This is a genomic window from Hanamia caeni (assembly GCF_003721595.1).
GTDB classification, from domain to species: domain Bacteria; phylum Bacteroidota; class Bacteroidia; order Chitinophagales; family Chitinophagaceae; genus Ginsengibacter; species Ginsengibacter caeni.
In genome coordinates this window covers 1-230,686 of record NZ_RJJR01000012.1, presented here as the reverse complement: position 1 = coordinate 230,686, position 230,686 = coordinate 1, and the positions used below count along the sequence as shown (strand labels likewise).

Annotated in this window: 188 protein-coding genes and 2 tRNA genes (1 of these 190 cut by a window edge); 83 read left to right on the top strand and 107 right to left on the bottom strand. The window is 39.4% G+C overall.

Going from position 1 to position 230,686, the window contains the following annotated elements:
• The 4 genes from EFY79_RS14830 to EFY79_RS14815 form a co-directional block, all read left to right on the top strand.
• Window positions 1–2,359, top strand: the 3' portion of a protein-coding gene (locus tag EFY79_RS14830; protein ID WP_233578020.1) for a glycosyl hydrolase. Its footprint begins 800 nt before the window's first position; only the last 2,359 of its 3,159 coding nucleotides appear in the window; its start codon lies off the left edge, out of view; the stop codon is at window positions 2,357–2,359.
• Between the two features lie 75 nt (window positions 2,360–2,434).
• Window positions 2,435–3,256: a phytanoyl-CoA dioxygenase family protein gene (locus EFY79_RS14825; RefSeq protein ID WP_123121492.1), complete on the top strand. Its 822-nt coding sequence runs from the start codon at window positions 2,435–2,437 to the stop codon at window positions 3,254–3,256.
• 76 nt (window positions 3,257–3,332) lie between these two features.
• A complete protein-coding gene (locus tag EFY79_RS14820) occupies window positions 3,333–3,551 on the top strand; it encodes a hypothetical protein (protein ID WP_148041933.1) in 219 nt (72 codons plus the stop codon).
• Between the two features lie 2 nt (window positions 3,552–3,553).
• A complete protein-coding gene (locus EFY79_RS14815; protein ID WP_123121490.1) occupies window positions 3,554–3,859 on the top strand; it encodes a hypothetical protein in 306 nt (101 codons plus the stop codon).
• Window positions 3,860–3,866: 7 nt separating this feature from the next.
• Here the strand turns inward: EFY79_RS14815 and EFY79_RS14810 are convergent, their stop codons facing one another.
• The gene (locus EFY79_RS14810; RefSeq protein WP_123121489.1) at window positions 3,867–5,231 is read right to left on the bottom strand and encodes a TrpB-like pyridoxal phosphate-dependent enzyme; all 1,365 of its coding nucleotides are present in this window, start codon (window positions 5,229–5,231) and stop codon (window positions 3,867–3,869) included.
• 162 nt (window positions 5,232–5,393) lie between these two features.
• On the opposite strand from EFY79_RS14810, the gene EFY79_RS14805 reads away from it, so the two are divergent.
• The 7 genes from EFY79_RS14805 to EFY79_RS14775 all read left to right on the top strand — a co-directional run bounded on the left by EFY79_RS14805 (window position 5,394) and on the right by EFY79_RS14775 (window position 10,704).
• On the top strand, window positions 5,394–7,694 hold the full coding sequence (locus EFY79_RS14805; RefSeq protein WP_123121488.1) for a cation:proton antiporter: 2,301 nt from the start codon (window positions 5,394–5,396) through the stop codon (window positions 7,692–7,694).
• A gap of 129 nt (window positions 7,695–7,823) precedes the next feature.
• A complete protein-coding gene (locus EFY79_RS14800; protein ID WP_123121487.1) occupies window positions 7,824–8,147 on the top strand; it encodes an ArsR/SmtB family transcription factor in 324 nt (107 codons plus the stop codon).
• A gap of 77 nt (window positions 8,148–8,224) precedes the next feature.
• A complete protein-coding gene (locus EFY79_RS14795; RefSeq protein ID WP_123121486.1) occupies window positions 8,225–8,557 on the top strand; it encodes a VOC family protein in 333 nt (110 codons plus the stop codon).
• 8 nt (window positions 8,558–8,565) lie between these two features.
• Entirely contained in the window at window positions 8,566–9,039 is a 474-nt protein-coding gene (locus EFY79_RS14790) for an SRPBCC family protein (RefSeq protein ID WP_123121485.1), read from the top strand.
• Window positions 9,040–9,044: 5 nt separating this feature from the next.
• Window positions 9,045–9,452 (top strand): DoxX family protein, encoded by a 408-nt coding sequence (locus tag EFY79_RS14785; protein ID WP_123121484.1) that lies wholly within the window; start codon window positions 9,045–9,047, stop codon window positions 9,450–9,452.
• 36 nt (window positions 9,453–9,488) lie between these two features.
• Window positions 9,489–10,055 carry a DUF4256 domain-containing protein gene (locus tag EFY79_RS14780; RefSeq protein WP_123121483.1) on the top strand — a complete coding sequence of 189 codons (567 nt, stop codon included), beginning with the start codon at window positions 9,489–9,491 and terminating at the stop codon, window positions 10,053–10,055.
• 61 nt (window positions 10,056–10,116) lie between these two features.
• On the top strand, window positions 10,117–10,704 hold the full coding sequence (locus tag EFY79_RS14775; RefSeq protein WP_123121524.1) for a YdeI/OmpD-associated family protein: 588 nt from the start codon (window positions 10,117–10,119) through the stop codon (window positions 10,702–10,704).
• A gap of 92 nt (window positions 10,705–10,796) precedes the next feature.
• Here the strand turns inward: EFY79_RS14775 and EFY79_RS14770 are convergent, their stop codons facing one another.
• Together EFY79_RS14770 and EFY79_RS14765 are read right to left on the bottom strand one after the other, a co-directional pair.
• Window positions 10,797–11,564: a GLPGLI family protein gene (locus EFY79_RS14770; RefSeq protein ID WP_123121482.1), complete on the bottom strand. Its 768-nt coding sequence runs from the start codon at window positions 11,562–11,564 to the stop codon at window positions 10,797–10,799.
• 17 nt (window positions 11,565–11,581) lie between these two features.
• Window positions 11,582–14,347 carry a TonB dependent receptor gene (locus EFY79_RS14765; protein WP_123121481.1) on the bottom strand — a complete coding sequence of 922 codons (2,766 nt, stop codon included), beginning with the start codon at window positions 14,345–14,347 and terminating at the stop codon, window positions 11,582–11,584.
• A gap of 155 nt (window positions 14,348–14,502) precedes the next feature.
• Here EFY79_RS14765 and EFY79_RS14760 point away from each other — a divergent pair, with 155 nt between their 5' ends.
• The 3 genes from EFY79_RS14760 to EFY79_RS14750 all read left to right on the top strand — a co-directional run bounded on the left by EFY79_RS14760 (window position 14,503) and on the right by EFY79_RS14750 (window position 18,734).
• Window positions 14,503–14,703, top strand: coding sequence for a hypothetical protein (locus EFY79_RS14760; protein ID WP_148041932.1), 201 nt, complete (start codon window positions 14,503–14,505; stop codon window positions 14,701–14,703).
• 191 nt (window positions 14,704–14,894) lie between these two features.
• The gene (locus tag EFY79_RS14755) at window positions 14,895–16,874 is read left to right on the top strand and encodes an alpha-L-arabinofuranosidase C-terminal domain-containing protein (protein WP_233578019.1); all 1,980 of its coding nucleotides are present in this window, start codon (window positions 14,895–14,897) and stop codon (window positions 16,872–16,874) included.
• A gap of 114 nt (window positions 16,875–16,988) precedes the next feature.
• Window positions 16,989–18,734, top strand: coding sequence for an alpha-L-arabinofuranosidase (locus EFY79_RS14750; RefSeq protein ID WP_123121479.1), 1,746 nt, complete (start codon window positions 16,989–16,991; stop codon window positions 18,732–18,734).
• A 69-nt stretch (window positions 18,735–18,803) separates the two neighbouring features.
• Here EFY79_RS14750 and EFY79_RS14745 read toward each other — a convergent pair whose 3' ends face one another.
• From EFY79_RS14745 to EFY79_RS14720, 6 genes are all read right to left on the bottom strand, one after another.
• Window positions 18,804–19,631, bottom strand: coding sequence for a helix-turn-helix domain-containing protein (locus EFY79_RS14745; RefSeq protein WP_123121478.1), 828 nt, complete (start codon window positions 19,629–19,631; stop codon window positions 18,804–18,806).
• Window positions 19,632–19,658: 27 nt separating this feature from the next.
• Window positions 19,659–20,132, bottom strand: coding sequence for a VOC family protein (locus tag EFY79_RS21785; RefSeq protein WP_233578018.1), 474 nt, complete (start codon window positions 20,130–20,132; stop codon window positions 19,659–19,661).
• Window positions 20,133–20,247: 115 nt separating this feature from the next.
• Entirely contained in the window at window positions 20,248–20,601 is a 354-nt protein-coding gene (locus tag EFY79_RS14735; protein ID WP_123121521.1) for a DUF2200 domain-containing protein, read from the bottom strand.
• 274 nt (window positions 20,602–20,875) lie between these two features.
• On the bottom strand, window positions 20,876–21,460 hold the full coding sequence (locus EFY79_RS14730) for a DinB family protein (RefSeq protein ID WP_123121520.1): 585 nt from the start codon (window positions 21,458–21,460) through the stop codon (window positions 20,876–20,878).
• 57 nt (window positions 21,461–21,517) lie between these two features.
• Window positions 21,518–22,024: a Crp/Fnr family transcriptional regulator gene (locus EFY79_RS14725; RefSeq protein ID WP_123121477.1), complete on the bottom strand. Its 507-nt coding sequence runs from the start codon at window positions 22,022–22,024 to the stop codon at window positions 21,518–21,520.
• A 52-nt stretch (window positions 22,025–22,076) separates the two neighbouring features.
• Window positions 22,077–22,625 (bottom strand): dihydrofolate reductase family protein, encoded by a 549-nt coding sequence (locus EFY79_RS14720; RefSeq protein WP_123121476.1) that lies wholly within the window; start codon window positions 22,623–22,625, stop codon window positions 22,077–22,079.
• Window positions 22,626–23,045: 420 nt separating this feature from the next.
• Between EFY79_RS14720 and EFY79_RS14715 the strand changes: the two genes are divergently transcribed.
• From EFY79_RS14715 to EFY79_RS14685, 7 genes are all read left to right on the top strand, one after another.
• Window positions 23,046–23,537 (top strand): transposase, encoded by a 492-nt coding sequence (locus EFY79_RS14715; RefSeq protein WP_199727546.1) that lies wholly within the window; start codon window positions 23,046–23,048, stop codon window positions 23,535–23,537.
• A gap of 157 nt (window positions 23,538–23,694) precedes the next feature.
• Window positions 23,695–26,310, top strand: a complete 2,616-nt coding sequence (locus EFY79_RS14710) for a glycoside hydrolase family 2 protein (RefSeq protein ID WP_123121475.1) — start codon at window positions 23,695–23,697, stop codon at window positions 26,308–26,310.
• An 89-nt stretch (window positions 26,311–26,399) separates the two neighbouring features.
• A complete protein-coding gene (locus EFY79_RS14705; protein ID WP_123121474.1) occupies window positions 26,400–27,353 on the top strand; it encodes a nitrilase family protein in 954 nt (317 codons plus the stop codon).
• 163 nt (window positions 27,354–27,516) lie between these two features.
• Window positions 27,517–28,791 (top strand): sugar MFS transporter, encoded by a 1,275-nt coding sequence (locus EFY79_RS14700; RefSeq protein ID WP_123121473.1) that lies wholly within the window; start codon window positions 27,517–27,519, stop codon window positions 28,789–28,791.
• A gap of 100 nt (window positions 28,792–28,891) precedes the next feature.
• On the top strand, window positions 28,892–29,743 hold the full coding sequence (locus tag EFY79_RS14695) for an ROK family protein (protein WP_123121472.1): 852 nt from the start codon (window positions 28,892–28,894) through the stop codon (window positions 29,741–29,743).
• A 34-nt stretch (window positions 29,744–29,777) separates the two neighbouring features.
• Complete coding sequence (locus EFY79_RS14690) at window positions 29,778–30,893, top strand: family 20 glycosylhydrolase (RefSeq protein WP_123121471.1); 1,116 nt, start codon at window positions 29,778–29,780, stop codon at window positions 30,891–30,893.
• 10 nt (window positions 30,894–30,903) lie between these two features.
• On the top strand, window positions 30,904–32,085 hold the full coding sequence (locus tag EFY79_RS14685) for a DUF5009 domain-containing protein (RefSeq protein WP_123121470.1): 1,182 nt from the start codon (window positions 30,904–30,906) through the stop codon (window positions 32,083–32,085).
• 168 nt (window positions 32,086–32,253) lie between these two features.
• On the opposite strand, the gene EFY79_RS14680 is transcribed toward EFY79_RS14685, so the two are convergent.
• The 3 genes from EFY79_RS14680 to EFY79_RS14670 are packed head-to-tail and all read right to left on the bottom strand — an operon-like array spanning window position 32,254 to window position 33,854.
• Window positions 32,254–32,547: a hypothetical protein gene (locus EFY79_RS14680; RefSeq protein ID WP_123121469.1), complete on the bottom strand. Its 294-nt coding sequence runs from the start codon at window positions 32,545–32,547 to the stop codon at window positions 32,254–32,256.
• Window positions 32,544–33,335, bottom strand: coding sequence for a 5'/3'-nucleotidase SurE (gene surE, locus EFY79_RS14675; protein ID WP_123121468.1), 792 nt, complete (start codon window positions 33,333–33,335; stop codon window positions 32,544–32,546). The genes EFY79_RS14680 and surE overlap by 4 nt, the downstream gene beginning before the upstream one ends.
• A 60-nt stretch (window positions 33,336–33,395) precedes the next feature.
• Complete coding sequence (locus tag EFY79_RS14670; protein WP_123121467.1) at window positions 33,396–33,854, bottom strand: hypothetical protein; 459 nt, start codon at window positions 33,852–33,854, stop codon at window positions 33,396–33,398.
• Between the two features lie 254 nt (window positions 33,855–34,108).
• Here EFY79_RS14670 and EFY79_RS14665 point away from each other — a divergent pair, with 254 nt between their 5' ends.
• Window positions 34,109–34,564: a protein-disulfide reductase DsbD domain-containing protein gene (locus EFY79_RS14665; protein WP_123121466.1), complete on the top strand. Its 456-nt coding sequence runs from the start codon at window positions 34,109–34,111 to the stop codon at window positions 34,562–34,564.
• A 24-nt stretch (window positions 34,565–34,588) separates the two neighbouring features.
• Window positions 34,589–36,628: a protein-disulfide reductase DsbD family protein gene (locus tag EFY79_RS14660; protein ID WP_123121465.1), complete on the top strand. Its 2,040-nt coding sequence runs from the start codon at window positions 34,589–34,591 to the stop codon at window positions 36,626–36,628.
• 62 nt (window positions 36,629–36,690) lie between these two features.
• Here the strand turns inward: EFY79_RS14660 and EFY79_RS14655 are convergent, their stop codons facing one another.
• From EFY79_RS14655 to nosZ, 8 genes are all read right to left on the bottom strand, one after another.
• Complete coding sequence (locus EFY79_RS14655) at window positions 36,691–36,972, bottom strand: hypothetical protein (RefSeq protein WP_123121464.1); 282 nt, start codon at window positions 36,970–36,972, stop codon at window positions 36,691–36,693.
• A 48-nt stretch (window positions 36,973–37,020) separates the two neighbouring features.
• Complete coding sequence (locus EFY79_RS14650) at window positions 37,021–38,202, bottom strand: Gfo/Idh/MocA family protein (protein ID WP_123121463.1); 1,182 nt, start codon at window positions 38,200–38,202, stop codon at window positions 37,021–37,023.
• A gap of 272 nt (window positions 38,203–38,474) precedes the next feature.
• The gene (locus EFY79_RS14645) at window positions 38,475–39,242 is read right to left on the bottom strand and encodes an ABC transporter permease subunit (protein WP_123121462.1); all 768 of its coding nucleotides are present in this window, start codon (window positions 39,240–39,242) and stop codon (window positions 38,475–38,477) included.
• Entirely contained in the window at window positions 39,239–39,958 is a 720-nt protein-coding gene (locus EFY79_RS14640) for an ABC transporter ATP-binding protein (protein WP_123121461.1), read from the bottom strand. Before EFY79_RS14640 ends, EFY79_RS14645 begins: the two co-directional genes overlap by 4 nt.
• Entirely contained in the window at window positions 39,955–41,199 is a 1,245-nt protein-coding gene (gene nosD, locus EFY79_RS14635) for a nitrous oxide reductase family maturation protein NosD (RefSeq protein WP_123121460.1), read from the bottom strand. Before nosD ends, EFY79_RS14640 begins: the two co-directional genes overlap by 4 nt.
• Window positions 41,199–41,642 (bottom strand): nitrous oxide reductase accessory protein NosL, encoded by a 444-nt coding sequence (locus EFY79_RS21610; protein WP_199727545.1) that lies wholly within the window; start codon window positions 41,640–41,642, stop codon window positions 41,199–41,201. The genes nosD and EFY79_RS21610 overlap by 1 nt, the downstream gene beginning before the upstream one ends.
• A 3-nt stretch (window positions 41,643–41,645) precedes the next feature.
• A complete protein-coding gene (locus EFY79_RS21605; protein WP_199727544.1) occupies window positions 41,646–42,248 on the bottom strand; it encodes a hypothetical protein in 603 nt (200 codons plus the stop codon).
• A gap of 124 nt (window positions 42,249–42,372) precedes the next feature.
• Window positions 42,373–44,376, bottom strand: a complete 2,004-nt coding sequence (gene nosZ, locus EFY79_RS14625; RefSeq protein WP_123121459.1) for a Sec-dependent nitrous-oxide reductase — start codon at window positions 44,374–44,376, stop codon at window positions 42,373–42,375.
• Window positions 44,377–44,980: 604 nt separating this feature from the next.
• Between nosZ and EFY79_RS14620 the strand changes: the two genes are divergently transcribed.
• On the top strand, window positions 44,981–45,604 hold the full coding sequence (locus EFY79_RS14620) for a hypothetical protein (RefSeq protein ID WP_123121458.1): 624 nt from the start codon (window positions 44,981–44,983) through the stop codon (window positions 45,602–45,604).
• Window positions 45,605–45,720: 116 nt separating this feature from the next.
• Here the strand turns inward: EFY79_RS14620 and EFY79_RS14615 are convergent.
• Window positions 45,721–45,804 (bottom strand) — tRNA-Leu (locus EFY79_RS14615).
• Between the two features lie 149 nt (window positions 45,805–45,953).
• Here EFY79_RS14615 and EFY79_RS14610 point away from each other — a divergent pair.
• Window positions 45,954–47,237 (top strand): DUF2851 family protein, encoded by a 1,284-nt coding sequence (locus EFY79_RS14610; RefSeq protein ID WP_123121457.1) that lies wholly within the window; start codon window positions 45,954–45,956, stop codon window positions 47,235–47,237.
• A gap of 40 nt (window positions 47,238–47,277) precedes the next feature.
• Here EFY79_RS14610 and EFY79_RS14605 read toward each other — a convergent pair whose 3' ends face one another.
• Window positions 47,278–47,682: an OsmC family protein gene (locus EFY79_RS14605; protein WP_123121456.1), complete on the bottom strand. Its 405-nt coding sequence runs from the start codon at window positions 47,680–47,682 to the stop codon at window positions 47,278–47,280.
• A gap of 47 nt (window positions 47,683–47,729) precedes the next feature.
• On the opposite strand from EFY79_RS14605, the gene EFY79_RS14600 reads away from it, so the two are divergent.
• The 9 genes from EFY79_RS14600 to leuB all read left to right on the top strand — a co-directional run bounded on the left by EFY79_RS14600 (window position 47,730) and on the right by leuB (window position 57,916).
• On the top strand, window positions 47,730–48,509 hold the full coding sequence (locus EFY79_RS14600) for a hypothetical protein (RefSeq protein ID WP_123121455.1): 780 nt from the start codon (window positions 47,730–47,732) through the stop codon (window positions 48,507–48,509).
• A 41-nt stretch (window positions 48,510–48,550) separates the two neighbouring features.
• Window positions 48,551–49,489, top strand: a complete 939-nt coding sequence (lipA, locus tag EFY79_RS14595) for a lipoyl synthase (protein ID WP_123121454.1) — start codon at window positions 48,551–48,553, stop codon at window positions 49,487–49,489.
• A gap of 146 nt (window positions 49,490–49,635) precedes the next feature.
• A complete protein-coding gene (locus EFY79_RS14590; RefSeq protein WP_123121453.1) occupies window positions 49,636–50,889 on the top strand; it encodes an MFS transporter in 1,254 nt (417 codons plus the stop codon).
• Between the two features lie 15 nt (window positions 50,890–50,904).
• Window positions 50,905–52,413 carry an alpha,alpha-trehalase TreA gene (gene treA, locus EFY79_RS14585; RefSeq protein WP_123121452.1) on the top strand — a complete coding sequence of 503 codons (1,509 nt, stop codon included), beginning with the start codon at window positions 50,905–50,907 and terminating at the stop codon, window positions 52,411–52,413.
• Window positions 52,414–52,587: 174 nt separating this feature from the next.
• Window positions 52,588–53,991: a 3-isopropylmalate dehydratase large subunit gene (gene leuC / locus EFY79_RS14580; RefSeq protein ID WP_123121451.1), complete on the top strand. Its 1,404-nt coding sequence runs from the start codon at window positions 52,588–52,590 to the stop codon at window positions 53,989–53,991.
• Window positions 53,992–54,099: 108 nt separating this feature from the next.
• On the top strand, window positions 54,100–54,696 hold the full coding sequence (gene leuD / locus EFY79_RS14575; RefSeq protein WP_123121450.1) for a 3-isopropylmalate dehydratase small subunit: 597 nt from the start codon (window positions 54,100–54,102) through the stop codon (window positions 54,694–54,696).
• Between the two features lie 21 nt (window positions 54,697–54,717).
• Window positions 54,718–56,241, top strand: coding sequence for an alpha-isopropylmalate synthase regulatory domain-containing protein (locus EFY79_RS14570; protein ID WP_123121449.1), 1,524 nt, complete (start codon window positions 54,718–54,720; stop codon window positions 56,239–56,241).
• A gap of 168 nt (window positions 56,242–56,409) precedes the next feature.
• Window positions 56,410–56,769 carry a four helix bundle protein gene (locus tag EFY79_RS14565; protein ID WP_123121448.1) on the top strand — a complete coding sequence of 120 codons (360 nt, stop codon included), beginning with the start codon at window positions 56,410–56,412 and terminating at the stop codon, window positions 56,767–56,769.
• Between the two features lie 73 nt (window positions 56,770–56,842).
• The gene (gene leuB / locus EFY79_RS14560) at window positions 56,843–57,916 is read left to right on the top strand and encodes a 3-isopropylmalate dehydrogenase (protein WP_123121447.1); all 1,074 of its coding nucleotides are present in this window, start codon (window positions 56,843–56,845) and stop codon (window positions 57,914–57,916) included.
• Between the two features lie 107 nt (window positions 57,917–58,023).
• Here the strand turns inward: leuB and pgm are convergent, their stop codons facing one another.
• The 5 genes from pgm to EFY79_RS14535 all read right to left on the bottom strand — a co-directional run bounded on the left by pgm (window position 58,024) and on the right by EFY79_RS14535 (window position 65,643).
• Window positions 58,024–59,667: a phosphoglucomutase (alpha-D-glucose-1,6-bisphosphate-dependent) gene (gene pgm / locus EFY79_RS14555; protein ID WP_123121446.1), complete on the bottom strand. Its 1,644-nt coding sequence runs from the start codon at window positions 59,665–59,667 to the stop codon at window positions 58,024–58,026.
• A gap of 19 nt (window positions 59,668–59,686) precedes the next feature.
• Window positions 59,687–60,706: a class I fructose-bisphosphate aldolase gene (locus EFY79_RS14550; RefSeq protein WP_123121445.1), complete on the bottom strand. Its 1,020-nt coding sequence runs from the start codon at window positions 60,704–60,706 to the stop codon at window positions 59,687–59,689.
• Between the two features lie 53 nt (window positions 60,707–60,759).
• Window positions 60,760–63,297 carry an alpha-glucan family phosphorylase gene (gene glgP, locus EFY79_RS14545; RefSeq protein ID WP_123121444.1) on the bottom strand — a complete coding sequence of 846 codons (2,538 nt, stop codon included), beginning with the start codon at window positions 63,295–63,297 and terminating at the stop codon, window positions 60,760–60,762.
• Window positions 63,298–63,673: 376 nt separating this feature from the next.
• The gene (locus EFY79_RS14540; protein WP_123121443.1) at window positions 63,674–64,666 is read right to left on the bottom strand and encodes a hypothetical protein; all 993 of its coding nucleotides are present in this window, start codon (window positions 64,664–64,666) and stop codon (window positions 63,674–63,676) included.
• A gap of 29 nt (window positions 64,667–64,695) precedes the next feature.
• A complete protein-coding gene (locus tag EFY79_RS14535; RefSeq protein WP_123121442.1) occupies window positions 64,696–65,643 on the bottom strand; it encodes an arginase in 948 nt (315 codons plus the stop codon).
• Window positions 65,644–65,829: 186 nt separating this feature from the next.
• On the opposite strand from EFY79_RS14535, the gene EFY79_RS14530 reads away from it, so the two are divergent.
• The 3 genes from EFY79_RS14530 to EFY79_RS14520 all read left to right on the top strand — a co-directional run bounded on the left by EFY79_RS14530 (window position 65,830) and on the right by EFY79_RS14520 (window position 68,434).
• Window positions 65,830–66,684, top strand: coding sequence for a beta/alpha barrel domain-containing protein (locus EFY79_RS14530; RefSeq protein ID WP_123121441.1), 855 nt, complete (start codon window positions 65,830–65,832; stop codon window positions 66,682–66,684).
• Window positions 66,685–67,668, top strand: a complete 984-nt coding sequence (locus EFY79_RS14525) for a GSCFA domain-containing protein (protein ID WP_123121440.1) — start codon at window positions 66,685–66,687, stop codon at window positions 67,666–67,668.
• A gap of 88 nt (window positions 67,669–67,756) precedes the next feature.
• Window positions 67,757–68,434, top strand: a complete 678-nt coding sequence (locus EFY79_RS14520; RefSeq protein WP_123121439.1) for an OmpA family protein — start codon at window positions 67,757–67,759, stop codon at window positions 68,432–68,434.
• A gap of 87 nt (window positions 68,435–68,521) precedes the next feature.
• Here the strand turns inward: EFY79_RS14520 and EFY79_RS14515 are convergent, their stop codons facing one another.
• Window positions 68,522–69,844, bottom strand: coding sequence for a saccharopine dehydrogenase C-terminal domain-containing protein (locus EFY79_RS14515; protein WP_123121438.1), 1,323 nt, complete (start codon window positions 69,842–69,844; stop codon window positions 68,522–68,524).
• 191 nt (window positions 69,845–70,035) lie between these two features.
• Between EFY79_RS14515 and gyrA the strand changes: the two genes are divergently transcribed.
• Both gyrA and EFY79_RS14505 read left to right on the top strand, forming a co-directional pair.
• Window positions 70,036–72,675 carry a DNA gyrase subunit A gene (gyrA, locus tag EFY79_RS14510; protein WP_123121437.1) on the top strand — a complete coding sequence of 880 codons (2,640 nt, stop codon included), beginning with the start codon at window positions 70,036–70,038 and terminating at the stop codon, window positions 72,673–72,675.
• Window positions 72,676–72,694: 19 nt separating this feature from the next.
• On the top strand, window positions 72,695–74,026 hold the full coding sequence (locus EFY79_RS14505) for a tetratricopeptide repeat protein (RefSeq protein WP_123121436.1): 1,332 nt from the start codon (window positions 72,695–72,697) through the stop codon (window positions 74,024–74,026).
• A 316-nt stretch (window positions 74,027–74,342) separates the two neighbouring features.
• Here the strand turns inward: EFY79_RS14505 and lpxK are convergent, their stop codons facing one another.
• Genes lpxK through EFY79_RS14480 form a run of 5 tightly spaced genes read right to left on the bottom strand, consistent with a single transcriptional unit; the run spans window position 74,343 to window position 77,978 of the window.
• Complete coding sequence (gene lpxK, locus EFY79_RS14500) at window positions 74,343–75,395, bottom strand: tetraacyldisaccharide 4'-kinase (protein WP_123121435.1); 1,053 nt, start codon at window positions 75,393–75,395, stop codon at window positions 74,343–74,345.
• A gap of 21 nt (window positions 75,396–75,416) precedes the next feature.
• Entirely contained in the window at window positions 75,417–75,986 is a 570-nt protein-coding gene (locus EFY79_RS14495; protein WP_123121434.1) for a 5-formyltetrahydrofolate cyclo-ligase, read from the bottom strand.
• Window positions 75,983–76,612 (bottom strand): dethiobiotin synthase, encoded by a 630-nt coding sequence (gene bioD, locus EFY79_RS14490; RefSeq protein ID WP_233578015.1) that lies wholly within the window; start codon window positions 76,610–76,612, stop codon window positions 75,983–75,985. The genes EFY79_RS14495 and bioD overlap by 4 nt, the downstream gene beginning before the upstream one ends.
• Before the next feature lie 8 nt (window positions 76,613–76,620).
• On the bottom strand, window positions 76,621–77,160 hold the full coding sequence (locus EFY79_RS14485; protein ID WP_123121432.1) for an RsmD family RNA methyltransferase: 540 nt from the start codon (window positions 77,158–77,160) through the stop codon (window positions 76,621–76,623).
• The gene (locus EFY79_RS14480) at window positions 77,151–77,978 is read right to left on the bottom strand and encodes a DUF3822 family protein (protein WP_123121431.1); all 828 of its coding nucleotides are present in this window, start codon (window positions 77,976–77,978) and stop codon (window positions 77,151–77,153) included. The genes EFY79_RS14485 and EFY79_RS14480 overlap by 10 nt, the downstream gene beginning before the upstream one ends.
• Window positions 77,979–78,158: 180 nt before the next feature.
• Between EFY79_RS14480 and EFY79_RS14475 the strand changes: the two genes are divergently transcribed.
• Complete coding sequence (locus tag EFY79_RS14475; RefSeq protein WP_123121519.1) at window positions 78,159–78,578, top strand: nucleoside-diphosphate kinase; 420 nt, start codon at window positions 78,159–78,161, stop codon at window positions 78,576–78,578.
• Window positions 78,579–78,625: 47 nt separating this feature from the next.
• Here EFY79_RS14475 and EFY79_RS14470 read toward each other — a convergent pair whose 3' ends face one another.
• Entirely contained in the window at window positions 78,626–79,081 is a 456-nt protein-coding gene (locus EFY79_RS14470) for a hypothetical protein (protein ID WP_123121430.1), read from the bottom strand.
• Window positions 79,082–79,122: 41 nt separating this feature from the next.
• Window positions 79,123–80,013 carry a TraB/GumN family protein gene (locus tag EFY79_RS14465; RefSeq protein ID WP_158605223.1) on the bottom strand — a complete coding sequence of 297 codons (891 nt, stop codon included), beginning with the start codon at window positions 80,011–80,013 and terminating at the stop codon, window positions 79,123–79,125.
• Between the two features lie 203 nt (window positions 80,014–80,216).
• Here EFY79_RS14465 and EFY79_RS14460 point away from each other — a divergent pair, with 203 nt between their 5' ends.
• Window positions 80,217–82,187 (top strand): DUF3857 domain-containing protein, encoded by a 1,971-nt coding sequence (locus EFY79_RS14460; protein ID WP_123121428.1) that lies wholly within the window; start codon window positions 80,217–80,219, stop codon window positions 82,185–82,187.
• Complete coding sequence (locus EFY79_RS14455) at window positions 82,187–84,082, top strand: transglutaminase-like domain-containing protein (protein WP_123121427.1); 1,896 nt, start codon at window positions 82,187–82,189, stop codon at window positions 84,080–84,082. The genes EFY79_RS14460 and EFY79_RS14455 overlap by 1 nt, the downstream gene beginning before the upstream one ends.
• A gap of 37 nt (window positions 84,083–84,119) precedes the next feature.
• Here the strand turns inward: EFY79_RS14455 and EFY79_RS14450 are convergent, their stop codons facing one another.
• The 3 genes from EFY79_RS14450 to EFY79_RS14440 are packed head-to-tail and all read right to left on the bottom strand — an operon-like array spanning window position 84,120 to window position 89,542.
• Window positions 84,120–86,669: a DUF5686 and carboxypeptidase regulatory-like domain-containing protein gene (locus tag EFY79_RS14450; RefSeq protein ID WP_123121426.1), complete on the bottom strand. Its 2,550-nt coding sequence runs from the start codon at window positions 86,667–86,669 to the stop codon at window positions 84,120–84,122.
• Window positions 86,670–86,712: 43 nt separating this feature from the next.
• Complete coding sequence (locus tag EFY79_RS14445; protein WP_123121425.1) at window positions 86,713–87,081, bottom strand: hypothetical protein; 369 nt, start codon at window positions 87,079–87,081, stop codon at window positions 86,713–86,715.
• A gap of 34 nt (window positions 87,082–87,115) precedes the next feature.
• On the bottom strand, window positions 87,116–89,542 hold the full coding sequence (locus EFY79_RS14440; RefSeq protein ID WP_123121518.1) for a penicillin acylase family protein: 2,427 nt from the start codon (window positions 89,540–89,542) through the stop codon (window positions 87,116–87,118).
• Window positions 89,543–89,760: 218 nt separating this feature from the next.
• On the opposite strand from EFY79_RS14440, the gene EFY79_RS14435 reads away from it, so the two are divergent.
• On the top strand, window positions 89,761–90,999 hold the full coding sequence (locus tag EFY79_RS14435; RefSeq protein WP_123121424.1) for a YaiO family outer membrane beta-barrel protein: 1,239 nt from the start codon (window positions 89,761–89,763) through the stop codon (window positions 90,997–90,999).
• A 118-nt stretch (window positions 91,000–91,117) separates the two neighbouring features.
• Window positions 91,118–91,534, top strand: a complete 417-nt coding sequence (locus EFY79_RS14430) for a hypothetical protein (RefSeq protein WP_123121423.1) — start codon at window positions 91,118–91,120, stop codon at window positions 91,532–91,534.
• Window positions 91,535–91,542: 8 nt separating this feature from the next.
• Here the strand turns inward: EFY79_RS14430 and EFY79_RS14425 are convergent, their stop codons facing one another.
• From EFY79_RS14425 to EFY79_RS14410, 4 genes are all read right to left on the bottom strand, one after another.
• Complete coding sequence (locus EFY79_RS14425) at window positions 91,543–94,311, bottom strand: glycoside hydrolase family 2 TIM barrel-domain containing protein (RefSeq protein WP_123121422.1); 2,769 nt, start codon at window positions 94,309–94,311, stop codon at window positions 91,543–91,545.
• A 107-nt stretch (window positions 94,312–94,418) separates the two neighbouring features.
• Complete coding sequence (locus EFY79_RS14420; RefSeq protein ID WP_123121421.1) at window positions 94,419–96,605, bottom strand: OstA-like protein; 2,187 nt, start codon at window positions 96,603–96,605, stop codon at window positions 94,419–94,421.
• 1 nt (window position 96,606) lies between these two features.
• The gene (locus EFY79_RS14415; protein ID WP_123121420.1) at window positions 96,607–97,617 is read right to left on the bottom strand and encodes an MlaD family protein; all 1,011 of its coding nucleotides are present in this window, start codon (window positions 97,615–97,617) and stop codon (window positions 96,607–96,609) included.
• A 158-nt stretch (window positions 97,618–97,775) separates the two neighbouring features.
• Entirely contained in the window at window positions 97,776–98,741 is a 966-nt protein-coding gene (locus EFY79_RS14410) for an N-acetylmuramoyl-L-alanine amidase family protein (protein ID WP_158605222.1), read from the bottom strand.
• 93 nt (window positions 98,742–98,834) lie between these two features.
• Between EFY79_RS14410 and EFY79_RS14405 the strand changes: the two genes are divergently transcribed.
• On the top strand, window positions 98,835–101,711 hold the full coding sequence (locus EFY79_RS14405; RefSeq protein WP_158605221.1) for a putative LPS assembly protein LptD: 2,877 nt from the start codon (window positions 98,835–98,837) through the stop codon (window positions 101,709–101,711).
• A 19-nt stretch (window positions 101,712–101,730) separates the two neighbouring features.
• Here EFY79_RS14405 and EFY79_RS14400 read toward each other — a convergent pair whose 3' ends face one another.
• Window positions 101,731–102,171: a hypothetical protein gene (locus EFY79_RS14400; RefSeq protein WP_123121417.1), complete on the bottom strand. Its 441-nt coding sequence runs from the start codon at window positions 102,169–102,171 to the stop codon at window positions 101,731–101,733.
• A gap of 372 nt (window positions 102,172–102,543) precedes the next feature.
• Window positions 102,544–103,053 carry a DUF7935 family protein gene (locus EFY79_RS14395; protein ID WP_123121416.1) on the bottom strand — a complete coding sequence of 170 codons (510 nt, stop codon included), beginning with the start codon at window positions 103,051–103,053 and terminating at the stop codon, window positions 102,544–102,546.
• Between the two features lie 113 nt (window positions 103,054–103,166).
• On the opposite strand from EFY79_RS14395, the gene EFY79_RS14390 reads away from it, so the two are divergent.
• Together EFY79_RS14390 and EFY79_RS14385 are read left to right on the top strand one after the other, a co-directional pair.
• Window positions 103,167–103,505: a HesB/IscA family protein gene (locus EFY79_RS14390; RefSeq protein WP_123121415.1), complete on the top strand. Its 339-nt coding sequence runs from the start codon at window positions 103,167–103,169 to the stop codon at window positions 103,503–103,505.
• Between the two features lie 115 nt (window positions 103,506–103,620).
• Window positions 103,621–103,694 (top strand) — tRNA-Pro (locus EFY79_RS14385).
• 564 nt (window positions 103,695–104,258) lie between these two features.
• Here the strand turns inward: EFY79_RS14385 and EFY79_RS14380 are convergent.
• The gene (locus EFY79_RS14380) at window positions 104,259–106,577 is read right to left on the bottom strand and encodes a DUF5703 domain-containing protein (protein ID WP_123121414.1); all 2,319 of its coding nucleotides are present in this window, start codon (window positions 106,575–106,577) and stop codon (window positions 104,259–104,261) included.
• Window positions 106,578–107,111: 534 nt separating this feature from the next.
• On the opposite strand from EFY79_RS14380, the gene EFY79_RS14375 reads away from it, so the two are divergent.
• The 8 genes from EFY79_RS14375 (at window position 107,112) to galB (ending at window position 122,859) form a co-directional block, all read left to right on the top strand.
• The gene (locus tag EFY79_RS14375; protein WP_123121413.1) at window positions 107,112–109,889 is read left to right on the top strand and encodes an alpha-d-galacturonidase; all 2,778 of its coding nucleotides are present in this window, start codon (window positions 107,112–107,114) and stop codon (window positions 109,887–109,889) included.
• 128 nt (window positions 109,890–110,017) lie between these two features.
• Complete coding sequence (locus EFY79_RS14370) at window positions 110,018–111,577, top strand: MGH1-like glycoside hydrolase domain-containing protein (RefSeq protein WP_123121412.1); 1,560 nt, start codon at window positions 110,018–110,020, stop codon at window positions 111,575–111,577.
• A 61-nt stretch (window positions 111,578–111,638) separates the two neighbouring features.
• The gene (locus EFY79_RS14365) at window positions 111,639–114,506 is read left to right on the top strand and encodes a glycoside hydrolase family 95 protein (protein WP_123121411.1); all 2,868 of its coding nucleotides are present in this window, start codon (window positions 111,639–111,641) and stop codon (window positions 114,504–114,506) included.
• A 140-nt stretch (window positions 114,507–114,646) separates the two neighbouring features.
• Entirely contained in the window at window positions 114,647–118,189 is a 3,543-nt protein-coding gene (locus tag EFY79_RS14360) for a malectin domain-containing carbohydrate-binding protein (RefSeq protein WP_123121517.1), read from the top strand.
• 9 nt (window positions 118,190–118,198) lie between these two features.
• A complete protein-coding gene (locus EFY79_RS21455; protein ID WP_123121410.1) occupies window positions 118,199–118,606 on the top strand; it encodes a glycoside hydrolase family 78 protein in 408 nt (135 codons plus the stop codon).
• Entirely contained in the window at window positions 118,593–119,237 is a 645-nt protein-coding gene (locus EFY79_RS14350) for an alpha-L-rhamnosidase-related protein (protein WP_233578014.1), read from the top strand. The genes EFY79_RS21455 and EFY79_RS14350 overlap by 14 nt, the downstream gene beginning before the upstream one ends.
• Before the next feature lie 63 nt (window positions 119,238–119,300).
• A complete protein-coding gene (locus tag EFY79_RS14345; RefSeq protein ID WP_123121408.1) occupies window positions 119,301–120,419 on the top strand; it encodes a glycoside hydrolase family protein in 1,119 nt (372 codons plus the stop codon).
• A gap of 31 nt (window positions 120,420–120,450) precedes the next feature.
• Window positions 120,451–122,859 (top strand): beta-galactosidase GalB, encoded by a 2,409-nt coding sequence (gene galB, locus EFY79_RS14340; RefSeq protein ID WP_123121516.1) that lies wholly within the window; start codon window positions 120,451–120,453, stop codon window positions 122,857–122,859.
• Window positions 122,860–123,024: 165 nt separating this feature from the next.
• Here galB and EFY79_RS14335 read toward each other — a convergent pair whose 3' ends face one another.
• The 29 genes from EFY79_RS14335 to EFY79_RS14195 all read right to left on the bottom strand — a co-directional run bounded on the left by EFY79_RS14335 (window position 123,025) and on the right by EFY79_RS14195 (window position 171,392).
• Entirely contained in the window at window positions 123,025–123,792 is a 768-nt protein-coding gene (locus EFY79_RS14335; RefSeq protein WP_123121407.1) for a glycosyl hydrolase, read from the bottom strand.
• A gap of 56 nt (window positions 123,793–123,848) precedes the next feature.
• Window positions 123,849–125,180 (bottom strand): L-fucose:H+ symporter permease, encoded by a 1,332-nt coding sequence (fucP, locus tag EFY79_RS14330; protein ID WP_123121406.1) that lies wholly within the window; start codon window positions 125,178–125,180, stop codon window positions 123,849–123,851.
• 96 nt (window positions 125,181–125,276) lie between these two features.
• Window positions 125,277–125,726, bottom strand: a complete 450-nt coding sequence (locus EFY79_RS14325; RefSeq protein ID WP_123121405.1) for a MaoC/PaaZ C-terminal domain-containing protein — start codon at window positions 125,724–125,726, stop codon at window positions 125,277–125,279.
• 59 nt (window positions 125,727–125,785) lie between these two features.
• Window positions 125,786–126,850 (bottom strand): Gfo/Idh/MocA family protein, encoded by a 1,065-nt coding sequence (locus EFY79_RS14320; RefSeq protein ID WP_123121404.1) that lies wholly within the window; start codon window positions 126,848–126,850, stop codon window positions 125,786–125,788.
• A 173-nt stretch (window positions 126,851–127,023) separates the two neighbouring features.
• Complete coding sequence (locus EFY79_RS14315; RefSeq protein WP_123121515.1) at window positions 127,024–127,872, bottom strand: amidohydrolase family protein; 849 nt, start codon at window positions 127,870–127,872, stop codon at window positions 127,024–127,026.
• 15 nt (window positions 127,873–127,887) lie between these two features.
• Window positions 127,888–129,060 (bottom strand): CaiB/BaiF CoA transferase family protein, encoded by a 1,173-nt coding sequence (locus tag EFY79_RS14310; RefSeq protein ID WP_123121403.1) that lies wholly within the window; start codon window positions 129,058–129,060, stop codon window positions 127,888–127,890.
• Complete coding sequence (locus tag EFY79_RS14305; RefSeq protein WP_123121402.1) at window positions 129,057–130,211, bottom strand: CaiB/BaiF CoA transferase family protein; 1,155 nt, start codon at window positions 130,209–130,211, stop codon at window positions 129,057–129,059. Before EFY79_RS14305 ends, EFY79_RS14310 begins: the two co-directional genes overlap by 4 nt.
• A 10-nt stretch (window positions 130,212–130,221) precedes the next feature.
• The gene (locus EFY79_RS14300; protein ID WP_123121401.1) at window positions 130,222–131,373 is read right to left on the bottom strand and encodes an extracellular solute-binding protein; all 1,152 of its coding nucleotides are present in this window, start codon (window positions 131,371–131,373) and stop codon (window positions 130,222–130,224) included.
• A 301-nt stretch (window positions 131,374–131,674) separates the two neighbouring features.
• Window positions 131,675–134,962: a glycoside hydrolase family 2 TIM barrel-domain containing protein gene (locus tag EFY79_RS14295; protein ID WP_123121400.1), complete on the bottom strand. Its 3,288-nt coding sequence runs from the start codon at window positions 134,960–134,962 to the stop codon at window positions 131,675–131,677.
• A 114-nt stretch (window positions 134,963–135,076) separates the two neighbouring features.
• A complete protein-coding gene (locus tag EFY79_RS14290; RefSeq protein ID WP_123121399.1) occupies window positions 135,077–137,095 on the bottom strand; it encodes an aceric acid hydrolase in 2,019 nt (672 codons plus the stop codon).
• Window position 137,096: 1 nt separating this feature from the next.
• On the bottom strand, window positions 137,097–139,310 hold the full coding sequence (locus EFY79_RS14285) for an alpha-L-rhamnosidase-related protein (RefSeq protein WP_123121514.1): 2,214 nt from the start codon (window positions 139,308–139,310) through the stop codon (window positions 137,097–137,099).
• Window positions 139,311–139,320: 10 nt separating this feature from the next.
• Complete coding sequence (locus EFY79_RS14280; protein WP_123121398.1) at window positions 139,321–140,919, bottom strand: sodium:solute symporter family transporter; 1,599 nt, start codon at window positions 140,917–140,919, stop codon at window positions 139,321–139,323.
• Between the two features lie 3 nt (window positions 140,920–140,922).
• A complete protein-coding gene (locus tag EFY79_RS14275) occupies window positions 140,923–142,008 on the bottom strand; it encodes a Gfo/Idh/MocA family protein (protein ID WP_123121513.1) in 1,086 nt (361 codons plus the stop codon).
• An 11-nt stretch (window positions 142,009–142,019) separates the two neighbouring features.
• Window positions 142,020–144,581 carry an L-rhamnose mutarotase gene (locus EFY79_RS14270; RefSeq protein ID WP_123121397.1) on the bottom strand — a complete coding sequence of 854 codons (2,562 nt, stop codon included), beginning with the start codon at window positions 144,579–144,581 and terminating at the stop codon, window positions 142,020–142,022.
• Between the two features lie 11 nt (window positions 144,582–144,592).
• Entirely contained in the window at window positions 144,593–146,797 is a 2,205-nt protein-coding gene (locus tag EFY79_RS21780) for a TIM barrel protein (protein ID WP_123121396.1), read from the bottom strand.
• A 308-nt stretch (window positions 146,798–147,105) separates the two neighbouring features.
• Window positions 147,106–148,257, bottom strand: coding sequence for a sialidase family protein (locus tag EFY79_RS14260; RefSeq protein ID WP_123121512.1), 1,152 nt, complete (start codon window positions 148,255–148,257; stop codon window positions 147,106–147,108).
• 104 nt (window positions 148,258–148,361) lie between these two features.
• The gene (locus EFY79_RS14255; RefSeq protein WP_123121395.1) at window positions 148,362–148,961 is read right to left on the bottom strand and encodes a DUF3826 domain-containing protein; all 600 of its coding nucleotides are present in this window, start codon (window positions 148,959–148,961) and stop codon (window positions 148,362–148,364) included.
• Between the two features lie 20 nt (window positions 148,962–148,981).
• A complete protein-coding gene (locus EFY79_RS14250; RefSeq protein ID WP_233578013.1) occupies window positions 148,982–151,765 on the bottom strand; it encodes a glycoside hydrolase family 2 protein in 2,784 nt (927 codons plus the stop codon).
• Window positions 151,766–152,113: 348 nt separating this feature from the next.
• Complete coding sequence (locus EFY79_RS14245) at window positions 152,114–153,559, bottom strand: sialate O-acetylesterase (RefSeq protein ID WP_199727543.1); 1,446 nt, start codon at window positions 153,557–153,559, stop codon at window positions 152,114–152,116.
• Window positions 153,556–155,409, bottom strand: coding sequence for an exo-alpha-sialidase (locus tag EFY79_RS14240; RefSeq protein ID WP_123121394.1), 1,854 nt, complete (start codon window positions 155,407–155,409; stop codon window positions 153,556–153,558). The genes EFY79_RS14245 and EFY79_RS14240 overlap by 4 nt, the downstream gene beginning before the upstream one ends.
• An 83-nt stretch (window positions 155,410–155,492) precedes the next feature.
• Window positions 155,493–156,263, bottom strand: coding sequence for a GDSL-type esterase/lipase family protein (locus EFY79_RS14235; protein WP_123121393.1), 771 nt, complete (start codon window positions 156,261–156,263; stop codon window positions 155,493–155,495).
• 124 nt (window positions 156,264–156,387) lie between these two features.
• Window positions 156,388–157,302 carry a glycoside hydrolase family 43 protein gene (locus EFY79_RS14230; RefSeq protein ID WP_123121392.1) on the bottom strand — a complete coding sequence of 305 codons (915 nt, stop codon included), beginning with the start codon at window positions 157,300–157,302 and terminating at the stop codon, window positions 156,388–156,390.
• Window positions 157,302–158,705 carry a glycoside hydrolase family 140 protein gene (locus EFY79_RS14225; RefSeq protein ID WP_123121391.1) on the bottom strand — a complete coding sequence of 468 codons (1,404 nt, stop codon included), beginning with the start codon at window positions 158,703–158,705 and terminating at the stop codon, window positions 157,302–157,304. The genes EFY79_RS14230 and EFY79_RS14225 overlap by 1 nt, the downstream gene beginning before the upstream one ends.
• 106 nt (window positions 158,706–158,811) lie before the next feature.
• Window positions 158,812–161,976 carry a DUF6298 domain-containing protein gene (locus EFY79_RS14220; protein WP_233578012.1) on the bottom strand — a complete coding sequence of 1,055 codons (3,165 nt, stop codon included), beginning with the start codon at window positions 161,974–161,976 and terminating at the stop codon, window positions 158,812–158,814.
• Window positions 161,977–162,014: 38 nt separating this feature from the next.
• Window positions 162,015–163,610 (bottom strand): pectate lyase family protein, encoded by a 1,596-nt coding sequence (locus EFY79_RS14215; RefSeq protein WP_123121508.1) that lies wholly within the window; start codon window positions 163,608–163,610, stop codon window positions 162,015–162,017.
• A gap of 134 nt (window positions 163,611–163,744) precedes the next feature.
• Window positions 163,745–165,421, bottom strand: a complete 1,677-nt coding sequence (locus EFY79_RS14210; RefSeq protein WP_123121390.1) for a pectate lyase family protein — start codon at window positions 165,419–165,421, stop codon at window positions 163,745–163,747.
• A 131-nt stretch (window positions 165,422–165,552) separates the two neighbouring features.
• On the bottom strand, window positions 165,553–167,415 hold the full coding sequence (locus EFY79_RS14205) for a RagB/SusD family nutrient uptake outer membrane protein (protein ID WP_123121389.1): 1,863 nt from the start codon (window positions 167,413–167,415) through the stop codon (window positions 165,553–165,555).
• A 19-nt stretch (window positions 167,416–167,434) separates the two neighbouring features.
• Complete coding sequence (locus tag EFY79_RS14200) at window positions 167,435–170,608, bottom strand: SusC/RagA family TonB-linked outer membrane protein (RefSeq protein WP_158605220.1); 3,174 nt, start codon at window positions 170,606–170,608, stop codon at window positions 167,435–167,437.
• Between the two features lie 103 nt (window positions 170,609–170,711).
• A complete protein-coding gene (locus EFY79_RS14195) occupies window positions 170,712–171,392 on the bottom strand; it encodes a DUF3826 domain-containing protein (protein ID WP_123121387.1) in 681 nt (226 codons plus the stop codon).
• 500 nt (window positions 171,393–171,892) lie between these two features.
• On the opposite strand from EFY79_RS14195, the gene EFY79_RS14190 reads away from it, so the two are divergent.
• Window positions 171,893–172,792: an AraC family transcriptional regulator gene (locus EFY79_RS14190; RefSeq protein WP_123121386.1), complete on the top strand. Its 900-nt coding sequence runs from the start codon at window positions 171,893–171,895 to the stop codon at window positions 172,790–172,792.
• A 451-nt stretch (window positions 172,793–173,243) separates the two neighbouring features.
• Here EFY79_RS14190 and EFY79_RS14180 read toward each other — a convergent pair whose 3' ends face one another.
• Window positions 173,244–173,561, bottom strand: a complete 318-nt coding sequence (locus EFY79_RS14180; protein ID WP_262684536.1) for a plasmid mobilization protein — start codon at window positions 173,559–173,561, stop codon at window positions 173,244–173,246.
• A 101-nt stretch (window positions 173,562–173,662) separates the two neighbouring features.
• Here EFY79_RS14180 and EFY79_RS14175 point away from each other — a divergent pair, with 101 nt between their 5' ends.
• The gene (locus tag EFY79_RS14175) at window positions 173,663–174,091 is read left to right on the top strand and encodes an SRPBCC family protein (RefSeq protein ID WP_123121383.1); all 429 of its coding nucleotides are present in this window, start codon (window positions 173,663–173,665) and stop codon (window positions 174,089–174,091) included.
• A 5-nt stretch (window positions 174,092–174,096) separates the two neighbouring features.
• Window positions 174,097–174,573 carry an SRPBCC family protein gene (locus EFY79_RS14170; protein WP_199727542.1) on the top strand — a complete coding sequence of 159 codons (477 nt, stop codon included), beginning with the start codon at window positions 174,097–174,099 and terminating at the stop codon, window positions 174,571–174,573.
• Window positions 174,574–174,602: 29 nt separating this feature from the next.
• Here the strand turns inward: EFY79_RS14170 and EFY79_RS14165 are convergent, their stop codons facing one another.
• Entirely contained in the window at window positions 174,603–175,076 is a 474-nt protein-coding gene (locus EFY79_RS14165; RefSeq protein WP_123121382.1) for a GAF domain-containing protein, read from the bottom strand.
• A 308-nt stretch (window positions 175,077–175,384) separates the two neighbouring features.
• On the opposite strand from EFY79_RS14165, the gene EFY79_RS21775 reads away from it, so the two are divergent.
• The 3 genes from EFY79_RS21775 to EFY79_RS14150 are packed head-to-tail and all read left to right on the top strand — an operon-like array spanning window position 175,385 to window position 176,608.
• On the top strand, window positions 175,385–175,672 hold the full coding sequence (locus EFY79_RS21775; RefSeq protein WP_233578011.1) for a hypothetical protein: 288 nt from the start codon (window positions 175,385–175,387) through the stop codon (window positions 175,670–175,672).
• Between the two features lie 8 nt (window positions 175,673–175,680).
• Window positions 175,681–175,908, top strand: a complete 228-nt coding sequence (locus EFY79_RS21770) for a dihydrofolate reductase family protein (RefSeq protein WP_233578010.1) — start codon at window positions 175,681–175,683, stop codon at window positions 175,906–175,908.
• 40 nt (window positions 175,909–175,948) lie between these two features.
• Window positions 175,949–176,608 carry a CPBP family intramembrane glutamic endopeptidase gene (locus EFY79_RS14150; protein ID WP_123121380.1) on the top strand — a complete coding sequence of 220 codons (660 nt, stop codon included), beginning with the start codon at window positions 175,949–175,951 and terminating at the stop codon, window positions 176,606–176,608.
• Between the two features lie 180 nt (window positions 176,609–176,788).
• Here the strand turns inward: EFY79_RS14150 and EFY79_RS14145 are convergent, their stop codons facing one another.
• From EFY79_RS14145 to EFY79_RS14135, 3 genes are all read right to left on the bottom strand, one after another.
• Window positions 176,789–177,643 carry a hypothetical protein gene (locus tag EFY79_RS14145; protein ID WP_123121379.1) on the bottom strand — a complete coding sequence of 285 codons (855 nt, stop codon included), beginning with the start codon at window positions 177,641–177,643 and terminating at the stop codon, window positions 176,789–176,791.
• Window positions 177,644–177,684: 41 nt separating this feature from the next.
• Window positions 177,685–178,239 (bottom strand): hypothetical protein, encoded by a 555-nt coding sequence (locus EFY79_RS14140; RefSeq protein ID WP_123121378.1) that lies wholly within the window; start codon window positions 178,237–178,239, stop codon window positions 177,685–177,687.
• A gap of 66 nt (window positions 178,240–178,305) precedes the next feature.
• Window positions 178,306–179,208, bottom strand: a complete 903-nt coding sequence (locus EFY79_RS14135; RefSeq protein WP_123121377.1) for an RNA polymerase sigma factor — start codon at window positions 179,206–179,208, stop codon at window positions 178,306–178,308.
• Window positions 179,209–179,694: 486 nt separating this feature from the next.
• Here EFY79_RS14135 and EFY79_RS14130 point away from each other — a divergent pair, with 486 nt between their 5' ends.
• Window positions 179,695–180,630: a cation diffusion facilitator family transporter gene (locus EFY79_RS14130; RefSeq protein WP_123121376.1), complete on the top strand. Its 936-nt coding sequence runs from the start codon at window positions 179,695–179,697 to the stop codon at window positions 180,628–180,630.
• A 56-nt stretch (window positions 180,631–180,686) separates the two neighbouring features.
• Window positions 180,687–182,429, top strand: a complete 1,743-nt coding sequence (locus EFY79_RS14125; RefSeq protein ID WP_233578009.1) for a GH39 family glycosyl hydrolase — start codon at window positions 180,687–180,689, stop codon at window positions 182,427–182,429.
• A gap of 57 nt (window positions 182,430–182,486) precedes the next feature.
• On the opposite strand, the gene EFY79_RS14120 is transcribed toward EFY79_RS14125, so the two are convergent.
• The 5 genes from EFY79_RS14120 to EFY79_RS14095 form a co-directional block, all read right to left on the bottom strand.
• Entirely contained in the window at window positions 182,487–183,050 is a 564-nt protein-coding gene (locus EFY79_RS14120; protein ID WP_123121374.1) for a hypothetical protein, read from the bottom strand.
• 765 nt (window positions 183,051–183,815) lie between these two features.
• Window positions 183,816–184,130, bottom strand: a complete 315-nt coding sequence (locus EFY79_RS14110) for a DUF6602 domain-containing protein (RefSeq protein WP_123121372.1) — start codon at window positions 184,128–184,130, stop codon at window positions 183,816–183,818.
• 419 nt (window positions 184,131–184,549) lie between these two features.
• Window positions 184,550–185,038: a GNAT family N-acetyltransferase gene (locus tag EFY79_RS14105; protein WP_233578008.1), complete on the bottom strand. Its 489-nt coding sequence runs from the start codon at window positions 185,036–185,038 to the stop codon at window positions 184,550–184,552.
• Window positions 185,039–185,071: 33 nt separating this feature from the next.
• Window positions 185,072–185,512, bottom strand: a complete 441-nt coding sequence (locus tag EFY79_RS14100; RefSeq protein WP_123121370.1) for an SRPBCC family protein — start codon at window positions 185,510–185,512, stop codon at window positions 185,072–185,074.
• Between the two features lie 408 nt (window positions 185,513–185,920).
• A complete protein-coding gene (locus tag EFY79_RS14095; RefSeq protein WP_123121369.1) occupies window positions 185,921–186,850 on the bottom strand; it encodes a hypothetical protein in 930 nt (309 codons plus the stop codon).
• A 441-nt stretch (window positions 186,851–187,291) separates the two neighbouring features.
• Between EFY79_RS14095 and EFY79_RS14090 the strand changes: the two genes are divergently transcribed.
• Window positions 187,292–187,906 carry a hypothetical protein gene (locus tag EFY79_RS14090; RefSeq protein WP_123121368.1) on the top strand — a complete coding sequence of 205 codons (615 nt, stop codon included), beginning with the start codon at window positions 187,292–187,294 and terminating at the stop codon, window positions 187,904–187,906.
• Between the two features lie 58 nt (window positions 187,907–187,964).
• Here the strand turns inward: EFY79_RS14090 and EFY79_RS14085 are convergent, their stop codons facing one another.
• From EFY79_RS14085 to EFY79_RS14050, 8 genes are all read right to left on the bottom strand, one after another.
• Complete coding sequence (locus EFY79_RS14085; protein WP_123121506.1) at window positions 187,965–189,485, bottom strand: GH3 family domain-containing protein; 1,521 nt, start codon at window positions 189,483–189,485, stop codon at window positions 187,965–187,967.
• Between the two features lie 739 nt (window positions 189,486–190,224).
• A complete protein-coding gene (locus tag EFY79_RS14080; RefSeq protein WP_123121367.1) occupies window positions 190,225–190,689 on the bottom strand; it encodes a WapI family immunity protein in 465 nt (154 codons plus the stop codon).
• Window positions 190,690–190,836: 147 nt separating this feature from the next.
• Window positions 190,837–191,538 (bottom strand): transposase, encoded by a 702-nt coding sequence (locus tag EFY79_RS14075; RefSeq protein ID WP_123121366.1) that lies wholly within the window; start codon window positions 191,536–191,538, stop codon window positions 190,837–190,839.
• A gap of 30 nt (window positions 191,539–191,568) precedes the next feature.
• Window positions 191,569–192,117, bottom strand: a complete 549-nt coding sequence (locus EFY79_RS14070; RefSeq protein ID WP_123121365.1) for a hypothetical protein — start codon at window positions 192,115–192,117, stop codon at window positions 191,569–191,571.
• 59 nt (window positions 192,118–192,176) lie between these two features.
• Window positions 192,177–192,671, bottom strand: a complete 495-nt coding sequence (locus EFY79_RS14065) for a hypothetical protein (protein ID WP_123121364.1) — start codon at window positions 192,669–192,671, stop codon at window positions 192,177–192,179.
• Window positions 192,672–192,862: 191 nt separating this feature from the next.
• Complete coding sequence (locus EFY79_RS14060) at window positions 192,863–193,126, bottom strand: hypothetical protein (protein ID WP_123121363.1); 264 nt, start codon at window positions 193,124–193,126, stop codon at window positions 192,863–192,865.
• A gap of 5 nt (window positions 193,127–193,131) precedes the next feature.
• A complete protein-coding gene (locus EFY79_RS14055; protein ID WP_123121362.1) occupies window positions 193,132–193,485 on the bottom strand; it encodes a DUF6804 family protein in 354 nt (117 codons plus the stop codon).
• A 6-nt stretch (window positions 193,486–193,491) separates the two neighbouring features.
• Complete coding sequence (locus EFY79_RS14050; RefSeq protein WP_123121361.1) at window positions 193,492–194,046, bottom strand: hypothetical protein; 555 nt, start codon at window positions 194,044–194,046, stop codon at window positions 193,492–193,494.
• Between the two features lie 1,053 nt (window positions 194,047–195,099).
• On the opposite strand from EFY79_RS14050, the gene EFY79_RS14040 reads away from it, so the two are divergent.
• The 4 genes from EFY79_RS14040 (at window position 195,100) to EFY79_RS14025 (ending at window position 199,982) form a co-directional block, all read left to right on the top strand.
• The gene (locus tag EFY79_RS14040; RefSeq protein ID WP_148041930.1) at window positions 195,100–195,558 is read left to right on the top strand and encodes a hypothetical protein; all 459 of its coding nucleotides are present in this window, start codon (window positions 195,100–195,102) and stop codon (window positions 195,556–195,558) included.
• Window positions 195,559–195,933: 375 nt separating this feature from the next.
• Window positions 195,934–196,464: a hypothetical protein gene (locus tag EFY79_RS14035; RefSeq protein WP_123121358.1), complete on the top strand. Its 531-nt coding sequence runs from the start codon at window positions 195,934–195,936 to the stop codon at window positions 196,462–196,464.
• Between the two features lie 332 nt (window positions 196,465–196,796).
• On the top strand, window positions 196,797–197,921 hold the full coding sequence (locus EFY79_RS14030; protein WP_233578007.1) for a Gfo/Idh/MocA family protein: 1,125 nt from the start codon (window positions 196,797–196,799) through the stop codon (window positions 197,919–197,921).
• Between the two features lie 321 nt (window positions 197,922–198,242).
• Entirely contained in the window at window positions 198,243–199,982 is a 1,740-nt protein-coding gene (locus tag EFY79_RS14025) for a toll/interleukin-1 receptor domain-containing protein (RefSeq protein WP_123121357.1), read from the top strand.
• A gap of 228 nt (window positions 199,983–200,210) precedes the next feature.
• Here the strand turns inward: EFY79_RS14025 and EFY79_RS14015 are convergent, their stop codons facing one another.
• The gene (locus tag EFY79_RS14015) at window positions 200,211–200,762 is read right to left on the bottom strand and encodes an SRPBCC domain-containing protein (protein WP_148041929.1); all 552 of its coding nucleotides are present in this window, start codon (window positions 200,760–200,762) and stop codon (window positions 200,211–200,213) included.
• 336 nt (window positions 200,763–201,098) lie between these two features.
• Between EFY79_RS14015 and EFY79_RS14010 the strand changes: the two genes are divergently transcribed.
• The 3 genes from EFY79_RS14010 to EFY79_RS14000 all read left to right on the top strand — a co-directional run bounded on the left by EFY79_RS14010 (window position 201,099) and on the right by EFY79_RS14000 (window position 204,093).
• Entirely contained in the window at window positions 201,099–202,457 is a 1,359-nt protein-coding gene (locus EFY79_RS14010; RefSeq protein WP_123121354.1) for a Gfo/Idh/MocA family protein, read from the top strand.
• A 465-nt stretch (window positions 202,458–202,922) separates the two neighbouring features.
• Window positions 202,923–203,855: a sugar phosphate isomerase/epimerase family protein gene (locus EFY79_RS14005; protein ID WP_123121504.1), complete on the top strand. Its 933-nt coding sequence runs from the start codon at window positions 202,923–202,925 to the stop codon at window positions 203,853–203,855.
• Entirely contained in the window at window positions 203,845–204,093 is a 249-nt protein-coding gene (locus tag EFY79_RS14000; protein ID WP_148041928.1) for a hypothetical protein, read from the top strand. Before EFY79_RS14005 ends, EFY79_RS14000 begins: the two co-directional genes overlap by 11 nt.
• Here the strand turns inward: EFY79_RS14000 and EFY79_RS13995 are convergent.
• A complete protein-coding gene (locus tag EFY79_RS13995; protein WP_123121352.1) occupies window positions 204,064–205,458 on the bottom strand; it encodes a hypothetical protein in 1,395 nt (464 codons plus the stop codon). The two genes, EFY79_RS14000 and EFY79_RS13995, sit on opposite strands and share 30 nt — an antisense overlap.
• A gap of 259 nt (window positions 205,459–205,717) precedes the next feature.
• Here EFY79_RS13995 and EFY79_RS13990 point away from each other — a divergent pair, with 259 nt between their 5' ends.
• From EFY79_RS13990 to EFY79_RS13975, 4 genes are all read left to right on the top strand, one after another.
• On the top strand, window positions 205,718–206,629 hold the full coding sequence (locus EFY79_RS13990; protein WP_123121503.1) for a metallophosphoesterase: 912 nt from the start codon (window positions 205,718–205,720) through the stop codon (window positions 206,627–206,629).
• A gap of 54 nt (window positions 206,630–206,683) precedes the next feature.
• On the top strand, window positions 206,684–207,091 hold the full coding sequence (locus EFY79_RS13985) for a VOC family protein (RefSeq protein WP_123121351.1): 408 nt from the start codon (window positions 206,684–206,686) through the stop codon (window positions 207,089–207,091).
• Window positions 207,092–207,531: 440 nt separating this feature from the next.
• Window positions 207,532–208,626 (top strand): fatty acid desaturase family protein, encoded by a 1,095-nt coding sequence (locus tag EFY79_RS13980; protein WP_123121350.1) that lies wholly within the window; start codon window positions 207,532–207,534, stop codon window positions 208,624–208,626.
• A gap of 237 nt (window positions 208,627–208,863) precedes the next feature.
• On the top strand, window positions 208,864–209,232 hold the full coding sequence (locus EFY79_RS13975) for a DoxX family protein (protein WP_123121349.1): 369 nt from the start codon (window positions 208,864–208,866) through the stop codon (window positions 209,230–209,232).
• A gap of 220 nt (window positions 209,233–209,452) precedes the next feature.
• On the opposite strand, the gene EFY79_RS13970 is transcribed toward EFY79_RS13975, so the two are convergent.
• The 8 genes from EFY79_RS13970 to EFY79_RS13940 form a co-directional block, all read right to left on the bottom strand.
• Window positions 209,453–209,896: a cupin domain-containing protein gene (locus EFY79_RS13970; protein WP_123121348.1), complete on the bottom strand. Its 444-nt coding sequence runs from the start codon at window positions 209,894–209,896 to the stop codon at window positions 209,453–209,455.
• Between the two features lie 68 nt (window positions 209,897–209,964).
• Entirely contained in the window at window positions 209,965–210,567 is a 603-nt protein-coding gene (locus EFY79_RS13965; protein WP_123121347.1) for a Crp/Fnr family transcriptional regulator, read from the bottom strand.
• Window positions 210,568–210,859: 292 nt separating this feature from the next.
• Entirely contained in the window at window positions 210,860–211,180 is a 321-nt protein-coding gene (locus EFY79_RS21765; RefSeq protein WP_233578021.1) for an alpha-ketoglutarate-dependent dioxygenase AlkB family protein, read from the bottom strand.
• On the bottom strand, window positions 211,078–211,488 hold the full coding sequence (locus tag EFY79_RS13960) for an alpha-ketoglutarate-dependent dioxygenase AlkB family protein (RefSeq protein WP_233578023.1): 411 nt from the start codon (window positions 211,486–211,488) through the stop codon (window positions 211,078–211,080). The genes EFY79_RS21765 and EFY79_RS13960 overlap by 103 nt, the downstream gene beginning before the upstream one ends.
• The gene (locus EFY79_RS13955; protein WP_123121346.1) at window positions 211,475–211,720 is read right to left on the bottom strand and encodes an Ada metal-binding domain-containing protein; all 246 of its coding nucleotides are present in this window, start codon (window positions 211,718–211,720) and stop codon (window positions 211,475–211,477) included. The genes EFY79_RS13960 and EFY79_RS13955 overlap by 14 nt, the downstream gene beginning before the upstream one ends.
• Before the next feature lie 265 nt (window positions 211,721–211,985).
• Entirely contained in the window at window positions 211,986–212,120 is a 135-nt protein-coding gene (locus EFY79_RS21905) for a hypothetical protein (protein ID WP_262684458.1), read from the bottom strand.
• A gap of 214 nt (window positions 212,121–212,334) precedes the next feature.
• Window positions 212,335–212,628, bottom strand: a complete 294-nt coding sequence (locus EFY79_RS13945) for an NIPSNAP family protein (RefSeq protein WP_123121344.1) — start codon at window positions 212,626–212,628, stop codon at window positions 212,335–212,337.
• A 53-nt stretch (window positions 212,629–212,681) separates the two neighbouring features.
• Entirely contained in the window at window positions 212,682–213,635 is a 954-nt protein-coding gene (locus EFY79_RS13940) for an NmrA/HSCARG family protein (RefSeq protein WP_123121343.1), read from the bottom strand.
• Window positions 213,636–213,881: 246 nt separating this feature from the next.
• On the opposite strand from EFY79_RS13940, the gene EFY79_RS13930 reads away from it, so the two are divergent.
• From EFY79_RS13930 to EFY79_RS21900, 3 genes are all read left to right on the top strand, one after another.
• Entirely contained in the window at window positions 213,882–216,056 is a 2,175-nt protein-coding gene (locus EFY79_RS13930; RefSeq protein WP_123121342.1) for an ATP-dependent helicase, read from the top strand.
• Between the two features lie 276 nt (window positions 216,057–216,332).
• On the top strand, window positions 216,333–216,899 hold the full coding sequence (locus EFY79_RS13925; protein WP_123121341.1) for a hypothetical protein: 567 nt from the start codon (window positions 216,333–216,335) through the stop codon (window positions 216,897–216,899).
• A gap of 80 nt (window positions 216,900–216,979) precedes the next feature.
• Window positions 216,980–217,111: a hypothetical protein gene (locus EFY79_RS21900; RefSeq protein WP_262684455.1), complete on the top strand. Its 132-nt coding sequence runs from the start codon at window positions 216,980–216,982 to the stop codon at window positions 217,109–217,111.
• A 61-nt stretch (window positions 217,112–217,172) separates the two neighbouring features.
• Here the strand turns inward: EFY79_RS21900 and EFY79_RS13920 are convergent, their stop codons facing one another.
• On the bottom strand, window positions 217,173–218,114 hold the full coding sequence (locus EFY79_RS13920; protein WP_123121340.1) for an energy transducer TonB: 942 nt from the start codon (window positions 218,112–218,114) through the stop codon (window positions 217,173–217,175).
• Between the two features lie 480 nt (window positions 218,115–218,594).
• Between EFY79_RS13920 and EFY79_RS13915 the strand changes: the two genes are divergently transcribed.
• Together EFY79_RS13915 and EFY79_RS13910 are read left to right on the top strand one after the other, a co-directional pair.
• Entirely contained in the window at window positions 218,595–219,092 is a 498-nt protein-coding gene (locus EFY79_RS13915; RefSeq protein ID WP_123121339.1) for an SRPBCC family protein, read from the top strand.
• 201 nt (window positions 219,093–219,293) lie between these two features.
• On the top strand, window positions 219,294–219,896 hold the full coding sequence (locus EFY79_RS13910) for a GNAT family N-acetyltransferase (protein ID WP_123121338.1): 603 nt from the start codon (window positions 219,294–219,296) through the stop codon (window positions 219,894–219,896).
• A gap of 71 nt (window positions 219,897–219,967) precedes the next feature.
• On the opposite strand, the gene EFY79_RS13905 is transcribed toward EFY79_RS13910, so the two are convergent.
• The 4 genes from EFY79_RS13905 to EFY79_RS13890 all read right to left on the bottom strand — a co-directional run bounded on the left by EFY79_RS13905 (window position 219,968) and on the right by EFY79_RS13890 (window position 223,976).
• Window positions 219,968–220,624, bottom strand: coding sequence for a glycosyltransferase family A protein (locus EFY79_RS13905; RefSeq protein ID WP_123121337.1), 657 nt, complete (start codon window positions 220,622–220,624; stop codon window positions 219,968–219,970).
• A gap of 162 nt (window positions 220,625–220,786) precedes the next feature.
• Complete coding sequence (locus tag EFY79_RS13900; protein WP_123121336.1) at window positions 220,787–221,518, bottom strand: MIP/aquaporin family protein; 732 nt, start codon at window positions 221,516–221,518, stop codon at window positions 220,787–220,789.
• Window positions 221,519–221,558: 40 nt separating this feature from the next.
• Entirely contained in the window at window positions 221,559–223,058 is a 1,500-nt protein-coding gene (glpK, locus tag EFY79_RS13895; RefSeq protein WP_123121335.1) for a glycerol kinase GlpK, read from the bottom strand.
• Window positions 223,059–223,214: 156 nt separating this feature from the next.
• A complete protein-coding gene (locus EFY79_RS13890) occupies window positions 223,215–223,976 on the bottom strand; it encodes a DeoR/GlpR family DNA-binding transcription regulator (RefSeq protein WP_123121334.1) in 762 nt (253 codons plus the stop codon).
• A gap of 237 nt (window positions 223,977–224,213) precedes the next feature.
• Between EFY79_RS13890 and EFY79_RS13885 the strand changes: the two genes are divergently transcribed.
• From EFY79_RS13885 to EFY79_RS13875, 3 genes are all read left to right on the top strand, one after another.
• A complete protein-coding gene (locus EFY79_RS13885) occupies window positions 224,214–225,827 on the top strand; it encodes a glycerol-3-phosphate dehydrogenase/oxidase (RefSeq protein ID WP_123121502.1) in 1,614 nt (537 codons plus the stop codon).
• Between the two features lie 98 nt (window positions 225,828–225,925).
• Window positions 225,926–228,988, top strand: coding sequence for a SusC/RagA family TonB-linked outer membrane protein (locus EFY79_RS13880; protein WP_199727540.1), 3,063 nt, complete (start codon window positions 225,926–225,928; stop codon window positions 228,986–228,988).
• 42 nt (window positions 228,989–229,030) lie between these two features.
• On the top strand, window positions 229,031–230,596 hold the full coding sequence (locus EFY79_RS13875; RefSeq protein WP_123121332.1) for a RagB/SusD family nutrient uptake outer membrane protein: 1,566 nt from the start codon (window positions 229,031–229,033) through the stop codon (window positions 230,594–230,596).
• The last annotated feature ends 90 nt before the right edge of the window (window positions 230,597–230,686 follow it).

Here is a 230,686-nt window from a genome sequence, read left to right as displayed (position 1 = left end):
GTGGACAATCATCAGGTATGGATGGACATGTACCGGTGCAATGACTTCCACTACGAGCGACGGATGGAGTGGTTTATCACTGGATCATTTGAATCCTGATGCTTTTAAAAAGTTTAGCCATGATGTAATAATTCCTCTAATCAAAGCCGCACAATCCGCGGGGAACAGTTTACATTTTTTACAAACGGATAGCTGGGAAATGGGCAATGTGGGCTGGACAAACAATTTTGCCAATGATTTTAAAAAGTTCAGAGGTTATGATCTTACACCGTGGCTTCCGGTTCTTGCCGGAAGAATTGTTGAAAGCGGAAATCAATCTGACAGATTTCTCCACGATTACCGTAAAACAATTGGAGATTGTGTTGCTGCCTATCATTACCAGTTATTCAGTGACCTGGCCCACAAATATGGTCTTGGTATTCATCCGGAGTCAGGTGGACCGCACTCTGCTCCTGTGGATGCTTTGAAGGTAATGGCCATCAGTGATTTTCCCCAGGGCGAGTTTTGGGCTACTGCCAATACGCATCGCGTGAAGGATGATGCAAGGCTTTATGTAAAGCAAAGTGCCTGTGTTGCACACACAAATGGCAAAAGATTTGTAGCTGCGGAAGGGCCTACTTCTATCGGGCCTCAATGGGAACGGGCTCCTAAAGATCTCAAAAGCAATATCGATCGGGTGTTTTGTTCCGGCGTGAACAGAATTGTGTGGCACACATTTACCTCCTCTCCAAAAGAATTTGGAGTTCCGGGAAATGAATACTTTGCGGGCACCCATTTAAATCCCAACGTCACCTGGTGGAAACAAGCGGGGGATTTTATTGGCTATCTCAACAGGTGTTCTTACCTGCTTTCAAAAGGATTGTTTGTAGCTGATGCACTTTATTATTATGGTGATGATGTTCCTAATTTCGTTTTTCTCAAAGAAGATGTGAAGGATCTCGGCTTTGGATATGATTGGGATAAATGTTCAAAAGATGTAATTATCAACAGGGTTTCAGTAAAAGATAACCAAATATTTCTTCCTGACGGAATGCGTTACAGAGTGTTAGTGCTTCCTTCAGAAAAAGCTATTGATCTTGCCGTGCTGCGCAGGGTTGAATTACTGGTGAAGCAAGGATTAACCGTTATTGGGCCCCGCCCTGAAAGAGCAACCGGACTTGCTGACTTCCCCCAAAGTGATAAAGAAGTAAAAGCTATTGCTTCGCGTATATGGGGGGCCATTGATGGCAAAGCAGTAACTCAAAATAATTATGGCAAAGGCAAAGTGATTTTTGGTAAAGATGTAAAGACTGTGTTAGAAGAAATGAAGATAAAGCCAGACCTTGAATTTACCAGTACACAGCCAAATACTGCACTGGACTATATACACCGTACCGGCGAGGGAATGGATATTTATTTTGTGGTGAACCGCTTTGGCAGAAAAGGAATAAACGACTTTGCGTTCCGCTATTTAACAACCCTGCCTGACCGGTATGAGCAGGTTGAGTGTAAATTCAGGGTTACAGGTATGGTACCCGAACTCTGGGATCCTATGACTGGTAAAACCAAACAAATAGTAACCTACAAAGAGGAGGATGGTCAAACTATTATCCCACTTAGCTTTGAACCGGAAGGGTCGCGATTTATAATTTTCAGAAAAGCAGTGGCATCACCTCACATTATTAAAATTGAAAAAGACGGAAAATCCTTTTTTCCCAACAACGACTTTGCTGGCACTGAAAAACCTTGTATTCAAATATTTGGAGAAGAAGGAAAAATGTCCACCACTATTTTTGAACCCGGAAATTATTCATTAACATGGAATGATGGCAGCATATCACAGGTTAATCTCACCACACCAAATGCCCGCTTACCACTTTCAGGTAAATGGAAAATTAATTTCGACACAAGTTGGGGCGGCCCCGCGCAAATAGAAGTGGATTCCCTTAAATCGTGGACAGAATTTGATGACGCGGGAATTAAATATTATTCAGGTAAGGCGACCTATAAGAAAACTTTTTCTATTCTGCCCGGTTATCTTACCGGAAAAAAAGCCATCCTTGATTTAGGAAATGTACTTGAAATGTCGTCCATAAAAATAAATGGAATTCAACTGCCGGTGAAATGGAGTGCGCCTTTCCAGTTTGATGTTACCAACTATATAAAACCGGGAAATAACGAGTTAGAAGTGCAGGTAGTTAACCTTTGGCCTAATCGCCTGACTGGAGATGGTAAACTACCTTTAAACAAAAGATTTACTAAAACCAATATTGTGAAATTTGACGACAATGATGCTGAAAAATTATTACGTAAATCCGGTTTGTTAGGCCCGGTAGAAATTACATTTATTCATAATGAAATAAATACAAATTTCAAATAACTAAAAGACTGTGAGGTTATTTAATAATTGTGCGAGGTATTATCAATTTTTTTAATTATTTAAGATACAAGGAAAATGAAAACAGAACTTACAAAACAACAAATACTTTTCTACCAGCAGAATGGGTTTTTGCTTGTGGAGGATTTTTTAACCAAAGATGAGTTGGAATTCTGGCGTGAAGCGGTTACAGAAGCCATTAAGGAAAGAAATGGCCAAAAAATGCCGGGTAGTAATACTAAAATGAATGAAGACGATGGAATCAATAAAGATGCTGATTACTACACTAAAGTATTTGACCAGATGCTGAACCTGTGGCAAACAAATGACAAGGTGAAACAGCTAATGTTAAATGAAAACCTCGGTAAAATTATCGCGGATTTGGCTGGATGGGAAGGCACAAGGATTTGGCACGACCAGGCTCTAATCAAACGCCCCTGGGCTAATCCTACCTCGTGGCATTTAGATACTCCCTTCTGGTCTTTTAGCGATAGGAGGGCCTTGTCCATCTGGGTTGCTTTAGATGATGCCACATTGGAAAACGGATGCCTGTATTTTATACCTGGTTCTTATCATACCACTACTTTTGATAACCCGGGTATTGGAAAGAACATGGATGCAATTTTTGATTTTTATCCCCAATTTATTCAAACAACATCTCAATCAGTGCCTATGAAAGCTGGAAGTTGCTCATTTCATAACGGGCTGACGATTCATGGTGCAGGAGCAAATATGACCAACGGTTTCCGTCGCGCAATGACATGTGCCTATATGCCTGATGGCGCTACTTTTAACGGGATTAAGAATATTTTGACCGATGAACAGGTAGCGAAATTGAAGATTGGCGATTTGCTGAATGATGATCATCAGAATCCTTTGATTTATAGTAAATCTAAATAGCATACTGATCAGCGGAACCAAAATACTTTGCCCGCAATGGGGATTGGAACATTTACCGGTAGACAATTTTTTTTCTATGGTTAAAAATGCCGGCTACGACGGAGTGGACACATGGCTGCCGGAACAAAAAGAAGAAAGGAGAGAATTTGTTTGTTTACCTGAAGAATATGACTTATCGATTGTAAGCCATCAGCACCAGGTACATGGTAGAACTATTGCCGGATTTTGCAAATCTTTTGAATATTATTTGGAACTTTCATTAGAGTGTAATCCGATATTACTGAAAGTTTTTTAGAAATGTTTGCTGAAGAACTTGACGAAGCAATTTGCAGAACTGAGCATATTCATGCACGGGTCGGATTTACCGAAGGTCCGCAAATCCCTGATCCAAGATTACCAAACTGGCAGCAACCAGTTCGATTTTTTATGGATATCTGGAAAAAAATCCTTGAATACCAGAGATCATTGGGAACAAATATTTTTACCGTTACCCCCGAGTTTGGCCCGCCACCTTACATGTGGACCAGTCTTGAAACTAATCAACCGATAACGGGCCAATGGGAAGTGAACAGGTATACGAAAGATCAGTTACAGAGTTTATAGGCATACTTTATATAACCGGCGTATTCAGCTCTGCCAGTGATTCATTAATTTCTTCCTGGGTCACTTCAAAATTCACCAGCTTGCCTTCGAGGTATTGTTCATAAGCGCTCAAATCAAAGTGCCCGTGGCCGCATAAATTGAACAAAATCGTTTTGGATACACCTTCTTCATCTGCCTGCCTGGCTTGCCTTACTGCTTCTGCAATGGCATGCGTGGCCTCCGGTGCAGCAATAATCCCTTCTGTTTGGGCAAATAATATTCCGGCATCAAAACACTCCGTCTGGTTGATGGCATCCGCCTCAATAATTTTGTCTTTCAATAGCTGGCTTACAATGGCACCTGCGCCATGATAGCGCAATCCGCCTGCATGGATGGGCGATGGAATAAAATTGTGGCCGAGCGTGTACATCGGGATTAAGGGCGTCATTCCTACGGTATCCCCAAAATCATATCTGAAAACTCCTCTTGTCAGTTTAGGGCAGGAGGTAGGCTCAACCGCTATAGCCCTGATGTTTTTGCCACCGGTTAATTTGTTTTCAAGAAAAGGAAATGCGATGCCGGCAAAGTTAGACCCGCCGCCAAAAGGAGCAATCACGATATCCGGATAATCACCGGCAATTTCCATTTGCTTCAGCGCTTCCTGGCCGATGATAGTTTGATGCATCAGCACATGATTCAATACGCTGCCTAAAGAATATTTGGTGTCGTCGTGAGTGGCGGCCACTTCTACGGCTTCTGAAATCGCTATTCCGAGGCTGCCCGGCGAATTAGGATCCTTCTCTAAAATAGTTCTTCCTGCATTGGTTAAATTACTTGGCGATGCGTGAACGGTGGCACCCCAGGTATTCATCATGATTTTGCGATAAGGCTTTCCTTCGTAGCTCACCTTCACCATAAAAACTTCACACTCTATATTGAACAATTTGCAGGCAAAGCTTAACGCGCTTCCCCATTGGCCTGCGCCCGTTTCGGTGGCGATTTTTTTAATGCCTTCCTTCATATTATAATACGCCTGCGGAACGGCTGTGTTGGGCTTGTGCGAACCGGCAGGACTAACGCCTTCATATTTATAATAAATTTTCGATTTTGTTCCCAATGCTTTTTCTAATTCCAGGGCCCTGTACAAAGGTGTTGGGCGCCAGATAGAATAAAGCCTTCTTACTTCTTCAGGTATCTCTACCCATTTTTCAGAAGTTACTTCCTGTTTAATCAATTCCATCGGAAAAAGCGGCGCTAAATCTTCAGGCCCCACGGGCTGTTTGGTGCCGGGGTGTAAGGGCGGCAAAGGTTTGTTGGGCATGTCTGCCATAATATTATACCAATGTGTTGGAATATCGGATTCCTTCAAAGTGAACTTGCGTTGTTGTGGCATCGTTTAAATTTTGGATAAAAAATAGAAGGGCAAAAGATACGCGATTCAGCCAAGTTTAAAAAAGAATAATTTTGGTAATGAAGTTCATTCCTTATAAATTTTTTTTGAAAATTTCGCTGTTAAATATTATCTTAAACACCATTCATTTTTCAAGAAAGTTATATGGGTCATTTACCTGGATTAATTGAAGATCTGGCATTGATACTTATTGCGGCAGCCATCACCACGCTTGTATTCCGCCGGTTAAAGCAACCGTTGGTTTTGGGTTATATTATTGCCGGATTTTTAATCAGCCCTTACCTGTCTCTGACGCCTACCGTTGCTGACACTGAAAATATTGAGACGCTTGCTGAGATGGGCGTAATTTTCCTTCTGTTTAGCCTTGGCCTTGAATTCAGCTTTAAAAAATTAATCCGTGTAGGGGGCTCGGCTTCCATCACCGCCTTTGTAGAAATTATCTTTATCATGATTGCGGGTTTCTACCTTGGCCGGTGGATGGGATGGGGCAGGATGGATAGTCTTTTTCTTGGTGGCATGCTGGCCAGCTCTTCCACGATGATCACCATCAAAGCGTTCGAAGAATTAAAAATAAAAACGCAACAATACGTACGGGTGGTGTTTGGTGTATTGGTGGTGCAGGATATTGTAGTGGTGTTGCTGATGGTATTGCTTTCTACATTGGCCGTGTCGCAGCAATTTCAGGGTTCGGAAATGTTTTTTACGCTTGCGAAGCTCATCTTTTTTTTAATTCTCTGGTTTATTACCGGTATTTTTTTAATCCCGAGCCTGTTGCGAAGAGCAAAGAAATTACTGGATGAAGAAACGTTGCTTATCCTGTCGCTGGGGCTGTGCCTTGGTATGGTTGTGGTAGCTACGCAGGCTGGCTTTTCCGCAGAATTAGGCGCATTTATTATGGGTTCTATTTTAGCCGAAACTACCAAAGCCGAAAAAATTGAACATATCTTAAAGCCGGTAAAAGACTTATTTGGCGCAATATTTTTTGTTTCTATCGGCATGCTGATAGACCCGCAGGGGATTGTAGCCTACCGGTGGCCTGTGCTGTGGGTTACGCTGCTCACTTTGTTTGGAAAGTTTTTTAGCACCTTATTAGGGGCACTTCTTTCGGGGCAGCCCCTGAAGCAATCCATACAAGTAAGTATGAGCATCTCGCAGGTCGGTGAATTTACTTTTATTGTTGCCACGCTTGGCCTCACACTCGGCGTTACCAGCAAATTTTTATTTCCGGTGGCTGTGGGGGCATCGGCCATTACTACTTTTACTACCCCTTACATGATTAAATTTTCTGAACCCCTGTATAATTATATCGAAAAAAAAATGCCTCCCCGGTGGCTGGACAGGCTCAACAGCTATTCATTCAGTACGCAAAATATACAGGCAGAAAGCCGTTGGAAAACCGTGATGATGTCTTACATGAATATTATTGTGACGAACAGTATTATTTTACTTGCCCTTATGTTGATATCGGTTAAATTCTTTATCCCGTTTCTTGACAGAAATATTGACAACAATCTTTTACGCAGCATAATCGCGCTGGTGGCTACCCTTGGCGTGGCAGCACCTTTTCTCTGGGCGTTGATGGCAAAGAAACCCGATAAAACGGCCTATAAAGAATTGTGGATACAAAAAAAGTATAGCCGCGGTCCATTGCTCATTCTTGAAATATCAAGGGTGATAGCGGGCATATTATTAATTGGTTTTTGGGTTGACAGGCTTTTCACCACCACCATCGCCATTCTGGTGGCAGTGCCCGTAATTGTTGTTGTCCTTATCCTTTTTTCTAACAAGATAAAATTCTTCTATCACCGCATTGAAGGCCGCTTTTTGAGCAACCTTAACGAAAGGCAATTGCTGGCGCAGCAAATAGCAGATGAAGACGAGCTGGCACAAAAAAAATTAAGGCCCCAATCCGATTTATCCCCTTGGGATGCCCACATGATTAGCCTTGAAGTAAATCCTCATGCAGAATATATTGGTAAAACTTTGGCAGAACTTGGCTGGCGCGAAAAATTCGGAATTAATATCGCGTACATAAAAAGAGGCGGTAACCTGATTTATGCGCCAAACCGGTTCAACCGCCTTCTGCCATTTGATGATGTAGGTGTGATTGCCACTGATGAACAGATGCAGACATTTAAGCCTGTTTTTGAAGAGGCTTCGAGCGTTGAGATAAATGACCGGCCCGCAGAAGACATTATTCTGCAAAAAATGGTGGTAGATGAAAATAACCGCCTGAAGGGCCTTACCATCCGCGGGTCAGGCATTCGCGAACGTACGAATGGCCTCGTAGTGGGTATAGAACGAAACAAGGAACGCATTTTAAATCCTGATTCAGATACCCAATTTGAATGGGGCGATATTATCTGGATAGTAGGGGAGCGGGAAAAAATAAGAAGGCTGAATGGCGCCGGTGCACAAAAACCATTAAAAGCAGCAGACCAATAAATATCGTGAATTTTTATTCTGCAAATAATTTTATTCCGATGATAAGGCGCTGACTTCTTCCAAAAAAAAATAAAAAATATTTGTGTAGCTAAATGACTTCATATATATTTGTAGTCAAATAGCTACGCAATGAATTTACGAAGAGATGTATTCCAGGCTATAGCCGATCCTACGCGCAGGGCCATACTTTTATTAGTGGCTTCGCAATCTATGACTGCCGGGGCCATAGCCGCCAACTTTGATACGGCAAGGCCCACGGTTTCAAAGCATCTTCAGATACTTACCGAATGCGAACTGCTGCAACAGGAACAAAAGGGCCGGGAAATTTCCTATCACATTAATGCAAAAAAAATGAAAGAGGTGGCAGACTTTATAGAACCCTTCCGCAAGATGTGGGACGACCGTTTTAATAAGCTGGAAAGCGTAATGAAAAAATACAAAACAAAAAAATAGTGGAGCAGCAACCACTCAAAAAACGGGAATAAGCCGAAAGCCAAAAAGAGTAGGCAACAAAAAATAAATAAAAATTTATGAACAAAGGTATTCAAACAATTCTTTATCCTGTTAAGGATATGACAGAAGCAAAAACCGCATTCACAAAATTCCTAGGTGTTGAACCGTATGCTGACAGTCCGTATTACATTGGTTTCAAGGTTGGAAACCAGGACATAGGTTTGGTTACAAGTAATCCTGAAGGAGGAGTAGTAGCCTTCTTCCATGTTGACGACATTAAAATGAGTTTGCAAATTCTTGTTGATTCGGGTGCTGAAATCATCCGCGATATAAATGATGTTGGCGGAGGAAGATTAGTAGCAAGTGCTAAAGACACTAACGGAAACATAATTGGACTTGTTCAAAATTAAAAACAGATATGGAACAAAAAACAAAAGTAAAAGCCGATGAAGGCAGACAAGATGTAACCATCACCCGCGAATTTGATTTGCCGCTGGAATTGCTTTTTAAAGCCTATGAAGACCCTGAAATTGTAGCGCAATGGATGGGAACCAAGGTGCTGAAGATGGAAAGCAGAAAGCATGGCAATTATCAATATGAAACAACAGACAAAAACGGGAATAAAGTTTTTGGCGCTTCCGGTGTGATACACGAATTTATTTCTAATCAAAAAATCACCCGCACTTTTGAGATGGACAATTCGCCGTTTGGCGTTCAGCTTGAAGTGTATGAATTTGAAAAAATTTCTGACGAGGTCAGCAAACTCAATATGCATGTGATTTATGAATCCGCTGCGCAAAGAGACCAGGTGCTGAAATTGCCTTTTACATTTGGAATTAATATGGCGCACAACCGCCTGCAGGAAGTAGTAAATAAATTAAAAAATAAATAAGTAGTATGAGTAACAAAAAATTTACAGGCACCAAAGCCGGTAAGATCATTTACTGGATCGCAACGATATGGCTTGCACTGGGCATGGTTTCCACTGGCTTAATGCAATTGATGAAGAAGAACGGGCAGGGCGGTATAGACATGCTCACTCATTTGGGTTACCCGGTTTATTTGCTGATGATGCTGGGAATCTGGAAAATTTTAGGTGCTGCTGCGGTGCTTGTTCCAGGCATTCCGATAGTGAAAGAATGGGCTTATGCAGGTTTCTTTTTTATAATGACGGGCGCTTTTTTTTCACATATCGCTATCGGCGATTCAGCAGTCGAACTATTTCCGTCTTTATTACTTTTGATACTCACAATACTATCGTGGTATTTCAGGCCGGCGGGCAGGAGATTGCTTTTGGCGAAGTAAATGAAACCGGGTTATAAAATTTAAAAATGGTCAACAATGAATAACGATAAGAAAAAATCATTGCCGGAAAAATATGCGGGTTTATTAAATATTTTAGAAACGCGTTTCCTTAAAAACAGCAACCGGCACAAAGGTTTGGAGTGGGACACAGTTTTGACAAAACTTCAAACTAATCCCGAAAAACTGACATCGCTTGACCGCATGGAAGAAACCGGCGGAGAACCTGATGTGATTGAATTTGACAAAAAAACCGGTGAATATATTTTTGTTGATTGTGCTGCCGAAAGCCCGAAAGGCCGCAGGAGCCTTTGCTACGATCATGAGGCGCTTGAAAAAAGAAAAGAGCATAAACCGGCGGATAGCGCAGTGAATATGGCTTTAGAAATGGGGATTGAAATTTTAGACGAAGAACAATACCGCCGTTTGCAGCAATTAGGCCAATTTGATTTAAAAACTTCAAGCTGGATAAAAACGCCTGGGGCGATCAGGAAGCATGGCGGCGCGATCTTTTGCGACCGCAGGTACGACCATATTTTTACCTATCACAATGGAGCAGACTCGTATTATGCTGCAAGGGGATTCCGCGGGTCGCTGCGGGTTTAGAGAGGTGGCATCTTTTCAAAAGGTGTTACCTCATGGCAATTTTTTAAACCAAAAAATTTTTATGAATAACACGAACCCAAAAGTTGATTTTTATTTTGAAAAAAATACAAAGTGGCAAAAAGAAATTAAGCAATTAAGAAAGCTCGTTCTTGATTGCGGATTAAATGAAGAATTGAAATGGGGCTGCCCTTGCTACACGTTTGAAAAAAAGAACATTGTTTTGATTCATATTTTCAAAGAATACTGCGCTCTCCTTTTTTTTAAAGGCTCATTACTTAAAGACCCGGAAAATATTTTAATTCAGCAAACGGAAAATGTACAGGCAGCAAGGCAGGCACGATTTACTTCAGCAAAGGGAATTACAAAAGCTGAAAAATCTCTGAAAGCCTGTATTTATGAAGCCATCGAAGTGGAAAAAGCCGGATTAAAAGTGCCTTTGAAGAAAACCCGGGAATTTGATATGCCCGAAGAATTTGAAAAAGAATTAAGAAAAAACCCTGAATTAAAAAGAGCCTTTAAAGCGCTCACGCCGGGCCGTCAACGGGGCTATCTTCTTTATTTTTCTTCTGCCAAACAATCTAAAACCCGCGTGGCAAGGATTGAAAAATATACCGGTCGTATAATGGATGGCAAAGGGCTTACTGATTAATCGTTATAAATTGTAATGACAGTGAAGCAGCAAATAAAAGATTTTTATTTTGCATTTTGACTAAGTGAAGCGAGCGTGTTAAATAACTGCCGCTACAATAAAGTCTGCCAGAGAAATATAGCTTTTCGTTGTTGTATTTCCTTATTTTCTTCCGGATCATCTGAACTATACCAATCTTTAAAGCGATCTTTAATTATAGTAGTAAGATCATTTAGTGAAATACTTTTCTTTGATTCGATGGGCTTGATTGAAGCTGCATCAACGCCATTCACCATCACTTTGGTTGCTATCCATGAAGTATACAATCTTGGAACCGTGATGCCCATTATGGTTCCGGGCAATCCATGAAATGTGGCAGGGCCGCCCGGCAAGGTAATTTCTTCAGTATAAAATGCAAACACGTAAACGCTATCAAGCATCACCGCATAAGCCTTGCGGCAGTTAAAACCCGCAATCTCCCTGTTTTCATTCACTAACTTCCATTTCAATTTTGGGATACTATCGGCTATTGTTAGAATGCTACCTTCCACATTTTTTTGCATTGAGTATTTGCCGGTAGCATAATTAAAAAAATACTTTTCCTCATCTTCTCCCTGCAACATGAAATCGGGTAATTTCGGCGCTCCCCAATGATCAAATTTATAAATGCTCTGGTCTTTGTCAAAGGTGAGCGTAAAATATCCTGTCTTAAATCTCGGCAATTTATCTTTCAACATTTCTTCCCAATTGTTGTTGCCCATTGTTTTTTTTATGTCGGCCTTCACTTCATATTCAATGCTGCCTTTGCCGATAAAAATCTGTGAATGCGCTGCGGCAAAAAAGAAAGAAAGCATCAGAGATAAAAATATTTTCATTTTCATAAAAGAGGTTATTAATATTATTTAGAACTTTTGTTTTTAAAATTCCATGTAAAGCCTATCATGAAATATCTTTTTAGCCTGTCGTTAATTTGTTGTGTATAGGTATTTCCATAAAAGTTGCGGTCGATGCCTACGTTTTGATTCAGGATATCTCTCACTAAAAAGTAAGCAGTGAATTCATCGTTTTTAAAAGTGCGCTGTAGCCGCGCATTCCAGATGTGGGTTTTTAAATCCTGGTCAGAAGCAATCGTTTTTTCCCTGTAGAAATAATTATAGTCCGTGTTAATGGACCAAACCTTTTTATAATAAACCGTTCCGTAAAATGACAATATGTTGGAATAGTATTGAATTTTTTTATCGTTTTGCGTGGTTACATTGCTGTTATAATTTATTTCATCACTTACTGACAGATCATATTTTTTCTCTTTAGATTTTGAAATGTAAGCATTCATGCCAGGGGCGACGGTTTTAGAAAAACTTTTCTCATTATTAATTACGCTCGCATATCTTCTAATATTAATCTCGGGCGAAAAATTAAAACGCGTATCAATTTTCTTCACTTTAAAACCAATGCCGCCATAAAAATTGATAGAATAATTTCCACTGACATTAATCGGTTGCGAGATGGTTTTTCCTGAATCAAGATTAATAATGCTGTTGGTGGTAATAGCATTCTGGGTAACATTTGCATACACTGATTGATACGTCCAGAAGTCTTTCAGAAAATTATAACTCTGGTGATAGGCTCTGAAATTATTTACAAACGAAGGCTTTAAATCAGGATTGCCAATTACCTGGTTAAAATAATCTGTATTATTTCTTAAGGGTTGCAACTGGTTAACTGTAGGCTGATTGCTGTAGCCGTTGTAAAAAAGCCTGATGCTGTGGTTTGGCTTATAAGTATACGTGGCATTGGCAGAAGGGTAGAAGTTAGTGTAATTCCTGAGATAATCTTTGTTGAAAGTAACGTCTTTTAAATCAAAATGAGTGAAACCAAAACCTGAACCAATATTGAGCTTTAATTTTTTATTGCCAAAATTGATTCTCGCCGAAGGAATATTTTGAATAATATTTTGTTTAAAATCATTTGATAAAGAATCCACCAGGTAATCATATTTGCCCGAAGCATCCTGGTAGCTGTAGGTAACCTGGTTGTTTTTCCCGGAATTATAAGTCACCTGGTATTTTAATTCCAGCGACAGTTCTTTGGTAAGCGGCTCTGTGTAAGTGATTCCGGCAGATAATGTTTGAGTAGCCTGTTCATAATTTTTCTGCTGGTTAAGGTCTTGCCTGCCGGATAGATTTCCATCCAGGTAAGCCTGGTTGGATGATTGCAACAATGTGTTTCCATTATTATCAAGTGAATACCAGTTGCCGGTAAAGGACAAGGTACGCCGCTCTTTTTTGAACTTATGTTTGAAAATAATATTGCCTGAAAGGCCCTGTTTATCGCTATTGGTGCCCAAATTACGATCGCTGGCATTTTTTAATGTACCATTATTTCCGGTTGTTTCAGAATGCAAAATATCATTGCCTTCAGTGTGATAAAAATTGGCGTTGGCAATTATTTTTATCGAATTAAACGAATCAAGTTTTGTATCTAATACGCCATGCGTTTTAAAGTTATAGCGGTTTACATTATTATTATCAGTTGAGTTCACATTTAAAACAGAATCGCCGATTTGCGTTTGCGTAAAAGTGATTTTATTATTCGTATACCGCTGACTGTTATACTTGGGTGAAAGGCTCAAATTGTATTCATCATTCCATTTGTTGCTGTATTGCGCGCCTGCATTTACGTTGGTCATATAGCCGTTTCTGGCATCCACGTAGGGCTCATCATCGTTTGAACCGGTGTAACTAAAACTTAGATCGCCGTTATCTGTGATGTCCAACGAGTAATTATCATTGCCGCCATATTTTTGCTCATCTTCCCAGCTAAGGCCATCCTGGCCCGTGTTGCCGTTTAAAAGAAATGCCGACAACTTTCTTTTTCCCTTAAACGAACCGAACATAAGATTGGCATTATACCGGTTGTCAATATGTTTTTCAGGCCCCGCCGCCACATCTGCCTTTCCAAAATAGCCCGTCTTTTTATTATCCTTCAGCTTCAGATTAATTGTTTTTTGCGTTTTGCCATCATCAATGCCCGTGAATTCCGATTCTTCGCTCTTTTTGTCAAATACCTGTACTTCCTTTACGGCATCTGCACGGATGTTTTTTACTGCCATGCCCGGATCATCTCCGAAAAATTCTTCTCCATCTACTAAAACCTTTTGTACGGTTTCGCCCATAGCTTTTATATTGCCGTCTTTATCCACCTGTATTCCCGGCAATTTCTTAAGCAGCTCTTCTACATTGGCATTGGCGCTTACTTTAAAGCTGTCTGCGGTATATACTGTTGTATCTCCCCGGATTTTTAAAGGCGAACCCGTCTTCACGATTACAGCCTGCAACAGCTCTGCCTTTGACATGAGCAAGGTGGCGGGGAGTGTGGTATTGGTTTCTGCATTTATATCAGAGAGCAGGTCAGCATATTTTGGCTGGGAAGTCATTAAAATATATTTCCCGGGTACTACATTTTTTATTTCATATTTCCCCTCAGCATCTGTTCGAGTGAAAGCATATAAAAAAGAATCTTTTGGTGTGAGTAAAGCCACTACGGCCTCGTTTACCGGCTTATCTTCATGCTCATCCCTTACCTGTCCTGAAATTGTGATTGTCTGGGCAAATGATACGTTACCTACAAAAGTAAAGAGGAGAGCGATGTATAATTTTTTCATGAAATCATTTGAAATGGTGGGGAATCAGATTATAAAAGTCATGTATTTGAATTTTGTATTTGTTATTTTATAACTTAAAATTTAGTTAAACCTGTTTATTTCTTTTGTAGATGCGCCAAATTACATTTTCCATAATCTTGCTTTATAAAATTTCAATGAGTGGTAATTATCCCGTGAAGAAAGGGGCGCCCGGAAGCAGTAAAGTGGCAAATAATGTTAATTTAGACATTGCAGATACGTCTATGTCTGGCGCTACAAATGTTGAATTTTTTCCAATTGCCAATGGCACTCATGCCACCAGCACTAAGCCCATGATGTTGAATGCCTTGCAATGGACTATTTCTTTGGATAAATAAGAAAGTGTAATCAAATAACATATTCATTTAGTTTAACAGGATCAGTAAACGGGCAAATGATCCTGTTTTTTATTTTGAGAATGTAGAGACAAGGCATACCTTGTCTCTACTATGTATTGAATACGTGTTTATATTTGTTAATAGCATATTCCAAATGTTTTCAAAAATGCTTTTAAAAAAATTCCGGAAAAATGAACCTCACAAAAAGTTTAATTGCGGTTTTAATGCTATTGGGATTTCAATGTTCCAATGCAGTGGCTCAATCCAAATCACCTGTTATTATTAATGCAGGCAAAACCATTGCAGAAGTGCATCCTGCGATGTGGGGCGTTTTTTTTGAAGACATCAACTTTGGCGCAGATGGAGGTATTTATGCAGAGATGATTAAGAACCGTTCATTTGAATTTTCGATGCCGCTTATGGGCTGGAAGGTTCAGCAGAATAAATTTATTGAAGGTACGGTGCTCATGCTCAACCGGCAGGATGGAAATAGCCGTAACCCGCGGTTTGCAAGAGTTTCGAAGGAAAATGCTGAAGATTCCCTGAGCCTTACCAACGAAGGCTTCCGGGGCATGGGTATCAAAAAAAATCTGCGTTATGATTTTTCTATTTTGTGCAGGATACAAACCCCCGGCTTAAAGCTTCATCTTCAGTTATTGGATTCCTCCGGAAGGGCGATTGGAGGCGCAGATTTACTCCCATCAGGCAAAGTGGGTGAATGGAAAAAAGAAACTGCCAGCATTAATGCAACCGAAACTGCATTGAAGGGAAAATTCAGAATTCTTTTTGAAGGCGCAGGTGTTGCTGATTTGGATATGATTTCATTGTTTCCTTCCGATACCTGGAAAAGCAGGCCCGGCGGCATGAGAGCGGATATGATTCAATTGCTGGCGGATATGAAACCGGGTTTTATCCGCTTCCCCGGAGGCTGCATTGTAGAAGGCCGCGACCTGGCAAACCGCTATCAATGGAAAAATACAATTGGCCCAATTGATGAAAGGCATTTAATTATCAACCGCTGGAACACTGAATTTCAGCACCGGCCAACACCGGATTACTTTCAAACATTTGGCCTTGGCTTTTATGAATATTTTCAACTGGCGGAAGACATAGGAGCGGAGCCATTACCGATTTTAAATTGTGGAATGGCGTGCCAGTTTAACACGGCTGAATCTGTAGCATTGAACGAGCTTGATCCGTATGTGCAGGATGCCCTGGACCTGATTGAATTTGCTAACGGCGATGCACACACGAAATGGGGAAGACTCCGCGCTTCATTAGGACACCCCGCTCCATTCAATTTAAAAATGATGGGCATCGGAAATGAAAACTGGGGCCCGCAATACATTGATCGTTTGAAAATATTTTTTAACGCCATCAAACTAAAATACCCTGATTTTAAGCTGGTGGTAAGCTCGGGCACAGACCCCGATGGAGAGCGTTTTGATTATCTGAATACTGAAGAAAGGAAAATGGGCGCTGATATTATTGATGAGCATTATTACCGCCGCCCTGAATGGTTCTTGCAAAACGCCTCCCGCTATGATGATTATCCGCGTACGGGCTCCAAAGTTTTTGCTGGGGAATATGCGGCTCAAAGTGATCGTACGGTAAGTGTGAATAATAAAAATAATATGGCCACCGCTATATCAGAAGCTGCTTTTATGACGGGCCTTGAAAGAAATGCTGCAGTAGTAAATATGGCTTCTTATGCACCTTTGTTTGCACATGAAGATGCCTGGCAATGGAAGCCCGATTTGATTTGGGTAAATAACCTTCAATCCTATGGCACCACTGATTATTATGTGCAGAAACTTTTTTCGACCAACAAGGGAACTCACGTGGTTAATGCCTCCCGCGATGGAAAAGCGCTAACGGGGCAGGACAGCTTGTATGTTTCTTCAGTGATTGATACAAATACCAATGAACTCATCATCAAGGTAGTAAACGCGTCGGGCAAAGCGCAAAGCAATTTGTTTAAATTAGAAGGGAAAAAATTTGCATCGAAAGCTACAGTTACAACGCTGCAAAGCGATAATCCGGAAGCTGAAAATTCATTTGAAAACCCTTTAAACGTTTCACCTAAGGAGGCGGAGGTTGTCATAAAAAAGAATAAAATACAATTTAATTCTGCGCCCTGGTCTTTGTCGGTTATCAAAGTAAAAATGTAAGCTGATTGAGCTTGAAGATCTCGTAGCAATTCTTATACTCTCTGCTGAAGGTCTATTAATCCCGTTGTTTCGCCTTGTGTGATTTCTATTATTTTTACTGTTATTTTTACGGCTATGAGAGATATTTTCTATACCACGCTGATTGCTTTTATTCCAATAATTTTTTCCTGTAAAAAGAATCCTGGAAATCCTGCGCCACCATCCACGCCTCCGGTTGATTCCTTACCGGTAACTCCACCGCCGGAACCTCAACCAACAGATCCGGCTGTGTCGCCCACTATTGGCTTTTTCCTGGATGATTGGCAACCTAAAAATTTTACGATTCCTTCATTCACTGATACTATGATGCCTTCGTCCGCGTCGGTAACGGTAAATATTGATGCAGGATCTATCATTACCAAAGTGCCTCCCTACATTGCGGGGCAGAATGCCAATATGTGGATGACGCAAATGGTAACGGAGCCTTTACTCATGAAGTATTTAACTGCATTGCGGCCATCGCTTATGCGTTTGCCGGGCGGCAGTCTTAGCGATATGTATTTCTGGAACGCGCCAAGCGGCGCTCCTCCGGCAGATGCACCTCCCACTTTACAAGATGCAGATGGAAAAGATATTGAGGCAAAATACTGGTATGGAAAAAATGAAGAAAGCTGGACAATTACGGTAGATAATTTTTACAACACAATGCAGCAAGCCGGCAGCCAGGGAATGATTACAGTTAATTACGGTTATGCAAGATATGGTACCAGCGCTGACCCTGTGGCTGCGGCAGCACATCTCGCGGCTGATTGGGTAAGATATGATAAAGGCCGCACCAAGTATTGGGAAGTGGGTAATGAAAGTAATGGCGTGTGGGAAGCGGGGTATAGAATCGATGTAAGTAAAAATAAAGATGGTCAGCCGGAAATAATCACCGGTGATTTGTACGGCAGGCATTTTAATGTGTTTGCGGATTCAATGCGCGCGGCGGCGGCCGAATTCGGGAAAACAATTTTTATTGGTGCACAACTGTTGGAAAAGGAACCCGAAGGCTGGCAAACCGCCACTGATAAATCGTGGAACGCCGGAGTGCTGGCGCAGGTAAATGCTTCTGCCGATTTTTATATTATCCATAGCTATTATACACCTTATCAAACCAATGTTTCTGCTGATGTAATTTTAAATACCGGCGTAGACAATACCCATGCTATGATGAGCTATCTGAATTCAGTTTTTGCAAAATATGGCGCTTCCCCCAAACCTATAACCTTAACAGAATACAACATTACCTCGCAGGGCTCAATGCAACAGGTATCGTTTGTAAATGGCATGCACGCTGCAATTGTGATGGGAGAGGCTTTGCAAAATAAATACGGAATGACCGCAAGATGGGATCTCGCTAATGGCTGGAGTGATGGAAACGATATGGGGCTTTTTAATATCGGTGATGAACCGAATGTAATCAAGTGGAATGCGCGCCCTGCATTTTATTATATGTATTATTTTCAGAAAATGATGGGCGACCGCTTACTCAAATCAACAGTTTCGGGCAGCAATGATCTTTTATCTTTTGCTTCTTCCTTTTCCTCGGGAGAAAAAAGCGTTATCCTAATCAACAAAGGCAGTTCTTCTGTTAACGTAAATGTGATTTCCAATGCCACAGCAGGCAAACGTTTCTATTACTACAGGCTTACGGGTGGTACAGATAACGGAGAATTTTCAAGGAAAGTGTTTGTAAACGGAAAAGGACCGGATATTATCTCCGGCGGCCCTTCAGATTATGCCACATTGAAGGCGTATTCTTCAGAAACAAAAAATGGGATAAAAGTTGCTTTACTGCCACGGTCTGTAATTTATCTCGTGATTGACAAGAAGGAATAAAATAATTCCTTCATTGTTCAAATAGGCAGGACGCGAAAGACAAGCGGCAAAGAGACAAAATTTTAATCCTCAGTTTCTGAAATATTTTTCTCCAAAATCATTTACCTGTTTTTCAAAACGGGTGGGAGGCAGGCCGGTAAAGCGTTTAAAGTCTTTTATAAAATGAGATTGGTCATAATACATGTCATAAAAATCGCGTTTTAAAAATGCCTTATTGGCGGCATTCATAAATGTTTTAAAACATTCTTTGAACCGGATAATCGAACACAGATTTTTGGCGCTTACGCCCAGGTTATTATTAAATTTTACGTTTAGCCACCGGCTGCTGTAACCTGTTTTCTTTTCTAACTCTTTGATGGATATTTTTCCTTTTGATGCAATAATATTTCTAATGCAAAAATCAAATATTAAATCTTCCTGCTTTAGTGAAAGCTCGCTTAACAAAAACTGTTGCAGCATCATAATCTTTTTTTCAGCAAAAGATGTTTCATGTATCTGCAAGAGCAGTCGTTTGCCTTTTGTTCCTAGCAAATCGCAAACAGAATAAATTTGATTTTGAATTTCATTCAGATTGAAATGGAAAAACCGGTAAGCTCCCTGCGGATTAAATTCGATTCCAATGGTTTCAGTTAGGGCATTGTCTTTTGCATCCAGGATAACGGGAACGTCTACAAGCCCTGTCAATGTGATATCATGCGGGTTTGAATAAAATGTTTTTCCGTTCAAATCAGCCACAATCCCGTTTTGATACGATAGCGTTAGTTTGAGATTCCCGTTCGGAATCACCAGCTTCATATCTTCTTCAGGCATCTTTCCACTGCTTTCAAAAATCCACATTTTATCAATGTATTTCTTCAGCAGAAAATGAGGTTCAATATGCGTGAATTGCAGGTGCATCTTTCATCATTAGAAAAATTTTTCTATTTATTCAGCTGGCTCCCATAATTCAATTTTGTTTCCTTCTATATCCATGATGTGTACAAATTTTCCGTAGTCATAAGTTTCAATTTTGTCAACAATGGTTACGCCTTCTTTTTTCAAATCTTCCAACAGCGATTCTAAATTGGCCACTCTGAAATTTATCATAAAATCTTTCTTTGACGGCTCAAAGTATTTGGTGGCCTGGGCGAACGGCGTCCATTGGGTGCTTCCCTTTTTGGTTGAATCAGATTCTTCCCTCCATTCAAATGAAGCGCCATATTCATTGGTGTTTAGCCCGAGATGCGTTTTATACCACTCATTCATTTTTTTAGGGTCATCACATTTAAAGAAGATTCCGCCAATTCCTGTTACCTTTTTCATATTTTGGTTGTCATTTTTTGTGGTGATTGTTTTGAACGAAAAGCCAAGACAAAAAGTTGCCGCGCATAAAAGTGTCAATGTAAATGGATGCTTCATGACGATCAATATTTGTAGATAAAATAAAAAAAGAAGCTATTCTTTGCTTTACTGCATTTATTTTAAAAAAACAATTGCTGCTGATAATTCATTTCGATTCATCCGGTAACTTTACTCAGCTTCTTAAGATTTTCTCCATCGGTTTTCCGTTTGCCAGTTCATCCACGAGCTTGTCTAAATAGCGAACTTGCTGCATTAGCTTATTTTCTATTTCTTCTACCCGGTATCCGCAGATAGCGCCCTTTATTTTTGAAGCGTTAGGATTTATTTGCGGCGCCTGGGAAAAGAAATCCTGGTAATTAGTTTTGTCGTCTAAAATTTTCTGCAAAGCGTCTTCATCGTACCCGGTAAGCCAAAAAATGATTTCATCAACTTCTTTTTGTGTACGCCCTTTTCTTTCTGCTTTTTTTACCAAAAGCGGATAGACTGTCGCGAAAGCCATTTTATAAACCCTTGTGTTATCTCTCATCTTTTTTTTTAAATTTATAGGATTATGCATATCAAGTGTAATTCAATCCAGGCTTACCTCACAAACCTTAACGCATTTAAATTTACTCTATTTGCTTTATTCTGAAATATTTAATAATATATCAAGAATTTCCCCACGTTATATCTAATTCTAAAAGATACTATATGCAATGAGCTAATTACTGTTCAAAAATAATTGAAATTCATTTTCAAATCCACAAACTGGTTGCTGATTTATTTTTTGCAATTACACAGAAGATTTACAGGATGTACTATCAAAGCGCATGTTGGAAATCAGCAACCGGCGTTCCTTCCTGCCTCATCGCAGCTTTTATTCGCTCTACCTGCTGCAGGTGCCTGATGATATGATTGATAAAAAATTGAAACGTATCTCCAAGTTTTAGCTTTATCAAATTCGAAATGGACGTAGGAATTTTCACTTTGCCCAGGCTTACATTCCGCGATTGGTTCAACAATTCTAACAATTTAATTTGCTGACTGATAAATCTGTCAATAACGGTTTTATCCAACTTTTCATTCAGCGGGTTTTTGTCTTTGAATGTTTTCATTTTATTGAGCTTTGCTTTAGGCAACATGCTTTTTGCAAAGTAATTTCCCAGGTAGCCGCTTTTAAATTCCGGCGTGGGCTTAAACGGCGAGCTTTTGATTTTGTTTTCAATTTGAGGTAAATAAAAATCACCGTATAGATTGAGGTGTTGCAGGCATTCCAGCATGTTCCACGATGTCTCGCTTTCTCTCCACGTTAATGTGCGCAGGTCATAATTTTTAATTGTTTCTGCCTGGTTTATGATTTGCCTTACCTGCTCTAAAAGCGATTGAATTAATTTTTCTGTTTGCATAATTTTTAATTTTAAAGCAAAGTTCACTAAACCGTTTTTCATAAATCTTGACTGAAGTCAACACTTTTTTAACCGCGAAAATGTTTCGGGACTCATTCTTAAATAATTTGCAATATGCCTGTTCGGAACTTCCTGGAAAAGTTGCGGGCTTCTTCGGAATACCCTTTCATATCTTTCCCGCGGAGAAATGGTTAGTATATCAATCTCCCTTTCCATTTGCTGCAATACTAAATCTTCTAATATTTTAATCCACAGATTGCGATTGGCCTCCACTTGTAAGAAGGCATCAATTTGTGGCTTGGTAATCACTTTTATTGTAGATTTTTTTATGGCCTGTATGTATAGTTCTGACGGTTTCCCGGTCAGAAAGGAGTCCAGCGAAGCGATTAAATTTTCTTTATACCCAAACCTGATAATTTGTTCTTCATAATCGTCTGAAATGAAGATTCTTAAAGTGCCACTTTCTATATAATACACATTGCGGTCAATGCTGCCTTTCACTTTCAGATATTCATTTCTTTCTAAAGTGATTATCCTGGTGGACAGGTCTATGATTTCTTTCATTGGCTAAATGGTCGTGATTTTCATTGTGTTTATCAAAATCCAATTTCCGTTCTCAAACCTCGCTGTTCTGTCTTCTTCGTTTGTAGTGTAGTTGTATTAATCCTGTATCAAATGATTTCGCGCTGACAAACTCCAGCTCTTGTTCAGGTCTATTGTCTTTGAATAATCTTATTCCATTCCCCACCAAAATTGGTATTACAGAAATGATAAATTCGTCTACCAGGTCGTGCTGTAGTAGTTCATTGATAATTTCTGCGCCTCCGTCACAATAAATATTTTTTCCGTTTTCAGATTTCAGTTTCTGCACTAAAGTTTCCAGGCTTCCTGTATAAAAAGTAGTTTTGCCTGCTGCGGGTTTTTCTGTTCTTGTTATTACATATACATCGCGGTGCCCGTCGTCGTAATGGGAAGAACCAATGTTCTTAAGCACATAATCATAGGTCTTTCTGCCGATGATGATTGTGTTGATGTTGGCCGTGAATGCCGCGTAGCCATAGTCTTCACCTTCTTTTTCAACTATGTTTAAAAAACTAAGATCGTCATTTGGCTTTGCAATGTAGCCATCCAAACTTGCCGCTATAAAAAGTGATAATTTTCGCATGGTTCAATATACGGTTGAAATTTTGAAAGAACGGATTCCGGTAATGATTTCAGGTCATTTCTTTCGGTTTATTTTAGCTCTACTGAAGCTTCCGGTATCAGTATCAAATTTACAGATGCCTGACGATAATTTGCAGATGTCTGACAGTATTCCATAAATATCTGGCGATAGCCACAAGGTATCCATACCGCAGGGTGGCGTGAGGAAGTAGAGACAAGGCATGCCTTGTCTCTACGTATTTTTCATTTACAAAAAAAACAATTTTTATTTCTATTTTTATAGAATCATTCACAGAACTGATAATCTGCTAAGGCCGGAAATACCAAATAAAATTGAAACATCTTCAAATTATGGAAGATAAATTCCAGAATAAATATCGTATTTCATCTGCGAGATTACCAGGGTGGGATTATGGATGGAATGCCGCCTATTTTTGTTACCATTTGTACAAAAGACAGGGAGAATTTTTTTGGAGAAATTATTAGTGATAATATGATTTTATCCAAAACGGGTGTGATTGCGGATCTTATGTGGTATGAAATAAAAAACCATTCGAAGAATATTGAGTTGGGCGATTTTATTGTAATGCCAAATCATATGCATGGGATTATTACCTTGAATGAGAATGATTCCCCTGTAGAGACAAGGCATGCCTTGTCTCTGCAAAAAACACCTAAAGATTTACCGGCACAACAACGTTTACGCAACCAGGGAAAAAATACCCTTTCCTCAATTATCGGCGGATATAAGGCAGCGGTTACCAAACACGCCAATCGTTTGAAATTCGATTTTGGCTGGCAGCCTCGTTTTCATGATCACATCATTCGCGATGAAAAATCATTACAGATGATTTCAAATTACATTATCAATAACCCGCGGAATTGGCAGCAGGATAAATTTTTCAGACAATAATTAATTGCCCCCTGTAGAGAAAAGGCATGCCTTGTCTCTGCGTATTTTTCATTTACAAAAAAAAACAATTTTTATTTCTACTTTTATAGGAAATTATGAATTGCTTAATAACCTGATTTTTGAAAGCCATCCTTTCTAAAACCACAATTTTTTTCTTATGCCAAAATGTATGGGAATTTTGATCTTTATTTCTTTGATGATGATGTCAAGTAGTTCTTTTTCTCAAAATACCTGGAGTGTCGCAAACAATGTGCTGGCCGATCATTGGCAAATCCAATCTTCAGATAACGTGAAAGCAGCTGATGAAGAAATTTCTACATTAAAGTTTCACCCAAAAAACTGGTATGCGGCAAAAGTTCCGAACAGTACGTTGGGGTCGTTGGTTGATGCCGGCGTTTTTAAAAATGTTTTTTATAACCGCAACCTGGAAAAAATTCCCGATAGCTTGTTCAAAGCACCGTGGTGGTATCGCCGCACTTTTACTATTGAAAAAATAAAGACAGGACAGGTGTATCGCCTGCGTTTTAATGGCATTAGTTATTACGCCGACATTTGGCTAAATGGGAAGAAAGTGGCTTCCGGCGACACAGTAAAAGGAAGTTTTCGCCAATTTGTTTTTGATGTGACACCCTTTATTAAAAAAGGCGAAAACGTGCTGGCAGTAAAGATTACACAAGGCCAGCCTGCAGATTTAAACATCGGTTTTGTTGATTGGAATCCGGAACCTGCGGACAATCACATGGGAATTTGGCGCGATGTACACTTCATCGAAAGTGGCCCTGTTGCGATTGAAAACCCTTTTGTGATTACCGATGTAGATACTGCCACGCTTGATCATGCAAATGTGACTTTGAGGATCACTTTACAGAATTTTTCGGATAAAAAAGTAAATGGTGTTTTAAAAACCAGCATCGAAAACAACATTCATCTTTCTAAAAATGTTTCTTTAGATCCGCATGAAACGAAAGAAGTTATTTTGACTCCGGAAGAGTTTCATCAGCTTTCTATGGATCATCCCAAATTGTGGTGGACACATGATTTGGGAAAGCCGAATTTGTATTCCTTACAAATCAATTTTGAAATCAGTAACCAGGTTTCTGACAGCAAAAAAATAAAGTTTGGCATTCGCTCGGTTTCAGGTTACATGACCGACAGAGGATTTCGTGCGTATCGTTTAAATGGGAAGAAAATATTGATAAAAGGTGGTGGCTGGACAGACCCAATGTTGCTGAATGCAACGCCTGAATATGAACGCGCAGGAATTGATTATGCCGTTCACATGAACCTGAACGCAATTCGGATGGAAGGCTTCTGGGGCGAAGACGAGCATTTATATAACCTGTGCGATGAAAAAGGAATTTTGATAATGGTTGGTTTTAGTTGTCAATGGGAGTGGAAAGGAATTTTTGGAGGAAACTATGAAGATAAATATGGTTGCATCGTTACGCCCGAACAGATTGATATTGCTGCCAAATCATGGAATGATCAGATCGTTTGGTTGAGAAACCATCCAAGCATTTTTCTCTGGCTTTACGGAAGCGATAAGTGGCCGCGCCCGGAATTGGAAACAAGATATTTAGCGGTTTTAAAAGATCAGGATCCAACACGTCCTTATGCGCAAAGTGCCAAAGAATGGAAAAGTGAAATCACCGGGCCCACAGGAATGAAAATGCGTGGGCCTTATGATTATGTTCCACCGGATTATTGGTACATTGATACTTCTTATGGCGGCGCCTTTGGTTTCAACACCGAAACCGGCCCTGGCCCACAGGTTCCTGTGTTGGAAAGTCTGCAGAAAATGATTCCAAAAGATTCTTTGTGGCCAATCGGAAGTTCATGGTTGTATCATGCAGCGAGGGGAAAATTTCATAACCTCGATGCCTACAATAATGCCATGAATGAAAGGCTTGGCCAGCCAAATGATTTAAAAGATTATTTGCGCAAAGCGCAATACATGAATTATGAAGGAATGCGTGCGATGTTTGAAGCTTTTGAAGCTAATCGCCCTGAAGCTACCGGCATTATTCAATGGATGTACAATGCTTCGTGGCCTAAACTTTGGTGGCAATTTTATGATTATTATTTAATGCCAACGGGCGCCTTGTATGGAGCAAGAATTGCGAATGAGCCATTGCATATTTTTTATGATTATGGTCAGCAGGTAGTAGATGTGATGAATAATACTGCGAAAAAATCCGGTGGCCTTAGAGCGGATATCAATGTGCTTGATGATTCTAAATCGGTTCTAAAAAAATCATTGCCGGTTTCCGATATCAGTTCTTTGGAGACAAAACAAATTTTTTCTCTTCCGGATAATTTGAATGTGAGCAAAACTTACTTTTTAGACCTGCGATTATTTGATAAACAACATCAATTGGTAAGCAATAATTTCTATGTTTTGTCAACACAAAAAGACAGTCTCGCGGAAAAGAAAAGTACCTGGTACATTACGCCACAATCACAGTATGCAGATCTGACTTTGTTGGAAAAATTGCCGAATGTAAAATTGCAAAAGAGTGAAACTGTTACGCAAAAAGGAGAGAACACGATCATCAACGTGAAACTAAAGAACTCATCACAGCATGTTGCATTCATGGTTTATATGGATTTGAAAAAAGGACAAACCAACGAATCAGTTGTTCCCGTTTTTTGGAAAGAAAATTATTTCACGCTTTTGCCGGGAGAAGAAAGAACGGTTTCTGTTTGGGTACATACAACTGATCTTGACGGAGAAAAAGGAAGAGTAGTTGTTGGGGGATGGAATGTGGAGTAGTTCAATGCTCATCAGACCTGTAAGGTTTTGAAAATCTTATAGGTGATAGTTCTTAAAGTGGTTCATAATTCATAAATTTTAATTGTAAAATGAAAACATTAAAAATTGCCGTAGCCCAATTTCAACCAAAAGATGGCGATAAGGATTACAATCTTTCAGTGATTGATAAACTAACGGCAAAAGCAAAAGAGGGTGGGGCAGAAGTGATCAGTTTTCATGAAATGTCTATAACCGCTTATACTTTCTTCAAAGATCTTACAAGAGATGAAGTAAAAAGCTATGCAGAAAAAGTTCCGGGAAAAAGTACGCAAAAATTAATTGAAATCGCTGCAAAGTACGACATCACTGTATTAGCCGGTTTGGTTGAAATTGATGAAGATAAGTTGTATAATACATACCTCTGTGTTGATAAGAAGGGCCTCAAAGCAAAATATAGAAAGATACATCCATTCATCAGCAAATATCTTTCTCCCGGAACTGAGTATGTTGTATTTGATATCAAAGATTGGAAATGCGGAATTTTAATTTGTTATGATAACAATGTGGTTGAAAATGTAAGGGCCACTTCTTTGCTCGGCGCTGAAATTATTTTTGCGCCACATGTAACGATGTGTACCCCTTCTTCTATGCCGGGAAGAGGTTTTGTAGATCATGCACTCTGGCAAAACAGGGAATTGGATCCGGTTCCGTTACGCATGGAATTTGACGGGCCAAAAGGAATGCAATGGCTGATGCGCTGGCTTCCGGCAAGAGCTTATGACAATGGCGTTTACTATGTTTTTACCAATCCAATCGGCTATGATGGTGATCAATTGAAAAACGGGAATTCATTGATCCTCGACCCTTACGGTGATGTGATGGTAGAAATCAAAAGCTTTAATGATGAAATTGCGATGGCAACTGTTACGGAAGATAAATTAAAACTTGCAGGCGGGTACCGCTATAAGAATGCGAGAAAACCTGAATTGTACAGAGATATATTAAGTGCCGATCATCAATCACAGACAAAGCCCGTTTGGATGGAAAAAGAAGAGGTTGTTTAAAAACCAAAACACTAACGATTATGAATACACTTTTTTAATTGAAAAGCTTTTTAGAAAAATAGAAAATTGAAATATTTGTTTATTTACTGTGATTTTCAAATCGTGCTTAAACATTCGTATTAAAATGAATTTCATTCCTCATTAAATCGTATAATTAAATTCAATGGCAACTACCGTCACTGCAAAGAGAAACTACTACATCGTTTTCCTGATCATGCTTACTTTTTTCGTGATCTCATTTCTTACAAACATCATCGGCGCTTTGATTCCTGATATAAAATCCGGCTTTCATCTCAGCCTTACGGAAGTCGCGATTTTACCATTTGCATTTTTTATTGCTTATGGTGTCATGTCCATTCCTTCCGGAATTATGAATGAAAAGTATAAAGAAAAAAAGATCATGGTGGCCGCTTTTGTGGTTTCCTTTGTGGGTTCGTTGCTGTTGGTTTTATTTCCTAATTATTCCAGTTATATTATCTCGTTATTTTTAATTGGTTGCGGCATGGCAATGCTGCAGGTGGTGATCAATCCTTTGCTGCGCACTTCCGGCGGTGAAGAGAATTATGCATTTAATTCTGTGTTGGCTCAATTGATTTTTGGAGCCGCTTCTTTTATTAGTCCACTTGTATATTCTTATTTAGTCGTGAACCTTGCCAATAAAGGCGAAATAGATCCGGTTCAACGGATCTTTACTTCTGTTGTTCCTCAAAGCCTTCCATGGATTTCATTGTATTGGGTATTCGCAGCGGTAAGTCTCATCATGTTCGTGGTTATTATGATATCGCGTTTTCCGAAAGTAATCCTGAGTAAAGACGAAAAAGCCGGCGCTTTAAAAGTGCATTTGGATCTTTTAAGAAATCCAACCGTTATTTTATTTTTTATCGCCATGTTTTGTTATGTAGGAACCGAACAAGGCACGGCCAACTGGATATCTCAATTCCTCTATGAATATCATCGTTATGATCCGCAAACCACAGGAGCGAGTGCTGTAGCGTATTTCTGGGGATTGATGACAGCAGGGGGCGTGCTTGGGTTATTTTTATTGAAGATCATGGACAGTGCGAAAGTGCTGATTGCCTTTACTATTTTAGCGATCATCACTTTGAGCATTGGACTGTTTACCGGCAACAATCGCGTTGCATTATATGCATTTCCAATCGTTGGTTTTTTTGCCTCAGTAATGTACCCGATTATTTTTTCACTCGCTTTAAATTCACTGGAAGAACATCACGGCGCCTTCTCAGGAATTTTGCTCACCGGTATTATTGGCGGCGCAGTAATCCCTTTGATCATCGGAGCAATTGGCGATCATTTTGGATTAAGAACTGGCATGTTCTTTTTGTATATTACGTTGGGTTACATATTAAGCGTTGGCTTTTGGGCAAAACCGATTATTAAAAATAAAACGATTCAGATGAAGAAGGCAGAAACAGTTTAGAAGGTTTAGTGGGTTTAGAAAGTTTAGTGACCAAAATGCTAAACTATCTAACAATCCCAAACCATCCATATCATTTTAAATCGTCAAACTTTATTGATAAATGAATGAAATAAAAATCATCGGTATCGATCTCGGCGGCACTCAACTTCGTGCAGGAGTTGTGTCAGAAGGCAGATTAGAAAATATTGTGTCTGTTCGCATTCCTTCAGAAGGTAGCGTAGATGAGGTTTTGCAGGTGATGTATGAATTGATTGATCCTTTGGTAGATGAAAATATTAAAGCGATTGGCATTGGCGTACCGAGCGTTGTTGATATTGAAAAAGGGATTGTTTATGATGTGCAAAATATTCCTTCCTGGAAAGAAGTTCATTTAAAAAAAATACTCGAAGATCGGTATCAGATTCCTGTTTTTATAAATAATGATTCAAATTGTTTTGCCCTGGGAGAAAAATATTTTGGCAAAGGGAAAAATTTTCATTCGATGATAGGGCTCACTATTGGTACGGGTTTGGGCGGAGGAATTATCATTAATGATAAATTATACGCCGGTGTAAATTGTGGCGCAGGTGAATTTGGTTGCGTGGAATACCTTGATCAATATGTCGAATATTACGCCAGCGGCCAGTTTTTTGAAAATTGTTATCAAACCAATGGAGAATTGGTGTATAAAAAAGCACTTGAAGGCGACCCGCTTTCTATAATGATCTTCGAAGAATTTGGAACCCATTTGGGCAATGCGATCCGAATGATTCTTTATACATATTGTCCCGAATTAATTGTGATTGGTGGTTCTATCAGCAAGGCCTATCCACTGTTCCAGGAAAATATGTGGAAGCGGATTCGTACTTATATTTATTCAAACACACTTGATAAATTTCATCTTGAAATTTCTGAATTGGAAAATCCCGGAATCCTTGGCGCCGCGTCACTTTATTATGATAGACGTTCTTAGAATATTATTGACAACTAAAACTAAAAATTTGATTATGAAAAAACTACTGCTTGTCTCTTTGTTTTTTGGATTGCAATTTTATACACAAGAGGCCAAAAGCTCACCGAATCAAAGCTTATTTGTTGTTGCCGATACCTTACCGGTTCGTGGGTTCGCTATTGCAGCGCCGCGCCCATCAGGCGTGGATTCATTTGTAACCTTTATTAAGAAAGAATTGATTCCACGACATGTAAATACGCTTGTCTTGCGTGTGGATTATGCATACCAATTTAAAAGCCATCCGGAATTGATTGACAGTTTTGCACTTTCGGAAAAAGAGGTAAAAAAAATTGTTCGTGCGTGTAAACAAGGAGATATAAAAATAGTTCCGCAAATTAATTTATTGGGGCACCAATCATGGGCCAATCGTACAGGAAAATTATTAGCCGTTTATCCGCAATTTGACGAAACACCCTGGGTACAGATGCCGGTGAAATATGAATGGCCCAATGCAGATAAATTGTATTGCAAAAGTTATTGCCCGCTTTATCCGGGATTGCATAAAATCCTGTTTGATTTGATTGACGAAATCTGTGATGCGTTTGAAACAGGTGCCTTTCATGCAGGAATGGACGAAGTGTTTTATATCGGGGAACAAAAATGTCCAAGGTGTGGTGGCCACGATCCGGCACAATTATTCGCAGATGAAGTACGAAGAATTAATGATCACCTTGCTGAAAATGGCAAAGAATTATGGATATGGGGCGATAGATTGCTGGATGGGAAAACTACCGGGATAGGAGAGTGGGAAGCGAGCATGAATAACACTTACAGGGCGATTGATATGATTCCAAAAGATGTAATCATCTGCGACTGGCATTATGAAAGGCCTGACCAGACTGCCGTTTATTTCGCTACAAAGGGATTTAAAGTGATAACCTGCCCATTTAGAAATGCGGAAGCCGGCGTAGCGCAGGTAGAAGACATGTACCGTTTCCGTAAAAGTTCCACTCCTGAAATGAAAGGACGCTTCAATGGAATTATGCAAACGATCTGGACACGTAATGATTTCTTTTTAAAAGAATATTATGGAACGGGTTCCGGTAGCACTGTTGATAAGAATACAACTACCAATTGTTTCATAAAAGTTTTTTCTGCCATAAATCAATAAGATTACAGTTATGCGTACACGAAGACTCGGATCCATTGATGCCATTCGCGCTATTACCATGTACCTAATGGTCTTTGTAAATGATCTGTGGACAGATAAAGCGATTCCGGAATGGCTGGAGCACGCACCGGCAAAAGCCGATGGGATGGGGTTTGCGGATATAATTTTTCCTGCATTTTTATTTATTGTTGGCTTATCAATCCCTTATAGCCAGCAAAGCAGGTTAGATCGGGGCCAATCGTCCGCACTTATTTTCCGGCATATCGTGATCCGCTCGCTGGCTTTGATCGTCATGGGTTTCTTTCAAATGAATATGGAAAATTACAGCGACCAATCTTTACTGCCCCGTCCTATATGGATCATATTGGTAACGGTTTCCTTTTTTCTGATCTGGTTGGATTATCCGAAAACAAAACGAAAGCTGATGGGTTGGATGCAGGCTTTAGGAATTTCCATTTTGATCGTGATGGCCGCTATTTACAAAGGCACGTCTCCGAATGGAATTATCTGGATGGCACCTCATTGGTGGGGGATTCTGGGATTGATAGGATGGGCCTATTTTGCATGCGCTACCGTTTCTTTGGTTGCAAAAGAAAAGCTGTGGATACTTATTTTGTTTTTTGTGTTCTTTGTGGCTTTTAATTCTTCTATAATGCTCGATGCTCCTGCATTTGCGTCTGGATTCAGACATTTAATTACGTCATTAGGTTTGGGAAATGCATCTAATTCATCTGTCACTATCCTCGGGGTGATCAGCGCCGTTTTTTACAGAAAATTTTCGCAAAAACCAGGCAAAATAGAAATGATTTTATTTCTTATGGCCATTCTTTTATTTGCTTTTGGGTTTGCAACGAGGCCATTGTGGGGTATTTCAAAAATAAGAGCCACACCTTCATGGACTACCATTTGTGCAGCCATTAGTATTCTTGCGTTTGCACTTTTAATATTTTTAGTCGATAGAAAAGGCAAAGAAAATTGGTTTAGGCTCATAAAGCCTGCCGGAACAAGCACGCTCACCTGTTATCTTCTTCCTTATTTTCATCTGGCTATCTTTATTTCCCTGATTGGGATTCATTTGCCGCTCGTGATGAGAACAGGAATTGTAGGTATTATTAAATCCCTTGTATTTGCGCTGGTAATTGTTATAATCACTGGTTGGCTGGAAAAGCGAAGGCTCAGATTAAAGATTTAAAGAGTCATAATTAAAAAATCGCAGGAAGATGGAATTGAAATTTGCGGTATTTATTTGTTTACTGCAAAGGGTCTGTTATTAAAAAGCACCCGTCTTGCAACATTAACCGGCAACAAATGAATAGTCAAATTCTTCTGTAGTTAAAGACAAAGGCCTCTCACGATACAATCACCAATATTTGAAAGCCAGAGCCAGCGCAGCATACACCATAGTTACAATAAATATACCTTTTGCCGTCTTATCGCGATACCCGTTGATATAGATGGTAAATAATATTGCATTCGCCATCAACGAAACGCTGATAGCTACAGTTATCAGGTTGGGATTCAGTTTCATCCATTGAAACATTTCCTGCAATGAAAGTGCTTTAAACTTTATCAACTTATAAATAAGGAACCCAATTAATGGTGCAACTATTCCAAGGGCTATACCGAAAACAAAATTGTCTTTTTTGAAAATCATAAAATTTCCCAGTTATTCTCAAGCTGTTCTTTAAGCTTATAATTCGTTAAATCGAAGTGAACAGGAACTACGCTTACATAATTATGTTCCAAAGCCCATACATCAGTGTCTTCTCCTTCATCAAAGTTTTTAAATTCACCTGTAAGCCAGAAATATTTTCTTCCATTCGGGTCTATTCTTTCATCAAAATCCTCGTCATATTTAGCATAGGCCTGCCTGCAAACCTTTATTCCCTTTAATACATCCAGCGGCCCCTGCGGTATGTTGACATTTAAAAGAAAATGACGCGTTAGCTTTTTCTTCATCACGCTTTCAACAATTTTATGCACATAAAATTTTGATGCAGAAAAATCTGCATCAATGCTATAATCCAACAGGGAAAACCCGATAGAAGGAATACTTTCAATGGAGGCTTCCATGGCCGCGCTCATCGTTCCTGAGTAAATTACATTAATAGAATGATTGGCGCCGTGGTTAATGCCGCTCAGGCAAATATCAGGCTTGCGATGCAAAATTTTATCTACCGCCAGCTTAACGCAATCCACAGGTGTACCATTGGTTTGCCAGGCCTGAACATCATCAAAAAAGCCAGTTACTTTATTCAACCGGAGGGGAACCCCAATAGTAATAGCATGTCCCATTCCGCTTTGTGGCTTATCGGGCGCTACCACCACTACATCGCCGAGATCCTTCACAGCATCTACCAAACTTTTGATTCCCGGTGCGGTTATTCCATCATCATTCGTTACCAAAATTATTGGCCTTTCAATTTCCTTTTTACTTTTCATTTCTTTCTAAAAAATTCTATGAATTCAATTCAAACCATTAACAGGCTTTCAAAGTAATTATTAAAATCCCCTGAACCAGGGCCTGCTAATTATTTCTCTAAACGGCCACGGGATAGCAATTAGTATTAATAGCAAAGCGATTCCAAAAAATATTAATGTTTTTTTAAACTTCCCGCTTGAATTAAAACTTTTTTTCACCGCAACTCTTCCTGCATGAACTAATATCCATGCAATGATCATCATTAAAGAATGCTCAATAGAAAAAAAGCGAACTCTTGTATCTTTCATCGCTTCGGCCATATTACTGAAGGCAGCATACCAATCGCCCATAAAATAAAGAGCCAGACCTAATAATAATTGTATGTCCATACAAATCATAAAAAACAAATTCGCTTTATCATCTGCAGGCGAATAAATTCTTCGGGCAGATAATCCGCTGATTGCGCTAATGATTGTCCAGAAGGCAAAAACTAAAATGAGCCAACGAAATACATTGTGTAAAACTAGCAGGATTTGCATAAAATTTTTTTGGCAAAAATAAGGGTAAAGAGGGAAATGCCCGCAGCGCCTTGCAGGCGGCAAAGTGCTTCAACTTTTAAAAATAAAAATGTGAAAAATTTTATAATACTTTAATTAAGTACTAACCAAAAGTTAAACCACAACGTTTTCCCTTTCGATTTCGCGCTTAGGACATTGGCGGTTTTTAATCCTGTCGGGTTTTGATTAATTTTGCAAATCATACACAGGAATAGCATTTCCTTTAATAAATCAATATGAAAAAATATATCATAACCGGAATTTTTCTTTTGGCAGCGAATTTTCTTTTCGCGCAAATTCAAAATCCAGTTTCATGGACTACCTCTTCTAAGAAGATCAATGATAAGACTTATGAAGTTCATCTGACTGCTAATCTCAATAGTGGATGGCATATTTATTCTCAACACACACCAGAGGGCGGGCCGGTTCCAACCAGCCTTACGTTTACAAAAAATCCACTGGTAACCGTAGAAGGCAAAGCAAAAGAAGTTGGCAAATTAGAGCAGCATGTGGAACCTTTATTTGGAAATATTGATGTAAAACAATTTTCTAATAAAGTTGACTTTGTTCAGTTGGTAAAACTGAAAGCGCCGGTAAAGACTTCCGTAAATGTAGCGGTTGAATTTATGGTATGTAACGACAAGCAATGCCTGCCACCCAAAACAGAAAAACTTTCTGTTGCGCTTAATTAATTTAATCCATCAATAATATTGTTAATGAAGAAATTTACCTGGCTTTTTGCTTTTCTGGGCCTGCTATTTATTTCTTCAAATGTCTTTTCGCAGGATACCACCGGAGTTAGTTTTTCATTTAGTGCACATCGTATCAGCGATAGTGAAGCTGTAATTTTAATCAAAGGAAAAATAAATCCTGACATAAAATTGTATGCTTTGCAGCAATCGCCTGACGATGCTTTATATTCTTCTATTCAGTTCGATTCATCAGTTCAACATCTTTTAAGAAATCCTTTGATTCAAAAAGGAAATGAGCAAAGAGGGATGGATACTGCATTGCAAAGTGAAGTTCATTTTTTTAAAGATTCAGTTGACTGGCAACAGAAAGTCGCGGCATCGCCAACAGACAGTTTCCTGGTGAAAGGTAAGGTGAGCTATATGACTCAGAAAGGTGAACAATATTTGCCTTTTGAAAAAGAATTCAAAATATTTGTTCTTCCGGAAAACAAAAATCCGGCAAGTGAAATAAAACAGGGGAACGACGGCGGAAGTGTTGCTAAAAAATCTTTGTGGTGGATATTTGTCGCTGGTTTTGCCGGTGGCCTTATTGCCTTAATAACCCCGTGTGTTTTTTCAATGATTCCGGTAACGGTCAGCTTCTTTATAAAACGCAGCAAAACCAAGGCGGAAGGCATTAAAAACGCCATTTCCTATTCTTTGTCTATCATGGTTATTTTCACGCTGCTGGGTTTTTTAATCACGGTAATTTTCGGGCCGACAGCGCTGAATAATCTGGCTACAAACTGGATTGCGAACCTGGTGTTTTTTCTTGTGTTCCTTATTTTTGGAATTTCCTTTTTAGGAGCTTTTAATATAGAACTACCCAGCTCGTGGGGCAATAAGGCTGACAGCAAAGCCGGTACGGGAAGCTTTATCGGGATATTTTTTATGGCACTTACCCTTGTGGTTATTTCATTTTCATGTACGGGGCCTATCATAGGAAATTTATTGGTGATTGCAGCACGGGGAAGTTATTGGGGCCCACTGATTGGAATGTTTGCTTTTTCTCTTGCTCTTGCGCTGCCGTTTGCCCTTTTTGCTTTTTTTCCTGGTAAGCTAAATATGATAGGAAAATCAGGCGGCTGGCTGAATGCGGTAAAAGTTACTCTTGGATTTTTGGAACTTGCATTAGCGCTCAAATTTTTGTCGAACGCGGATCTTTCAAGAAACTGGCGCATCCTGGATCGCGAGGTTTTCCTCAGCTTATGGATTGTAATTTTTATGCTTTTAGGAATTTATCTTTTGGGAAAAATAAAGTTTCATCACGATGATGAGCTGCCAAAAAATGATTTTGATATTCCTTATTTAAGTGTAACAAGATTATTCTTTGCCATTGCCTCTTTTTCCTTTGCAGTATATATGATTCCCGGAATGTGGGGCGCACCGCTCAGAGCCATTAGCGCATTTTTGCCACCGATGGGAACACAGGATTTTAACGCCTCTGCGGCTGCATCGCACAATACAGTTTCGTATTCATCTGCTGCGTCAGAATCTTCCAAAAATGTACTTCCCCAACCGGTTAAATATTATGATCGCATGAGATTGTATGAGCCGGAAGTGGTTACCAAATATGGAATGATCGTTTATTTTGATTATGATGAAGCGCTGGAAGTAGCCAGGAAAGTGCACAGGCCGCTGATGCTTGATTTTACAGGAATCAATTGTGTAAATTGCCGGAGAATGGAAGGTTCTGTTTGGAGCGATCCGGAGGTGATGAAGAGATTGAAAGAAAATTTTGTTATCGCTTCTTTATATGTAGACGTTTCCCTTGACTTGCAGCCGGGTGATCAATATTATTCAAAGACTTTGCAGAAGGACATTACGACGCTTGGTGATAAAAATGCCGATTTGCAAATAACTCAATACAATGCCAACACACAGCCTTATTATTTCTTTTTGGATGCTAACGAAAATCGCCTGGAACCTGAGGGTTACGGCTACGACTCGGATGTAGAGAAATTTAAAAACATGCTGGATGAAGTGGTAGCAAAATATAATGCCGAAAACAACGTTCCCCGGTAAACGAAGAAATAGTCAGAATTTTTATTCCATCAACAATACTTTTGCATGCAGGGTAACCTTATCTAAGATTCTCCGCCATTATTTGCAAAAGCTACAATATCCTCTTTGGTAAATTTTATCAGCTCAATAATATTCGCCTCATGTCGTAAGAAAGGAGGTATGATTTGTAAAGCCTGTTCTTTATTGTCAAACTCGCTGATGAACCAGCATTTGTGAACGCCTGATTTGCAGCCCCACTGCGCATTTGCAAGCAGATGAGACCCTGATTCAACGAATAATTTTATCACTTGCCTGCATTCAAAAGTATTTTCAGAATGAGGAATTTCAATTAAAAAAGTTGACATTTATTATTGTATTGTTAGTTTATTTTTGAAAAAGAACCGATGGTTTTTCTATCGCTTTTCAATAGAGCCGGTTTTTTTATTTTTTATAATGAATTTTTTTTCGCCATTGGGAAGCACTTCTTCTTTGATAAGATAATAATCATCATCATAGCTTGTCATTTGTTTTTCCTTTTTTACCTGAGCAACACCGCGCCAATCGTCAATTTGAACAGGTTCCCATTTTTTGCTTTTTGCTGAAGCAAACGCTGCATCTAAGATTGCGTTCACCACGTAACCGTCATAAAAATTTTCCATGGGTTGTTTGTTATTATCAATGGAATCAAACATATCAGTAAACATGTGATTATAGCCAAGGTCGTTTACTTCATCGCCAACAGGAAACAACCATCCTGAATTGCTCTCTGCCTTTTCAGCGATGTAATCGCCGCCTTTGCCCGAAGTAAACATTTCAAATCCTGTACGCAAAAAGTTATTCGTCCAGATGGTGCCTTCAGTTCCCATCACTTCTTCTCTTAAATCCATGCCTCCGCGAAACGACCAGCTAACTTCAAATTGGCCAATAGCGCCGTTTTCATATTTTACCCAACCAACGGCATTATCTTCAGCATCTATGGGGTGCACGCGGGTATCTGCCCAGCACATCACCTCAACAGGTTTAATATTTTTACCAATATAATTTCTGCAAATTTCCACACAGTGGCAGCCGAGGTCAATTATAGCGCCACCGCCGGATTTTTCTTTATCCCAAAACCAATCGCTGTGCGGCCCGGGATGAGTTTCCCTGCTCTTTGCCCAAACAATTTCTCCCACGGCGCCTTCCTGTATCATCTTCAGGGATTTTAATGCCTTGGGTGAATATACCAGGTCTTCAAGATATCCTCCGGTAACATTCGCTTTTTCAACTGCCTTCAACATTTCATAAGCTTCCTGCGCGTTTCGGCCCAGGGGTTTTGTGCACAGCACATGCTTGCCGGCGTTAGCGGAAGCTATCGTCGAAACCAGATGCATGTCATTCGACAAAGCAATGATGACAGCGTCCACATCCTTGTGTGAAACACATTCTTCAATACTGTCTGTATAATTTGGAACTTTATAATCGTCAGCAAATTTTTTTGCGTTTGCTAAGGTGCGGCTATACACGGTCACGATTTCATCTTTTCTGCGATGGCCCACTAATGCATCGGCGTAGAACCTGGCAATAAATCCGGAGCCCAAAATTGCTAATTTCATATTTGCTTTTTTTTTGGAAAAAATTTAAATACAATTACGTTGTTCATGTATCTTTTCAATATTCATAAAAAGATTGACAGCGGCAAATCTAAAGATTATTTTTTAGTGGCAAGCTTTTGAAAACACGCAACTAATCTTGATGAAATATTTAATGAGATTATCAGTAAACAAACAAAGAAGAAAGGCAGGCCGAAATAAGATAAGAATATAACGGTCACCAGTAAACGTACAAATTACCAGGATTTTTATTCTGCTGCTTTAACGAATCTCTTTTATAAATCTTTTCGTTTGAATTTTTTTACGGAAATCAAAATTGGAAAAATAATCCAAAGAATTAACCCCGAAAAGGAAAGCACAATACCGGTGGTGTTGCCAAAAAATTCGCGGAACACAGCGCCTGTGTAGCCCATTAGGGCGGATATATCTAATTGAAGAAGTATTTGTATTCTTCCTAAATCAATCGGATTTAAAAAGCTAAAAACTATCATTATTTTTTCCAAAGGATAATCCTGGAATTGAAATAGCAGGAACAAAACCAATGCATCAAAAAGTAAGGAAAAAAACAGCCACAACATGATTGCAAACCCGATGCCTTTAGCTTTATCGCGTGTGATGCCTGCCGCCAGCATTGCTATACTTACGAAGACTATCGTAAGGAAAAGTCCCATCGCAATCATCATCACACCGGTAGCATCTGCATGGTACAAAAGAATCGGAATGCCGGCGCCAATCAAAAAAGCAAGAGACAATGACGAAGCCAAACCTGCAAAAATGCTGAGCCAGATGGTTCTTCTCTTCAAGGGCTGGCTCACGAGCAGTTCAATAAATTCAGAGCTGTTGTAGATATATATGGTTGAAAAAATGATGCAGATTAAAGGCACAATTATTAAAATGACATTCAGTAAACTGAGCAAACCCTTGGCTGTATTGTCTTCCAGGTTAAATACGCTCAGGGATATAGCCAATAAAAGAATGGTGTAGATAATTACAATTTTATTCTGAATAATATCTACTACTACATATTTCAATAATTTTTTCATACAATTGCTTCTTGTGTGGTCATTATTTTTGCGATAGCTTTTGACAATTTGATCTCACCGGTTTCTTCTTTAAGCGCAGTTAATTTTTTATGAAATAATAATTTTCCTTCCTGCATATAAAAAACTTCGGTAATCAAGTCATCCAATTCGCTTAAAATATGGGAAGTGATAAGAACAAGCTTTCCTTTTTCTTTTTCCTTAATTATTTTTTGTTTCAGCTTTTCTGATGAAAGCGGGTCCAGGCCTGCTGTTGGCTCATCCAGTATTAATACGTCAGGATGAAACATAAATGCCAGCGCAGCACTTACCTTTTGCGTGGTGCCTCCGCTAAGTGTCCGCATTTTCTTTTTCATCATCAGGTTCAGGCCGAAATTTTTTACCAGTTCCTCATCGGGATGGCGGTCAATTCCCTTGCGGATGTCTTTCATCATTTCAATTACTTGTGCAATACTCATGTTTTCAGGATAGCGGCCTATTTGCGGCATATAGCCAACCTGGCTTCTGTATAACCAATTGTTACGAATGGGTTCATTATTGAAAAGAATAGAGCCGCTGTCGGGCACTACCATTCCTAATATTGATTTAATCAGGGTAGTTTTTCCGCATCCATTAGGACCAAGCAAAGCGATGCACTGGCCTTTTTCAAATGTAACCGATACATTGTCGAGGGCTTTTAATTTTCCGAAGGTCTTTGTGATATTTTTTACGCTGATCATAATTTTAAGGGCCGCATTAAGGGGGTTTCATCTTCAAGATTTTCCGGCGTAATGCCCGGTAATAATTTTTCGCTTTTATCTAATAATGATACAATCAGGCTTCTGAAAAGCATGAGTGAAGCGGGATTGCTGTCGATAATCATCGAATACATACTGACAGGATGGTAGGGCACATCCCCAATATTATCACGGTTCAAATCATAGCCTTCATATTTGTCCCAATAATTTCCGTTGAAATCATTTACTACCAGTGTGCCGTTCGTTCCAATATCAAAAGTGTTTCCGGCGAAATTATTTTGCGAAATGGTATTGTTGATGCTGCTCGCAGAAACTTTGATGGCCCATCCGTTGTTGGAAAAAGAATTTTTAAAAATATGATTGCGGTTACATCCTTCCATTTGGATGGCAATGGTATTGTGCGAAAAATAATTTCCCGAAATAATACCATCTGTGATTTCTTTGAGAAGAATGCCATACGCTGCGCCACCCCAGTTGTCCAGGAAAAAATTGTTATACATCTGGATGTGATGGGTAAACATCACTGCCACGCCTGAAGCATTGCCTTCAAAAATATTGCTGATGTAAGTGTCGTGGTGAGAAAACATAAAATGGATGCCATAACGGATGTTATTACGGCTCTGGTTTCGCCAGATAAGAGAATTGGTTACAAATTCAAAATACAAGCCGTCTCTGTGGCCTGCTATCTTATTGCCGATTATAAGTAAGCTGTCGGACCGCCAGCAATGAATGCCGTTTCCACTGGTTACTTCATTGTTGCCATACGCTTTGATTTCATTGTTTTGAATCGTACAACTCTTGCTATACTGGCTATAAATTCCAAAGTTGGTGTTGTCCAATTTATTATTAATCACTTTTACATTATAGCAATTTTCAATGAGAATCCCTGCGAGGTCCTCGGTTTCGGCTCTGCCGCCATTAATTATTTTAAAGCCATCTAAAACAGCTCCATTGGCTTGTATAATAAAGATGCCGCTTTTCTGTTCACCATCAATAACAGGATATTGATCACCTTTCAGGTAAATTCTTTTGTTAAGTTTAATATCGCGTTCTTTATACAAGCCCGGCCCTACAATAACTGTATCACCATTTTCTGCAGCATCAATTCCTGATTGCACAGTAGCAAAACTTTTGCCTTTGCCAACATAAATTGTTTTTGAAAACACAACCGTGGATGCAAAAGGAAGCAATAAGAATAAAAGCCATTTGAAAAGTAATTTCATTATTTATTACTATTGAATAACTGCTGAACGGTTATTTGTTCACCATTCACTTTTTGTTGAATCAAATTTAATTTTTCTTTACTCTCAAAAGCAGCAGTATTTCCCCCCATCGGCGAATGAAGGCCAGTGCTTTTTAAAAGAAAAGCATGGTCGGCATCTATCAGGTTATGGGGCTCATCAAAGTTTAAGAAATACACTGATTTTATCGTATTGCTGTCAATGCTTTCTTTTCTGAAAGCGGCAAGACAATGCGGATCATCGAACTTATATATCTTTCCTTTTTTGGTAATAATTTCGCCGCCAAAATTTAACTGCGAAATGGTCATTTTACAATAATCACACGCTTCTACACCGGGCTTGATAGGTTGTGGGCCTGAAGCGCATGAACTCATTACAAACAGTAAAGCAACAAATAAGGATATTTTAAAATTTTTAATTTTCATAGCTTATTGTTTTAAAGCGATTCCAGCTTTCCTTTTTTTGTACCAGGGTAATAATAATGCAATTAATAATAACAGCCCAACTAAGATAAAGAGAAAACCACCGATGTCGGGCATTGAGAAAGCTCCAAAATTTAATAATTGTTTATATCCCAAAAGCGGCGGCTGGTAAGCCATTCCCGGAACCTGTATTGGTGCGTCAGGATTAAGCTCATGGCCATAAGCATATTCCCATCTCCAGAAATCTACCATGGCAACGATGCCAAAAATTACAAAGAGCGTGAAAAGAACGGTAAGCCATTTTTGTTTTTTTAATGCGACAACGATGAAACACAGTAAAGCAAAAAATCCAACGATGTAGGGAAGCACAGTAAATTCAATAAAATCCTTTGTATGCAAGGTTCTCATTCCGATGTAGTGATTTAAACCGTTGATGATGTCAACATTGCCACCAATTTTATGAGGATACATTTTTAAAACAAGCCCTTCAGGATATTGCGGCGCTTCAAGTTCTATTTGCCACAAAGGCACAAATAAAACCAAAATCAATAGAATGCCGCTTATAAAGATTAAGATTTTTGAAAGCGCTGATAGATTGTCGTTGTTCATTTATATGGTTTGAAAAAGGACTGAGTTAAGCTTACTATTCTACTTTTAAAATATTTAATTTGATTTTCAGAAACTTAACAATCAACAGGCCAATCCAGGCCTGTTGATTATTTATTATATTATATTATTTGGATTTTGCCGAATCCATGGTTGTAGGGTCTACAGAATTTTTTCCCAGGCTAAATGAAATAGGAACATTGGATCCTTTAGCCGAGATACGTATATAACCCTGCATTTCCTGGTGTAAAGCGCTGCAGAAGTCAGTGCAATAAAAAGGATATACATTCACTTCTGTGGGTACCCATTTCAGTGTCTGGGTTTCACCTGGCATCACCAGCAACTCGGCGTTGTTTGCGCCTTTAATTGCGAAGCCATGTGGCACATCCCAATCCTGCTCAAGGTTAGTAAGGTGGAAATATACTTCGTCACCTACTTTCACACCCTCAATGTTATCCGGTGATAAATGCGACCGGATCATGGTCATATATACATCCACACGGTTGCCATTCCGCACTACCTTTGAATTCTTTTCACCCAGCGCTACAAAGGGATTTGCATTTTTAGTGATGTCGAATATTTTCACGGAATTTTTAGAAACAATGCTTGCAGGGATTGCCTGTGCATAGTGGGGTTCACCAATGCTTGGATAATCAGATAGCAACTTCATTTTGTCGCCGCTGATATCAAACAATTGAGCGCTTTGTGCTAACTCCGGCCCTGTTGGTAAATATCTGTCTTTGGTAATTTTGTTGTAAGCCACCAGGTACTTACCGTAAGGCTTTTTAGAATCGCCGCCAGGAATCATGAGGTGGCCGGGAGAATAATAAGTGGCATGCCTGTCAAGCACTTTTAAATCTTTAAGGCTCCATTTCACTATTTCAGAAGAAATAAACATGGTGGTATATCCATTGCCCTTGCCGTCAAATTCAGTATGTAACGGGCCTAAGCCGGGTTTCTTTACTTCTCCATGCAACGCTGCTTCATATTTAATTACAGGAAGGCCCTGGTAATCACCATCAAAGTTTTTATCTGCAATGGCTTTTTGTATTTTTTGAAAAGAAAATACCGGGATCAAAGCAGCCAGTTTTCCACTGCCCACTATATATTCGCCCGAAGGATCAACATCGCAACCGTGAGGAGATTTGGGGCATGGGATCATATAAACAATTCCCGGAAGATCTTTCGCATCCAATACCAGGGTTTCAGTTTCGATAGTTGAGGTGGCAGTGTGTGTGCTGTCGCTGTACACATTGTGCGCATATTTCACAGTTTGCTTTTTACCTTTTCCTTGTCTGATATATTCCTCTGCTTTTTTCCAGTTTACGGCCATGATAAAGTCCTTATCCCTTTGTGAAGCATTTACCTCAAGCAAAGTATGCGCCTGCTCCGAATTGTAGCAACTGAAGAAAAACCAACCGTGGCTGGGCCCTTTGCCGGCATGGCTTAAGTCAAAATCAATTCCCGGCAGCATAAGTTGAAAAGCAATTTTCATATTTCCGCTTTGCGGGTCAACACTTATAAAGCTTACAGTTCCTTTAAAATTTTTCTTGTAACTACTAATAGGCACATCCTTGTCTTCATTATCCATAGGAACACTGAACCTGGTTCCTGCCACCACATATTCTGTATTCTCTGTGATGAAAGGCGAGGAGTGGTTTCCGGCGCTGTTAGGTATTTCAAGAATTTCGGCAGTCCGGAAAGTTTTTAAATCAATACGGGCAATGCGCGGGGTATTGTTACCATTTGCAAATATCCAGCGTCCGTCTACTTCGCCATTGGTTTGGGAAAGATCCAGGTGGTGCTGGTCGTCCCATGGAATCATGCCATGAGAAGTATTAAGCATCGGCTTGGTGTTTTCGCTATAGCCATACCCACTTTCAGGGTCTGTTGAAAAAACGGGAATTACTCTGAGCAATCTGCCTGAGGGCAATCCGTAAACACTTACCTGTCCGCTAAATCCTCCGGAAACGAAATTATAAAGCTCATCGTATTTTCCCGGAGCTACATAAACTTTAGATGCGGCGTCGCCTTCTGCGGCGTTGCCCGCGTTTTTGGGTTTGCAACCGGTTATACCAAACAGCACTGCTGCTGTGAAAATGGAAAGTACCGGTAAGAGACTTTTTTTCATAAATTGATTTGAAGAGTGAATAAAATGGAATTTTTAATTTATCGGTTACCAACGGCCAAAAAAATTAAGGGAACTTTTAAATTCCGTTGCTTAAATTTTACTGTGCAATATTACAGACCGGCTGTACTTTATTTTATGAGCACAATCATAGCAAAGAAATTTAATCAATGATTTGTATCATATCCGTCGGAACGAAAACTGTTGGAGTGCAATACGTTTTTTTTGGGGGCAAATGCTTTATCATGCTTCAGGTTTAAAGTGGAATAAAGTATTACTGTATCAGGTTAAGGTTTAATATTAAACTCACGCACCTTAAGCGTGCAAAATAGTATATTTATATTTAGTTATTCTTAAATTGTTTCTTTTCAAAATATCTTTTTCCGCCATATCCGGTTTCTAAATTATTGGAAAAAATTTAAATCATTATTCCTATTTATATAAATATTTTTTCTTCTATATTTGCCTTGCATTTCTTTATTTCTTTTCCCCGCCCTTTCAACATTTAATAAAGAAATGAATATTAGCTTCCGAAAGTTGTGATTATACACCGTTGAAAATTTTCTTTTCGCATTCTTGAATTTATCATTTCAAAACTGTGATCGTTATGAGCAAAGTAAAATTTACGGGTTCCAACATTTCAGCAGCTATTTTAGTGCTGTGTTATTTCCTACCTTGGATTAGCCTGACTGTCATTTCAATGTCGGGATTATCAATTACCTCCGATGGAATTCCTTCCGCTTTGTTCGCTTATTTTATTCATGGTGTTTCGCGTCTGTTTATGGTATTGGCCATCGTAGTGCCTTTGAGTGGCGCTTTGATTTTGTATCAAAATGTTTCCGGTGTTCAGAAATTTTCAAAATATTTCAAATTGGCGCATATTCTTCCTGCTGTTTATTTGATAATTGGTATCATCGGGCTTTATTTCAAAATGAAACCTGAGATACCTGAAGAAATGGGGCATATGTACAATAATATGTCCAGCGACATAAATTATATGGCGCCCGGTGTTACAGATGTATTGACTTTTGGCTTTTATCTCAGCGTTATCGCAGCCATCTATCTGGCGCTCGTTAGTTTAGGTAGAATAAAAGATAAAGAGTATTGCAAATATGCACCAACAGTAGTCAAACCTGAAAGCCCGGCGACAGAAAATTTTGTAATAAAAGAAAGCATTCTGCCAAAAGAGGAAAATTTTATACCATCACTTTTTCATCGCGAATATTTATAGTAAAGCGATAAATAACTCAGGTTTTTATTTTGCTTACGTACGCATGCAAGCCGGAAAATCGTTATTTAAAATAGAAAAGTCCCCCGATTATTACTGTCGTAGGGACTTTTTGTTTGTGCCCGGGACTGGATTCGAACCAGCACATCCTCGCGAACGCTGCCACCTGAAGGCAGTGCGTCTACCAATTTCGCCACCCGGGCAATTGCTGTTTATTTAAAATAGGATGGCAAAAGTAAATCAAAAAGGAAATCATTTCTATTTTTTAAGGTGATTTTTTGTTCAATCAATTTCTATCTTTTTCATGGAAATTATTTTTTATTTTTAATGCTCCATCCAAAAAACTACTGCTATGCGTGAGGAGATTCTTCATTATATCTGGAAATTCCAAAATTACAATCACGGCCAACTGCAATGTGCCAAAGGCAATCAACTGTCTATTATTCATCCTGGCCTGCACAACCGAAACCAGGGGCCGGATTTTTCAGATGCTAAAATTAAAATCAACGATACTTTTTGGGCAGGGAATATAGAAATTCACATTAATTCGTCCGATTGGAAAAAGCATCATCACTCAAAAGATAATAATTACAATAATATTATTCTCCATGTTGTATGGAACCATGACGAAGAAATCATAGACAACCATGGCAATCATTTGCCCACACTTGAATTACAAAATCGTGTATCGAAATTGCTGCTTACAAAATGCCTTCAGATGATGGAGCCGCCTGCTTTTATTCCGTGCGAAAATTTGGGAAAAAACCTCAGCGAGATTAGTATGACAGCGTGGAAACACCGCCTTGTGGCCGAAAGATTATTATTGAAATCAGAAAGTATTTTTAAGATTCTTGAAGATACCAATTACCATTGGGAAGAAACATTCTGGTGGCTGATAGCTGCAAATTTTGGTTTAAAAATAAATACTGATCCCTTCAGAAAAATCGCACAATCTTTACCGTTATCGCTGCTTGCCCGGCACAAAAATAACATCATCCAGCTTGAGGCTTTTCTTTTTGGCCAGGCCGGCTTGCTTCAAAAAGAATTTGAAGAAGACTACCCATGCCTGCTTACAAAAGAATATGAATTTTTAAGAAAAAAATATGGCCTTCACCCGGTAGATGAAAGCTTGCATTTTTTAAGAATGAGGCCTGCTAATTTTCCCACACTCCGGCTTGCACAACTGGCGATGCTTCTTCACAACAGCGAACATTTGTTTTCAAAAATAAAAGAAACGAAATCTACGCATGAGTTGAAAAAAATGTTTGAAATACATGCGAATGATTATTGGCATTATCATTACATTTTTGATGAGAAAAGCGAATTTAAAATTAAGCGGCTCGGCGTTCAAATGATAAACAATATTTTGATTAATACAGTTGTGCCCATAGTTTTTTGTTACGGGCTCCATCACAATGATGAATTATATAAGGAAAAAGCCATTCAATGGCTTGAGGAAATTCCACCCGAAAAAAACAATATCACAAAGGGTTTTGAGCACCTCGGTTACTCCAATAAAAAAGCCTTCGATTCACAGGCTTTCATCCAACTGAAAAATCATTATTGTGAAAGAAAACAATGTCTTGAATGCGCAATTGGAGTTTCATTATTAAAAAAAACACAATTCTCTGATTAGCCAATTCGCTAATTAGCTAATCAGCATATTGGATAATTAATTATAGTTTCCAGTCATATTGCAAAATCAATTCAATATCAGGATGAACACTTTTTGCAACCGGGCAGTTGTTTCCGGTTTTTTCCAAAATTAACCTTTCCTTTTCATTTATATTTTGCGGCAAGGTGACATATACTTCAATCTTTGCCACCCTTCTTGGGTCGCTCGCCATGTGTTTTGTAACGTCGGCCCGTGAGCGGGAAATATCAACATTCATATCATTTGCTTTGATGCCCATTGTTGTAAGCATGCAGGTTGCAAGCGATACACATAATAAATCTGTTGGAGAAAAACGCTCCCCGTTTCCATGATTATCAGTCGGCGCATCGGTCTCAATTTTTGAAGAACTCTGCAGGTGAAATGCTTCACACCTTAAATTTCCTTTGTATGTTATTGATGCAGTCATTATATTATTTTTGCGATAAATTTACAGTACTAAGACATCAATAACAAATGCGAAAAATAGTCATCATTATCATAAGTGGATTTATCTCTTTCCATTCATTTGGCCAGGAAACAAAGAAGGAGCGTCAACAGAAAAAAAGAGCGAAAGTGAGCGAAATGATAAGGCAGGAAGAAGAAGGCGTGATTACCTATCGAAAAAGCTTTTCTTTTGGCGCCAAGCTCACTACCGACGGTTATGGCGTTTTCTTTGAACTGGGAAGAGCAAGCTCAGTAAAAAAAGCGTTGCTTTACCAGCTTGAAATCAGCGAGCGTAAACACATTAAAGAAGAAAAGCAAAGCGGATTTTATGCCAACACGGTGCCTTTTATTTATGGAAAAGAAAACTTTTTTTATCCTGTAAAACTCGGCGTTCAGCAACAGGTTTTGTTAGGCAATAAAGCCAATAAAAACGGCGTGGCCATTACGGCAAACTATGGAGGCGGTGTTACTGCTGCATTGCTGCGGCCTTATTATGTGCAGGTACAAAATGGCAATGGAGTAGATTATATCAAATACAACTCAGCCGATAGTGCACAATTTTTAGGTGGCAATGTTTTTGGCGGCCCCACATTGGGCAAAGGTTGGAACGAGCTTACCATCACTCCGGGCCTTTACGCCAAAACCGCTGTGCGCTTCGATTACGGCAGCTTCAACGAATTAGTGTCTGCGATTGAAGTGGGTTTGAATATTGATTTCTATGCAAAAAAAATCCCACAGATGGTTTACAATAAAGAGAAGCAATTATTTTTTGGCGGATATGTGGCCATCATCTTCGGGAAGAGAAAATAATTTCTCTTTAATTAATTTTGACCAAAATAAATTTTCGATAAATGAGTGAAGTAATGGACGTGCCTGTATTGGAAAAACCCCGCAAACCAAACTGGCTTCGGGTTAAATTACCAATAGGAGAAGAATACAAGCAGGTAAGAAAAATTGTAGATGAACATAAACTGCATACGATCTGCGAAAGCGGCAATTGTCCAAATATGGGAGAATGTTGGGGCGAAGGCACCGCCACTTTTATGATACTCGGAAATATCTGCACCCGCAGCTGTGGTTTTTGCGCGGTAGCTACAGGGCGGCCTCTGCCAGCGGACTTGCAGGAACCCAAAAGAGTAGCAGAAGCTATTTCCCTGATGAAAGTGAAGCATGCGGTAATAACTTCGGTGGATAGGGATGAATTAAAAGATGGCGGGTCAATTATCTGGCAACAAACCATTAATGCGGTGAGAAAAATTGCGCCGAATACAACGCTGGAAACGTTAATCCCTGACTTTAAAGCTGAGGCTGAAAATATACAACGTATTATTGACGCCGCTCCCGAGGTGGTAAGCCATAATATTGAAACTGTCGAACGCTTAACACGCAGTGTAAGAATCCAGGCAAAATATTGGCGAAGCATGGAAACTTTGCGCATTCTTAAAAGAGGTGGCATGCGTACCAAAAGTGGAATTATGCTTGGCCTCGGAGAAAAAAAGGAAGAAGTGGTTCAAACGATGCAGGATTTGAAAGACAGCGAAGTAGATGTAATTACTCTAGGCCAATATTTACAACCTACGCCTAAACATTTGCCCGTCGCACGTTTTGTGCATCCTTCAGAATTTGCAGAACTCAGAGAAATTGGCTACCAGATTGGTTTTGATTATGTGGAAAGCGGGCCATTAGTGCGTTCATCATACCACAGCGACAGGCATGTAGTACCCGGTCTTGGCCGCACAGCCTGGGAAAAAGCCAACGCTTTAAAAGCCGCCAGTCAAAAACATGAATAGAGCCTTTTTTCAATCCATTTGAGAGAAAATAAAAATTTGATTTTTTTATTGCTTCACTGCACGGCAACATCTGATTAAGCCTGTTTAAAAAAAAATTCCTGCATAAATAAAATAGTATATTCGAAGAATATACAAACGATATTGCAATGAACAACTGGCAGATAAAGCTTTCGCTATTTATCAATTATTTTGTTTTTGCCATTTTGCTCAACAGTGTTGGAACCGTCATTCTGCAGGTGCAGAATAATTATGGAATTACACAAGGCACCGCCAGTATTCTTGAGGCTTTCAAAGACCTTAGTATTGCAATTGCCTCATTTCTCGTTGCTTCTTATATTACCCGCATTGGTTATAAACGTTCTATGTTGCTGGCTTTAATTTTTGTAATCATTGCATGCCTCCTGATGCCCGCTATTGGCGGATTTGCAATGACCAAAATTTTATTTGCCGTTACAGGAGTAAGTTTTGCGCTGATAAAAGTTTCGGTTTATGCCACCATCGGCCTCGTAACTTCCAACAAAAAAGATCATGCAAGCTTCATGAACTTTATTGAATCTTTTTTTATGATAGGCATTCTTGCCGGTTATTTTATTTTCGGGGCTTTTGTTGACAACAATAATCCTTCTTCTACGTCATGGTTAAATGTTTATTATTTGCTTGCCGTACTTTCTGCATTCGCTTTTTTATTGTTGCTCACCGCGCGGCTTGATGAATCTTCCGTGAAAGAAGAAGAACCTAAATCCTTTATAAAAGAGTTTGCTGAAATGATGGCGCTCGCTATAAAACCGCTGGTTTTGATTTTTATCATCAGCGCATTTTTTTATGTATTGATTGAACAAAGCATAATGAGCTGGCTACCCACTTTTAACAAGCAGGTACTGCATCTTTCTACAAGCCTGGCCATACAGATGACAAGCATACTCGCTATATCAACTGCGGTTGGCAGGTTTATTGCTGGCTTTCTACTCAGAAAAATTCATTGGCTAAAGGTGATAATTACATGCCTTTTGCTTGCGGCAATATTGGTGGTATTGGTGATTCCTCTTGCGTCAAAGATTCATGTAAGTTTGATAGATAGCTGGCTAGAAGCGCCATTTGTAGCTTATGTGTTTCCTCTGATCGGCTTGCTAATCGCGCCTGTTTATCCAGCGATTAATTCAGTAATCCTAAGTTCTTTGCCATTAAAACAACAGGGCCCGATGAGTGGGCTCATCGTAATTTTTTCGGCATTGGGCGGCACTACCGGATCAATTATAACCGGCCACGTATTTGAAGCCTATGGCGGTCAAACCGCTTTTTATTTTTCACTGATACCTATCGCGATCCTTATCGTTTGCCTTGTTTTTTTCAACCGCCTGCAAAAGAAACCGCTTTTGGTGAATGAACAGGATTTTAATTGATGTAATAAGTTGTGTATGGAAATAAATTATATTTTTTCATTGGGCGAATTATTTGAAAGGGTGCAGACAGAAAAAGTTTTCCCGGATAATAAAACATTTGTGGATTGCACGCCCAAGTCGTCACTTTCGGATATCCATGACCGTTATGAAAGAGAAAAAAATGAACCAAATTTCGATTTATCCTCTTTTGTGCATACCCATTTCACAGAGCCGGTGAGTTTTAAAACCGACTTCGTAAGCGTGAAAGGAAGGCCTATTAAGGAACACATCGAAAAGCTCTGGGACTTTCTCACCCGCCAGCCCGAAGAATCTCATAATTCGCTGGTGCCTTTGCCCAATCCCTACATTGTGCCTGGGGGAAGATTCAGGGAAATATATTATTGGGATAGTTATTTTACCATGCTCGGCCTCCAGGTATCGCGAAGGATCGATTTGATTCAAAATATGATTGACAATTTTTGTTATCTCATTGATCGCTTTGGCTACATTCCAAACGGCAACCGCACCTATTTTTTGGGAAGATCACAACCTCCGTTTTTTGCCTGCATGATTCAGCTTTTAGCAGAGGAAAAAGGTGACGAAACTTTTGTGAAATACCTGCCTCAACTTGAAAAAGAATATAGCTTTTGGATGAAAGGTTCTGATCAAATTGACCTGAAAAGTTCCTCTGTCCATCATCTTGTAATGCTGCCCGATAAAGGCATTTTAAATCATTATTGGGATGAATCCGATGCTCCGCGGCCTGAGGCATATAAGCATGAGGTGGCACTGGCAGAAAATGCTGAAGATAAAAAAAGTGTGTATCGCAATCTGAGAGCCGCCGCTGAATCCGGCTGGGATTTTTCAGGACGATGGTTTAAAGTAAGAGGAGATTTTTCAAGTATTCATGCCACAGAAATTGTCCCGGTAGATTTAAATTGTCTCTTGTTAAATCTTGAACAAACGATTGCCAAAGCCTATGAAGTAGCAGGCGACAAAGCAAATTGTGAGAACTATACTAACCTGGCCGAAAGAAGGAAACAAACCCTTTTTAAATTTTGCTGGAATGGGGACGAAAAATTCTTTTTCGATTTTGACCATAAAGAAAATGCACTCAAAAAGGTGTATACATTAGCCGCTACTTTCCCATTATATTTCGGTATAGCTACCCCCGAACAGGCCGATGGAGTTGCAAAAATAATAAAGGATAAATTTCTTTGTGCCGGCGGGTTAATTTCTACACTTGAAACTACAAGCCAGCAGTGGGATGCACCAAATGGGTGGGCGCCGTTGCAGTGGATAGCCATCCACGGATTAGCAAAATATGGTTTTGTTGATTTGGCAAAAGACATCGCAAAAAGATGGATGGACATAAACCGCCGGGTGTATGACGCCACAGGGAAATTGATGGAAAAATACAATGTGGTCAGCACTGAAATTAAAGCGGGCGGGGGAGAATATCCTACCCAGGATGGTTTTGGCTGGACAAATGGAGTATACCTGGCACTTGATAAATGGCTGGATGGATTAAACAAAAATGAGTAAAAAACCCTTCTGCCACTTATTTAGCCTTCCCTGCAAAGTCCCGTGCTTTTGCTTTGAATACGCTTTTGATTTTTTCTCAAACGACAAAACGGATTTTAACGATTAGCTTTTAAATTAAATGCAAAATATTTAAAGGTTTTTTAGGAAATTTGCGCTTCTAATCAAAAATTTAAAATGAGCAATACTTCCAAAACGCTTTTCGATAAAGTTTGGGATTCTCACGTCGTCAGAAAAATCGAAGACGGCCCAGACGTTTTATTTATCGACAGGCACTTTATTCATGAAGTTACGAGTCCTGTTGCCTTCAGGGGGCTTGAAAGCAGGGGATTAAAAGTGATGTATGCTGAAAAAACTTTCGCTACAGCCGATCACAATACACCTACCATCAACCAGCATTTGCCCGTACAGGACCCGCTTTCCGCCAACCAGCTTAAAGCGCTGGAAATGAACTCTGCAAAATATGGAATTTCACACTGGGGTTTGAATAACCCGAAAAACGGAATTGTGCATGTAGTTGGCCCTGAAAACGGGATAACCTTGCCGGGCATTACAATCGTTTGCGGTGATTCTCATACTTCTACCCACGGCGCATTCGGCGCTATTGCGTTTGGCATCGGCACCTCTGAAGTGGAAATGGTTCTTGCTTCGCAATGCATCATGCAGCCAAAGCCAAAGAAGATGCGCATCAGTGTAAACGGAAAATTAGGAAAAGGAATCACGGCAAAAGATGTAGCGCTGTATATCATTTCAAAATTAACAGCCGCAGGCGCAACAGGATACTTTGTGGAATACGCCGGTGAAGTTTTTGAAAACCTCAGCATGGAAGGCAGGATGACCGTTTGTAATATGAGCATTGAAATGGGCGCACGCGGCGGCATGGTAGCCCCTGACGAAACAACGTTTGCCTATTTAAAAGGAAAAGACAAAGCGCCCAAAAATGAAAAATGGGATAATTTGTTGCTTTACTGGAAAACGCTGAAAACAGATGCTGATGCGATTTTCGATAAAGAATATCATTTTGATGCAGCCGACATTGAACCGATGATTACATTTGGCACCAATCCGGGAATGGGATTGGGTATCAGCAAACACATCCCCGTTTCAAATGACACGTTAAGTGGAAATGCCAGCTATGAAAAATCGCTGAATTATATGGGTTTTCATGAAAAAGATGCAATGCTCGGGAAAAAAGTAGATTACGTTTTTATTGGAAGTTGCACCAACGGAAGGATTGAGGATTTTCGTGCATTTGCATCCATCATAAAAGGAAGGAAAAAAGCAGACCACGTTACTGCATGGATAGTTCCGGGTTCCCACATAGTAGAGCAACAAATAAAGGAAGAAGGTATTTTGGATATTTTAACCGAAGCGGGATTCCAGTTGCGTCAGCCTGGATGCTCAGCATGCCTGGCCATGAATGATGATAAAATTCCGGCAGGCAAATACGCCGTTAGCACCAGCAACAGGAATTTTGAAGGAAGGCAGGGGCCAGGCGCACGAACCATGCTGGCAAGTCCGCTGGTAGCCGCAGCAGCGGCAGTTACAGGAGTAGTGACTGACCCAAGAGATTTGCTTTGAAAATGCATGACGCAGAAGGCAAGAGGCGTAAGGCATCCAGCTTTCAGCTTTGAGCATTCGGCTTACAACTTATAACCTCAACTTATAACTTACGACTTACAATTTAAAATGGCTTACGATAGATTTACAGTACTGACAAGTACAGCGGTTCCTATGCCGATTGAAAATGTAGACACAGACCAGATAATTCCTGCGCGATTTTTAAAAGCTACTGAGCGCAAAGGCTTCGGTGATAATCTTTTTCGCGACTGGAGATACAATTCAGATGATTCTCCTAAAAAAGATTTTGTTTTAAACAATCCCATCTATTCAGGAAAAATATTAGTAGGTGGTAAAAATTTCGGAAGTGGCAGCAGCCGCGAACATGCGGCCTGGGCAATTTACGATTATGGTTTTCGTGCCGTTGTCTCCAGTTTTTTCGCAGATATTTTTAAAAATAATTCAATAAATGTCGGCATACTTCCGGTGCAGGTAAGTGAAGAATTTTTGATAAGAATTTTTGAAGCAATTGAAAAAGATCCTAGAACCGAATTGAAAATTGACCTTCAGGAACAGGCTATCACCATCCTGGCTACGGGTGAAAAAGAATCATTTGAAATCAATGGCTACAAAAAACATAATTTGTTGAATGGCTTTGACGACATTGATTATTTGCAGGCCATGAAAAATGACATCCAAACATTTGCTGAAAAGAGCTTATACTAATCAGGCTCAAAAAAATTACAAATGCCAAAATCCCAGCGACATATAGAAATAATGGATACTACGCTCCGCGATGGTGAGCAAACCAGCGGCGTCTCCTTTTCTTCTGCAGAAAAATTAACTATTGCGAAGCTTCTCTTAACCGAATTAAAAGTTGACCGGATTGAAATCGCTTCTGCACGCGTGTCGGAAGGAGAGTTTGAGGCTGTAAAAAAAATAACAAAATGGGCTAAATCCAACAAACTGCTGGATAGGGTAGAAGTGCTGACTTTTGTGGATGGCGATGTTTCCGTAGAATGGATGATGAAGGCCGGAGCAAGGGTTATGAATCTTCTTACCAAAGGTTCATTAAATCATTTGACGCATCAGTTAAAAAAGAAGCCTGAGCAGCATTTTGCTGAAATAGCAGAAGTAATAAAATTGGCAAGAGCCAAAAGCATTGATTGCAATGTTTATCTTGAAGATTGGAGCAACGGAATGCGCCATTCTAAAGAATATGTTTTTCAATACCTTGATTTTTTAATTACCCAGCCTATAAAGCGAGTCATGCTTCCTGATACATTGGGGATATTAACGCCAAAAGAATCGTTCGACTTTATTTCTCAAACCATTCAACGCTATCCTAAAATTCATTTTGATTTTCACGCACATAACGATTATGATTTGGGTACGGCAAATGTGTTAGAGGCGCTAAAGGCGGGCGCACACGGCGTTCACCTCACAGTAAATGGAATGGGCGAAAGAGCGGGAAATGCTCCGTTGGCGAGCGCTATTGCTGTCATTAATGATTTTTTGCCTGAAATAAAAACTTCAGTGTCTGAAAAATCGTTGTATAGCGTAAGCAAATTGGTAGAAACTTTTTCCGGTTTCAGAATTGCTGCAAACAGGCCCGTTGTGGGAGAAAATGTTTTTACCCAAACCGCAGGCATTCATGCTGATGGCGACAAAAAAAATAAACTCTATTTCAGCAAGCTGATGCCTGAGCGTTTTGACCGCCAGCGGAGATATGCTTTAGGAAAAACAAGTGGAAAAGCAAATATTGAAAATAATCTTTTACAATTAGGTATTCATTTATCTGATCAGGATCTGAAAAAAGTAACACAACGAATTATCGAGCTGGGTGATCGCAAAGAGATTGTGAGTCCTGCCGATCTTCCTTACATTATTTCTGATGTTTTGGACAGCGTGGCAGTGCAGCAAAAAGTAAGGATTGAAGATTATGTACTTACCCACTCCAAAGATTTGAATCCTTCGGTCACTTTAAAAATTACGGTAGAAGGGCAATCTGTAGAAGAACATGCCCAGGGCGACGGCCAATATGATGCCTTTATGAATGCTTTGAAAAAAATCTACAAACAAAAGAAAATGGTTCTCCCGGAGCTAACAGATTATGCCGTGCGTATTCCGCCGGGTGGAAAAAGCGATGCATTATGTGAAACCATCATCACCTGGAGGCATAATGGGAGAGAATTTAAAACACGGGGGCTGGACAGTGATCAAACCGTTGCCGCGATTAAGTCTACTTTGAAGATGTTGAATAGTATTTAGAAGGCAAGAGGATAGAGGCAGCAAAAGGCAAGAGGTAAAGAGGCAAAAAGGCAGATCAATAAACAAAATCATATTCAATTCAATAAATAAAATAAGCAAGATTGATTAGGTAAATGGCATTTCTTTTTTACTCTTGCCTCTTTGCCTCACATTTCTTGCCTCACATTAATGAGCATTATTAAATCGTATAAGGATCTTTTTATTTGGCAAAAGTCTATGCTTTTAGTTATGAACATTTATGAAATCACCAAGGTTTTTCCAAATTCTGAAATATATGGTTTGACAAGCCAGTTGAGAAGAAGCGCGATATCTATCCCAAGCAATATCGCGGAAGGATATGGTAGAAAATCTACCAATGATTATAAAAGATTTTTGCAAATAGCCGTGGGTTCTTTGTATGAATTACAAACTCAAATTGAAATAGCTTTTAACCTAAAATATTTAGGTGAACAAAAGCATCAGGAAATTATAGACTTAAGTATAGAGATAGACAAAATGTTGTATTCAATCATTCAAAAAATAAAATAAGCAAGATTGATTAGGTAAATGGCATTTCTTTTTTACTCTTGCCTCTTTGCCTTACAACTCTTGCCTCACAATTATGGCAAACAAAAATATTTTAATTGTCCCGGGGGATGGAATAGGGCAGGAAGTAACCGCAGTTGGTAAAAAGGTGCTGGACAAAATTGCAGAAAAGTTTAATCATGAGTTTAGCTATGATGAAGCGCTGATAGGACATGTTGCTATTGAGGCCACAGGAAATCCTTTGCCTGATGAATCACTGGAAAAAATGCGTAAATCTGATGCTGTGCTTTTCGGTGCCGTGGGTCATCCTAAGTATGATAATGACCCATCGGCAAAAGTAAGGCCAGAGCAGGGTTTGCTAAAAATGAGGAAGGAGTTGGGATTATATGCAAACATCCGTCCTATTAAACTTTTTGATGAATTACTTGACGCTTCCAGCATAAAGCCCGAAATATTAAAAGGCGCGGATATTCTTTTTTTTCGCGAATTAACCGGGGATATTTATTTCGGGGAAAAAGGAAGAAAGAACAACGGCGATACTGCGTATGATGTAGCAGAATACAGCCGCTATGAAGTGGAGCGCATTGCACGGAAAGCGTTTGATGCAGCACGCACAAGAAGAAAAAAAGTATGCTCTGTTGATAAAGCCAATGTAATTGAAACCTCAAGATTGTGGCGCGAAGTAGTTCAGAAAGTTGCTACTGAATATCCTGATATCGAAGTGGAGCACCAGTTTGTGGATGCAACTGCTATGTTGCTTATTAAAGATCCGCGAAGGTTTGATGTGGTGGTTACGGCAAATCTATTTGGTGATATCCTTACCGATGAGGCATCGCAGATTGCAGGCTCGATGGGCATGTTGGCCAGTGCATCCGTTGGCGATGGAACGGGGGTATATGAGCCAATACATGGCTCGGCACACGATATCACCGGAAAGGGCCTTGCCAATCCATTGGCGTCCATTTTATCCGCAGCGTTATTATTAGACATTTCTTTTAAAATGAAAGAAGAATCAGAAGCAATAATTGCTGCAGTGGATAAGGTATTAAAAGCCGGCTGGCGCACAAGAGATATTGCCGATCCTCAAACGAAACCGGAAAAGATACTAGGTACCGAAGCCATGGGGAAGGAAGTTTTAAACCGATTATAAAATGTGATCTAGTTTGAGATACCATATAAATTGCTAAGAATTTTTTGCATAAAATAAAAAGCAGCCTATTTGTTTCTTTACTGGCTGCAGCAGTAAAAATCAGCAAATTATTTCTTTAAAGCATCGTCCACAATGGATTGCGCTTCTTCAATAATTTTTTCGAGATGATCTTTTCCTTTAAAGCTTTCCGCGTAGATCTTATAAATATCCTCAGTGCCTGACGGACGCGCGGCAAACCAGCCATTTTCAGAAGTAACTTTTAACCCGCCGATAGGTGCATTATTGCCCGGCGCATTGGTGAGAATATTTGTAATTTTTTCTCCTGCTAATTCCTTTTGCTGCACCATAGAAGGAGAAAGTTTGCCAAGTTTTTTCTTTTGTTCCGGTGTTGCTTTTGCTTCAATACGATCATACACAGGATCGCCCAGTTCTTCAGCCAGTTCTTTATAAATCTCTCCTGGATCTTTCCCGGTTGCAGAAGTGATTTCAGCAGATAACAGGGCTGCGATCATGCCATCCTTATCAGTCGTCCAGGTATTACCATTCATTTTAAGGAACGAAGCGCCGGCGCTTTCTTCACCCACAAAGCCGAGCGAGCCATCCAGCAGCCCATCCACAAACCACTTAAATCCGACCGGCACTTCCACCACTTTTCGTTTAAGCATAGCCGTTACACGGTCAATCATTCCGCTGCTCACCAGTGTTTTTCCTACGGATGTTTTTTCTCCCCATTCGGGCCGGTGATTGAACAGATAAAATATACAAACGGATAAATAATGATTGGGAGGCACTAAGCCAACAGACCTTGTTACAATTCCATGTCGGTCGTGATCTGTGTCGCAGGCAAAAGCAATATCAAATTTATCTTTTAATCCCACCAGGCTTTGCATCGCATATCCCGATGAGGGATCCATGCGGATTTTGCCATCCCAGTCTACGGTCATAAATCTGAATGTAGGATCTACTTGTTTTTGGGTAATAGTAAGATTAAGGTTATAACGGTCTGCTATAGGCTCCCAATAATGAACACCAGCCCCGCCCAGCGGATCCACTGCCATTTTTATTTTTGATTCACTGATTTTTTTTAAATCCAGCACCTGGGAAAGATCGTTGATGTAGGAAGTAAAGTAATTATGCTGATGCGTGGTTGAAACTTTTAGCGCCTGGCTATAAATCATACGCCTTACCTCTTTCAAATTATTTTCCAAAATTTCGTTGGCTCTTTTTTCAATCCAGCTTGTAACAGAAGATTCAGCAGGGCCTCCGTGAGGCGGATTGTATTTGAAACCTCCATCATCCGGCGGGTTGTGAGAAGGCGTGATAACAATTCCATCGGCTAACCCGGTTTTACGTGTACGGTTATACGTTAGTATTGCGTGTGAAATGACAGGTGTGGGCGTGTATTCATTATTTTCAGCAATCATCGTTTCAACATTGTTGGCGGCCAATACTTCAATTGCAGAAATATGTGCCGGCAAAGAAAGTGCATGCGTGTCCATCCCGATGAATAAAGGCCCATCGATATTTTGCTGCTTGCGGTAGAGGCAAATCGCCTGTGTAATGGCAAGTATATGGTTTTCATTAAATGAATTATTCAAGGAAGACCCTCTGTGACCGGATGTTCCAAAAGCCACACGTTGCTCCGGAACAGTCGGTTCAGGTTTGCCATAATAATAGGCGCTGATTAGATGGGGGATATTTACAAGAATCTCATCTGGAGCAGGCTTTCCTGCAAACTGGCTTATTTTCATAACAGTAAATTTATTGATTTTATTTCTCCATGCTCAAATTATATTGACCGCTCCTTGCTATGGCATTTAGTTTAGCCCGCATGTACAAAAGAGCTTGTGCTTTTTCTACGTTTTCATCCTTTCCGTTCCACGCTTCAAGTGCAGGTTGCTGAATGGCTCTTGCAAAAGAAAAACTAACAGTCCAGGGTAAACGTTTTTTATAATTTTTATTGATGGCATTCAAATGAGCCGTAGCCAGTTCGGGCGGCTGGCCACCGGATAAGAAAGCAACCGCCGGAACATTGGCAGGAACTGATGCAAGCAAACAGTTAACCGTATATTCAGCCACTTTATCTACGCTGTTTTTTTCATCACTTTCATCGCCCTGTATAATCATATTTGGTTTCAGAATCATTCCTTCTGTTTCAATCCGGTATTTATAAAGCTGATAAAAAAGTATTTTTTGTACCTGCTCTGTCACCTCGTAACATTTATCTATCGAATGATTTCCGTCCATCAATACTTCAGGTTCAACTATCGGCACGATGTCGGCTTCCTGGCATAAGGCTGCATATCTTGCGAGCGCAACGGCATTGGCTTCTATGCATTCAACGGATGGGATATTTTCACCTATCGAAATAACGGCGCGCCATTTTGCAAAACGCATTCCCAAAGTTTTATACTCCTCCAGCCTTTCACGTAGCCCATCCAGTCCTTCGGTGATTTTTTCACCACGGAAACCAGCCATTGGTTTTGCATGTTTATCTACTTTAATTCCTGGAATTATTCCGTTTCTTTTCAGCGCTTCTGCCATTTGAATACCGTCTTTGGTATTTTGCCTCACTGTTTCATCAAATAATATAGCACCACCAATTCCTTCGTTCAGGCCTTTGGTGGTAACGATCAACTCCCGGTATTTTCGTCTCATCTCAACAGTTTCCGGAATCCCTGCAGCAGCAAAACGTTTATTGCAGGTGCTTATACTTTCATCCATAGCAAGCAAGCCTTTATGGTCGGAAAAAAGCTCTGCTATTGTTTCTTTTAAAATATCCTTATTCATTAAAATTTATTTTTTGCGCCATCTATATTCAAAATTCACGCATTATTCATTAGCTAATGTTGCCATAGAATAAGATTATTTTCCAGCGGCACTTTGATGTTATCATAGCACGGAATTATCCTGACCGTATAATCTGAAAAATTTTGATCAGTTTTTATTTCTACACAATATTTGTGCTCCGTTTTGTCATCCGATATTGATTGAAAATGCATCTTTAAAATCTCCGGGCCATTTTCGTCATTTCCATTGGCGAAGAGTTGCACGCAAATCTTATCTCTTAGCTGGTCGTCAAAAAAAATACTGGCAGAAACTGCATAATCATTGTCTGATTTTTGAACATCGATTTTACCAAAATGGATATCTTTCCATTTTTGCTTTACAAGACTGGCAGTTTCAACAAGGTTTTTACCCATCAAACCATTGTTGCCAGCTCTCCTGAGGTACTCTTTGGCAGTGGGCAAATAAGATTCTTCTGTATATTCTCTAACCGTTCTGTTTGCAGAAAATTCAGGCGTCAGTGTGGCCATGCTATGTCTCATTTTTTCGATCCATTTGGCAGGAATTCCCTCTTCATTTCTTGAATAAAATTCAGGCACCACCTGTTGCTCTAATAAGTCGTAGAGATTATTTGCCTCGGCAGCATCCCACGCCGGATCTTCGCCATGTTCGCGCATGTCTCCCAGCGCCCAGCCAACCTCCGGCGTGTAAGCCTCAGCCCACCAGCCATCTAATTCAGATAAATTAATTCCGCCATTCACGAGCACTTTCATGCCGCTTGTGCCGCAGGCTTCCCATGGCCGGCGCGGCGTATTTATCCAAACATCAACTCCCGAAACCAGTTGTTCGGTTAACTGCATATCATAATCACTCAGAAAAATTACATGCTTGTATAAATTGTTCTGTTGAATAAATTGATTCCATTCATGAACCAAATCTTTACCACTTTTATCGGCTGGCGGCGCTTTGCCCGCTATAATTAGCTGAACCGGAAACTCTGGATTGGTGAGAATTCTAATAAACCTGTCACGATCATGCAAAAGAAGGTTTGGCCTTTTATAGGGAACAAATCTACGGGCAAAGCCAAGCGTTAAAGTATGCGCATCAAAAATATTTTTCGCGGCCTTGGTAACCTCTGATGGCAGGCCGGAAACCAAACTTTGTGTTTCAAACCTTTGCCGAACGTAGTTCACCAATTTATTACGTGAATCATTTCGCATTTCCCAAAGAGAATCGCCGGAGATTTTGTCAATATTTTTTTGTATGGTTTTTAAATTGCCTTTCCAGCGCTCTTTACCACAATTTTTTGTCCACAGCTCATCGGCAAATTCTGAATCCCAACTTGGTGTATGTACTCCATTTGTTATAGAATCAACAGGAATTTCGTCAACGGGCCAGCGGGGATAAAGATTAGAAAATAATTGCCGGCTAACCTTCCCATGCAATTTACTAACCGCGTTAACATTTCCGGAGCCTCTCATTGCAAGAAACGCCATATTAAAATACTCTTTATCATTGTTGGCATCCTCTCTTCCCAGAGCCATCAGGTTTTCAAAATCTACCTGGAGTTCATTGGCTGCATATCCCGAAAAATACTGCGTCATAAGCTCAGGACTGAAATGGTCAAAGCCGGCAGCGACCGCAGTATGGGTCGTAAAAACATTTCCGGCCCTGGTAACTGCAAGCGCTTCTTCAAAAGAAAGATGGTTCGCTTTCATAAACTGGTACGCACGTTCCAAAACCAGGAAAGCTGCGTGGCCTTCGTTCAGGTGGCAAACTTCAGGATGGATGTTAAGTGCTTCAAGCAGTTTAAGGCCACCAATCCCAAGAACAATTTCCTGTTGGATGCGAAGCTCAGAATCTCCACCATAAATCTGGCTGGTGATGCCTCTGTGCGCCGGCAAATTTGCGGGGTCGTTGCAATCCATCAGGTAAAGTTTGCACCTTCCCACATGCACCTGCCATGCCCGTATCCATAGCGGCCTTCCCGATAAGCTAATTTGAAACCGCAGCCATTTGCCATCAGGCAATCTAAGTGGCGTAACGGGCAGTTGACCGGGGTCATTATAAGGATACAATTCCTGCTGAAAACCGTTTTTATCAATCTGCTGATGGAAATATCCTTCCTGGTAAAGAAGTCCAACCGCTATGACCGGCACGCCTAAATCACTTGCAGACTTTAGTTGATCACCTGCAACATTTCCTAAACCTCCCACATAAATCGGAAGCGCTTCGCTGAGCATATATTCCATGCTGAAGTAAGCAATAGTCTTAAGAGGGCTATCATGAAAAGAGTCGGTGAACCACGTGCCGGAAGTAGCCATCTCCTCTTTGGCTATCATCAATGCTTTAATTTTTTCACGAAAACTGCTATCCTCCATTTGTTCTTTCAAACTTTCTCTTGATACAGATTGCAGCACCAGCCATGGATTGTGCGTGTGTTCCCACAATGAAGGGTAAAGTTGTTGCCATAATGAATCTGCTTCATGATTCCACGACCATCGGATATCAAGCGCCAGCTCAGCAAGAGCATCAATTCCTTCAATACCTTCAGGCAAAAGGCCATACACATCGCTGTTAAACCTTGTATTCATAGATTCTTATTTAGATAATCATTTTTTCAGGTAACGAATTTGTAATGGAACAATCGCTTTGGAGGAAGAATGAACGCTGGATGTTTTCAATTTCGTTACCCATTTTTTTGAGGAAATGCATTTGTTTCACCTGCCGGTAATTGGTATGTTTATAGAGCCGCAATTTTTTTGCCATCTTACAACGCCACCTCGCCGATGCTATTGATAAAAACTATAATTGGAAACGGTTAAGTGTGTTTTTTTGGCATCCCGGGAAAACAGTAAAGCAATAAATTTCGTTATTTTTATTTTGCCTGGAAACGCTTTATTACATTTTATTCAAATAAAAAAAGCATGGTAAAATCAAAAAACCCTTTATCAAATTGGGTAGCATTTTTTATTTTGTTGATTGTACCAAATGCGAAAGGATTTTTTCATGGAAAAATTGGTCAGCAATATTGTTAGATTTTTGAAGAACTTCAGCTATCGTCAACTGGCCATCATTACTAAATGAACCGGCCAACCGGCCAGAATGCGCAGATACCTTAAAAACTTTTTTGAGACCTTCCTTTAGTAATATCAACTCTAAACCACTGTCCTTTAATTTTCCCAATTCAGCAATCATCCAGCTTAGGGCGTAGAAATAATTCCTGTTGAGAAAGATTTGATGATTGAGTGCATCACCGGCAGGCATCACATTAAATTTTGAATGTACAATTTCGGGCGTCAGGTATTTTTTTAAATATTCAGGGCAATCATCTTCTGCAGTTAGCTGAACTAATCCGCATAACGCCTGGGGATAAATGCTCAACCATCTTAGCTGGCGCCGTAGCTCATGAACATCCTGCTCTATGTCTATAAATGGTTCTTCCCTTCTTTTAAATTTTTTAATCACCTTTCTTATTTCATTTTCATAAATAAATGCAACTGCCCTCGCATCGCCAGTTTCATCAAACCATTCCACTTTGTCGAGGATCTTATATATTTTTTTGAGTTGCTTTTTTTTCTCACCAATCCATTTCTTTTCTATTAAAAATTTATTAACCTCATTTAGTTTTTCCTCAGCTTTTTCTGCTGCATACGAAGTAACCAGGGCAGGTATTTTCTCATTATCCTGAAATAATTTATAAAATTCATCATAGAAATTTAAACCACCGAGCAAGTCTTCAAAGTGTTTAAACTTCTTTTCTAATTTTTTTATTTTCTGGTGCGGATACACTTTTTTATAAATCCGGCTCAGCCCCTCCAGCATAAAAAGCACGCTTCGTAAATCCTGCTCATACACAATCCTGGCAGGATTAGCAGAAGCCGTTGCCTCATCCAGAATCATTTCCATTTTTGAAAGAAAATGAAGAAACCGCGCCTGGCCAACGGGGATAAATTTTTCCATGAGTGAGCAGATTATTTTTTAGGTTTTTATTAATTCATCATTAAAACATTCACACTTCTTTGAAGTATATTAAATGCAATTTCGGCCATCAGGTTTTCTCTGTCAAGAGTCGGGTTTACTTCGGTGATTTCAAAGCAGCAAATTTTCCTGTTTTGCATAAACTTGCTTACCAAATCTTCGGCTTCTCTTTCGCGCAAACCGTTATGTACCGGCGTTCCTGTGCCTCTTGAAATAGAAGAGTCAAGGCAATCCACATCAAAGCTTACGTAAATGTCTGTGCATTCATTTAAAAAACGCAATGCCGAGCGCGATACACTTTCAGCGCCTTTTCTTCTAAGCTCGCTGGTTGTAATCACTTTCATGCCATATTTATCAATCAGGTATTTTTCCTCTTTTTCAAAATCTCTTATCGAAATAAAAACAATATCATCTGCTAAAATTTTAGGATTAATTTTTCCATAGTTTTTAATTTGTTCCCACTCTTTAATGGTCTTTGAATCAGGTTCGTGCATTTTATTTTCGTTATTGTCCTCGCCGATTGAAGCGGCCAGCGGCATGCCATGCATATTTCCGGAAGGAGTGGTATAGGGGGTATGAATATCTGCATGTGCATCTATCCAGATTACCCCCAGGCGGCTTTGGGGTTTTGCCAGTTTTATGCCGGCAATGGTGCCTGCTGAAGTGCTATGGTCTCCGCTAAGTACCACTGGGAAAAAATTGTTTTTTATGGTATCTTTTACGCTTTGCGCTACGCGGTCAATCATGGTGAGAACACCGCTGATTCTTTTTGCATAGGGCGATTGAATGGGCTCAAAAAGCAGGTGATTTTCTGTTTCAATTTTTTCTGAAGGAAAATGAACAAAGAAATTGCTCATAAAATCAAGGGCCGCTATTTTAATGGCTTCTACTCCAAGGCTGGCGCCACGCGTACCTGCACCAATTTCGCTGGGCACTTCAATGAGTTTGATATTTTTCATACATAGTTTTAAAAGGAACCTTCTTCACGATGCGAACATATCATTAGCAATTTAAAGCTTCTGGCGTTGATTTCAAATTTCCGAAATCAGATACATCTCACTTTAAACATTGCCCCAAAAAATAATTTTAATATTTAACTGTAATTTTATGAAAGATGTTTACAGGAATTTCATATAATTATCCGCATGAAAGTCATTAAATTAGTTGAGTGTCCGCGAGATGCAATGCAAGGCTGGAAAACCTTTATACCCACGATGGAAAAGGTAGCGTATATCAACCAGTTATTAAAAGTAGGCTTTGATACTTTGGATTTTGGAAGTTTTGTTTCCTCCAAAAATATTCCTCAAATGGCCGATACAAAAGAAGTGGTTCCTCATCTTGATTTACAAAATAGTGAAACAAAATTGCTGGCCATAATTGCCAATACGCGCGGAGCTGAAGAGGCAGCCGGTTTTGAAAAGATTCATTACCTGGGTTTTCCGTTTTCCATTTCGCCAACATTTCAAAAGCGGAATACCAACAGTTCCATTGAAGAATCTTTCCAAACGGTTATCGACATGAAAAATATTTGTGATAAAAATAAAAAAGAGGCGGTGGTTTATATTTCAATGGCTTTTGGAAATCCTTATCACGACGAATATAATGAAGATATTGTTTTGAACTGGATCACCAAACTGGCAGGAGAGGGGATTGCGATTATTTCTTTAGCAGACACCATTGGCGTGGCTAATCCTTCCCAAATCGCTTCGTTATCAAAAGAGGTAACATCATCTTTTCCTGCTATAGAAACCGGTGTTCATCTTCATTCCACTGGTGTGGATTGGAAAGAAAAAATTGACGCCGCCTTGTACAACGGCTGCACCCGTTTTGACGGAGCTTTAAAAGGAGTAGGGGGATGCCCCATGGCTGAGGATAAGTTAGTCGGAAATATGAATTCCGAATTAATAATTCCCTATTTTAAGGAATTAGGCCTCCTCAAAAATATTAATGAAGAAGAATTACGAAAAGCCGTAGTAATGGCTTCAAAAATTTTTTCATAAATGGAATTGATTCTACCCTTCCAATCACCCGCTTTTCCTTTCCACATTTCATTTAAGGACAAAATATTACTGATGGGGTCATGCTTTTCGGAAGAAATGGGTAATAAACTGCAGGCCTTGAAATTTGGTATAATTCAAAATCCGAATGGCATATTGTACGACCCGTTAAGCATAAGTGATGCTTTATTTTCTTACATCGAAAACAAACCTTTCGAAGAAAAAAATCTTTTTCAATTAAACGGGTTGTGGCATAGCTGGCAGCATCATTCCGTGTTTTCAGGAGTTAACAAAGAAAGTGTATTGCAGAAAATAACTGAGTCACAGTCATGCGCACACGTTTTTTTGAAAAACGCTACTTGCTTGTTTATCACTTTTGGAACCGCCTTCAATTATCTTTTAAAAAGTAATTCACAAAATGTAGCTAATTGCCACAAAGTTTCTGGCAACTCATTTATTAAAAACCTGCTGCCTGTGGAAGAAATCAGGGCGGATTTGCAAAGCGTAATCACTGCGCTTGAGAGATTCAATTCACAGCTTAAAATTATTTTTACGGTCAGCCCTGTAAAGCATATTAAAGACGGAATCATTGAAAATAGCCGAAGCAAAGCAAGGTTGATAGAAGCTGCCCATGTGATAGCCGAAGAGAAAAAAAATGCATTTTATTTCCCTTCGTATGAAATAGTAACTGACGTATTGCGCGATTATCGCTTTTTCAAAAAGGATTTGGTGCATCCAAATGAAATGGCAACTGATTTTGTTTTTGAAAAATTTTCTGAATCATTTTTTGACCACGAAACAAAAAGTATCATCAATGAAATTGAAAAAGTGACAGCGGCCGCTAACCATAAACCTTTCGAAAAAGAAAGCGAAAAACACCAACAATTCATCTTTGCGCAAATTGAAAATATCGACAGGCTGCAACAGAAATTTCCGTTTGTGAATCTTTCAAATGAGCGGCAATATTTTCAAAGCCAGCTAAAATAAGAAAAGCAGTTATTTGCCTGTTTACTGGTAAATGAGGATTTAGTTGGTACAATGTTTGAAAGTAGAGCTTGAATCAAAAATGTTACTAATGAAACTTTTCAAACCAATACTTTGTATACTCCCGGTGATTGCTTTATTAATGATGGGATGCAATGCCACCAGAACACAAAAAGGAGCTGTAATAGGAGGCACAGCTGGCGCAGTAGGAGGAACTATCATAGGCAAAGCGGCAGGCAATAAAACACTTGGAACCATTTTAGGGGCTGCCATTGGCGGTACGGCAGGTGCAATTATCGGGCACGATATGGATAAACAGGCAGAAGAAATTCAAGACCAGATTCCCGGTGCAAAAGTGGAAAGAATTGATGAAGGAATAAAGGTGGAGTTTAACGAAAAAATTCTCTTTGCCTTTTCCAAATCAGATTTGAGTGATTCTGCAAAAATGAATCTCGATAAACTGGCAACAGCACTTAAAAATTATCCGAATACCAACATTGAAATTCAGGGCCATACTGACAGCCGGGGCACTGAAGAGTATAATATGGGATTGTCTTTACGACGCGCCAATGCGGTACGTGATTATTTAGTATCGCAAGGCATTGATGGTTCCAGGATGACTGTAAAAGGTTATGGGGAATCTGCGCCGGCTTATTCAAATGATACACCTGAAGGCATGGCTCAAAACAGGAGGGTGGAATTCCTGATTACAGCCAATGATAAAATGAAAGCGGATGCCGAAAAAAAGGCGGATAATCAAAACCAGTAGAATCAAAAAACTTCCGGGCCCTCAAGACCCGGAAGTTTTGTAAATAAAGAAATGACTTATTTGTTCGTTTACTCGTAACCGTTATACTCATAAATCATACTCCTGCTCGTTGAAAGTAATGCCGTTATTTTCAAGTTCAAATAATACGGGTTCATAAATTTCAGAAATAACAGGAATATGCAGGCCTGTCAATTTGATTTTATTTTCCAATATTAGTTTGGCAGCTATGCCTAATGGCAATCCCACTGTTTTAGCCATCGCTGTGTGAATTTTGTCTTCACCTCTTACCATTAATGTGCTCTTAATTGCCTTCTTGTTATCATTCCCTGACGCGTATTCAATTTCATGCAACAGAACCACCATATCCTTATCTGTCGGTTTCATCGCTAAATTTTTTTCGAGCAGATATCGAAGCAAAGTAGCTGAATTGGTAATCGGCACCGGTAAATATTCATTACTTCGCAGGCCTATAAAATCAACCTGCGCATTGAATTCGGCATTCATAAAACCCTCTGATAGTTGTTTGTCATTTACTTGTTTATTCATTTTTAGAAAAAACCAATCAGAAAAAGTCTTGCAATTTCTAATCTCGTAGTGATCGTTTTCATTAGTAAAACCAAGATGAATCAATTTATTCCAGCCCCGGCAAAATGCAGGGTACCGGAGGGTAGTTCTGATAAAAGTATTTATTTTGTGCAACCCATAAGTTTCTATATACGAAAGTGAGTCTCTGTTGGCATACCACGCCAAAGTTCCCAAACCCGGCACATCCACTACCTGGCCAGGGTCAGCAAAAATTTGTGGATATAGTACTTCTTTAATTTTGCCTTCACTTTTATAATAAGCCCCTGAATTTCCCGCTGCCACTACATTGGCAGAATTCCAACTGATTTTATAATGCCAGGGATTGTCATCACTTTCCGGCGCCATTAAACCTCCGCAATGCGATTTAAAAGACGTTATTTGCCCGCCCTGTTTTTTTATCCGGTCAATCAATTTCATTGCACTCATGTGGTCGATGCCGGGGTCCAGTCCCATTTCTCCGATAAAAAGCAATTGCTTTGCAGCGATGTCGTCGGCAAATGCGCGCAGGTGCATATCAATATAAGAGGCTGTCAAAAAATGTTTTGAAAAATCGATGCAATCCCGGGCAACCAAAAGATGCAAAGCAGGAGGAAGCATTGAAATCACAATGTCTGCCTTCTGAATAAAAGAGTGCCTCTTTTCTTTATCTGACACATCAAAAGAAAAAGCCTCCGCATCGGGAAATTTTTCAGTTTTAGATTTAGATAGAGAAAAATCCGCATCGGCGACCAAAAGCTTCCATTGATTATTAGCACAAATTTTTCCCAGATAATTAATAAGGTGCGAAGCGGACTTTCCTGCTCCGAATATAGCTATGGTTTGCATACAACAAAACTATTAATTAAGAGCAAAGATGATCATCTTATTTTTTTTAAAGTTTAAAAAAATGCTGACAAAAAAAATTTTGAAAATATCCACATATCTCCTTCATAATTGGTGAAAAGTATATGGTAAAATATTGATTTTTTTAAGGAAAAGCACGCTTAAAAAAGTATATTTGCCGATAGTAAAAAATTATGGAAACAACAGATGAGGAATTGCCCGAAAGCGGCGCACCGAGAGGAAGGATTATCCCGGTAAACATTGAAGAACAAATGAAATCCGCTTATATCGATTATTCGATGAGCGTGATAGTAGGACGGGCGCTTCCCGATGCCCGTGATGGCCTGAAACCCGTTCACCGCCGCATTTTATACGGCATGTATGAAATGGGAAATACCTACAATAAGCCACATAAAAAGTCTGCGCGTATCGTCGGTGATGTGATGGGTAAATACCATCCCCATGGAGATTCGTCGATTTATGGTACGCTGGTAAGAATGGCACAAGACTGGAGCATGCGCTATGTGTTGGTAGACGGTCATGGAAATTTCGGAAGCCAGGATGGTGATATGCCGGCAGCAATGCGGTACACTGAAGTAAGACTGGAAAGGATAGCTGAAACGATGTTGCAGGATATTGAAAAAGACACCATCGACTGGCAATTAAATTATGACGATTCTGATAAAGAGCCTTCCGTACTTCCCACAAGGATTCCGCAATTATTGTTGAATGGCGCAAGTGGTATTGCAGTGGGGATGGCTACTAATATTCTACCTCACAACCTCACAGAAGTTGTCGATGCGTGCATTGCCTATGTCGATAACCACGAAATTACCATAGATGAATTAATCAAAATTGTGAAAGCTCCCGATTTTCCCACAGGTGGCATTATCTATGGCTACGAAGGAGTAAAGCAAGCCATGCACACGGGCCGTGGCCGCCTGGTACTGCGGGGAAAAGTAAATGTAGAGACCACTAATTCCGGGCGCGAAAAAATAATAATTACAGAAGTTCCTTACCAGGTTAACAGGGATGCGCTCACCGAGAAAATAGGGTATCTTATTAATGAAAAAGTGATAGATGGCGTCACAGATGTCAACAATGAAAGTAACAATAAAGAAGGCACCCGTATTGTGGTGGATCTAAAAAAGGATGCAATATCGCAGGTGGTGATTAATCATTTGTATAAGCATACGGAGTTGCAGACCTCTTTCGGGATCAATAATGTGGCGCTGGTAAAAGGGCGGCCGCATGTGTTGAATATTAAAGAACTTGTCAGCGAGTTTGTGAACTTCCGCCACGAGGTGGTAATCCGGAGAACAAAATTTGAATTAAAAAAGGCAGAGGAAAGAGCACATATTTTAGAAGGATTTTTAATCGCCCTGGATCACCTGGATGAAGTAATCCGACTCATCAGGGCTGCTGCCACTCCCGACACTGCTAAAGACGGACTGATGTCGGAGTTTAAGATGAGCGAAATCCAGGCAAAGGCTGTTTTAGAGCTGAGATTGCAAAGGCTTACCGGCATGGAAAGGGATAAAATTCGCGAAGAACATGCACAAGTGATGCAAACTATTGCTAACCTGAAAGAAATTTTAGGCGATGAGGGTAAAAGGTTTCAAATCATAAAAGAGGAACTGACTGAAATCAAAGAAAAATATGGTGATGAACGTAAAAGTGAAATTACCTATATGGCTGATGAAATGAGCATTGAAGATCTCATTGAAGAAGAAGATGTAGTGGTCACTATTTCACACCTTGGTTACATAAAAAGAACCTCAGCCACAGAATTCAGGCAACAAAGAAGAGGCGGAAGGGGCGCAAGAGGAAGCAAAACACGGGAAGAAGATTATATTGAGCAATTGTTTATTGCAAGCACTCATCATACTTTACTGTTTTTCACTGAAAAGGGAAGATGCTTCTGGCTGAAAGTGTATGAAATTACCGAGGGAGATAAACAAAGTAAAGGAAGGGCAATTCAAAATCTGATACAAATTCCTTCGGATGATACAGTGAGAACAATTATCACTATAAAAAATCTTCAGGATACAGAATATATAAATAATCATTATATCGTACTTTGTACCCGGAAAGGCATCATTAAAAAAACCAAGGTTACAGATTTTTCAAGGCCAAGGCAAAATGGTATTAACGCAATCACAATAAATGAAGGAGATCAGTTGTTGGATGCTTGTCTTACTGACGGAAACCAGCAGATTATGATGGCAGTAAAAAGCGGGCGTGCTATCCGTTTTCCGGAAGAAAAAGTGAGGCCAACAGGTAGGGGAGCTATTGGGGTATTTGGAATAAGTGTAGACCATGAAAACGATGAAGTAGTTGGTATGATTTGTGTAAATATTTCAGATCCGGAAAGTAGCGTGCTGGTAGTTAGCGCCAAAGGCTTCGGAAAAAGAACCGCCATTGAAGAATACCGCATCACAAACAGGGGAGGCAAAGGAGTAAAAACGATTAATGTAACAGAAAAAACGGGTGACCTGATTGGCTTATTAAATGTTAAGGAAACGCAAGATTTAATGATAACCTGCAAGTCAGGTGTAACTATTCGCACTTCGATTGCATCTATCAGGGAGGCTGGCCGCGCCACTCAGGGAGTAAAATTGATTAAGCTGGACGATGGGGATGAAATAGCAGCCATTACAAAAATTGACGATCACGAGTCAGAGGAGGAAATTGAGCCCGTAGAAAGTTTGGAAAATGAAAATATTTCTTCTGAAACGGATTCTTCAAAAGAGGATGCAGAGCCTGAAAATCAGATACAAAATGATGAGAGTGAAAATTCCGATAACGCAGATGATGTTTCTGATAATCAATAAGTAAAACAATAAAAAACATATGAAAAGAATAGTTTTACCGGTGTTGTTTACATTTCTTGTTACCCTAACATTTGGACAAGATGTAAAAAAAGCGACCAACTACCTGAATGACAAAAAGTATGACAAGGCGAAATCGGAAATTGAGGGAATCCTTGCCAAAGATCCCAACAATTTGCCGGGCCTTTACTTAAAAAGTAAGCTTATCACTTCAATGGCCGATAGCTCCGCATTTAAAGGACAATTGCCTCCAAACCCTTACGAGGAAGCATTCGACGCTTTCAAAAAGGCTTTGGCCGATTCTACTAATAGCGCGGTGACTCTCATGGTGATTAAAGACAATTATGCACCTATTTTTAAAGTGTACTCAGGAATATATGGAGAAGCTGCTGATGCATTCAACAATGCTGCAAATTCTGCCAACAAGCCAGATACTGCCGGTTTTGCCAAAGCTATGGAGCTCTTTATCAAAGCAAACCAGGTGGGCCAATATATCCGCGAAAACAAATGGGCCAACATAGGAAAAGTTGACACCACCCTGGTTCTCAATATCGCTAAGGCGGCGCTGAATGCAAAGAAAATTGATTCCGCGCGTAAATATTTCGCAGAAATAGCAGATGCAAAAATTGGCGGCCTTCACAACGATGAAAATAAACCCGATCCTTCTTTTGAATTGCCATATCAATGGCTGACATTGGATTACAAACAGGCCGGAGATTCTGCTAATATGGTGAAGTATGCAACACTCGGACAAGAGGTATTTCCTGGTGATGATTATTTTGATTTTGTTCAAATGGATTATTACAGGGAAAAAGATAATCACGATGCATTATTTAAAAAATATGACGATTTAACATCAAAACATCCCGATAGCTTAAGGTATCGTTTGAATTATGCTACGGAGATCTTCAGTTATGTTTTTGGAAGCGATCAGGGAGCAGTAATTCCTAACAAAGATCAATTACTAACTACATTAGCAGGCCAGCTAGATAAAGCACTCGCCCTGGAGCCTAACAACGGAAATGTAAATCTTTTATATGCTCAATATTATTACAATAAAGGAATTTACGCTTTGGATTCCGCCTCAAAAATAAAAGGAGCCACCTTAACGGCAGACCAAAAGAAAAGCAAAGCAGACCTGACAGAGCAGGGAAATGGTTTTCTTCAGAAAGCCATTCCTTATGCCGAAAAAGCATCAGCAACCTTTGAAGAAGGTATGAAAAAATCACAAAAATCAAGATACAAATCATCAGTTAACTTGTTGCAAAACATTTATCAAAGTCTTGGTAATAAAGACAAATTAAAAGAATACCAGGATAAATATGACGCCGCAGATGCAAAATTTGTGAATTAATATTTTATTCCTGTACTTGAAGTTTTAATAAGCCCCGAATCTTTCGGGGTTTATTATTTCTAATCAGAATAAATGAATAATGAATAAATGAATAATGCGACAATAGCCTTTTAGCTCAATACACCAGGGGCATAAAAAAACTTCACCTGCTCAAATCAAACGAATCTTACTAGGCGTTCATCAAATAGGCAAAGAATTAATTGGGATCAATTTTATATAAAATTTATTCCGTGTTGTTTAATAAGAGCGTAAATCAATCGGCAAATTCTACTTAACATAATATAAATTATAGGCAAATTGGTGCGAAAAAAACAGTTCAATTTTTAGCCTCCTCAACATATCTTGATACTTCACGTTGAAAAGACATTTCCTCGTCAAACAAGAATTGATGAGCCATGGGTAAAACAAATACCGGCAAATCTTTCAAGTGATTTTTAAAAGAAGATAACCGGGTAGCATCTTTTTCTGTAGTAAGAATTATTTTTCGTGAAGAATTCATTTTCGAAAATTCTTCTTTGATTTTTTTGATGTCACTTTCATTATATAAATGATGGTCTTTAAACCGCAGCGTTTTTTTTAAAAGAACTTTAGAATCAAGCAGCATCTCAATCAATTTTGGATCAGCGATTCCTGTTATCAGCAAAACTGAATCGTCAATATTTAAATCCCGGCTTTCATCCTGAAACAGTGAATATGGCGTTCCATATTTAACAGTAGTAAAAAAAACTTTCTGGGTATTACCTGGATTTAATTCTTCAATAATATTTTGCCTTTGCTGCTGCGATAAATTTTTGTTGCATTTTGTTACGATTATAATATCCGCACGGCGACTGCTTTTTTTTTCATCCCTGAGGCTGCCTGCGGGTAACAAAAAATCTTTGGTATATAAATTATTACACGCTGTAAGCAAAATATTTAAGCCCGCAGCCACCTGGCGGTGCTGAAAAGCATCATCTAAAATAATAATTTCCGTTTCGGGCCTGTCATTAAGAATTTTCGGAATTCCCATCACACGATCTTCATCTACTGCTACTGTAATGTCGCGGAATTTTCTATAAAATTGCATGGGCTCATCGCCAATGTCGGGCGTTGTAGTGTTTTCATCAGCAATATAAAATCCCTTAGTCTTTCTCTTGTATCCGCGACTTAATGTGGCTACTTTGTATCTTTCGTAAAGAATCTTTACAAGATATTCCACCATAGGCGATTTCCCCGTGCCGCCGACTGAAAGATTTCCGATGCAAATAACCGGCAGATCGAAGCTCGCTGATCGGAATATTTTTTTGTCAAAAGCCAAATTCCGCAAATGGATTATTCCATGATATAAAAAAGAAAAAGGCCAAAATATTTTTCTGTGTTTTTTGTCCATTTACTGCTCCAATGTCGGTAGTTAAAAAATAAAATTCTCTTTTGGCGTTATACAAAAATCCATGGGAATATCATATCCTGTTATGTCTTCAATTTTATCAACCGGTTCAAAAAAGCTTAATCCCACTTTTAGCACATCCTTCCTGCACCTGGAAAGGAATTTATCGTAATAGCCTTTTCCAAAACCAACCCGGTAACCTTTGCTATCAAAAGCCAGCAGTGGAATTAAAACCATATCAATTTCATCTTCTGTTACATTATTTCCGCCTTTTGGCTCATCAATGCCGTATTCGTTTTTAATCAATTCAATCTGCTCATCGTATTGATAATGCGCTAATCGCCCGCCATGAATATCCACCTTAGGAATTACCACTTTTATCAGTGGATTTTTGAATTGTAAATATTTGACAATCGTTGCGGTTTCAGGTTCGCCCAGTTTAAAAGAAGACAAATAAGTATGAACACATTTTATGTCAGGAATTGGTAATTTTTGAAAATTGATTAAAATAAGATCATTGAATTTTTCAATCGATTGAAGCGAAAGTTCTTTTCTTCTTTGTTTGAACAATATTCTTAAATCCTGTTTTTTCATAAAATAGATTTCAGCATAGGGTGCAATTTTAGTGCCTGCTCTTTAATAGTCTCTTTTGAAATAACGGATAAATGTTTTACCCTGCCGAGTAAACGGAATCCACTCCAATGCGCAATTTCATTTTCATAGTGCATATATTCGTCTGTGAAAATCCATCCTGCTACATCAATTTTTTCATGCGATAAAACAGCCGCCGTAAGCAGCGAATGGTTGATGCTCCCCAATTCATTCCTGCTTACAATAATCACTTTTGCATTTAATTTTTTTATAAGTGTCAGAATCGTTTCCTGTTGATTCAATGGAACCAACAATCCGCCGGCACCTTCAATTATCAACTGATTACTCGTTACAGGCAAGCGGGCTACGATTTCCCTGGCAGTGATTTCTTTTCCTTCTGCCGGAGCAGCCAGGTGCGGGGATGCAGGTAATTTTAACTTATATAGCTCAGGATGGATTTTTGTATATTGATTGGAAATCATTTTCTCCACAAATAGCGAATCAGTACCATCCGTATAACCCGCCTGCACAGGTTTCCAGTAATCCGCTTCAATAGATTCAGTAACGATGGCAGAGACCAGCGTTTTTCCTACGTCAGTTCCAGTGCCGGTGATAAATATCGGTTTCAAAATGCATATTATTTATTAATAAAAATGGAAAAAACAGTGGTGCCATAATTTCGCATTGCTTTAAATAATGGTTCATTTTCATAATTGTTTGCGGGAGTGTGTTCAAGTATAAACCATCCTCCTGGGTTCAACAATTCCTTTGAACCAACTAACCGGGGCAAATCATCAATGTTTGTAAGTGCATACGGCGGCCCCGCAAAAATCAAATCAAACTTTTGAGTGCAGTTTTCCAAAAAGCGAAATACATCCAACTTCTCTACCCGGCAATTTTCAATTCGTAATTCTTCAATTTTATTTTTAATAAATTGATACATTTTAGGATCTTTCTCAATGATGGTAAGGTCTGCAGCGCCTCTTGATGCCAGCTCATAGCTAATGCTGCCTGTGCCGCCGAAAAGATCGAGCGTTTTTATGCCTTCAATTGAAATATTGTTTTCCAAAATATTAAACAAACCTTCCTTGGCAACATCTGTTGTTGGCCGTGTATAGGGCATCTTGGCCGGAGGATTAATTTTTCTCCCCCCATATTTTCCGGTTATTATTCGCATGAATCAATGTCAAATATATGACTGAAATAATGGGAAGGGAATTTAGCAATTTCTTCCGAATAGCTATATTCTTTCCGGAAGGAAGCAAATTCTATATCGTCAAAATATTTATAAATTTCATTGTAAAGAGCAGAATTCTCTTCTACCAGTCCACGTAACACGAGATGAATTTTTTTGATCTTAAGTTGTTGGCAAATGTTTAATAGAATAAAAGAAATATCATTTGCGGTGGTGAAGTCAAAGGAATTCAGCAAGAAATGCTTACCCCCGCTGAAAACATGAACCACTACTTTTTGGGTGTAAAAAATAACAGAAATACTATCTGTATCACCTGAAAAGTTTTTAAGAAGTAGTGAATATTGGTGCGTCATGGTGGCATCAGGAAATTGATTTTTAATCATCTCCACCGTAGCAGCGGAAAGCCGGTAAGTATTATATAGTGATTGCTCTGAAATGATATCAGTTAATATCACATCATTAGTTTCAAGATCACCAAACATCAGGTTCATCAGCGTTTGATTTTTATCACGGTCATACATGGAAAAAGGAATCAATACGCTTTGCGGAAACGAGAATCCAACGCACACTTTCCTGAACTTTTTTGAAAAAATATCATGTTGATGAAAAAGCACCTGCAAGGCAATAGGAAAACCGATTGCAGGCTTTGTGGAATCAAAATGATAAATGGCAACGCCTACATAGGATTTTTCATCTTCATTTCTAATACAACAAGAAAACCCTTCATTGCTTACCTCGCAGATTAATACACATTTTTCCGGATCATAGGATGAAGGCATTATTTCAAATACAGTATTCATTTTTAGACGGTTGGGCTTCCATTTTGAAAGGATGTAAATATATAATTTATGAGCTTCTTTTCAATCAACAAACATCTGCGATACGCAATTTTTTTACATTGCTGGTTAAAAAATATTTTAACAACAAGGGTATATCTCAATTTCATAATTAAATTATTAGCTTCGCACCCAAAAAAACAAATGACCACAAACAGAACTTTTACAATGATCAAGCCTGACGCCACTTCCAAAGGCCACACAGGAGCGATTTTAAAAATGATAAATGAAGCGGGCTTTCGCATTGCTGCAATGAAAATGACCTATCTGTCAAAAGAAAAAGCAGGCGAATTTTATGCAGTACATAAGGAGCGGCCGTTTTATGGCGAATTGGTTGAGTTTATGAGCCGTGGCCCTATAACTGCCGCTATTATTGAAAAAGAAAATGCAGTAGAAGATTTTAGAAAATTAATTGGCGCTACTAATCCCGCGCAGGCCGAAGAGGGAACTATCAGGAAATTATATGCCGCCTCCATCGGTGAAAATGCAGTTCATGGTAGCGACAGCGATGAAAATGCACAAATTGAAGGAGACTTTTTCTTTAGCAAATTGGAGCAGTTCTAACTACTTTTTTGATAAATAGCAGCGCCCGTAATATTTTGCGGGCGCTGTTATTTTACCCAGGCTTTTAATTGAAAATCCCCGTCCCACCTGTCGCCGGCCATCATGTTTTCTCCAATAATAATTTTGTATTCGCCGGTATCTTTTATTTTGTAATTGATATTTCTTCCGAACGGCCCGTCAAATGTGCTATCCGGGAAACCAAGCTGGCTGATTCTAATGTTGGCCCTATTATCTTTTGAAGCCAGGTTTGCGTATAAAATGTCACCGGCCAATATGCGGACTGGAACTACAATATGTTGATTGGCGGTATCCATTTTCAGGTTAAAAACCAAAGTGTCTTTTCCGGGCGATAAAGAATTTTTAACTGAATCAACATCACTTTGTTTCGGCAGCGTATCTGAATTTATTGCAGGCAGCAACTGATCTCTATTATTCTGTTTTTCATTTTGATTGCAGCTAAAAAGGGCCAGCAGCATAAAGAAATAAATAAATTTATTTTTCATAGAATATATATGAGAATATAACCAATAGGCTGATCTGTTTATTATTTATTCGCCAGCGGCTCAACTGTATAGCCTTGTTTTTTGAAAAGGCTAATCAATCCTTGCTGCCCCACCAAATGGCCCGCTCCCACAGCTACAAAAACACTCTTGTCCTTCATCACAGTGTCCAGCTTTTGTACCCATCTTTTATTCCTGTTATTCAATAATAAATCATCATATTTTTCAGAACCGAATTCACTTTTGCCAAGCATTGTTTTTATCGAATCAAGATTTTGATTTTTATAAAAATCAAGCATCGTTTCAAACTCTTTTTTGTTTATTGAAAAACTGTCAATGTTTTTCAGCAATTCTTTGGCCTGCCATTTATAAGGTATGCTGTCAAAAACTGAGGCCTGGAATTGCATGGTTTCCAGTCCCTGCACTTCTTTTTTATCGGCTTTGGCCAGCTTTAGCAATTCTTCTTCAACGCCCGCCGGAGATGAACAATTCATCATTCTTGGATACAACAACGCCACCAAAAAATAAGGCTTTGTTTTTTGGAGCAACGCGAGCGGCAATTTCAGCGTATCAGAAAAATAATTTTTTAACCGATCGTATTCAGTTGAGGAATAAAGATCAGAAAGCGATGTGTCGCCACGCATATTCATATACATCATTGCACTGAGCATCGTAGACGGATCGTCCATGTCTAATTCCATATAAATTTCATCACAGTCGCTGATGGCATTTTTTAACTGATCGCTAAAGTGAATATCATCCTTGCACAACAGATGAAATGTTCCAAATAAAAAGCTTGGTTTACTGAGTCCATTGCCGCTTATTTTCCAAAGAAGAGAATTATCATCCTTCTGAATTTTATAGTGATTTTGGGATTGTGCTTTACAGCCCAAAAACAGCGTCATCAAAAAGATGTACGTAATCAATTGCTTCATATTCTTTCGTTTTTGTAAAAATAAGATAAAGGAATTTGGAGTGCATTGAAAATAAGAATTAAGCATATTTGTGCCTTTACTGTCGCATTAAAAAAATAATTATTTTTTATTCGATAAAATAGAAATCATAAAATTTCGTTAGGTTTTTTAACAAGATGATTTTAAATAATAATTGCTAAGTCCAATTTAAAACTAAACTGCCTATGAAAACGCTAGCCGCAATCCTGCTCCTGTCATTTTATTTTTCTCCGCTACTCGCCCAAAAGGGATTTCCAAAATTCGGGGATATTGACAAAGCAGACCTTGAAATGAAAGAGTGTGATTATGATAAGGATGCACGTGCATATAAATTACTCGATTATGGAAATGTAGAATTTAGGGTAGTGGGCGACGACATTAATATTTCAACAGAAAGACGAACCAGGATAAAAGTTTTAAAAGAAAAAGGGTTAGATGAAGCAAATATCAAAATCAACTTTTACAGCCTGAACAACTTCGAAAAAATAGATCAGGTTTCTGCGGTAACTTATAACCTGGATAATTCAGGAAATGTAATTAAAACCAAACTTGAAAAATCTTCGGTTTTTATTAAAAAATTAAACAACCGTTATTCACAGGTTTCGTTTTCAATGCCCGACGTTCAGGTGGGAAGTATAATAGAGTTTAAATATACAGACACCAAAAAATCGTTCTCTTATATTGAGGACTGGAAATTCCAGGATGATATTCCAACAAGGCAAAGCTTATATGAAATTGCTCTTCCCGGGATTTTCCGGTTTGCCACTCAAACACTTGCTTACCAGGATGTGGAACACAGTTCCCAATTAATTACAGACATTCTTAGCTATCATGGCAGTGTGATATCCGATCGTTCAGAAAGAAAAACATTTCTGCTTAAAAATGTGCCTGCACTCCAGGATGAGCCGTTCATGGGCGCTGAAAAAGATTATGTGCAGAGAATTGTTTTCCAGCTAAACAGCATTGTTTATGGAAACGGGCAGGTGGATGAGGTGATGTCTACCTGGCCAAAACTTGCCAAAAAATTATTAGATGATGAAGATTTTGGCTTGCAATTGAAAAAAAATCTTACTCACACTTCGGCATTGGATGATTCGTTAAAAAATGTAAATGATCCCTATAAAAGGATGGTGTTAATTCATGATTATGTGCGCCAGAATATGAACTGGAATGGCATAGAAAATATTTATTCAGACAATGGGATAAAATCAGCGTGGGATAAGAAATCAGGAAATAATTCTGAACTTAATTTTATTCTCATAAATCTCCTGCGCGATGCGGGTTTAAAGGCCTATCCTATTTTGGTAAGCACCAAAGATAATGGGATGGTTAATACTGTCTATCCTTTTTTAGAGCAGTTTAATAATACCATGACTTGCGTGATAGTAGGAAATGAAAGATATATTTTAAATGCCGCTGACAAATATAATCCCGCCAATCTGATTCCGTATGACGTGCTGGACAACCAGGCTTTCCTGGTGGACGAAGCTCTTGGCGGATGGATTACTTTGTCCAATAAAGACGATAAATGGAAAAATTTAGTCACCATTTTTGCAAAAGTTACACCTGAAGGTTTAATGGAAGGAAGCGCTACAGTTTACAGCTATGGCTATTCAAAAAATCCGCGCGTAAAAGAATGGAAAGAAAACAGAAGTTCCTTTAGTGATTATTTTCTCAAATCCTATACAGCTATGAAAGTCAAAAATCTGGATGTAAGCAATGCTGAAGACGATAACCAGCCACTGGAACAGAAGCTGGATTTCTCTTTGCCTCTAAGCTCCTCAGGCGAATACAGATATTTTACATTAAATCTTTTCCAGGGCCTCGAAAAAAATCCTTTCATTGCAGATAAAAGATCAACAGATATTGAATTCAATTATCCCAAATCCTATACCATCCTTGGTAAAATTTCCATTCCGGAGGGATATGAATTTGAAGAACTTCCTAAAAATGTAAAAATGATTATGCCAGATACCAGCATAGTTTTGCAGCGCTTAATTCAGCCTGGACAGGGAAGTATTGATTTTAAAATCACACTTGATTTTAAGAGTTCCTACTACTTAGCAAGCACCTACCCTATCTTCCATGAGTTTTATAAACAGCTCTTTAATAAATTGAATGAGCAAATTGTAATTAAAAAGAAATCAAACAGCTAATGCAAAAACTTTTAATACTGGCGTTGTTGCCTTTCATAAGTTCTGAAATGTTCAGCCAGGTAAATATTTATGATGCTTCTACTTTGCCAAAGGCGCTGGTAGAAAATGCTCACAGCGTGAAACGTGAAGAGATAATTAACTTTGAAGTGAAGGATATTGATTTGGCAACTCTTTCTGTACACCGCGTGTATACCGTTTTGGATGGCGAAGGCTCGGACGTTCTTTATTTTATTAAAAATTCAGATGGTTTCACCAAACTGGACGATGCAGAAATAAAAGTTTTTGATGCGTATGGCAAAGAAATGAACCGTTACAAAATGAAAGAGATGAAATCTATTGCAACCGGCGATGGGCTTGTAGTAGATGGAAAAGTTTATTACTTCCAGGTGGCGGCTCCCTCGTACCCGCTTACAGTTGAATACAATTATAAAGTAAAATTTAAGGGCACTTTAAATTATCCTGATTATCGTATCCAGGCCCCTGAACAGTCGATAGAGCATTCCAAGTATACGGTAACAATTCCTGCCAATTTAGATTTAAAATATAACGCACAACACATTTCTTTAAAACCTGAAGAAACTGCTTCGGGAAAATATAAAACCTATTTATGGGAAGTAAAAAACCTGCCTGCAATTCCCTATGAAGAAGGTTGCGCAAATTACGAAAGCTCCTATCCGGCCATACTTTTATCGCCTCAAAAATTTTCAATGGACGGATATGAAGGTGACCTTTCAAGCTGGGAAAAATTTGGCGAGTGGTATAATGTACTTTCAAAAGGTGCATCAAATCTGCCTGAAACCACAAAAAATTATTTAAAAGATTTAGTAAAAGATGCCAGAAACGATAAAGAAAAAATTACCATTCTTTATCATTACCTTCAAAATAACTGCAGGTATGTAAGTATTCAGTTGGGCATCGGAGGTTTTAAAACTTTTGATGCTGCCTTTGTAGATTCTAAAAAATATGGTGATTGTAAAGCGCTTACGACTTATATGCAGGCGATGCTGGAGGCGGTGGGGATCAGCAGCTATCCGGCTTTGGTAAATGCAGAATACAATCAAATGCCCGTGAATCCTGCATTTCCGCACAATTCATTTTCGCATGTTATACTTTGTGTTCCCCAGAACAAAGACACAACCTGGTTGGAATGCACCAGCAAAGCCACGCAGGCAGGCATCCTGGGAAGTTTTACCGAAAACAGGAATGCGCTGCTTATCACACCACAAGGCGGTAAATTAGTAGCAACGCCTAAGAGCAACGCTTCGGAAAACACTTTTCATCTTACTACCAAAGTAACTTTGAATGAGGATGCATCGGGCGAAACTGAAAGTATGCTTGAATCAAAGGGCGAGTATAAGGAAGAAATTATTGAATATGTTTTAAATGAAAAAAAAGATGATCAGAAAGAATACCTGGTGAAGAGATTGGGCTTTGCACAACCTGATCAATTTGATCTTACCACCGACAAAACGGATAATTGCGCCAAAACTTCATTTAAGCTTGCTATAGAAAAAGTGCCGGAATTTTCTGCAGGAAGCAAAATGTTTTTGAACCCCCGTATCTATAAGCTTTGGAGCGGCAAATTACCTGATGATGAAAAGCGCACACTTGCTTTTTATTTCCCATTTCCATTTGTAAAAACGGATACCACCATTTACCAGCTTCCGGAAAATTTTACGATAGAACATTTGCCCGTTTCTAAAGAGCAAAAATTCAAGTTCGGAACATTTTCAACAAAATACAATTATGATGAAAAGACAAATGCTATTACTTCAGTCGCATACCTGGAGCTGAAAGAAAACGTGATTCCGGCAGAAAATTTTGCAGAAGCGCGCAAATTCTTTAGCGATGTAATCAAAGAATTCACAGAAAAAATTGTGGTAAAAAGAAAATAAAAATTGCAGGTATTTGTTCATTTGCTGTTGGTTGGCGTTACCAGGTATTTATAATCTTCTCTGTTTTCTTAAACCTCTGGTAATTAAACGGCGCGGCTAACAAGCCACCAAAGCCAATCCTGTAGGTATATACCGGCCGATAGCCATTTTGAAAATCAACGACGAGGTCTACCCGCAATATTTTGAAAATATTTTCTAATCCGATAAAAACTTCGCCGTATTTGTTATCCGGATGAACATACAATGCATTAAATCCTTCCACGAAATTCCAGTTCCATCTTTTTAACAAAGGAATTTTATTTGATACCAATCCGTTTGCATGGTGCTCAAAATGAAACTCAGAATAAAATGGCGAATCATTACTGAACTGGTACGCAGAAGTATTTTGAAAGGACTTTACATATTGACTGGCGATGATGGAAAGATTTCCATAAAAATGCTTGTAATCCTGCACATATACGGAATGATTGTTCAAAAAGCCGCCCAATGTAACATTATAATTAATGGTTCCTGCTAACTTTAAGATATTTTCATCTGAAATATTAAAAGCCCACTTATCATAATCTACATCGCTGCCAAAAATGTTTTTCAATCCTTTGGTATAATTAAATGTAAAAACAGGGTACCTGGAACCAATGGAAACTTTCCTTTTCGGAAATTCAATGTATTGCTGCCCTGGCTGAAAGCTAACCATAGCATGCATCACAGTTGCCTGGTGCCGTTGAAACTGTGATGACAATAATTCGACAGGATAGTTTGGCGTGTAGCGGTGTTGCCACTTTTTATTCCAGATATAATCAGTGGTATTTTCAATCGGCAAACGATCTTCATATTCTCCTTCAATCAAAAATTTTACGCCACTCTCCCACTCTTTTGTAAATCCTGCTTTGCCAAAATAATTTTCATAAAGCTTCATGTAATTTCTCCCATAAAGCAAGCTGCCAATCGTATTTTGCAAACCATCAATACCACTTTCCTTAAAAAACTGGCTTACCCGTTTACCACCCGCCACAAAAAATGATTGCTTTTTAAATTCGGTATCAGGATCAAAATCATCTTTATTTTTAAATACAAAGCCAGCCCATGGGTTCAAATGATGATTATTGAAACCATACCGTGCATCAGCAATGAAACTAATGTTGGTGTTCAGGGCTTTTGAATATTTGGAAATCACTAACGAAGGATTAAAAGCAAGGCCTTCCACCGTATTAAACTGCAAAGTTTTCAATAAAGGATCGAAGGAAATCTCATATTGATTGGTGGCACTATAATGTATTCTGTTTACGCCTGACCAAAGCACCTGCATAATTTTTACCGGTCCTTGCCATTTCTTCAATGAATCGATATTAGCTGTGGTAGAATCATTACTTGCTTCAAAAGCGCTGTCTTTGGTTTTGTAATCCCTGATCTCCTCTGGCTCAAGCGGCACTGGCCTTATAGAATCCCAATATGAATGCGGCTTTTTATTGACAGCAGTATCATATTTAATTACAACCCGGTCAAAAAAACCTTTTGGAAAATCCGGTTCAAGATTATATTTTGAATAGACATTCACAAAATTACCTTCGGATCTTATGCCGAATTTGTTGAATGTAAAATGAATTACCTGGTTTTTTATCCTCCAGATATCTCTGGTTACGGGCTGATGCATCTGCGAAATTTCAAGCGAATCAAGGATTTCCAATGCAGATTTGTTAGTCAGTAAAAGATGGCAACTGAAAATGCGCCAATCATTTTCGGTAATGTTTATAACGCCTGAAAACAAGGGCTCATAATCCCGTTTAGGAATCACTTTTATAACGTTTACTTCTTCGCCATCTTCAAAAAAACTACCGAGAAATTTATAATTGTAATACTTTAAGGCATTATCGGCGATTGGCGACACAAAGCCACGCGCATTCACCTGCGGCGCTATATTCACATTATTTTTATAGAAACTGATGAAGGCGGGAAAGCTAAAGCCTAATCCATTATTTCCACTCACACGCGTTGATACTACTTCAAGCTTGAGTTTATCCGGTTGCTGTTCATACACTTTTGTTACGGATTCAGTAAGGTAAACAATTCCGCTGCCGGAAGAATCCAGGCCCATCAGGCGGCGGTCTTCTTCAGGAATTTTCTGCCCCATTACTGATTTCGGTAAATTCATCAATTCAATCAATCCTTTCACATAAACCTCCGCTTCAAAAGCTTTCACCTGCTCATCATAAAAAGAGCGTTTCTTAATCGCCTGCCTGATGATTTCATACGCCGGATCTTCACCCTTGCTTTTTATAATAACTTCTTTTAAAGTCAATCTTTGTATAGCCAATGTGAAATTGATTTTCTGATCTGAAGATGAGACAGTAATATTTTTTTCTGAAGAAGCGTAGCCTACGTAACGACAATCCAAAGTGTAATTTCCGGGCGATAGATGAAGGCTGTATTTCCCTTCATTGTTTGCGGTAACACCGATGGGTGTTCCTTTCACGAGGATCGTCGCAAAGGGAAGTGGATTGCCTTCTGTATCTTTTACCATCCCTTCAATGGTTTGTGAAGAGGCTAAGTAAGTTGAAAGAATAAAAAAAAGTAGGAAAAAATTACGCATGCTCTGTGAGATTCATAGGAAATCAAGGTACGGGAAATAAACATTAAACAGTGGGATGAGGCTCCACTGTTTTTTCTTTACGAAGATAACTACCCGTTAGGGCTGCAAAGCCGGCTACAATAGCGCCAATAAGTGCTGTCGCGAATATTAATAAACTGGGGCTATCCACCTTAAAAATCAACATAGAAACCCGGTGGGCTAAAATGTCGTCGTTTTTCATGCTTATCCAAAAACTCAAAAATCCCCATAAAAAAAACAACGAAACAAAACCACAAATAAATGAGATCAGATGCTTTTGCTGAATGATAACAGAGATAAAAAGAGCAACGACAGCCACAGACCACCAGGGAAAATACAAGCACGATAAAAAACTAAAAAGTATGATTAAAATTGCAGATACTATAAATTTCATATTAGTTATTTAAGACAATAAATTTTTTACAATTTTAATTAAAGCTCATCGTCCATTGTATCCGGCTATCACCCGTCTCATTGGGTTTCATTACCCACAATCGATAATATTTTCCTGCTGCCCAGGTATCAATAAAATTGTCATAAAACCTGCTGCCGGGATTACCACTTTCGCCACCGGGATACACACCATATGCTTCCGTTTCGGGAGTCAGGGAAACTATCATCCTCCAGCTTGGCCCATGCTGCTCTTTGGCCGCGTTTATGGTGTTGGTTCCTCCACCAATGGGCAAATGAAGACGGCTGAAAGCATCTAACCTGGCAAGGTGCTCCACATGAGTATCTTTATATTTTGCCCATTCAATCCTGCCTTCTTCATCAGCTTTTCTTATTACCGCTGCTGCCATTTTAAATGCGGCGGTCACATCATCAGATAAAGATTCTTTGTTGGCAGTATTGATGTTATCAAAAAATTTAAAATCCGGGTACTTGTTAATGATATCCAGCAAAGCGCTTTCTGTTGGCCACGGCAATTGCAGGCCGGAATGCACAAACTCATCATTCCAGATTACCGTTGCCAGGCTGTCCCACGTTACTACAAATAAAGTAGCGCCCTTTGAATCCGGATCATTATTACAATCCCAACTCTTTAAAATTGAAAAATATTTTTGTTCCTGCGGGCTTAGCTTGCTTACCTGCATGTTATTAATCAACACCGGAAGCGCCCATTTACCAAAAATATTATAATTATTGGTTTGCAATTTCATCATATCCTCTGGCGTAATATTATTCATTCCCTCCAGCCTTTTATTGATTTCTATTCCACGGTAAGGAGGATAATTACCGCCCAGGTAATAAGGATAGCTGGTGTCTGCCGGCAATTGATTGGCGCTGCTTACAAAATTTCTTTCCGGATTAAGAAGATGGGGATTTTCGTATTGTGGAATCATTGCCTGCCAGAAATAGCTGCTATCCATGCCGGGCATTACAAAATCGCCCTGCCTGTGCCATTTTGCAGGAAATTCACCCTCATCCCAAATAGCAATGTCGCCGTTTTTACAGGCAAAAATGCAGTTCTGGCCGGGCGTATGCAGATACTTTATAGCTTTCAAATAATCGTTATAATTTTTTGCTTTATCCAGAAGCGTAAACATTTTTAATTCATTGCTTGGGTCATGCGCCTTCCATCGAACGGCATAATTTTTCTCATTGGTATTTCTGCCTCCGTTAAAACTTTTATCGTACATCACCGGTCCGATATTGGTGTAAGCTACGGTATCAAGATAATCAGCCTCTCCTTTTATTTTGATGACCTCAATTCTGAACTCAGAAGGAACCCAGGCGCTGTCAAACCAGTATTCCTTGCGGCTGTTATCTTTAAATTTAATTTCATAATAATCTCTTACATCCCGCATGGCATTGGTGAAGCCAAAGGCGCAACTATCATTGAAGCCAATAATGACAGAAGGCGCTCCAGGAAAAGTGGCGCCATATACATTATAAGATGGCGTAGTGATTTGCATTTCATACCAGATGGATGGCAGATTTAGTCCCAAATGCGGATCGTTGCATAAAATAGGATAGCCGCTTTTGGTCTTTTGTCCACGCACAGCCCAATTGTTGCTGCCATTATCTTTATCAGGCTTTTGTTCAACAATGCCGTTGGAATCTTTATTGTTAAAATACAATGAATCAGCAGAGGCAGGGGGCGTAACCGCAACTGCAGGTGGCGAAAAGACGGTCCCTTTAGGAACAATCGGATCCAGGGAATCCATTACTACAGGATAGATTTTATTAAAATCCGCAGATGAAAAAACTGATTTCGCATTGGTTCTTTCAAAATCGCTTTCTTCGCCGGCGAGTTCCAACGCCATGTATTTTAGAAAAAGAGCAGATTTCAGGTTCGTCCACCTTTCAGGCTTGTAGCCTAACAATTTATATTCTATGGGCAGCGTGCTTTCGGTAAGGCTTTCTATATATGCATTTACGCCGGCAGTATAATTATCACATTCTGCTAAAGTTTCAGGATCTTTTTCGACCTCTTTCAAATTTCTTTCTGCGGCAAACACCATTCCGAGACGCCTTTTGTCCCGATCGTATTCCAATGCTTTGGGACCGATGATTTCGCTTAATCTTCCGGCAGCCGCTCGGGTTTGAAACTCCATTTGCCAGAGCCGGAACTTGGCATGCAAATAGCCCTGCACAAAATAGGCATCGTTTTCATTGTCGGCAAATACGTGTGGCACAAGCCTTTCATCAAAATAAACCTTCACCTTTCCCTGCAATTGCGGAAATGAAAGCTGGGCCGAATAATTTTCATCCACGGGTTCTGCATTCTGCCACAAGCCTTTCTGCGGACTTAATAATTGTCCTAAAGGAACCGGAAGCACCATTTGAGTATTAAACAACACTATTAATATTATCGTGATTAGTCCGTAAAGAATAATTGGAATAATTTTCATGCCGCCTGGAATATTAAGGATGTAAAATAAGGAAAATAGAAAGTAATAAGCAATTGAAATTTGAGAAAAACGCGTGCGCCTATCGGTTCCAATACAGTAAACCAGCAAATAAATGCAATCTTTATTCTGCGGCATTAACAACAGGTTAATTTTTTTTGTATTGCACCATCATCAAAATACTACGGCATTTTTAGCGTTATTGTTCTTTCACTTATGCTATGAATAAATTTAATGTTTCCCTGCTCATATTGTTGTCAGTTTCTTTTAAGATACAGGCACAGAATGCTCTTTCTTCAGATGAATTATTTGCTGACGCCAGGAAGTCGGCTTTTGAAAACAAAAATTATCAAAAAGCCAAGGAACTGGCATTTGAAGCGCTGGAAAAATCGCCCGGCTATGCGGATGTAGATATTTTTTTAGGAAGAATTTATTCATGGGATCATCAATACGATAGTGCGCGGATGCATTTTACAAAAGTGCTGAATGCAAATCCTAACGAAGATGCAAGCATTGCTTATGCCGACCTTGAATACTGGAATGATAATTACCAGAATGCCCTGGACATTTGCAACAATGCATTGATCAATTTTCCAAATTCAGAAGAGCTGTTATTGAGGAAAGCAAAGAATTTAAAAGCCTTGAAAAACTTTGATGAGGCCGCCGAAATAACAAGGCAGATTTTAAAGATAAATTCAAACAATCAGCAAGCCCGCGCGCTGGCGGTATCCATTAAAGAGCAACTATTGAAAAATAAAATAACCATCAGTTACGAAAATTCTTCTTTCGATAAACAATTTGATAAAGCCTGGAATCTCGCGAGCATAGCATACAGCAGGCAAACCAAATTGGGAAGTGTAATAGCACGAATCAATTATGTCAACCGCTTTTCATCAAACGGCCTCCAGGCAGAAATAGATGCCTATCCGCACATAAGCAAAACTTTTTATGGCTATCTAAATTTTGGTTATTCCGGCGATGTTGGTGTTTTCCCCGGATACCGGGCCGGTATGTCGTTATATGCCAACTTGCCGAAAAGCTTTGAGGGCGAATTAGGCATCCGGTATTTGTATTTCACCAGCGGCACAAAAATTTATACCGCTTCTTTGGGAAAGTACTGGAGTAATTTTTTATTTACCGCGCGCACTTATCTCACCCCATCTTCAACCGGTATTTCACAATCGTACAATTTTTCTGCGCGGTATTATTTGGAAGGCGCAGATGATTATATTGGGCTTTCAGTTGGCTCGGGTTTTTCGCCTGATGACAACTCTCAGAATATTCAATTCAGTAATAAAGAAAACAAGCTTTCCTCTAAAAAAATTTCAGCAGATTTTAATCATACCTTCTTAAAATGGACTATCATTTCCATAAGTGCGGGCATCATTAACCAGGAATATAAACCTTCCGAAAGGGGCAACCAGTTTAATATCTCAGCAGGGATAAGCCGCAGATTTTAAAAAAAACTTTGTTCTTTTCTTAAAGGCACCATTGGGTCATCCCGATGTGGTAAGCTGATTAGAAAAATTGGAGTAACATTGCACCCAAATAAAATCTCAATTTTTTCGAAGCTTCATCATGAAATATTATAAAATTATTGGAGTTACTGCGGCAATTATTCTTTTTGCAAGTTGCTTTATGCCCTGGGCCTATTACCCGGATTTGCAGAAATCATTTACCGGTTTTTTTTCGGAAAAAAATATTTATGGCCGCCCCGGAAAAGTGTTTACTTTTTTCGCGGCGCTCTCAATCATATTCATTCTTATAAACAGAATATGGGCAAAAAGAGCCGTGATTTTTTTACAGGCGCTCAACATTGGCTATCTATTAAAAACCTATGTAATATTCACGGCGTGTTATAAAGGATTTTGTCCCACAAAACAGTATGGTATTTATTTTCTCATTTTTAGTTGTGTACTCTTGTTATTGATAAGTTTTTTTCCTGACATCAAACTGAAGGAAGAAGAACTCAGTGACAATAACAATCAAACCTGACGGCTGTTTTAAAAATCAAACCAGATTACACCGTGATAAGGGGCGTTTAATTGTACATTTTTCTGGCTTTGCGGCCCCATGTCTTCGGCCTTATGAAATTTTGTTCCGATAGGTTGAATCGCATTCATAAAACCAATATTTCCCTCCGGATATTTCACTGTGGTATTTGTATTACCTGCTCCTTTCGGATCATTTGTTTTCAACATCTGTAAAAACACATTCTCATTTTCCATAAAAATTGTGACAGGAATTTGGCTGGTCTTAAGTTTTACCCAATATACGTTTTGATGATTGCCCTTAAACTCAGGATAGTTCCACGATTCGCCGGTGGTTGTGTTGTTATAATCCTTGTCCCAGACATTAAATTGCAAACCTTTTAAACGGTTTTTCCATACGTGATAAGGCCCGCGGCCAAGCCATTGCATGCCCTTCACTTTCTCTTCGGGATATTGAAACGTGATTCCCATAAAATCAGCAGCTTCCCTCTGGTTGAAAGTGTAAGATAATTTTGCAGGCTCGCCGCTACGAAAAGTCCATTCCGCCGTGAACCAGTTTCTTCCTTCTTTATAATGTGCATATACCGCCACGGCATTATTTTCTTTTTTATAATCAAACGAATCCAATTGCATCTGAAAACCAGCGAGAGAAGGCCCTTGATATAAAGAAAATACAGAATCGTTTTTCGTTACTTTTTGCAGGTAACCGGTTGTTTTGCTAAAATAAAATTTCACATTGCCATTGGTAACAATTAACGTGTGTGCATCACTGTTAGTTTCAATTTCAGAAACAAGTGAAGTGGTGCGCAACCACTTTTTTGCAATATTTGCAGGAGAATGCAGCGGCCAGCTCCATGTAAAAATTTCTTTCTGATGATTATCAATCGCAGTAAGATACAGTGCATCGTTTGATTGCCACGAGGAAGGCAGATGCAAATCAATAAATTTACTTTCGCCCGGTTCTATTGAAGTTGGTAAAACAGTTCCCTCATCTTTTATAGAAGACTTTACTATGGCGTCATCCGGATTTCCAAAATTTACCAGCTTCCATTTAAACGTGCATTGGTTCAGGTTGGTAAACATGTACCTGTTTTCGACCAATAATTTTCCATCAAAATTTTGTGGAATAAATTGTTGGTTAATGTATACCGGCGACCAAATTTCTTTGATGGTAAAAAAGCTTCCTTCCTTTTCGCGATGCGGGCCAACTATTCCGTCAGGCGCATTGTTGCCATGTGTATCAATGCTGTCGTTTAAGTCACGCCGTACAATTCCCTCATCGGCAAACACCCAAAGAAAACCTCCGGCACTCAGCGGCATTCGCATCATCAGATTCCAGTAGTCATCCAATCCGGCACCAAGGCCGCCATCATACAAGCCGTGAAGAAACTCTGTTGGAAAGTACACTTCTGTGCCATACAATGCCGTATTTTGCAGGTAGTTGAAATCAGGATAATGCTTGGTATTGGTGCCGTTAAATTTTTCCCACGGATGGATTACCAATCTTTTTTGAGGATCATACAAATCATAATCATTATCCAGGTTGCGATTAAAACCGCCTTCATTTCCATTGTCCCAAATCACCACGGAAGGATGATTTACATCGCGGATCACTAATTCCTTCACTAACCTGTGGCCCGTAGTGTCGTCGTAATAATTTTGCCAGCCCGTTAATTCATCCAACACCAAAAGCCCAATGGAATCGCATGCATCAAGGAAATCGATATCCGGTGGATAATGCGACATCCTTACTGCATTCATATTCATCTCTTTCATTAAATTAATATCTTCAATATTTATCGCTTTACTGGTAGTTCGCCCGCTTTCCGGCCAGAAGCTATGGTGATCCACGCCTTTAAACATTACCTTCTTTCCATTTAAATAAAAGCCAGCATGCGGCCGTAATTCAACCGTGCGAAATCCAAATTTTTGTTCGATGGTATGGACTATTTTTCCTTCGTGGTTTTTTAAAGAAACTTTCGCTGTGTAGAGATTCGGAAACTCAGGGCTCCATAATTTTACTCCATTGTATTGATGTTCGAGAATCGTGAGTGAATCAGTATTGTCCAATTTTTTAGACATTAAATCAAGCGCTTTGTCGCCATCTGTGCCTGAAATTTCAGCCTGCAAAGAGTAATCTTTTTCAATGTGAGAAGTGAAAACCTGCAAATTTAAATGCCCATCGGATTCAGCGTTTATCGCAATCCTTTCAATATGTTCTTTGGGCAATACTTCCAAATAAACAGGTCTGAAAATACCTCCGAAAATCCAAAAGTCGCCGTCGCGCTCGGCCCTGTTTATCGAAGCATTTGCAGATTGCTTGCTCACTTCCACTTCCAGTAAATTAGACTTTCCAAATTTGAGCAGAGATGTAATATCATATTTGAATTCATAAAAAGCACCCTGGTGTATTTTGCCGGTCAACTTTCCATTTATCTTCACTTTTGTATCCGTCATTGATCCCTCAAATACAATATTCACCTGTTTATTTTTCCAGTTTTTATCAGCATTAAATCTAAATTTATACAAGCCCTTTTCATCAGAATGATTTTTTTCTCTTCCATAATTATAGCTGCCAAATCCCTGCAACTCCCAGCACGAAGGCACAGGAATAGTAGTCCATTTACCGCTGTGGCTGCCGCCTGTGCAATAAAAATCCCATAATACTGTATGGTCTTTATCTGTGCCGGATAAATATTTAATGATGGTTTGCTGGCTGAACGAGGGGAACACGCAAATAAAATTCAGCGCAAATAAAAATCCAAAGATTTTCTTGCTCATATCAATTGGTTTAAATGCTGATGATAACAGCAATGCTTACACGTTTTTATCAAAAATAAAAAGCGATGTATTTATTGATTCACTATGCTTTTGCAATACAGAATAAATTACTCAAACAATTCAGCGCGGTTTTTAGGCCGTTCACTATCAAGCCATTTAAAATCTTTTAACTTTCGCTGATCCTCAGGGATCTGGCTCATAGGATACATTTTGCCTTCAACAGAATTGACAAAAAGCACCTTAATAATATCATCGTTTTTAAAATACAAATCAATCACATCGCCGATGGCCCTGTTCATACCGATGTAGGCGCTGTCTTCATCCTGGAGATAATAAATACTCTCAGCCTGGCTGCCTTTCACGCGCATATAATCTATTTTCCCATCGATAAAATATCCATTAATCGTTTTGCCTGCCATTTGGTTAAAAAATCCTTCTTTCGTCCGGTTCACTATCATTCCATTTTCAAAAACATACAACCTTTCAGGCTGTTTATTTTTGGTATAAAGAAAAATCGTATCACCGGCGATTTGCGTATTGCCGCTCCATACCACAGGGCTGTAATACAATCGGAATACAGAATCCTTGGAAGATATAAAAAGGCTGTCACACACACTTTGAAGCGAGTCATTAAAAATTTTCACATGATGAAAGGCGAGAAAATATCTTATAGAAGTATCCGCCTTATTCGATGAATCTGTAATTGATTTTTCTATAGTTTTTAAACTATCAGGAAGCTTTCCCCGTAATGCTTTTAATGAATCTGCCTGCAACGAGTCTGTAATTGCTGAATCAGCTTTCGTTTCGTGCATGGAAGAATCATTGGTTAGTTTTTGCAATATAATCCGTGCAGGATTATCAGCCGAAGATGAATCTTTAGGCAGCGTAGCGCTAACTATCGCAGAGTCTTTTGCCGGCGCAATGGTACGGTTCTTTTTGCGCCGTCTTTTCTTTTTTTCTGATAAAGATAATTCCTCTGGAATCAATTTATTTGTAGTGTCTGTTTTGTTGCTCAAAGAATCTTTCTGTGGAATCGGCTGCTTTGGAGGCTGTTCAGGAATAAAAAGAGTAGTATCGTTTCGTTTGCTTGCCTCGTTTAAACCAGGAAGATTTTTTATTTGAGTCAAAGAATCTCTGTGAATATTCAATGAATCACCAGGAAGGATTTTCTTTGCCGAGTCACTTTTATTTTGGCGCTGTTGAAGAAAAAATTCTGCCGTCGAATCGGTGGCCAGTGTTTCCTCTACTTTTTTATTTTCTGATACATTCACATTCACCATTGAATCTTTCTGCAAGACTTCATTTTTATTTTTTACAAAAGCCGTAAATCCGGAATAAATCGTATCGGCAGCTATATAGGTGCTGTCATTCTTTTGTTTGATAATCAGAACAGGCTTTCTTGTGGCAAGAAAAGAATTCTTATTCTTATTCATAAAAACCTGGTTGGCTATAATCGTGTAGCCGCCTGCAGAGTCAATAATTACCGCATTTCCTTCCAACTGGGCATTACCTGTTTTATTTTCCAGGGCCATGGTATTGGCCGAATACAATCTTCCGCTGCTGTCTTTTACGGTAGCACGGTTGGTGAAAAAGGCATTGCCGCTGTTCAAATCGTATGTTCCGCTGGAAGTATTCACTTCCACCTCCGGAGTTTTGATATGGGTGGGGCTTATAAATGTACCTTGCCTGGTTTGCATGTTATACAAAAGTGAATCGGCGCGAATATGCTTTTGAGGCTCGTCCAGCTTTACGTTTTTCTTAAAATAAATATCTTTCGTATCGTCATAATAGGTTCCTTCACGGCTGGTAATTACGCTTTTCCCTTCTATTATTTTTCCACCATTATGAAAATTTCCGATACCAGTCTGAAGATTGTAATCAAGATCATCTGTAAAAAGAGTACCACTTTTATTCGTGAGCTTTACTTTGTTTTTTAGATAGGCAATTTTTTCAACGCCAAGATATTTAAGGTACTGACTGTAAGTATGCACCGTATCGGCCTGGTTAATTTCAATATTTCCAAACGCTTCCATAATATGAGTGACGGGATTCACCACGGCGCTGTCGCTGTGAAAAATCGTAGAGCCTTGTTTGATTATGGCGCCTCCGGCGATGGTTTGTAAGGTAGTAACCGAATCGATTTTAATAGCCCGCATACTTGGCCCGCGGATAATCTCAAATTCTCTTACTGTGTCGGCCTCAGGCGGATTTTGAGCCGGGGTTACCTGGCCAAAGGAAATATTTGTAAATAATAAAAAAAAAATAAGTACGGAATATTTCAGCTTACAAAACATATTATTGTTTTACCGCTTTTATGCTATCATCTATCAAAGGGGCTGTGAGATAATTGCCTTTGTCTTTTTTTCCAAACACTGAAATGTTTAAATACCTGCGCGGATGCACTCTTATGTCATCCAGGAGGATATTTAATTTGTCAGAAGTGCTTTCAAGATTATGGTATAAAGTTTTGTCATTTAGTAAAAGGCCTAAGGAGCCATCCTTGCTGTTTATTTTTTCTGCACCGGTTTTAAAATTATTAATAGCAATTTGAAGGGAATCCATCGTTTGTTTTAAATTAATAGCCGAAAGATTGCGGGTTAACAACTGTGTGTTATTTATGATGCTATCGAGCTGTGCATTGTTGTCATTGAGATTTGAAGTGAATTTTTCCATGTTTTGCAGTGACCTGGCCAGCGAGCCATTCTGAACATCCACAATCTTTCGCAAAGATTCCGAAGTAAGAACAAAAGAGGCTGTGGCTGTATTCACATTCGCGAGGATGCTTTGGATATTATCTTTCGTCCTCACATCAAATACCGTAGTGACGGTAGTCAGAACCGAATCTAGAGACTTGACCGCATTTTTTACTTCATATAAAACGGGGTTAATAATCTTCATTGCTTCGTCAAAAGCGCCGGCGCTGAGCGTTGTCAGCAAGGTATCGCCATTTTTCAGATAAGTAGTAGCATCGCCAAGCTGGATTTCCATGGTGGGGCTGCCTAACAAGTTAGGATTAATTACCGCCAATGAATTTTTGGGGATGTTGACATCTTTGGTAAGAGAAACAGTAACCAGAATATGCTTCATATCTTTTCCGCCATCCAGGTTGGCAATCCGTCCGATCTGCATGCCGTTAATCACCACAGGATTTGATTGCTTTAATCCCTGCACATCTGAATAGACTGCATAGATGTGCGTTTCCTTTTTGAATATCCCCTTTCCTTTTAAAAATCTGAACCCTACAATCAACAACGCCACACAAACCACTGCAAGCACTCCTACCTTTGTTTCATTGCTTATTTTCATTTGGTATTTTTTCGTAATGAGTCTTTTAAAGAAATATTTTCTTTAAAAGTATTATGCGAAAATAGGAAATTCATTCTCAGTTGATAACAAAATGAATGTAATCATTACAGGAGTGTTCCATTTTGATATTCTTCAAAAAAGATAAAAAGTGGTAAGAGTTAATTTTCGGCGGCAGGAGTTGTAGTATTAGCAACCGATTTAGGATTTTCCATCATATTTCTATATTTAACCAGCGCATCCGCAATTGCCTGGGCAATTTCTTCCTGGCCTTTTTCACTGGTCAGATATCGTTCATCGTCATAGTTGGCCACAAACCCTGTTTCTATTAAGATAGCGGGCATTTGGGTGGCGTGCAAAACCCACAATCCTTTCTGGCGCTGCCACACACCCAGGTCGGGCCGGCCGGTTTCTTTAGCTACTGCTTCCTGCACAAGTGAAGCAAGCTGATAACTTTTCCTGAAATAATTCTGCGAATATAAAAGAGCGCTGGCCTTATATTCCGGGCTGTCGTAATTCACATTTGCAGTGCTGTCATCCTCATCGGTATTAAAACCCAGATCGCCTTCTTCCAACGCCTTGATTTTATCACTCGTTTGCCGAGCAGCTAAAATTAAAGTGCTTGTACCCTTGCGCGAAGTTGGAATTTTATAATAGTGCTTAATAGCAACCCGGCGTGTATGTTTGGTACTTACTTTTTTCCTTGACTTGCCCTTGCCTACATAACGATGCGTATAATAAGTTTCATTTTTATATCCTACAATCCGCGACCCTGTTTTTAAGTCTACAGCATCTGCGTGGATACATACAAATAAATCGCCGTGATGTTCATTGGCAAACTTTGCTTTTTCGTGAACAGACATGTACACATCTGTAGTTCTGGAAGGAATAATATTTACATCGGGCATCGCCTTTTTTAGGTACTCAACCAGCTTCATGGAAATGGCTAACGTGATGTCTTTTTCAAGTGAACCAAGGGTACCCTCATATTCTCCTTTGGCCCCGTGATCCTGCCCGCCGTGCCCCGGGTCGATAATTATTGTTTTGATTTTACGGGGGCTCTGGGAAAAAGCACTGTTGCTTAAAATCAGTATGGATGTCAATAAAAAAAACACCGTTCTAAACATAGTAAATAACCTGGATTTTTTTGATTCGAACATTACAAATGTTAGTTATAAAATTTTCAATACAATTCTTTTTCAATCTTCACATATCCTTAATTGGAATATCTCTATTTTTGTTGCCTTCCTGCTATGCTAAACAGAAACGAATTTAGGTCACAAAATATTTTACCGTTTGTTTTTACAGCGTTCTTACTTGTATGTTTATATTCCACGGTAAAAAGCAGCGATCTGAATTCCAAAAAAAAATACCCTGTTTCAGCCACAGGCAATTATAATGATTCAGAATTAATTACTTCAAAGAAAAACCATTTTTCTGTTGCAAAAAAGCAAAAGTTTCTATTGGATTCTGTTCCCTCCGCAGGCAACAACTTGATTGATTCTGTTCCTTCTAAAATAACAGATTCTACAGATTCAATTTTAGAAAAAAAAAACGTGGATTCATTACACACTCAAGTTCCCGACAGTCTTAAAAAAAAGGACACTATCCCTTACCATCTTGCAAAGAATGCGCTGGAATCGCCTCTTGATTATTCCGCGGAAGATTCAATGGTAATAGATGTAAAAAATAAAACCGTTACACTATATGGAAATAAGGTAACCACAAATTATAAAGAGAATAAACTTACAGGCCCCGTTATTGCCTTTGATGAAGCTTCGGGCGACATTATAGCCTCGAGTAAAAAAGACAGCACCGGAAAAACGGTGGCCTTTCCTACCTATAAATCTTCTGACTTTATTTCGCAAAGCGATTCGATTCGGTTTAATATGAAAACGGGCAAAGGTCTTACTAAGGGGACTTATACTCAGCAGGGCGAGATGTATGTTTATGGAAAGGTGATCAAAAAAGTAAGCCCTGATGTTTTTTATGCATTAAAAGGAAGGTTTACTACCTGCAACCTCGATACGCCTCATTTTGCCTTTATTGCAAATAAAATAAAATTTATAAACAATAAAGTGGCTATTTCGGGGCCGGTCCATCCAGAGTTTGAAGGCGTACCCATTCCAATTTATTTTCCTTTTGGCATTTACCCATTGAACCAGGGAAGGCATTCAGGATTTTTGGCGCCTAACTTTACCGTAAACGAACAAAAAGGCCTGGGGCTGGAAGGTATTGGGTATTATAAAGTGATTAGCGACAACTGGGATATTGTGGTTCGAACGGATATCTACTCCTACGGAGGATGGGCATTGCATTTTAATCCCCGCTATTCGAAACGGTACCATTATGGTGGCAACTTCTCGCTTGATATTCAAAATTTCAATTACAATTTTAAGGGCGATCCTGATTTCAGTAAAAACCGGTCATTTCATATTTCCTGGTCGCACAGTGCGGACACCAAGTCGCGGCCTGGCGTTACGTTTTCTGCAAACGTAAATGCAGGTACCAGCAGCTTTAACAGCCAGGTTCCAAATAATCCAACAGTGAATTATCAGAATCAGCTTTATTCGTCAATTGCCTTTTCAAAATCGTGGCAAGACCTGCCGTTTAATTTAACGCTGAGCGCCAATCATAATCAGAATACGCAGTTAAAGGAGTTTAATATCAACCTGCCCACTTTAGGATTTACGATGACTACCATTTATCCTTTTCGCCGGAAGGACGCGGTGGGCGAATTGAAATGGTATGAAAATCTGGGTATTGGTTACAACCTTGATGCAAAAAACCAGTTTTCATTTAGTGATTCTACCGGCCACCCCAGGCTGAGTGAACAAATAATGAATAATCTTCAATGGGGCGCTCACCACAGGGTGCCGATAAGCCTTTCGCTGCCGCAGATGGGCGTTTTCCAATTGTCGCCTTCAGTAAGTTATGATGAAACCTGGTACCAAAGCAAAGTAGCGCTGAGCTGGGACAGCACGTTTAGAAAGCTCGATACCTCTGTCGACAAGGGATTTTATACGGCGAGGCAGATGTCTTTTGGATTGAGCATCTCCACCCGCATCTTTGGGATGATAACCTCTAAAAGTAAAAATTCTTTTATCCAGGCTATCCGCCATGAAATCAGGCCTACGTTTGGCATAAGCTATCAGCCGGATTTTAACCGGAGAAATTATTACACCTCCATCATCGATACCACAGGAAGGAAGGAGATTCTCCCCTATTTCCCAACTACCTATAATTTGAACGGGCCCTATACTAATGGCCGCTTTGGAGGCTTTAATTTCGGGTTGGAAAATAATCTCTCCATGAAAGTGCGCGACAAAAAAGATACGGGAAATGCTTTGAAAAAAATATCCCTGATTGATGCGTTCAGCATTAACGGAAGCTATAACTTTTTCCCGGTTGACTTTCGCCATTTCTCCAATATATCGGCATCAGCCTCCACTAATCTTTTCAACAAAATAAACCTGACGACCAGCGCCAACTTTGACCCTTATGAAGTGGACAGCACCGGCCGCGACAAAGATCTTTTGGTTTGGAAAAGAAAGCCTATCTCATTAGGAAGATTAACAAACTGGAATCTATCGTTATCAAGTTCCTTCCAGGGAGGCAATAAGAAAACCGGCGAAAAAGCCGGCGTGAAGCCCGATGAAAATGCCGCAGACCAGGCCTTGTACGGGCAGGACCAATACAACAGCGATTTGGCTTACATCAGAAATAATCCCGGCGAATTTGCAGACTTTAATATACCGTGGTCTGTAAATCTTTCGTTTGCATTAAGCTATTTGAAATCTTTTGATGTAAAAAGCCAAAGCTTTATCGGCGCATTTACGCAAAACATGCAGTTTGGCGGCACGTTAAACATTACTCCAAAATGGCAAATGGGTATGCAGGGCTATTTGAATATTTCATCCGGAAAAATTGAACCGCTCAGCATGTCCATTTCCCGAGATTTGCATTGCTGGCAAATGTCTATCAGCATCACACCGCTTGGCCTTTACCGGTATTACAGCATCAACATCAGCCCCAAATCGCCCATCCTTCGCGACTTGAAAATCAACAGGACCCGCTCTTTCAATACAGGCCTTTAAGATTGAAGAAAACCTGAGCTTACTTGCGTTTGATATTGCTTTTAATATATTTTATCCAGGTGCGGATGAAATAAGAATTGTTAGTATTGGTCAATTTCGCATCACATAAATGCATCACTTCATTAATGCCTTCGCAATTAGCTGTCAGAATATAATCGAACCTTGGTCCGGAAGCCAGCTTAAAAGCGCGTCCTTTGAACTCTGCACAGCCTGCGTTAAAATCAATGGCGGCAGCATTATTATTTTTCCCGTTGAGAAGGTTATCAATTTTTTCTAAAACTTCCAGGAATTGCGGAAGGGCTTTCACTTCAACGGGAAAAAACTTTTTATATTTTTCCAAATCCGTTAAACGGTTGGTATAAACTGCAGGACGGGAAATGGCTTCATCAAGAAGGATATATTTTTGGGCGCGCGTAGCTAAAGAAGCGCATAAAATTGCTAATAAGAAAAAGTATTTCATAACACGGAAGAATAGTTTATACAAAACAGGCAGTGTTGGTTTTGGATTTGTTTCACAAAACATCCGCCTGCCAAAAGCAATATAACAGGCATCATATTTACATTTTTAGTTGCATCGGGTTGAAAATAATTTTGAAATTAGCTTGTTTTAATTTCGGTTTCATTCTTAATGATAATACTTAATGAGAATAATTGTAAGCTGATATTTTGAATAAACGATGATTTACTGGCTCTGTTTTTAATAAAACAATGGGAAAAAGCTCGCAGCTTGATGATCATTTTTTTAGCAAAATGAAAAAAAAGCGATGGAAAAATTAATTGCACGTTAATTGTTTGTTTACTGTTTTGGAAAGCTCGCTTCTGTGTAAAGTAGTTACATAATCTTTTTCGCTTCGTAATTAATCGCCTCAAGCACAATGTTATGCAGCGAAGCATTGGAATTATTAATCAGGTAATCAATGATGTGTTTATTTAAGTCCATACCGGATGCCTGTGGAGGAAGAGTAGCAGCCAATTGATTGATGATATAAATATTTTGTTCTTTTAAATTGTTAACCGCCCGCCACACTTCAGGTGAAACATAAATTTGCTGGCTCATATTGTAATCATATTCCTGCTTAATAGCGTCAATCAAAGACATTTGCATTTGCCTGCACGAAAGTCCGGGATTATTTTGCCTGGATAGAAGGTTTTGCAAAGCAATTCGCTCGGTCAGCAACGTGATTCTTTCATACGCCTGCAGCCTGAGCCGAAGAGTATCTGAATCGGCATTTTTGTGCTCGTCTATTTGTTTTTTCAAAGCGGAAAACTCCGTCAATATCCACACGAAAGCTAACAGCAGTACGAATAAAAAAAGGGTGATTACCGTTTCAAATGTTGACATATTGATAAATTAAAGACAAAAATAAACATTCCACTTTTAAGGTTGTATTTTTGAGAAGTTAATAAAAACAAGGTTTAGTCCTCCCTCTTAAACGCCCATTTTGTAAAATAATTATGGAAACAACACAATCACCCGTGCTCCTCACCCACTCTGCTGTAGCGGAAATTAAAAAGCTAATGGCATCACCGGAAAATGAGAATAAATACTTACGAATAGGTGTAAAAGGCGGCGGTTGTTCAGGAATGTCTTACCTGCTGGGATTTGAAGAAAAGACTGATAAAGATGAAATTTTTAACCTGAATGGAATTAATTGTATCATTAATCCCGCCCACCTGCTGTATTTAAATAATATGGAAATAAACTGGGAAGGTGGCTTAAATGCCCGTGGCTTTTCTTTTTCTAATCCGAACGCCAGCACCACCTGTGGCTGTGGTAGCTCTTTCGGCGTTTAATCTCAAAGCTTTCAGTAAAGCTATAAATATTTGTAATTTTTGTTCCACAGTTTTCAAATTATGTATGATTTTCTTGTTAAAGAATTATCATTTAGTAGATTTGCAGCCAAATTAGCGGGTAGTGGCGCAGCCCGGTAGCGCACACGTCTGGGGGGCGTGGGGTCGCAAGTTCGAATCTTGTCTACCCGACTTTTTATCTTTTTGTATTTTACTCATCTTTATCCAAGATTTACCTGAAACGCTTGACCGTAAAGCGTTTCGGGTGTAATCAAAAATTTACATGACTTGCAGGTGGACTGCAGGAACTGAAACTTCACCTACTGTGCGAATAAAAAACTAAATACACAACCAGCGCCAAGGTTTGTATATCCAAGTCATTTTTCTGTTCTTCCAAGGAACTGGGATAAAAGATGGGCAGAGTTACAAATACAGAACCGTTGAGAATGATTATAAATAACCATTTAGAATTTTTTCTATAAATACTTTTAAAGATTTTCGTGATTATGCAGTGCTATTAACAAGTAAACTTGTTTTACCCAACTCTAACATTAGAGTCAAAAGAATAAAGAACTTAAGCTGATAAAACACATGGCAACCTATTGCAAACCTTACGCAAGTCTATTGTTGTATTTAATTCAATATAGTCAGGCAATTTTTCGACCGTTGTCAAAAGAGTAAGTTTGATATATTCCAACAGCAGATGTATAAAAAGTATGCATTTATCTAAATCTTTCTAAGAAAATTAATGATTTCTTATCTTCCGAGCATAGTAACCACATCCTTCTTTCTTGATTCAGGAGTAACCTTTAATAATTCAACTTTGCCATTTTTCAAAATGCCTTCCACAATAGTTTCGTACGGCGCATGCAATTTGAAATGAACATTCCAATCTTTTGGCCATGCGGGAAATAAATAAATTTTTTGTCCATCCGTTTGCAATAGCATTTCCTGCAATGCTATCATGCCCGTTCCGCCCCAGTTATGATCTGGTGTCCAGTCGTAGCCTGGTCCCCAAAAAGCAGGAAAACGCTTTTCTGAATTCTTTAATTTAAGTACCGTCAACCGGGCTGCATCCTGTGTTAATCCCAGCCGGGCCGCAAAGATATTATCTTGCTTCCACCCTATATAACTTCTAAACTTAACCACATTCGAATCATATTTATAAGTGTTGATGGCGATAGAAAGATTTGGTTTTCCTATGCCATATATTCCCCACGGAAATACAGGATAAAGTTGTGGGCTTTCTGTATTATTGATGCGTTCCCAAAGCTGAGCGGGTGCAATAGTTGTATGCCCATCAAATTCCGCGAAGCTGATGGGTGGCAACCTGTGTAACATAGTGTCCCAATGTTTCCGGCGTGGTTCTGTGAGATACTTTTTGGGTAATGCCAGCAGCCTTGAAAGTATTGTTTGTAACCCGGCAATAGTAGAAGTGGAATTGTAAGCCATTTTATACGTTTCAGCCGCAGAGCCGGGATACAGCACAAGGTTGCCATTCCCATCGAATGCTTTACTTCCGCGCAATTTTGCAAGATATTGATAATGCTCATTAAAGAAGGTTAGGCAACTTTCTATAAACGGAATATACCCTGAAATATCAGCATTTACGTAATGCTCCTGTTCAAGCATCATAAGACAGAATTGCAAAACACTATCCCATTCATATTCCAGCCATGAATTGTACTGTAATCCTTTGTCGTACCACGATGGTCGTTTCAAACCATATTCAGCATAGTTCGGCAATCCGAAATTTTCAAGTTGTTCCGTAAAACATGCTCCGTCGTGGCCCCAATATACTTTCGTTCTTACTTCGGCATTTTTTAATGACCGCAGATAAAAATCAAACTGAGATTTCATCATATCAAAATCCCGACTTTTTATCATAGGAAAATAAACAAGACGCTGGTTTTGAGCTGTCATCAATCCTCCACCCCATTTTCTAAAATCAGGTGTAAATTTCGAATTGGAATCAACCAATGAGGGGTCATACGTAAATAAGCCTCCATTGAATTTAGTTGGATATTTCCCAAATGCATTACAGCCAAGCATGTAACGAAACAACTGGTAATTTCTGCCCGATTGCCAAACATCAGAATTTTCATCGGGAGTATCCGGGTTAATAAAAATGAAACTCCTGTTCCAGAATTCTTTCCACCATTTAGCAGTATTTCTCCAGTCATTTTTTTCTGTCGTTTTCGTTCTTGATTTTATCTTTTGTAAACTATCTTCCCATTCATTTTCTTCATCGGCCTTTTGTGTATGCAGGTAAATATTAATCTCCTGTGAACGCGATGCTTTTATGCTTTTTAATTTCCATCCTTCAAAATCAGTATCTATGTATTTTCCTTGCAAAGTGCCGGCTGGCCTCATTCCTGTTCCTTCCATTAGCCCGCCAAAAACCAGGTTTTTGAGCGGATTAAAAAGTTGGTTTTTTACTGAATCAAGCCCTTGCTCATGAACCGTTTTATCAAAGATGGAAGGGGATGATTTATTGGCATGATAAAACAGAATTCCATTTTTTTTAAACGCGATATGATCTTTAAATGTAATTACTTTTTCGTCTGCCCATTTGTATGAGTTGGCGTTGTTTTCGCCTTTGCGTGAAGGCCTGTCTTTATAGCGCCAGCTCTCATAAGTAGCTTCTGCAGTCACGGCCTTGTTGCTGCTAATTTCGACGTGCACCACGGGGTTAAAAACATCTACCCAGATTTTAATGGTCGTATTTAATTTTTTGTTTTTCCCTGAAATTTCGACAGAACCATTGTGAAGTATCAATTGTTGTTTGAAACTATTTCCCTCAAAAGGATTAGGAGTAAGTCGTATCCTTATTCGGCCCAATTTTAAAAAACCATTGTTTTCATCGAATGTGCCGCTTTTTGAGATATAAAATAAAACGTCTCCTTTTTCTGTCCACACATTCAATCCAATATCGCCCCCGCCGCACGGCATTGATCCGGAAGAATTTTTACTTTGGCTTGTCCATACAATGTTACAATTATCCAGTTCATTTTCCTGGGCAAAAATGTGAACCGGAAACAACAAAAAAATGAACAGTAATTTGATTGGATTCATGTGAGAAGTTATTATCCTAAAAATAAAAGTAGTTTAACCGGCGAGAATAAAAATCCGCTAAATATGTTTGTTTACTGGCAAATATAACAACCTCAATTTTGCACCATAAATAAAATAGCCATTCGATTCTATCATTTAATGAATGATTCCAAAATTAAAAATCTTCTGACGTGCAATTAGCAATTAAAAAAATAATCCATTAACATAGTCAGATAATACATTTTTTATAAATAGTGATGCGCTTAGCTTTACAGCGATTGATTTAAAAAGTATTTCGCGTAATTCCCGGATTATACATTAGTGAAATAGTTTAGAAATTTTTTTCTAATGATCAATTTACTTTAATAATTAAAAATCTTTTCATAATACAAGCAATACGGAGTTTGGTTTTTACCAGGCTCCCTTTTTTACCTTTTATTGAGAATTTTTTTTAAAAATTATTAAGTAAAAAAATTTAGGAAAAAATTGATTTGCAGAATTGGGCTTCATCCTGAAACTGCGATTGATTGTTAGTATTATTAGACTTGAAGAATTATGAACGTATCCCGCTTGCTTTTATCATTATTATTTATCATTTCATCTGCACAAAGTTCTCCTTTGTATGCACAAACGAAAATAACACCAGGAGCAAGAAACATTTCTATTGCGATAGCATCTGCAAGTAATAATCGAATCAATTTTGGGGTCAAAAAATTATCAGATGCATTGACAGATGCAGGTTATACAGTACATAAAATTTCTGCGAACAAAATTAATTCATCCATAAAGGATTTAATAGTTGTTGGAAAAGAAAACGATGCTTTATTAAATAAGGCTGCCGGCTTATTGAATATAAGTTTCACCATGAAAACCGGCAAGGAAGGATTTTCTATCGCATCCGGCGAAAATAATAATATCGTCATCACAGGTACAGACAATTCCGGCGCTTTGTACGGTTGCATGGAATTAGCGGATCGCATACGCGAAAAAGGAATGTTGCCCGAACATATTTCGTTTACAGACCAGCCGGAAATGGTTCTTCGCGGCACTTGCATTGGTGTTCAAAAATCTACCTTATTGCCGGGAAGAGGCGTATATGAATACCCTTATACGCCTAAAAATTTTCCCTGGTTTTATAACAAAACACTTTGGATAAAATATTTGGATTCAATGGTTGAGAACCGGTTAAACTCTTTGTATCTCTGGAACGGTCATCCTTTTGCATCGCTCGTTAAATTAAAAGATTATCCTTACGCCGTTGAAGTGGATGATACCACTTTTAAGAAGAATGAAGAGATGTATCAATTTCTTACCACCGAAGCAGATAAGCGGGGTATCTGGGTGATTCAAATGTTCTATAACATTATTGTATCAAAACCTTTTGCTGAAAAAAATCATATAAAAACACAGGATCGGAACAGGCACATTACTCCCTTAATTGCTGACTATACAAGAAAATCTATTGCAGCTTTCGTAGAGAAATATCCGAATGTTGGATTATTGGTTACATTAGGTGAAGCAATGGAAGGAGTTGGCCAGGATGATATAGATTGGTTCACCAAAACAATTATTCCGGGCGTGAAAGATGGCCTGAAAGCGTTGGGTAAAAAAGAAGAACCACCAATAGTTTTACGAGCCCATGATACAGATGCACCATCTGTAATGAAAGAGGCGCTTCCGCTTTATAAAAATTTATATACCATGGCAAAATACAATGGTGAAGCGCTTACAACGTATAAGCCGCGTGGTACCTGGGCGGAGCTTCATCGTAAATTAAGCAGTATAGGAACGGTGCAAATTGAAAACGTTCATATACTGGCAAACCTTGAACCGTTTCGTTATGCGGCTGATGATTTTATACAAAAATGCGTCCTCGCTATGCATGATATTTATCACGCAAATGGGTTGCATTTGTATCCCCAGGCGTCTTATTGGGATTGGCCTTATACCGCTGACAAAACAAACCCGCGCCTGCTGCAGATGGATCGCGACTGGATGTGGTATAAAGCGTGGGCACGCTATGCATGGAATTGCCATCGCGACCGGAATGAAGAAGTGAATCATTGGGCCGGTCTGCTCGCCAACAAATATGGAAGCAATCTTTCCGGAGGAAAAAATATTCTGGAAGCCTTTGAACAGTCCGGAGAAATTGCGCCGAAATTGTTGAGAAGATTTGGTATCACTGATGGCAACCGGCAGACATTATCTTTGGGAATGCTGATGACAGAACTGATCAATCCTTATCGTTATGGTTTATTTACTTTATTGTATAATTCTGAATCACCCGAAGGAGAAATGCTGACTGAATATGCAGAAAAAGAATGGAAGTACGAAAAGCATACAGGAGAAACGCCTGTTCAAATAATTAAAGAAGTAAAAGCTCATGGGCAAAAGGCTGTAGAAGCGATAGAACATGCTTCGCCTTTGATTACAAAAGATAAAAAACAATTTGAAAGGATTAAAAACGATATGCACATTTACGATGCGCTTGCCAATTCTTATGCTGAAAAAGCGGAAGCGGCTTTATCGGTTTTGAGATATAAATATTCCAATGATATTACTGATCTTGAGAAAGCACTTCCTCACTTAGAGAAAAGTTTAGACTGGTATAAAAAATTAGCTGCGTTAACAAAAGATACCTACCTGTATGCGAATAGCATGCAAACGAAACAAAGAAAGATTCCTGTTAGCGGCGCGGATGGAAATTTTAAAACCTGGACAGAAATGTTGCCGGTGTATGAGAAGGAACTTACTTCTTTCAAAAAAAATATTGATTCTTTAAAGGCGCCAAAATCAAAAACAGCAGTAAAAAAGACAGAGCTGCTACAGAATGCCGCAGTAACTTTAATTACCAGGCCGGACGGATATTATTCAATAAATACTGGCAAGGAATTATTTAGCGATACCAGCACTTATATCAAGAATTTTGCTGAAGAATTAAAGCAATTGCAGGGCTTAAAATTTTCAAGAGTTAAACAATTGAAAGAGGGCACGCACCTTGAATTTTCGAATGCTAAACCGGTAAAGGTTTTGGTTGGTTATTTCAATACTCAAAATCCTGAATATCTTCAGCCACCTACTTTGGAAAATGATGCAAGCGCAAATGATTACGGCCAGGCACAAACGAAAATTGCCAATGCGCTGATCATATCCGGAATGCCGTCAGTGAACATTCACACGTTTTCTTTTAAAGCAGGCACCAATTCACTTGATTTGCCAAAAGGAGCAGTACTAATTTTAGGTTTCGTTGATGAGAATAAGTTAACGCGGTCTTACGATGCCGGGCTTTCGCAGTCAGAAGTAAAGGAAGAATTGGATTGGTTATTTGAATAAGAATAAGTGTGTCGATAGGTTGTTGCAGTAAACGAACAAATAAGCACTTTTTTTATTTTAAACAAAAGTGCCTGTTATGATACATTGCTTTTGTAGATTTTGTATTCAAAAAAAATGAATTTAAAAGAATGAAAAAAATTTTCAGTTTTATAATCACCAATATAAGTATCCTGTTTTTTTTAGGAAATACATGTCTTGCACAATCGTCTCAGCAATTTATATTGAACACAGATAAGTTGAAATCTTATGTCACTTATTTTAATTCAATAGATACTGAAGCGGTAAAAAATTATGTGCCTAATAAAGATGCGTTTGTCTGGCTGGCTAAAAATATTCCGCTTTTTGATTCCCCTGACACGACGTTGGAGAGGATGTATTATTACCGCTGGTGGTCATTCAGAAAACATCTCGTAAAAACACCGGATGGGTATGTTTTTACAGAATTCATCACACCAATGAAACATGCGGGAAAATATAACACGATCAGCAGTGCGCTGGGCCATCATATTTATGAAGGAAGATGGCTACATAATCCGGAATATATCAATGACTACATCAATTTTTGGTTGCATGTCGATAAGAAAACGAAGAGCCCTCACCTTCACAATTTTAGCAGTTGGTTGCAAAATGCGGTGTACAATCGTTACCTCGTTACTCTCGATAAAAGTTTTATACAAAATAATCTACCGGCATTGGATTCAGATTATCATCAGTGGGAAAAAGAGAGACAATTGCTTGATGGAAAATTCTGGCAATATGATGTTAGGGACGCGATGGAAGAATCGATCAGTGGCGGACGACATGTAAAAAATGTAAGGCCAACGATCAACAGTTATATGTATGGGAACGCAGTGGCAATGAACAACATGGCGAAACTTTTTGGAAACACTTCCCTTGAGAAAAAATATAAAGACAAAGCCGCGTCATTAAAATCAATCGTACAAAATTATTTGTGGAACGATAGCGCTTCTTTCTTTGAGGTTCGCCTGCAAAATGGAAAATTTTCTGATGCGCGCGAAGAGATCGGTTTCATTCCCTGGTATTTTAATTTGCCGGATGATAAAGTAAAATATGCAAAAGCCTGGAATCAACTTACCGATACAACAGGCTTTTGCGCTCCCTGGGGAATTACTACAGCCGAAAGAAGAAACCCTGGATTCAGAACGCATGGCTCAGGGCATGGATGTGAGTGGGACGGCGCTGTCTGGCCATTTGCAACCACACAAACTTTAAAAGGACTGGCAAACCTGCTCACTGATTATAAAAATAAGGGTAGCATGAGCAAGCAGGTGTTTTATAAAGAGCTTGACAAATATGCCAGGTCGCAACAAAAAAGAAGACTGCCTTACATCGGTGAATACCAGGATGAAAAAACCGGCGAATGGCTGAAAGAGGATAACCCGCGAAGTGAGTTTTACAATCATTCCGGTTTTGCAGATCTAATCATCAACAACCTTATCGGTTTGAAACCACGGCTTGATAATGTAATTGAAATCTTTCCATTAATACCAAAAGGACAATGGGATTGGTTTTGTTTAGACCAGGTTTTATATCATGGTAAAATGCTTACAATTCTGTGGGATAAAACCGGCAAAAAATATGGTAGAGGAAAAGGCTTTATAATTTTTGCCAATGGCAAAGAAATTTATAAAGGAAAAAATGTAAAACACGTGATGGCCAAAATGTAAAAAGACCGTTTTTGTTGGTTTACTATAAAAATCATAACTGCCGGATAAAAATTATCATTTGATGAAAGCACCTACAGTAAAAGGTTTCAAGTCCACACACCCGAAAGAGATAAGGCAAATCAGATGCCTTTTTATTCTTGCTTTTCTTTTCATATTTGTTACAACAGAGGCGCAGGAAAAAAACAATCTTACATTGTGGTACAATCAACCGGCTGAAAAATGGACGGAAGCATTGCCTATCGGAAACGGCAGGTTAGGCGCGATGATCTTTGGTGGCGTTGACCAGGACAGGATTCAATTTAACGAAGAAACACTGTGGACGGGTAAACCGAGAGATTATAACCGGCCCGATGCCTTTCAATATTTGCCACAAATCCGCAAACTTCTTTTTGAAGGAAAACAGAAGGAAGCAGAAAGATTAGCAGGAGAGCATTTTATGGGCCTGAAAAGCAAAGGCGGTGACAAAGCGGAATGGATAAAGGAAATGCGCGCTCTTAAAGGAATGAAAGGCAACCCGGCGCTTCCCGGATACGACGACAGCAAGTGGAAAACCATAACAGTTCCCACTTATGAAGGCTGGGAAACTGCAGGGTTGCAAGGACTTGATGGAGCGGTTTGGTTTAGAACAACGTTTACGCTTCCGAAAGAATGGAAAGGTAAGAACCTGGTGTTGGATTTAAATAAAGTCCGCGACCAGGATTTCACTTATGTAAATGGAAAATTGATTGGAACAACTGAAGGCGCGAATAATCACCGGAAATACATTATTCCAAAAGAGGCTTTGGTAAATGGAAAAAATACGATCGCCATACAGGTATTGAATTATTTTGATAAAGGTGGTATTGCAGGTTATAAAGATACATCAAGACATATGGTGATCTACCCGCAAAGCTCTGCAAACACAACGATTTCGCTCAACAAAAAATGGAAGTATTTTATTCAGAATGACGAGCCACCCGCTATTCCGCATTATCAGGCGGCGTACCAGCCATTCGGTTACTTGTGGCTCAATTTCAAAAAAATAAATAAAATTTCAGATTATAAAAGAGCACTAAATCTTACCGATGCCATTTCGCAGACGACTTATTCCTCCAACGGTGTGGAATACAAACGTGAATATTTTGCGAGTCAACCCAACCAGGTTATTGTTATTCATCTTACTGCGAGCAAACCTGGCAACGTTAGTCTGGAGGCGATGCTAAATAGTCCTCACAAATATTCTTCTGTAAAAAAAACTGCTGATAATACCATTGACCTTTCAGTAAAAGTGAGAAACGGCGCATTGCGTGGCGAAAGCTTTCTGCGTGTGGTTGCTGCAAAAGGAAAGGTGACTATTCAAAATAATAAAATAGAAATAGATAACGCAGACGAAGTAACATTATACCTGACCGCCGCCACTAATTACAAAAATTATAAAGACGTTTCAGGAGATCCTGTAGCTATTTGCAATAAGGCTTTACAAAGCATAAACGGCAAAACTTATCATGAAATAAAGGCAGCGCATATAAAAGAATATCAAAAGTATTTTAATACCCTTTCCATTAATCTTGGTAATAGCGAAAATGAAAAGTTGCCGACGAATGAACGTATTGAAAAGTTTGCTTCATCAAACGATCCGGCGCTTGTTGCGCTTTATCTGCAATATGGAAGATACTTATTGATTTCAAGTTCGCGGCCGGGAACTTATCCGGCAAATCTGCAAGGAATCTGGAACGACAAACTTGCGCCCCCATGGGGCAGTAAGTACACGACCAATATTAATGCAGAAATGAACTATTGGCCGGCTGAACTGCTCAATCTTTCGCCCATGCATCAGCCGATGTTTAAGATGATTAAAGAACTTGCTCAAACAGGAAAAGAAACCGCAAAAGATTATTACAATGCGCCCGGTTGGGTACTTCATCACAATACGGATATCTGGCGTAGTACGGCGCCAATCGATGCTCCTGATCATGGAATATGGGTTTCAGGAGGTGCCTGGTTATGTCATCAATTGTGGGAACATTATTTATTTACACAGGATAAAATGTTTTTAAAAGACACTGCTTATCCTATAATGAAACAAGCTGCCTTGTTTTTTAATTCATTTCTTATTAAAGATCCCAAAACGGGCTGGTTGATAAGCACTCCTTCCAATTCTCCTGAGCATGGCGGATTAGTTGCAGGCCCGACTATGGATCATGAAATTATAAGGGATTTATTTAGCAATGTGATTCAGGGAAGTGAGCTATTAAATACGGATAAAATTTTAAGAGATACACTCCAGGAAAAATTGGCAAGAATTGCTCCTTTTCAAATTGGAAAGTATGGACAATTGCAGGAATGGCTTGAAGACAAAGATGATACCAGCGACCATCATCGGCATGTATCTCATTTATGGGCTGTCTATCCAGGGAGCGAAATCAACTGGGAACAAACGCCACAGTTGATGAAAGCGGCACGCCAATCTTTGTTATACCGGGGTGATGCAGCCACAGGCTGGAGCCTTGCATGGAAGATCAATTTGTGGGACAGGTTTGAAGATGGTAATCATGCCTTTAAATTAATTCGAATGCTACTTAGTCCCGCATCAATCCATGGTGAAGGCTCTTATCCTAATTTATTTGATGCGCATCCGCCATTTCAGATAGATGGCAATTTTGGTGGCGCTGCCGGCATAGGAGAAATGCTTTTGCAAAGTGATACAAAATACATTGATCTGCTGCCTGCATTGCCTTCTGCCTTACCGGATGGAGAAGTAAAAGGCCTTTGTGCAAGAGGAGGATTTGTGATTAATTTAAAGTGGGAAAATGGAAAATTGCAACAGGTTGAATTATTCTCAAAAGCAGGCCAGCCTTGTCTTTTGCGCTATCATGATAAAGTGGTGGAGTTAAAAACAGAAAAAGGAAAAACTTATAAGTTCGACGGACAATTGAATGGAATTTCATAATGGCATTTGCAAAACGACATATCATTTTAGAAATTGGTGAAACTGCACAAAAGGTTTTACGCTATGCAAATTCTCATTTCCAAAAGAAAATAAAAAAACGAAGTATTTGTTGCTTTACTGTTGTTTTTTATTTGTTCCTCATGTCTTGCAGCCTTGGAAATTTATATGCTCAAAATGCTATTCGGCAAGAAATTTCTCTTGATCAAAATTGGCGCAGCATTGAAGATGATCACAACAAAAATGCTTTGGATGGTTTTGAAAATCCGTCTTTTAACGACAAAACCTGGTCGCGCGTAGAAGTGCCTAATAACTGGGATGCCTATGCCGGTTACCGGCGATTGTTACATGGCAACCGGCATGGTTATGCGTGGTATCGAAAAAAATTTTCGATAAAATCACCAAAGAAAGGCAAGCATTTTTTTCTCTATTTTGAAGGAGTTGGTTCTTATGCAACCGTTTGGCTGAATGGCAAAAAAGTTGGTTATCATGCAGGTGGAAGAACAACTTTTACAATAGATGTAACTAATTCAATTTACCTCAACAATCAACCGAATTTGTTGGCAGTTCGTGCTGATCATCCTGCTTACATTCGTGATCTGCCGTGGGTTTGCGGAGGTTGCTCTGATGAAAGAGGATTTTCAGAAGGCTCGCAACCTATGGGAATTTTCAGGCCGGTTCATTTGATTATTACAAACGATATTCGGGTTCAACCGTTTGGCGTTCATATCTGGAATGACACAACTGTTTCAGAAAAATACGCCCGCTTGTATATTGATGCAGAGGTTAAAAATTATGGTAGCACTGCAAGAAACATAACACTGGTAAATAAGTTGCTTAATGACAAAGGCACCACTGTTGTTGAAACGAAATCAAGCGCTGAAATTCTCCCTGGAACAAGCAAAACAATTCACGAAGAACCTTCCATCAACAATGTTCATTTGTGGAATTTTGATGATCCTTATTTATACACACTTCTCACAGAAGTGGTAGAAAATGGGAAAGTCATTGATCGCGTTACCACACCTTACGGAATCCGCTGGATTAGTTGGCCCATTAATAAAACTGCATCATCCAACCAATTTTTATTAAACGGCAAACCGGTTTTTATAAACGGCGTTGCAGGATATGAGCACCTGATTGGAAAGAGCCACGCCTTTAGTGCTGAGCAGGTGAGAACAAGAGTGATGGAGTTAAGAGCAGCAGGCTTTAATGCTTTCAGGGATGCACATCAACCGCATAACTTGCGATATCAAAAGTATTGGGATAGCCTGGGCGTTTTGTGGTGGCCGCAAATGAGTGCGCATATTTGGTTTGACACGCCGGCGTTTAGAAAAAACTTCAAAACACTTTTAGCAGATTGGGTCAAAGAACGGCGCAATAGTCCTTCGTTAATCTTATGGGGCTTGCAAAATGAAAGCAAACTACCTGCGGATTTTGCAAAGGAATGCACTGATTTAATTCGAAAGTTAGATCCCACCGCTTCATCGCAGCGGCTGGTAGTAACATGCAATGGTGGCACCGGAACCGATTGGGATGTTCCTCAAAACTGGACAGGCACTTACGGTGGTGATCCTGCCACTTATGCAAATGATTTAAAGAAACAAATTTTGGTAGGTGAATACGGCGCATGGCGTACATTGGATTTACATACCGAAGGACCGTTTAATCAAAAAGGAATTAACAGCGAAGACAAGATGACGCAATTGCTGGAAATGAAAGTAAGACTTGGCGAGTCGGTAAAAGATAGTGTGGCCGGGCATTTTATGTGGCTCCTCACCTCTCATGATAATCCTGGCAGAGTGCAGGGAGGAGAAGGGTCTCGCGAACTGGACAGAGTTGGCCCTGTAAATTACAAAGGCTTATTTACGCCATGGGAAGAACCGGTGGATGCTTTTTATATGTACCGGTCAAACTATGCACCAAAAGACAAAGAACCAATGGTGTATATTGTTTCACATACATGGCCAGATAGATGGCTGACACCTGGCATTAAGAATAATATCGTCGTTTATTCGAATTGTGATGAAGTCGAATTGTTCAATGATGTCCGCTCGCAATCGTTGGGAAGGAGAAAAAGAAATGGGATTGGAACGCATTTTCAATGGGACAGCGTAAACATCAGGTACAATGTATTATACGCAGTAGGTTATGTAAATGGAAAAGAAGTTTCGAGAGATTATATTGTTTTAAATCATCTTCCGCGTGCGCCACATTTCAATGATTTTTTCAAAAACGCAAAACCAATCACTTCGCCTCAACCAAAATACAATTATTTATACCGTGTAAATTGTGGTGGGCCGGATTATGTTGATGAAAATGGCAATACGTGGACGGCAGATCGCGAACGAACGAATGATAAATTTTGGGGTTCAACATCATGGACAAAAGATTTCGCGGGAATGCCTGCTTACTTTGCAAGCCAGCGCAGAACTTCAGACCCAATACATGGTACAAAAGACTGGAAGCTTTTTCAAACCTTTCGATATGGAAGAGAAAAACTACATTATGATTTTCCGGTACCCGATGGCGATTATTTGGTAGAACTTTATTTTACAGAACCGTGGCTGGGCCGGGGAGGTGGAATTAATTGTAGAGGCTGGCGTTTGTTTGATGTAGCTGTTAATGATAAAGTTGTTCTGAAGGATGAAGATATTTGGAAAGAAGCAGGATACAATACCGCTTTAAAAAAGACCGTGAAAGTAACAGTAAAAGGAGGATTACTTACTATTTCCTTTCCACATGTCGCATCAGGACAAGCAGTTATTTCCGCAATTGCAATTGCCTCTTTGGATAAAAATAGTAAGCCTGCAAAATCGGCTCCCTCTTTAATACAAAACCTGGAAGTGAATAATAAAAATGCTTCGAAAAATTGGGTATTACTATCCTGGCTTGATACGGGTGATAAGCAATATGCAGATGATAACGTTGCTTTCAGCGCTTTATCCCCGGAACTTTATGGAGCCGAATGGATTCAAACACCAAACGTTTTACATAATGCGAAAGATTCTACGATCGCTACATTTACTGTTGGCAACGATGCTGATATTTTTATAGGAGTGAATACAAAAATTATTACTATTCCGGGTTGGCTAAAAGATTATGAAAACACGAATACTTTTATTGAAAATGATTTTGATGGAGGACAACGTTTCACTATTTATCGTAAAAGATTTAAAAAAGGGGCAACCGTGTCTTTGGGCTACAATGGAGGCTTGAATAATAAGACTTCAATAATGTATCCAATTGTTGTTTTACCTGTCTCTAATATGCAACCCGCTTATGATCTGAAGCCTGTTACCAGTTACAAAGCCGTAGATGGGAAGTTGTATGGCCACGGCTTAGTCAAAGGAATTATCAATGGGAAAGGCCGGGTGATTTTTAATAAACCATCCGCAGATAATTTATTAGAATGGAAATTTGATGTGGGCGTTGCGGATATGTATTCACTGACCATTTCTTACAATAATCCAAATGAAAAAACAATAAACGGCACTCTCGAAATTCTATCTGCCGATGGGGCTTTGCTGAAAAAAGAAGATGTTGAATTTAAAGCAACACGTCCGGGAAAATCAAATTACATTAGCACTACTACCGGTACTATGATCAATGCCGGAAACTATACTGTGCAATTAAGAGCCAAGGATGCAAAAGCCTTAAGCATAAATTCGCTTGATGTGCAATAAATAATAATTATGAATGAAAAAAGAAAAAGTATTGTTCTGTTTCCTCTCCTTCGCCCGATTTTCGGAGAAGTTAACATGAAGTTTTTTTCTTTAATAATTCTTTGCTTTGCATCGTCCGTCCTAACCGCACAATCGCTTGCTGTACTAAATCTCACCTGTGAAAACCAGGAGGATCCATCCGGAATAGATAATTCTTTTCCCGGATTAAGCTGGCAAATAATTTCAAACCGGCGAAACGTTTTACAAACGGCTTACCGCATTTTAGTTTCAGATAATATTGAAAACATTAATAAAAATAAGGGGGATGTCTGGGATTCAAAAAAAGTAAATGAAAGTTCGTGTATTCATATCCGTTATGCAGGAAAAATCCTGGATCCGGATAAAACTTACTATTGCTGTTTATATGAAACTTGTTGAACCAAAATATAAAGAAGCTGTGGTGCAAAATATTGTGAACGATATACGCAAGCATCATAACAGTCTTACTTCCGGAGACATTGGCTACCGCTATTTATTAAAGGTTTTGGATGATGAAGACCGTTCCGATGTGATATATGAAATGAACAACAGAACTGATGTTCCGGGTTATGGTTACCAGTTGGAAAAAGGCGCCACTTCTTTGACTGAATCGTGGCAGGCACTTTCTTCAGTTTCCAATAATCATTTGATGCTCGGACATTTGATGGAATGGCTCTATGCAGGGCTGGCGGGCATCAGGCAAAGCGAAAATTCTGTGGCTTTTAAAAATATAATTATTCTCCCTGACCTTGTCGGTAATATTACTTCAGCGAAAGCTACTTATCAATCTGTTTATGGATTAATTATTAGCGATTGGAAAAAAGAAAATCATGAATTCAAATTGAAAGTAACGATACCGGCAAATACCTCTGCAACAATTTATCTTCCTGCCGATTCTTCATCAGTTATTGAAGAAGGAAATTCGTCTATGCATGACCGTGAGGATGTGAAACTGGCAGTATATGAAAAAGGAAAAGCATTGATTAAAGTGGGTTCCGGAACTTATACCTTTATTGTGAAAAAGCAGTAACCAAATAAATACGATCATTTTTTATTTTGGCTTTTCATCTGCATTAAAACAAAATGATTATCAATGAAAATAAAAAAACCTTTTCTGTGCCTGGCGTTTTTGATTGTTTCACTTTCTTCGTTTTCGCAGGATAAAAAGAAAGAAGTACCTGCTGATAAGATGCAGGAAATTTATACAGAAGTAAAAACGTCTTTTAAATACGGATTGGTGTTGGTACCAGAAAATAATTCACAAAAATTAGATTGTCCTACCATTTTTAGAAATGGAGAAATGTGGTACATGTCCTTTATTATTTTCGATGGTAGGGGATACGAAACCTGGCTGGCTGAAAGTAAAGATCTATTGCACTGGGAAAAGATCGGCCGGATGCTGTCTTTTTCAAAAGATACTACAGTTTGGGATGCGAATCAAAAAGCAGGCTATGTGGCTTTGGAAGATTATAAATGGGGCGGCAGTTACGAATTAAACAAATATGATAACAGGTATTGGATGAGCTATATTGGGGGAAATACGCCAGGATATGAATCAGGACTTCTTTCGATTGGAATGGCTTACACCACAGGAAATCCGTGGGGCGTGCATGAATGGCAACGATTGGATAAACCCATATTAATGTCAACCGATAAAAATGTACGCTGGTGGGAAAACAGGAAGGAATATAAAAGCACTGTCATCTGGGATAAACAAAAAATAACGGGTTATCCTTTTGTGATGTATTACAATGCCAACGGAGATTCTGCAAAAAATAATTTAAAAACAAGATGGTTTGAAAGAATAGGAATGGCGGTTTCAAACGATATGATACACTGGAAAAGATTGGGCAACGATCCTGTGGTTCATCATCCTGTGGGAATTACAGGCGACCCAATGATACAAAAGATAGGAAATGTATGGGTGATGTTTTATTACGGCGCTTTCTGGAAAGATAGAAAAGGTGCTTTCAATCGTTTTGCGTGCTCTTATGATCTGGTGAACTGGACCGATTGGACAGGAGATAATCTCATTCAATCTTCCGAGCCTTATGATAATTTGTATGCTCACAAATCTTTCGTATTAAAATATAAAGGAGTTGTTTACCATTTTTACAATGCAGTAAATAAGAACGAACAACGCGGAATTGCCGTCGCCACATCAAAAGATCTGGGAAAAAGCGAAGTCAATTTTGTATCGCCGGAAAAATGATCCTGATAAATATTTTTACCTTATTTATAAAATGAAAATAAAGACGTCATTATTTTACCTTTTAATTTTCGCCTGCAGCCAGGGCATTGGTCAACGAACTATTACCAACTTTAATAAGGATTGGAAATTCTTTTTAGGAAATGATAGCGCTGCAATTAAATACAATTTTAATGACACAAAATGGCGAACAGTAAACCTGCCGCACGATTGGAGCATTGAAGGAAAATTTAGCAAAGAATATCCTACTACTTATAACGGAGGTGCTTTGCCTGCTGGCATTGGCTGGTACCGGAAAACATTTTCTGTTCCAATAACGGCCAGGGGCAAACGAATTTATATCAACTTTGATGGTGTATATCGTAATAGCAAAGTTTGGATCAACGGGCATTATCTTGGCGAGCGCCCGAACGGTTATATTTCTTTTCGCTATGAGCTTACCCCCTATTTAAAGTTGGGGAATGAAAAAAATGTGATAGCGGTAAAAGTGGATAATTCGGCGCAGCCAAATTCGCGTTGGTACACAGGTTCAGGAATCTATCGGAAAGTATGGCTGCTTACAACGAATAAAATTGCCATTGATGAATGGGGCACTTATGCCACGACTTCCGTTTCAAAAAATGAACATGCATTGGTTAATATCACCGCCAATATTAAAAGTGAACTTAAAAAGAAAAGCGATGTTTTATTGGTGACCAAAATTTATGATGCAAAAGGAAATGTTGTTGCCAGTGAAGCAACAAATAAGTTAGAAATTGATTCGGGGGAATCACCTGTTTCTCAAAAGTTGTCAATATCAAATCCAATCGTGTGGTCAATTGATCATCCTGTAATGTATAAAGCGGTATCGCAAATTATTCAGGATGGAAAACTTATTGACAACTATGAAACGCCATTTGGAATCCGCACTTTTTATTTTGACGCTGCAAAAGGTTTTTTTCTCAACGGAAAGCATTTAAAAATTCTCGGTGTTTGTGATCACCAGGACCTTGGCGAATTAGGTGCCGCCGTAAATAAACGGGCTATTGAAAGGCAGCTTGAAATTTTAAAAGCGATGGGCTGCAATGCCATTCGTACCGCACACAATCCACCTTCCGTTGAACTGTTGGATCTCTGTGATAAAATGGGTTTCATTGTAATGGATGAAGCTTTTGACATGTGGATGAAGGGAAAGAACAAAAAAGATTATCATCTTGATTTTGCAAAATGGCATAGGAAAGATTTGCAGGATATGATAAAGCGCGACCGCAATCATCCTTCTATATTTATGTGGAGTATTGGAAATGAAATTCGCGAACAGTTTGACAGCAGCGGAATTTCCCTTACGAAAGAATTGGTGGGCATTGTAAAGGCGCTCGATACTACGCGGCCCGTTACCTGTGCACTTACTGAAAACGATCCCGAAAAAAATTTTATTTATCAATCCGGTGCATTGGATGTTTTGGGCTTTAATTATAAACTTAAAGATTATCCTGATCTTCCGGAAAAATTTCCCGGGCAAAAAATAATTGCCAGCGAAACCATGTCGGCGCTGGCTACACGCGGACATTATGATATGCCTTCAGACAGCATTCGCTTGTGGCCTCCGGATTCTAAAACAAAATTCAAAGGTAACCCGGATCTAACGGTTTCCGCTTACGATAATGTCTGCGCCTACTGGGGTTCCACACATGAAGAAGGATGGAACGCTGTTAAGAAATACGATTTTATAGCCGGATTATTTGTATGGTCTGGCTTTGATTTTTTGGGTGAACCTGTGCCGTATTCCTGGCCGGCGCGCAGCTCATATTATGGCATTATTGACCTAGCAGGTTTTCCGAAAGACAGTTATTATATGTATCAAAGCGAATGGACCAATAAACCAGTGTTGCACCTTTTTCCTCACTGGAACTGGGCTCCGGGGAAAGTGGTGGATGTGTGGGCTTATTATAATAATGCAGATGAAGTGGAGCTTTTTTTAAATGGAAAATCATTAGGGATCAGAAAAAAACAAGGCGATAGTTTACATGTGATGTGGCGCATACCTTTTGAACCGGGAACTTTAAAAGCAGTTTCGAGATTGAATGGAAAAACCGTGCTAACAAGGGAAATAAAAACGGCCGGAAAGCCGGCGAAGATCATGCTTACTGCAGATCGTACTACCTTAAAAGCAGATGGGACTGATCTTTCATTTATCACAGTTAAAATTCTTGATGCAGATGGTAATCTCGTGCCCAATGCAGATAACCTGGTAAACTTTACTGTGAAAGGAGAAGGATCTATTGCGGGCGTTGATAATGGATTGCAAACAAGTATGGAGCCTTTTAAAGCCAGTCACAGAAAGGCTTTTAACGGTTTGTGCCTTGCCATTATCCAATCGAGAGAAAAGGCAGGACGAATTTTCTTGAAAGCAACATCGGCAGGACTAAAAAGTGCAGAATTGATCCTTGATGTAAAAAAATAGGATCTGTTTAAAGGAAACAAAAGTTAAGAGTATTTCATTTAATATGGCAGTAAAGCAACAAATACCCGTGATTTATAATTAGCATTTACGTTCGTTTACAAATAATAACCATAGCAGGAAGACGCTCAATCAACATTAATTATGCTAAGCTAATTTTTTGAAATGTCAATAACCACGGAGCCAATTAATCCTGCTTCCAAAATAATTCGTTTTGCCGTGAATAATAACAGACCTGCATGTAAAAGGTTTTGCAAAGGTGTATTTTATCCAGCAACTATCGGTGCTGCTGAAGTTTTTTGTATTATTTGCATCGATCAAAAATTGCGCATTAGTTCCTGCTTTACTGGTAGTAACAAGAGGAACTTCTGTTCTTGATGAAATCACTTTTCCAGTGGGAGAAGGATATGCGAAAACTGCAATATCGCGGTAGTAATTTTCATTTGTTTCAGGAGTCGCTAATGTATCATTAAAAAGTTTCCCCCCTTCCAACCTGCTTTTCAGTCCATACAATTTTTTGCATTGACATCGCCGGAGTAATCCATGGCCTCCGGCAAGCGCAAATCCATCACTAACGTGCATAGCCAGTTTTATTCCAAGCCGCTTTGCTTCTGTGAAGGCATAGTTCACCATATCCAACCATTCGGGAGTTAACTGTTCCACCGGCGGATGCATATAAGCTGTATCCGCGCCCTTTATCGTCATTAAATAAGCGCCGGCAATTCCTGATTCTTTCATCGCTTCAAGGTCGGCGGTAATTCCTTCTTTGCTTACGCTTGCATGATACCAGTACCAGAAAACCCAGGGAGCGGCGGACTCGGGAGGAGATTGAAAATCTTTTTTCAAATTGAAAACTGAACCCGGCTCAAGCTGTGCGAAGCAGGTGAAATTGGCAAGGCCCGATAAAATAAAAAGAAGAAGAAATGTTTTTTTCATGATCAAAAATTGCCTTTCAATCTTACGAATCAATTATGAATGACCGAATCTCAATTCTAATCTAATTCTACAGGTGGAGGATGAATTTTAACTTTATACCCAATCAGCCCAAAGAAAAGTATTACGATAAAACACACCAGCGGCACGATGTATCCGGTCTGGATATTATCAGCGTTCAGATCAATGACCGTTCCCATGATGTAGGGAAATACGGCGCCACCGACAACAGACATTACCAATAATGATGAGCCTATTTTCGTATCCTTTCCCAACTCCGCTATGCCCAAGGTAAAAATAGTAGGAAACATAATTGACATAAAAAACCCCAATGCACCAAGAGAGTAAATTACATATCCGCCTTTACCGCTGATAGCCACAACGCATAGAATCACAGAAATCATTGAATAAAGTGAAAGTAATTTTTGAGATGAAATAAATTTCAGCAAAAAAGTTCCCGTAAAGCGGCCGGCCATAAACAACAAACCATAAATCCCCAAATAATACCCCGCATTTTTTTCATCAATTCCACCACCCTTTTCGGCCATCCGGATAAAAAAACTGGTTACACATACCTGCGCTCCAACATACGCAAATTGAGCAATGACAGCCCATCTTAAATGCTTTCGTTTAAATGCTTTAAAAAATTGAGCCGGTCTCGCAATTTTAGTATCGTCTTTTACTTCAGGAAAATGAAAGAAACTAAAAAGAAAGGCTACCAGCAGCAAAATACATCCTAAGATTATGTAAGGCATCTTAACGGTGGAGGCTTCCGAATTTAAATAAGCCAAACGTTGAGCTGTGGTCATTGCCGCTAATTGACCTTCGGTGAAATCAATGCCGGATAAAATAAAAGCAGCTCCTACAAGAGGCGCAACGAAAGCAGCTAAGCCATTAAAAGCGGCTGCCAGGTTTAAGCGTGTCCCTGCACTTTCCGGCGAACCTAATACGGCAGCATACGGATTTGAAGCAGTCTCCAACATGGCAAGCCCACAGCCGATTATAAATAAAGCCAATAAAAAAAAATCGAAACGTCTTGTGTTCGCTGCGGGCACAATCAAAAAAGCACCGGAGGCAAATACCAGTAAACCAACAATTATTCCCTTTTTATATCCCCATTTTTTTAAAAACATGCCTGCAGGAATGGCCATAAGAAAATAAGCGAAAAATACCGCTGTATCAACAAGGCTTGATTGCCTGTTATTCAGCTCGCATGCTTTTTTTAAATGTGGAACTAAAATAGAATCTAAATTGTGAGCCATTCCCCACAAAAAGAAAAGGCAGCTTATTAAAATAAATGGAACAAGATATTTGTTTTTTGAATTTCTGCTTTCCACAACGTTTACTGAAACAGGTTTTATTACAAGGTCAACAGCCGGTACTTGGGCCATATAATTTAATTTTATTTTAAAAACTCCGCAGGCGAAAAATAGGATAAAGCTTTAAGTCCACTTTTATCTATAACATTGAACGAATGACAATTGAACTCATCGACCAGCTTGTTCCTTAACAAGCAAAATATGATCGCACACCAAAACCACTTCGCCTTTTTGATTTATGATTTCTACGTGTTCAGTTACTGTTCCATAACCCTCTTTGTTTGAACCCGATTTTTCAGATATACTTACTTCTGCGTGAATCGTATCTCCGATAAAAACAGGTTTCACAAACCGTAATCTATCATATCCTTTAGAAAAAGCTTCCGGATTTATTTCAGAAGCAGTTAAACCAATACCAATGCTGAAAATCATAGTGCCATGTGCAATCCGTTGTTTAAAGGGTTGTGTTTTGCACCATTCGGCATCCAAATGATGTGGGAAAAAATCGCCGGTATGACCGGCATGGACGATAAAATCAGTTTCTGTTATCGTTCTTCCAAGCGTGATTCTTTTTGAACCCAATTCAAAACTATCAAAAAAAACAGACTTAAAATACATGCTCTTTTATTTTGTTAGCAACAGTTTTTTTGCTGCCAACGTTTTTAATAAAATTGATACTAAACATTTACAACAATACCTCCGGCATCGCTTGATAAGTAAGCGCTTTCTACCACAGCCATTGTTTTTATTACGTCTTCGACACTTGTTGTTAGTATATCTGATGAACCTTCTTTAAACCGCATGAGGTTGCTCATCGAACCAATAAATGCTTCCGGAAACCACGAGCCTTCAATCTTTTTTGTTTTCCAAACCGGTTTTTTGTTTTCTTCCAATAAACAATATTCAAACTTATCCGGAAGGCCGTTTGGATAATCCATCAATAGTCCCATTTTAGCTTTTATTGCGCCCTTTGTGCCTTCCCATTTTATAAAACTTTCTTCGTTTGTTGGTCCAAACACATGATCATGATTGGTGTTGATAACACCACGTATCGTATTTCCATAATCCATTAAAATAGTGGAACGGGTCGATGGTAACGTCTTTTCCGGATGCTGCAAAGTTTTGGCCATTACACTTTTGGGATCACCGAAAAATGAACGGATCAAATCAATGTAATGAATGCTATGGTATTGAATTTCCAGGCGCGGCCTATCAAATACAAAAGGAAACAGATGCCATGGGGTATTGACAGTAACGCGGATTTCCATATCATACAATTCGCCGATAAAACCGCCATCAATGAGATATCTTGCGGCATTTACAAATGGCGCAAATCGCAACTGGCAATTAATCGCGGCAACTAATTTTTTTCGACGGCAAACAGCTAATATTTCTTCACTTTGCTGATAATAATCACCCATCGGTTTCTGCATTAATACCGCGCTGCCGTCAGGCAATTGTTCCAATGATTCAACAAAATTTTCCGGAACAATTGTTATGTCATAAACAGCATTTTCAGGCGCCGCCGCTACTGCATCTGCAATTGAGTCGTACACATTTGGAATGTCCCATTTCACTGCTAACTTTTCTGCTTTTTCTTTCGTACGATTTGTAATTCCCAACACCTGGAAACCAGCTTTTTTATACGCTGGCAAATGAGCATCACCCACAATTCCTCCAGCTCCGATGATGATGATCGGCATTGAAGTTTCGGGCAACTGCGGTTTATAAGGTATCTTCATTATGAATTTAAATCGTCATTGTTTATTCAGAAAAATGAACCAATTTCATTATTCCTTTTAATCAAAAAATAAGAATTCGTGTTATTTGTTTATTTACTATAAGTCCCCAAATTCTTTTAGGAAACAATTGCAAATTTTTTATGTGATCGTTAAGAAATTTAATTTGCATCCAATCATAAATTATAAAATTGCAGGGCGTTTCTATAAAATAATTTTTCCTTTCCTTCATCATTCAATAAAGAATTAATTATTTGTTTATAAGTACTCCATATCTTGACGTAGTTCTCTTTCAACAGCGACACAGGCCAATTGCCGCCGCACATACATCTATCTTCTCCAAAAACTTCCAACGCAAAAGAAATGTGCGGTTTTACATAATCAGAATTCCATTTTTCCAAATCCGTTGGCAACTTCCCAAGCCCTGAAATCTTTGCATAAAAGTTTCTGTGTTTCGCCGCTTGTTTCATTAGCGCGCTCCATTCATCAAATTCTTTTTTTGAAGCATCCGGTGGGCGATTGAGATGATCAAAAATCACTTTCAATTCCGGAACTCTATTCGCGACAGTCAATGCCGTTTTAATGTGTTCGGCTGTAATGCCAACAACATCATAAGGCAAATCATGATCGGCTAATATGTGTAAACTTTTTATCACATCATCCTGCAAAAGCCACTTCGCATCCGGCTCGTCATGTATTAAATGGCGAACGCCTTTAAAATACTTATTTGCCAAATATTTTTCTTTTAATGCCTTTTCAGTTGCAGCAGGATCTGTCAATGGTACCCACCCTACTACCCCTGCAATCCAATCGGTTTTCCCGGCTACCTGAAGCATCCAGTCAGTGTCTTCAAAATTATTAGCAGCCTGCACTAACACACCTCCTGTAATTCCCGCCGCTACACGATCGTGTTCCAAACCTGCGATATCATAATTACGATGAAGTATAGACGTATCATTTTTTAACCAATCATAACTGGCATGTTCAAAATTCCAGACATGTATATGAGTATCTATAATCCTCATAATCATATTCCTGATTTAAAAATTGTTCTCACTAATTTTTTTTCCGTTTATTAAAAATTGTTTGTCAATTTGTTCATTGTGCTCGCCCAATAGTGGCGCACCTTTTGACGAAGTTAAAAAATTTCCATCGACACGAATCGGGCAACGGGTAGTGGTAATCTGTAACCCGCTACTTGTTTTTACTGAAATATCCATGTTCAAAACTTTGTATCCTTCTTCGTTTATCAATTCGCTATAATTCATCACTCTGGCGCACCAAATATCGGCAGGTTCCAAAATAGAAATCCAGGTGCTGGTCGTTTCATTCACAAGCCAGTCTGCAAGAATTTTTTTTATTTCATCACGTTTTGAAAACCACACACTTTTATTTGTGTATTTTTTTAATTCAGCGCATCCGGTTAAACCACTCAATTCCACAATATCAGCCATTGCCAAAGCAAGATAATTATCTTTCGTTTTAAAAATTCCGTACGGAGCTGCGATATAAGCATGAGCATTATTCACCGCACTTCGCACCGGAAGCTGGTTTTTATCATTATAAAAACAGGTGAGCACCTCAAACTGAAAATCAAGTATGCTTTCAAACATACTAACCTGCACCAAAGCGCCTTCACCGGTAATGGCGCGCTGATACAAAGTGGCGAGAATGCCCTGTGCAATATGAGCACCTGCAAGAATATCAACTACAGACACACCCATTGGCGTAGGCAGATCATTATTATTATTACTCAACCAGGTAAGCCCTGAAACAGACTGCAATAGGAGATCTTGTCCTGGCAGATATTTCCACTCTTCTTCATTTCCATAACCACTTACTTCGGCATAAACGATAGAAGGATTGATTGATGTAACGGTTTCATAATCCAATCCCAAACGTTCCATCACTCCAGGCCGGAAGTTGTGAAGCATGACATCCGCTTTGGCAATCAATAATTTAATTTTTTTAAGATCTTCTTCATTTTTCAGATCGGCTGCATAGCTTTCTTTATTTCGATTGATCGCATGAAAAATAGTTGATTCGCCTTCTATCATTACATCCGAAACATACAACTCACGGCATATATCACCAGATACAGGTTTCTCAATTTTAATAACCCGGGCTCCCATATCTGCCAAACGCAACCCGGCAGAGGGGCCCGACAAAAACTGGCTGAAATCAAGTACCATTATATCTTCCAATAAGTTCATATTGTGCTATTAAAAATCAATTCTTCCATTATTTTTTGATTATGTTCACCCAATCCCGGCGCAGGTTTTTCCATAAACAATCTTTTTCCATTTATGCGAATCGGGCAACGCGTTGTTGTAATTTTCTTTCCTTCTGAATTGGAAATTGTTTGCTCCATTTGCAACACTTTATATCCTTCAGTTTCCTGCATTTGTTTCCAATTCATAACCGCGGCGCTCCAAATTCCATCCACCTTTAATTTCCTGAGCCAATGGTCCGAACTTTTTGTAATTAAATGTTCGGACAGAATTTTTTTTATTTCATCTCTCTTGCTAAATGCATCTTGCTGTTGAAAATTTTTTAGCAGCGGTATTTCCAGACTGTTACTGATTCGCTCAATAGCGGCCATGGCAATTGCAATAAAACCATCAGCAGTTGCGTAGATTCCATAAGGCGCGCTTAATAAAGGATGCGCATTATTAGCCAGGCTTCTTTTTGGCAATACACCACTGCAATAAAATGTGGTAAGCAATTCAAATTGAAAATCGATCAGCGATTCCATAAGGCTTACTTCTATTAAAGCGCCAACACCTTTTTTTTGCCTGCGAATAAGCGCGGCTAAAATTCCCTGCACCAAATGCGCCCCACAAATAATATCTGCTATTGATATTCCAAAAGGAACGGGATTTTCACCGGCATTACCTGTGGTAAAAACAAGGCCAGACATGGATTGTAACAAAAGGTCTTGTCCGGGTTTATCTTTCCATGGACCTTTTTTTCCATAGCCGGTAATTTCTGCATAAATGATTTTAGGATGTATTGATTTGACCGCTTCATAACCCAACCCAAATTTCTCCATAATTCCAGGGCGAAAATTTTGGGTAATAACATCAGCTTTTTCAATCAATTTTTTTATCAAAGAAATATCACCAGGATCTTTGAGATCGGCAGCAAAGCTTTCTTTATTACGGTTAATGGTGTGAAACAATAAACTGCTGTTATCAACCCAAAGATCTTTGATGGGAAGCTGACGGCAGCCATCTCCATTTTTACGGTTTTCAATTTTAATAACGCGTGCACCCAAATCTGACAAACGCAACCCGGCTGAAGGGCCGGATAGATATTGACAGAATTCCAAAACGATTAAACCTTTTAAGGGAAGTTGGCTCATGATTTTACGATCAAATTATAGAGATACTTTTTTTATATAATTCATTCATTTTTTGTAAAACTTCGGAGGCATTTAAATTTCCTGCCAAATATTCCTGCAAAGGCTTTCCTGCATGGTCCTGGAAAAATAAATACCCGTTATACCTTGGCCTTACATAACCATTTTCCATTACAGGAAGTACATTTTTAAAAAAATTATTACAAAGGCAGTTTGCTTTTTCACTTATCCACGCAGCCTTATGTCCCGGCTGGCCACCGTGTTCCACATAAAAAGTTGCCTGGCATTTTGCAGATGTAATTTCTTTGGCAAACTGTAACGCATATTCCTGATACTGGCTGAAAGCCGAAACTGCTAATCCTGTTCCACCAATCGTGCCACGCAATTTTCCTGAGTTTTCATAAGTAACCAGGTTTGTATAAGTCAACATATTTTGTGCAAATCCCTGTCTTGAATAATTGCTGTAGCAATAAGCAAAAGGGCAATACCAATAGTCATCAGTTTTTGTCATCACTTCGGCAACAGCAATAGGATTATAGTCAAACATTTTTTTATCAACAATAGCATACAATTCTTTCATAGTTTCTAAAGCAGAGAGGCCGGTTGCGTCATCTATCACTTCTTCCCGTGTTAAAAAAGGAGGATTACCATTTGCTATGCAGAAAGTAAAAAAAATCATCAGCAGATCTATGGGAATGGCCGGTACTGCTACTTTTCCTTCCCTGGCCAACGTTATTACGTCCTTCCATGTAGTTGGTATTTCTCTTCCGTTTTTTTCAAAAAGATCAGCGCGGTAACTTGCAGCGGGCACTGCTGCATCTATAGCTAGTGCCCATTGATGGCCATTGTAATTATAACTTAAATGAGAGCCACCGACCGTGTTTTGCAACTGGTCGTCCAAATATTCTTTTGCAAGATATTGTTCTAATGGCAACACACATTCTGTCGCGGCCGCACAGCCAACCCACGGATGATCTATAATAAGAAGATCATATTTTTCAGCCAGCTTTTCCACAGGGAAATCTGCAAATTGTTGCAACGTTCTTTTCTCCCATTTCATTTCAATATCCGGATATAATTCTCCAGACCTTTGTGCATAGGCCATAAGCGGCGTAAAACCCCGGCTATGTGCCCACGTAATTCCTTTTAAAATAATTTTGCTCATCTGCAATCGCTATTCCTGTTATTTGCCTGAAGGTTTTTAAAATAAAAAATTACCTTAAAAGTTCGTTTACTGCATTTGGATGAAAAACAAATCCAAAAATTTCCCTGTAAATACGCTAACCTTTCCGGGCAATGAAATCAATTAATTTTTATACTTTTTAAATTCAACTTTTAAGAGCCGAATTATACCACACAATGATGAATAAAATTAATATTCAATCAACCCAAAAACCATGTCATGATTAACTAAAGAGATGGATTATCTGCCTATTTGTGTTTTCAAAATGTCTTTATAAAATATTTTAAAAACGGATCTTCTTGGCTATTTTTCCAGCCATAATTTTTTCAGCGGAATATGGGTTTATATAAAAACGGTAACTATAATTTTTTGACGGAATTTGATATTTTTTTAATGGTGCCCCAACATCGCTCCAGCTATCATTTCCTCCAACTCCCATTTGCTTCAAATCAATATTTAATGTAACGAATCCCGGGTCTTTCAGGTCTATCGTATGCTTTGCCTGGTTAATATTTTCTTCGGTATATCGCCATGCGCTCATGCTTAGTAAACTGTCCGCAACAATCAATAAGCCACTCTTTGAAGTCTCATTTTGCAAATTCATCCAACGAACATCTGTACGATTGCCATTCTCCTGGGGAACCACATACGGTTCGTCAAAACGGCTTATTGGCAAAGTGTAAACGCCCACATCAAATCCATAATTTTTATCAACATAATTTTCGTACAATCCCCGTCCATACCATTGTATGGTTGTATCATTATCGTTGATGCTACATTGCATACCCACTTTTGGAATGTTGGGCAAACTATCATTTGCTGATAAAGCGTAATCGACTTTAATCACGCCGTTTCCATTGATGTTATAAACAATTTTTACCTGGGCGGAATCTTTGATGATGTTATAATCACTTGTAATTGTAATAAGATGATTTCCTGTTTGCGATGCTTTCATATTTTCCAATAAGGGTCGCGCTTCATACCATTGTTTCAATTTTATTTGCGGCTTCCATCCACGCCTGTCATTATCGGTTAAAGGCCTCGTAAAGTGCGGCAATAACGGTTTTAAAATTTGATTGGCACCATCAACAACATAGGATGATAATGCGCCATTTTTTTTATCGAATCCAATTGAAAAATCTTTTCCCTTAATCACATAAGCCGAATCAATTTCACTCAACTGAATATCACTATTATCAGTTTTGTATAACAAATGCTTAGGTTCATTTAACGGCAACTGCACATCATCCAGATCATATCCTTTCTCGGCCCAGGGTCTATTTTCAGCGAGTTGAAAATGCAGTTCAATAAAATATTCGGAATACGGATCAAGCTTTGGAATATAAGATGACACATCTATCACTCTGTCTTTTCCGGCAGCAAGATCAATTCGGTTGATCTCTTTGTCCAAAATAATCTTTCCGTCTTTTTTTATAATAACATGCGGCACCAATTCATTTGCGTTCATCACTGCATAACGGTTCACCAGGCGGATCAATCCTTTCGTGCTATCTTTCCAATCTGCATCAATTCCCTGGAAAACTCTTTTGCATACATACATGCCTGACTTTGGCCGCCCATCCGCAGCCACCAGGCCTTTTATCGTAAAATTATCCGAATACTTCCCGCCAAAATCACCACCATAAGCATAATAAGTTCTTCCTAAACTATCTGTTTTTATCAACGCCTGGTCTTTAAATTCCCAGATACAACCTCCAATAACTCTTGGCAGCTTTCTCCATTCATCCCAAAATTCTTTTATGTTGCCAACACTGTTACCCATGGCATGATCATACTCACAAAAAAAGATTGGACGTTTATCACCATTCTTTTGATTAATCAGTAACGGCGCTGTATATAATCCAGGATACATGCGGCTCACCACATCAACATAATATTGATCAAGCGGATTTTGCAAACGATGCGAATGGTCAACGGGTTTTGGATAACGCGGATCATACGGATCAATGTAACCGGAGTCTTTCGGACTGCCCATTGCAGGCTCATAATGCACTGGTCTTGTAATATCAAAATCATGTATCCAACCCGCCATTGCGGCATGATTAGGACCGCGGCCTGCTTCATTTCCCAAACTCCAGAAAATAATGGAAGGATGATTTTTATCACGCAACGCCATTCGGGTGATGCGTTGCAGGTAAGCACCTGTCCATGCAGGATCATTGCTTAGCTTCCCTCCCAACCCATGCGTTTCGAGATTCGCTTCATCAATGGCCATAATGCCAAATTCATCGCACAGATCAAGAATATAAGGATCAGGTGGATAATGGCTAAACCGAATACAATTAAAATTAAATCGTTTGATAGTTCTGATATCCTGCAGCATTTCTTCCCTGCTCAACGCTTTACCATGTATTGGTGAATGGTCAGGATGGTTTACGCCATACAAATACGTGAGCCTTCCATTGATCAATAGTTTGCTGTTCACTTTTGAAAATTCAATGGAACGAAATCCAAGCTTGCAGGTTTTAACCTCAAGTATGTTACCAAGCGAATCTTCTAAAGTCAATGCCAGCGTATATAAATTCGGTTCTTCTGTGCTCCATTTTTTGGGATCATTAACTGTTGTTTGTAACAAACCAAACTTAACATTATCCAATCGTGGATAAATTTCATTGACAATAGAATCAACCGTTATTTTTAATGGAGGTGATAAAACCGCTTTTTTATTTTCATCATACAATTGTGCCTTTAAAATATACCCATGCGGGCGTTTGCCGGTGTAGTTGTCAATTCGGGGACGAAGGCTGAATATCCAGTTTTTATAATCTTTATCCGGTTTTGTTTTATAAAAAAAATCAGCAATGCGCAATTTAGGTTCAGCCATCAAATACACTTCACGGTGAATGCCGCTCAATCTCCATTGATCCTGGTCCTCCAAATAACTGCCATCACTCCAACGGATAACCCACACAGAAATGATGTTTTCCCCATCGTGCAAATAAGGAGTTATATTAAATTCAGAAGGTAAAAAACTATCTTCTGCATAGCCGGCAAACTTTCCATTGATCCATAATTTATATGCAGAACTTACGCCACCAAAATGCAGCGTAATATTCATATTCTTCCACGATGAAGGCATAACGAATGTACGCTGGTAACAACCTACACCGTTATAATCCTTAGGAATGTAAGGCGGATTAACCGGCCTGAAAGGATATATCGAACTTTTATAAATCGGCTTATCGTACCCTTGCAATTCCCAACTTGATGGAACGATAATTTTTTTCCAGCCATGTACGCGGCTTTTATAAAAATCTTTCGGCGCATCAGCAGGTTTTAAGGCAAATGAAAAATCCCATTCACCATTCAAATTCATGTATCGCGATGTTTTATCACGGTCGCATGTTAACGCATCATGTAAATTATCAAAAGAATAGGCTGTAGCTCTTGATTGATCCCGGTTTATTCCGCTCACAGATGGATCTTCATAAGGTTCACGGTTGTAAATAGTGGGTATAACAGGAATTGAAGCAGGAGTTCCATCAACTAGTTGGGCGGACGCATTAACATAGCATAATACCAAAATGATGAATAATAATTTCACTTTCATTCAATTTTAATTTTGTTTTTCTGGCCTTATTTCATGAAAGAATTTGATGTTTAGTTTAATCTATCTTATCAATTTTTACAGTAAACAAAGAAATAATACAAAAAATTAATTTGCCTATCTTATCAATGGCATCCAAACCGTCATGTCTGTTTTGCCCCTGTTTGCCCATGCGTAATAGGGAATCAATTTTATATTTACTGTTTTTGTTTTGTTGTCTATTTCATGATATAACTCGTCATTCCAGCTTGTATGTTCTATCAATTGCGCTTTTCCTTTCAAAGCCATTATATCACTGTTGTCAATCTTTTCAGGCTGAGGAGTAAATTTTATAGTAGCAGGAAGGGCTACATCAAAAACATTTTCATTTTTATCCAGGTCAGGAGATTCGAGACAATAGACAAGAGGCCCGCGTTTTACCGCTACCTGGTTGCGTGTGGCTTCCACCAATGGATTTGCTTCTATTAGTTTTGCAGGCATGTCCATTATCAATTCTATCTTATCACCGGCTTTCCATTTTCTATTTATTTGTTGATATTTACTTCCTTTCAAATTATTATAAACAATTTGTCCATTCACTTTAATAGTTGCTTTATTACACCAGCCGGGAATCCGGAGAAATATACTGAAAGTCTTTACAGGGACATGTTTCATCGTCATAAGAACATTTCCATTCCATGGATAACCAGTTTGTTGTTGCAATCTGATAACAGAGCCGTCTTCTAATTTTGCATTTAAATTATTACTGCTGTATAAATGCACATATAAACCTTCATCGCTCAGTCCGTACATATAACTGCTCACTTCCGCCATGGTGCGAACCGCATTTGGAGGGCAACAATTTGATAAGGCAATGTAAGGTTGTCGTCCGCCTTCCCAACGTAATTGATAAGGAAAATCCTTGGAGGAAGCCAGCGGATTTGTATAAAAATATTTTGTGCCACCCAAACTAATACCACTTAAAATACCATTGTATAACTCAAGCTCTACAATGTCGGCATACTTCGCATCTCCGGCAATAGTAAGCATTCTGTAATTCCATAAAAGATTGCCGACGTTGGCGCAGGTTTCATTATGTGCAGTCAGGTTGGGCAACTGGTATTCCATTCCATAAGCCTGGTGAATTTTTTGCACCGTATCAGGATTGTAGGAAGTTCCATTAACGGAAACGCCATCATATAAAGCGCCACAACCACCAGTGATATACATTTTATGATGAGTGACATCATCCCATAATTTATCGAGCGCTGTCAACAGGATTGGATCGCCATCTTCTGCATACATATCAGCAGCACCTGCAAATAAATAGTTTGCCCGTACCGCGTGCCCGTTCACATGGTCCATATCACGAAAAGGTTCACGGTCTGAATTATCATCTGTGCCTTCAACAGTTCCTCTTATATTAATCAGCTTTTCAGCAAGTTTTAAATATTTTTCATCATGAGTGGTTCTGTACAATTCTGTCAAGCCCATATAATGCGAAGGACAAATGGCATTGCGCGCCTGTTCCGGCGTAGCTTTATCGTAAAATCCAATTAAAAAATCTGCCGCCTTTATAGCAACGTTCAATAAAGAAGTTTTGCCTGTCGCACGGTAATGCACACACGCAGCCGTCATTAAATGGCCAAAGTTGTAAGCCTCAAAACTCAGCTTATCATCGAACATTTTTTTACTCCCCGTTTTCTTCTGTTCGATGATATTCTTTGTATAAATATATCCATCCGGGCGTTGTGCTTTAGCAATCAAAGCAATTGCATTGTCCATCATTGCATCCAGTTTTGGATCTTTTGTTTCAGCATACATTGCAGCAACAGCTTCCAGCGTTTTATAAAAATCTCCGTCACTGAAAAAAGGACCTTCGAAACTTCCTGTATCAATACCCGCGGCTATTTTAAAATTTTCAAATGAATGGCTGATATCAGCGCTTGTATAAACTTTCCATAAGTGCGGAATCATTGAATCTTTGCAGACTTGAAATCGTTCAGCCCAAAAACCATTGGTAAAATGTACCGCGTCCATCGGCAAACCGTAAAGCTTTATGTGTTTGCTGTTGTTGGTATTCACCAAATCAGTTTGTGCAAACGCAACAACATGTGCAAAGACAATTAAACAGCTTATCAATCCCTTTCGTACCATCTCAAAGCGTTTTATAGGTTATTGTATATTCAACATTAGGTTGAATGTTTATTTCATATAAATCATTATTCAACTTCTTTAATTTCATATGGTTTCCTTTAGGAACCGTTTTACTTTTTAAGCGCAACGTTCCTTCACCTTCACTTGCTTTTATCCTTATTGTTGTTTGATCGCATCGCAATCGAATATTGCCGTGCGGTGTTGGCACCGTTCCTTCCATCCATTTCAAACCACCTAAAGAAGGTTGAACATTATAGGTGGCGTAGCCTGGCGATGTCGGTGAAACTCCCAAATAATATTTTCCTAAAAGATAGATCGGACTTGCTCCCCACGCATGACAAAGGCTTTTACCGAATGCTCTTCCATACATTGCATAATTCTCTGCACCGTGTTTTGACGGATCATATTCTTCCCAAAATGATGTTGCGCCGAGCTTTAGCATGCCGCCCCAGTAATCTTTCATTTCTTTTAAGACAAGTTGCTGATCGCCCAAAGCGCACAAAGCTTCAAGCTCGTAAAAACGCATATAGGGTGTAGTGATCTTTTGAACACTGTTATTTAATAAAACACTGGTTTTTATTTCCTGTTCCTGTTTTGGGGTAAAGTAATTGAAGAAGATGCCGAACATATTTGCATAACGTGTTACATTCTGAGTTGCAACACCATTTATGCGGCTGTGTACCAATGCTTTTTTCTGATCGTTCCAATAATAATCAAACAGTTTTTGTTTTACATCCTTTGCAAGATTTGTATAAACGTTGACATCTTTTACATCGTTATTTATTTTTGCACAAAGCGCCATTGTCTCAAGGCTTCTGCAAAAAAGCATCTGTTCAAAACTCACTTCTCCTTTTTTGCTTAAGCCATTTGCCCAGTCAATAAATATCCAGTCTCCCGGCTGTCCTTCCATTAAACCATCTTTATTCCTTCGTGATAAACAAAAATCCATCAACGTTTTCATGCGCGGATAATTTTGTTTGATGAATGAAGTATCGCCGGAATACATGTAATAATCATAGATACTTAAGAACCAATAAAAAGTATAATCCATGATCGTATTGATGTGTGAGGTAACCGGGTCTTTTCCACGCAATGCATAGATGGTGCGTTTCACCGTTTCATTATCATTCATCAAATAATAATTCATCAGGTAGCTTTGGTAAGCATCGCCGCTCCAAACCCAGCGGTCTCGCTTAATGCCATCAATAAAAAATTCTCTTGTGTTTAAATGCAAAGTGTATTTGGCAACATCATAGATTTTGTTGATTAAAGTATCCGAACAACGGAAACTTCCTTTGTCTTTTATATCAGCATATTCATACAACATCGAAACAGAATCAACCGTAATACCATCTGAAGTTTCTAATTTTATATAACGAAATGCCTTCGATAAAGGAAGAATTGAATCTGTGTTCACTTCATGATCAAAATACAAACGATCTAAAGTAATAGCTTCTGAATCGCTGTTGGCTTCTTCTTTACTTTCACCATAAATAATATTGATCTTTCCTTTTCCTTTGATACCATGCAGATGTATGTAACCAAATGTTTCTTTACCAAAATCCATCAGGGAAGCATCGCCCTCTTTTGCAACTGATATGGGTGATTGTGGCCGCGTTGCCAATTTGAATTGCGATGGTAAAATATTTGGATCATTGAAATTGCCGCTGCCTGCTTTTACCCATTGTGTAGCAGATACATCAGATGTTTTCCCGGTTTCATCTATCCATTCTTTGTCTTCGTAAGTAAGGAGCCAGCTTGTATCCGACACGATAGTGCTGCCCTTTACAAATATTGCCGGCACTGTTGCCAGTGAATAAACTTTTATGTTGATTTTATGTTTTCCGGCAGGAACTGTTATGATTGATGGCGTGCCTTCAAACAACTTGCCATCCAGCTTTACATTGTATTTTCCTTCTGCATAAATATGAACTTCTTCAGGTTTTTGCAATGTGTAGGTTTTATGAAAATCCATCAATACAAAATGGTTATCCATTTTCCAGAATACAGGAAAAAAGCTACCACGATCCGTACGGCGGTTTTGCATCTGGTTGCTGAGCCATATTTCATAGTCTCCCGGATACCAGATCCATGTAGCTTTTGATTCCGGCTGTTCTGTAGCACTCTGCGCACGCACGTTTCCAAAAGATATAGTTAATAAAATAATTAATGCAGCTTGTTGTATTCTCTTTTTTGTTTTATGAAATGATTGCATTGAAAATAATTTAATGTCCATTGAAAATGATATACAAAGCCACCATAACAACTATTAATAAACTCCACCATATCCAAACTCTTGTAGTAGTTTTTGCCGCCAGTGCTGCACTTTTAAAATCGAACAAATTAGCAAGCAATAGGTTGGAATTTTTATCAACATAAGAAACCAAAAATGCTACCGCAGACAGAACTACAAAAATATAAAACGATAAAAGCAAAAAGTTTGGCCAAGCCGGATGTGTGGCCGCCGGAAACACCCATAAATAAAGGATGCCGACAAATATGCTAAAAATAGTTCCGTAAATTAAAATAGCATTTACAGCTTTTGCCGTCGTCTTTTTCCAAAGCACACCAAACAAAAACACCACGGACATTGGTGGAGCTAAAAAGCCAAGAACAGACTGGAATACATCGAAAAGATTCAAGCCTTTAATCGAATTAATTGCTAAAGCGATTAACACTGAAACAACAGCGCTCCAAACAGTTACCCATCTGCCAATCTTTATTATTTCTTTGTTCGTTGCTGCCGGTTTATATTTTTTTACAAAAATATCCATCGTAAAAACGGTACTGACGGAATTAAGAGAAGAGCCAATATTGCTCACCAGCGCAGCAATTAATACTACAATAATCAAACCTCTCATTCCTTCCGGAAAAAGATTTGTAACCATTACCAGGTATGCGCGATCAGGATTTTGTAAATGTGGAAATAAAATAAAACACAGAACTCCTGGTATAATGAATAAAGGCACATCTAATATTTTTAACCAGCCTATAAAGTTAGCCCCCAGTTGACCTTGTTCCAGATTTTTTGCGCCCAAAACTGATTGCACCATTGATTGCTCGGTACACCAAAACCAAACTCCCATTACCGGATAGCCCAAAAGAATAGCTGGCCATGGATAATTTTTATCATTAGAAGGAAGAAACAAGTTCCAGTAATTTGCCGGCACTTTATGATATAACGCACTTAATCCACCTACTTTTTCAATGCCAATAACGGTTAATGTAAGTGAAACGACTATCAACAATATCATCTGGAAAACATTGGTAATGGCGATAGCACGCAAACCACCCGATGCTGCAAAAAAAGTAGCGACCACTACCATTGCAATTACCGACTGCCACATGGGAACGTTTAATAATTGCTGCACTAAAATACCTCCTGCAAACAAACCCAGAGACAACCATGAAATCAATATCGTAATCAACGTGTACCAGGCCAACACATTCCGTGTTTTATCACCAAAACGTTTGCCCATAAATTCAGGCAAAGTCGAAACTTTTGCACCCAAATATTTGGGAGCAAAAACAACAGCCAACAATAGAATAAATACAAAAGCATACCAGGCAAAATTACCGGCAACAATACCGGTTGTATATCCAATACTCGCAGAAGCAATCAACATAGAGGGCCCCACATTTGTCCCCCACATATTTAAACCAATGCTGTACCACTTTAAAGAATGTTGCGCTAAAAATAAATTCTCATCCGGCTTTCTTTTTTTGATAAAGCTTACCCAATAGCCCAATCCAAACAATAGCAAAAGGTAAATACCCACCACTACGAAATCTATCGGTTTTAGAGAGTTATAAATAGAGTTCATAATTTAAGGCGTTGCTGGTAATTTTTGAAGGTTATAACGACTTAGAATTTCCTCTACTTTAACAGGTTTACCGGTTTTCAAAGAATCATCCATGGCCTGCAACAATGCAATAGTGATGATGCCTTCTTTCATATCAGGGTAAGCTGTGAAATTTTGTTCGATGGAATCTGCAAAGTATTCCAGGTAATTTTGATATTCACCTGCATGATGGCTTTGACCTTCAAAACGGAAATAATACTTCAACGTATCATCGCCCCACGTAATCATTTTTTCTTCTCCGGTTTTATCTGTAATTGAATATCTCAATTCATGATAATCTGCCTGGCTGCCGCCTTCTGTGCCACGAAGAATGCACGTCATACCGCTATCTCTTTTTGCAGGTTGCGTCGGTCCTGTATAACTGCCACTCACACTGGCAATACGCCCGTCTTCTGCTTTAAAAATAAAATGCATTGTGTCTTCATTTTTTAAGCCGGCGGCTTTCCCATTGGCACTTATCATTCCGTAACCCATTACTTCTTGAATGTCGGGCAGATACCATCGCACAAAATCAACAGGATGACTAAGTCCTCCATACAACCATTTAAAAGATTTTTCCAATGCCCATTTTTTTTCCAGAAACCAACGATGATCGGCATTGTAATTACTTTCTATCGTAATAAGTTCTCCAATTTGCCCTTCTTCAAAATCTTTGCGTTGTCTTTTCGCAGGTTCAAAAAATCGTGAGCTTTGTCCTACAAAAACTTTTTTCCCTGTTTGCTCCTGTAGTTGCAATAATTCTTTTGCGTCGTTTAAATCATCAATAAGGGGTTTGGTACAAACCACATGTTTGTGGTGAAGCAAGGCTTGTTTAACATGTTGCGCATGTAGATGATCCGGTGTGTAAATGGCAATGATATCAATCTCTATATCATTCAGCATTTGCTGATAATTCGTTGTATAATTTGGGAAATTGAATTCATCGCTACGTTGTTTACATAGCTCCTCATTTGCATCGCACATCATCTTCAATTGATATCTATCGCTTCGCAAAGCCGCCGACATAGTGCTCCGGCCTTCACCTAATCCTAATATTCCGATTTGTAACATACATTTAAAATTTAAAAAACCGGTTTTAAAACCACCCATGTTTCGCCTGGCTTTGTTCCTTCAATTCCCTCCTGGTATTTTTTCATTATTGAATTCCATTCATCCACACACGGATTGTTTTCAGTTGTTTTTGGATTTAATTCATCCAAAGTTTTTCCTTTCGGAATGCTGATAATCAACATTAACTGTCTCCCGCTTTTCAAAACAACGACCTGTTGAAAATCTGCATTGCAAAAGCCTTTAGCCACCTCGGGCCACTTTTGAAATTGAGTAGCATGATAGTGTAAATACTGATTTTGCATGGAAGTATCTTTGACCAAATTGGCGGTCATTACAACATTACTCCACCTGTTGCTATTTTTTGGGTTGGAACAGTGGCTTTCATTAAATTCATAAACAAGTTTGCTGTACACTTTCACTTCAGCGTTGGGATAAGCAGCCTCAATTTCTTTTTGTAAATCATCGGGCATCCGTAGCGTATCATAAACAACCAGGTGATTTTTCCATTCAAAAATATCCAGGGCAGGAATATTATTTTTTGCGCAAATATTTTTCAGGAATGACGGATTCAACAGCATTTTAGATTTGCCGGTAACCTCAATGCACAACTGATTCCTACTTTTAAAAATCTCTGGCTTCTTAATATCATATTCATTTTCTTTAACAGAATTAATAGGCCAATTACCATCTATTGTTTTTTCTTTCAATAAATATTGATACGGCTTTTGTATTCCTGCTTCCTGCTTTACATCTGAAGAAACCTGTGGCCCATTATTCTCCCAAACATTGCCCGGGCCGTTTGCATTTTGCAAGAATTTATGTGCAGGACACCAGTTATCTTTTACCGTAAAATAAGATGAGCCCTCATCGGTGTATAAATAAAACCAATGATCGGGGTCGTGCGGATAAGGCGCTTTATAAATACTGTCAATATAATTATTTCTTATCTCCGAATTGGGCTGGGCAGACAGGGTATAAATCGCAGCAACATCATATAAATACTTTGCATAGTGATTTATTTTATTAAAAGTAATTTTGTTGTCACGCATCGCACTGGGATTTTTTGTCCAACCCCAACCGACACTTATCCCGGTATAGGAAAGATTGCAAACTTCATTGTGCTCAATATTGATTCCCCTTACGAAACCTGCTCCAATACCCACACAGCCCCAATCTTCATTGGCCACGTCAGTAACGATATTATTTACGATGTGTTCGTTAGCGCAAACCTCTCTTTCATCTTTTGGATTATAAGGCAAATGCGCTTCTTCAGCTTCATTAGAAAAAGTTCCAAACAACATTGCTGAGCCTCCAATATCTTTAAAAAGATTTCCTTCAATCAGGTCGTTACTAGTACCTGTTACATAATCCAATCCAGTCGATGCAAGATGTTGAAACCGGCATGACTCAAAGTCGATATGATTCGCATAACTCACTTCCACCGCTGGTTTCGGCCTGCCAACCCATGCCTGGTTTTTCAATCCTTTCTTATCCGGCGTTCCCGGTATTTTTAGTTTATACGCATCCAGCAAATACATGCCTGCCTGTAATGGAACATGGCCGAATTCTGAAGGCCGCAACCAACCGGTATGCATAAACGAAATTCCTTTGAACAAAACATAAGAAACAGGATGGTCAATAGTTCCTTCCACTTTTACTAAAGTTTCCAACCTTGGAGCAATACCACTTGCAGTATTTAAATTTTCATTGTCACGCGGCCAATAATATACTTTCCTGTTTTTTAAATCGAGATACCATTCTCCTGGTTCATCCAAAAACTGGATGGCATTCGTTAGATAAAATGGAGAATTACCGGTCTTTTTAGATAACCACGGCGCAGGCCACGGATGCTCTGATTCGATCCTGCTTTCGGGTTGATAAAAAGTCAACCGGGCGCTGTCTCCTTTAACTTGTATCTTTTTTATCCTTAAAATAGCAATCGCCCACCATTGCTGGATGAACATTTCTATTCCTTCCGTATTTGAAGGATCAATATTAGGTTTTGGAATTTCACAACTTTCTGTTTCATGATCCCATGACAGAATGCGATCCATGCTATCTCCTGTTGCACTTTTTGCACGAATGGCTTTTAAATTATTGATCCAGAGTTGTCGATAGTTTAAAACATTTCCTGCGACCGTTGGTGCATCCGCAACCCAGATTTTATTTTGGGATTTTTTGGGCAGACCCTTTACTATTCCTGTTGATTTTTGCCAACCTGTAATATTTATGCCACCACTAAAAACAGGATTTTCTTTATCTGCGTTTTCAATAATTGTAGGACTACTTTCTGTTCCGGAATCTTCAGGACGAATAAACAATGGTTCATAAAATTGGTAAATGCCTTTCACAACCTTTATATGAATGCCATCTTTAATTGACGGGTCATTCAACCGACGAAGTTCACGGGCCTTACGCAAAGCCATCGCAACAGTAGCCAATGGTTTTTCTTTTGTGCCGTCATTTTTATCTGAACCATTTACGGCAACCCAAATTACTGCGGCGTGTGCTTTTAAAACAATACAAAATGAAAAGAGAAGGCAGATGAAAAAATATTTAGATTGTCTCTTCATATTTTACAATCTCAATTAGCTGTTTGAAAAATGGATTTTACATACGCCGTATTTGCACCATAATTCTTTTTCACATTACGTGGGTCTTTCGCATCTCTTGATCTTTCAATAACAAGCCATCCACTCCAGCCCATTTTATCTAAAGTTGCTTTTACTTTGTGCATATCGATCTTTGGATCATTCTGCAACCACACTCCATCATCATCCGTACAATGAATTTGTACGATATTGTCTTTACCCAGGATCCGTAATTCTTTTTCAAGATTGCGCCCGTTTTTTATGGCATTGGAAAAATTGAAATAACTTTTGATGGCCGGTGAACCAACATCCTGTAGCAATTTTAATTCTCCAGTAGCATCGAGTGCCGTTTCTATTCCTATCACAACTCCTGCATCCTGCGCCATTTTACCGGCGACTTTTAAGCGGCTTACAACCGAATCTCTCAAGCCTGGACTTTTCACCAAATCACATTGAACCCCGAGAGGAAGAAAAGCGACTTTCACATTCATCAGTTTCATTGTTTTAATACAATCCTGAACAGACTGTATGAATTGTGGTCTTTCACAAAATGATTGCGCATAATAACCTGTCATACCAAGAGAACAAATTTGCAGACCCAGTTCTTTTGCTTTATTTAAAAATTGCTCCCTGATACTGTCCGTTAAAAGTTTATTATCAAAAGTCACACGGTTTCCGAGGCCACCCATATCCACTTCCAAACCATCTGCTCCAACATCTTTGGCAACTTGAAAAGCCCCTGATTTCTGGCGTTTCAAAAGCATCAGATCTATCACCCCTACTTTATAGCGTTGATTATGTGCTTGTGCTACTTCTTCCTTAAATATTTTTGAAATGTTTTCAAAACCCTTCAATGCATTGGCTGGCAATCTTTCACCTTTGTCTCCAAAAACATACATAGCCGGAGCTTTCTCAATGGTAACATCCGACTCAGTTATATTTCCCTCTTTATCCTTAACTGCATTAATGTTGAGCCCGAAATGTTCTGCTACAAATTCATACATTGCTTTTCGTTTTGAAAAGCCGTAGTCGTGACCTTCATTTCCCAAATGAACATTCTTAATGTTATTCTTTTTACCATAAAATCCATACACTCTGTCCACGAAAGGGAAACCCATTTCAGGAACGTGTTGTGTCCAATCCTTACCGTCTGAAATAATAAGTTGTGGACGTGGTGCAGCCATTGCAGCTATCTCAACATTGTTGGTGCCGCCACCACACAAATGAATTCCCATGCCGCTTTCGCATGGACAACCGCCGCTGTGATAGGATGACATCATTACCACAGGCACACTTAATTTGATGCGACTGTCTATTGCTGTCATTGCCATCGTATGGCTTCCTCCACCGGAAGCGCCTGTAATGCCCACACGGTTTGTATCCACTTCTTTCAATGACAATAAAAAATCAAGAATCCGCGTAGCGTTCAACGCTTGTAAACTTTCTACCAGAGCTCTGCGGTGATCCGCGGGTGTCACCTGGAGCAGTGATTCACCATCCCAGCCAAACAGATCGTAGCTAAAAGCCATAGCTCCCATCTTTGCAAGCATCGCGCACCGGTATTGACAATCTGCCCGGTAGCGGCCGCCGCTAAAGTGCCCAACCGTATTCATAATCACCGGAATTTTACTTTTTATTTTTGCAGGGCGATACAATGAACCTGAAACATAAACGCCGGGTAATGTTTCAATCGCTATATTTTGAACAGTATAACCATCCATTTTTCTTATCTGCGTTACGATTGGTTTTGAATCAGGTTTTGCTGGAAGTTTGTCGAGCATCAACGTTTTAAGAATGCAGTTTCTTAACAGAGCCTTGCGCTTTTCAAAACCCTGTTCATCATGGTATAAAGTGGATAAATATTGCAACTGTTCCTTTCCTTCTGCCGGAGTTTTCAGATAATATTCATAAGATTTCAGCTTGTATTTTTTATCCCCTTCTTTTGTAAATGATATATTCTGAGACGCAAGCACATTTGATAAAGTTTCTTCCAGATCCGGCCTGAAACGCCATTTAGCAAAGGTTACTACCCTATCTTTCACTAAATCTTCAGGATATCTTATATGGACGTCAAATCTTTGTTCAATGTCGGATATTACTTCCTTTAAAGGTTCTTTAAACTGATCATCTGAATTTTGTGCAAAAGATGTTTTAGATGATATCAACAAAAGAAAAAGAATAACATGCAATATTTTCATTGAATATTTTTTTATCAAAAAAATGCTTCAGTTAAGATTTTAGAACGGAAGGCAACCAGTAAACGAAGGAATAATCAGAATTCTTATTTCGCTATTCAGCCTTCACGTTATCCAGTAAACAAACAAATAATCAACATTCTAATTCATCATTTACTATTCGCCAATTGATGAAACAGGCAATAAATCTGTTGAATAAAATTAAAGGCGCTATTATTTAAAATAAATAGGTGAATTAACTATATTGATGGATTATTTTCCTTTGTTATGTTTGGCAAATAATCGGCAAAACTGGGATATGGTCCTTCCATTTATCTGGCTGAATCGTCAGAAGTTGTCGCCCCTTTTGGTGGCGTGTACCCTTTCATTGGAGGCCATTTACCATCGACAATTTTTATCATTGGCAATTTCGACGGATCTACTTCTACATATCTTATCTTTTGTCTTCTCCATGTGTAAACAATATGAATCATCCCATCCTTACCTTGTATTACTGATGGATAGGAATATTGACTTATTGGCGAATCTTCTAAAATTAATGACGCATACCAAGTTTTACCATCCTTAGAAATCGCCACGTTTAAAGGCGTGCGCGGGCCTTTCCCCTTTTTCCATGTAGCATTAGGAACCGCATGATTATATGCCAATAATTGCCATCCGTTTTTTAGTGTAACTCCATCGATTCCGGAATTGTTATTAGGTAATGAAGTCCTGGACAAAGGCGTCCAGGTTTTGCCGTCGTCATAAGACCATGTTTGCAGGACTGCTTGTTCCTTGCTTCTGCATAGAGCTTGCAATGTATCTTTTCCGTAAAATAAAATTGTAGGTTGTAACGGGCTTTTATAATCCGCATTATTAGGGGGCAAATTCATCATTGTCCATTTATTTTTTTGCACATTATATCTTTCGAAATGGATAGCAGTCTTTCCTAGCTCTACACCAGAAGGGCAAAGCAAAGAACCGTCTTTCAGCAATACAGGTTTATTCTTAATGGGACCCAAAAAACCTTTTGGTAATCTTTCTGGTTTTGACCAGGTGATGCCATCATCCTTAGAACGAATCATCCAGCCTTTCCATTCAGAGGGCTTTGGTCCAACTTTATAAAATAATAAAAGATCTCCGCCGGGAACCTGGTACAACACAGGATTCCAGGTAGGATAACGCAATGTATCGTTTTGAATTCCATTGGCAACCGGAACCGGTGTTGTCCATGAATGATTTATTTTGCGACTCACATAAATTTCCACGTCAGGGTTTCTTTCTTTGGTACCACCAAACCATGCTGCGACAAGGCCTTTCGGCGTTTCAGCAATTGTTGCAGCATGACAAGATGGAAAAGGGGCTTTATTGAAAATAAATTCTTCTTCTACTATTCCCTTTTTCCATGGCCCCGATTGGGCATTTACCAAATTCATTGCGGCAAAAGAAAAGAAGAGTGTTGTTAAATAAGTTTTGTACTTCATAATTGATTTATTTACTATTACTGTTTTTTTCAAAATAAGAATCTGTAATATTCCCTGGTTTACTGCAACAAAGAACTTAGGTTACACAATCAAGATAGAGTGCGTTACTCATTTAAATCCGACTTTTTATGTGCCTTCTTTGCTTTTACTGCATTTACATAATCTTTATACATCTGTCGCCAATCCCTTCCGTTTGCATTTAGATATTGCTCACACTTTGTTTTATAAATCTCAAATATTGCGGAGATCTCTTTCATGTTTTTATAATCCACCGCTTGCTCTCTTGCTTGTTTAAGATTAGTAACTATTACAGCTTCTTCCACGGGGGTTAAATTCGGGACAATTGCTTTATAACCAGCAAGCGTGAACGCAACTTTGCCAATCGTATATTTATCCAGTATCATTTCTACCTGGGTATCGGCCAGATCTTTCCGCAAACCGTTCATCAAATTTTCATGAACAGACTTTGGCATTGCAGAGATCGCTATAACGCGCCGGTCCAGATCGCTTAACTTGTTTCCAGTCTCAGGATTAATACCTGCCGGTACGGTGCTGGCCGGATGTTCATTGTTCCAGTCGCGGATAGTTTTTAAATGTGTTGCGATCACTTCTGTTACTCTTGCCTCTTTAGCTTTATCATTTAAATTAAGAGATGCTACCCATTCACCGGCACGTTTGTAAACGTCTACCTTTTTCAATTTCATTAAAAAGAAATTATCATGTGTTATTTGCCGGAAAAATCAAAATATAATGTCATTACCAGGCAGCGATCAGGCGCTTTGCCATAATCATAAAAAATATTTTTTTCACCCATTGGCCCTGTTGTTTCCGGCCGCTGGGTTTTTGTGCCAATAGCAGGTATTGCCTGCATAAAGGAAATATGACCTGAAGGAAATTTTGGCTCATAATTGTGCCATTTATCCGTTTTTGATGCCGGTGTAAATAACCGCAAAAACAAATCTTCGTTGTCAGTGTAAACTGTAAATGATTGAGCGGACGTTAAAAATTTACAAGCATACATATTTGAATAGTAACCTTTAAATTCAGGATATATCCAGGGTGATTCACCGGTTTCGGTGTTGTTGTAAGGCTTGTTCCATATCCCAAACTTATTTCCCATCATCCTGTTTTTCCAAACCCTGTATGGGCCATACCCCATGTACTCAACGCCTTTGATTTCTTGTTCAGGAAAAGAAAAATTTACACCTACCACGCTGGTGAAATATTCGCCCGGAAAATATTTCACCTTCATTTTCACAAAGCCGGAAGGATAAATAGTCCATTGTAAAACGTTGTATGAATTCTTCCTGTCGAACGTAGATTCAATAACTAAATTTTTCCCTTCAAACCTGGATGTAAAATCTTTGAAGTTGTTTACTCCTTCCTGTATCACCGGGCCATTATTAAAAGCAATTTCACCTTTTGAATTTTGAACCTGTTGCAACAAGCCGTTGTTTTTGTTAAACAGGAATTGAATTCCGTTTGCGGAAACATTGTAAACAGAATCCTTTTCAGCAAAATTTACTTCTCCTGCATTTTCAAACACAACATTTTTTTTGACGACATCTTTGGGTAATATTAAGGGAAAGCTCCACGTAAAAATTTCTTTTTTATCGGCTCCAAAAGCCGTTACATATAACACGTCATATTTGTTCCAGCCGGGAGGCAGATTTACTTTTAAAATCCCCTTTTCCGAAGGGCGTATATTTGGTGCAATTGCAGTTCCTTTTATATCCGTATTTGATTCGCTATTTTTTGCAAACGGCAACTTTGATAGCTTCCATTTAAAGCTGCATTGATTAATATTCGTAAAGAAAAAACGGTTCTCAATATTCAGTTTTCCATCAAATGAAGGAGTTATATCTTTTGGTTCAAAAACTATGGGTGACCATATTTCTTTTATAGCAAAATAACTTCCCTCTTTTTGATGATAAGGCCCTACAATGCCGTCCGGACCGTGGTCTCCGTCGGTATCTATTTTACCATCTTCATCTGTTCTTACAACTCCTCCGTCAGCAAAATCCCATAAAAACCCACCGGCAGATAAGGGATACTTCCACATGGCTTCCCAATGATCCTGTAAGCCTGCCCCCAGTCCACCATCATAAAGCCCGTGCAAAAATTCTGTGGGCATTACAATATTATGCCCATGCATGTAATTACTGATTCCGTAATTATATTCACGGTAATGTTGGGTATCAAATCCACGAAACACCATCCACGGATGAATCACATGGCGATGCTGAATATCTTCACTGTCGAAAACGGCATCCAGGTCGAGGTTGTGGCCGCCTTCATTTCCATTATCCCACATGATGATACAGGGATGATTTTCGTTTTTATCAATCATAGCTTTTGCAAGGGCGGTGCCGGTTGGTGTATCATAATGACCATGCCAGCCAGCCAGTTCATCCAGCACAAATAATCCAAGCGAATCGCACATGTTGTAAAAATGTTCGTCACCGGGATAGTGCGACATACGAACGGCATTCATGTTCATATCCTTTATCATTTGCACGTCAGCCAAACTACGTCTTTCACTCATTGTGCGTCCTGTTGACGGCCAGAACGAATGCCGGCAAACGCCCTTGAACTTTATTTTTACCCCGTTGATATAAACGCCATCGCGTTCTCTGATTTCTATCGTTCTAAATCCAAAACGCTGTTTTATGGAATGGATTATTTTCCCTTCTTGTTCTATAGAAAATACCACATTATATAGATTGGGAAATTCTGTTGACCAAAGCTTTGGAGATGCAACTGCTGTATTCATCTTTACAACTGAATCTCCTTTATGAATTGTTGTTGTAAAAGGACGACCAATTTTCTTTCCATCCAATGAATAAATTTGAGCTGAAATCTTCGAGTTCTTTTCTGCATTATTTACAAAAACATTTGCATTAAATTTTCCATCTGCTGTTGCATTTAAGGCTACCCGTTCGATGTGCTGCTGCGGAAATGCCTGCGAATAAACCGGACGAAATATGCCGCCAAATATCCAAAAATCACCACGCCGTTCTGCAGCATTTACCGATTCATTTGCTGAATGTTTTGACACAGTCGCTTCCAGTAAATTATCACCTCCATATTTGAGCAATTTGGATACATCAAATTTAAAACGATAGTAAGCGCCCTGGTGAACAGGCCCTGCCAAATGCCCATTAACCTTTACTTCGCAATCCGTCATAACGCCTTCAAAAACCAATTCTACAACTTTTGTTTTCCAGGAAGAAGGCGCAGAAAAATGGTATTTATATAAACCTTTTTCTTTTCCGCGAACACTATCCTTTGCAAAGCCATAATTGTATTTTCCAAAGCCCTGCAATTCCCAATTGGATGGTACCGGAATGGTTGTCCATTTACCCGAATTCATGCCTGACGTACAATAAAATTGCCAGTTGACGGTTTTGTCTTCTCCGGTTCCTGACAAATACATTTTTTCCGTTTGCTGTGCAAATGAAGTGCAGCACGACAGTACAGTAAACAAAGAAATAATGTATTTTTTCAATTTTGTTTTTTTTTATTTAAAAACTATTTTACTTCTATAGCTTCACAATTTGCTATAGTAAAAAAGGATAAAATTGGGATTCGAAAAATCACCTGCAATCTAGAAAAACCGGATTGTATGCGAAGTAAAATAAGGTAATAAGGTTGGGAACTATTTTACTGTTATTTTACTAAGGTAATAAGGTTATTTATCGTCTTTGAATTTGAAAACCTTATTAGCTTAGTAACCTGAAATTATAAACAAAACCACCTTATTCCTTTATTTAACAACACACAATTTTACCCTCTGTATTGTATAACAAGCATCTCATTCCCGTTAATTTTTCTTTTCAACAATCAACAAACATTCTTATTCAGTCTTTACGAAATGTAACGGATTATCCGTTCTGAATGGCACTGCAGGCAATCCATCTTTATTAAAAAAATTAGGTTGAGCCGCTTCGCTCCATGCAAATCTTACATTTTTTGGATCAGGAACTAATGGACTTGAAACAATTACTTTATTTCCTTCAATCACTGCTTTTGCCGGAACAAATTTTCCATCGGCGCCTGCAATAGTAAACCATGTCAACGGCTTTCGATCTTTGCTTTCCAGGCCTTTTCCTACATAATTAAATTCAAGTTCTATTTTACCATTCGTAATTTTCATTCGCTTATAAATTGGGCCGGACGGGACAACATTCAAACCGTAATCCTTCGCCAAAGCCCATTGAGCCAATCTTTTTCCTACTTCCCACTTACCACGTGGATGCAGGTCATCTGGTGAATTGGAAAGATCGTTGATCACAACCATTCCCGTATAGGGAATATTCATTGCAAGGGTTTGTGCTTCCCAGAATTTTGGTTCCGTTTCTACAGTAAGCGGATATCTACCTGCACTTTTTGAATAATAAAACGGCGCAATCTGCACATAATAAAAAGGCAATTTGTTATCCTTCCATAATTTTCTCCATCCATTTATTAGCGCCTGCATTTTGTAGGTGTATTCAATGCTTTCATTTTGAAAACAGTTCGTTTCTCCCTGGTACCACAAAAATCCTTTGATGGCAAAAGGCGCTAATGGCTGTATCATTTTAGGATAAAATTTTCCCGGTTGACTTTCATCCAACTTGATCGGTTTGTCTTTTTGCTGCTGTTTTGGAATAGCGCCTGAAAGCCAGGGCTCAATAGCGCTGCCCGGAATTGCAGCCGATATCATTCCGATGGGTACATGAAGTTTAGCGTTAAGCTCTTTTGCAAAAAAATATCCGGCTGCAGAAAATGAACGCAATGCAGAATCTTTTGCAATGCTCCAACCGCTATGAGATGAATCCTGGTACAATAGATTTTTTTGGGTAACAAGGAAAATCCGGATATCAGGATTGTTGGCTCTTTCCAATTCATCGATAGGCGAATTTTTACTGCTGTCTGTCTTCACCACTTTGCTGTTCTTACGCATCGTGTATTCCATATTGCTCTGGCCGCTGCACAACCATACTTCACCGACTAAAATATTTTTTAAAGTAATGGTATTGTTGCCTTTTATGATCATTTCGGAAGGTAAAGCCGAAGCATTCATTTTATCAAGATTTACCATCCATTTTCCCGACTTATCTGCAACAGCATTTTTGGTTTGATGATGAAAAGTAATAGTTATTTTTTCACCCGCAGATGCATTGCCCCAAATAGGAACTGTTTGGCCACGCTGCAAAACCATATCGCTTCTGATTATTTTCGGAAGCGTTACTTCTGCTTTCACATTGGCAACACATAACAGCACGAAAAAAGTAAAATAGAAATTTGCTTTAAAAGTCATTTTACTGTTGTGGTTTTTAATGAAGTGATAAAATAGGAAGCCAATGCGCCCGGCTCTCCTGCATTTGGTAACGATTCATACATCGGGTCTGTAGGCGTATCGGCATTGGGAAATCTTCTTACGTTTCCTGTCCTGAAAACAATTCTTTCCACTTCATGAACCGGTGCAAAAAATATTCCCGGAGACAACTCTTTTCCATTCACATTTACGGTATAAAATCTTTTATCAGTATCAAGATTTACACGGACTTTGTAAGTTGTGCCTGCAGAATATTTCATGAGATTTCTATCCCGGTAGCCCGCTTTTGCATGCAGATAACCTGCGGAATCAAATGAAAGCCTGATCGCCGCAGATCCATTGCCATCCTGGAATTCAATGTCCAATTGTCCTTTATCGTTTTGTTCGGGAATGACCGTAAATTCTGCTGTAATTTTTTTACCCGCAGGAATCAACCTTTCTGCTTTTGCATATTCATAGCGATCCCAATCTTTTAATGACAGAACTTTTGTTCCGTCACTCATTTTTTCAATTTGCACAGGCGCCCACAATGCACTGTAATAATTCCAAAACTGCAATTCTTTTCCATCAGGCATTTGATTGAAAACTTCATTTACATCTTTGGTTTCAACATCAGTGACAGGAACAGGAATGGTGGCTACCCACATATCTTCCTTGTTCATGCTGTAAGTCACCCAGAAGTTTTTGCCCGGAGGATTTCCGTTTCCTTCAATAATTCCCCTCGTATATTGAGGACCGTAAGATTTGTAATTGCCGCCATAGCGCATCGGACTAATATTCCCATTTACCAACAAAAGGTTTTTATAATCCAACCCATCATCACTAACGGAAATTGCAAGCGGCCAGCGAAATTCGGAAGGATTGTACACTGCCGCATACTTTCCATCCGAAGTTTTTTGACCCCATATCTTTGCATTACTATTAACAAATTTTGACGCCCGCAAAGGATTGTAGCGCCATGTTTTACCTTCATCTTTACTGATGGACGTAAGCGCATATTTCCACAAACCCACTACGTTTCCATTTGGCAAATGATAATAGTTAAATGCTTTAAATTGTTTTTTTAAAGGAATGAGCGGATCATCTCTATCAGCCTCTTCCACCCACTGTTGCATCATAAGAGGAGTAGCTAATAATTCATTGCAGGCTTCTACAAAACCTTTGTCTTTGCTGGTGGTGTAGAAAGGATAAAAAGTATTTTTTTCGCTCCATCCATGATTGTATCGGATAAAATATATCGGGCCGGGCTTTCCGTCCGTATGCATTTCACGAACCACACGACCAATTCCATTTCCATCGTTTGGATCATCATGAGGCCCCAAACAAATACCGTAATAACCCAATATCAGCAAAATGTTTTTCTTTGAAACATAAAAACCCATGCGCTGGTGCATTACCGCATCGAGATTTTTTGCCACTTCTGTGCGTCCTTTTTTTGTAGTGCCATCAGGAATGCGGTAAACAGGAAAAATAACAGATGGCTTTGACCAGTTGTAGCCGTCATTTGAAGTCATAAGCAAAGTATGTCCTGGCGGAACACTTTCACCAATGCTATCGCTTAGGTATTCAAGATAAAAAGTATGATTCCAGTAAGCCAACATAGGTTGATGATTGTAAGTCCAGCCAAACCCATCGGCATCACCAGCATGCGCACGATTTGCGCGAAGTACCTGCATATTGTGTACTCCTCTTGCAAGCCTTAATTGCCCGTCATGATAATCTACATTTGACAGGGTGTTGCCGGAATAATGAACGGTATCCTGGGCTAACGTGGTAGCATACACGAAAACTAAAATCGCCATCATCCATATTTTACTTACGCCATCTTTCATTGATTTTAATTACATTTTTTTGTTGAACAAAATGATTCAGCATCACTTTTGAGTCTGTCCTTCAGAACAGGAATTCTGCATATTTATCCTTTTACTGCTTCCATCCATGCATGAGCCATCAGGCGGGCACCTGCCAATGTTGGATGTACACCATCCGCCGTCCAATATGCGCCAGGAGCTAACTTTTGCGCCTTATCATAAATACTTTGATACGGAATAAAAACAGCATCATAACTTGCCGCAATCTCACGGGCAGCTTTGCGATATTCATCAAAAGCAGGATACCATTTTTCATCAACCGATTTCACCCCGATGACTGCATAAGGCTCACCAATAATGAGTTTTACATCAGGAAGAGTTTGTTTCGTTCTGTCCAGTAAAGTTTTATAATCATCACGGTAGGTTTTGATGGTTCCCTTATAACCGTTTACCAGTGTGTGCCAGAAATCATTTACCCCCACCAGTATGCTCAATACATTTGGCTTTAAATTCAGCGTATCATTATCCCAACGATCGGCTAACTGATATACTTTATTACCACTCACTCCCCTGTTATAAATTTTTAAATTTTTACCCGCATAATCGTAAAGCAATCCCGATGCAGCAATCATCGCATACCCGCTTCCCAATGCAGAAGCCTGGTTCGGATTTGTCTTGTCTTTTTTTCTACCAGCGTCGGTGATTGAATCACCCTGGAACAGGATAACGTCATCTTTAGACACAGCAATTTTTTTGCCTCTTTTCTCTTCAGCAAAAGCAGTTGAAACTAACTGTGGAATGGTCAATAATCCAACGCCAGCCAAAGAACTTTTCTTCAAAAAATTGCGGCGGGATGTATTTTCTTTGTTTTGCATCTTAATTTATTTATGAGTAGAAAATTTCAATAACTTATTCGATATTTTTTTACCTGACTGTGGGCGGTGAGGACACCGCCCACGGCGCACTGCCCCGGTTGGTGTCCCCACCAACCGGGAAAATTTATTTATGAGTAGAAAATTTCAGTAACCTTTTTAATACTTTTTTATTTACTTTAAAAATCGTTCCATGCTTATGCCCTTCGGGTACACTTATTTCTTTTGTTATGTTGGTAAACGATTTAAAATCTTTCGTCTTCACCGCACCATATATTTTATCCTTATACTGGTCAAAATAAATTAAATATGCGTCGCCTACTTTTTCAACCGCAGGCCCTTCAGTATATGAAGGCGTAAATGCTTCAGAAGGCTTGCCATATGGGCCTAAGGGACTTTTACCAAAAGCAACTTTTATATTATGATTCGGCCTTGTATTGTCTTTTAATATCAAAACATAGTCTTTCTTTCCCCGCTTTAAAATCTCGCAATCAATCACACTAAAACCCGGATCATAAAAAAGCTTTGTATCGCTGAAGGTCTTAAAATCTTTTGTTGTTGTATAATACATCCTGTGATTATTATCTTCATCTTCTATTCCTTTTGGAAAGCGAAAAGGAATAGTGGAAGCCCAAATGATAATAAATTGTTTTTCTACATCATCATAAAATATTTCAGGCGCCCACACATTTACCGTCGTTGGTTCATTTTTCATTACATCGATCACGCGCTCTTCACTCCAATGAATAAGGTCTTTTGAACTTGCATAACCGAAACCTTTGTTTCCTTTCCACGCACATGTCCACACTATTTGAAAAACTCCATCCGGCCCTTGCACAATGGAAGGATCACGCATTATTTTATCACCAACTACAGGCTTCAAAAAAACAGTATCAAGGTCTTGCCACTTATAACCATCATAGCTGTAAAGAAGCCGCAGACCCGCGTTTGCAGGTTCATGAAAACCCGTGAAAAGGTACACACGATTATTACAAGAAGCAACCGATATTAAAACCAATCCTATAATAAAAAATTTCTTCATTAACTTTTTTCCAGGATGAGCACCCAGTCATTTCCATCTTTTTTTTCACCAGGCGGATTAAATTCACGAATGCCATTGGTTGCAAAAATTCCAATTTTCGTTTCCTTCCCATTTCTCGGATTGTACCAGGAAGCTGTGAATTTTCCAACGGGCATTTCTTTCATATTCACCTTAAAATTCCTTCCGCTATAATCATAAAAAAATGCATAATCTTTTCCTCTTGTCGCGGCGATGTAATCATATTTTTTCCCCTGGTCAGAAACTAGCGCCTGGTCTGGTATCCTATCAAAATAAGGTTTCGACAACATCAGTTTTTTTAACCAAATCATTTGCCCTGCCCCCGGGTCGTTTATGGCATCAAACCAATAATCATTTGCACCATACGCTCCCGTTTTCTCTCCTGCCTTACGAAATTGCATTACGGCATTGTCGCCATAAGTAAAACCGGCAGCGCCAGCAAAAACGCTCCAATATCCATATCGTCTTACATCTTTGGCTTTCCATCTTGGCAATGTAGTATCATGTAAACCGTGCGGAATTCCTTCGTATGATGGTTCTCCATCCAATACAGGCTTCACTGGTTTTTTATTAAAAACAAGATTTACATATTTCCAGTTGTCTTCGCCAAACCTGAATGGCTCGGATGATGAAGTGTCCTGCGCATAAGTTCTGTGTCCAGATTGGAACATATTCATTTTTAACCATTTTTCATTTTGAAACCATATTGAAGAAATCGTACGGCCTCTTGGATGGAAAGTGATGAGATGATTTTTATCAATTGAATCTAATGTTTCGCCAATCGTATTCCAAACATTGATTGAATCACTGCCGGGAATATCACCGCCATTGATCCAAATAATATTCGGCTTATTCTTATAACGGTTGGCAAGCCACGTTGCATAAATTTTTGCCTGTTGCTGATCAACCAAACCGGCTTTCACATTGCCGCCCCATACCGGCACGAGACCAATGTAAATCCCTTTTTCTGCTGCTTTGTCAATTATATAATCCACATGATCCCAAAAATCATATTCCCTTTTATTGGAAAATTTATTTCCAGGGGTCGTCTTCGGAGTTGCCACATTTTTATTTATCAAAGCACTGTCACCATACACATTAACTTCGCCGGGAGAATGCACTACCATTACTTGAATTACATTGAAGCCTTTCTTCCTGCGGTCTTCCAGATATTTATCGGCTTCTTCACGATTCAATTTTAAAAACATCAGCCAGCCAGTATCACCGAGCCAAAAAAAAGGCTTTCCATTTTTTTCCATTAAATAATGTCCGTTCGGAGAAGCGATTATTTTTGAAAATTTTTTCGTTTGTGCTATACCGTTAGTAGACAACAATGCACCAAAAAAGGTGATCAAAAGAATTTTATATGCTATTTTATAAACCATTTTAATTTAAAAAAAATTGCTCAATTATTACGATTCAACGGATTAATACATTCGCGGTAAAATATCCTAATCAGTAAACGAATGAATATTTCAAATTCCTGTTTTGCTATTTATGCAACCACAAGATTACCTCGCTATCAACAGGACATTTTAAATCAATAATTTTTCCGCCCCTAACATTCTGCTCTTTCTTTTCTTTCCCTGTTTTAGGATCTATCCAGGAAGCGTTGAAGCGTCCCGAAGATTTTGAAAGATCAACTTTAACTGATCCTTTTCCATAAACAATATATCCATCTTTTTTTGCTAAAATATATTCGCCGGCATTTAATGAATTAAAAACAGGCAGCATAGATGAAGCATCTTCCAAAAATTTTGCATCATAAATCCTTGGAATGGCTGCCAGCGAACCACCGGCCATAAAAGCCGCCCATCCAAAACGATCGTATCCATCAGCGGAATACATAACAGCTTTTCCCGGGTATTTTTGACGGTATTCAAGAACTGCTCTATACACCTGTTCAAATGAACTTGCTTTAGGTTTTAATAATCTTGCCCATTGACGGGGAGCAAGACTTGCCCCACCTTTAGGTGCATATAAGCTACCATTTGCCTGGTAGTGCCATTGCCGGATATCAATAATATCCACAACAGGAGCACGTTCCGGGTCTGCAAGGATAGAATCCTGTACATCTTTCGTTGTACTCAAACCGATAATTTCTTTTTTACTATTTTCTTTTTCCCACTGCTCAATCACATCCAGCCAAAAGGCAACGAAATGCCTTGGGCCGGTAAATTCGGCGGCTGTAAATTGAATTACGCCATTGTTGTCCTTAAAATTATTAAGGCATTGCCGGATGTAAGCCTCATGCAAAGGCCTTCGTGCCGGATTAGTTTCATCGTAAAATTGTTGAGCGAGGAAAATACGTTTGTCGCCTGCGTAAGGTGGAGGTTCAGGAAAGCCGGTATTATTAATATTGTTTACGGGTCGCCACGTAAAATTTGCATAATGAGCGCCTGCCTCAATGATGTTATGCTGAAAATAATTTTGATGAATAAGAACAAGCCCTTTCTGATCTGCAAGATTTGCAAATTGTTTTAGACGGCTCCAATACCAGGGATTGTATTTTGTAAGATCATATTTGCTAAGGCCGTCCCAGGCTGTGTCTTTGCCGCTTCTGGCAAATGGCATTTCATAAAAAGGCGGCCATACCTCCCCGTTCATCCGTCTTACTCTTTCATGGTCATCGAGACGGCGATCGTACCAGAGAGGAGAATTCTGTTCAACTGCGACAATATGATTCTTTTCCATATTATCCGTTTCTTCGTCAAGTTCATCTGTCAAACCTTTTCCAATGCGGCCTGGAACAAAACGGGTAATTGCCGGCTTCATTTTTGGTAAATCTTTTGGCTGTACGCTTCCATTCCACCAGGGCACGTCAAGCCGGCCACCGGTAACGACACGATTGCCACGCACCAGCCATCCATTTTCAATATGCAAAGTTGGCGCATTTGCAATAACCGGCATTTTCTCTACTCCAACTTCATCAATCTTTTTCGCGCCTGCAGCATCAACAGGAATAGGATTTCTTTTATCAGACTCGTCAATCCAATCGGATAATAATGGTGCGGGATTCGCCGCTTCAGCAGTTAATTGCGCAGCTACCGCAACAGTAGGACTGCTGGAGGCTTCTGAGGTTATTGGTAAAAGAAAAGAAGCATGGGATACATCTTTTCCCAATCTTTCCTGCAACTGCGCATAAAATAGGCTCCTTGGATTCACATGTTCATTTGAACTTTCCCAATATCCATCGCCATTAAATTGCGACCAGGAACCGTAAGAATAATTGTTTGCAGTTGGCGGTTTGTAACAATCAATAAGCGCCGCACTGCATTGCCAGAAAACTGAATTGGCTGCTGTCCATCCTGCCCCCTGACCATCCTGCCCACGATTATCAAAACGCAATGCTTGTCCGTCAATATTTACAATATCAAATAAGACACCCGAAGCCCAGCTCTGAATCGTTCCGCTAAAGCTATAGGGCTGCCTCGACTCGCATTGAACGAATGCATTCGGACCAGGCACACAAAAGCCGACCGCAAAATCGTGATAACCTCTTTCTGCGTAGCAGCGCTGAATGAGCGTTTGCTGACCAGCGGTTAAAAAAGTGTACCTGCGTTGTCCGCCAATTTCTGATATTGGCGAAAGAGATTTACAATCTTCGACAGTTATTCGTTTTGCAGTTGCCAGTATATCAACAGCGCTTCCTGCAAAATGTTTAAACACTACCTGGCGAACCCATGCATCCATAACGTTTTCCATCGTTATCGCCATCCAACGATGTGCTTCATCTTTTGGGTTAGTTTCATCATATGTCGATTGGCAGGTTAAATTTTCAATGCCAACATTGGTGATCCTTCCGGGCCAATTATATGCTGCAACTGTTCCACCACCATAAGTTGTATCAAGTGCTGTCGTAATGGAAGCATCAATCGTGATCGTGTTTCCATTTACAGCAACAACTTTTCTATCCCAATAAATATCGCGTTCACCGGGCTTCCAACCCAGGGCGGATATGCCGCCTCCAAAAGTTTCAGTTCCCAAAAGAGATATCCAGTTTTTTGTTGAAGGCCGGTGAATGGTTATAAAATCACCTGTTTTAAATGATGCATTTTGAACATGAAACTTATTTGCATTAACCGGCACGTACACATCGGTGATTTTAATTTCGGTACCCGTGGTTTTATCATTCTTTCCATTAATTCTGATTAATGTTTCGCGGCCTAAACCCGTTCCCAAAAGAACAGTTCCATCATTCATTCCGCTTCCCCTTAACACAATTCCTGATGCTTCTATTTTCAATTGCCCTGAAATATTGTAGGTGCCTTTTTGCAATAAAACAGTTCCCCTGAAACCATTTTTATCTAAGGGCAAGTTGGCTACATAATCAATAGCTGACTGAATGCGTAAGGTTGCGTCTCCAGTCGTGAGTGGTACTACAATTTTTACCGGAACATCAGGAATGGATTGTTCCGATGCCTTGTATCCACAGTAAGAAAAGTTCGGAATGCGGTTTCCGAGAGAATCAGGATTATAAATAAGATGTCCGTTTTTGGCAACTGTTAATGGAGGTAACGGTTCTGTATTTTTGGCTTGCGCAAAAACATTACCGGAACCCGTCAAAAAAATAAACAGCCATACTAAACAATAGTATGGCTGGCGTAAAATAATAATCGATGCTTTATGCTGCTTTACTGCATTTTGTGTGTTCATTAATCGTGAGCTTCAATCTTGCGTTTTAAAATTAAATTCTATTTTTTTACAGAAGGCCTTACATCGTTGATATTAACAATACTATTGAGGTATTCTTCAATATTCGTGTAGCCGTCCTTCCGATATGCCGATGCATCGGCTGCATCTTTTGGATTAAGCTTATGTTTTAATTCATATTCATCCGGCATACCATCGTTATCAGAATCTTTATAAGGAGTGCCTTTGTATTCCGGGTAGCCACCCACCTGGCTTATATCACTGATAATGCCTTTTTTGTAAGAATCAGCTGGCAAACGCCGCTTAATAAAAGGGCTTTTGGCAGCAGGTTCGGCATTGGGGCTGGTTGTGATTGTAGCAGTTCTTACATCTTCAATTACTCTTTTATCTACCGCATCTCTTTTTGGAAGAAAAGCACCCACATGTTCCAACACATATTGGTAAGCATCCTGTGCATTCATCACTGATAATTTTGCAATAGCAAAAGGTTCATCCGTTCTGATTGCAGCAGTATATTTTCCGGCATTTGGGAGGTCTTCAATTTGTACGCCACCATCCCAGTTATCGCTGGTAACTTTTTCATTTCCGTCCATAATATTTCCTACCACATAAGCTCTTCCAAACATGGCCGTATCCTTACGTGAACGGCCCGATTCCGGTTTTAGAATACGATGGCTTATCGGCTTGTCTTTTGGTGTTATCGGGCCAGGCTTGAAATAATTATTTATAAAATTAAAATGCGAATTATTGTCACCTCCGTCGACGGAGCGGTTCCACCAGTTAAAGACGACATTATTTACAAAACCGAAATCACCATACATACCCACGGAAGGATTGCGTGCCACATTATTGGCCCAAAGATTCCTCATAAATGTACTATTCAACCCGCCAATGGTGCTTCCAAATGCGTGATTATAAGTGTCAAGCCCTTCGGAAAAAATACTGTTTTGAATGGTAACGTTTACTGTTGGCAATTTCACATCTTTACCAGTACGATCATATACGTGCCTGTAAATAGACATATTTTCATCTAACCCCCAACTGGCAGAAACATGATCAATCATAATATTTCCAACAGGATTTCCACCCAATGCATCATCTCTCCGTGTAACTTCTGTAGCGCCACGGCGAAAACGCATGAAGCGAATAACCACATCATGAGTGTCTATCCAAACCGACTCACCTGCAATGCAAACGCCATCACCCGGCGCGGATTGACCTTCAATAGTTATATAAGGCGCGCGAATACTCACTGGTTCTTTTAAATGAATAATTCCGGATACATTAAATACAATTATTCTCGCACCGCCCTGCTCGCAGGCATTTCTGAAAGTTCCAGGGCCGCTGTCTTCCAGGCTTGTAACGATAATTACTTTTCCACCACGGCCACCAAACGAAAATGCACCACCACCTTCGGCTCCCGGAAACGCGGGAATATTTGCCTGTGGTAAATCCCATGGTTTTGAAGCCCACGGTACATAAGGCTTTCCTTCTTTTTCCTCTTTCTTTATGATTGGAAGTGCATTTTGCCAGGCGATATCTGATTTGTGCTTTGCGGCTTCCAAAACGGAATCGGCTTTGGCCTGAACCGCTGCGGGTATTACAGGATATTGCGCAAAGGCAAAACCTGGCAACATTGCGAAAGCAATTAATAAAATACCAAAACTTAAATATAAAGATTTCATTCGCTTATTTTAACTTTTGTCGATGTTGTTCTTTTTAAAAATTCTCTTAAAAACGTTTAAAAAAACATTGTCAATAAAGCAGACATTTAAGATTTTATTCCTTGTGCGGGCCTGACGGTATTGATAGGCACTGCGCTGTTTAAATAGACTTCAATATTGGTATACCCTCCTCCATTTTTGGCGGGCTTTGCCGCATCGGAAGCATCATTGGCGTTTAAGCCGTGGCTTTTTTCATAACTGTCGGGGATGCCATCATTGTCGGCATCTGCGTAAGGTGTTCCTTTATAATCAGGATATCCACCTACCTGGTTGATGTTAGTTATAATTCCCATTTTATAAGATTCTTTAGGCAACTTCCTCACTTTGAACTGAAAATCTGTGTCTGTAACCATCGGTCTGTATGAAATTTTACCTGTGCGTACCTGTTCGATAACACGCTTGTCTACAGGATCACGTACCGGAAGTGTTGCCCCAACATTTTTTAATACATAATTGTAAGCATCTTTCGCAGATAAAATGGTTACAGGCGCATGAGGAAAAGGCTTATCCACTTTCATATAGGCGAAGTATTTTTTTGCTGAATCCAATGTCATCTCATCACCTTTCCTGTTTTCTATTTGCACGCCACCATCCCAATTATCTTTGGTGACTCTTTCATTTTTATTCATAATGTTGCCATGTACGTAAGCCCTCCCAAAAACAACATAAGGCAATTTACTACGGCCGGATTCTGGCTTAAGTATTCTGTGACCAACGGATGTATTTAAGTCTGTTACGGGCCCGGGTTTGTAATAATTATTTATCATATTGTACAAAGCAGTATAATCGCCTCCGTCAGTTGAGCGGTGATGCCAGTTAAAGACAATATTATTTACAAAATTGAAAATGCCATTCCAGCCGATAGATGGATTCCGCGCTGTATTGTCCGCCCAAAGATTGCGCACCAACATACAGTTTTCACCGCCCATAGTGCTGCCAAAAGCATGGTTCCAGGTATCAAGCGCTTCTGCTGATATGCAGTTCTGAATAGTCACGTTCACAGTGCCATGCTTTTCGTCTTTGGAACCGTCTTCAGGATTGAACATGTGCCGATAGATTGACATATTTTCATCAAGGCCCCAACTTGCGGAACAATGATCAATAATTATATTACCAACAGGATTGCCGCCAAGCGCATCATCACGACGCGCTACATTCGTTTCTCCGCGGCGAAAACGCATAAATCTTATCACAACATCATGAGTATTGATCCAAAAAGATTCGCCCGCAACGCAGACGCCATCGCCTGGCGCTGTTTGACCCTCAATAGAAACATAAGGCGCTCTGACGATTATTGGAGTTTTGATGCGAATAATACCGGCTACATTGAATACGATTATCCGTGCGCCACCCTGCTCGCAGGCCCAGCGCAAAGTTCCCGGACCACTATCTGCAAGACTCGTAACTACCAGCACCTTCCCGCCACGTCCTCCAAAACTATATTTTCCGCCGCCTTCTGCACCTGGAAAAGCAGGAATTGATGCTTGAGGAAGATCGGTTGGCCGCGCTGCCCAGGGAATGTATGGTTTTCCATTTCTTGCATCCCGCTGAACGATAGGATATGCTACCGCCCATGCAGAATCTGATTTGCGATATGCCTCTTTCATCATCGCAGCAGCAGCCTCTTGTTGTTCTTTGGATTCATGAGGATACTGGGCAAAAGCATTTTGCACAAAGCCACATATTACAATCAATAACAGGAACCGGATTGATTTTTTTTTCATCTATATCGATATTTTTTAGTTATAAAATTTACAAAGCAGAGGGACTCGCTTTCGAACTAATTCAATTTCTCTTACTCAGTAAAGCAACAAATAATTTGTTTTTTAATTTTCTCAAGTCACAATTCACCATCTTATTGCAACGGATCAAAAGAGCCACCCCAATTATTGTTTTGATTTAGATTAGGATCATTATTAATTGCTGCCTGTGGAATCGGGAAAAAATAATAAGTTGGCAAAAAGTTGATAGGATTTGCGTCCAGCTTTGTAGTGGGGTTACTATCATCATGATTATCATTTGTGATTGTCGTAAAATACTTAGCAGTCATACTGTCCAAATTTTGCACATCCCTGTAATTTGAGCTTGTAGGATCTTTCAGACTTGCAGCTGAAGGAATATCATCACCGGATTTAAGGGCAATCCTAATTCTGTTTCTATACCATCCGTTTAAATCCGACATCCTTTTCCAGCGATATAAATCCCAAAATCTTTTTCCTTCAAACGCAAATTCAATTTGCCTTTCTTTTAAAATTGCATCGAATAATTCCTCACGGCTCATTCCCGGTTTCAAACCGTATAAGCCATCTGTGCCTGCTTCAATACCAGCTCGTTGCCTGACGGCGATGATACCTGAATATCCTTCGTCTGATTCTGAAGTTTTACCTACTCCAATGGCACTTTCAGCTAAATTCAACAATACCTCCGCATAGCGGATTTCCATCCAGTCTGTGCCGCTATATTGAGGATCTCCAAAAGTAAATGATCCTTCAGAAACGGCTTTCCTGCAATAAAATCCGGTATTGGAAGCTTTGGGCTCTGTTGATTTGGACGAGGTTTCATAATAAGTCCAAAGCTTGAAATTCGTATTACCGTCCAGGGGCCATGTACAACCATTATAAGCAATGGTTGCATAAAATCTCGGATCTCTGTCTTTGTAATACAACGAGTCATAATAAGGATACATCCCGGTTGCATCACCGGGCATTTTGCCATCTTTCATCGGGTAAGCTTCTACCATTTCCCACGTTGGAAGATTGGAACCACTTCCAAAAAGATAAGAAGGCCTGCATGATTTATCCCATCCATTATTTTTCTTTTCCTGGTCGCCGGAAGCTGTGTTGTAGCTTGTAACCATTACCGCTTCAGGGTTATTAACTTCCTTGAACCACATGTTTTTGTAACTACTATTAAGACCAAATCCATTTGCATCAAGAATTTGTTTTGCAATTGAGTTCGCATCGTATGCGGCCTGCCACCTGGCCTGATCATCATTTGGGTTGAACATCGGGCTTGCATAATATAACAATACACGTCCTTTAAATGCTGCAGCGGCGCCACTGGTTATTTTGCCCCAATCGGAATTGGAAGGCCATTTTCCGGGAAGGTTCGCGATAGCAAAATCAAGATCGTTTCCAATTTGAGCAAAGCATTCTGAGGTTTTATTTCTTGGAAGTAATGCAGCTTCACGGGCTGCATCCCCTACTCCATTAAGCGGCTCAAGCACCAATGGCACACCGCCATAAATCCTTACCATATCCCAATAACGAAAAGCACGAAAAAATTTTGCCTGCGCTATGAATTTTGTCTTGGTATAATCCGGCAACGAACTGTTTTCAACTGATTGAATGAAAGTATTCAACTGCCTGATTTTGCCCCAATTAGTTTTTGGTTGGGTATTATTGGTATTTAAAGAAGTTCCATAATCTTGCGGCTCATCACTTCCATAGCTCATCGTTCCTTCCATAAATTTATTGCCTGTAGATTGCCCTTCTTCAGAAAGCTGGCTTTGGACACCACTTAAGACGCTGTTGGTATTTTGGCCGCCCCATAGTGGCAAATTATTGTCATAAATATTATCCATGTTCAATTGCACCAGCGTTGAATCAGAGAAAAGGAGATCAGGCGATAATTTCGACAGATCCGTCTTATCAATTACTTTCTGGCAGGAGCCACACATTAAAAGCAGCGCTATTCCTATTATATTTATTCTTTTCATTTTAAAAAATTTTAAAGCATTACAGGTTTACATTTAATCCCAGGCTAAATGATCTTAACTGAGGAAAAGCATCATAAGATCCGTTTGCATTATCCTTATAGCTGTAAGGATTGTATAAATTAAGCGGGTTAATGCCCACCAGGTAAATCCTTGCATTATTCAATCTTAATTTATTTAAAACATTTTCGGGAAGAGTATATGACAGGTTAAAACTGGTTATTCTCCATGTAAAAGAGCTCCTCCACCAAAAATCTGTTGACAAATCATAGGTATCTGTGAAATAGGGTGAAGGATACGCAGCGTTTGTATTTTCCGGTGTCCAGTGATCGGCCCAAAATGCCGGACGATTTGAGTATGGTTTCCCAATTTTTCTTGCTGCACTTTCAACGGAACCAATTCCGCCCCAACTTAATCCGGAAACAACATTCAGGCTTAAATTTTTATAAGAAATTCCCCAGTTAAATCCTAAGCCATAGTGATTATCCTGCTTTGCCTTTAGATATTCCTGGTCATCAGACGTAATGATTCCATCAGGAGGGCCGTATTGATTAGTATTTGGATCTTTTGGTCCACGTATGTCTTCGAAATATAACATACCGGGTTGAGGAGCCTTACCAAATAAAGTGTAGCCGGGATTCTTGGCTAGCAAGGCATCTACATCAGCCTGTGTATGTAAAATACCTAAACTGTGATATCCAAGATATCCCATATCGCTTGACTTGCCGGTGGGGTCAAGATAAGTACCGATATCTCCTTTTGCAACATCCGTAACGAGTATTTTATTGTCGTTCCAGTCAAAATTCAACGTCATATTGTATCCCCAATCTTTACTGATCCTGTCTCTCCAGTTTGCAGAAATCTCGTAGCCAAAAGTGTTGGCCTTACCAAAATTTTCAGAAGGAACAGCAGTTCCTATTAATATGGAAGGTGCTGAAGTTAAATTTGACAACATATCGTATCGGCGATCCAGGTACCCATCTGCACTTACGGAAAGCCTGCTGTTTAAAAATTTTGCATCGATACCTATATTGTATTTATCAACGTTATCCCAATGTACATCCCGGTTCGCCATTTCCAGATTTGTAACTACAGCCAATCCTCTGTCACCATCGCCACCAAAGACTGCGGCCTTACCTGTTTGAATTTGATAGCTTCTTAACCATTGATACGGTTTAGTGGCATCAAGACCAAGAAATCCGACAGAACCTCTTAGCTTAAGGAAATTAATTGTATTTGATATCCTGGTGAAAAACTTTTCTTCTGATATAATCCATCCTGCTGAAGCGGAAGGAAAATAGCCCCACCTGTTTTCAGGAGCGAAGTTTATGCTTGCATCAGCGCGAAACTGAAGCTCCAATAAATACTTTCCGGCATAATTATAATCAAGACGGCCAATATATGCGAGCCGGCCAGCCTCCGAAATTGTTTCATTTGAAGATTGGTTGCCTGTACCAAAGTTCTGGTTGTCCAGTCCGCCAACAACAATGCCGTCAATCATGCCAGCAACGCCATCGCTACTCGATTCTGCCTGTTCGTAGCCAAATAATGCATTCACCTGGTGCTTTCCAAATGTTTTATCATATCGAAGAGTCGCATTTAATTGGTAAGTTTCGTCAATGGTTGGATTAATACGGACCCTGTCGCCGTTGCTAAAAGTGCGGGTTCTGATTACGTTGGTGTCTAAAATATGATCATGTTCGCCGATTGTACCAAACTGGTATACGTCGTATTTGGTTCCATATTGTTTTCCAAATGAATTACTGATGTTTTTATTAAAATTGACTGCTGCAGTTAATCCTTTAATGAAAGGTACTTCATAGGAAAGCTGGCCCTGAAAATTAACACCCGAATTCCTGGAGCGTGTATAATTATTAAGATCGTGAATGGCAAAATAATTATAAGTATTTATATTCGAACTAGTGCCGGCATCCGGGATAAGAATCGGTAATCCGTTTATATAAGGAGGATAAAATGGTGATTCACCAACAAGCGTTTTCCAGTCGTTATCAAGGCTTTCACCTCCTTGCTTGTTGAAGGTATTTTTCTTGTCAGAAAGATCTGCGGACAACGATAATCCAAGTTTTAAACCTGCTGCAAGTTTGATATCGGAACTTGCCCGTACTGAATAGCGCTTATAACCTAAGCCTTTAAAATTGCTGTTTTGTGTATTATAACTGAAGCCAGCAAAATAGGTAGCCCTTTCGGATCCTCCGGATATATTCAGCGTGTGCCGCATTTCAAATGACTTTTGCCATGCCATTTCCAACCAGTTATAATCATGAGTTTTAAAATATTCAAGTTCATCAGGTGTATAATAAGAAGAAGAATTATGAGTGGACGCAGTGTCCCAATTATTTCTTCCTGCAGTATAATCGTTGAGATAAACTGCTTCCTGGTAGCCACTCATCATTTTGGGCATAAAAGGTGCATCTGCGGTGCCGAAAGAAGCATTATAATTTATAGAAGGCGTCCCTGGTCTTCCGTGTTTCGTTCTTACCACAATTACGCCATTAGAACCCAAAATCCCATAAATGGCAGCGGCAGCATCTTTTAATACGGAAATGTTTTCTATTTCAGATGCGTCAAGAAGATCAAAATCTTCTTTGGTTCTCACGATATCATCTATAACATACAGCGGCTCTTTTGAACCCCCGTCTTTTGAAAAATAGATCGGGTTGCGAATGGTGATATTGGCGGGTTCACCGGGTCGTGAAAATCCTCCCGCTACGCCTACGCCAACAATCTGGCCCTTTAAGGCCTCTGATAAATTACCTACCGGAAGGTCCAATATTTCTTTCATATCCACCGTACCTACCGAACCAGTGAGATGCGCTCTTTTCTGGGTACCGTATCCTACAACCACCACATCTTCCAATCCCTTGGCGTCTTTATCCAGAGAAATTGAAAAAGTGGTTTTATCACCCACCGGTATTTCCTGGTATTGGTATCCTACAGACGACACCTTCAATACCGCCTTATCCGAAGGAACCACAAGTGAAAACTCTCCCCTGCTATTGGTAAATGTGCCGCCAACCGCCTGGCCTTTTATCCCGATAGTGACACCCTGAAGCGGTTCCTGTGTGTCGGCGCTTTTGATAACTCCCTTAATCGTTTTCGATTGTGCAAATGAGGTTAAGCAGCCTAACGCACCTATTAACAGGATCAGTGCGCTTTTAGTGAAATGTCGATTCATCTTTAAATCTTTAAGTTTATAAAAAATTAAACCAGCAATTTGTAGGGACTTTAACCCATCCGTATTTAAAAAATCTTGTGTATTAATTGTATTCTTTGATAGTCTATTTCTCCACAGCGGATTTTGCTGAATCTCTTCTTTTCTGCCACTCCTCACCTTCTTTCTTAAGATCATACCCTTGTGCCGAGAGATAATTATTAATCCTTCCTTTGTATTTTCCAAACCACCAATGTTTCTTTTCTGAACTGCCGGCATCAATAGCATGTTCGCGAGCTTCCTTAAGCCAAGCGAATATTTGTGCTTTTTGCGTAGTCGTAAGATTGGGTATCATTTCCTGGTATCCCTTGTAAGTGACCGGCAATATATTATATGTCATCCCATCTTTTACTTTATCTACCTGTTGCGGTGTTAGTTCTTTCGACAAGGCTGAAATATAGGCTTTGTGGGAAGAATCAATTTGCGCATCTTCTTCTTTTTGGTAAGAAGCTATTTGCGCTTTCAACGCTGCCTTATCAGTGGTATTTTTAGCCTTCGCTGCTTTCACTTTTGCTTCTTCCTCATTTTGCCAATCATTTAGCTGATGATATCTTAACGCAATAATATCTTTTACTCTTTCCGCTTTGCCGGCATCTTTAATACCAAGAGGAGCAACAATTTTCCGGGCTCGCTGATCAATTACCTTTATATAAGCCTGCTCCTTATCTGGTTGCTCTGTATTACTTTGAGCCGTTGCTGAAGCGAAAAAAGCTACACAAGCCAACAGGCAGAAATACTTTTTATTCATAATCCGTCTTTTAAATAGAAGAACACGATTTCGCATTATTTGTTTGTTTACTATGATTTTTGGCCTCACCCCAACCCCGCTCCGAAGGAAAGGGGTGCGCTCTGTTTATATTCGTTATTTCTTGTTCTCTGTTTCTTATTCCTAATTACTTTTTTTATTCTTCTTCAATGCATTCATATCTCTTACATTATACTTTCTTTAAAAAAGTATTTCAGGGGTAAAACTATTAACCGGATTAGTACATTACATTATTATCAACCATCGTTAATTGAGAAGAAAGCCACACTTTTTCTCAGCAAAAGTTAAATTCATTCATACCAGCTTTACTTTAGAAGCAATAGCAATCGAGACGACTATTAAAAAACTATGGGTTGTTGATTGCTTAATTGCGTTATCAAAATTATAGGCATGAAAAGTTAAAACCAATGTCAGGTTTTCCTATAATGATGGACAATTTCGCTATTTTTTATAATTTACGCCATCATTGAATCACATTAAAAATGGAAAAAAAAGGCGGCTCACATAAAAATATATGGTATGGGCAAGGACGTCAACGTATTGAAATACCTAAGCCTGTTCTCAAATCAAAAGTATTGGTAAAAGCCATGCTGAACCAGCTTTATGTTTGCGGACTCGGTTATTATCCTAAAGCAGCGGGGCATTATACTTCGCGCAAAAAAGGGTTGCCGGAGAACTTTCTTTTTTACTGTGTAGATGGTAGCGGATGGTATAAAATAGAAGATCAAAAATATGATGTTGGTGCTCACGAGTTTTTCATTTTGCCACAAAATGTAAAGCATTCCTATGGCAGCAACGACAACAATCCATGGAGCATTTACTGGGTTCATTTTGGTGGAGACATGCTCGCGTACTTCAATTCAATACATACAGTACAAGCCTATTTTAAACCACATCATGTAAAAAGCAGCAACGAAATTTTTTCGTGTTTTTCCAAAATTTATAAAGCGCTGGAATTGGGCTACAGCAAAGATAATTTGTTATTTGCTAACATGTGTCTTTCCCATTTTTTAAGTTTGTTTATATACAACTCCAGGCATTTTAGTGTTTCAGATGAAAAGCTCAATTGCGTAGATCAGGCTATTTTGTATATGAGGGAAAATATCACTAAAAATATTTCCCTTAATGAGTTCAGCAGCCTTTATCATTATTCGCCTTCACGCTTTTCAGGTTTATTTAAAGAGAAAACGGGATACGCTCCTATTGATTATTTTATTCAAATGAAAATGCAGAAAGCCAGCCAACTATTGGATTTCACCGACCAATCGGTGAAAGAAATTTCTATTAATATGGGCTTTGATGACCCGTATTATTTTTCACGAAGGTTTTCGAAAGTGATTGGGATGTCACCAACGAAATACAGGTCGGTTAATAAGGATTAATGAAGGATTAGTATCTGAATTCATTTTCGCACACTTGTATTTAAATTTCAGATCAAAAATATTTTGTAATCGCTTAAGAATGCGAAAAGTAATTGTGCTATAGATAAACGCTCAAATGTAAATCAGAGGATTTAAAGGCAATGAAATGGCTCAGTTATTCTTTTAATATTGATAAAAAATTGTCTGCTGGAAGTAAGCAAGATAAAAAAAGAAACAAGGCAAATGATAACTGAGGCGATCGAGGAACGATTTATTAAAAGTGCAATGAAAAAAATATAGCCATTACCTTGATTACTTAACGAAATATACCTTTCAAAATGGTGAAGTTTATTGTAAAAATTTAGTTCATTTTTGCCCTTAATAAACCCGGATGCACAGATGCATGCTGCTTTTTCATTTCTTACTTTTTGCTCATTATAATTGAGCGCTTTTAAATGGCTTTTGCTTGTATTTATTCTTGCAACCATTTGTCAGAAATTTGATTAATTTTTTCTCTGATTTCACCTACCTTTTTAAATAACATTTCTTTGCTTTTTTTATTTAAAATTGCCCATACTTTTATCTCTGAAATTTCATCTAAAGTGTGCAGCTTTTTTACGGATTGATTGAAATTATTTGCGATAGACTTCAATTCACTTCTGAGTAAAATCATCTCTGAAATAAAGTTATCAAGTGATATGCTTCGGGTGTAAACAGTAATTGGTTTGTCGAGAAGAATGGATCTCGCATAATCGCTTATTTTTTTCTTAGTAGATTTGGAAAAAACCAGTCTTAACTCTGTTATATTCTACTTTTAGGTGATTTATCTTCAAGCCCCCTTTGCCAGACCCGGCCGGGACAATAGTTTACAGCTAACAAAAAACAAGAAAAATGAAAAAACAAACCGTAAATGTTGAACGCATTTTTGATGCAAATAAAGAATCGGTGTGGTGGGCCATTACCGAAAAAGAAAGGATGAAACAATGGTATTTTAACCTTGCTGAATTTAAAACAGAACCAGGATTTAAGTTTGAATTTATGGGTGGCCCGGAAGACGGAACACAATACAAACATCTGTGTGAAATTACCGAAGTTATTCCCCAACAAAAACTTACTTACAGTTGGCGGTATGAGGGCTATGAAGGCATTACGTATGTCACATTTGAATTGTTGGAAGAAAATAAAAAAACACGTTTAAAACTAACTCATACAGGATTTGAAACGTTTCCTCCGATTCCTGATTTCGCCGTTCATAACTTTGAGGCGGGTTGGGATCATATTATCAATGTTTCGCTCAAAGGTTTTTTGGAAAAAAAATAAGCAAAATGAACAGTAACTTAAAATTTGCCACCGTAGAAACACAAATGCTAATCAGGAAACCTGTTTCACAAGTTTTCCAGGCATTCATTGACCCGGCAATTACGACTAATTTTTGGTTTACCAAATCAAGCGGAAAACTCGAAGCAGGGAAAACAGTGAAATGGGAATGGGAAATGTATGGCATTACCACCAATGTATTGACAAAGGAAATTATCGCTGACAAACTTATTTCAACAGAATGGGGCGACCCCGCGACAATAGTGGATTACGAGTTTACAGCATTGACACCCGAAACGACTTATGTCGTAATTAAAAACTATGGTTTCGAAGAAACAGGAAATGATTTAATCCAGGTAATCAAGGACAGCACAGGAGGTTTTACAACTGTTTTGGACGGATTGAAAGCATATCTGGAACACAACATCAGGCTAAACCTCGTCGCTGATAAATTTCCAAAAGAAGTAAGTAACCACGGACAGTAAACTGCGCGAAGATTTCCATCACCAATCATTCAAAAATTTATCAACCCAACAATTTCTTCAAGATATTTCTTATCAGTATCATCAAAAACGTTAAAGGCGTCGCTGTCAATATCTAAAACAGCAACCACTTCGCCGTTTCTTTTAACTGGCACCACTATCTCTGACTTTGACAAGCTATTACAGGCTATGTGACCGGGAAATTTTGCAACATCAGGCACAATGAGTGTTTCAGCGCGCGTCCATGCCGTTCCGCAAACGCCTCTGCCTTTTTGAATTCTTGTGCAGGCTACAGGCCCCTGGAAAGGCGCCAGCACCAGTTCATTATTTTTTACTACATAAAAGCCAACCCAAAACCATTGAAATTGTTCTTTAAGCGCGGCCGCCACATTTGCCATATTGGCCACAAGGTCAGTTTCGCCGGTAAGCAATCCTTTTATCTGGGGAAGCAGTGATTGATATTCTTCTACTTTATTTCCTTTTATGATTACAAGGTCTTCAGCCATAAAATTTTTTACAAAGGTAGCGAACAGCCGGTCATAAAAGCGATTAGAAAATGGTGCATTCGAATGTCGCTTTTATGCACTGTTTTTTGTGCATCAAAACTACGCACGGTGGGCCGCCCGGCTGGTGACAGTAAAGGAACAAATAATAGGATTTTTTGTTTTGATTTTTATAAATTCGGCTTCAGTTTACGGCCGGGCGAATAGCTATTATCCGGATGAACAAAGCTGTACCGATACACGCAACCTCGGAGCACCACTCACAACAACACTAAACAATGACGGCAAGCGAATTTAGCATAACAATCCATATGGTATCGAGTCTTGACGGAATGATTGCCAAAAAAGACAACAGTATTTCGTGGTTTGATACATCGCATTATTACGATAAAGGCGTAGACGGCCAGGACCCGGAGGAATTTCTGAAAGCAATCGATTGTTATGTGATGGGCTCCAGGACTTATGAACACGCTTTGGAACTTTCAAAATCTTACGGTTGGGCTTATGGAGATAAGCCAACTATCGTATTACAAGCCGCAATTTTATATCGGAGAAACCAAACGTTGAATTTTATTCGGGCAACCTGGATAAATTCGTAAACGAACGGTTGAAACCGAATTACAAAAAAGTGTGGGTAGCAGGCGGATCAATACTTACGAAAGAACTTATCCGGCAACAATTGGCGGACGAAATAAGAGTAAGTATTTTACCCATTATTTTAGGTGAAGGAATATTATTTTTTGACCACATCGGACAAGAGCAAACGTTACATCTTACCGATGCAAAAGCTTATAAAAACGGAATGGTAGAACTGTGCTATAAAATAATAAAATGAAAAAGATCACAGCCAGTTGGCGCAATTGTAAAATGATTTCATGAATAAAATAAATCTCCGGCGAACCATTGCAGAGCCTGTTATCATTGCATTTCTGGTTTTGTTTCCGCATTATGTTCCGTTACCTTTTTATTCTTATGCCCTTGTCTGCTTTCTGCTAATTGTTTTTTATTTAAAGCGACAAAATAAAACGCTCGCCGACGTCGGTCTTACACGGAAAGGCTTATCTGTTCACACTTTTGTGGTGGGCATCCTTTCAGCAATCCTCTGGATGGCTTTTATAAAAATCGTTTATTTCCCTTTTATCAATCATTTCTTCAGGGATTACATCAGTGATTATACAGAGTATGATTTTATAAAAAATAATATAAAAAAGCTGTTGGCTATAATGTTAGCAGCATGGGTGGTGGGCGGCTCTTATGAAGAAATTGTTTTCAGAGGATTCATTCAAAGAACTATGCAAAAATGGTTTTCAAACTATTCACTTTCATTTTGGATGGCCGGGCTTTTGACAAGCATCTTATTTGGCCTGTACCATTGGCAGCAAGGCATTTTTGGTGTAATCCCTGCAACGCTCGGTGGTTTGTATTGGACGTATTTACTTAAACGATATAATGGAAATTTATGGCATCCTATTGTATCGCATGCCTCGTATGATACCATTGCTTTGACCATGATTTATTTTGGCATACTAAATTAAGCAACAACTATCAGCATGTATGTTGCGACCAGCACTGGTTTCGTTCGGTCGCTTGCGGAGCTGCCAAAAGCGGCCGGAGAACGAACAAAAAATTAAGATTTTTTTTCTGTTGTTCAAGAAAGAATTTTCAGAGCGAATTGCTAACGCACAATTTATTTAACATCGTACAATTGCAACTTATTATTTATTCAGCCTGTAATGGTAACGTGTGTACGCGATAGCAAATCCAAGTTGCTTAAAACCTTCATAAGCTTCTTTATTTTTTTCTTTGTCTGGTAGTTCAATATCCGCCACAAATAAAGTAGCTCCTTCTTTCAATCCATCAGAAATTGCTCTTTTCCAAATAGCAAAATCGGGTGCGTGGTTTGAAGTCATGACGCCCGGCACGGGAGCCTCTACCCCGGAAAAAATTGTTTTATTTTTTGTTGTAAAAAAAGAACGGCACGCAAGTATTTTACCATCACGCAGCGCTACATAATGTTTCCAGCCTTGCCGGAAAGCAAAAGCGCGTGGCCACCAGTAAAAGTCAAACCCATAAGTATCTATCAAAAATTTTACCCAGCTTTCTACCAAGGATGAATCTACCTGCCGTACTTCGATCGTATCGCCATCGCCGTACAAAGGCTTGTTATCTCTCACAATTCTTTCCCACGCTCCCGCAATATAAAAGCCATTTTGCTTCAATAAAGCATCCGGATTGGAAGGCTTCATTGGCGATGAAAAATGAATGAGATATTTTTCATCATGCGTGTAAAAATTTTTTACAGAATCGATCACCTGTTGGGTGAGCGGCTCGCTTAAACCCAAACCGATAACACGGTTGAAAAGAGGAATAGGATTTTTTTGAAAATTAATCGCAGTGCCTCCGCCAATCGCCATGTATTTCATACCGTTTACTTTTCTCAAAGAATCAGGCGCAGCGTCAAGCAAGCTCCTCCACGCTTCTGTTTCTGTTCGTTCAATTAATAAAGAATTGTACATGGTGTTCATGCTGTCGTTCTTTTGTGCGAGTATGGATTGGTGTGATAATACCATACCGCATGTGCACAATAAGATTATACAAAGATTATTTTTCATTATTTCTCTGGGTTTTTTGTGCGATGGAAGGTACCGCTAATTGCCACCGTTTCTTCGCCGTCCAGCGTGCTTGTTTGCTTTAAAGTAAGAATACCTGGTTTTGGAAATTCCATCTGCAATGTTTCGATAAATTCTTTTCCGTCCTGCGTGCTTTTATGTATCATGGTGAAATGTGTGGCATCTGAAAACTCCCCTATATGTTCATGTGTTGTGCCCATATTGTCCACGGAGTACCAATGTATTTTACCGTCGTAGGTGCTTACACCGGCTAAGTTATTCCCATCAAGTTTACCTACGCCGGGTATGTCAGCCCATTCATGCATTAGGATGGCATTGTTGGCGGATGCAGTTTTAAAGTCCGCGTGATAGGCAAACCTGTATTCTTTTCCGGCCGCTTTCATAACCGCTTCTTTGGTTTCCCAAAAACCGTTGAACTGTAGTAACAGTTTTAGCTGGTTAGTTGCCTTGTCTGCAATGCCGTTGGTCTGCGATTTTGATAAAGTAGCAGTAAGCAGCAATGCTGCCATAAATGCCAATTGAAATTTCCTTTTCATAGTTTTTATTTTTTGAATAAAGGAGAAGGAAACAATGCAAAAAGTTCGATAAAAAGCAAAAATTTTTTAGTGGGAATTGTGGAGGTTCATGCGGGTGGTTGTATTTCCTTTGCGGCACAATACAAAAACAGTGCTTTCCGGACAGCGATTGGGATATTCTGCGAGGTTGATATTGCAACATTCAATAACCGACATATTGCCGCTGCTGCTGATTTCAAGTTTACTAAAACTATTGCCATACAAAATATCTTCTTCGATTAATCTTTGTATCTCATGGCGGCCAATAGCTGTTTTGCCACTCGTAAAAATTACTTGCAGGTTTTTATCCAGGTGCCCAATAAGTTTTTCACGATGAGGCAATGATGTGTAGATACTGCCGAAATAAGCATGATACAAGTCGTTCCATTCATTGGCTCTTCTGAAGGCCGAATCATTTTCATCATTGCTTTCTGCCCAGTGTAGCGCCAGTTTTTGTTTAGCCTCATAAAGACGGCTCCTTACTGTACCAACCGGAATACGTAGTAGAGCTGCTATCTGCTCATAAGAAGACCAGTTAGAAAAATACCGGAGCAGCAAAACGCTTTGCAATGTATCCGAAAGATGATGAAGGCTATTATAAACTTTTGTTTGGCGCTCATAGCAATCCAGAGCTATGTCTATTTCATCTTCACAGAATCTGTTATTCTCAGGTAAATCAAAATGGCGGTGGTATGATGACGTATATTGCAAATTTCGATGGCAGCACCGCACAAGAATCGTTTTTAGCCATCCGGAAAATGCCACAGCGTCTTTCAATTGCTGCAATTTGAGATAGGCTGTTATAAAAGATTCCTGCACAGCGTCTTTGGCTGCAGGACTGTTGCCACAAATCTGTAAAGCAGTAGCATACATCCATGGATAATGTTGCCTGTACAAAAAATTCCATGCTACAGAATCACCCGATTGTGCCGCTTTTACATATTCCTTCATAAACTTTTTAGATTTAGTTTTATAAAATTAAATCTTTGGCCGGAAGTTGCAGCAGTAAATATAATAGGGCAAAATTTCTTTGTTTGCCGGAGGTATGGCTGCCGGTGTTGACGTTCCGCTAACAATCTCAATTTGAAATGAGACAAAATCAAAATCTTCCATGCCATTTGTTTCGTAAATCTTCATTAGTTCGGCTCGCAGAAGTTAATGCTGAAAATAAAAATCGCCGAAATTTGTTGCTTCACCGCCCGATCCTTTAAAATATCATTCAGGTGAATTGGGTAATTATGGATTTGGTATGATCGGATGATAATACGCAGCCTCGCTTATCCTCAGACGTTATTACGAACCACTTTCTCACAATTTTTCGGCCATATCATAACGATGGTACTGCTTTTGATAAGTTCAATACCAGAACAAATGTGGCTGATTCAATCTAAATAAAATGCCGGTAACAATCAGGCGCTTTTAAGTACATCATTTTCTATGGTAAAAAATAAAGCATCCATTTACAGTGCCTTAGTGGCTGATATTTTGATAGCCGCTACAAAGTTTATTGCCGGCGCGTATACCAACAGCTCTTCTATGATCTCGGAAGGCATTCATTCATTGGTAGATACTATAAACCAGGTATTGCTTTTATATGGCCTCAAAAGAAGCCGGAAGCCGGCGGACAATCTCAGGCCGTTTGGTTACGGAAAAGAACTTTATTTCTGGTCATTCATCGTTTCAATTCTCATCTTTGGGCTTGGTGGCGGACTTTCTATTTACCAGGGCATTTTGCATATCCGGCACGCGGAGCCATTAGGCAATCCAACCTGGAACTACGCAGTGCTTGGTTTCTCCCTTATTTTTGATGGCGGCTCATTTCTTATCGCAATAAAGGAATTTAATAAAGCCAGGGGCGAACTGTCATTTTGGAAAGCGATTATACAAAGCAAAGACCCATCAAGCTTCCTCGTACTCTTTGAAGACGGCGCAGCAGTGCTTGGATTGTTTATTGTGTTCATTTTGATGGTTCTCAACGATGCCTATAACATGCCGGCGCTTGATGGTGTTGCCTCCATACTTGTAGGATTATTACTGGTGTTTGCTTCCGTGATACTGGCAAGAGAAAGCCGTAGCCTGCTGATGGGCGAAGGCATAGCGCCCGAAACGCAAAAGAAGATAAAAGCGCTTGCAGAAAAAGATCCGTCGGTTCTTAAGGTAGGCAGCATACTTTCTACTTATGAGGCACCCGAAGAAGTGGTGCTGATGCTGATCGTATATTTTAAGCCTGACCTGGATACCGATGAAATAACCGATGCCATTGAGCGGGTGCGCAAGGCAATTAAAGAAGAATTCACGCGTATTGAATTTGTGATCATTCAACCGCAGGGCTATGCCGTATCTGATAATAGCAAACAAAACAAGCAAAATTAAAAGCGTGTCACAGTTGATGAGATCATCCAAAATCAAAAGACCATAAATAATCGGTTATGTTACCCATTCATAATCCGCTCTTTGTTTTACTTTTGAAAATGCCAAAAAATAATCCCGGTTTTCAAGCAAAAAAAGTATTGCTTATCTTTTTCTTATTCCTTACCCATGCTGTATTTGCGCAAACAGATACGGTACATATCAGCATTGATACAAAAAACGTGGCAGGCCATTACAACCCAATCTGGTCATACTTTGGCTATGATGAAGCCAACTTCACTACCATGAAGGATGGCAAAAAGTTGTTGACAGAATTATCACAATTAAGCAATGCGCCCGTATACGTAAGAACGCATAACTTATTAACAAGCGGCGATGGCAAAGCCGCGTTGAAATGGAGTTCTACCAACGTTTATACTGAAGATGAAAATGGCAATCCTGTTTATTACTGGAAGATTGTTGATTCTATTTTTGATGTATTTGTAAAGCGCGGCATCAGGCCCATTGCTGAAATAGGTTTTATGCCCGAAGCGCTTTCCACAAATCCGCATCCTTACCGGCATCATTGGAAGCCGGGCGTACCGTATGATTCCATTTATACGGGCTGGGCTTATCCGCCGAAAGATTATAACAAATGGGCTGAATTAATTTATCAATGGGTAAAGCATTGCGTAAAAAGATTTGGAGAGACGGAAGTAAAAAAATGGTATTGGGAAGTTTGGAACGAACCTAACATTTCGTATTGGAAAGGAACGATGCAGGAATATTTTAAGCTGTATGATTATACGGCTGATGCAGTGAAAAGAGCGTTGCCTTCTGCCAGGATCGGTGGGCCGACTTCTACCGGGCCGGGATGGAATAAGGCCGCGGATTTTTTAAAAGCATTTTTACAACATTGTGTGGATGATAAAAACTATGCAACCGGCAAAACCGGCAGCCCGCTGGATTACATCACGTTTCATGCAAAGGGAAATCCTAAAGTGGTAAACAACCAGGTGCAAATGAATATGTCTGCACAACTTAAAGATGTTGAAAAAGGATTTGAGATAATCAATGAATTTCCTTCGCTGAAACATTTGCCCGTGATGATTGGCGAGTTTGACCCCGAAGGTTGTGCCGCCTGTTCTGTGGATTATAGCCCTGAAAATGCTTACCGGAATGGAACGATGTATTCCAGTTATACGGCGGCGGCTTTTGCTCAGTTATATAAGATGGCCATGAAGTATCACATCAATCTTATTGGCGCAGTTAGCTGGTCATTTGAATTTGAAAACCAGCGCTGGTTTGGTGGCTTCAGGGATTTATCAACAAACGGAGTAGATAAGCCTGTACTGAATGTTTTCAGGATGTTTGGCAAAATGAAAGGCGACATGCTTGCAGTCGATAACCCGGATGGACTTTCGCTCCAGGCTATCGTTGACAGCAGCGTGCGCCATCAATCTTATGTAGATGCGCTGGCCACGATTGATGCAGATACGATGTATGTAATGCTTTGGAATTACCATGACGACGAGCAAACAAAAACGGAGGCATGGATCAATGTAGACTTAAAGAATATTAATGCAAAGCAGGTATCAGTAAGCGGCTATGTGGTAGATAAAAATCACAGTAATGCCTACACGAAATGGCAACAGATCGGGTCGCCGCAACAGCCGTCAAAACAGCAAATTATCGATTTGCAAAACGCCGGGCAATTAATGCAAAATATAACGGGCGAAAAGCTTAAAACAATCAATGGCAATCTGCATTATCATTTTACATTAGCAGGCCAGGGTGTTTCATTGCTGAAAGTGAGTTGGTGAGAATAATAGCTTTTGCAAGCTATGCAGTTACTACCCGGAAATAGTTCAGGCCGCGCTCTAATTCTCTTCAATGTTCCCCCATGTTTTGTAAAAATGGTCGTTGCCTAGTGAGCTTAGTGTGTAATAAATCCGAAATTGACCTCTTGCGACATTAGGCAATAAGTCAATTATACCGCTTGTTGAAGAAAAGGAAGGACATGAACAAACTGTTGCCTGAATTTTAATAGCAGATTTCTTAACAACTGTAAAATCTCCATTAACGATTACGTATTTTAAAACTACCTGTCCAGAAAACCCGGGTGAAAACCTAAAAAATAGGTTCATTGTTTGTTTAAATGGGTTTGGGAATGCATAGTTATGGCTAACAGGCTTTTCTTCCAAAACAGAATCTGGCATTGTTGTCCCTGTTAAATCTACTGTGTCGAGAGATTTAAATAAGTCTAATTCCTGAACCGAAAATGTTTTATTTCCCCATTGTCCGTCAGTCATTTCTGAAATTAGCAATCCATGATTGTCCATCTTCCATTGCTTTGATACATCTATTGAATTATTGCTGTCTTTCTTACATGCCGCTCCAAGGATTGACACAATAATGAATAAATTAAACAGTTTAATCTTCAAAATGAAAGTTTTAGTATTTTAATAATAGCAGTCCACGTAATAATATATGAAATAAACCAAATCTCCAGGAAAAACCTTGCCGTTGATTTCAACACTTTCGTATTCCCTTTCGCATATTTTTATTGCGTCAATACAGTTTTTAAAATTGATTGTTTTTATAAACATTAAAATATATCAAGTTTTTAATGCAGTTAATCCAAATCAAATCGTCCGTTGTCACAGTTAGTTTCCTTCTTGAAGAAAACTCAAAAGCGCTTCATGGTAAAAAATAAATTAATATACAAAAAGAAATTTTTCACTTTTTGTTGGTTTACTGGTAAAAAACACCAGTTGCCCCTCTGAAAGGTTCGTTCTACAAACCCGGAAAACACTTCTTCTGTTGACCAACTTCTTCAATAAAATCGACAAAACATTCTTTCGGGGGGCCTTCCCTTTCAACAAGTTTGGCAAAACATTCTTTCGGGGAGCCTTCCCTTTCAACAAGTTTGACAAAACATTCTTTCGGGGAGCCTTCCCTTTCAATAAGTTTGACAAAACAATCTTTCGGGGAGCCTTCCCTTTCAACAAGTTTGATAAAACATTCTTTCCGGGAGCCTTCCCTTTCAACAAGTTTGATAAAACATTCTTTCCGGGAGCCTTCCCTTTCAACAAGTTTGATAAAACATTCTTTCGGGGAGCCTTCCCTTTCAACAAGTTTGACAAAACATTCTTTCGGGGAGCCAACTTATTCAATGGGATCGGCAAAACATTCTTTGTTTTTTTAGATTAAAAAAGGAGGGAATTTGTTTTTTTACCGGCTCTGTGGATAAATAAATTTGAAACTTTGTCGCCGAAAAGTTTAATTGTTCTCTTTCCCGTAAGAATAATATCAATTTGTTTAGATTCATCACCTTTGCTATTGACAACTCGTCCGCCTCGAAAGATTTTAAAACTGTCGCCAAGAGAATCCACAAGAAACTCTTTTAAAAATATTTCACAAAGTTCCCCTTTGTCAGCAGGGTTCTTTGCAATTCTTTCATACCCTCTAAATTTCGAGTTGATTATGTCAGCTATTGATATGAAATGTTCTTTAAAAAACATGATGTGTGTATTAATGATTACCGCTTACATTTGTCTTTCTGTATTGTAAGAAGCTACAGTCGTTTAATCCTTTGATAATCATTACCTGTTTGTTTCGCGTTTTGTATTGTTGAGTTTCGCAAATACAAATTTTTATATTATTGTTTTTAAATTAATTGCATTTATAATTCTAGTCAAATTCCATTCTCACAGTCAGTTTCCTTCTTGAAGAAAACTCAAAAGCGCTTCAAGGTAAAAAATAAATGAATATCCAAAAACAAACTTTCCACTTATTTATTGGTTTACTGGCTGCAATAAAAACCAGTTGCCTATCTGAAGGTTTATTCTATAAGATTGATAAAACATTCTTCATTTTCTCCTCGTTTGAAACGAGGAGCAGTTTAAGGGGTTTTGCGCGTCAGCCGGCCTCACTCAAAACGTTAGCGGTTCCGGTTTGTTGTCCAGTCATCGTAGGTCATTTCAAATTTGATTTCCTTCGTTCCATGAGTTCCCACTTCTTTCCAGCCAGCTTTTCTGTAAAATTTTTCGGCTCTTGTGTTGAAAGCTGTTCCTAACCAAACTTTGTCTTTTGTCTGCGTAAAATACCAGTCCAACATTTTCCTGTGTAATAGTTGTCCGATACCTTGTCTTTCAAATCGAGGGTCTAAAAATAGCGCCCAGATATTATTTTCTTTCAGGTCAGCAATTGCAAAGCCTACAATTTGGTTGTCAATTTCACAAACCCAACCTTTCCCTCTTACTGTAATAAATTCTTCGCAATCTTCGTCTGTCACCAAATTTGGATTTGACAAAGTGTTTTCTGTTACAGAATTTCTTACGATTTGAATCTGTTTTATGTCCTCAATTTTAGCTTCTCTGATAATCATAATCTGTTGCCGTTCATCTTTTTTTTGATTAAAATATGTCAAGGCCTTTTAAATGCAGTTAACCTGGCAACAAGATCAGTTTTGATGCTCTAACAATCTTTCAAGTTTTAAAAAAGTACTTTGCCATCCTTTTTCATAATCGTGTTTTGACGCGCTGCCAAAATTCTTGTGCTCAAATTGCATCGTGGTAAATTTTTTCGCTGGTGTTAAGAGCAAAGTAATAAAAGATTCGACACCGGCTTCACTTTCCCACTGCCAGCTAAAAGCCAGTTTACGTAACGCCTCTACTTCATCATACACTCCAAAACAAGTATGCTCTGTCAGATCGGCGTCCTGGAATGTTATTGTAAAGTATCCTCCCGGCCTTACATTCACTTCTGCTTTTAACACTTTTCCTTTCGGATCGGAACCAAACCACTTCATTAGCCATACCGGATTTGTCCAGGCTTCCCATACATTTTCTATAGAGGTCTTGAAAGTTATGTCAAGGAGTACTAAATAATCATCCTGAGGCATGTTTGACTTTTTGTGTGTGCGAAGTGTTAGTTATTATAGAGGCTGCCAGTGGCAATAACTTAAAAGCGTTTCAAGATAAAATTAATATATAAAAAGAAATTCTTTCCTTATTTGTTGGTTTACTGGTTGCAATAAAAGCCGGTTGCCTATCTGAAGGTTTTTCAATAAGATTGATAAAACATTCTTCATTTCCTCCTCGTTTCAAACGAGGAACAGTTAAGGGAGCTCTTTAAAAAAATCAAAACGCTTACTGCTTCAACCACCCTGCAACTGCTCTGCAACAAATCCATGCTAAATCCTTATTGCCCGGTTCGTTCAACTGTGGTTTCATTTCTTGCCCGTTGGGCAAAACGAAAACTTAGTTATTGTGCGTTCGTGCTTTCTGTTGTCAATATAATTATGTTTTATTTATTGTTCGTCTTTTATACTATATTCTTTTTGTAACATAGTAATAAGCTGCGTTGCATCCGATAAAAGATGTGTAAGCTCACGGTCACCTCTTATATAAAGACTTTGACGAATGTCAAGGTAATCGTTCAGCAGGCTTCTTATATCGTTTATGTTACTGGTTAACAGTTGTAAGTCATCATGACCGTTATAGTTCGTTTTATTCTTCAGGAGGATAGTGATTATTGAATCGGCATCTATAAGCGAGTAATTCACTGAATCTGGAAGACTATAATTCATATCAATGATGCGATTTCTTTTTTCAGAAACTCTCTCTGTAAGCGCTACATCACCGTTAAAATCCTGATCCATATGTTTTGTCAGAGCATCATAAGCAGACACCCGCATAATTATACTATCATTGTCAAAATATCGTAAACTGCCGGAACTTTTTATTTCATCGAGCGTTGCTCTGCTCCATGTAAAAGGTCTATATAAGGTAGGGAAAAGCGTATACCCAAAAAATTGCCTGTTACTTATCTCGCCTATTTTTTTATCTTTCAAAAAGCTAGCAAGGCTATCAATTTTAGATCTTGCATGCTTCATTTGGCTGATATCAATCTGCACCATAGCCGTATCTTTTTCAAGATCATGAATAAGAGAATTGGCGTACTCTTTTGCTCTTGCTTTTTCTACAGAGTACTCTCTGTAGCTCTCTGCGAAAAAGCCCATTGTAACTGCAAGAAATATCATTAAGAATTCTAAAAAATATTCTTTGAAATTCTTTTTCTTATGATGAATGTCCGGATGATGATGTACTTCCATATTTTCAGTTTCTTGCTTCTGTATTATACTGTCTGTGTCATTAGCAGAAATAATTTCGTCTGAAAGGTTTTCAGGTTGTGAAATTATTGGCTTGTCTAAAGTGTCGTCATTTATATTGTCTGACATTTATATTTCTGTATTATACGAAACTTCAGTTCTTTAATCCTTGATATTCATTACCTGTTTGTTTCGCTTTTTACATTGTTGAGTTTCGCAAATACAAATTTTTATATCATTGTTTTTAAATTAACTGCATTTATAATTCCGGTCAAATTCCATTCTCACAATTAGTTTCATTTGAAGAAAACTCAAAAGCGTTTCAAGGTAAAAAATAAATTAATGTATAAAAATAAATTTTTCACTTTTTGCCGGTTTACTGGATGCAATAAAAAGCAGTTAGTTCATCCTGCATCATTTCCACGATTCACGAAATCATTTTTATTGCAGCTTCCTAAGTAATGCAAACAAGGATGCATAATGAAAACCGCTTTGGCTTTTAATTTGCTTCTGTTAGAAGAAATTTATTTCAGAGAACAAAAAAATATGCGTAGGAGGCGTATGTAAACCGTGATTTCGAATGAAGAGGAAAGACGCGAACTTTTATCGTACCACCACAATAAGCAAATTCCACAACAGGTAAAGCGCGAGGTTTTAAAGGCCTTGTCTTTTTACCCGGAACTAAAGAATTCTTATATCAGGTTTAATTTCAGGAAAAACATCAGGTCATCTGTAATGCAGGCACAACCTGTGTTTTCTACCTTACTACAAAAGCGAAAAAAAAGGCGTTACAGGATAAACATCAGTGAACATTTTAAACTTAGCAGCAGCGATATCCCGATTACTCAAATTCCTGAACCAGTGATGGTGGGATGGATTGCCCACGAACTTGGACATATCCTGGATTATGAACACCGTACGAATCTGGCAATCGTATCATTTGGTTTGCGCTATCTTGTTTCTCCCGGATATGTAAAAGAGGCAGAACGCGTGGCGGATACGTATGCAGTCGAGCACGGATTGGGTAAATACATCCTCGCTACCAAACGCTTCATTTTAGACCACGCAGAAATTCCGCAGGCCTACAAGGATAAAATAACAAGGTTGTATTTATCTCCTGCTATTATTGTGGACCTTGTAAAAAAACTTGGGGAAAAAAAGAAAAACGTTCAGCTCGATGAGTAGTAGTGGCGTGAAAACTTTCCAATTTCCGGTAAAATCCGGCCAGGCATTCAAACCCGCGTCAGGATAGTTGCCGCAAGTATGCCCTGAACTCTTCAAAAGCATCCGCCTTCATTACGCGGGGAATTTTTGCCTGTCCGCCTAATTTCTTATACTCCTTGCTCCAATTGTAAAATTGTTCAAGGGGTACTGCCTCCACTGCCAAACCCTTCAATGCTTTTGTGCGGGCTACTTTATAATTTTTATTATTGTTGCATAATTCCTCATCTATAATTTGTGCTGCTTTCTGAGAATCGGTTTCCTGGTCTGTGCCGAGCACAAACTTCAAAATATATTCTTCATTCTCAAGCACAGTAGATGCTGTAAACTCCTTTATCTCCATGTCGAATGCATGTTCCAGTTTCTGAATCGCGCTATTCATCTTTTGTATGGAAAGCTGTTCGCCTACCACATTCAAATAATGCTTTGTCCGCCCGCTGATCCTGATTTCTGCTCTCTTTTTATCGGTAATGATAACCGTATCGCCAATCATGTATCTCCAGGCACCCGCTACTGTTGAAATAAGCAAAACATAATCCTTGTTTTCTTCAACCTCTTCAAGCGTAAGCACCGGTGCGCCCCGCTTCACGCGTCCCTCCTCATCAATATTTTCGTCGTCGAAGGGCACAAATTCAAAATAGATACCATTATCTATGATCAGTGCCATCGCATCTGTGTCGGGTCGCTTTTGGGTAGCCAGGTATCCTTCCGACGCCAGGTAAGTATCAATATATACCAGCGGCCTGGCCAGCAATTTTTCTATACTTACCCGGTAAGGCTCAAAAGCCACCCCACCCGACGTGTATACCTGCAGGTTAGGCCAGACATCATGAATCGTCTGAAGTTTATTGTGACTGATAATTTCTTTAAGCATCAGCTCTACCCATGATGGAATTCCCGAGATACTTCCTACATCCCATTTTGGCGCTTCTTCCGCAATTCGCCTTACTTTTTCATCCCAATCAACAATGGACGCGATCTCCCCGCCAGGTTTATAAAAATTAGTAAACCATGAGGGGATATTGGCCGCACTTATCCCGCTGATCTCCCCTTCTTCGTGATCTTCCGCTTTAATTAATGAAGTGCTGCTGCCCAGCATCAAAATATCCTTTTCAAAAAAATCGGCAGGCAGATTAAAGTTGGTAAGACTCGCCACTTGCTGCATTCCGGATTTCTTAATTGCCTTGATCATATCCGGTGTTACCGGAATATATTTCTTATTACTCGTAGTGCCACTGCTCAAAGCAAAGTAATCCTGTCCACCCGGCCACGTAACATTCTGATGACCTTGTAGCAGAAAATGCCACCATTCCTTGTTCATCTGGTCATAATCACACACGGGTACATTTTCCCGGAAAGCTTTCACAGGATCTTCACTTTCCAGTATTTCACCAAACTTATATTTTAGGCCAAATGCAGTCAGTTTTGCCTTCTTCAGCAGTGCCAAAAGCACTTTACGTTGTGCCTTGCCGGGTTCCGGATCGCTGCTAATAAATCCATTAATATCAATTGCTTTTTTAATTACTCCTCCAAGGATCGCCATATCGTATTTTTTTCTACCCGAAAGCAATATCTGTACCTGAAAACGCAGCGTGCTTACTTTAACATTTTGAAATTTACAAGCGGTATTGAAAAACTTTTCAACATAGAAACTGAAACAACCACTGTTTAAATAAGTTTGCATTTTCTTGAATTTCTTCTTCAAGTGTCCACGCGGTTTTATCAGGTTTTTGTTTTATTTCCAATCAGCGGTTCTGAAATAAAGCAATAGTCCGTTTCCTGTTGCTACATTCGGGCTCACAATTGGTGGGTGATCATCCAAAGCTTTTAATGCAGTTAATCAAATTCCATTCTCACAGTTAGTTTCCTTTTTGAAGAAAACTCAAAAGCGCTTCAAGGTAAAAAATAAATTAATGGATAAAAAGAAATATTTCATTTTTTGCCGGTTTACTGGTTGCAATAAAAACCGGTTGGTTATCGGAAGGTTGTTCTATAAGATTGATAAAACATTCTTCATTTTGTCCTCGTTGCAAACGAGGAACGGTTAAGGGAAGAAAAGCAAATCCCGCGGTAAATGCCTTACAAAAGCCACTGAAAGACGCTTTTTCATTACTTTTTTGCCTCTTTACGCTCCCTGCTCATTCACCAGTCCTGGTGCCGCAAACAAATATTGTTTTTTGATAAGTCCACAATCACTTTTATCATGGTATGAAATGCCGTTCAGGTAAACTGAAGATGGTAGTTGTGCATCGGTCACCGAGTGTTGTAGGCAGCAGCTTTGATTATTCATTTTTCAATGTCATGTCTCCCGAAATAGGAAAAGCCTTGGTTATTTTGTCAAGTTCATTTATAAGTCGTGCAAGTTCTGTTTGGTCAAAAGATAATATGAATGAAAGTGTCCCGCCAACACCGGGTTGGTCTTGTGCAATGCATTTTACTTCAAAATGTCCTAAGCCGTCACCTGAAATATTAAGCTTAAGTTGTCCCTCTAAAGGTTCAAAGTTTGCAGTCGCATTAAAATCCTTATCAAGTTTTTTGAAATCTCTTTTTAGTAGCTCAAAGTCTGTTGTCATAAAGTCGGCAACATATTGTCCACTAAATACTCCTCCTTTGATTTTTACTTTGGTCTTAATCCAATTCCGGTCCCAGTCAAGTGCAGAGCCATCCTTGATAGCTTGATATGGTTCCACTCTAATCATGTCACCACCGTCAAAAATTTCAAAATATGTTTCAGAATACTGTGTCATAAAAGTTGCCTACAACGTCCAGGGCTTTGTGCAGGTGGGAAATTTAACACCCGTCTGCCCGAACCGTCAGCCGAAAGTAGAATAAAAAAGTTGATTATTTCTTGTCGTAGCCGAGTCTCCCGACAGGGGACCCGGCGTAATCAGTGATTACTCTAATATTTTTTTACTTAGATCAATATCCAACATCTTCATAATATCGTCAATTATATAAATGCCCTGAATTCCAGTGTTATAATACTTTGCAGAACTGTGAATATAATTCTCGGGACAATCGGAAAGATTCCATTTGCCCACGCAAGGATTAAAATGAATATAATCCAGTTTTTGAATAATAAATTTTTCAGTAAAGCATTCTTTACTATCAAATGAAGGCTCGAAAACTTCGTGGAGTTTTCCTCTTTTCTTATCTGAAATATTTACAGCATCAGATAATTGTTGCATCATAATTTCATTATTCGTATTGTTTAATTTCTCAACTAAATCGTAAGCCATAAAACGCTTTCCGTTTCCGACAATACGATTAATTTTTTTTCCCGAATTGGAAAAACTGATAAGAGCGTGTAAATGATTTGGCATGATAACATAACCATTGATAAAATGATGGTTTTTCTTTAAATAATCAAACCAATTATAAACTGTTTCGTAAGATTTTGTGATATCGAAAAGATGAAGCCAGTTATGGCAGGTAATGGTTATGAAATACGTTCCAAATAATTCTGCTATTTCTTTTTTTACAGACATATAAATAGGTTTATTCACGCCGAGTCCCCTATCGGGAGACTCGGCTGAGACCAAAATCGAAACGCTTACTGCTTCAACCACCCTGCAACTGCTCTGCGACAAATCCATACTCATTTTTTATAGCCCGGTTTCGTTCAGTTATTGGGCGCTGCCACCTTGTCTAATTAAAATTTCAGTATCGTAATTGTAATGAACTATTGATTTACTGTCGTCTTGTTTGTCAATGTAATATATTCTTCCATTTAAAGGTGTCAGAAACAAAAAATCGAAAAGAATGCCATTTTCAACGAACTTACCAATAACACACTCTCGCCTTCCATACTCATGCATGTCTGTATATTTGAGTCCGACAATTCCAAAATTGTCTTGTTGTATTATCAGCTCACCAGTCCAAAGTCTCTCGTCACTTTGGCGAAGTTTTAAATAAATTTTTCCGTGCTTTACAATGATGTGCATTTTCGCTCCGTTCGGGTAGTCTTCACGAATTCTACCGTTACTCTTCTTCATCGAATAAGCGACCCAATCAAAATTTTTATTCGAACTTTGTAAATGTTTATATTTTCTTTTGAAATTATAATATTCAATTTTTTTTGTTAACCAAACGAAAATAAAAGAGGTAATAACTCCAATAAGTAGTCCACCAAAAACAACATTATAAAATTCACACAAATCAAATTTACAGAACATGTCTCAGGGGTTTGTGACTGTTAAGTGCGGTGAATTTTTCAATATTTTTTTTGTAGATTTTATTTTCTAAAAATATTTTTTGTCGATGGAAAAACATTAGATGAACTTGGTTGATACAATATTAATGGTTGGGGCCATTTAAATTCCTGCGATTTATAGTTAGCAACTGCGTCAAAGAATTTATTCCATGTACCACCTGGATATAATGCAACATGCAAACAAGGTTTAAGTCCACCTAACAGATTTCTGCGGTGTTCGTAAAGAATTATCAATTCATTTGCGCCATTTTTTATACCCGAATCCATATGCGCTCGAGTTATAGATTTATAGTCGCTTTTGTTTTTAATAGGTAGCGATACAATTCTTTGAGGAAGTTCTACGTCTGGATTAGGAAGCTCCACATTAACAATACCAAATGTTCCAAGAACAGAAGTTCCTACATTGTCACCTATGATTTGTGTAAATGGTGTAAAGGAACGAACGAGCATAAAAAATCCTTCAATATTTTTCCAAGGAAAATTTATACCAGCAGTTAGTTCAGGAGATTCAGCCATAGCTTTATTTATTTAGAAAAGTGAGTTTGAGATTTTATTGCGCCTAACGTTAAAGCATTGGCTGGGCATTCAATGAATTTTCAGCCGGAACAAAAGTATAGTAAATGAACAAATAGTTGAGATTATGATTCATAGCTCAATAGAGAATTTTCAGCCCGAACCCTGTCTGACAAAGATTTTATTTCCTTTCTTCATTGTTCCATTTTGCTTGATTTATAATTTGCAAGTAAATATGCCCCTGCAAGTCCACAGAGTCCTAAAAAAATTGGAGTGTTTGATGCTGCTGTACTATCTCCATAATAGACCCAAAAAACACCAGAAACATTTTTTACATTAATTACTTTATGCAAAATACTGAGACCCTCAAGATAGAAAATTAGTCCTCCAATAACCGGAAATAAAAGTAAGATTAGTCCGAGAATTAGCTTTGTGAGTTCTATTATTTTATTTGACATTATTGTTAATTTTTAGGTGGCTGGTTTTGAACTTTGGTTGATAGAAACCAGTCGTAAATTATTGTCAAAGTTGTTATGCCTGCAATCAAATAATCAATTAAATGCCATGTTTGTTTTTGAAACCAAAATTTCTGAAACGGATTGAACATGATAGCGACAATACCAAAGTAGATTAGAAGCCCGAATTGTTTTTGACCGTATGATTTGTAACCGAAATAAACGAAAAAAATCATTACAAGCCATCTTAGAAAATTATAATAGCTGTATTGTTGCTTTGTCGCTGCTGCAATAATTAAAGCAACTGCAATACACAATTTTATCGCGGTGTCAGTTGAAAGAGAAAATTTTGAATTTTTCATTTGTGCTTAATTTGATTCTTCAAACGGTTCAAAATGACAATCAATTGCTGTGCCTGTGAAAATCGTTATCATCTGGTCAGGGTCGTCACTCAGATGAGTGTACGTGTATGTATCCTCACCATCGCTTGCTTCATCTTCCTTTATTGATGGATTTGAAGTCGTAACTTTAGTAACCTTGATTACAAAAACACCTGTTGCTGGTTTTTCATCAGTGTAGACTTCGTCTAATTGCTTAGACGAGAAAGTTATGATTGCAAGAAAGTTATGTATAGCATCTTCTCTTTCGTCTAAGACTTTAACAATATAATTGCTGTCCGCTCTCACAATATCATAAATTCTACCTTTGAAAAGCATGAGTTTATTTTGCGAAATGAACATCTTTTGAAAATATGAGGTGTAAGATGCGGTTGTGTCCCAATTATCAACTGCCTTATACTTTCTCGCGAATTCTTTTGCAATCATTTCGTTTTTGTCGAGTTTTTCTTTTTTGCTTGAACTTCCACACGAAGCGACAAAAAGGAGTAAAATAATTCCGAGAGTCCAATTAAGTTTTGTTGCCATTAGTCCGATTAAGTTTTTTGGTTGTCATTTCTTGTAGTCAGTTCAAAGTTTGCAGGTCGCGAATCCATTGCACTTACATTTTTATTTCTGCATTATACGAAACTTCAGTTTTTTTAATCCTTTGATAATCATTACCTGTTGTTTCGCGTTTTGTATTGTTGAGTTTCGCAAATACAAATTTTTATATTATTGTTTTTAAATTAATTGCATCTATAATTCCGGTCAAGTCATCCATTCTCACAGTTAGTTTTCTTCTTGAAGAAAACTCAAAAGCGCTTCAAGGTAAATATTTTTTAATATCTAAAAAGGGATTTTTGAACGGGATACTGTAAAGGTTACAGCATCGGCATTTTCAGAAACCTTTGGAAAGAGTGCCCTCACATTTGGAAAGAATGTGCAAACATTGGAAAGAGTGTGCACTCTTTTGTGAAGAGTTTGGGCACATTTGTGATAAGTGCGCACTCTTTTGTGAAGAGTTTGGGCACATTTGTAATAAGTGTGCACTCTTTTGTGATAAGAGCAGACACATTTGTCAAATGGCTAAGCACATTTGTAAAGAGTGTGGGCACATTTGCGATAAGTCTGCGAAGAAAGAAAGAATTTGCTCGTTTACTTTTTACGGGATAAACAAATTTTCCTGTTTTATTAATTCCTGTATTTTTTATTATTTGCAAAAAGTCGGTTTGGCGGCGTCTTTCACCTTAAAAGTTCCTTGCAGGAATATAACATTAATTCTCCATATTTGCGGTAAAATGACTGCGGCAAGGGGCTTGCCAGATTAAAGAAAACGATCTTGTTTCGTTTACGTTGCGATGATAATCTTTCAACCCGGTTCAGCCTTTTGCTTGCGGCAATGCCGCGGAATACCAGGAAATGGAAGCGATTTTATTGCCAATAACCCCGGCTGAGTTTATTTCATTGCCCCATGCAGCTCCTTATGGATTACGGTTTCATGGATTTGTTTGATGATGTATCACAGTTGAATTGAACAATGAAACCTCCGGTAAAGCAATATTTTCTAATCTTAATATTTTAAAAAAAAGGAGGATTATCATGAATGCACAACATTCCAACTTTGGTTCAGCAAAAAGAACAATTTTATTTACAGTTGTTCTTTTATTTTCTGCTGTATTTTTTATGATGCCGGCATACGCCACCGTTATTCCCGCTAATGGTACACCGACAATTATCCACCAGCCATCAGATCCGTTTCAAACTGCAACCAAACATGCAGAGATGGCAGTAAATGCCACATCGTTGAAAGAAGTGCAGGTGCATTTACATCATGTACTTAATTGCCTCGAAGGAAAATCCGGAAAAGATTACAACGCTTCATTCGGAGATCCCTGCCATGGCCAGGGAGCGTTGAAAACACTTAAAGAAGGCGCTGCCGACAGGACAAGAGCAGACAACGCCATCGCGCTGGCACGAGTAGGCGTTAAACTTCACGATGAGAAACCAGCCAGGTTAGTTGCCCAGGCAGTTTATGCAATCTTAAGCGAAAGCAAGTAGCCGCTTGCCCTGAACATAGTTGACTTACATTTTAGGAATTTTACCAAAAGTAAAACCACCGCTATTATATTGCTATAAAAGAAGGGAATTTGACTCGTCCTAAAAAAAGTTTGGCAACAAGCACTTTAGCAACACTGTTTTTTTACCCTTTGTGAGTGTTATGAGTATTACTTTTTCTATCTTCCTGGTGAACGGCAAAAAAAATCGCTTGAGTTGTCAGAAGCTGCAAAAAACGACAACTACATCATTTTGAGCGAACAAATGCTTGGCGCACTTAAATAAAAAAAACTACACATGAAGCGAAGGAAATTCATACCCGGTTTATTTGCTATTAAAGTACCTTCGCAGGAAGAAGTAACCTAATACGAAGCATACATGAAAAACGTACTCATCTTATTGGTCGTGTTGTTTGTTGCATCTTCAGCTTTTTCTCAACGCAAAGAAAGGCGAGGTGATAACAGGTTTGGTATCGGGCCCGCAATTGGATTTGCAACAAGTAATCCATTAAAAAATGATCCGGAAAATAAAGGCTGGGGCCTGGGAGCCGGTGGCATGGTTCAGTTAGAACATTTTTTCCGCGGCAGTTTGAGTGCTGTTGCACAAGCAGGGCTGATCTCCTTCACTGGTCGTTCCTCAGGAGCGTCGGTTAAAAACAAAGCCTATACAACAATTCCCATCAGGGTGGGTGCAAATGGCTATGTCGGCAACCTTCACCTGGGTGCACAAATTGGTGTGGGACTTAATAGTTTTGGTGGTGAGAACAAAACAGCATTTGCATATTCACCACAGATTGGCTACAATTTTAGCCGGAACGATCTTCCACTCGATTTCACTCTTTCTTACGATGGCTATGCCGGACACGGTGGTTTTTCTGCCTTTCTTTTCAAGCTTTCCCTTATTTTGTAAACCTCAAAACTATACATGGGAAAATAGTGGATATAAAAGGGCGGTTAAATTATATTCATGATAATTCTGTAAGAAATGGATTAGTTGATGAACCATGGGAAAAGGACTGGTGAATATTGAATTGTATAAGAAAATCAACTTATGTCCTCGTTGCAAACGGGGACTAGTTAAGTCTTATATTGTTTCAGTAATTTTATCAGGAACAATCCGGTAAAGCAACAAATCTCCACGATTTTTATTTTGATAAAAGCTTCCATTACTCCGTAATGCCAAAGCAACCTGGTTCCCATTTAAAAAATTAACTTTAGAACTAAATTTTCAAATTGGATATTATGAGAAAAGTTCCTGCCTCGCTTCGCGCCAATGTTTCTGCAATGTTTCCGAGGTTTTTATTGCTCCACACATTTATATTTTGCTTTTTGTTGAGTAGTAATGCGCAGCAAAAAATGCGGGTTGTTGTAGCTGGTTTAAACCATGATCATGTCCATAATATTTTACACGCTAACGAGGAGGGCCGGGTAATAATTGTTGGCATTGCCGAACCCAATAAGACTTTATGGAAGAAGTTCGAAACCCAATACCGGCTACCGGATTCTTTGTTTTCAGATGATCTTAAAACCCTCGTGTTATCCAAAAAACCGGATGCTGTTTTAGGATATAACGAGGTTTCGGGCCATGTGGATATTGTAAGAGTTTGTGCCCCTTTGCACATACCCGTTATGGTTGAAAAGCCATTGGCTGCCACGCTTCAGCAGGCGCAGGAAATAGAAGCGCTTTCCGAAAAGTATAATGATATGGTTTTGGTGAATTACGAAACCACATGGTATCCATCAATTGCGGATGTAAAGGATACGGTCGAAAGTGGCAGCATGGGTAAAATAAAAAAGATGGTGTTTCATGATGGCCACCAGGGACCAAAAGAGATTGGTTGCAGCCCACAATTTTTAGAATGGCTCACAGATCCGGTAAAGAATGGGGCAGGCGCTTTAAATGATTTTGGATGTTATGGCGCCGATATTATGACCTGGATGATGCATGGGCAAAAACCAATTGCAGTAACTGCTATCACAAGGCATTATAAAACCTCAGAATATCCAAAGGTGGATGATGACGCTACCATCCTTGTTGAATATCCCGGGGCCACGGGAATCATTGAAGCTTCATGGAATTGGCCATTTTCTATAAAAGATATGGAAGTGTTTTGCGAAACCGGCTACCTGCATGCATTAAATAATGTAAACATCACCAGCCGCCGACGTGAAAATATTGTAAGCTCAAGAAAAGCAGCTCCATTACCGGCGCCTGTTAACGATCCGATGGAATATCTCGCAGCGGTTTTGGATCACCGGCTTAGCGGCACTAATGATCTGTCGTCGCTGAATTATAACATGATTGTGATGCAGATATTAGATGCAGCCAAACGCTCGGCGGCTTCAGGTAAGAGAATTGAATTATGACAGTATCTTTTGAACCGCTGGGTTAGGAAATGTATTTTCATGTTCTTGCATCTGCTGAGACCGAGGCCAATTATTATTCACTAAAATTATTTCATGAAAAACCACTACAAAGTTCATGGAAAAACAAGGCTGCCTGGGGTATAATTTTGGAAATCAAGAGGGGAATGAAATGATTTCTTTGTTTCCCCAGCGTGTTATATCACCAATTTGTGGGCCGTGCGTTATGCAACTATTGTTTCAATAATGAGATTGTGGGCGAAGATTTATAATACATTTTATAACACCTGACACCTGCGGTATTTATTTTAAAAATGAAACAAAATGAAGCAATTTGATATTTTTATAAGCTATGCGCATAAAGACAATGAAAAAGCTGACTTGATTTCAAGTTATTTGACGAAGCTCGGTTGGCAGGTTTGGAAGGATCAGCGCCTTAGTGTCGGAAATAACTTTAATGATGAAATAGCAGGCGTCCTTAGTAACTCAAAATTAATAATGGTGCTGTGGAGCGTAAGCTCGGTATCAAGCGCATGGGTGATAAAAGAAGCTAATCTTGCATTATCACTAAACAAGTATTTTCCTCTTCGTTTGGAGAACGTAATAATGCCTGGCGATTTGGCTAATTATCATGCAGAAAGTCTTCTCAGATGGAATGGAGACATAGATGAAGAGCAATTTGAACAGATATGCCTGCAGGTGAATGAAAAAATTCCCATTGATAATCCTATAACAAACAAGATTATTGAGAAAGCAAGAGCAAGAAGAGATTTTTTCTTTAATGCTTCAGGTATCTGGAATAGCCTGTCAGAAGGAATTAAGGAAAGATCTGAAGTTAAATGGCCTTTCTGGCTTGTGCGTTATATTGCTTCTGACTCTAAAGAGGCATTTAACGATCTTATATGGTCAGTTGGCGGATCTCCACCTTATGGAGGAGTTGCGTATGATGAGGCATCTGCAGTGTATGAATTGCTGGAAGATTATCTCGGCGAAGGCAAGGCTTCCGAAGGCTCGTATGCAAAGGTTGAAAAGTTCATCATCAACAAACCCGTTGAAATGAAAGCAATGGAGGCGTTCAGGATATATGACAAGGTAGTAAGTAACAGCGAAAATTATACTTTAAAAGATCTGAGAATTGGAAATGAGGATGCAGTTGACGTGGTAGACCAACCATTGACTGCCTACTTCAATCTGCTGAAAGCAGGAATATATTACAGGGAAGGCGACCCGGTAAATGCATATCAATTTGCAATAAAAGCAGTCGATCCCTTGCTTACCTTTCAGCAAAACGACGCTGTGTATTTAGACAGGCTTGCTGCTGCACTCACCAATTCAGCCGTATTTGCAAATCTGAATGGAGATATGGCAGAGGCAAGACGTTGTGCGTTTGAACTTAAAAAGATTGGCAGATCGCAAATGCTTATGAATTTTCAACATCTGCTTTCTGAGGGACCGGATGTAAGCAAAACAGCGGAGGAAATAGAAGAGACTGCATGGCATCTCATGGACAATCAAAAAAATCCTTACAAAGCAATCGAATGGTACAAGGAAGCTGAAAAGAAGTATCGTATTGACGGAAATTATAAAGAATTGAGTGGCTTATTGGGAGATATGGCTGTCTGCTACAGAAGAATGGGTAACATACAATTAGCAATCAAAACAAATAGAAAGGCCATTGAAGAAGCCCAGCGCGCAGGCGAAACAATAAGTATCTATCGTTGGTGCCAGAATTTAGCTGGTATTTTAATGCGTAACAAGGACTATCAGGCTGCATTCCCATATTTGCGATTGTCGCTATATGCTGCTGCAAAATTGGCTGACCCTAACGAAATAAAATTATCTGCATCTGCTTTATTTGAATTCAAGGCATATAATTTATGTACGCAGGAAGAAATAACGGAAATGTATAAAACAGCCCTGGAATTATTAGACACTAAATCCAAAAGTGCCGTGATAAAGAAATCAAGATCTATCCTGGAGGATTTTATTGAAGGCAAACTTCACCTGGCAACTTATACAGACGATACGGGCAATCAATCTCCTGGAACTATCAATCCAAAATAATTTTTTGGGGCGCCGACCCCGTTGCTGTCCCAACTAGCGCAAGCGTCCCGCTTTGTGCATCCTAATTGCAACAATACATTTAAAGCCGGATTAGAAAAACCGGTAAAGAGTTTTAAATTAAACGAAGAGATTTACAATAGAACAAGCCCGCTAAATTTGGTTGAAGACTCAAGCGAGACGCTTGCGCCAGGAGATGGTAAACCTATTTTAGGACTAGTCGAAAGCTTATTAATTTGAATTGTAATTCTTCAATAACTCCTTATAAGTCCATTCGTTTCCCTTTGCAAAAAAATTATAGGTTTTGTCCCAATCGGCTCCTTCTCCCCAACCTGTCATTGATGAAACTATTTTAGTGTGCGTAGGGTCTATTTCTTTAAACTGAATGATTTCCTGCAGATGCTGATCATTATCTTTTACCTGCTTTACAAAATGGTTATTGAGATTTACTTTTAATACAAGCAATTCCTTATCAATAAAACTCAAGATGGGCAGCCTGATGGACGAACTGTCTGAAAGCCCTTTTGTACTGTCATAATTAGTGATAATGTATCCGCCTGACTTGAGCTCAATGTGGGCCAATGGTGCAATCCATTTTTTTAATTTTTCATCATTGGTAAATAATTGCCAGGCATCTGACACCTTGATGGGAATTGTGCATTCTATGCGTAAAACCCTTTCTCCTGCCTCGTTTTTATAGGAAGTATTTTCGATTGCCTGGCCTTGACTATTCCCGGTCATCAGGAAGAGACTTAAAATCGTAATGACTATTTTTAATTTCAAAATCCTGAATTTTATGGCAAGGAATAAATTATTATTTAAAGATAGATTTACTTTTAAAACCAGATACAAGTTTTGAATTTATTTTTAACCCACTGAACAAAAATTCCGATTATTTCTCTGTTTACTGTAGATAATGGCCGGAACTGGAATTGACAAGATGAAATAATGAGCAGAATTTTAACATCCTGTAATCCTATAAATTCTGTGAATCATAAATCATATAAATCATAATAAAAAAATTTCCTCAACTGGCACAGGTCTTTTATATTGGAAAGAATTATACCAACCTTGGTGTTATCTTTACCAGTAACATCAATAGTTGAAAAATCCATCAGCATGAATCAACACACCCTCCACCGCCGCGAATTTTTACGCGACAGTTCCATATTAGTTGCAATGTCTGCGCTGCATCCTTACATCCCTAATATCAGCGCAAAGCCACGACGGGTTGCGCTAATCGGCACCGGATGGTATGGAAAGAGCGACCTGTTCAGGCTGATGCAGGTGGCGCCGGTAGATGTGGTAGGACTTTGTGATGTGGATGCGCACATGCTTAAGCAGGCAGCTACCATGATCAACGAAAGAAAGCCTCAAAAAAACCTTGCCACTTTCCGCGATTACCGTGAATTATTAAAACAAACCAAACCGGATATTGTTCTTATCGGCACACCTGACCACTGGCATGCCTTGCCAGCGATTGATGCGATGAAAGCAGGCGCTGACCTTTATCTTCAGAAACCCATCAGCCGCGATGTAATGGAAGGCGAAGCTATTCTTGCTACAGCCAGAAAGTATAACCGCACGGTGCAGGTAGGCACACAGCGCAGAAGCACACCGCATCTCGTGGAAGCAAAAGAAAAAATCGTGGATGCAGGTTTGCTCGGCAATATACATCATGCTGAGATGTGCTGTTATTACCACATGCACTCCAATGCGAATCCGCCTGTGCAACCGGTGCCCGATTTTTTAGATTACGATATGTGGACAGGCCCCGCGCCTTTGCGCCCTTATGATGGCTTACCGCATCGCGGATGGTGGCGTGCTTTTATGGAATATGGCAATGGCATCATGGGCGATATGTGCATTCACATGTTTGATGCCGTGCGCTGGATGCTTGGTCTTGGCTGGCCCAAAAGCGTTTCCTCCAATGGCGGTATTTACGTGGACAATAAAGGCAAAAGCAATATTGCGGATACACAGAATGCGGTGTTCGCTTACGACGGTATTGAATGTGTGTGGCAGCACAGAACCTGGGGCAATCCCGCCGACCCGGATTATCCCTGGGCTTTTAAGATTTATGGCGATAAAGGAACGCTTGCCTGTGATGTGTGGAAATATGATTTTACGCCGGTGGGTGATGGTAGAAAGCTCCATGGCGATGTTTTGTGGGAGAAAGAAAAATATCCCGAAGACCTGACAGAACCGGATATAGAATTACATGTAGCTTCTGCCACGCGCCGGCACATGCTTAATTTTTTGGAAGCTATAGACAAGGACACGCGACCTGTGGCGGATATTGAACAGGGACATATTTCTACGGCAAGCTGCATTATTGCCAATCTTGCCATGCAGTTGGGAAGGCCATTGAGCTATGATCCTGTAAAACGCATTATAACCGGCGATGAAGAAGCCACTAAATTGCTGCAAAGGAAATATCGTGAACCGTGGCAGCATCCTTCTTTAGATAATGTTTAAGTAAGAAAGCAAAAGGCGGAAGGCAGAAAATACAAATCATCATTACAGGTCCGGCCTTGGCGCAGTTCTCATGACGGACAACAGTTACTTTAAAAAAATTATTTTGTATGTTCTGAAGACTCACCTATGGACGTATCTTTCCGGGAAAGAATATACTTGTTTTATTAAAGTAACTCGTTGTGCGATTGAAAATAACCCCAAAAGCGCAGTAGGCGCGGCATTTTGGTAGAATTGTTATATTTTAATTAGGTTGAGCCCTGTAGGGGCGACACAAAAACTACCGCCCCTGTCTGCCGACAGGCAGGCTTACAGGGCTTTATGCTTTTATTCAATTTTTTCTACCAAACTGACGCCCCTGTCTGCCGACTGGCAGGCTTACAGGGCTTGGAAGAAATTATTTTGAATATTTCAATCGCACAACGAGTTAAAGTAAAATACTTGTACCTAAAATTAATAATTAATAAAATGCTGAACAGACGAGACTCAATTAAATTATCTGCTGCTCTTCTTGCGGGCGCATATATTCCCAGGCCGGTTAAAACCGCACTTTCTGCAAGGCACAATCCATTCAGATTTAGCCTGAATACAAGCACCATCAGTGGGCAGAATCCGGGGCTTCTTCGTTCCATAGAAATCGCTTCAGCAGCAGGATACGATGGTATGGAGCTTTGGATAAATGATATCAAAAGATATCTAAAGCAGGGAAATTCTATCCAGTCACTGGCATCTTTTATTTCATCTAAAAACATTGTGATAGAGAATGCGATCAGTTTTACAGAGTGGATGGTTGATGATGATGACAAACGTAACGCGGCATTGAAAGAACTGGAAGCTGAAATGAAAATTTTGTCTGTTCTCGGTTGCCATCGCATCGCTGCGCCCCCGGCAGGTGTTTCCCGGGACCAACCAATCCATTTTCAAAAAGCGGCTGTTCGTTACCGCGAGATATTGGCATTAGGAAGAAAATATAATGTGATGCCGGTATTGGAATTCTGGGGAGCGTCCGGAACACTTTATAACTTAAGCCAGGCCACCGCTATAGCAGTGGCGGCTGATGCGCGGGATGCCCGAATCCTGCCGGATGTTTTTCACCTGTTTCGCGGGGGCTCCGGCTTTGAAGGGTTAAGTCTTTTAAATGGAAAGGTGATTGACATTATCCACATGAATGATTATCCTTCTTCCAAACCGGTGAATGAACAAACGGACAGTGACAGGGTATATCCCGGTGACGGTGTTGCACCACTCAAACAAGTGTTGCGTGATCTGAAAAGTATCGGCGGTAGCAAGGTGCTTTCACTCGAACTTTTTAATAAAAGCTATTGGGCACAAGATCCTTTGGTTGTTGCAAGAACCGGGCTGCAAAAAATGAAATCACTGGTGAGTGAGATTGAAAGTTAAAAAAATTTATGGCGACAAAGGAACACTGTCCTGCGATGTGTGGAAATATGATTTTACGCCGGTGGGTGATGGTAAAATTGTGAAACCTAGTGCCATAGTGTCTTCGTGGTATAGTAAACTCAAAATAAAAAATTGCTTTATTTATCCTTTTACCGGCGCCCGAAAATATTCGCAGCTTCGAAATACATCCTCTTTATCTCGCGTGTTTTTATTTGTGTCCTTTCATTCCCATGAATGAGGGATACAGCCTCAGGTACACTTCTACTGCCATAGGATTTTTGCCATACAAAGGATCCAACCTTTTATCGGCATGATAGAAGGTAACCTGGCTTCCGGCAGCCAGTCTTGCGTGGCCAATTTTTAGCAGATCATAATTGAACCCTGCAGTAAATGCGTTGACCGGAAAAACAGCATCATGCCCAAAGGTGTTTTCGTCCAGCGAGAGTTCTTCTATTCCTTTTTGCACCCACTCATAACGGCCGTACAGGGCTAATTTTTTTCTTCTCCATTGCGCTTCTAAAAGTGCCGCATTCTCGCCCTCATGGTTCTTAATTTTATTCATGCCCCAAACTGCAGTAGCATTAAAAGTGCTGTTCGCTGAAAGCGCTTTACTGTAAATAGCAGATGCCGTTGTTCTGTTTACATCTTCGCCGGGATGCAATAATTCCGGGCTTTTAATAAAACCCTGCGACACCTGCAAAGCCCAGTTGGCCGATGGATTAAATGATAACCTTCCACTCCAGCTATCAAACCGGGGCTTGTCGAAATTATACCGGTTTTCATCCGGCTCCCTTCCGGTAAAGGAGGAACCTTCTAATTTAAATTGGCCATATCGGACGCCAACAGTAGCTACCCCAAATGTAATATGTGTTGCATCCACCCAATGGTGCGTAATCGGGGCATCAGGATTGTCCATTGCTGACGGCCTGTGCATGAAAGCAACCGGGCCCAATGCGGGTTCTCCGGGATAGCCAAGATAAACGAACACGTCTGCCTTTGGCGACAGCGCCTGTGAATAGCTTACTGACAGTTCTGAAATTAAATCGTGTGGATGTTGGCGATCAACAATGGATCTTCCTTTATAGGCTTCCCCGCTTTGAAAAAGCAAAGGATAGCCATCATTGCCGCCTAATAGAGCATCTAATGATGCCATCAGGCCAAAGTGGAATAAGCCGTTTTTACCCACCTGTCTTTGTCCCATAAACATAAGCCAGTCAGGGGCGTCAAATTCACTGCCGCCCCTGGAACCTTTGTTGGTAAAATCCTGGTTATTATACCGTAAAAAGAGGTTGTAATGCAGCATATACATCCATTTAGGCGTATGACACATATAGCCGTACATCGGCGAAGCATCCGGTAGCCAACCTGTTCCTGAGCCATTACGGTTCATAGGCAGATGAAGAGAATAGGAATGGCTCATACTCATCTGGTGATTCATCGGTTGATCGCTTGGCATCCCTTGCATGTTCATATGATCCATCTTCATCGTGTCGGACATTTGGCCTGGCTTTGTAGTGTCGTGCATGTGTTGATGCTCATGTTGAGCATTAGCATCAATATTTATGAGAAGCGCTGTTACAATTATTCCAAATATTTTTTTCATGATTCGTCTTTAAATTCAGCACAAAGGTAAATACCGGCTCACCGCTGTTGATATATCATATTGTGAAAGATGAATTCATATTTGTGGAACGGAAAGCGGTTGTTAACAGCAGGTTTGATGCCACGTTTATCAACAGCGCTCCATAATGAGTTTAATATATCGATTTATCCGTTACTTTTATAAATACATCCGCCGTCAGTATGCCTTTTTAAAAGGCAGTTTCAAATATTTTTAGTTACCTATTCAAATGAAAAAGATCATGAAAAACAAGTGGTTCACCAAAAACAAAAGCTTTAAAAAATTTGCATTATATCTTATCCCTGTCTTAATAGGAAGCCTTTTGAGTTATGCACCAAAACATGTTTCCAAAGATGCAAAAACTTCTTTCTTTTTTCAAATGACGGATCCTCAGTTTGGGATGTTTGCGAACGATTCCAATTTTGTAAAAGAGACCATAAACTTTGAAGAAGCCATCAAGGCTGCCAACCGGCTGCATCCCGCTTTTGTTGTGGTATGCGGGGATTTGGTAAACCAGTTGAGCAGCCGTGATCAGATATCAGAATACAAGCGTATCGCTGGTCAATTAGATCCTTCTATTCCCCTTTATAATGTAGCGGGAAATCATGATGTAGGAAGAACGAAACCCACACCCGAAGGATTGGCAAATTACAGGAAATATTTTGGGCCCGAATACTACACTTTCCGCTCAGGAAATATATTGGGCATAGTACTGAACTCTTCTTTATTCTTTGATCCTTCTCTTGTAACGAAAGAAGCGGCTAAACAGGATGCATGGCTGAGGTCAACACTTAAAAAGGCTGCTAAAATAAAGAAGCTGAATATTGTGGTATTTCAGCACATTCCATGGTTTCAGAACCAGCCGGATGAAAAGGACGGGTATTTCAATATCCCATTAGTGCGCCGGAAAACTTACCTGGATTTGTTTCATCAATATGGAGTGAAATATATTTTTGCAGGTCATTTGCATAAAAACGCCATAGGTTGGGATCGGGGATTGGAAATGGTAACAACAGGCCCTGTAGGAAAGCCATTAGGAAAAGATTCGTCAGGTTTCCGCATCGTGAAAGTAGAAGAAAATGAGCTTACTCATAAATATTTTAGTCTTGATTCCCTGCCAAAAATCATTAAATTGGATAATGCTTCCTTTTAGATGGCCGAAAGGCATGCAATTTTTTTTAAAATAACCTTAATGTAAAATATAAAAATGGCTAAAGTTCAGGTTCGCTATATAGTCAACGATGTTGATGAAGCAATACGGTTTTATACAGAACAATTAGGCTTTACATTACAGATGCATCCGGCTCCTGCCTTTGCAATGCTATCCCGTGATGATCTCCGGCTTGTATTGAGCGCGCCAAATCCGTCGGCAGGCGGAGGCCAGGCCGTGCCTGATGGCACCCAACAGGCACCAGGCGGATGGAACCGGTTTGCAATAGAAGTAACCGATCTTTCCAATATGGTTGAAGCGCTTCAGAAGGCTGGTGCTCACTTTCGCAATAATATAGTTACAGGGGTTGGTGGCAAGCAAATTATTATTGATGATCCTTCAGGAAATCCTATCGAATTGTTTGAGCCTGTCTTACCCGAAGCGCGGCTTGATGCCCACTCTTAAAAGATGCTTGTACTATCATAAAATGTTATGCCCGGATAGTGAGCATCAACAACTAAAACACACAAACAAAGGTTCTTGCAACAACTTTATTTTCCTAATAAGTTAATTCTCCAAAGAACTGATGCTTTTCAAGATAGAATAAGTTAACTTACATACGTTTTTTAATTTAATTATAATGGCTATTCTTTTGTTTTCTTTTTTGTTGCCGGTTATTGTAACTACTCTTCAGAAACTCTCACCAGTAGATTTTGCATATCGTAAAATTTAGCCCCGCGGATCTATGAAAAGCTGTTGTTCTAAATAGCAATCGCTTTTGTAAAAGCAAACACCCCAATATTTCAAAATCATTAGATTAAAAATTTTAGCAAGACGGCTGCCCAAGCGACTACCGATCGTGTTGGTATGTCATGCTTGAAATTATTAAAATAAAGCTTTTCATTATGTCAAACAAAGTAAAGTTTGCCAAAGCAAACCAGAATGATTTTTTTTCGACCCTGAATAAGAGGGTGGAAGAATATTTTACCGTTAATAAATTATCGAAGAATGCCAATCCTCTGATGGTGTTTAAAGTTATTTTTTACCTCTCGGTCTTTATCGGGGTGTACCTGCTGTTACTCTTAAATTCAAATCCTCTTTGGCTTCAGTTTATACTATGGGCCGTTATCGGTTTTTTTACCGCATTTGTCGGTGTCAATATTTCGCACGATGCCATTCATGGTTCCTTATCGCGGCATAAAAGAATGAATAAATTTTTAGGCTATAGTTTTAATGTTATTGGTGCTAATGCTTATCTGTGGGGGATCATGCACAATATTGTTCATCATACATATACCAATATTGAGGGCCATGATGAAGATATTGCCTCTGTTCCGTTTTTAAGAATGTCGCCTCATCAGAAATTACGAAAAATTCACCGGTATCAGTATTGGTATGCATTTTTGTTTTATGGTCTTGGTTCGCTCTCCTGGGTATTTGTAAAAGATTATGTAAAATTCTTTAAAAAGAAAATCGGTAATTATGAAAATAAAAAGCATCCGCGCATAGAATATTTCAATCTGTTCTTTTTCAAACTGGTGTATTATACTATTTTCCTGGTGCTGCCGATGATTTTCCTCAATGCCCTTTGGTGGCAGGTGCTATTGGGATTTTTTGTGTTGCATTTTTGTGAAGGAATTACCATGGCCATTGTTTTTATGCTGGCGCACGAGGTAGAAGAAACGCAATTTCCCCTGCCTGATGAAAGAGGAAATATTCAGAATTCATGGGCCGTTCATCAGTTATATACCACGGCGGATTTTGGCAGGGAAAGCAAATTACTTAGCTTTCTTTGTGGCGGCTTAAATTTCCAGGTGGAGCATCATTTATTTCCGCGCATTTGCCATACGCATTATAAACCCATTTCGGATATTGTAAAAAAAACGGCAGAAGAATATAGCCTGCGATACAATGCCAATCCTTCTTTCGGGAGCGCCATCCTGTCGCATATCCGGTTTCTTAAAAAATTGGGTAAATACAAAACAGTGGCTTATGCATAGACAAAAGCAAAGAGAATCATCTCACCCACTCTTAAGCGGAATAGCTTATCAATGGTGGTGTACGTAAAGTCAAGATCTCTTTGGGAAGCCACTTTAAAGTATTTTATTGGTGAATAGCTCTTTACAATATACGCAGATTATTTTTACAGGCAATCACAAATAGTTTGAAATATTTAGAGAATGAAATGAATAACTTATTTTTAATCCTGTAAAAATTTCCTGTTTAAATAAGCGGCAATGACATCAAAATCTGTTCATATTATTTATTGGATATCCACTATTCTCTTTGTGGCGCTAATGCTTTTTTCTGCCGTCGGAGGAATTAAACCTTCAGAAAATGTTATAAAGATATTTCATGACGGCCTGGGCTACCCGATATATTTCATACGTTTTATCAGCGTTGCAAAAGTGTTAGGTTGTATCGCGATTTTGATACCGGGTTTGATGCGGATAAAAGAATGGGCGTATGCAGGGCTGTTCTTCGACCTTACCGGCGCGGTTTATTCAGGCGTTGCCGTTTCGGATAAGTTTGATCCGATGATACTTACGATGCTGATATGGATAGTTCCCGGTGTGGTGTCTTATTATTTCTGGAAAAAGTATTAAAAGACCGCCTTCGAAATATGGCTTGTCGCACAATGTTTCAGTCTTACCGCAGCCGGTTTTAATTCCGTGTGGGCAGTTCCGAACCTTGATTGCTATTTGCTGTTCTACATTTCAGTTGTTGCGAATTCTTCCATCGGGTGATTAGGTCATCTTCAATAGTATATATCTGCCCCATTTTTGCTTTAGCTCTTTGCCCGACCTTTTCAATTTTTGATGCTCGTTATGCATGTTGCATTTTAGGCATCACAGGCACCAGTCCGTGTTTAGCCATAACGAGCCCTAACTTTTGAAGGTCAGGAGGGCCGCCTGCATTGACTATCCCGGCAACTTCTTTAAAGAAGATAGAACCGAGCAGCGCCGGAGTAATTACGGCCAGTGCCTTGGCATCTTCTTTTTTTAAATTGTCAAACCCGTGTACGGCGCCGCGCGGAATGAAACAAGTTTCGCCCGGCCGAATGTCTATGGCCTTACCATCAACCGTAAAAGTTAACGTACCCTCCAAACCATAAATGGTTTCATCATAATGTTCGTGATAATGTGGAATGGGCACCTTTGCGCCAACCGGTACCGTAAATTCAAACATGGCTGCAGAACCGTTGGTATCTGCGGCTTCCAGGAGGAAGTCAATAATAATTTGACCTGCTTTGATCGTTTCTCTTTTCATATTTATATTTTTTAAAGCACAAAACTATATGGGCGCTGCAGCAAATTCCTTGATTCCGGATAAGAAAATTATTTCTCCGAAATTTTTTTCCTGATGCGACTCAACGTCTCAGGTGTCATGGCTAAATAAGCCGCGATTTGATACAGCGGTATCCTTTGCAATAAATGCGGTTCTTCCTGTACAAACCGCAGGTACTTTTCTTCAGGAGTGTCAACCGTTGCTTCGGCAAGCCGTTTTTTTAGCAAATAATTGGTGTCTTGCTGCGCCCTTATAAAACCCAGCGTGAAAGATTGAATGTGAGAAATCGCATACACCCAGTTTTTTTGATTGATTGCCTGAAGTGTACTGTTTTCAAGCGCCTGAACACACAGTTCGGTGGGCTTATTATCGAGGAAACTCACCAGCTCGCTACACCAGCCGTTTTCAATTTTAAAATAAATGGTACGCTCCCCGCCATTGTTATTAATATAATACTGCCTCAGGCAACCTTTTTCCACAAAGTAAACCTGCCGTACAATGTCACCGGAGCGATAAAGATGTTCATTCTTTTTTACATGTACGGTTTCAAATAGCTGGATAACTTTTAGTAACTCATTGTCAGGAAATTTATATTCCTGTTTAAGATGAATAGAAAGAGGCGATTGGTCCATGAGTTTCTGTTTGGCAGCCATTTTAATTATTCTGCGTGCTTTTGTACCACGATTATAACAGTCTTTATCAGCGATTTGAAGGTATAAAATTCTTTACTTCTTTCTCTTTAAAAAGAAATCTTTAAAAGAATCCACGCCGCAGGTAGTTTTTATTTTTTATTGAATTATCACTTGATTCTTCGCCAAAGCAGGACGGATTTTGTGCAGTGGCAAATAAATAAGGGTAATTTTTATTTTCAAAAAATGTAGGAATTTCATGCCGTCACATTACCCGGCCGATGCCGGCAGCTACTTGCTTTCTGGCGCGGTCAACTTAATGAATAATCGTTCTGAAGGTCAGGTTGATTCTTGGTGTGGTGATGCGCCTGGCTGGCGGAAGTCGATGCAGCCAAAATGTTTGCGTGGCGTCTTTCATTACCAATAAACTTCCGTGTTGCAGCATCATTTCTATTTTTTCTTTGGTTGTTTTGTGTTTGAACGCAAACTTTCGTTCTGCTCCGAAACTTAATGAGCCGATTGCCCCGTCTTTTTTCAGATCGGCTTCCCCGTCGCTGTGCCATGCCATGCCTTCTTCGCCGTTATGGTACAAATTGAGCAAACAGGAATTAAATGTCTCGCCTGTTTCGTTTTCGATAGCGCACTTAAGTGCCAGCAATTCCTTTGTCCACGGTAAAGCGTATTTGGTGATATTGGAATATATTTGGTGATATTGGAATAAGTGTATTCAAATCGCTTTTCGCCATACCATGCCACTTTCCGTTTGGTAACAACCTTCTTCCCGAAAATTACGGCTTCGTCGTTTCGCCAGGCAATGGTGTTCATCAATGTATCAAAGTAATAATCCGCTTCTTCCGGGCTGAACAATTTGCCGTAATAATTCACCGTGCCGCCATGCGGCAACCAGTTTTTTGCTTTGTCAATAACGTCTTCAAACAGATTCATTCTTCCATTTTTTATAGGATGCCTTCATACAATGTCCGCAGGGGCGATACTTATTTTCCAAAGCTTCCTTTTCCGTTGAAAAGAAAACCCGGTTTTCCTTTTTCATTTTTTTGCCCGAAGCGCACGACAAAGTTCCATATATTTTTAGTTGCCGGTTTCCGCCCCAACGGATTTCCTGTCGCCTGATTTTACTTCGCAGGGGGGCACCGGAAATATCGATGTGCCGTATCATTACCTGTCTTTAAATCTTTGCATAGCTTCCGTTTAAATGTTCCTTGCAAAATTGGGATGGGCTGCCGTGGCAGAAAACCCGGAACTTGCTGAATTTAAATTGGAATGTGATATCAATTTGAAGCCGGGCCTGCTGATTTCTTCCGGGGAAATAACAATAACGCGCACCTTGGCATTACCTTTGTCGGTGTGCACGAATCAGGCTTCCTGCACCGATCCACGGCACGAAAAGTGAGGAGAGCCGCATCATACCCTGCCCCATAAAATCAATGACAGCCACCTTCGCGCGAGGCAGGTGCAATGTCAATTATGGTTGGATTGAATCCAAACTTTTTCAGCCAGTAGGCCAGTGTTGTTGCTGCAATACCTGCACCTGATAGTAAGATGTTTCTATTGTTCATTTTCAAATCTACACCTGGCGGTTTACAGGGTCGCTAATGCTTTGCTCTTTAACCACAAAGTCACAAAGTACACGAAGAGCCACAAAGAAATGTTTCGCCGGGTCAAAATGAGTGAACACTCATTTTGTCAAGGATTTCCGCTCACCGGTGTGGATAAAGCTACCATGTGGCTATATCCTTGCAGCATGTTTTAAAGGTGACAAGTACCCTGAATTTATGAAACCTGGTAAATTTCTCTTGATCCTGTTAAATACATTTCGTGGTAACCCTTCATTTTTTCTTTCATTGATTTCATTTCTTCACTGTCCTGTGCATACTTTTGAAAACTTTGTTCGTATGCAGTAAGGCTTTCATACTGGGTTACCATTACTACCTTATTGTAATTGCCGGTCACGTCTGTCATGACGTGGACCAGGTTATCATTATCGGCCATAACTTCTTTAAACAATTTTGCGAATTTTGAAGCCTGACCCGGCTTGCAAATAAAAATGTCGTGAACGATTATCATAACGGGAAATTTAAAAGTGAAGTAATACGGAAAAGAATTGTTATACTAAGTTATTAATTTTCAAGAGGAATTTTTTTCCCATTTTCTTCAAGCCACATTTTAAATGACTTTAGTTCAGGATTTAATTCTTTAGAGAATTTTACATCCCGAATGCTATTGCATACATCATCAAAATCCCGGTAAAACTGGAACATATTTCCTAAATCATCCGCTCCCGGAAAGCCAAAGCTGCGGTAGGTTTCAGGCGTAATTTCATTGTAAACAACTTCTTCGCCCAATGCATCCGATAAATCTTTTGCCATGTCTGCACAAGTAATTTGCTCCCCTGCAATGCCTACTCTTTTACCAATTAACTCTGCGCCTTTTTTAAATATTCCGTAAGCGCATTTACCAATATCATCCCCGGAAATACCCGCCATTTTTTTGTTGCCCATAGGAAAAGTTATTGAAAGCTTGCCGTCGGCTCCCCGCTTTGGCCCCATTCCAAAATAGATCATGTTATCCCAATAGTAAGATGCTAACATAAATGTAGTGGGCACACCGGCATCAGTAAAGTAATGGTCAGCTTCTCCTTTTCCATCAAAATGCGGCACCTTATACTTGCCATGAAGCGTGGGCATTGAATCATCATCAAGAGGAACATATTTTCTTACATCTTCAAGAGTTGACCAGATTACGTGTTTCAAGCCGGCTTCCTTTGCCGCCTCTGCCATTTTTTTTGCTTCGGACGTTTCTTTTTCCGCAGAAAAATGCGCCCAAAAAAATGTAACAAAATAAGCTCCATATGCACCTTGCAAAACACGTTTCAAACTATCAGCATCATCCACATCGCCGGCTACTACTTCGGCTCCTTTTGCCGCAAGTTCTTTCGCTTTATCTGAATTGACATCCCGTGTTACAGCACGTACAGCGAATTCGCTATTGTGGTCGTTAAGAATGGCATGAGCCAATCCGCCGCCCTGGGCGCCGGTTGCACCGAATACTGCGATAATTTTTTTCTGAGACATAGTTTTTATTTTTTTAAAATTTACACTTCAAGTTACTAAAAAATTAGTTAGTTTAAAAGCCTGCAATGAAACACATTTTGTATTGCAGATACGATGTACTTAAGCAATATGAATATGATACTAAAATCTTAAAATGGAATACTGCGGCATGGGGAGAGATTCCGGCTGACTATGGGAGAAAATAATTTCGCTTTATATTGCATTCAGTCAAAGCCAATGTATCGTTCACAGACTTAATTTCAAATAGTGCATCAAACCAAAACAGATTTAAGCAATCTAAATGACAAACAAAGGGAAGCCGTTGTTAGCGAAGACAAACGGCTTTTAGTTTTGGCAGGTGCCGGTTCGGGCAAAACAAAGACTCTTTTACAAAAACTCATTTATTTAATTGAAGAAAGGGGTATAAGCCCATCAAATATTCTTGCGGTTACATTCACAAAGAACGCAACAAATGAAATGATTGACCGCTTAATCATTTCAGCCGACACGACAGGAGAGTATGAACGGAAACTTTCGGACAAACAATTAAGCAAATCTGAAAAGGATGCTGAAAGATTTCATTACCAGAAAAAATATAAGTGGATTGACAGCTTAACAGTGAGAACATTTCACAGTTTCTGTTACACCATCCTTCGCAACTACGGTGTGAATGAATTTGATAACAAATTTAGAATCATCGGTGACGAAAAACACAGGGAAGAAGATGAACTCTCAAAGTATGTGGCACCTGAAACCGTTTTTGAAGTAGTTCATAAACTTTTAATTGAACAATGCGAGGACACAGAATTTTTGTTGCAACTCAAACGCTACATTTTAGATTACATCATTGACAAAATACACCTAAGGAAAACAGATGGAAAGTATTTACCGAAAGACGGAAAATATTTCACAACTCTTGATGGAACTAAGGTCCGTTCAAAGTCGGAACAGTTTATTGCTGATTGGTTTTACAGGCACAGCATCAGGTATGAATATGAACCTTTATTGAATGTGAAGGATTTTGATTTTCATCCCGACTTCTATATTCCTGATGCAAACCTTTACATTGAACACGTAAGCAATAAGAGTTTTTCAACCAGGGACAAAGAGGAACAGTTTAAAAAAGGAAACTTGTTGTTAGTAAAAACTTATGAGAGCATGACTAAGGATTCTGCTTTGTTCAACCATACTTTGGATAAAATTTTAAAGAACCGGTTGCCTTCAAATTATCACAGAACAATTGCGCTCACCTACAAAGAGGAGTTCAATGGCTATCATGAAGATGTAAAAGATTTTGTTGCACAAATCATGCGTATCACCGACATGATGAAGGTTGAGAACATCGACTTTGATTCTGTTTTAGAAAATGCAGGAAAAGACCAACACGAAAGAGTTCGGAATTTTTACGAGTTAGCAATTCCAATTGTAAAAAAATATGTTAACTATTGTATTGACAAATCTTATCTTGATTTTAACGACCTGATTTCACGAAGCACTTCCCTGTTTCAAAATCACGAAGACATAGCAAATAAATATAAAAGCAAGTATCAATACATTTTGGTTGACGAGTTCCAGGATGTAAATAATTTACAGGTTGATTTGATAAAGCTTTTACTCACTGACCAAACACAACTCTTTTGTGTAGGTGACGATTGGCAAAGCATCTATGGTTTCAGAGGTTCTAATGTGAGTTACATTGTTGACTTTGAAAATCACTTTGCCAATTCAAAAATCATCAAACTCAATCTCAATTATCGCAGCACACAAAATATCGTTGGTGCAAGCAACGAAGTAATCAAGCACAACAAATTCAGAGTTGAAAAGGATATTCAGGCATCGAAAATGTCAGAACATAAAATAGTAGTGTATTCGGGTGGCAGTGAGGAAGAAAACATTCAATTCTGTTTAGACAAAGTAAGAGAGTTACAAAACACAGGACTGACAAGCGAGGATATTTTATTTCTCTATCGCAGAACTCACATGTATAATCCCGGTGCATATTCGGGCAAACCTTCCTACTCAAAAACTTTTTATAAAGAAGGAATAAAAGTTCAGGCAAAAACTATTCATGCAGCAAAAGGACTTGAAGCAAAAGTTGTTTTCATCATTGGCTTAACCGAAGGCAACGGAGGTTTTCCCGACATTTGGTTAGAGGACAGAATCTTTCAGGTTATAAAAAAAGGAAATCATGATTTGCTTATGGAAGAAGAACGGCGACTATTTTATGTTGCAATCACAAGAGCCAAAGACAAACTGTTCCTGATAACAGAAAAGGGCAACGAATCCAGCTTTTTAAAAGAGATTCCCGACATCTTCACAGTTAAGACAAGCGTACCGATAAAATCAGTTGTAGAGAAAGTTATTACTTGTCCTACGTGTTTCAGCCAGCTTGAAAAGCTTTTTTCCTTTTGCCCCTATTGCGGACACAAAACAACGGAGTGACGAAGCCATTTCGATATACAAACGCTCACCGGTAATTCAGGTTGACCAATCTCTATCAGCAAACGAACCAGCCTTCCGGTAGGTCGGCAAATAACCGACTTTTTTATTCTATATTCGGCTAGGTTCCGGCGGGGCGTCCATTGAATTCAAGCAGATCGTACTAAAAGCTATTTACCCCGTTAACAAACACCTCATGACAAGCACCTGTGACAGCTCTTCATCTTTAGAGTGTGCCGAAAATCCAATCAAAGAGTGGGCAAAATAATTTTAATAGTTATGGCAAAACAATTAACCATGGTTGCTCCTGTAAAAGGCGTCACTAACAACGAATGTATTCGCATAGCACCCATGCACTATCCTAAAGCTAAAGTGGATTTAAAAAGCCTGGGAAAGAGCACAGAAGACGCGGAATTATTGCAAATTACACTTCCGCCGCCACTCCTTGTGTATCAACACGGGCCTTTAATTCAGGAGGTAAAAGTATATACCATTTTTTGGGGTAAACATTGGAAGTCCAACCACGCCTTTGCTAAGCTGGCAAAAGAAATCAATAAGTTTTTCAAGGACATTTTGGTAAGTTCCTTAATAGACCAGTTGGCTGAATACAATACACCCACATTTACGATAAATCATGGCTCGCTCATTGGAAGTAAAACAATTACCGCCAATGCTCCGGGCAGTGTGATCACTGATGCGGCCATTCAAAGCCAGCTAAAAGCATGGATAGCTTCACATACTGTTCCGGCGTGGGATAAAGACACTTTGTACTTCCTCTACCTCGACAATGGAACGAGTGTGCACATGGGTGGCAGTGCCTCCTGTACGGCTTTTTGCGGCTTCTAAACTCACATCAAACTTTTTAGACTCAATGCTTTTCAAACTAAAAGAGGTTATTAACTAACATAAACTACCGCTAACAATGGATGACCGATGCACAACTACCATCTTCAGTTTACCTGAACGGCATTTCATATCATGATAAAAGTGATTTCGGACTTATCAAAAAACAATATTTGTTTGCGGTATCAGGACAGGTGGATCAGCAGGGAGCATAAAGAGGGGAAAAAGGAATGAAACTTAGGCCTGGTTGAGTGCGCAGCACCTTACAATTACTGCTTAATTTTCCTGCGCGAAGGTAATAGGCTGTCTTATTTTTTGAACCACTGCTCTATTATGTCTTATCGCAGGTAGCCACTTTGGAGATTTTTTAAAAATGGTGAGGGCTATATTATCAAAAGATTTATTAAACGGGACTTCTACAAACGGATCCAACACATTGCCATCTTCGTCTATGGTGGCTGTTATGACTACTGTAACCTGGTCGGCATTCACGAGTTGGTATTGTGAAGGAAAGTAAATATGCTTCAAAATAAATTTCTTCCATCCTTCCTGTCCACCGGGAAAAGTCGGAGGCCTGTCTTCAATCGCCGTATTTACCGGAGCGCCGGAAGCGTCAAAATATTCTTCTTTTTGAACCTCGTCAATGTTGTAAGTTATGCGGGCTGCTATTTGCCCGTTGGCATGAAAAAAAACCCATGGGCCGTTAAGCTTTCCATTCATCATTCTTCCTGCGCTGGAAGGAGCGCCATCCCTTCGCCAGGTTACTTCTACGGCAGAACCATCCGGATGATACGAAATAGAATCGGCCGTATAGCCATTGCTGTGCCATCCCAGGGAAGTACCCGTAGGTTTTCCGTTGACATATACTGTGGAATCTTCCATGAAGCCGGTGTGGTCATAACGGATCCATAAGCCTTCTTTTTTATTGTGTACGTTTCGACCAAAGCTTTCCGGGATTCCATTTGCATAAAAAAAGCGGAAGTATCCGTTGGCGATCTTGTTGGCGCTGTCTTCATAGAGGCCGCTCATCTGGAGTGTCTTTGTGCCCAGGAAATAATCATGGCGCAACCATCCGCTATCCGTCTTTTGTATTTCTGAAAAAAAACGTGCCTGCTCAGGAGTGCAGGGTTTCCATAAGTAATCGTAATAAGCCTGGATTTTTTGGGCTTTACCCATAGTCGCCATGAAAATCGGGATAAGCAGCAGAATAGCTTTCATGTTACAAATATATTTTGACCGGGTTAAATACGTACGCAAATAATAAATATTGTGAGAAGGATTAGGATGTTCATTTTTTAATCGTCATTGTAGGTGATTAAAGATGAAAACTTTTAAAAAGATATCACCTCCCAACTTATCCTTATCCAAGGCTCGTGTCTCCCCGAACCTGGTTAATCGGGCTTGAGAGAAAACATCAATAATTTTTTGCCTCTAAACATCGGTTCATGAAGACAGGAACCCCGGGGATAGAGATTCGAATCCCGGGGATAGCATAAATAGCTTAGAAAATGAAAAGAGGGCGCAATGATTTAAATTTGAAACATTGGAAGGGGCGCCACTATATTTGATATGACAGGCATTTTTCCGGAAAATTAGTGGAAAGAAAGGAAAGGTTTTGACAAAAAGAATGCGGTAATGAAATATGGATGAGTCACAACCCAAAAATGTAAAGTAATCAATGAAAGAAACAGATAACAAATGGCGCGGACGATAAAACTAAAAACGGTGTTGCCCTATCCGCAGGAAAAAGTCTGGCAGGCTTTGACAGACCCAAAATGGCTGGGTAGCTGGTTTATGGAAAATAATATTGAACCAACGCAAGGACATTCTTTCACATTCAGAATGAAACCGCAAAAAGGTTGGGATGGAATTACACATTGCGAAGTAATATCCGTTGAACCACGAAAAAGAATTGCTTTTACTTATCGTGGCGAAGCGACAGGCGAAAAAGCATTGGCTTGTGCAGGAATCCATTCCGACAAAGCAGACAAGCTAACCAAAGGGATTTTTACGAAGCTGGACACAATCTTAAGCTTTACGTTAGAGCCAACTTGTGGCGGCACAATTCTTTCAATGGAACACTCGGGCTATCAAGGGCTGAAACTTGTCATCATTAGTTTGATTATGCAAATGGGTTGGAAAAAGCAGTTGAGAAAACGACTTCCAAAAGTGTTGGAACGGATGACAAACGAATAGTCGATAAAGCGCCGTGCTGCTCACAAAAGACGGCAAACAAAATTGATAGTTTCTCAATTGATTCATACATTGACACGTTAAAGAAGATAAGTTCTTATAATTTGCTACCATCAAAAATCAATGGAATTAAGTTTGAATCAAAAAAATAATCAACTTTACAGTTCACTAACATTTAGTTAGATAATAAAAAAAGGTACCGCCATGAACTTTCCTTTTGACGAAGAAATAACACTTGAAAATGATTTTGCGCTGCTGAGGCCAATCACCAAATCTGACGTCGACAATTTATTACCCATAGCTACCGAAGACAAGGATTTACTGCAATTTTCGCCAGCCCCGATTTATACCCCGGAGTTGTTAGAGAGCTATATTGACAAAGCTGTTTTAAGCAGGTTCAATAAGGACCGCTACACGTTTATCGTATTTGATAAAACAAAAAATTCCTACGCCGGAAGTACCAGTTTTTTAAACATTTCCAACCCGGACGACAGGCTTGAAATCGGGGCGACCTGGTATGGCAAAAAATTTCAGAGAACGGGATTGAACAGGAATTGCAAATATTTACTACTGGAATTTGCGTTTGACCAACTTGACGCCGAAAGAGTAGAGCTTAAAACGGATGAAAGAAATGTAGCCTCAAGAACAGCGATTGAGAAAATCGGCGGGCAACCGGAAGGAACATTAAGGCGGCATACGTTACTGTATGACGGTTTTAGGCGAAACACCGTATACTACAGCATTTTAAAAAATGAATGGCAACAAATGAAAAGCCATTTTTTAGACCATAAGTCGACAACTGGTTGATAAAAATTTCTGCGGATAATCCGGCTATTTCAAGCCAGCGTGACGGAATTTTATTTGGTACACTTCAGAATTTATGGATTGATTATTTTTTCCATCATTAGATTGGTGAGAGAATCAGGATTTTCACGATGATACACGTAAGTAGGGATTGAGGTTTTATGTATAACAGAGCCGGTGGCTCCTACCCTTTCAAAAAATTCTGCATCGCTTCCCATGGCAATATCCCGGAAACCTTTAAGAGAAAATGCCAGCTCTTTTTTTATAAAAAAAGTGCCGCCAATCACACAATCATCCAGGTGAATTAATTTACGGTTATCAAAGCGGTCAGGCACATATTCATTGCCGATAACAGATAAGCCACCATACAAAAAATCGATTTCCGGATGTTGCGCTAAAATTTGATTGCGCGTATCAAGGTGATTGAAAAGGTATTCATCATCCGAATCAAGAAAAGTGATGTATTTTCCTTTTGCTAAAAAAATACCTGAATTTTTTGCCAGAGAATAGCCTGTGTTTTTTTGATAAATAAATTGCAAACGGCTATCATCCAAAAATGGCTTTATCTCAGATTCAGTGTTATCGGTGCTTCCATCATCAATAATAATCCCCTCCCAATCTGTGTGTGTTTGCTGAATCAAAGACTGCAATGCCCGTTTTAAAAGCATCTTCCTGTTATACGTAGTAATAATGACGGAAAAAAAAGGCTGAGCAGATAGAGAAACAGGCATTTCGTGTAATCAAAAATTTTGATACAAAGTTAACAACAGTTTTAATGAGAAGAACCGGGATAAAAAGCACTGAAGTATCGATTGCTTCCGCGAAAACCAGTAAAAGGAAAAATAATACAAATTTTTATTTTGCTATCCCTGTTTCGCAATTCAGCTCAATTTTTATCCATTAAGTATCAGGTATAAGCCCGCGGCGATGGCGGCTCCGACAATCGGCCCGATTATGGGAATCCACGCATACTTCCAGTCGGTTTTAATTTTATTTTTAATAGGTAATAGCGCATGAACAATCCTGGGGCCAAGGTCGCGGGCAGGATTAATAGCATAGCCTGTGGTTCCTCCGAGCGATAAACCGATAGCCCAAACAATAAAAGTAACAGGTATGGCGCCGATAGAACCCAAACCGATAGGCGTTTTTTCCTTTCCTATTTCACCATTCGTGATATAAAAAACAGCAATCAACAAAACAAAGGTTCCTAAAAGCTCGCTGATAAAATTCAATCTCCTGTTTCTAATGGCTGGTATGGTATAGAATGAGGCGGCCTTCAAAATAGGGTCTTCAGTTATTTTGAAGTGGTCTTTATACATTATCCAAACTAAAAACGTACCTATCATAGCGCCCAGCAATTGAGCTACAATAAATGCAGGCACCTGTGCCCACGAAAATTTTCCGGCAATTGCCAGGCCTATCGTCACGGCCGGGTTTAAATGCGCGCCGCTATAAGGGCCGGCAACTACCACGCCTGCAAAAACTGCGAGCGCCCAGCCTGTAGTGATTACCATCCAGCCTCCGCCGTTTCCCTTGGTATTTTGCAGCACCACATTTGCCACTACTCCGTTTCCAAGAAGAATTAAAATCATTGTGCCAATTAGTTCGGCAGTAAAAGGACTCATATTATATACGTTTTATTTTTCTGGACTCAGTTTTCAGCATCTATATTTTATCTTGGGTTTTAGTCCATTCATTTACGGCCTTAATCGCCCTGAACCATCCATTTATCAATTCTTCCCTGTTTTCCGGAGCCGGCTCAAAGCGTTTATTTATTTGCCATTGCTTTTGTATTTGTTCAATATTATCCCAAAACCCTACTGCCAAACCGGCAAGATAAGCCGCACCAATTGCAGTTACTTCCGTTACTTCAGGCCTCACTACAGCGGCCTTCAGAATATCGGCCTGAAACTGTAACAATAAATTATTCTGCGTGGCGCCGCCATCCACGCGAAGCTCTTTAATGTCAATGCCCGAATCTGATTCCATAGCTTTCAAAACTTCCATCACCTGGAAGGCGATTCCTTCCAACGCGGCCCTGCAGAAATGACTGCGGTTGGTGCCACGCGTAATTCCAAATATAGTGCCTCTGGCGTACTGGTTCCAGTAGGGCGCGCCAAGGCCTGCAAAAGCAGGAACCATATACACACCGCCACTGTCTGCCACTTCTGATGCCAGCGTTTCTATTTCGGCTGCGGAAGAAATTATCTTCAGTTCATCCCGTAGCCATTGCACTACAGCGCCGGCAATAAAAATACTGCCTTCAAAAGCGTATTGAACATTATCGCCGATTTTCCAGGCGACGGTGGTAATCAGATTATTTTTTGACAATACGGGCTTGTCGCCGATGTTCATCAGCATAAAACAACCTGTGCCATAGGTATTTTTAACCATACCGGGCTTCACACAAATATGGCCAAACAATGCCGCCTGCTGGTCGCCCGCAATTCCGGCAATGGGCACTTTGGTTCCTAAAAATTGACCTGAAGTTTCGCCATACACTTCACTCGACGATTTCACTTCCGGCAGCATATTTTTTGGAATCTGAAAAATATTCAACAGCTCATCATCCCACTCAAGGGAATTAATATTGAAAATCATAGTGCGTGAAGCGTTGGTAACATCCGTTACGTGCAATTGCCCTCCTGTAAGGTTCCAGATGAGCCACGTATCCACCGTTCCAAAAGCAAGTTCACCTCTTTCAGCCTTTTGCCTTGCGCCTTCTACATTATCAAGAATCCATTGAATTTTGGTGGCAGAAAAATAGGCGTCTAAGACCAATCCCGTTTTTTCGCGGATATTTTTATCAAGGCCCTGTTGTTTCAATTCGTCACATTTTTCTGCAGTGCGCCTGTCCTGCCATACAATCGCGTTGTAAACCGGCCGTCCTGATTGCCTGTCCCAAACGATAGTAGTTTCTCTTTGGTTAGTGATGCCGATAGCGGCTATTTCATCAGCGCTTAAGCTTTCTTTCAATACGGCTTCCGTTATTACTGATGCTTGTGAAGACCAGATTTCCATGGGGTCGTGCTCTACCCATCCCGGCTTCGGATAAAACTGGGTAAATTCTTTTTGCGCAATGGAAGCAATCTTCCCTTCATTATTAAAAAGGATAGCCCTTGAACTCGTGGTTCCCTGGTCAAGCGTGAGGATATATTTTTTCATCAAAGCAATATTTAAAAATCAAAAAAAATAATAAAAGAAACTAAATGAAAGTTTTTAGAAAGGCAAATTAGGGTGAAATAATTACAAAACAAAAATTATTGAACCTGCACTAAAAAAAATAATTTGAAATAGTAAGCCTGCTTTCCCGGGGTGAAATCAAACAAGCGTAACCTTAATGCCGGAACTAATACACTTTTCAACAATAGCCGGGGAAATGTTTTTATCAGTTATTATTTCGTCAATTTCATCAAGGCCGCAAATACGGCTAAAACCTCTTTTTCCAAATTTGGTATGATCGGCAAGCACAATTACTTTTTGTACTACCTGCATCATTTGTTTATTCAATTGCGCTTCCATTGAATTGCTGGTGGTAACGCCAAATCCGAAATCTATGCCATCCACCCCAAGAAATAATTTGGTACAAAAAAAATCGCTGAGAATATTTTCTGCATAAGAACCCACAACTGAAGAGGAACTGTGTCTCATCAATCCCCCTAATTGTAAAACATCAATGTTTGTATGCTTCACCAATTCGCCGGCCACCTGGATAGCAGAAGTAATTACAGTCAGCTTTCCGGAAGGCTTTATTTCGCGGGCCAGCGCCAGCAAAGAGGTTCCGGATGCTATGATAATAGAATCGTTAGGTTCGATATACTGAGCTGCCTTTATTGCAATTGCCTTTTTTTCTTCCCGTTGCAAATTTTCTTTTTCATTGACGGGCCTGTCTGCTGTAAATGGATTAGTGTTACTGGCTCCTCCGTGAATCCTGAAGAGCTTATTACTTTTTTCCAGCAATTTTAAATCCTTCCTGACGGTAACAGCCGAGACCTTTAATTTCTTGCATAAATTAATTACGCTCTCATACCCTTTTGCCTGTACCATTTCAAGTATTTTCTGGTGTCGTTCTACGCTTGACATACATTTAGTTTTACAAAACGAATGTATATAATATAAAAGTGAATTACAAAAACCACCTGGCTCCTGGTAGAGACGCAAATCATACTTGTCCTGTAGCTGCTGACTGCTCCACGAAACTGTGGGGTAGTTTTGCAGTAAAACAATAAATAAGAAAAAATTTTCTTTTGTGTTTCGATTTATTGTTTTTACTTTCGTTTTGTATTGTTATGGTATTTGTTATCCATTAAATGCATGCAAATGAAGCAATTCGACAGGACTAAACTACTGGAATCTTTAAAAGAAACTGATGAATGGGACATTGTAATTATCGGCGGCGGCGCTACAGGGCTGGGAATCGCGGTGGATAGTGCAACGAGGGGATTTAAAACATTATTGCTGGAGCAGGAAGACTTTGCAAAAGGCACCTCAAGCCGTAGTACCAAATTAGTGCATGGCGGCGTCAGATACCTCGCGCAGGGAAATGTGTCGCTGGTAAAAGAGGCCTTAAAGGAGCGCGGGTTGCTTTTAAAAAATGCACCGCATCTTACAAAAAATGAAACCATCATTATCCCGTGCTACTCATGGCCGCGCGGTTTATTCTATACCATTGGGCTCAAATTATATGACTGGCTTTCGGGCAAATGGAGTATTGGAAAATCCCTGCTCATTAATAAAAAGAAAGTAATTGAAAGATTACCCGCAATAAAAAAAACCTCGCTGAAATGCGGCGTGTTATACCACGACGGCACCTTTGATGATGCACGGCTGGCAATGAACCTGGCGCAAACCTGCGTAGATAAGGGCGGCATAGCGGTTAACTATTGCAAAGTGATTTCTTTAGATAAGGATGAGGCAAACCAGATAAATGGTGTTTCTTTTGTCGACAGGGAGTCGCAGAAAAAGTACGACATTAAGGCGAAAGTAATTGTGAACGCCACCGGCGTTTTCGCTGACGATATTCTGGACATGGATACGCCCGGCTCCCCTCCCATTATCCGCCCCAGCCAGGGAATACACCTGGTATTGGACAATTCCTTCCTGCAAAGCAAAGACGCTATTATGATTCCGCATACCGATGACGGCCGCGTTTTATTTGCCATACCGTGGTATGAGAATGTACTCGTTGGCACAACAGATACGCCGCTATCCGCTCATTCGCTGGAGCCGAGGGCCTTAAAGAGTGAGGTAGACTTTGTATTGAATACCGCAGCCAATTATTTTTCAAAAATTCCATCCCGGGACGATGTGCTAAGCGTTTTCGCAGGCTTAAGGCCACTGGCCGCCACTGGCGACAAGTCCGACAAGACAAAAGAAATTTCCAGGAGCCATAAAGTACTTATTTCCAAAAGCGGGCTTGTATCAGTAATTGGTGGGAAATGGACCACCTACCGCAAAATGGCCGAAGACACTTTATCCAAAATTATCCGCAGCAAAATGTTGCCTGATAAGGCTTGCAAAACGGAGCATTTAAAAATTCACGGGTATGAACAATTACCCAAACACAACGGCCAATTTTCCATTTATGGTTCAGATAAAGAAGGAATTCAGAAAATAATTGAAACAGATGCCCGGTCGGGTATTTCATTAAGTGACACGGTATACCTCACTAAAGCGCAGGTGATATGGGCCGTCAGAAATGAAATGGCACAAACAGTTGAAGATGTGTTGGCAAGGCGGACAAGAATATTATTTATCAATGCCCGCGAAGCACACCGGCTTGCGCCCGAAGTTGCTGACATCATGATGAAAGAATTACATAAAGATGAAGAATGGAAGCTGAATCAGGTAGCGCTTTTTGGCCAGTTAGCCAATGGCTACCTGTTGGATGGCTACCCAATAAAAGACTCTTTACATCACCTAAACGAAAATTAAAATCTTAAAATCCACTATTTATTAATCCAAAAACAAAAAAAATGCAACCATTTTTACGATTTCCTTTTTTAAGGAATCCAATTACTGTCAGGTCAAATTTGAGGATATTGATACCGGCGTGGTTGATTCTATCAGCGGCCCTTATGTTGCCCCAGGTTACCATGGCTCAGCAACGAACTGTTTCCGGCGAAGTATTGTCTGCCAAAGACCAATCGCCGCTGGCTGGCGTTTCGGTGATGGTAAAAGGAACTACAAACGGAACAACAACTGATCCCAATGGCCATTTTGTACTCCACGACGTTACTTCCAAAAGTATGCTTGAGATTTCGTTTGTGGGGTATGTAACCAAAACAATTCCCGCGGGAAATGGAACGCTTCGCATCGAATTGGAGCAAAACGCCGAGCATCTTGAAGATGTAGTAGTTGTTGGTTATGGCACTCAGAAAAAAGTAAATCTCACCGGCGCTATCAGCACGGTAGATATGACTGAAAAGGCCGGCCAGCCTATCACCAATGCAAGCAATGCGCTGCATGGCGTGCCGGGACTGTATGTAAATCTTAGCCAAAGTCAGCCGGGCGTAGACAGAGCAAATATATTGATCCGAGGCATGGGCACTTTAAACAATAACGATCCGTTGGTGTTGGTGGATGGAATAGAATACTCTATGGATGAATTGAATCCAAATGATATAGCTACTATCACCGTATTGAAGGATGCTTCTGCTGCCATTTATGGTTCAAGGGCGGCAAACGGTGTTATTTTAATCACCACAAAAAAAGGAAAGGGAAAATCAGCAGTCAATTACAGTGATTACTTCGGCGTACAAAAAGCTACCTATCTTCCTGATGCTATCTGGGATCCGATTGTGTATATGAACCTGATGAACCAGGCCGCATCCAACGAAGGGAAAAAACCTTATTTCGACTCTGCAGATATTGAAGAATATAAGGCCGGAATGAAAACCGATCCTTTTACTTACCCCGCCAACAACTGGTTTGATATTGCCCTCAGAAACGGGAGCATTCAAAAGCACGATATAAGTGTTTCGGGAAGCACGGATAAATATAGCTATCGCTTGTCATTAGGCTACCTTGACAGGGATGGTATTATTTTCGGGCCAAATAACAGTGAAAGAAAATATTCCATCGGGCTTAATACTTCCATACACGTAAGTGATAAACTGGAAGTAGGATTTACGCTCGATGGGTATTACAGGTATTATACACAACCCTCTTATTCAAACAGTAGTTTTTGGCAATACCTCATGCGCGCCACCCCTGTGGAAAATGATACGTTAGCAAATGGAAATTATGGATACACATGGCTGCGCGTTCCGGGAAGAAATAACTGGGAACAGCCAAGGATGATTGCGTACGAAGGTTACGACAGGAAGTATGTTCAGCGATTTGTGTCAACCCTTTTTGCTACTTATAAGCTACCCTTCGATATCTCGTATCACATCAAATTTGGCGTGGATAAATATGATGGATTCAGAAAATCCTTTATTCCCCAAATGGTGAAAGAGCAGGCTAAGACCGGGACTATGTATAACTGGAACAGTCCTTCCACAGCGCCGCGCGCTTATAATTATGATGATAATGACCTGAACCTGCATTTTTATAATACGCTCAACTGGCAACATAAATTTGCCTCAGTTCATAACGTGAGCGTAATGGTGGGCGCCAGTTATGACACCTATGATAACAACTCCTTTATGGCCGAAACAACGGGCTATCTTGATGCCTCCCTGGAAGCTTTAAGCGCTGGAAGTGTTTTCCAAAGCATTTCAGGTAATGGAACGAAAGATGCCCTTGAATCTTATTTTGGCCGCGTGAACTATGATTACAAAGGCAAGTATCTACTGGAAGGAATCTTCAGGTATGATGGTTCTGCCCGATTCGGCCCGGGCCACCGCTGGGGTTCGTTTCCAGGCCTTTCCGCAGGTTGGCGTATTGATAAAGAAGATTTTTTTAAATCAAATTTTATTAACCTGTTGAAGATTCGCGCATCCTACGGAAAGCTCGGTAACCAGGCTGTTCCGTTATACAGCTACCAAAGCTTTATTACGCTTGGCCATGACTATAGTTTTGGCGGGCCAAATGGCGTATTATCGCCCGGAGCAGCGGCCACAGCTTACTCAGAGCCTAAGCTTTCATGGGAAACCACTACAGATTATGATTTGGGGGTAGATATAAATTTTCTTCAAAATAAAATCAATCTTTCGGCAGATATCTACAGGAAACAAACTACCGGCATACTTCGTCCTGTAAATTTACCCGCACAGGTGGGCAATTTAACCGGGCCACAGGAAAATGTTGGCTCTGTAAACAATGATGGCATCGAGGTGGTAGCTCAATACAGGGATAACATTGGTGAGTTTAATTATAGCGTGTATGGAAATGTTGCCTATAACAAAAACAAAGTAACAGACCTGGACGGCCAGATTTTGTATGATTATCAAACCAATTTGTCCACTATCACAAAAGAGGGATTGCCGATAGACGCATTTTATTTATACCAGGCAGAAGGCATTTTTCAGAGCAAAGATGAAGTGGAAAACAGCGCCTACCAAAGCCCCGATACAAAACAAGGATGGATAAAATACAAGGATATCAACGACGATGGAAAGATTGATGGAGATGACCGTGTAGCAATGGATATTTCGTCAGCTTTTCCTAAATATACTTTTGGTTTCGGAGTCAAATTAGGGTATAAAGGAATTAGCCTTGATGCTTTCTTCCAGGGCGTGGCAGGCATCAAAATTTTTCCCACCGCCAACTATGCGTTTCCTTTAAACAATGGCGCGGGCGCCACATGGGAATGGGTCACAGATTCATGGACACCCGAAAGGCCGAATGCAAAATTGCCTGCGATTATCGAAAGTAATTATGGCAGCAAGGGAAACTACCTGCCTTCTACTTTTTGGTTGAAAGATGGAGATTATGTGCGTCTGAAAAATATCCAGCTTAGCTATGAGCTTCCTGCAAAATGGCTGGATAAAGTAAAAATAAGCCGCTTTAGCGTTTTTCTGAATGCAGAAAACTGGTTAACATTTGCGAAATACAAAGAGTTCGACCCGGAATCGACCGTAAATGTGAGTTCATTGTATCATTATCCGATGTTAAAAACATTCACCGGAGGCATAAACGTAACCTTTTGATTTTTCCATCTAAAACATTCATTGATTTTAAAATATAGAAACATGAAAAAAATACTTCTAATAATAATTGCTGCCGGGTTGGTTATCAGCAGTTGCACCAAGACTTTGCTGGATACGCAGCCTGACGACCGCTATGTGCAAAGTAATTTTTGGAGGTCACAGGCCGCTGCCACTGCTGCATTAAGCGGCGCTTACTCAGTGCTTGCTTCTTCGGGGCTTTACGGTGGCGACGCTACTCCACTTCTTGAGGAAACTGCCACGCCCAATGCCTACAGCTATGACAATACCAGTTCCTGGAATTCAATCGCTGAAGGTTTGCAATCAGCCGCTACAGGCGGCATTATCACAAGCCGCTGGGGAAACAGTTATGCCGGCATAGGCCGATGCAATACCTTTCTTGCCAATGTAGATAAAGTGGATATGAGCGAAGATTTAAAAACACGCATGAAAGGCGAAGCCCACTTTTTAAGAGCCCTGTTTTATTTTAACCTCGAAAATTACTGGGGTGCAGTTCCTTTAGTGTTGGATCCGCCAAGTCCTGAAACCCAGGATACCTTATCAAGAACGCCGCGGGAGCAGGTAGTGCAGCAAATGCTCAAAGACCTTGATAGTGCAGAAATGGTATTGCCCTCACATTATAGCAGTTCCGATTTAGGCAGGGCTACCAACACTGCTGCCCGTGCGCTTAAAGCCAAAATATTACTATTTGAAGCAAGCCCGTTGTTTAATTCAAATAACGATATGAACCGATGGAAAATAGCGGCTGATACTTTGAAGGCCGTGTTGGATATGGCAACAGCGGCGGGGCATGGCTTGTACAATGACTATCGCGGTCTTTTCCTTCCTGAAAATGAAAACAATAAAGAAGTAATCTTTGATGTGCAGTTTATTTACCCGCTTCAGGGAAATTCTTTTGACCTGATTGACAGGCAATACAATTCAAACGCGCCACTGCTGGGTTTGGCCGAGGCTTATCAAATGAAAAACGGGCTTCCCATTACTGATCCGCTTTCTGGCTACAACCCGGATTCTCCTTATGTAAATCGTGATCCCCGCTTGTATGCAACTATTGTTTTCCCCGGAGATAAATATATGGGCACTACTGTAAAGCCAAGCCGCTTCGCCATTACCGGCTATGGCGTGGAGAAGTATAGTATTTATACAGAAGAAAAACCACCGTCTGATCTTGCAGACTTAAAGTCGGGCCAATCATATACGAATTACATCGTACTTCGCTATGCCGATCTTTTACTCATGTATGCTGAGGCGCAAAATGAAGCAACAGGCCCTGATGAAAGTGTGTATAGCGCCGTTAACCAGGTGCGCGAGCGGGCAGGCCTTCCTGACCTTGCCGAAGGTCTTTCGCAGGACGATATGAGAGAAGCTATCCACCACGAACGGCGGGTTGAATTTGCATGCGAAGGCTATTATTATAACGATATCCGCAGGTGGAAAACTGCAGAACAAGTGATGAACGCCACTATTTACGCATGGGATCATACGCAGATAGAAACAAGAAAATTTGATCCCGCAAAAGATTACTGGTGGCCCATTCCGCAGGGAGAGCTGGATTTAGACCCCAACCTGGAACAGAACCCGGGGTATTGAGTGTCACGAATAAATAATGAATACAAATTAGTTCTTTGATTTTATTATTTAATGCTATGTAGATGATGATGGTCGGCCCATCGGTAACGG

Bases quoted from the DNA above. Each gene is read 5' to 3' on its own strand.
- EFY79_RS14825 (WP_123121492.1), top strand. From the start codon at position 2,435: ATGAAAACAGAACTTACAAAACAACAAATACTTTTCTACCAGCAGAAT.
- EFY79_RS14820 (WP_148041933.1), top strand. From the start codon at position 3,333: ATGGTTAAAAATGCCGGCTACGACGGAGTGGACACATGGCTGCCGGAA.
- EFY79_RS14815 (WP_123121490.1), top strand. From the start codon at position 3,554: ATGTTTGCTGAAGAACTTGACGAAGCAATTTGCAGAACTGAGCATATT.
- EFY79_RS14810 (WP_123121489.1), bottom strand. From the start codon at position 5,231: ATGCCACAACAACGCAAGTTCACTTTGAAGGAATCCGATATTCCAACA.
- EFY79_RS14805 (WP_123121488.1), top strand. From the start codon at position 5,394: ATGGGTCATTTACCTGGATTAATTGAAGATCTGGCATTGATACTTATT.
- EFY79_RS14800 (WP_123121487.1), top strand. From the start codon at position 7,824: ATGAATTTACGAAGAGATGTATTCCAGGCTATAGCCGATCCTACGCGC.
- EFY79_RS14795 (WP_123121486.1), top strand. From the start codon at position 8,225: ATGAACAAAGGTATTCAAACAATTCTTTATCCTGTTAAGGATATGACA.
- EFY79_RS14790 (WP_123121485.1), top strand. From the start codon at position 8,566: ATGGAACAAAAAACAAAAGTAAAAGCCGATGAAGGCAGACAAGATGTA.
- EFY79_RS14785 (WP_123121484.1), top strand. From the start codon at position 9,045: ATGAGTAACAAAAAATTTACAGGCACCAAAGCCGGTAAGATCATTTAC.
- EFY79_RS14780 (WP_123121483.1), top strand. From the start codon at position 9,489: ATGAATAACGATAAGAAAAAATCATTGCCGGAAAAATATGCGGGTTTA.
- EFY79_RS14775 (WP_123121524.1), top strand. From the start codon at position 10,117: ATGAATAACACGAACCCAAAAGTTGATTTTTATTTTGAAAAAAATACA.
- EFY79_RS14770 (WP_123121482.1), bottom strand. From the start codon at position 11,564: ATGAAAATGAAAATATTTTTATCTCTGATGCTTTCTTTCTTTTTTGCC.
- EFY79_RS14765 (WP_123121481.1), bottom strand. From the start codon at position 14,347: ATGAAAAAATTATACATCGCTCTCCTCTTTACTTTTGTAGGTAACGTA.
- EFY79_RS14760 (WP_148041932.1), top strand. From the start codon at position 14,503: ATGAGTGGTAATTATCCCGTGAAGAAAGGGGCGCCCGGAAGCAGTAAA.
- EFY79_RS14755 (WP_233578019.1), top strand. From the start codon at position 14,895: ATGAACCTCACAAAAAGTTTAATTGCGGTTTTAATGCTATTGGGATTT.
- EFY79_RS14750 (WP_123121479.1), top strand. From the start codon at position 16,989: ATGAGAGATATTTTCTATACCACGCTGATTGCTTTTATTCCAATAATT.
- EFY79_RS14745 (WP_123121478.1), bottom strand. From the start codon at position 19,631: ATGCACCTGCAATTCACGCATATTGAACCTCATTTTCTGCTGAAGAAA.
- EFY79_RS21785 (WP_233578018.1), bottom strand. From the start codon at position 20,132: ATGAAGCATCCATTTACATTGACACTTTTATGCGCGGCAACTTTTTGT.
- EFY79_RS14735 (WP_123121521.1), bottom strand. From the start codon at position 20,601: ATGAGAGATAACACAAGGGTTTATAAAATGGCTTTCGCGACAGTCTAT.
- EFY79_RS14730 (WP_123121520.1), bottom strand. From the start codon at position 21,460: ATGCAAACAGAAAAATTAATTCAATCGCTTTTAGAGCAGGTAAGGCAA.
- EFY79_RS14725 (WP_123121477.1), bottom strand. From the start codon at position 22,024: ATGAAAGAAATCATAGACCTGTCCACCAGGATAATCACTTTAGAAAGA.
- EFY79_RS14720 (WP_123121476.1), bottom strand. From the start codon at position 22,625: ATGCGAAAATTATCACTTTTTATAGCGGCAAGTTTGGATGGCTACATT.
- EFY79_RS14715 (WP_199727546.1), top strand. From the start codon at position 23,046: ATGCCGCCTATTTTTGTTACCATTTGTACAAAAGACAGGGAGAATTTT.
- EFY79_RS14710 (WP_123121475.1), top strand. From the start codon at position 23,695: ATGCCAAAATGTATGGGAATTTTGATCTTTATTTCTTTGATGATGATG.
- EFY79_RS14705 (WP_123121474.1), top strand. From the start codon at position 26,400: ATGAAAACATTAAAAATTGCCGTAGCCCAATTTCAACCAAAAGATGGC.
- EFY79_RS14700 (WP_123121473.1), top strand. From the start codon at position 27,517: ATGGCAACTACCGTCACTGCAAAGAGAAACTACTACATCGTTTTCCTG.
- EFY79_RS14695 (WP_123121472.1), top strand. From the start codon at position 28,892: ATGAATGAAATAAAAATCATCGGTATCGATCTCGGCGGCACTCAACTT.
- EFY79_RS14690 (WP_123121471.1), top strand. From the start codon at position 29,778: ATGAAAAAACTACTGCTTGTCTCTTTGTTTTTTGGATTGCAATTTTAT.
- EFY79_RS14685 (WP_123121470.1), top strand. From the start codon at position 30,904: ATGCGTACACGAAGACTCGGATCCATTGATGCCATTCGCGCTATTACC.
- EFY79_RS14680 (WP_123121469.1), bottom strand. From the start codon at position 32,547: ATGATTTTCAAAAAAGACAATTTTGTTTTCGGTATAGCCCTTGGAATA.
- surE (WP_123121468.1), bottom strand. From the start codon at position 33,335: ATGAAAAGTAAAAAGGAAATTGAAAGGCCAATAATTTTGGTAACGAAT.
- EFY79_RS14670 (WP_123121467.1), bottom strand. From the start codon at position 33,854: ATGCAAATCCTGCTAGTTTTACACAATGTATTTCGTTGGCTCATTTTA.
- EFY79_RS14665 (WP_123121466.1), top strand. From the start codon at position 34,109: ATGAAAAAATATATCATAACCGGAATTTTTCTTTTGGCAGCGAATTTT.
- EFY79_RS14660 (WP_123121465.1), top strand. From the start codon at position 34,589: ATGAAGAAATTTACCTGGCTTTTTGCTTTTCTGGGCCTGCTATTTATT.
- EFY79_RS14655 (WP_123121464.1), bottom strand. From the start codon at position 36,972: ATGTCAACTTTTTTAATTGAAATTCCTCATTCTGAAAATACTTTTGAA.
- EFY79_RS14650 (WP_123121463.1), bottom strand. From the start codon at position 38,202: ATGAAATTAGCAATTTTGGGCTCCGGATTTATTGCCAGGTTCTACGCC.
- EFY79_RS14645 (WP_123121462.1), bottom strand. From the start codon at position 39,242: ATGAAAAAATTATTGAAATATGTAGTAGTAGATATTATTCAGAATAAA.
- EFY79_RS14640 (WP_123121461.1), bottom strand. From the start codon at position 39,958: ATGATCAGCGTAAAAAATATCACAAAGACCTTCGGAAAATTAAAAGCC.
- nosD (WP_123121460.1), bottom strand. From the start codon at position 41,199: ATGAAATTACTTTTCAAATGGCTTTTATTCTTATTGCTTCCTTTTGCA.
- EFY79_RS21610 (WP_199727545.1), bottom strand. From the start codon at position 41,642: ATGAAAATTAAAAATTTTAAAATATCCTTATTTGTTGCTTTACTGTTT.
- EFY79_RS21605 (WP_199727544.1), bottom strand. From the start codon at position 42,248: ATGAACAACGACAATCTATCAGCGCTTTCAAAAATCTTAATCTTTATA.
- nosZ (WP_123121459.1), bottom strand. From the start codon at position 44,376: ATGAAAAAAAGTCTCTTACCGGTACTTTCCATTTTCACAGCAGCAGTG.
- EFY79_RS14620 (WP_123121458.1), top strand. From the start codon at position 44,981: ATGAGCAAAGTAAAATTTACGGGTTCCAACATTTCAGCAGCTATTTTA.
- EFY79_RS14610 (WP_123121457.1), top strand. From the start codon at position 45,954: ATGCGTGAGGAGATTCTTCATTATATCTGGAAATTCCAAAATTACAAT.
- EFY79_RS14605 (WP_123121456.1), bottom strand. From the start codon at position 47,682: ATGACTGCATCAATAACATACAAAGGAAATTTAAGGTGTGAAGCATTT.
- EFY79_RS14600 (WP_123121455.1), top strand. From the start codon at position 47,730: ATGCGAAAAATAGTCATCATTATCATAAGTGGATTTATCTCTTTCCAT.
- lipA (WP_123121454.1), top strand. From the start codon at position 48,551: ATGAGTGAAGTAATGGACGTGCCTGTATTGGAAAAACCCCGCAAACCA.
- EFY79_RS14590 (WP_123121453.1), top strand. From the start codon at position 49,636: ATGAACAACTGGCAGATAAAGCTTTCGCTATTTATCAATTATTTTGTT.
- treA (WP_123121452.1), top strand. From the start codon at position 50,905: ATGGAAATAAATTATATTTTTTCATTGGGCGAATTATTTGAAAGGGTG.
- leuC (WP_123121451.1), top strand. From the start codon at position 52,588: ATGAGCAATACTTCCAAAACGCTTTTCGATAAAGTTTGGGATTCTCAC.
- leuD (WP_123121450.1), top strand. From the start codon at position 54,100: ATGGCTTACGATAGATTTACAGTACTGACAAGTACAGCGGTTCCTATG.
- EFY79_RS14570 (WP_123121449.1), top strand. From the start codon at position 54,718: ATGCCAAAATCCCAGCGACATATAGAAATAATGGATACTACGCTCCGC.
- EFY79_RS14565 (WP_123121448.1), top strand. From the start codon at position 56,410: ATGAGCATTATTAAATCGTATAAGGATCTTTTTATTTGGCAAAAGTCT.
- leuB (WP_123121447.1), top strand. From the start codon at position 56,843: ATGGCAAACAAAAATATTTTAATTGTCCCGGGGGATGGAATAGGGCAG.
- pgm (WP_123121446.1), bottom strand. From the start codon at position 59,667: ATGAAAATAAGCCAGTTTGCAGGAAAGCCTGCTCCAGATGAGATTCTT.
- EFY79_RS14550 (WP_123121445.1), bottom strand. From the start codon at position 60,706: ATGAATAAGGATATTTTAAAAGAAACAATAGCAGAGCTTTTTTCCGAC.
- glgP (WP_123121444.1), bottom strand. From the start codon at position 63,297: ATGAATACAAGGTTTAACAGCGATGTGTATGGCCTTTTGCCTGAAGGT.
- EFY79_RS14540 (WP_123121443.1), bottom strand. From the start codon at position 64,666: ATGGAAAAATTTATCCCCGTTGGCCAGGCGCGGTTTCTTCATTTTCTT.
- EFY79_RS14535 (WP_123121442.1), bottom strand. From the start codon at position 65,643: ATGAAAAATATCAAACTCATTGAAGTGCCCAGCGAAATTGGTGCAGGT.
- EFY79_RS14530 (WP_123121441.1), top strand. From the start codon at position 65,830: ATGAAAGTCATTAAATTAGTTGAGTGTCCGCGAGATGCAATGCAAGGC.
- EFY79_RS14525 (WP_123121440.1), top strand. From the start codon at position 66,685: ATGGAATTGATTCTACCCTTCCAATCACCCGCTTTTCCTTTCCACATT.
- EFY79_RS14520 (WP_123121439.1), top strand. From the start codon at position 67,757: ATGAAACTTTTCAAACCAATACTTTGTATACTCCCGGTGATTGCTTTA.
- EFY79_RS14515 (WP_123121438.1), bottom strand. From the start codon at position 69,844: ATGCAAACCATAGCTATATTCGGAGCAGGAAAGTCCGCTTCGCACCTT.
- gyrA (WP_123121437.1), top strand. From the start codon at position 70,036: ATGGAAACAACAGATGAGGAATTGCCCGAAAGCGGCGCACCGAGAGGA.
- EFY79_RS14505 (WP_123121436.1), top strand. From the start codon at position 72,695: ATGAAAAGAATAGTTTTACCGGTGTTGTTTACATTTCTTGTTACCCTA.
- lpxK (WP_123121435.1), bottom strand. From the start codon at position 75,395: ATGGACAAAAAACACAGAAAAATATTTTGGCCTTTTTCTTTTTTATAT.
- EFY79_RS14495 (WP_123121434.1), bottom strand. From the start codon at position 75,986: ATGAAAAAACAGGATTTAAGAATATTGTTCAAACAAAGAAGAAAAGAA.
- EFY79_RS14485 (WP_123121432.1), bottom strand. From the start codon at position 77,160: ATGCGAATAATAACCGGAAAATATGGGGGGAGAAAAATTAATCCTCCG.
- EFY79_RS14480 (WP_123121431.1), bottom strand. From the start codon at position 77,978: ATGAATACTGTATTTGAAATAATGCCTTCATCCTATGATCCGGAAAAA.
- EFY79_RS14475 (WP_123121519.1), top strand. From the start codon at position 78,159: ATGACCACAAACAGAACTTTTACAATGATCAAGCCTGACGCCACTTCC.
- EFY79_RS14470 (WP_123121430.1), bottom strand. From the start codon at position 79,081: ATGAAAAATAAATTTATTTATTTCTTTATGCTGCTGGCCCTTTTTAGC.
- EFY79_RS14465 (WP_158605223.1), bottom strand. From the start codon at position 80,013: ATGAAGCAATTGATTACGTACATCTTTTTGATGACGCTGTTTTTGGGC.
- EFY79_RS14460 (WP_123121428.1), top strand. From the start codon at position 80,217: ATGAAAACGCTAGCCGCAATCCTGCTCCTGTCATTTTATTTTTCTCCG.
- EFY79_RS14455 (WP_123121427.1), top strand. From the start codon at position 82,187: ATGCAAAAACTTTTAATACTGGCGTTGTTGCCTTTCATAAGTTCTGAA.
- EFY79_RS14450 (WP_123121426.1), bottom strand. From the start codon at position 86,669: ATGCGTAATTTTTTCCTACTTTTTTTTATTCTTTCAACTTACTTAGCC.
- EFY79_RS14445 (WP_123121425.1), bottom strand. From the start codon at position 87,081: ATGAAATTTATAGTATCTGCAATTTTAATCATACTTTTTAGTTTTTTA.
- EFY79_RS14440 (WP_123121518.1), bottom strand. From the start codon at position 89,542: ATGAAAATTATTCCAATTATTCTTTACGGACTAATCACGATAATATTA.
- EFY79_RS14435 (WP_123121424.1), top strand. From the start codon at position 89,761: ATGAATAAATTTAATGTTTCCCTGCTCATATTGTTGTCAGTTTCTTTT.
- EFY79_RS14430 (WP_123121423.1), top strand. From the start codon at position 91,118: ATGAAATATTATAAAATTATTGGAGTTACTGCGGCAATTATTCTTTTT.
- EFY79_RS14425 (WP_123121422.1), bottom strand. From the start codon at position 94,311: ATGAGCAAGAAAATCTTTGGATTTTTATTTGCGCTGAATTTTATTTGC.
- EFY79_RS14420 (WP_123121421.1), bottom strand. From the start codon at position 96,605: ATGTTTTGTAAGCTGAAATATTCCGTACTTATTTTTTTTTTATTATTT.
- EFY79_RS14415 (WP_123121420.1), bottom strand. From the start codon at position 97,617: ATGAAAATAAGCAATGAAACAAAGGTAGGAGTGCTTGCAGTGGTTTGT.
- EFY79_RS14410 (WP_158605222.1), bottom strand. From the start codon at position 98,741: ATGTTTAGAACGGTGTTTTTTTTATTGACATCCATACTGATTTTAAGC.
- EFY79_RS14400 (WP_123121417.1), bottom strand. From the start codon at position 102,171: ATGAAATACTTTTTCTTATTAGCAATTTTATGCGCTTCTTTAGCTACG.
- EFY79_RS14395 (WP_123121416.1), bottom strand. From the start codon at position 103,053: ATGTCAACATTTGAAACGGTAATCACCCTTTTTTTATTCGTACTGCTG.
- EFY79_RS14390 (WP_123121415.1), top strand. From the start codon at position 103,167: ATGGAAACAACACAATCACCCGTGCTCCTCACCCACTCTGCTGTAGCG.
- EFY79_RS14380 (WP_123121414.1), bottom strand. From the start codon at position 106,577: ATGAATCCAATCAAATTACTGTTCATTTTTTTGTTGTTTCCGGTTCAC.
- EFY79_RS14375 (WP_123121413.1), top strand. From the start codon at position 107,112: ATGAACGTATCCCGCTTGCTTTTATCATTATTATTTATCATTTCATCT.
- EFY79_RS14370 (WP_123121412.1), top strand. From the start codon at position 110,018: ATGAAAAAAATTTTCAGTTTTATAATCACCAATATAAGTATCCTGTTT.
- EFY79_RS14365 (WP_123121411.1), top strand. From the start codon at position 111,639: ATGAAAGCACCTACAGTAAAAGGTTTCAAGTCCACACACCCGAAAGAG.
- EFY79_RS14360 (WP_123121517.1), top strand. From the start codon at position 114,647: ATGTCTTGCAGCCTTGGAAATTTATATGCTCAAAATGCTATTCGGCAA.
- EFY79_RS21455 (WP_123121410.1), top strand. From the start codon at position 118,199: ATGAATGAAAAAAGAAAAAGTATTGTTCTGTTTCCTCTCCTTCGCCCG.
- EFY79_RS14350 (WP_233578014.1), top strand. From the start codon at position 118,593: ATGAAACTTGTTGAACCAAAATATAAAGAAGCTGTGGTGCAAAATATT.
- EFY79_RS14345 (WP_123121408.1), top strand. From the start codon at position 119,301: ATGAAAATAAAAAAACCTTTTCTGTGCCTGGCGTTTTTGATTGTTTCA.
- galB (WP_123121516.1), top strand. From the start codon at position 120,451: ATGAAAATAAAGACGTCATTATTTTACCTTTTAATTTTCGCCTGCAGC.
- EFY79_RS14335 (WP_123121407.1), bottom strand. From the start codon at position 123,792: ATGAAAAAAACATTTCTTCTTCTTTTTATTTTATCGGGCCTTGCCAAT.
- fucP (WP_123121406.1), bottom strand. From the start codon at position 125,180: ATGGCCCAAGTACCGGCTGTTGACCTTGTAATAAAACCTGTTTCAGTA.
- EFY79_RS14325 (WP_123121405.1), bottom strand. From the start codon at position 125,726: ATGTATTTTAAGTCTGTTTTTTTTGATAGTTTTGAATTGGGTTCAAAA.
- EFY79_RS14320 (WP_123121404.1), bottom strand. From the start codon at position 126,850: ATGAAGATACCTTATAAACCGCAGTTGCCCGAAACTTCAATGCCGATC.
- EFY79_RS14315 (WP_123121515.1), bottom strand. From the start codon at position 127,872: ATGAGGATTATAGATACTCATATACATGTCTGGAATTTTGAACATGCC.
- EFY79_RS14310 (WP_123121403.1), bottom strand. From the start codon at position 129,060: ATGAACTTATTGGAAGATATAATGGTACTTGATTTCAGCCAGTTTTTG.
- EFY79_RS14305 (WP_123121402.1), bottom strand. From the start codon at position 130,211: ATGAGCCAACTTCCCTTAAAAGGTTTAATCGTTTTGGAATTCTGTCAA.
- EFY79_RS14300 (WP_123121401.1), bottom strand. From the start codon at position 131,373: ATGAGCAAAATTATTTTAAAAGGAATTACGTGGGCACATAGCCGGGGT.
- EFY79_RS14295 (WP_123121400.1), bottom strand. From the start codon at position 134,962: ATGAAAGTGAAATTATTATTCATCATTTTGGTATTATGCTATGTTAAT.
- EFY79_RS14290 (WP_123121399.1), bottom strand. From the start codon at position 137,095: ATGGTACGAAAGGGATTGATAAGCTGTTTAATTGTCTTTGCACATGTT.
- EFY79_RS14285 (WP_123121514.1), bottom strand. From the start codon at position 139,310: ATGCAATCATTTCATAAAACAAAAAAGAGAATACAACAAGCTGCATTA.
- EFY79_RS14280 (WP_123121398.1), bottom strand. From the start codon at position 140,919: ATGAACTCTATTTATAACTCTCTAAAACCGATAGATTTCGTAGTGGTG.
- EFY79_RS14275 (WP_123121513.1), bottom strand. From the start codon at position 142,008: ATGTTACAAATCGGAATATTAGGATTAGGTGAAGGCCGGAGCACTATG.
- EFY79_RS14270 (WP_123121397.1), bottom strand. From the start codon at position 144,581: ATGAAGAGACAATCTAAATATTTTTTCATCTGCCTTCTCTTTTCATTT.
- EFY79_RS21780 (WP_123121396.1), bottom strand. From the start codon at position 146,797: ATGAAAATATTGCATGTTATTCTTTTTCTTTTGTTGATATCATCTAAA.
- EFY79_RS14260 (WP_123121512.1), bottom strand. From the start codon at position 148,257: ATGAAGTACAAAACTTATTTAACAACACTCTTCTTTTCTTTTGCCGCA.
- EFY79_RS14255 (WP_123121395.1), bottom strand. From the start codon at position 148,961: ATGAAATTGAAAAAGGTAGACGTTTACAAACGTGCCGGTGAATGGGTA.
- EFY79_RS14245 (WP_199727543.1), bottom strand. From the start codon at position 153,559: ATGACTTTTAAAGCAAATTTCTATTTTACTTTTTTCGTGCTGTTATGT.
- EFY79_RS14240 (WP_123121394.1), bottom strand. From the start codon at position 155,409: ATGAAAGATGGCGTAAGTAAAATATGGATGATGGCGATTTTAGTTTTC.
- EFY79_RS14235 (WP_123121393.1), bottom strand. From the start codon at position 156,263: ATGCAAAACAAAGAAAATACATCCCGCCGCAATTTTTTGAAGAAAAGT.
- EFY79_RS14230 (WP_123121392.1), bottom strand. From the start codon at position 157,302: ATGAAGAAATTTTTTATTATAGGATTGGTTTTAATATCGGTTGCTTCT.
- EFY79_RS14225 (WP_123121391.1), bottom strand. From the start codon at position 158,705: ATGGTTTATAAAATAGCATATAAAATTCTTTTGATCACCTTTTTTGGT.
- EFY79_RS14220 (WP_233578012.1), bottom strand. From the start codon at position 161,976: ATGAACACACAAAATGCAGTAAAGCAGCATAAAGCATCGATTATTATT.
- EFY79_RS14215 (WP_123121508.1), bottom strand. From the start codon at position 163,610: ATGTTGCCAGGTTTTGCCTTTGCGCAATATCCTGTAATACCCGCAGCG.
- EFY79_RS14210 (WP_123121390.1), bottom strand. From the start codon at position 165,421: ATGAAAAAAAAATCAATCCGGTTCCTGTTATTGATTGTAATATGTGGC.
- EFY79_RS14205 (WP_123121389.1), bottom strand. From the start codon at position 167,415: ATGAAAAGAATAAATATAATAGGAATAGCGCTGCTTTTAATGTGTGGC.
- EFY79_RS14200 (WP_158605220.1), bottom strand. From the start codon at position 170,608: ATGAATCGACATTTCACTAAAAGCGCACTGATCCTGTTAATAGGTGCG.
- EFY79_RS14195 (WP_123121387.1), bottom strand. From the start codon at position 171,392: ATGAATAAAAAGTATTTCTGCCTGTTGGCTTGTGTAGCTTTTTTCGCT.
- EFY79_RS14190 (WP_123121386.1), top strand. From the start codon at position 171,893: ATGGAAAAAAAAGGCGGCTCACATAAAAATATATGGTATGGGCAAGGA.
- EFY79_RS14175 (WP_123121383.1), top strand. From the start codon at position 173,663: ATGAAAAAACAAACCGTAAATGTTGAACGCATTTTTGATGCAAATAAA.
- EFY79_RS14170 (WP_199727542.1), top strand. From the start codon at position 174,097: ATGAACAGTAACTTAAAATTTGCCACCGTAGAAACACAAATGCTAATC.
- EFY79_RS14165 (WP_123121382.1), bottom strand. From the start codon at position 175,076: ATGGCTGAAGACCTTGTAATCATAAAAGGAAATAAAGTAGAAGAATAT.
- EFY79_RS21775 (WP_233578011.1), top strand. From the start codon at position 175,385: ATGGTATCGAGTCTTGACGGAATGATTGCCAAAAAAGACAACAGTATT.
- EFY79_RS14150 (WP_123121380.1), top strand. From the start codon at position 175,949: ATGAATAAAATAAATCTCCGGCGAACCATTGCAGAGCCTGTTATCATT.
- EFY79_RS14145 (WP_123121379.1), bottom strand. From the start codon at position 177,643: ATGGTATTATCACACCAATCCATACTCGCACAAAAGAACGACAGCATG.
- EFY79_RS14140 (WP_123121378.1), bottom strand. From the start codon at position 178,239: ATGAAAAGGAAATTTCAATTGGCATTTATGGCAGCATTGCTGCTTACT.
- EFY79_RS14135 (WP_123121377.1), bottom strand. From the start codon at position 179,208: ATGAAGGAATATGTAAAAGCGGCACAATCGGGTGATTCTGTAGCATGG.
- EFY79_RS14130 (WP_123121376.1), top strand. From the start codon at position 179,695: ATGGTAAAAAATAAAGCATCCATTTACAGTGCCTTAGTGGCTGATATT.
- EFY79_RS14125 (WP_233578009.1), top strand. From the start codon at position 180,687: ATGTTACCCATTCATAATCCGCTCTTTGTTTTACTTTTGAAAATGCCA.
- EFY79_RS14110 (WP_123121372.1), bottom strand. From the start codon at position 184,130: ATGTTTTTTAAAGAACATTTCATATCAATAGCTGACATAATCAACTCG.
- EFY79_RS14100 (WP_123121370.1), bottom strand. From the start codon at position 185,512: ATGCCTCAGGATGATTATTTAGTACTCCTTGACATAACTTTCAAGACC.
- EFY79_RS14095 (WP_123121369.1), bottom strand. From the start codon at position 186,850: ATGTCAGACAATATAAATGACGACACTTTAGACAAGCCAATAATTTCA.
- EFY79_RS14085 (WP_123121506.1), bottom strand. From the start codon at position 189,485: ATGGCGATCCTTGGAGGAGTAATTAAAAAAGCAATTGATATTAATGGA.
- EFY79_RS14080 (WP_123121367.1), bottom strand. From the start codon at position 190,689: ATGACACAGTATTCTGAAACATATTTTGAAATTTTTGACGGTGGTGAC.
- EFY79_RS14075 (WP_123121366.1), bottom strand. From the start codon at position 191,538: ATGGATTTGTCGCAGAGCAGTTGCAGGGTGGTTGAAGCAGTAAGCGTT.
- EFY79_RS14070 (WP_123121365.1), bottom strand. From the start codon at position 192,117: ATGTTCTGTAAATTTGATTTGTGTGAATTTTATAATGTTGTTTTTGGT.
- EFY79_RS14065 (WP_123121364.1), bottom strand. From the start codon at position 192,671: ATGGCTGAATCTCCTGAACTAACTGCTGGTATAAATTTTCCTTGGAAA.
- EFY79_RS14060 (WP_123121363.1), bottom strand. From the start codon at position 193,126: ATGTCAAATAAAATAATAGAACTCACAAAGCTAATTCTCGGACTAATC.
- EFY79_RS14055 (WP_123121362.1), bottom strand. From the start codon at position 193,485: ATGAAAAATTCAAAATTTTCTCTTTCAACTGACACCGCGATAAAATTG.
- EFY79_RS14050 (WP_123121361.1), bottom strand. From the start codon at position 194,046: ATGGCAACAAAACTTAATTGGACTCTCGGAATTATTTTACTCCTTTTT.
- EFY79_RS14040 (WP_148041930.1), top strand. From the start codon at position 195,100: ATGAATGCACAACATTCCAACTTTGGTTCAGCAAAAAGAACAATTTTA.
- EFY79_RS14035 (WP_123121358.1), top strand. From the start codon at position 195,934: ATGAAAAACGTACTCATCTTATTGGTCGTGTTGTTTGTTGCATCTTCA.
- EFY79_RS14030 (WP_233578007.1), top strand. From the start codon at position 196,797: ATGAGAAAAGTTCCTGCCTCGCTTCGCGCCAATGTTTCTGCAATGTTT.
- EFY79_RS14025 (WP_123121357.1), top strand. From the start codon at position 198,243: ATGAAGCAATTTGATATTTTTATAAGCTATGCGCATAAAGACAATGAA.
- EFY79_RS14010 (WP_123121354.1), top strand. From the start codon at position 201,099: ATGAATCAACACACCCTCCACCGCCGCGAATTTTTACGCGACAGTTCC.
- EFY79_RS14005 (WP_123121504.1), top strand. From the start codon at position 202,923: ATGCTGAACAGACGAGACTCAATTAAATTATCTGCTGCTCTTCTTGCG.
- EFY79_RS13995 (WP_123121352.1), bottom strand. From the start codon at position 205,458: ATGAAAAAAATATTTGGAATAATTGTAACAGCGCTTCTCATAAATATT.
- EFY79_RS13990 (WP_123121503.1), top strand. From the start codon at position 205,718: ATGAAAAACAAGTGGTTCACCAAAAACAAAAGCTTTAAAAAATTTGCA.
- EFY79_RS13985 (WP_123121351.1), top strand. From the start codon at position 206,684: ATGGCTAAAGTTCAGGTTCGCTATATAGTCAACGATGTTGATGAAGCA.
- EFY79_RS13980 (WP_123121350.1), top strand. From the start codon at position 207,532: ATGTCAAACAAAGTAAAGTTTGCCAAAGCAAACCAGAATGATTTTTTT.
- EFY79_RS13975 (WP_123121349.1), top strand. From the start codon at position 208,864: ATGACATCAAAATCTGTTCATATTATTTATTGGATATCCACTATTCTC.
- EFY79_RS13970 (WP_123121348.1), bottom strand. From the start codon at position 209,896: ATGAAAAGAGAAACGATCAAAGCAGGTCAAATTATTATTGACTTCCTC.
- EFY79_RS13965 (WP_123121347.1), bottom strand. From the start codon at position 210,567: ATGGCTGCCAAACAGAAACTCATGGACCAATCGCCTCTTTCTATTCAT.
- EFY79_RS13960 (WP_233578023.1), bottom strand. From the start codon at position 211,488: ATGAATCTGTTTGAAGACGTTATTGACAAAGCAAAAAACTGGTTGCCG.
- EFY79_RS13955 (WP_123121346.1), bottom strand. From the start codon at position 211,720: ATGATACGGCACATCGATATTTCCGGTGCCCCCCTGCGAAGTAAAATC.
- EFY79_RS21905 (WP_262684458.1), bottom strand. From the start codon at position 212,120: ATGAACAATAGAAACATCTTACTATCAGGTGCAGGTATTGCAGCAACA.
- EFY79_RS13945 (WP_123121344.1), bottom strand. From the start codon at position 212,628: ATGATAATCGTTCACGACATTTTTATTTGCAAGCCGGGTCAGGCTTCA.
- EFY79_RS13940 (WP_123121343.1), bottom strand. From the start codon at position 213,635: ATGTCTCAGAAAAAAATTATCGCAGTATTCGGTGCAACCGGCGCCCAG.
- EFY79_RS13925 (WP_123121341.1), top strand. From the start codon at position 216,333: ATGGCAAAACAATTAACCATGGTTGCTCCTGTAAAAGGCGTCACTAAC.
- EFY79_RS21900 (WP_262684455.1), top strand. From the start codon at position 216,980: ATGACCGATGCACAACTACCATCTTCAGTTTACCTGAACGGCATTTCA.
- EFY79_RS13920 (WP_123121340.1), bottom strand. From the start codon at position 218,114: ATGAAAGCTATTCTGCTGCTTATCCCGATTTTCATGGCGACTATGGGT.
- EFY79_RS13915 (WP_123121339.1), top strand. From the start codon at position 218,595: ATGGCGCGGACGATAAAACTAAAAACGGTGTTGCCCTATCCGCAGGAA.
- EFY79_RS13910 (WP_123121338.1), top strand. From the start codon at position 219,294: ATGAACTTTCCTTTTGACGAAGAAATAACACTTGAAAATGATTTTGCG.
- EFY79_RS13905 (WP_123121337.1), bottom strand. From the start codon at position 220,624: ATGCCTGTTTCTCTATCTGCTCAGCCTTTTTTTTCCGTCATTATTACT.
- EFY79_RS13900 (WP_123121336.1), bottom strand. From the start codon at position 221,518: ATGAGTCCTTTTACTGCCGAACTAATTGGCACAATGATTTTAATTCTT.
- glpK (WP_123121335.1), bottom strand. From the start codon at position 223,058: ATGAAAAAATATATCCTCACGCTTGACCAGGGAACCACGAGTTCAAGG.
- EFY79_RS13890 (WP_123121334.1), bottom strand. From the start codon at position 223,976: ATGTCAAGCGTAGAACGACACCAGAAAATACTTGAAATGGTACAGGCA.
- EFY79_RS13885 (WP_123121502.1), top strand. From the start codon at position 224,214: ATGAAGCAATTCGACAGGACTAAACTACTGGAATCTTTAAAAGAAACT.
- EFY79_RS13875 (WP_123121332.1), top strand. From the start codon at position 229,031: ATGAAAAAAATACTTCTAATAATAATTGCTGCCGGGTTGGTTATCAGC.